We start from the raw sequence: 212,557 nt of genomic DNA on the forward strand, positions 1-212,557 counted from the left end.
AAGATGCCACCGGCTGAATATGAAAACCAGTATTACCAACGGCTCGGAAGTGTCTAGATTATCCGTGGCGATTCACAACCTTCTTACATAGATATAGCAATTCAAGCTAGATACAACTTCGTATAAGTTTTCAACACATTTATTTTTAGTGAGTAACTACAGAGAAAATCTTTAGTTGAATACCAACTTTCATTCAAAACACAAGAAGGATTCAAAAGCAAAGAGTGTAGAAAAATCTATAAATTTGAATTAACTGTTTTACACATTTAGCATGATTTCATAGTTAAATGCTTAAGCATACCTTATGTATTGAAATTTTCTCATGTTCTGAGATCCAAAACATCATGAATCTTATCTAATTGTATTTATTAAGATAATACCTTTCATATTACAGCAGACCTGTTTAGCGATAAATGCTATCCATGATCTAGATCAATAATCAAAATTACACATTCATAGATAGTTACTGCACGTTGCGAAATAAGTTATCAAACTTAAATTTTGAGACTCACAAAGGTTTAATCCAGATATAACAGGAGGTTATATCTTCCTGCCCGGATAGCACCCTTACTTTAATTTTTTCTTGCATTGATGAGAGCTTTCAAATGAACTCTTTAAATAAATCAGCTATCGCTGTTTTTATGTTTAGTGTTGTGTCTACTGGTGTAGCTGAAGCTTCTTTAACTGGTGCTGATCTTGCTGCTGCCAACTCTTACTTTAATTCACATCCAGACATTGTAAAATATGCCCCGTGGATTCGTGACAATGTAATAGCAAGCAACACATTGAATGATGCTAATAACACACTCGTAAGCAATAGCTATTATGATCAGGCGCAAGGTAAATTAATCTATGTAACACAAATTGGAGGGATCACTCCACCTGTATCTATGAGCACGTTAACCCCTTCTACACCTGCAAAAGTAAATTTAGCTGCTAATATACCCGTAGTAGTTTCTGGTAACACTGCTGTAACTAATACTAAAACAACTTTAAATGAGCCTGGTTTGATTGCAGCACCAGCTAACACTACAAATGCTAACATTATTATAACTACTCCAACTAAGCAGTCTTTGATTGTTGAACCACCAAAGCCAGTAATTAAAACCCCTCCTTTGGTTCAGAAGGTTCCTGTAGCTACGCCTGTTGCTATTCCTATAGTTAAACAACAAATTCCTACACCTATTAATCAGGGTGTACCTTCTCCATTACCACATAGCATACCTAACAAAGTACCTCCTTTGTTGACTAATAGCACCCCTAATAAAATTCCTGTCCCTATGGCTTACAACGTTCCGGTTAAACAACCAACAATTCAACCTTATAATGTGCCACCTAAAATAAGTCTCCCTATTCAGCAGATTCCTAACAAAAAACCTATACCAGTTGCACAGCCTTACAATGTTCCGAGCAAAATCCCAACAGTAAAAACTAACTTAATGTACACTCCAACTATACCGCCAAAAGCTATTATTCAGGCTCCTGTACAACAGATAATTAGCCGTAATGATCCTATCGGGGTTCAGGGCGGGGTTCAGAAATTAACAATCACTGTAGTAGATAGCCAAACTCCGGTAGCTACAACAATTCCTGCTCCAAATACGGCTAACACATCTTTAACCTCTGCGATTAATGCAAACGCTAAAGCTGATGCAAACACAAACGCACTAACTACTAAAGTAGATTCAAATACATTCAAAGCCGATCAGGATAGACAAGATCAAGCCCTGCAAGATGCATCTGACAAAGCGACTCAGGCAATAAATACGGGCGCTTATGCGCAATCTTTAGCTGTTGATGCACAAACAGTAGCCGCTGCTAATAAAGCTGCTGTCGCTAACGTTCAGTCGCGTCAACAAGCACAAGAAACCACTATTCAGAATCACAGCGCACAACTGAAGAACCATGAAGAACGTATTACAGCGTTAGAAAATGAAAGTAATAACAACTTCCAGAACCTTAAGGATGATGTAGATAACAACCGTAAACGTGCTGCTGTTGGTGTTGCTTCAGTGGCCGCTATGAGCAACATCCCGCAGGTAACAGACTCTCAGACTTTCGCTATCGGTGCTGGTGCTGGCGGTTATGACTCTCAAGGTGCTGTTGCTATAGGAATCTCTGCTCGTGTTACCGATCACATCGTAACTAAAGCTTCTGTTGGTACGGGTTCCTTCGGCGGCGCTACTTACGGGGCTGGTGTAGCTTTCGGTTTCTAAATAAAGTTTTTAACCCACGCCTCTTCGTTAGAGGCTTTTATTAAGAGTTTTAAATAACAAGCCAGTTAACCAACGATATCACTACAAACTCACCCTATGACTTATGGCTAACTGGCTTAATTTGATTATTCTGATGATAGCGAACATGACAAAATATATTTTATTCTCCACTATAGTGGCATTAGCATTAGTGGCCACAGGTTTCTTTATGGGGCTAATGTATGTTGAATGGGTGAGATTATGAAAGAAGCTATTCTTATAGATACACGCTTCACGATTCTCTTTATTTAAATAACGGTGTAGGACATATGAACAAGTTGATGATAGTAGCTTTGTCTGTTTCTGCGTTAGCGGGTTGTACTTCACAGGCTCAACGCATGGCAGATTGTGAAGCTCAAGGTATTAGCCGTGATGCTTGTTACATTGCAGAACAAAACAGTCAGGCAACGATAAACGCTTCAGCTGAAAAGCAAGCAATGGAAAATGCGCAAGCGCTCTATCCAGTACAGAAAGCACAATCTGCGCATGGTTTACCTAAAGGCTGTACACAAGTGATGGATGCTGCGGGGCAATGCAATACAAAAGCACCTAAAGTGAATAACATCACTAAGGAAGCTAATCATGTAATGAATAAGCCTATCTCTGATAGTGCTGAATATCTTCTTGCTAATGGCTGGAAGCCTAATAATGGGGTATGGAAGAAACAAGGCTATACGCTTTTGCTGACTGTTGAAAATGGAAAAGTCGTTAATTCGAAGCTTAAAAAATAATATCCCCCTGACTTAAAAGGGACTAAATAGCAAAGTATATTAGATTCGTGATTGTCAGTCTTTAGTGTATTGCTAAAGCCGCCCTTAACAGATGGGCGTTTTTTTTCAATTATTCTTGAGTATTATATGATGATTGATGCAAATGAAGCAGTAAAATAAGGGTTCGCTAAAATAAATCAGGCGACTGCGGTCGCCTTTTTTATTTGCGGGTCTTACTCCATGCAAAGGTCAGAGATGCCATAAGCCCTTTTACTCTAACTGCCACGCCCCGCCATGAATAAGCGATGCTCCTCCCGCCCAAGCAAAGAACGCCAGCTCGCGGCAGTCGGCATCAGGATAAATACGACTACTGAGGCACGCCTCACCATCGTTAACAAACACTTCGACGGAAGAGCAGTCAAAGAACAGGCGCAGGCTGAGCGCGTCGTTCAGGTTAAGCGCGACGCTTCGGGTACCGCACAGGCCATACTGTGGATAGTGACGCTCCAGCACCAGGCGCTGCATCTGGGCATCAACATAGAGGCGTAGCCCGTCGCCGAGACGAATGCCGTATTGCTCCGCGCTGCTGTTTGTGCAATCCCATTGCAGAATGACCTCCATCGCATCGCAGTGTTCCACCAGCGTCATCTGCTGGTTATTAAGCGTACCTATCGGCCAGGGGAACCACGCCCCGCGCAGGGTTTCAACTTCTCTGGCCGGCCGCATTTGCAGATGATTATCCGCGCTTAGCGTCAGTTCGCGAGGTAAGGAGAGCATGCCTGCCCAGCCATCCTCCTGTTCTGGCAGAGATGATTCCCACATGTCCAGCCAGCCGATAACAATGCGGCGGCCGTCGGGCGTCAGGAAACTTTGTGGCGCGTAGAAATCATGCCCGTAATCCATCTCTACAAATTCACCTTTACGCACAAAGGGCTGGCCGGGCTGCCATTCACCTACCAGATACCCGCTCTGGAAAAGATTACGGTTTTTGAATCCGTCCGCCGCCAGCCCCTGAGGAGAGAACATCAGCACGCGTTTACCATTAAGGGTGAAAAAGTCCGGACATTCCCACATGTAGCCCATCTCTTTTTCAGCCACCGCGAGCACGCCCCTGTCCTGCCACTCGCGCAGATCGGCAGACCGGTACGCACGCACCTGGCCCGTATCACCCTCTCGCGCGCCAACGACCATGTACCACCACTCCCCTTCACGCCATACTTTCGGATCGCGGAAGTGATGCAGTCCAGGCGGTGTGTCAATGACGGTCCCGTGCCGCACAAAGTGGATGCCGTCACGGCTGGTTGCCAGGCACTGAACCTGGTAGAGATTAGCCTCATCGCCGGGATCGCCGTGGAATTTGTGGCCGGTGTAGATCAGCGCCAGCGTGTCGCCATCCACCACCGCTGAGCCAGAAAAACAGCCGTCCTTGTCGTCTGGTCCTTCCGGTGCCAGCGCAACCGGGAGGTGTTCCCAGCGAACTAAATCCTTGCTGCGCGCATGGCCCCAGTGCATCGGCCCCCACTGGGTCGAGTACGGATGATGCTGGTAAAACGCGTGATACCAGCCGTCAAACCACACCAGACCATTCGGGTCGTTCATCCAGCCGGCACGCGCGGCGAGGTGGTAACGCGGATACCAGCGCAGGTTAAGATCGCCGCGTTTGGCCTGTAATGATTGTTCAGCTTTGGCAATGGAATACATCATTTGTTTACTCTTTTCAGTCAGATAGTGGAGGGTTGCGGCATGAGCGGGTCAGAAGAAGACTTACCCGAGCGCAACAGGAAGATGGAGATGAGCGTGGTGCTGAAAACTAACAGCCCCATAATGAGATAGGATTGGGCAAAGCCGTATTTCTCATAGCTGTAACCCGCCAGCGGCGACAGCACAGACGCAATCACCGAGCTTGTACAGGCAAAGCCCACCAGATAGAGCGTGGAAGAGAGCCGCTTATCAAAATGTAAGCTGTTGTATTTAAATATCGAGACCAGCAATACGGGCAGTTCTACCGCGTGCAGCAGCTTGGTAATGGAGATGAGCACCGGCCCCTCAACCAGACCGGATGCCACCATACGCATTGCCATCACCATACCCGCGAATATCAGGCCGTTTTTCGCGCCGAGGCGGTTCACCAGCCACGGGGCGCAAAACATGCCCGCCGCCTCAAGGAAAACCTGGAAGGAGTTGAGATAGCCGTACATGGCGTTCCCTTCCTGCAACGTCGGGAACTGTGATGAGAAATAGACCGGGAACTGCTGATCGTAAACGCCGTAAATGCAGGTGCCGATAACGAAAAACACCAGCGCCCAGAAACGCGGCAGCGTCAGCAGGCGCAATGCGTCTTCCAGCGTCACCTTGCCACCGGACACCGCTTCCTGCATGGCGTGCGGTGCGGAAGAGACCCGCAGGCGCGCGAGCAAAACAAAAAACACCAGCCCGGCGCAGCTCGCGACAGCGAAATTCAGCTTCGGATTGATGTTAAACAGGAGCCCCGCAAAAAAGGTTGCCGCCGCCCAGCCAAGCGATCCCCACATTCTCGCCTTGCCAAACTCAAACTGGCTCTGACGGGCCACGCGTTCGGTATAGGATTCCAGCACCCCAATCCCACCGTTAAACGTCAGGCCAATAAAAATCCCGCCGAAAATACTGCCCAGCAACACGTTAATTTGCAGCAGATAGCCAAACAGCAAAAAGGCCGGACCGGAAAGAATAAGCAGACTGGTCAGAAACCAGAGCAGGTTTTTGCGCAGGCCGAGTTTGTCCTGAATAAATCCATAGCAGATTTGAGCAAACAGCGCGGAGACGGAAAGCACGGCATAGATAACGCCCGTATCCCCCGCTTTTAACCCCACTTCCTGGTGGAGCCAGATAGAGAGTAACGAGCCGGAAGATGACCAGGTGACAAAAAAGAAAAACAGTAATGCGCTCAGTAAGGGATAGCTGTGAGAGTGATGCGTTTTCATCATGGCATTCTCGTGTTGGAGTAATGACCCGATGGTAACGTTAACATCCATACTTTCTCATGCTGCCTGATTAAGATTTAAGATGTTAATCACGAAAGTTAACGTTAACATTAAGGAAGTGAGATCGCGATCATAAATTCATAACTGAGGTAAGCATGACTTAACCTGGTCATCAGCCTTCCTTTTACATCAGCGACTTAGTTGTATACCCTCTCACAGAGCATTAACGGAGTAAGAAAATGGCTTCCCTGAAGGACGTCGCAAAGCTGGCAAACGTATCGCTGATGACGGTTTCCCGCGCGCTTAACAGCCCGGAGCGCCTTAAACCGGAAACGCTGGCGCGCGTACAATGGGCTATCGAGCAAACCAGCTACGTTCCCGATCTGTCCGCCAAGAAAATACGCGGCGCGAATGCTTCGCCTAAAACCATAGGCGTGCTGGCGCTCGATACGGTCACGACACCTTTTTCGGTGGAGATTACGCTGTCCATTGAAGAGACGGCCAGGATGCACGGCTGGAATAGCTTCGTCATGAATATGTTTGCTGACGACAATCCGGATGCCATTGTCGATCTTCTGCTCTCCCACCGGCCTGACGGGATTATCTACACCACGATGGGGTTACGTCAGGTTCCTCTTCCTGCCAAGCTGCTCACCCTCCCCTGCGTGCTGGCCAACTGTGAGAGTGTCGGTGAAAAGGTCGCCAGCTATATCCCGGATGATGAACAGGGGCAGTACGCCGCCGTCAGGGCATTACTCGCAGAAGGCTATCGGCAGCCCCTGTGTCTGCATTTACCTGTGGGCCATCTGGCCACAACCCGGCGCCGTCAGGGGCTTGAACGCGCCTGCCGTGAAGCCGGAATCGACCCGGACAGCCTGGAACATGCGTATATGGCGCACGGGGATGAGCATTATCGTGATATTCCGACCGCATTGCTGGCGCGCATCCGGAAGGGCATCCCGCGGTTTGATTCCGTTATCTGCGGTAACGATCGTATCGCGTTTATGGTGTACCAGACGCTGCTGGCGCAAGGGCTTCGCATCCCTGAAGATGTCGCGGTTATCGGCTATGACAATATGGTGGGCATTGGCGAGCTGTTTTTGCCGCCTCTTTCAACGGTTCAGTTGCCCCACTACGAAATTGGTCGCCTGAGCGCCCTGCACATTATTAACGGTGAACAACACCGGGAAACGACGCGCGTTGAAAGTCCATTTTTAATGCGTGATTCCATTGCGCGCGCCATGTGACTACCGCTTTTTGTCGTTGATGGAAAAAGAAGGGGGTATGAAGGCAGCATACCCCCTTCTTTTGTCAGCCAATGGCACGATTTGTCACACTCTTTTCTGTCATTTAACAACCCGAATGAATACCGCATAAACAATTGTTTTTATTGGCAATAAACTGCAATTTTCTTTTTAAAAATGGTGATATTGCCTCTCCTGTGCTCCATGTCACAAAACAGTAAACAAATTAACCATTGAGCCCCGTGACAAAAGGCTCTATATTGGCGGCGTTTTTTTCAGGCCCCATCTGTTTTTTAACTTTTTATTCAATCGTGGCTCATAGCGAAGCGGCGGTTGTAGGAGTGATATGATGACGGATAAAGTCCGTATTGACACCGTAGATGCCCACAAAAGCAACGAAACCTATCTGGCCCGTCAGGCCGAGTTTGAATCTAACGTCAGGAGTTATCCGCGCAAACTGCCTTTAGCGATTACTAAAGCAGAAGGCGTGTGGATCACCGATGCAGATAATAAAGAATACCTTGACTGTTTAGCAGGCGCAGGGACCCTTGCGCTTGGCCATAACCATCCTGATGTGCTGAAAAGCATCCAAAATGTCATTACCAGCGGCTTGCCGTTACACACTCTGGATCTGACTACGCCTCTGAAAGACGCGTTTTCTGAATATCTGCTCTCTCTGCTGCCTGGTCAGGGCAAAGAGTACTGCCTGCAGTTCACCGGTCCATCCGGTGCCGACGCCGTTGAAGCGGCGCTGAAGCTGGCGAAAAAAGTGACCGGCCGTAGCGGTATCATCAGCTTCTCTGGCGGTTACCACGGCATGACCCACGGCGCACTGTCCGTGACCGGTAACCTGTCTCCGAAAGAAGCTGTTGACGGTATGATGCCAGAAGTGCAGTTCATGCCTTACCCGCACGAGTACCGCTGCCCGCTGGGTATCGGTGGTGAAGCGGGCGTGAAAGCGCTGACTTACTACTTCGACAACCTGATCAACGACGTTGAAAGCGGCGTGCGTAAACCTGCCGCGGTGATCCTGGAAGCCGTTCAGGGCGAAGGCGGCGTGAACCCGGCTCCGGCTGAGTGGTTGCAGCGCATTCGTAAAGTGACTCAGGAACACGGCATTCTGCTGATCCTCGACGAAGTTCAGGCTGGCTTTGCCCGTACCGGTAAATTCTTCGCCTTCGAACACGCAGGCATCGAGCCAGACATCATCGTGATGTCTAAAGCGGTTGGTGGCGGTCTGCCGCTGGCCGTGCTCGGTATCAAAAAGCAGTTCGACGCATGGGCGCCAGGCCACCACACCGGTACTTTCCGCGGCAACCAGCTGGCAATGGCAACCGGCCTGACGACGCTGAAGATCCTGAAAGACCAGAACATCGCGGGCAAAGTGGCTGCACAGGGCGAATGGCTGAAAGGCCAGCTGAAAGAGATGGCAAAACGTTATCCGGTCATCGGTCACGTGCGCGGTCTGGGCATGATGATCGGTATCGAGATCGTTAAGCCACACGAAGCTGCTGACCATATGGGCTGCTTCCCTGGCGACGGCGAGCTGTCTGCGCTGATTCAGAAGAAGTGCTTTGAAGCCGGTCTGATTCTGGAGCGCGGTGGTCGTAACGGTATCGTTCTGCGCCTGCTGCCTTCCCTGCTGATCAGCGACGAAGAACTGAAAATCTTCCTGGATAAATTCGAGCAGGCACTGCTTGCTGCGGGCGTTCGCCCGGCGTAACCGGAGTAGTAGATTACGATGTCAGATTCAAACCCAATTTTGTTCTCCTCTGCGCAGAGCATTGAAGCTTACCAGCAGGCGATTGAACAAAGCACTCAGGCTGTGATGCAGTGGCTGAAGCAGCCTGAGATGTACCAGGGCAAAACGGTCGCGGAGCTGCGCGACCGTATTAAGCTGGATTTCACCCCGAAAGGGCTGGGCAACGAAGCGGCAATTGAACGCGCCGTGGAGTTCTTCCTGAAAGACAGCTTGTCCGTTCATCACCCGCAGTGTGTGGCGCACCTGCACTGCCCAAGCCTGGTGGTAAGCCAGGCGGCGGAAGTGCTGATCAACGCCACTAACCAGAGTATGGACTCCTGGGATCAAAGCCCGTCCGCAACCATTATTGAGATCAAACTGATCGAGTGGCTGCGTACCCGCGTGGGTTATCAGGCTGGCGACGCGGGTGTCTTCACCAGCGGCGGTACCCAGAGCAACCTGATGGGTCTGATGCTGGCGCGTGACGCATTCTTCGCGCGTCAGGGCCACTCCGTTCAGCAGGACGGTCTGGTGGGCGATCTGCGCAAAATTCGCGTGCTGTGCTCCGAAAACGCGCACTTCTCCGTGCAGAAAAACATGGCGCTGATGGGCCTGGGCTATCAGTCCGTAGTGCAGGTGAAAACCGACGAGTTCTCCCGCATGGATCTGACCGATCTGGCGGCGAAAATCGAGCAGTGCAACGCGAACGGGGAGCAGATTCTGGCCATCGTCGCGACGGCAGGTACTACCGATGCCGGTGCTATCGATCCGCTGCGTGCCATTGCTGAACTGGCGGCGAAGCAGAACATCTGGGTACACGTTGACGCGGCCTGGGGCGGCGCGCTGCTGATGTCCGATCAGTATCGTCACTACCTGGACGGCATCGAGCTGGTGGATTCCGTCACCCTGGACTTCCACAAGCAGTTCTTCCAGACCATCAGCTGCGGCGCGTTCCTGCTGAAAGAAGCGCGTCACTATGAGCTGATGCGCTATCAGGCGGCCTACCTGAACTCTGAGTTCGACGAAGAAGCGGGCGTGCCTAACCTGGTGTCCAAATCTCTGCAGACCACCCGTCGTTTCGACGCGCTGAAGCTGTGGATGAGCCTGGAAGCGCTGGGTCAGGAGCAATACGCGGCGATCATCGATCACGGCGTAACGCTGGCGCAGCAGGTTGCGGCCTACGTGAAAGAGCAGCCTGCTCTGGAACTGGTTATGCAGCCACAGCTGGCAAGCGTGCTGTTCCGCTTCCGTGGCCAGGTGCAGATGGACGACGCGGGCATCGCCCTGCTGAACCAGAAAATTGGTGATGCGCTGCTGGAATCCGGCCGTGCAAACGTCGGTGTGACCGAGCATAACGGCATCACCTGCCTGAAGCTGACTCTGCTGAACCCAACCGTGACGCTGGAGAATATCAAAATCCTGCTGTCGCTGGTTGAGCGCACCGCGCAGGAAGTTCTCGCGAAGTAATACAAAACCCCTCTTCCGACGGAAGAGGGGTTATCTTTATACGCCTGCCCACCACATTCTGATTTTCAATCCCCAGTAGCTCGTCCAGCCCGTTGTGGTACTGACTACTTTCCCCTTTGACACAATCACCAGCGTCGGCGTTACGCTCACTTGCCACTGCTGCGACACGGCACCGTTTGCATCGTTAATCACCGGCATACTCAGGTTTTTCTTTTCAGCCCAGCGAGCGAGCTTTGCATCGTCACCGGAGCGCATGGCAATGCTTACGACATTACCGCCCTCTTTTGCCAGCTTATCGACCGCAGGTGTCGTATAACGACAGATGCTGCACCAGGTTGCCCAGACGTAAATCAGCAGGGGGCGCTCCTTGCTGAGCGCCGCGATATCGTGAATGTTACCGTCGATGCTCTGCATAGGCGTTGCGCTAAAGCTAGCGGGTAATGACGGCTTTCGGTATTGATCCACGCCCCACATGACCGCCAGCGTAAGCAGAATGAGTATGATCCCTTCCCGCGCCCAGCGGCGCAGGCGACTCAATTTACGGTTATCCATCATGACCTCTCGATTTAACGGAGGTCATCTTAGCGGGCTATTCGGCGTCATGCTGTAAAGAAGTGTCGCGTCACTTTATTCCGGGGTATAGCCGTAGTTGTAATGGCTATAACCCGAGTGGTAATAGAACGCAGCGGATTTCACAATATCATTGAGAATCGCGCCTTCAACCTGGGCGCCCATCTGCTGCAGACGCTTCCGACAGTTTTCGATCTCTTTGACGCTGGTTTTACCGAAACGGGCAACCAGCAACGTGGTTGCCGCGGCTCTGGCGACGAGTAACGCATCCGTTACGGCCAGCACCGGTGGCGTGTCAACAATCACGATGTCGTACTCTTTGTCTATTCGCGACATTACCGTCTGGAAGCGCTCATTCATGAGCAGCTCGACAGGATGTGAAGGCTGAGGCCCACAGGTCAAGACATCAAAGCCACCTTTCTCGAAGCGTTGAATCGCATCCTGCCACTCTACGCTTCCCCCCAGCACGCTGGACAAGCCATGCTGGTTGTTCAGTTTGAAAATATTGTGAACATATCCCTTGCGCATATCCGCATCAATAAACAGTACCCGTTGACCTGCCTGAGCGGCAATCGACGCCAGCGAGGTGCTCACCAAAGTCTTTCCGCAGTCCTGCGAAGGGCCTGAAATCACCACTATCCGATTAACGGCATTCATCATGGTAAAATGCAGACTGGTGCGTAACCCGCGCACCGCCTCGACAAATATATCCGCCGGACGGTCAACGGGCGGGAAAGGTACGTTTGACGTCCTGTGCTTCCAGTGGGAAGCAAACAGCGTCCTTCTGCGTAAATGCGTTTTTTTCCATAGCCACACTGAACGCGGGAGCGTAGCCAGAAGAGGCATTCCCTGCGCTTCCAGCTGTTCAGACGAGGTGATGCCCCGTTTAAACGCAGAGCGCACCAACACCGTTCCTGCAGAGAGCATCAATCCCACCAGCATACCGAACACAATGATAATCACTTTGTGCGGTTTGACGGGTCCAGGCTGCGTTACTGCAGGGTCAATGATCCGCACGTTTCCGATGGCGCTGGAGCGCGAGATATTCAGCTCCTGCTGACGCGTCAGCAGCTGCAGATAGATGGTGCGCCCGGACTCAACGTCACGGCTTAAACGCAAAATTTCCTGCTGTGTAGAAGGCATGGATGAGACACGGTTATTCAGACGCGTACGTTCCTGCTCCAGGGTCTGTTTTTTTTCCCGTAATGCGCGGTAGGTTGGGTGATCCTTTTTGAAAAGCTGAGAAACTTCTGCTTCGCGGAACGTCAGCTCGTTAAGCTGATTTTCCACATTAACAACCTGATCGAGAACCGTCTTCGCCTCAAGGGATAGATCGACAGAATCGCGCTGCTCTCTGTAGGCGTTCAGTCGTGCTTCGGCTTCATCCAGTTCGCGCCTGATTTTAGGTAATTGGTCCTGTAAAAACGTCAGGCTGCGGGTATCTTTAGCTTCCTGGCGCGCAATATTCTGGCTGAGATAATTTTCAGCAATGGTGTTGAGCACCACGGCGATCTTGTCAGGGTCCTCGCCCGTCAGCGTTAAGCTGATAATTCCGCTCTGCTTCGCCGACTCAGAAACAATGAGTCGGCGCTGAAGGGCGTTAATTGCTTCAAGCTTTGTGACGGTTTTGAGGGCAAACCGGGTGCCTGGTGCCGCACTGAGCGAGGTGACAAGCAGCGTTACTCCGTCTTTAACCAGCGTTTTCCCAACAACGCCATCAGCCTCAAGCGTATTTCCTTCGAGGTGATACCGACCCTGCTCCTGAACGGTCAGTAAAAGTTCCTGTGGCTTGTCTTCCAGAAGAGGAAGGGTAAGCGCGCCAATTGTCAGTTCACCGGCTTTACGCCCTCGTTCCAGCAGCGGCCCAATGACGGGCAGCACGCGCCGTTTGACGCTGTACGTTAGCCCCAGCTTATCAACGGTTTCTCCCAGAATCATCCGCGACTTGAGCAGCAAGAGTTCGGGCGCAACATCAGGTGAAAGATCGGTACCAAACTGGTTTAAGCTTTTGAGCAACGAGTTGTCCTGCTTCGCTTCTATCTGCACAAGGGCATCAGCCTGATAGATCGGTGTGACGCTATACGCATAGATCCCGGCGCATACGGTGAACAGGAGCGTGATGCACGCTATCATTACCCGATGATCAAACATCTCAGCCAACAGCTGAATGAGATCAATTTCTTTATCATGCGGTGTCGCAGCACCAAATTTGTCTGATTTATGAGACGACATTACTGCTTCATTCCTTGTTGACGCAAACGACGAGCCCATTCCTGACTGGCTTTTCCTAACTGCTCGAAAACATATTCGAAGGCTTCCCGGCTTTTGCGATACGGGTCGGGAATGTCCTTTGTTTCCAGCCACTGACCAAACAACAGCGATTTCCCCCGATTCTCCGGCGCCACTGAGGCAATAAAACGGAGATGCTCTGGCTCCATCACCAGAATCAAATCGGATTTTTGTAACAGAAAACGTGTGACCTTACGCGCCACGTGACCTTCCAGCGAAACGCCATGACGTAAGGCGACTGCCTTTGCAGTCGCATCCGCCGGGCGTCCTTCAAGCCCGAAAATACCTGCCGAGGTCACCTGCGCGTCGGGTAGCTGCTGGCGCAACAGCCGCTCACCCATCGGTGAACGGCAAATATTGCCGGTGCAAACCACGAGAATTGAATTGAACATTATTGCGGCCACGACCTGATGTAACGGACGGTTTCGGTCAGGTCATGTACGCCACTGATGGTGGGTACCAGCTGGGCGATCACACGATTCCAGCGTGAAAGCGGTGCCGTCGTGACATAGACAATGTCGTACGGTTCCAGCTCGAATTCTGTGCTCAGCACCATGGCTGAGGCATCTTCCGCATTGAGTTGATAGATGTTGGCGATTTTATCTTTCTCGCCTTTTCGTGAAACCGGGCGAATAACAAAAATCCCGGTTGCATCGGCCATATTCTGGTTCAGCCCGCCTGCATTCCCCAGGGCTTCGGCCAGCGTCATGCCGCTACGATCCATCTTAAGGGTGCTCTGTTTAACCACCTCGCCCATCACAAACACTTTCAGCGCGTCGTTCCGGGGAACAAACAGGATATCGCCCGGATAAAGCAGCTTATTTTGGGTTAAATCGCCATGTTGCATGAGAGCATAGAGTGAAAGGCGCGAGTCCTGGCCATCATGCGTGAGCACGACGTTACGCCAGTCGGCATCCGCAGAGAGACCGCCCGCGGCGTTCACCGCATCCATTACCGTCAATGGAATATTGGTTATTGGCTGCTGGCCCGATTTCTCAACCTCTCCGGTGATATAGGCTTTTTGAGAACGGAAGGAGGCAACGCTGACGTCCACCTGAGGGCTCTCAATGACCTCATCCAGCCGCGCGGTGATCTCCTCACGTACCTGCGAAACCGTTTTGCCCGCCACTTTCAGCTTGCCGACGTAGGGGTAGAAAAGCGTACCATCGGCGTTAACCCAGTTACCCGCGTCGCTCGCGCTACGGTACTGCCCTGCGGGCGTCGTGAGTTCAGGGTGATCCCAGACGGTGACCGTCAAAATGTCCCCTGAGCCAATGCGGTATTCCCAGTTTTTGAGCTGCTCATCCAGAGTAGGATTTGCCTGAGATTTAGAAACGGGTGGGCGCAGTTTTTCAATCAATCCAGGGGTTAAAGGAAAAACTTCCACGCGTTTGTCCAGCGGATCGTTAATTTCCTCACCGGTAGTGACTTTTTTCCCGGAAAGACTTAAGTTCTGGCCTGGTGAAAATACACATCCTGTTAGCTGGCTGAGCGTCAGAAAGGACAGTAAAAGAGCAGTTGTATTTTTCATTTATATAAAATGTTGATTTATCGTTGCGCTGGGTAGTTAACTCGCAAAAGAAAGCAAGCAAGCCCTTGAAATATCGTTATTTATTATTTCACCGTGATACTGTAAAACACACGTTCGCTGTCGTTTAAAAAGTTAAAAAACAGCGCACAATTGCGCAAGAAAACGGAGAGTAATAATACTTTATGCGCCGCGATATTAAATGTTATCCCTTACGAAAGCATTCGCTTAACGGTGCTATTTTGACGTATAAACTTATTTTCAGAATAGATTAATAAAATAATAAAAATAACAAATATTCCGCACAATCAACATTCACCGCAATGATGAGCATCACCGCTATCGACTACCCAAACCCCTCCACTTTTGTTACATTTTTTATCAAACGCATCATGCTTTGATACTTAAAATAGACCGTCTGTCTTGTGCTGTGTGCCCTGCAGACGAAAGTCTCTGAAACAATATCACTGGAGAAAAAATGGCTAAGCGTAAATTGCTGCTTCTGAGTGTATTACTGTCTCTGGCGGGCTCCGCGTTTTCTGCCCCGCAAACCGCCGCTGCGCCATCGGGCATCAAGGCCTATGAAGAACAAGAGTTCATCGCCGATTTCACGAAGTTTAAAATCGGCGATACGGCACCGGCGCAGTATCAAACGCCGGAGTACACCATTAAACAGTACCAGCTGCGTAACCTTCCGGCACCGGATGCCGGTACCCACTGGACCTACATGGGCGAAAACTACGTCCTGATTGGCGATGCAGATGGCAAAATCTACAAAGCCTACAATGGAGATATTTTCTATCATCGCTGATACGATCGTAATCCGTCCGTGTCAGGAGAGCGACCGCCCTTTCCTGCGTACGCTCTACCTCCACGCCCGGCGTGAAGCCTGGCCGTGGCTGGACAGTTCTGCTTGGCAGCTTGAAGATTTTGACGCGGCAACCCTGGACGAAGAGATTTGGGTGGCGGAGCAGGATGGGCACCGACTTGGCTTCGCCTCAGTCTGGACGAACGATAATTTTCTGCACAACCTGTTTGTCGACCCGCAGTATCAGAGCCTGGGCGTCGGACATGTGTTGCTTGAGCACGTACAGAAGACGTTTACCAGCACGGGCTCACTCAAGTGTCTGGTGAAAAATACGCGGGCTATTACGTTTTACCAGCGGCACGGCTGGCACATTGAGGCGACGGGGAATTCTCCTGAGGGAGAGTACTATCTTATGCATTACCGGCTTGGGTAAAGTCAGGTGGCGCTTCGCTTACCTGACCTACAAAATCGTATTTCGTAGGCCGGGTAAGGCGAAACCGCCACCCGGCAATCCAGCGCTGGGGGGTTACACCGCGCGGAAGGCGATTTCACCCGGGATCACTTCACCCTGCCAGTACAGCTGCGCCGCAACGCGCCCCGCCAGCTGGCGGTACATCTCAGCGAACTCGCTGTCTGGACGGCTGACGACCGTCGGCTTCCCGCTGTCCAGATCTTCACGCAAGGAAATATGCAGCGGCATCTGCCCCAGCAGCTGGGTGTGATACTGCGCTGCCAGTTTTTCCGCCCCACCCGTACCAAAGATAGGCTCATGGTGTCCGCAGTTGCTGCAGATGTGCATGCTCATGTTCTCGACGATGCCGAGCACCGGCACTTCCACTTTCTCGAACATCACGATGCCTTTTTTGGCGTCGATCAGCGCGATATCCTGCGGCGTGGTGACCACAACGGCCCCCGTTACCGGGATGTTCTGCGCCAGCGTCAGCTGAATGTCACCGGTGCCCGGCGGCATGTCCAGCACCAGATAATCCAGATCCGGCCACATCGTTTCCTGCAGCATCTGCAGCAGCGCTTTGCTGGCCATCGGGCCGCGCCAGACCATGGCGTTATCGTCGGTCACCAGGTAACCGATGGAGTTGGTCGCCAGACCGTGCGCCACGATCGGCGCCATATGCGTGCCGTCCGGCGAGGTTGGACGCTGATTTTCCGCACCCAGCATGTTTGGAATAGACGGACCGTAGATATCGGCATCCAGAATACCGACCTTTGCCCCTTCCGCCGCCAGCGCGAGCGCGAGGTTAACGGCGGTAGAGGATTTACCCACCCCACCCTTACCTGAACTCACGGCGATGATGTTTTTCACCCCGTTGACGCCCGGCTGATTTTTCACACGCTTCAGCGTGGCAATGCTGTGGCTCAGCTTCCAGTCAATCGCTTTCGCACCGGTAATGCGCAGCAGCTCGGCGCTGGTCTGCTCTTTCAGCGTATCAAAGGCGCTGGTCCAGACGAACGGCATCTGCACTTCAACGTGCAGCGTATCGTCCAGCCATGCGACGTGGTGCAACGCTTTCAGCGTAGTGAGGTTATGCTTCAGGGTTGGATGCTGAAAGTTAGCCAGCGTCCCGGCGACCATTGCTCGTAAGGCTTCCGGTGATTTGGCCTGGGATTGAGAACTCATCCCGACTCCTTTGTTCTTGTGAATAAGACCTTAGACAAACAAGTTTACCTGAAAGGCCGTGGTTTGTGCTTACTTAATAATGCCCCTTTTGGTAATATCGAAAACCCTTTTCACAGTTAAAAGAAGTAATGCCTACTATGACTCAAGTCGCGAAAAAAATTCTGGTAACGTGCGCCCTGCCGTACGCCAACGGCTCAATCCACCTCGGCCACATGCTGGAGCATATCCAGGCTGATGTCTGGGTCCGTTACCAGCGAATGCGCGGCCACGAGGTTAACTTCATCTGTGCGGACGATGCCCACGGCACGCCGATTATGCTGAAAGCGCAGCAGCTGGGGATTTCCCCGGAGCAGATGATTGCCGAAATGAGTCAGGAGCATCAGACCGATTTTGCTGGCTTTGACATCAGCTATGACAACTATCACTCCACGCACAGCGACGAAAACCGCGAGCTGTCGGAGCTGATCTACACCCGTCTGAAAGAGAACGGTTTCATCAAAAACCGCACTATCTCTCAGCTGTACGATCCGGAAAAAGGCATGTTCCTGCCGGACCGTTTCGTCAAAGGCACCTGTCCAAAATGTAAATCCCCGGATCAGTACGGCGATAACTGCGAAGTCTGCGGCGCGACCTACAGCCCGACCGAACTGATTGAGCCCAAATCTGTGGTATCCGGCGCCACACCTGTGATGCGTGATTCCGAGCACTTCTTCTTCGACCTGCCGTCCTTCAGCGAAATGCTGCAGGCGTGGACCCGCAGTGGCGCGCTGCAGGAGCAGGTGGCGAACAAGATGCAGGAGTGGTTCGAATCCGGCCTGCAGCAGTGGGATATCTCCCGCGATGCGCCGTACTTTGGCTTCGAAATCCCGAATGCGCCGGGCAAATATTTCTACGTCTGGCTGGATGCGCCAATCGGCTACATGGGCTCCTTCAAGAACCTGTGCGACAAGCGGGGCGACACCGTCAGCTTCGACGAATACTGGAAGAAAGACTCTACCGCCGAGCTGTACCACTTCATCGGCAAAGACATTGTTTACTTCCACAGCCTGTTCTGGCCGGCCATGCTGGAAGGCAGCAACTTCCGCAAGCCGACCAACCTGTTCGTACACGGCTACGTCACGGTGAACGGCGCGAAAATGTCCAAGTCCCGCGGGACGTTCATCAAAGCCAGCACCTGGCTGAACCACTTCGACGCGGACAGCCTGCGCTACTACTACACCGCGAAGCTCTCTTCCCGCATCGATGATATCGACCTGAACCTGGAAGATTTCGTGCAGCGCGTGAACGCAGACATCGTGAACAAGGTGGTGAACCTGGCGTCCCGTAACGCGGGCTTTATCGCCAAGCGCTTTGACGGCGTAATGGCCGCTGAGCTGGCGGACCCTGCCCTTTACCAAACCTTCACCGACGCGGCAGCCACCATTGGCGAAGCCTGGGAAACGCGCGAGTTCGGTAAAGCAGTGCGTGAAATCATGGCGCTGGCTGACCTGGCTAACCGCTATGTGGACGAGCAGGCGCCGTGGGTTGTCGCTAAACAGGAAGGCCGCGATGCCGATCTGCAGGCCATCTGCTCCATGGGCATCAACCTGTTCCGCGTACTGATGACGTACCTGAAGCCGGTTCTGCCGCAGCTGGCAGCCCGCGCTGAAGCGTTCCTGAATACCGAACTGACCTGGGATGCAATGGCGCAGCCGCTGCTCGGCCACAAGGTGAACACCTTTAAGGCGCTGTATAACCGCATCGAGATGAAGCAGGTTGAAGCGCTGGTCGAAGCCTCTAAAGAAGAGGTGAAAGCGGCTGCAGCACCGGTAACCGGCCCGCTGGCGGACGATCCGATTCAGGAAACCATCACCTTTGATGATTTCGCTAAAGTCGACCTGCGCGTGGCGCTGATTGAAAACGCAGAATTCGTGGAAGGCTCTGACAAGCTGCTGCGCCTGACGCTGGATCTCGGCGGCGAGAAGCGCAACGTCTTCTCCGGCATCCGTTCTGCCTACCCGGACCCGCAGGTGCTGATCGGCCGTCAAACCGTGATGGTCGCTAACCTGGCGCCGCGCAAAATGCGCTTCGGCATTTCCGAGGGGATGGTGATGGCAGCAGGCCCTGGCGGGAAGGATATCTTCCTGTTAAGCCCAGACGAAGGCGCGAAGCCGGGCCAGCAGGTGAAATAACAAAAAAGCCGGAGATAATCTCCGGCTTTTTTTATGGTTTCGGATGATGCACCCGATGGGTCAGCCCGCGCAGGAAATTACGCAGAAACTGGTCGCCGCACTCGCGGTAATTTTTGTGGTCCGGCGCGCGCATCATGGCAGTGATTTCCGGCATCGACACGCGGTATTTCTGCTCGGTCATGATCGCCTGGATATCGTCCGTTTTCAGCGAGAAGGCGATACGCAGCTTTTTCAGCACCGTGTTGTTGTTCACGCGACGCTCCAGCGCCAGCTCGGGCGCGGAGTCATCTTTTCCACGTTTATCGTAAATCAGCCCGTTCAGAAAACCCGACAGAATGATGTCCGGGCAGCGGACGAAGCCCTCTTCGTCCTCTTTGGTCATCCAGGTATCAAAATTTGCAGACGTGGATTCCATGTCGGACAGCGCAAGAATGCGCACCATGTCGTTATTGTTTGCTTTCAGGGTGTAGCGCAGGCTACGAAGAATATCGTTACTTAGCATAGAGCCTTCGAATGTCGATGATGCAATGGCGCGCAGTGTACCAGTTTTACAGGCCAATCGCCTCTTTCAAACTTTTCAGATAGCGGCGGCTGACGGGGACGGTCTGCCCGGCGCGCAGCACCAGCTCGGCCTGGCCGTTATCTTCCAGACGGATCTCCTTCAGGTGCGCCATGTTCACCAGATACTGACGGTGACAGCGAATCAGCGGCGTACGGCTCTCCAGCGTGCGCAGGGTCAGCTCGGTAAACCCTTCGTTCCCTTCCGCGCTGGTGACAAACACCCCGCTCAGGCGGCTGCTGATAAAGGCCACATCATCCATTTGCAGCAGATAAATCCGGCTGTGCCCGGTGCAGGGGATAAATTTCAGCGGCTGCTGGTTCTCCGGCAGCAGCGTAACGTCCTGGACGGTTCGCTCCTGGCGTAAGCGGGTGAGCGTTTTTTCCAGCCGCTTCTCTTCAATCGGCTTGAGTAAATAATCGAAAGCGTGCTCCTCAAAAGCCTTAACGGCATATTCGTCGAACGCCGTCAGAAACACGATGTAGGGACGATGCGCCGGGTCGAGCATGCCGACCATCTCCAGCCCGCTGATGCGCGGCATCTGAATGTCGAGGAACAGCACGTCCGGGCGCAGCTTGTGCACCGCACCGATGGCCTCAATGGCGTTGGCGCACTCCCCCACAATCTCAATGTCTGGCTGCTCCTGCAGCAGAACGCGCAGGTTTTCCCGTGCCAGCGGCTCGTCATCCACAATCAGCACTCTTAACATGCGTTTTCCTCCAGCGGCAGTCGAACGGTAATACGGGTAAAACGGTCAGGCTCGCAGGCGACGGTAATGCCACAGTCGTCGCCAAAATGGGCGCGCAGACGTTTATCAACCAGGCTCATCCCTAATCCGCCCGAAGCGGAAGGCTGGTACAGCCCGGCGTTATCTTCAATATCCAGCACCAGATGGTGGTTAAAACGGCTGGCGGCAATGATTATCTCCCCTCTCCCCAGCAGCTGCGAGGTACCGTGCTTGATGGCGTTCTCCACAATAGGCTGCAGGGTAAAGGCCGGGAGATGTTGATACGCCAGCTCGTCCGGAACGGAGAGCGACACCTGCAGGCGGGACTGAAACCGCGCCTGCTCAATTTGCAGATAGGCATTCACGTGCTCAATTTCATCGGCGAGGGTAACGATCTCTGACGGGCGCTTCAGGTTTTTACGGAAAAAGGTCGACAAAAACTGCACCAGCTGCGCGGCCTTATCGCTGTCGCGGCGGATCACCGCTTTGAGCGTGTTGAGGGCATTAAACAGGAAATGCGGATTGACCTGGGCGTGCAGCAGCTTAATTTCAGACTGCGTCAGCAGGGCTTTCTGTCGTTCATACTGCCCGGCCAGAATTTGCGCGGAAAGAAGCTGGGCGATACCCTCCCCCAGCGTGCGGTTTATGGAGCTGAACAGACGGTTTTTCGCCTCATACAGCTTGATGGTGCCCATCACCCGCTGATTTTCCCCGCGCAGCGGAATGACGAGCGTGGAGCCCAGCTTGCACTGCGGATGCAGCGAGCAGCGGTAAGGCACTTCGTTACCGTCGGCATACACTACTTCGCCGGTTTCAATGGCGCGCAGCGTATAGGTCGACGAGATCGGTTTGCCCGGCAGGTGGTGATCGTCTCCGGTGCCGGTAAACGCCAGCAGCTTTTCGCGATCGGTAATGGCCACCGCACCGATATCCAGCTCTTTATAAAGTACCTGCGCGACCTTCATGCTGTTCTCTTCGTTAAACCCCTGACGCAGGATCCCTTCGGTCGAGGCGGCAACCTTCAGCGCCGTGGCGGAAAAGGCCGAGGTGTACTTCTCAAACATGGCGCGCTTGTCGAGCAGAATACGCATAAACAGCGCCGCGCCGACGGTGTTGGTCACCATCATCGGGGCGGCAATACTGCTGACCAGGTGCAGCGCATCCTCGAACGGGCGGGCAATCAGCAGAATGATCGCCATCTGCGCCATTTCAGCCACAAAAGTAATGGCCCCGGCGGTAAACGGGCTAAACACCTTGTCCGGGCGACCGCGCTTAATCATATAGCTGTGCACCAGGCCACCAAGCAGCCCTTCGACGATCGTCGAGATCATGCAGCTGAGCGCCGTCATCCCGCCCATGGAATAGCGATGCAGCCCGCCGGTTAAACCGACAAGGCCACCGACGACCGGGCCGCCCAGCAGCCCGCCCATCACCGCGCCGATGGCGCGCGTATTAGCAATAGAGTCTTCGATGTGGAGGCCGAAGTAGGTCCCCATGATGCAAAAAATAGAGAAGGTGACGTAGCAGAGCAGCTTGTGCGGCAGGCGTACGGTGACCTGCATCAGCGGAATGAAAAGACGCGTTTTGCTCATCAGCCAGGCAATGACCAGAAACACGCACATCTGCTGAAGCAACAGCAGCACCAGGTTAAACTCGTACATACTCAAAACCGCACACGCTAAAAAACGCGTAACATACACGGATGCGGCTGAACTTTCTTTGAAGCACCCCAAAAAAGCGCAAAATCGTGTCCGTTATCACATCTTTTTCTGCACATCGTGCATGGTTCGCATTATTTGTTTAAAAATTAATCAATTCTTCCTGGTTCGGCAAAGTGGGTCTACAGTTAAGCTGGGGACGCGTAAGCCAGGGGGCAAATATGGCGCTTTACACAATCGGTGAAGTGGCACTCCTTTGTGATATCAATCCCGTTACCCTACGGGCGTGGCAGCGGCGGTATGGATTGCTCAAACCGCAGAGGACGGACGGCGGGCATCGTCTGTTCAACGATGCCGATATCGACCGGATCCGCGAAATCAAAAGCTGGATCGACAACGGGGTGCAGGTCGGGAAAGTGAAGTCCCTGCTGAGCCAGGACGACCCGGACACACAACGCCTCTGGCGCGAGCAGCAGGAAACGCTGCTGCGGCTCCTGCAGGCGGGTAACCTGCAGCGACTGCGCGCCTGGATCAAAGAGCAGGGTCGCGATTATCCGGCGAAAACGCTTATCACCCATCTTTTCATTCCGCTCCGTCGGCGCCTGCAGTGCCAACAGTCTACCCTGCAGGCGCTGCTCAGCATGCTTGACGGGGTGCTGATCAACTATATTGCCGTCTGTCTTGCCTCGGCGAAGAACAAGGCAGGAAAAGATGCGCTGGTGGTCGGCTGGAACGTGCACGATACCACCCGTCTGTGGCTGGAAGCGTGGATCGCCACCCAAAAGGGCTGGCGCGTGGATGTCCTTGCGCACTCGCTGGGGCAGCTCAAACCCGAGTTTTTCGACGGCCAAACCCTGCTGGTCTGGTGTGGCGAAGTGCCGTCCGCCACGCAGCAACAGCTGCTGACGGAGTGGCGTGAGCATGGTTATCCGGTTTATTCCCTTGGCCCGGATGAGCCATAACGGCATTTAATGGTTCATTAACAGCTGCGCTTCACCGTATAATTGTTCCGTTAACAACAGGAGCACATGATGAAGGCAACCAAACTCGCCATTATTACCCTTTTTGTCCTGATGGCCGTAAGCGGTATCGGCGGGGTGATGCTTGCAGGATACTCGTTTATCGTTCGTGGCGGTGTCGGCTGAGGTACAGCGCCAGTCGCTCAAAAAGGCGATCGACAACGATGGCCGCCAGCGCGACCAGTACCGCCCCCTGCACAATATAAGCCGTATTAAACCCGCTTAAGCCGATGATGATCGGCGTTCCCAGCGTATTGGCACCGACCGTGGACGCAATGGTCGCCGTCCCGATGTTAATGATCACCGACGTGCGGATCCCGGCAATAATAACCGGTGCCGCAAGCGGCAGTTCTACCTTGCGCAGCCGCTGCCAGCGGCTCATCCCCATCCCTTCCGCCACGCTTAAAACAGACGCCGGGACCGCCGCAACCCCCGCCAGCGTGCCCTGCAGAACGGGCAACACGCCGTACAGAATCAGCGCAATAATCGCGGGCTGCTGACCAAAACCCATAACCGGCACCGCTATCGCCAGCACCGCCACCGGCGGAAACGTCTGTCCAATGGCCGCAACCGTCTCCACCAGCGGACGAAACTCCCGGCCCGCAGGTCGCGTGACCGCGATGCCCGCCCCTACTCCCAGCACCACCGCGATGACGCTTGAGAGCGCCACCAGCCAGAGATGCGCCAGGGCAAGGTTAATAAAGCTCTCCTGCTGATACACCGGCCGCGGTAGCCCCGGAAAAAGAGTGTTAAACAGCGCCGCGCTGTGAGGCATCAGAAACAATAAGGCGACAAAGAGCGCTACCAGCCAGAGGAGCGGATCACGCAGTGCCTTCACGCGTCACCTCCCCGGCCAGCAGATCGCGAAAATGCAGGCTGCCGCACGGCGCACCCCGGACATCCGCCACGGGCAGGACTTCGCACCGGCGCGCGACAAACGCGGAGAGGGCATCCCGCAGGCTCATCTGCTCCTGTAGCGGTTCCCCGCCGGGCGGTGCATTCTCACGGCGCATATAGTCTCCGACCGTCCGCAGGGAGAGCAGCCTGACGCCCAGCTCGCTGCGGCCAAAAAACTCGCGCACAAAGTCATTCTTCGGGCTGGTCAGCAGCGCAAGCGGCGCGCCCTGCTGCACCACCTCGCCGTGGTCCATCAGCACCAGATGATCGGCCAGGCGCAGGGCTTCATCTATATCGTGCGTCACGAGGACGATGGTTCGACCAAGAATGCGGTGAATGCGGGTCATCTCCGTTTGCAGCGCCCCGCGCGTAACGGGATCCAGCGCGCCAAAGGGTTCATCCATCAGCAGCACCTGCGGGTTAGCCGCCAGCGCGCGCGCCACGCCCACGCGCTGCTGTTGCCCACCGGAGAGCTGGTGAGGATAGCGCTCGCGCAACGCGGGCTCCAGCCCCAGCAAAGACATCAGTTCATCAACGCGGTCAGCGATTTTAGCCCGCGACCATTTCTCCAGCTGCAGCACGGTGGCGATGTTCTGTGCCACCGTCCAGTGCGGAAACAGGCCGATAGACTGAATGGCATAGCCCATTCGGCGGCGCAGCTCCAGCACCGGCAGGCTGCGGATCTCTTCCCCGGCAAAGCGAATTAACCCGCTGTCATGCTCCACCAGCCGGTTGATCATCTTCAGCGTGGTGGATTTTCCCGAGCCCGAAGTGCCAATCAGCACGGAAAATGCCCCCTCGGCAAAGTTCAGGTTCAGATGGCTTGCCGCCGGGCGGCCGGCAAAGGTTTTACTCACATCATGAAATTCAATCATTGGCTCTTCTCCTGAGCAGCGCGAGCCATAAGGCAAACAGGGCGTCGACGACAACCGCCAGCGCAATGGTAGGGACTACGCCTAACAACACCAGATCGAGGGCGCTGCTCAGCAGCCCCTGGAACACCAGCGCGCCAAAGCCGCCCGCTCCAATCAGCGCGGCAATCACCGCCATGCCAACGGTCTGAACCGCTACCACCCGCAGGCTGCGCAGCAGCAGGGGCAGCGCCAGCGGGAGCTGTATCTTCCAGAAACACTGTCGCGCGCTCATCCCCATCGCATGGGCGCTTTCCAGCACATCCGGCGCAACCTGGCTTAAGCCGGCGACTACGCCGCGCACCAGCGGGAGCAGCGCGTACAGCACCAGCGCAATCAGCGCGGGTGTTAACCCCGTTCCGGCGATACCCACCGCGCCCAGCGCGGGAAACGACTTCACCAGCCCGGCCAGGGGGGCAATCAGCAGGCCAAACAGCGCAACGGAGGGAATGGTCTGGATGACGTTGAGCACGGCAAAGATGCTACCCTGACGTGAGGGATGACGGTAACACCACATGCCGAGCGGTATCCCGATCAGCAGCGCCGGGATCAGCGTGCCGAAAAGGATCGTCAGATGTTGCGCCAGGGCATCATCAAATACCTCCTGACGGTTGGCGTACTCTTTTAACAGCGAGAGGTTGTTCAGTTCACCGCTGAACAATAACAGCAGTGGAATAGACCATATCTGCGCATTAAGCACCCAGCGCCAGACAGAACTGGCGATGAGACGACGAATCGCATCGCTGCTGGCCAGTAAACACAAAGCCAGCCAGAGCCACAGGCCGCTGCCTGGCGTAGTTCTCGCCAGCGGACTTTCCGCCGAGGCCATATGCGTTGCCGCCAGCCCCGCGCTCCAGAACAGCGTGATAAAGAGACCTTCCGAGAGCAGCAGCGTCAGCCACTGCGCCGTTCGCCCTTGCCAGAGCGACAGTGCAACCCACGCGGCCAGCGCAGCCGCCAGCCACCACGGCGTGAACGACCATACGTCCCAGAGAGCACGCCCTTCCCCCGACATCAGGCGGTTAGGCGCGACGTTCACAAACGGTAACGCGACCGCCGCGATGGCCACGCAGGCCAACAGCAGCAGTACGCGGTTATGACATTTTATTGGCACAGCCCTTTCCCGTTACTTCACAAGCCCTTGTTGTTTCAGGAAGTCGGCGGCCACTTTTTTGGCATCCAGTCCCTCGACGGCAATGCTGGCATTCAGCTGTTGCAGCGTTTTTTCATCCAGCTTTTCGAAGACCGGTTTGAGCCATTCAGCAATATCCGGGTAGGCTTTCAGTACCGCCTCACGCACAACCGGGGTTGGAGCGTAGATCGGCTGAACGCCTTTTGGATCGGTCAGGGTTTGTAGGCCCAGCGCCGCGACCGGGCCGTCGGTGCCGTAGGCCATCGCCGCGTTAACGCCGGAGGTTTGCTGCGCCGCCGCCTTAATGGTTACCGCCGTATCTCCGCCCGCCAGCGAGAGCAGTTGTGCCTGGTCGAGCTTGAAGTCGTAGGCTTTTTCAAACGCCGGCAGCGCGTCAGGACGCTCGATAAACTCCGCGGACGCCGCGAGCTTAAAGTCGCCCTTCTCTTTCAGGTAGCGGCTGAGATCCGCAAGCGAGGTGAGCTTCCCTTTCTCCGCCACGTCCTTACGCACGGCGATAGTCCAGGTATTGTTGGCCGGGGCCGGGGTCAGCCAGACCAGCTTGTTCTGTTCCGCGTCGAGTTTTTTGACTTTTTCATAGCCAGCTTTGGCGTTTTTCCATGCTGGATCGTTCTCTTCTTTAAAGAAGAACGCGCCGTTGCCGGTATATTCAGGATAGATATCCAGCTCGCCGGAGGTAATCGCGCCGCGCACGACGGGCGTGGTGCCCAGTTGAACTTTATTGACGGTTTTCACGCCGTGGCTTTCCAGCACCTGGAGAATAATATTCCCGAGCAGCGCGCCCTCGGTATCGATCTTTGAGCCCACTTTTACCGGCTCCGCCGCCTGTAACGGCAGGCTTAGCGCCGCGAGTAGCGCCGCAGAAACTACCATCCCCGATTTAATCGTCATTCCGCTATCCTCATTTTTTTGCTGCCTTTTTCAGAGGCTTGAGAGAAAAGCGTAGCTTAAAACGGCGGATTTACCCGGCAAAATGCCTTTTTAGCATAAGGTAAGACGCATCCCCCGATGGACGGGGGATGCAAAGGAGGGAAAGGTTACAGCAGCTCGAACTCGCCTTTATTTACGCGGGCGGAATCCACCCCGATAAAGACGTTAAACTTGCCCGGTTCCGCATCATATTTCATCTGCTGGTTCCAGAACTTCAGCGCATCCACGTCAATCGGGAAGCTGATGGTTTTGGTTTCGCCAGGCTTGAGATTGACCTTCTCAAAGCCGCGCAGCTGCTTCACAGGACGGCTCATCGAGGCGGTGACATCCTGCACGTACATCTGAATCACCGTTGCCCCTTCACGCTTGCCGGTGTTGGTCACCTCGACGCTGGCGGTGACCTTGCCGTCACGCTTCAGGCTCGGCGCCGACATTTTCACCTCAGAGACCTTGAAGGTGGTGTAGCTCAGGCCATAACCAAACGGGTAGAGCGGGCCGTTAGCTTCGTCAAAGTAACGAGACGTGTATTTGTTCGGCTTGTCGGCGTTGTACGGGCGGCCGGTATTCAGGTGGCTATAGTAAACCGGGATCTGCCCGACGGAGCGCGGGAAGGACATCGGCAGCTTGCCCGACGGGTTGTAATCGCCAAACAATACGTCGGCGATGGCGTTACCGCCTTCGGTGCCGGCGAACCAGGTTTCCAGAATGGCGTCAGCCTGCTGGTCCTCTTTCACCAGCGCCAGCGGACGACCGTTCATCAGCACCAGCACCAGCGGCTTGCCGGTCGCTTTCAGGGCGGCGATCAGATCGCGCTGGCTCTGCGGGATGGTAATGTCGGTACGGCTGGAAGCTTCGTGCGCCATACCCTGCGCTTCCCCCACGACCGCGACAACGACGTCAGACTGCTTCGCCGCGTTGACCGCTTCGTCGATCATCTCCTTCGGCGTGCGCGGATCGACCTTCACCGCTTCCTCGTACTGGTTGAGGAAGGTGACGATGTCTTTATCGTCGGTGACGTTCGCCCCTTTGGCGTACACCACTTTGGCGTTTTCACCGACGGCGCTCTTGATGCCGGTCAGGACGGTAACGGACTGATCGGCCACGCCCGCAGCAGACCAGCTCCCCATCACGTCGCGCTTGCTGTCAGCCAGCGGGCCGACCACAGCAATAGTGCCGGATTTTTTCAGCGGCAGCGTGTCGAGGCGGTTCTTCAGCAGCACCAGGCTTTCGCGCGCCACTTCACGCGCTTCTTTGCGATGCAGGCGGCTTTCGGCGTTAGTATCCGCCGGGTCAGAATCTTTCGGCCCCAGGTGGCTGTACGGATCGTTAAACAGCCCCATGTCATATTTCACGTTCAGCACGTGGCGCGCGGCATCGTCCAGCTCCGCCATCGTTACCTTGCCGCTCTTCACCAGCCCCGGCAGGTATTTGCTGTAGTACTCGTCGCTCATGCTCATGTTGATGCCGGACTTGAGCGCCACGCGCACGGCGTCTTCCGGATCGGACGCCGTGCCGTGCTTGATCAACTCTTTAATCGCGCCGTGGTCGGAAACGGTGATGCCCTTAAAGCCCCACTGGTCGCGAAGGACGTCTTTCAGCAGCCAGGAATCGGAGGTCGCAGGCGTGCCGTTCAGCGAGTTCAGCGCCACCATCACCGCGCCGCTGCCCGCATCCAGCCCTGCCTTGTACGGCGGCATGTAGTCGTTAAACAGGCGCTGTGGGCTCATGTCGACGGTGTTGTACTCTTTACCGCCTTCCACGGCGCCGTAGGCCGCGAAGTGTTTAACGCTGGTCATCACCGAGTAGCGGTCCGCCGGGCTCTTGCCCTGCATCGCTTCCACCATGGTTTTGCCCATCGTGGCCGTTAAATAGGTGTCTTCACCGAAGCCTTCCGAGGCGCGGCCCCAGCGCGGATCGCGCGAGACGTCCACCATCGGTGCCCAGGTCATGTTCAGGCCGTCGTCCGCCGCTTCATAGGCCGACACGCGCCCGACGGTTTTCACCGCGTCGAGGTTAAACGAGGAGGCTAAGCCGAGGCTGATCGGGAAGACGGTGCGCTGGCCGTGCACCACGTCATAGGCGAAGAACAGAGGGATTTTCAGGCGGCTGAGCTGCATCACCTGATCCTGCATGGCGCGGATATCCTGGCGGGTGACGGTGTTAAAAATCGCGCCCACCTGGTTCTCTTTGATCATCTCGCGGATGGCCTCTTTCGGGTTATCCGGGCCAACGCTGATCAGACGCAGCTGGCCGATTTTTTCATCGACCGTCATCTTCTTAAGCAACTCCGTGACAAACGCGTCGCGGGCTTCAGGCGTGAGCGGGTGATTACCAAACAAATCCTCTGCCAGCGCAGGTTGCAGCGCCAGGCTGACGGCGACACCTACAGAACATAGCCATTTCATGTTGTTATTCTCTCTCATCAATAACCGTGGGAAGTACCCGGCCAGACCGTGCGAAAAGCGCAGTGTGCCATAAACCCTCTGAACGTTGCAGGGTTATTCTCTGATTTTTCTCGTGAATACTCGATCGCTGAACAGTTAATCGCGCTATGCTTTACAGCGAGAAATTTGCCCCACCACAAGGAGTGGAAGATGACTTCTGTTCGAACTGACGATAACAAAACATTTATTAACGAACTGTCGCGCCTGGTTGGCTCCTCTCACCTGCTTACCGACCCGGCCAAAACCGCCCGCTACCGTAAGGGTTTCCGCTCCGGCCAGGGCGACGCGCTGGCGGTGGTCTTCCCCGGCACGCTGCTGGAGCTGTGGCGCGTGCTGAGCGCCTGCGTTGCGGCGGACAAAATTATTTTAATGCAGGCTGCCAACACCGGCCTGACCGAAGGTTCCACGCCGAACGGCAACGATTACGATCGCGATATCGTGATTATCAGCACCCTGCGCCTCGACAAGCTGCACCTGCTGGACAAAGGCGAGCAGGTGCTCGCGTTCCCGGGCACCACGCTCTACTCGCTGGAAAAAGCGCTTAAGCCGCTGGGCCGCGAGCCGCACTCGGTGATCGGCTCCTCCTGCATTGGCGCCTCGGTGGTCGGTGGGATTTGCAATAACTCCGGCGGTTCGCTGGTCCAGCGCGGCCCGGCCTATACCGAAATGTCACTTTTTGCCCGCATCGATGAAAACGGCAAGCTGACGCTGGTGAACCACCTGGGCATCGATCTGGGCGTGACGCCGGAACAGATCCTCAGCAAGCTCGACGACGACCGCGTGAGGGACGAAGACGTGCAGCACGACGGTCGCCACGCGCACGACCACGATTACATCACCCGCGTGCGCGATATCGAGGCCGATACCCCGGCGCGCTACAACGCCGATCCGGATCGCCTGTTTGAATCGTCCGGCTGCGCGGGCAAGCTGGCCGTTTTTGCGGTGCGTCTCGACACCTTCCCGGCAGAGAAAAAGCAGCAGGTATTTTACATCGGCACCAATCAGCCTGAGGTCCTGACCGAAATTCGTCGCCATATTCTGGGCGAATTCACCCACCTGCCGGTGGCGGGCGAGTACATGCATCGGGATATTTACGACATCGCGGAGCGCTACGGGAAAGACACTTTCCTGATGATCGATAAGCTTGGCACCGACAAAATGCCGTTCTTCTTCACCATGAAGGGCCGCACCGACGCGATGCTGGAGAAAGTGCCGCTGTTCAGGCCCCACTTTACCGACCGCTTTATGCAGAAGCTGGGCAACGTTTTCCCTGCACATCTGCCGGAGCGAATGAAAACCTGGCGTGATAAGTACGAACATCACCTGCTGCTGAAAATGGCCGGGGACGGGATCGCCGAAGCGCAGAGCTGGCTGACCGAGTTCTTCAGGACGGCTGAGGGTGATTTCTTTGCCTGCACGCCGGAAGAAGGCAGCAAAGCCTTCCTGCACCGCTTCGCCGCGGCGGGTGCCGCTATCCGTTACCAGGCGGTGCATTCCGAAGAAGTGGAAGATATTCTGGCGCTGGATATCGCCCTGCGACGCAACGACACCGAATGGTTTGAGCATCTGCCGCCGGAAATCGACAGCAAGCTGGTGCATAAACTCTATTACGGCCACTTTATGTGCTACGTCTTCCATCAGGACTACATCGTCAAAAAAGGGGTAGATGCTCACGAACTGAAGGAGCAGATGCTCGCCCTGCTGCGCGAGCGTGGCGCACAATATCCTGCGGAACACAACGTCGGGCATCTTTATAAAGCCCCTGACGCCCTTAAGCAGTTTTATCGCGAGAATGACCCTACAAACAGCATGAACCCCGGCATAGGGAAAACAACGCGGAAGAAATACTGGAAAGAGAGTGCAGACGCGGAGCAGCGCATAACGCAAGCGTCTGATTAAACCCTACAGCCAAATTTGAGAGATTGTTTCGCGCGCCTTAATCGTAATAGAGTAGCGGTCTGTCGCCGGAGAAATGTTTCTCCGGCATTCTATAATGAGGAGCAGGCGCATCATGTCGGCTGTTGATGTTTTATCCGAAACCGAACTGGAAGTGCGCGACGCCCTTCCCGATGATGTGCATGCCATCGCCGCCATCTATGCCTGGCATGTGCTTCACGGACGCGCGTCATTCGAAGAAGTCCCCCCCACCATCGACGAAATGCGTCAGCGCATGAAAAGCGTGGCCGAGAACGGTTTACCGTGGCTCATCGCGCTCTATCGCGGCATCGTGGTGGGCTATTGTTACGCCACCCCTTACCGACCGCGTCAGGCCTATCGCTATACCCTGGAAGAGTCGATTTACGTGGATGCCAGCATCACCGGACGCGGTTTTGGCACCGCATTAATGAACGCGCTGATCGCGCGCTGCGAGCAGGGCCCGTGGCGGCAGATGATTGCCGTTGTGGGAGATGGCAATAATAATTCCGGCTCGTTACGGCTGCATAAAAAACACGGCTTTGAGATTGTCGGTCAGCTTCGCAGCGTGGGGTATAAGAAAGGCGACTGGCGGGATACGGTGATAATGCAGCGCCCGCTCAACGATGGGGACTGGACGCTGCCGGAATAAACGTAAAACGGTAACCTGGGTTACCGTTTTTAGTGTTTTCTCCCTCTCCCGTGGGAGAGGGTCGGGGTGAGGGCATCAACGCGCAGAGGGCAATTAGTCGTTTTGCGCCGTCGCCATCTGCTCCGCTTTCTGCTTTTTATAGGTCAATGCCGCAGCCGGAACGGGCTGCACTTTCCCGGTCTCAATCCAGGTCCGCAGGCGGCTCGCATCCGCGAAGTGGGTATATTTCCCGAAGGCATCCATCACCACCAGCGCCACCGGCTTACCGTTAAACACGGTGCGCATCACCAGGCAGTGGCCTGCCGCATTGGTAAACCCGGTTTTGGTTAACTGAATATTCCAGTTCTCGCGGTACACCAGATGGTTCGTGTTGCGAAACGGCAGCGTGTAAGACGGATTCGAGAATGTCGCCATGTCCTCACGCGTGGTGCTGAGCTGGCCGAGCAGCGGATACTGCTTGCTGGCAATCAGCAGTTTTGTCAGATCGCGGGCCGTGGAGACGTTGTTAATCGACAGACCCGTCGGTTCAACAAAATGAGTATTGCTCATCCCCAGCGCTTTGGCTTTGGCGTTCATCGCGCGGATAAAGGCATCGTAACCGCCAGGATAGTGGTGCGCCAGACTTGCCGCCGCACGGTTTTCGGACGACATCAGCGCCAGCAGCAGCATATTTTTACGGCTGATTTCACTGTTCAGGCGCACGCGAGAGTAGATCCCTTTCATCTCCGGCGTGTGGCTGATATCCACTTTCAGCTTTTCGTCCAGCGGCAGGCGAGCATCAAGCACCACCATCGCGGTCATTAATTTGGTTATTGAGGCGATTGGGCGCACCAGGTCCGGGTGGCTGGCGTAAATCACCTTATTGGTGTTGAGATCAACAATCATCGCGCTGCCGGACGCAATTTGCGGCTGGGCAGCAGCGGTGGTCACCGCGGGCGTTTTGGCGACGGCTGGCACGGCAGCGGACGCGCCCAGCAGCAGCGCCAGGTTAAGTAAGGAGACACGAAATTTCAGCATGGTGAGACTTCTGATAATTATTCACGCACGTAATGACGTACACCGCCTGTGTCGACGGATAAACACAGGCTGGCTTCGGCATCATAGCGGTCACCGTGCATTGTCGCCAGCGGAGAATCGTGAACAGATGCTGCATTGCTGGCATTTACGCCAGCAATGCAGTGAGCTTAAAAGAGACGGTATCCATAACCCCAAAGAATAACCGTCAGTGCCAGTAACACCTCCAGTACCAGCACCCCGATGGCAAGCGTGGAACCGGAGAAGCTCAGGCCCTCTTCTTTATTGATATTCAGGAAGGTTGGAACGCCCAGATACAGCAGATAACCGGTGTAAAAGAGCGCAACAGTACCGATCAGCGCGCACAGCCAGACCAGTGGATAGAGCGCGACAATACCGCTTAAGAACAGCGGGGTCGCGACGTATCCGGCGAAGACCATACAGTGTGCCAGCGATGGGCGCTGTGGGTAGTTACGCGCCATCCAGTGAATGACGCGCCCCATGACCGCCACCCCTGCCAGCATCAGGCCATAAAAGAGAATGGCCAGATAAAGCCCGGTAAACCAGGAGAGCTGAACCACGGTACCGTCACCGAAGTTCCAGCCGATTTGTGTTGTGCCAATAAACGCGCATATTACCGGCACCGCCGCCATCAGCAGCACATGGTGGGTGTAATGATGCGAGACCGTTTCGTTCTCACTTTTGATGACATGCATTTCACGATCGGGATGGGAGAAAAGTCCCCAGACATGGTTCATAGCGCCCCCTTGTTGTCGGCCCGTCAGCGATACCTTAAGTATAATGCAGGCTTTAGATTATTTTATGTACAGTGGGAAATTTCCGTTGATTGCCGCGCGGTTGATTCATGAGGTATATGATTAAACGAGGTACGCAGAGGGAGATAACCGTTACGTAATGGATATTAACGCACTCATTGAACAATATGGATATGCCGCGCTGGTCATCGGCAGCGTGGCGGAAGGTGAAACCATCACGCTGCTGGGCGGCGTCGCCGCGCATCAGGGCTTACTGAAGTTTCCGCTGGTCGTCGCTGCGGTCGCGCTGGGCGGCATGATTGGCGATCAGTTGCTCTACTTCCTGGGGCTGCGCTTTGGCCCGACGCTGCTCAAGCGTTTCGTTAGACACAAAAAGAAAATCAACCGCGCGCAGCGCCTGATCCAGCGTCACCCTTATCTGTTCGTCATAGGCACCCGCTTTATGTACGGCTTCAGGATTATCGGGCCAATACTGATTGGTGCCAGCCGCCTGCCGCCAAAAATTTTCCTGCCGCTGAATATTGTTGGCGCGATAGCCTGGGCGCTGATCTTCACGACGCTTGGTTACGTGGGTGGCGAGGTGATTGGCCCGTGGCTGCATAACCTTGACCAACACCTGAAGCACTGGGCGTGGTTGATTCTGGTGGTTGTGGCGGTGATTGGGGTCAGGCTGTGGATGCGGCACAGAGAGAAGAAGCGGGATGAGGAGTGAGTCATCCTGGTGCCCCTCCCCCCTTTGGGGAGAGGGGAAACCTGTTACCCTTCCGGCTTTAACTGCGGGTTCGCCAGCATAAAGCCCCCGTCGACGATAAACGATTGCCCTGTGGTATAGCTGGCGTCGCTGTCACACAGCCACGCCACCAGGCTGGCGATTTCTTTGGTGTGGCCCGGCCTTGCCAGCGGAATTTCCGGCATTGACCCTTCCTTCACTTCGCTGTCGTCCATATCGTTCATCGGCGTGGCAATGGCCCCCGGCGCGACGGCGTTCACCAGAATCTTGTGCTTCACCAGCTCCATCGCCATCGATTTGGTTAAGCCGCCGAGCGCATGTTTCGCAGCCGTGTAAGCGCTGGCATCAGGCAGCGGCGTGTGCTCATGCACCGAGGTGATGTTCACAATCCGCCCCCCTTCCCCCTGCTTCACCATTTGCCGTGCCGCAATCTGCGAGCAGAGAAACGCGCCGTCCACGTCGACGGTAAAAATGTTCCGCCAGTCGTCAAACGCCATCTCAAGAAATGGCGCTTTGGTCATCGCTCCGGCATTGTTAACCAGCACGTCCAGCCGGCCGAAACGTGCAATCAGCGTTTCAATAGCATCAGCGCCGTCCGGGAGCGTGCTTAAATCAAGATGGATAGCCTCTGCACGCTGCCCACGCGCTTCAACTTCACGGCAGGTTTCCAGCGCCCCTTTTTCATCCGAATGCCAGGTGACGCCAATATCAAACCCGCGCTCTGCCAGCATCAGCGCCGTGGTTTTACCGATCCCGGAATCCGATGCGGTTACAATCGCTACTCTGTTCATACTCACCTCCTGAAAAACTGCAAAGAGGTAAGTATAGATAATCACCCTTTTTAGCCGTGATGATAGCCACCGCCCAGCGCGGACGTCAGCTGTAGCGTGGCATCCACGTACTGCCCTTTCAGGGTCAGTGCAGCGATATGTTCCTTGAGTGCCGGAATTTTGGCCTCGCTGACGCGGGAACCGGCAATAATCCCGACGCTAAAGCGCGCCTGTGCCAGTGCCACCACGCGCGCGGCATCTTTCTCGACCTGCTGCTGTTGCTGATTTTTTGCGGTCAGGGTTTCAACTTCGCTGGCCGTGCGCGCCACCTGATTAACGGCATCGACCACCGCTTTGTTGTAGTTCGCCACCGACAGATTGTTCTGCGCCTGGGCAATATCCAGATTCGCATTCAGCCTGCCGCTGTCGAAGATCGGCAGCGTCAGCCCGGCGGTGACGCCCATTTGCTGGGCGGAGGAACGGAACAGATCGCTCAGATGCAGGGCATCCTGCTGCAAGAATGCCATCAGATTCACGTCGGGATAGAAGGCGGCTTTGGCGGCATCCACTTCGCTCAGGGAAGCTTCAATGTACCAGTGCGCCTCCTGCAGATCCGGGCGGCGAGCCAGCAGCTCGTATCCCAGCGTGGTAGGCAACGCCGCTTCTGCTGCCGGTAAAGCATGGCGAGTCAGTTTCATTGAGGAGGTATTAGTCAGGGCCTGCAGACGTGCCTCAACGGCTTTCATTTTGCCTTTTACCCCGGCAAGCTGCTCTTCGGTTTTACTGGCATTGATATCGGTTTCGACACCTTCTACCGAAGATGTGATCCCGTGCTGATACAGCTCGCGGTCGGCACCGATGATATTTTCCTGCTCGTGTTTAATCTGTGCGAGAACGTCCCCCACCGCGGCCTGGGTCTGCCACTCCCAGTAAAGCCGCGCGACGCTGCTGGCCAACAGCTGACGCGTCTGCTCCATCTCAGCTTTCTGGGCGTTGACCTTGCCGATACGGGCTTCAACCTGCGCGCGGTTTTTTCCCCACAAATCGAGATCCCAGCCCGCTGTCAGGCCAAAGGTACCGTTGGTATACCACGGCCCGGTGGTGCCCGCGGCCGGATCGGTAATGGCGAAGGGCCCCATCAGCCCTTCCGCAGACATCTTCTGCCGCTCCGCATCGGCGGAAAAATCCATCTGAGGGCCGTCTGCCGCCAGGGTGGCTTTCGCCTGCGCTTCCGCGAGCGTAATACGCTGTCGGGCGATTTGCATATCCGGCGCATCATTTAGCGCCTTCGCGATCAGAGAATTAAGCTGCGGATCGTTATAGTCTTTCCACCATTCGTTTTTCGGCCAGTTGGTTCGACTTAGCTGTGTATTTACCGACGCCGCAGTGGCTTGCGTTTTAATCGGCGACACGCTGGCATGTTCCGGCGCGCAGGCAGCCAGCATTAAGACAAGAGGAGCACTCAGAGATAAAATAAGAGAACGTTTCATTACGCCATAACTCAAAAAATTAAAGGCGCAAATTACGCTTGATGCCATTCCGTTTTTTAGTAACGCGTGGCAATCCGCAAATTGTCATACATTTTCATATTCGGCAATTTATTCCTAACCCCAATGAATAAATTCAACATATCCATTCCAATTATGAATTGGCTGCTACACTTATTCAGTGTCATACACGGGCAGGAGAAGGGAATGAAAATATTACTGTGGGTTATTTTAATTATATTTTTGATAGGGCTGTTAGTGGTTACCGGCGTATTCAAAATGATTTTCTGATTTATTTGCCCGGCACTGCGCCGGGCGACGTTATTCCTTTCAGGCTTTCAGCGATGCCCCCTTCGTGGCAATCACCTCTTTATACCAGTAAAAACTCTTTTTGCGGCTGCGGGCCAGAGTGCCTTTACCGCTGTCATCGCGGTCCACATAAATAAAGCCGTAGCGCTTGGACAGTTCCGCTTTGGAGGCGCTGACCAGGTCGATGGGCCCCCAGCTGGTGTATCCCATTACCTCAACGCCGTCGTCAATCGCCTCGCGCACCTGCACCAGGTGGTCGTTAAGGTAGCTGATGCGGTAATCATCCTGCACCACGCCGTCGGCGTCCGGTTTGTCCTTCGCGCCGAGGCCGTTCTCGACGATAAACAGCGGCTTCTGATAACGATCCCAGAGCACGTTCAGCAGCGTACGCAGGCCAACCGGATCGATCTGCCAGCCCCATTCTGAGCTTGCCAGATGCGGGTTTGGCACCATGCTCAGGATGTTGCCCCGCGCCTGCTGGTTCAACTCGTCATCGGTCGTCACGCAGCCGGTCATGTAATAGCTGAACGAGATAAAATCGACGGTGGATTTCAGCGCCTCGCGGTCGGCGTCGGTGATATCAATCTCAATTTCGCTGTCGCGGAAGAAGCGCAGCATATACCCCGGGTACGCCCCGCGGCACTGCACGTCGCCAAAGAACTGCCAGGCGCGGTTCTCCTGTAGCGCCTCCAGCACGTCTTCTGGCCTGCAGGTCAGCGGGTACATCAGGCCGCCCAGCAGCATGTTGCCAATTTTTGCATCCGGGATAATCTCGTGGCAGGCTTTCACCGCCAGCGCGCTGGCCACCAGCTGATGGTGGATCGCCTGATACACTTCCCCTTTGCTGCTGGTTTCCGACAGGCCCACGCCAGTCATCGGCGCATGCAGGGACATGTTGATTTCGTTGAAGGTCAGCCACAGCTTCACCTTCTCCCTGTAGCGCGCAAAGACGGTGCGGGCGTAGCGCTCAAAGAAGCCGATAGTCTGACGACTGCCCCAGCCGCCGTACTGTTTCACCAGCCCCCACGGCATTTCGTAATGCGACAGCGTGACCAGCGGCGTGATGTCGTGCGCGGCCAGTTCGTCAAACAACCTGTCGTAAAACGCCAGACCCGCTTCGTTTGGCGTCTGCTCGTCGCCGTTCGGGAAGATACGCGTCCAGGCAATGGAGACGCGCAGGCAGCTAAAGCCCATTTCGGCAAAGAGTTTGATGTCTTCCGGGTAGCGGTGATAGAAATCTATCGCCACATCTTTAATCCCGCTGTCGCCCGCCATGCGCTCCACCACCGGGCCAAAGACCCCCTGCGGCTGGACGTCTGAGGTGGAAAGCCCTTTGCCATCCTCCAGATATGCGCCTTCTACCTGGTTCGCGGCAACCGCGCCGCCCCATAAAAAATCATCCGGGAAAGTTTTCATCACGTTCTCCTGTTATTGATGGCTTACGCTGAGCAGCGGTGCACCGGCGTTGACGGACGTTGCCGCCACGGTCGCCACCGCGCGATACTCGTCGCTGTTACTGATAATGATCGGCGTCGCCAGGTCGTATCCGGCATCGATAATCGCCTGACGATCAAACTCCAGCAGCAGGTCGCCCGGCTGCACCCTGTCGCCCACCCTCACATGGGCGGTAAACGGTTTACCATCGAGCTTCACGGTGTCGATCCCCACGTGGATTAACACTTCAATGCCGCTGTCGCTGAGCAGGCCGATGGCGTGTTTGGTCTGGAAAAGAGAGGCAACAACGCCCGCAAACGGGGCAACCACCCTGTTGTCGGAGGGAATGATGGCGGCACCGCTGCCCAGCAGGCCGCTGGCAAAGGTGGTATCAGGCACCTGATCGAGCGCCAGCACGGTACCGGTCATCGGTGCCAGCACATCGTTTTCACCCGCTGGCGCAACCGCCTCGGGCGCTGAGCGTGCTGGCATGCCCGCCACCAGCGTCAGGACGCAGCCCAGCACCAGCGCCACGACGGTGCCGATAATGCCGCCCCACAGGGTGGCGTCTACGCCGCCCGGCGGGATCATCTGGGCGATGGTAAAAATATTGGCAAAGCCGAACGAATAGACATGAGTGTCGCTAAAGCCGACTATCGCGCCGCCGACGGCACCCGCGACGCAGCCAAAGATAAACGGACGGCGCAGCGGCAGGTTAACCCCGTACACGGCCGGTTCGGTGATGCCAAAAATCCCCGCCGTCACGGACGAACCGGCCAGCATTTTCTGGCGCGCGTCGCAGGTGCGCAGGAAAATCCCCAGCGCCGCGCCCACCTGGCCAAACACCGCCGGGAGCAGCATCGGCAGCATGGAGTCATGGCCCAGCACCGCCAGGTTGTTAATCATCAGCGGCACCAGCCCCCAGTGCAGGCCGAAGATCACGCAGACCTGCCACAGCGCCCCCATCGCCGCGCCCGCCAGCCACGGTGCCAGGACATAAACCCACTGGTAGCCGTTGGCCAGCATCTGGCTGAGCCAGGTCGCCAGCGGGCCAATGACCAGGAAGGTCAGCGGCACGGTCACGCCTAAGCAAATCAGCGGCGCGAAGAAGTTCTTCATCGAGGACGGCAGCAGCCTGGTACTCTGTTTTTCCAGCCAGCAGCTTACCCACGCGGCGAGAATGATCGGGATCACCGACGAGCTGTAGTTAAACCATGTGATCGGTATACCAAGAAACGCATCGGTAAACGCCCCCGGCTGCTGGCTGGCATTGAACGCGGCGATCATCATCGGGTGCGTAAGGGCCCCGCCGATCACCATCGTAATAAACGGGTTGCCACCAAATTTTTTCCCCGCGGTATAGCCCAGCACCAGCGGGAAGAAGAAGAACAGCGCGTCGCTCGCGGCGAACCAGATTTTATAGGTGCCGCTTTCAGGAGTGAGCCAGTCGCAGACCACCGCCAGCGCCAGCAGCCCTTTCAGAATACCGGAGGCCGCCAGAATGCCGATAAACGGAGTGAAAATTCCGGAGACGATGTCGATCAGGCGGCCCAGCAGGTTGCCCTTCTCGCCCTTCTCCTCCACGGCCGGCGCGTCGTCGGTGAGCCCGGCCTCGCTACGTACCGCCTGCCAGACGTCGTGTACGTGGTTACCAATCACCACCTGGAACTGGCCGCCGCTTTCGACCACCATAATCACGCCCGGGTTTTTCTTCAGCCCTTCGGCGTCCGCTTTCTGTTTATCTTTCAGTTTAAAGCGAAGCCGGGTCGCACAGTGGACAAGGCTGACAATGTTCTCTTTTCCGCCAACGTGGCCGAGAATATCCTTTGCTAACGCCTGGTATTCCATCTCGATTTCCTTACATCCGATGCCCGCAGGCACCTGTTGACTGAGTATAAAAATAAAAAAACCCGAGAACGTCCTCCTTGCGGAGGCCGCGCCCAGGTTTTGCCTGCGTTATGCAGTAACAATCCAGATTTGAGGCTTAACGCCCCTCTTTTCTCACCCGTTCAATATGAATGGCGAGGAACATAATTTCTTCGGTCGTCAGCTCGCGCTGATAGCTTTTGTTCAGGTGCTGCGCGATTTTCTCGGCGCATTTCCACGCTTTCGCGTAGTTGTCCTTTACCGCGGTATGCAGCGAGACGTCGTCATCGTCCACCACGGTGCGGGTCAGCATCCGCTGGGCAAAAAACTTCAGATGCGTGACAAAACGCTGATAGCTGAGCGACTCTTCGTCGTACTCCAGCTGTAGCTGATACTTCACCAGCTGCAGGATCTCCTGCATCACTCTTGTCACGTGCATCACTTCCGGCATTTCGCTGTTCAACTGCGCGGTGACCAGATGCAGCGCGATAAACCCTGCTTCGTCCTCAGCCAGCTCGACGTTCAGGCGTTTGGCGATAATGGCCCTCGCCTCCTGCCCCAGCTCAAACTCCTTCGGATAGAGGCGCTTGATGTCCCACAGCAGCACGTTTTTAATCGCCAGCCCTTTCTTCTGGCGCTCAATCGCGAAGTAGCAGTGGTCGGTCAGGGTGATGTACAAACTTTCCTGCAATTTCCCCAGCCGTTGCGCCGCCAGCCCAATGATGCGGTCGCAGGTGGTCATCACCTCCAGCGGGATCTGGCTCAGCAGTTCACCGAGACGCTGCACCAGCTCATCGCTCTGTAACGCAAACACCTTTTCAATCAGCGCGGTATCCAGCGCTTCACCCACGCGCCTCTGAAAGGCCAGCCCGCGGCCCATCACCACCTGTTCGCGCCCGCGCTCATCCTGAACAACCACCACGTTATTATTGAGTATCTTGGCGATTTTCATCGGAACCCCAGAAACAAAAAAACCTGACCTCCGGCAGAAGCCAGAAAATCAGGTTTTGCCTGCCGAAGCAGTAACAATCCAGTTCTGGCACTCTATCAGTTTCATTCGTAGCCTCAATGCGTCACGGGTAAAAAACGTGACGCAGATCGACATTGCTAGAACGTCACGACGGTTTTCAGCTCCGTCACCCAGGCATCCTGCGTCCGGGATACGCCGCCCGGATGGTGCCAGTACTGAATGCCCGGCTGCAGCTCCAGCCACGACACCGGACGGAAGCGATAGTAAAACTCACCGTTCAGGGAGTGGCCCGGCACCGGATGGTACGCCGGATCGTTATAGTCCGACACGCCGCTCAGGCTGTTCATATAGCGCTGGCTGCGGGCGTACTGGCTGCTCATATCAATCCAGGTTAGCCCGACGCCAATCCAGTCTTCCGGGCGAGCGTCAAACAGCCCGCGATAGCGCAGCGAGGCGGCGTAGACCTGATGCATGTAATTGCTGCGCTGATCCGCAAGGCTCATGCTGACCGAGGTGCTCAACCCGCGATTCGGATCGTCCTTGTGCTGCGTGATCTGCTGGTTAAGCCCGGCGTACATAAACCAGGTACGGTTATGTTTCTCGTAACCGTCTGGATCGGTAACCCCCGCTCCGCCCGATGCACCGCTATAGAGATCGGTTTGCGGCGCGTTGGTAAACACCACGCCGAGGTTATAGGCACCCGGCAGGCCGTTAATCAGCGGACGCGCTTCGATTTCGACCGGGAGCAAGACCCCTTTGCTGCCCTTCGTCGACCCGCTCCACGCGTGGCTGCGGCTGGAGGCGTCCGGGTTTTGCTCCATCACGCCGCCTTTTAAGGTGACGGTTGGCGTGAGCTTATACTCCAGCGTGGTGCCCCAGGTGTGAACGTTCCAGTTGTTCCAGGTCAGCGAGTTGGCCGATTTCCCACCGCACTGGGAGAGCAGTTGGAAGTCGCACGGGATGATTTGATCGAAAGTCTGCACCTTGTTCATCATGCCGATACGCCAGGTGAGGCGTCGGTCGTCAAAGCTGCGGGCAAACGTCAGCCAGCCCAGACGGGTTATGGATTGCCCGCCCCAGCTCTCCTGGGTTAAATCGTTGAAGTTCACGCGCGGATCCTGCACGCGTTTGGTGGTGAGGTCGTCATTGTGGTTGCGGTTGACGATATTCCCCTCGATACGCGCATCCGGGATGCCCGTCCAGCGCGCCAGATCCTGGTTGAAGGTCAGCGCGAACTGGTCAATATAGGCCACGTGGGAGTCGTGGTTATATCCGCCACCGCCGTTCCAGCCAATTTCATTGAGGTATCCGAGGTTATAGGTAAAACCGTTATCGTTAAGGATTTTGCGTATGCCGAGCATTTCGCCCAGAACAGGCTCCGGCGGGGCTTCAAACCCTAATACCGTTCCATTCCACTCCTGCGCCACTGTTAAAGGCGATATCATCAATAAAGCGAGGGCACAAAGATTATATTTATTTGTCATAATAGCAACCTGTAGCTGAGTATTAATGCGTAACCGTTCGCAGGAAATTTGTTATTTCCCGTCGTATTTTGATTATTCGTTCCAGCAAAAAGCGTTAGGCCAAATGGCCCTCCTTCGTGAATGACAGGCAAAAAAAAACCTAAGCGATCCACAGCGGTTAATGCTGTGAAACGCTTAGGTTTTGCCTGTTAACCAGTAACAATCCTGCGTTGAAAACAGTGGCACCTTAACACCGTCGCGCCACCTTGAAAACCTGCATCGTTTTATATTTTAAAAAAGTGTGAGCAAATTAACGCTTATTATTTTGACTGGATGACACGCGCAATATCGGCAGAAGTTTGTAAGGTGCGGATCTCCTGAAATAAATCCAACGCTTCGCTGTACTCTTTGCGTAAATAACTGAGCCACTGTTTGATGCGCGCGACGTGATACAAACCGGTGTCGCCTTGCTTTTCCAGACGGCTGTATTTTTGCAGCAACGTGACCACGTCTGCCCACGGCATGCGCGGTTCGTTATGTTTCACCACCCGGCTGAGGTTTGGCACGTTCAGCGCGCCGCGGCCTATCATCACCGCGTCGCAGCCCGTCTCTTTCATGCACGCGTGCGCGCTCTCGTAGTCCCAGATTTCACCGTTGGCGATAACCGGAATGCTGAGGCGTTTGCGGATCTCGCCAATCGCCTGCCAGTTAATGCGGTCCGCTTTATAGCCATCTTCTTTAGTACGTCCGTGCACCACCAGCTCGGTGGCACCGGCCTGCTGTACCGCATCGGCAATTTCAAACTGCCGCGCGTCGCTGTCCCAGCCCAGACGCACTTTGACCGTCACCGGCAGATGCGACGGCACGGCCTCACGCATCGCCTTCGCGCCGCGGTAAATCAGCTCAGGATCTTTCAGCAACGTCGCCCCGCCGCCGCTGCCGTTTACCAGCTTCGACGGGCAGCCGCAGTTGAGATCCACCCCGTAAGAGCCAAGCGCTACCGCGCGGGCGGCATTTTCCGCCAGCCATTCAGGATACTGACCGAGCAGCTGAATACGCACCAGCGTGCCGGAAGGGGTCCGGCTCTGGCGATGCAGTTCAGGGCAGAGACGATAGAATGACTTTTCTGGCAGCAACATATCGACCACGCGCAGGAACTCCGTCACGCAGAGATCGTAATCGTTCACCTCGGTAAGTAGCTCGCGCACGAGGGAGTCGAGCACGCCTTCCATTGGGGCCAGTAAAACACGCATAACAGTACCTGTGAAAAAAGACGCGCTATAGTATCTGCTCTGTTTGTGTGTGGAAAGCCCGACGTTCCAATTCGGAATGTCTGGTATGCTCAAAATTCATGATGTGATCCGTGGCACATTTTCGGGTTTAATTGTATGATGAATGCGTTTCATCAAGGACTTTCACCATGAGCAAATCATTGAACATTATCTGGCAATATCTGCGCGCATTCGTCCTGATTTACGCCTGCCTGTATGCCGGCATTTTCATCGCGTCGCTGCTGCCTATCACCATTCCCGGCAGCATTATCGGTATGCTGATCCTCTTCGTTTTACTGGCGCTGCAAATTCTGCCTGCAAAGTGGGTCAATCCCGGCTGCTTCGTCCTAATTCGCTATATGGCGCTGCTATTCGTGCCTATCGGCGTGGGCGTCATGCAGTATTTTGATTTGCTCAAGGCCCAGTTCGGCCCGATTGTTGTCTCCTGCGCGGTCAGTACGCTGGTGGTTTTCCTGGTGGTGAGCTGGAGTTCACATCTGGTGCATGGCGAACGTAACGTGATTGGGGAGAAAACAAAAAAATGATGGCTAATATCTGGTGGTCAATGCCGTTAACCCTGCTGGTATTCTTCGCCGCGCGCAAGCTTGCCGCACGATTTAAAATGCCCTTGCTGAACCCCCTGCTGGTGGCGATGGTGGTGATTATTCCGTTCCTGCTGCTCACCGGCATTCCTTACGAACGCTACTTTGCCGGCAGCAAAATCTTAAACGACCTTCTGCAGCCAGCCGTTGTCGCGCTTGCCTTTCCTTTATATGAGCAGCTGCACCAGATCCGCGCACGGTGGAAGTCCATCATTACTATCTGTTTTGTGGGAAGCCTGGTGGCGATGATCACTGGCACGTCGGTGGCGCTGTTGATGGGGGCCTCCCCGCAAATTGCCGCCTCTATCCTGCCTAAATCAGTGACCACGCCTATCGCAATGGCGATAGGCGGCAGCCTCGGCGGTATTCCGGCCATCAGCGCGATGTGCGTGATTTTCGTCGGTATTCTCGGCGCGGTGTTTGGCCACACCCTGCTGAACGGGATGCGTATTCACACCAAAGCGGCGCGCGGGCTGTCGATGGGCACCGCCTCGCACGCGCTGGGTACCGCCCGCTGCGCGGAGCTGGACTATCAGGAAGGGGCGTTTAGCTCGCTTGCGCTGGTGATCTGCGGGATTATCACCTCCCTGCTCGCCCCGTTCATTTTCCCGCTGATTCTGGCGGTGATGGGCTAAAATTTGCGATGCGTCGCGCAAATTTCAGTTTGATTTCATAAGTTGCATACATAATGAGAAGTGGATCACATATAAAGCCCTGACGGCTCCGTAAACTACCGATCCATTAACCTTTATGAGGCAAACGCCATGCACCCACGTTTTCAAGCTGCCTTCGCTCAGCTTGCAGAGAATTTGCAGTCAGCCCTCGCTCCCGTTCTGGCAGATGCACATTTCCCCGCCCTGCTGACGGCGGAGCAGGTCACGGTGCTTAAACAGGCAACCGGGCTGGATGAAGACGCGCTGGCTTTCGCACTGCTGCCCCTGGCTGCCGCCTGCGCCCGGGCCGATCTTTCCCACTTCAACGTCGGCGCCATCGCGCGCGGCGTCAGCGGAACCTGGTACTTCGGCGGGAACATGGAGTTCCTCGGCGCAACCATGCAGCAGACCGTTCACGCGGAGCAGAGCGCCATCAGCCACGCCTGGCTGCGCGGTGAGAAAGCCCTGAGCGCCATCACCGTAAACTACACCCCGTGCGGCCACTGCCGCCAGTTTATGAACGAGCTGAACAGCGGGCTGCAGCTGCGCATTAACCTGCCGGGCCGCGCGCCGCACACGCTGGGGGACTACCTGCCTGACGCCTTCGGCCCGAAAGATCTTGAGATTAAAACGCTGCTGATGGACGAGCAGGATCACGGTTTCGCCCTGTCCGGCGATGACCTGAACCAGGCGGCCATACGCGCGGCGAACAAGAGCCACACCCCCTACAGCAACTCCCCGAGCGGCGTGGCACTGCAGTGCCGCGATGGCCGTATCTTCACCGGCAGCTATGCGGAAAACGCCGCGTTTAACCCAACGCTGCCGCCGCTGCAAGGCGCACTCAACCTGCTGAGCCTGAACGGCTACGATTATCCGGACATTCAGCGTGCCGTTCTGGCCGAAAAGGCCGATGCGCCGCTGATTCAGTGGGATGCCACCGCCGCAACGCTCAAGGCGTTAGGCTGCACGACAATCGACCGCGTCCTGCTGGCGTAAACCTTCCGGCGGACAGAAATGTCCGCCACGTTGCTGAAAAACCCCTCAGTTGAGTCGCTGTTTCTTGCGCTAACCAGGCGGGTAAAGTAGCCTGAGTTAAATTTCATCCACGAACGAGCCATCTTCATGTTAAAGCGCGTTTTTTACAGCCTGTTTGTCCTGGTCGGCATACTGCTGTTTATCGTGCTGGGTCTCGACCGCTGGATGAGCTGGAAAACGGCTCCCTACATCTTTGATGACCTGCAGGACCTGCCCTATCGTCAGGTGGGCGTGGTGCTCGGCACCGCCAAGTATTACCGCACAGGGGTGATCAACCAGTATTATCGCTACCGTATTCAGGGCGCGCTGAACGCCTACAACAGCGGCAAGGTGAACTACCTGCTGCTGAGCGGCGATAACGCGCTGCAAAGCTATAACGAGCCGGTGACGATGCGGAAGGATTTGATTGCCGCGGGCGTGGACCCTGCCGATATCGTGCTCGACTACGCCGGGTTCCGCACCCTGGACTCCATCGTGCGCACGCGCAAAGTCTTCGATACCAACGACTTTATCATCATCACCCAGCGCTTCCACTGCGAGCGCGCGCTGTTTATCGCCCTGCACATGGGCATTCAGGCCCAGTGCTACGCGGTACCGTCGCCGAAAGATATGCTGAGCGTGCGCGTCCGCGAGTTTGGTGCCCGCTTTGGCGCCCTGGCCGATCTGTATATCTTCAAACGCGAACCGCGCTTTTTAGGCCCTCTGGTGCCCATTCCGGCGATGCATGAAGTGCCGGAAGACGCGCAGGGTTACCCGGCGGTGACGCCGGAGCAGCTGCTGGATATGCAGAAAAAAGAGAAAAAGTAGGCCTGCCTTTATACTTTCTTTACGCCGGCACTGACGCTTTTTATCCCCCCTTTACGCCAGCTCTTTTAACCTGAGTTCACTGCCGCTACGGCTTCATTGAAGAATGACTATGAACTCGATAATGAATGCGTTTTTCCTCAAAAGTCTCCGCCCTTACTTTAACTTTCCCGGATTATCACTCCCCGGCGCACTTAATTCTGGTCTCTGGCTGGATGAAAAAATTGACGCCCTCCAGCACAATATTGCCGTGGAAGTGGCCGACTATCTGGAACGCTACCCGCAGACGAAACACGTTGACGTTTACCTGAACGATATCAACGGCACGATGCGCGGCAAACGCCTCACGGTGGAGAGCATGCTGAGTCTGGAAAAAGGCTGTTATTTTCCGCTTTCCGTCTACTCCATGGATCAGAAGGGAAAAATCGCCGCCCCGCTTTATGATGAACCCGACCGGCTGTGCGTCCCGGTCGCCGGTTCTCTGCGTCCCTGTCCGCAGGATCCGGAGCATACCGCGCAGATCCTGTTGACGATGAAGGACAGCGACGGTAACCCCTGCCCTCTTGAGCCACGCGCGATACTGCAGAACGTCGTGGCCCGCTTCCACCAGCACGGCCTTTTCCCGGTCATTGCCCCGGAAATCGAGTTTTACCTGACGGGACAGGGCGATCGCGATCCGCAAAATCAGGGCTGTTTTCACATGGACACCTCGTCGGCGCACGCGGCGCTTTTTGACGAGCTGGAACAGCTGGCGCACCTTCAGCGCATCCCACTGTCAGGGGTGGTAGCGGAAGCCGAGTCCGGACAGTACGAATTAAACCTGAAGCACAGCCAGCGCGTCGTAGAGGTCTGTGATAACGTGCTGGCCCTGCGCCGCCTGACCCGCTATGTCGCTGAAAAGCACGGTCTTCAGGCTAACTTTATGGCTAAGCCCTTCAGCCAGCTCTCCGGCAGCGGTTTGCACATCCATTTCAGCCTGAACAACAGCCGTGGCGAGAACGTTTTTGCCTCGCCGGTGAACGCGCTGAGCAGCATGATGCGCTTGTGCATCGCGGGCCAGCTGGAGCTGATGCCCGCCTCCGTCGCCATTCTTGCGCCGGGGGTCAACGCGTTTCGTCGCCTGCGAAAAAACCTGACGGAACCCGTCTTTAACTCATGGGGCTATAACACCCGCTCCGCTGCCTTGCGCATTCCCTGCTCGGAAGAGAGCAACCGTCGTATCGAGTACCGACTGGCCGGAGCCGATGCGAATCCGTATCTGGTGGCGGCCACAATCCTGACCGGCATGCTTTACGGGCTGGAACATATCGACGAGGGGGAACTCCCGGAACCGCAGCAGGACCAACCGGAACTCCCGCTGTTCCAGCAGGAGGCAATTGAGGCCTTCGCCCGCTGTCAGTATCTCACCGACAGTCTGGGCGACGCCTTTTCCGAGCAGTGGGTCGCCTGCAAGCTTTCTGAACTCGAGTGGTTTGAGCACATTGTGACGCAAGAAGAGTCCCATCTGGCATAGGCCATAAAAAAGCCCGCTCGGTGAGCGGGCCGGGTATGGCGAGTGACGATTACTTCTTACGGGCGTACTTCAGTGAATCCAGCGCCACCGCGAAGATGATGATGGCGCCCTTGATGATGTACTGCCAGTACGGGTTCACGCCGATGTAGGTCAAACCGTAGTTGATGACGGTAAAGATGATCACACCGGTGACCACGCCGAGCACGGTACCCACCCCGCCGCTGAAGGAGACGCCGCCGACCACGCAGGCCGCAATCGCATCCAGCTCGTACATGAAGCCAAGGTTGTTCGTTGCGGAGCCGATACGGCCTGCTTCCAACATCCCGCCGAAGGCGTAGAACACACCGGACAGCGCGTAAATCATCAGCAGGTTCAGGGCAACGTTTACCCCGGACACTTTCGCCGCTTCCGGGTTACCGCCGATAGCGAAGATGTTTTTACCGAAGCGCGTTTTGTTCCACAGGATCCAGACGAACGCCACCGCAATCAGCGCATAGAAGGTAATGTACGACAGGCGGAAGCTGCCCAGCGCGATAAACCCCTGCGTGAAGGTGGAGAAGCCGCTGTCAAAGCCCGAAATCGGCGACGCGCCCACAAAGTCGTAGTACAGGGAGTTGATACCATAAACGATGATCATCGTACCCAGCGTAGTGATAAATGGCGTCACGTTCAGGTAAGCGATGATAATACCGTTGATCAGACCAATCACCGCCCCGATGGCGCAGACAATCAGGATCACCACGAAAATCGGCATAGTCGCCATCTCCGGGAACACCTTGTTGGCGTTTTCCATCGACTGCAGCAGGGTTGCCGCAATAACCGCCGCCAGGCCGACCTGACGACCGGCAGACAGGTCCGTCCCCTGGGTGACGATAAGGCCCGCCACGCCCAGCGCAATGATGATACGCACGGAGGACTGGGTCAGAATATTACTCAGGTTCAGCAGGCTTAAGAACGTAGGGTCCTGGAAAATAATAATGGCCAGCAGGACTAAAAGAACAACGTAAATACCGCCTTCTTTCAGGTAAGTGAGAAAACTTTTTTTATTTAACGCACTCATGAGGAGCCCCTGATCTTAAAGGTGCAAAGACGCAAGACGCAAAATTTCATTTTGCGTTGTCGTTTTGGTGTCAACAATACCGGCAACGAGACCATTGCTCATAACCAGAATACGGTCCGTGATCCCTAACAGTTCCGGCATTTCGGAAGAAATAATAATGATCCCTTTATTCTTTTTCGCCAGCTCGGCAATCAGCTGATAAATTTCAAACTTCGCGCCGACGTCAATACCGCGGGTCGGTTCATCCAGCATCAGAATTTCTGGCTGGGTTAATAACCAACGGCCAATAATAACTTTTTGCTGGTTACCACCGGAAAGCGAACCGATTTGGGTACGGTGGCCAGGCGTTTTCACGCGCATGGAGTCAATTACCCACTGGGTATCGCTCTTCATGCGGGAGTTATCCAGCAGCCCGACTTTGTTTTTGTAATTGCGAATATTAGAGATTAACGAGTTAAAGTTAATATCCAGATAAGCATAAATACCGGTCGAGCGACGTTCTTCCGTCACCAGCGCAAAACCGTTATTAATGGCTTCGTTGGCATTATGGTTGTTAATTTTCTTCCCGTGCAGCGTGATGGTGCCGTCGGCCTTCTCGCGGATGCCAAACAGGGTTTCCACGATGTCGGTACGCTTTGCCCCTACCAGGCCAGCAATGCCAAGAATTTCGCCTTTGTGAAGGTCGAAAGAAACATCGCGGATGGACGGCTGGCGCAGCGAGGTCAGATTGCGCACTTCCAGGATTACTTCACCTGGCTTGTTCTCTTTGTCCGGGAAGCGCTGGTTCAGGGAACGGCCGACCATCATGGCGATGATCTTGTCCATGTCCAGCCCTTCAAGCGGCTGCGTGGCAATCCACTGGCCGTCGCGCAGGATGGTAATTTCATCGCACAGCTGGAAGATCTCTTCCATTTTGTGCGAAATGTACACAATGCCGCAGCCGCGTTCTTTCAGCTTACGAATAATGGTAAAAAGGTGATTAACCTCTTTTTCCGTTAATGACGAGGTGGGTTCATCCATGATGACGATTTTCGCCTCATAGGAGAACGCTTTGGCAATTTCGATCATCTGCATCTGGGAAACGGATAATGTCCCCACGCGGGCGCGCGGATCGATATCAATATCCAGCTCATCGAAAATCGCTTTGGTGTCGCGATACATTTTATCCTGATCGACAAACACACCTTTAGTTGGGTAACGTCCCAACCACATGTTATCCATTACCGAGCGTTGCAGTACCAGGTTTAATTCCTGGTGAACCATCGAGATACCGTTTTCCAGCGCTTCTTTCGCTGAATGGAAATCGATCTCTTTCCCCTGAAAAAGAATGCTGCCAGAATCTTTTTGATAGATCCCAAAAAGACATTTTAATAACGTTGATTTACCCGCACCGTTCTCCCCCATCAATGCATGAATAGAGTGAGGACGGACTTTTAAATTAACATTATCAAGTGCCTTAACACCGGGGAAGGACTTGTTGACGCCTGTCATTTCCAACAAGTATTCACCGGACGACTGAGTAGTTGTGCTGACCATAATTATACCTTGTTGGCCTCGCATATCGCGTTATAAAAGGGCGCAACGAATTGCGCCCAGTGAAGACAAAACAAAGATCTTATTTACCGATAAACTCAGCCAAGTTGGACTGGTCTACGCCCACGTAAGGCACGCGAACGATTTTGTTGTCAATTTTCCAGTTGGTGCCATCCGCCGCGCCTTTACCGTCGGCGAGGTTTTTCGCCAGATCGAAGGTCGCTTTCGCCTGGTTGTTGGCATCGTTCAGAACGGTACCAGCCATCGCGCCAGATTTAACCAGCGCCAGCGCTTCGGGCAGGGCATCCACGCCAAATACCGGGATGGACGATTTATTGTGAGCTTTCAGCGCTTCAACCGCACCCATTGCCATCGCATCGTTGTTGGCAATGACCACTTCGATTTTGTTCGCGTTCGGGCCAGACAGCCACGCGTCCATCTTATCTTTCGCCTGAGCGGTGTCCCACATCGCGGTATCTAACGCCAGCTGCTGGGTTTTCAGGCCCTTGTCGTTCAGCTCTTTGATAACATAGGTGGTACGCGCTTCAGCATCCGGGTGGCCAGGCTCGCCTTTCAGCAGCACGAACTGGATCTGACCGTCTTTGTTCAGGTCCCAGTTCGGGTTCGCCGCCCAGTGCTTCGCGATCAGATCGCCCTGAATAATGCCGGACTCTTTAGAGTCAGTACCGACGTAATACGCTTTGTCATAGCTGTCCAGCGCTTTACGGGAAGGTTCTTTGTTGAAGAAGACGATTGGCACGTTCTGGCCGCGCGCTTTCTCAATAACCGTGCCTGCTGCAGCCGGGTCAACCAGGTTGATCGCCAGGGCCTTAACGCCTTTAGCCAGCAGAACGTCGATCTGATCGTTCTGTTTGGACTGGTCGTTCTGGGAGTCATTCATCAGCAGCTGTACGTCTGGCGCTGCTTTCGCATCTTTCTCAATTGCTTTACGCACAACAGACATGAAGTTGTCGTCGTATTTATAGATGGTCACACCAATACGGGTATCCGCAGCGTGCGCTGCTGCACCAAAAAGCATGCTTGCCATTACAGCAGACAGGGTCAACACCTTCTTATTCATGGTATCTCCGGTTTTTTTATGCAGGGTAGTTCTTGTGAATAACGATCGGCAGGCAGGTGTTAATAAAACGTTACTGACAGCCGACGTTCACTTATAAAATTTCTATCTTCCGTGGTCGGTAACGCTCCAGAAATGCGTTTTATTCGTTGTTTGCGGCACATAGGCTATGGTGAAAGCGAATAATCACCGTTACATAGCGTTTCAGCCCCTAAAACGCTGACATCATAGTCAGCGCCTTGTTAAGATACTGTGAATTTACTCACAGATTGAAAACGGTTACATCGCCTGGTGTAATCAGTTAGTGATCGGAACCACAATTTGCCGGGCGGCGACGGAATGACGACGCACCAGCGTCGGCATGAAGCAGTGAGTTGCCCCCGGATCCAGCAGCCCTGCCGCTCCCTGTAGCGCCAGCTCGGTCGCCAGTTTTGCCATAGAAGCAATGGGATAGCGCACCGTAGTCAGCTGCGGGTCGGTGTAACGGGCAATCGGAATATCATCGAAACCAATCAATGACAAATGCTGTGGCACCGCAATGCCGTTATCCTTCAGCGCAGTCAGCGCGCCTGCCGCCATGCTGTCGTTATAGGCAAACACCGCAGAAAGCTGCAGATTGCGGCCCAGCAGTTCCACCATTGCCGCCTCACCGCCCTGCATATCCGGCGTGCCGGTGCCAATCCAGCTTTCTGATGGCGTAATACCGTGCTCTTTCAGGGCGTTTTGCCACCCCTCACGCCGCAGCTCGTCATCTTCAATGTGATGGCTGGAGGCCAGATAGCCGATCCGCTGATGGCCGTTATTGATGAGCATTTTAGTGGCCATCATGGCGCCGCTGACGTTATCCAGCCCGACACAGCGGTGGGCATAGCCCGGGACGATGCGGTTGATTAACACCATGCCCGGGATCTGCTCCATAAACCCGGCCAGCTCTTCATCGCTTAAGGCTTTTGAGTGAACAATCAGGGCGTTGCAGCGCTGGCGGATCAGCACTTCAATGGCATAACGCTCCTTTTCCGCCTCGTGATAGCTGTTGCCAATCAGCACGTATTTCTGATGCTGCTGGGCGACCACATCGACCGCTTTCACCAGCGCACCGAAAAAGGCGTCCGAGACATCCATTACCACCACGCCGATGGTATCGCTGACCTGTGTTGCCAGCGCCTGCGCGTTGGCATTTGGCCGGTACCCGAGCTGGGTCACGGCTTTCATTACGGTTTCACGGGTTTCAGGGCTGACCAGCGCGCTGTTGTTCAGCACGCGGGAGACGGTAGCCACAGAAACGCCCGCCAGACGGGCGACGTCACGAATGGTGATCATATTCACCATCCTTCAAAGAATTGCAGCAACTCACAGACACCCCCTGTGTTTAGCAAGGTGGCTATTTTGGCAGCGAGAGAAAGGGGACTACGTGAAGAAGCTCACACTCATGAAAACGCTTACATCCGTTTTGTTAATGATTGTGATCCAGATCGTTATCTGGATGTATTACTCAATGATACCCCCGAAGCATGTGCGGTTAACTGACGCCACACCCACTCCAGCGGTCCCTGGCGGAAATAACGCAGCCAGATGACAGAAAACGCCAGGTTTACTATCCAGACCGGAATAACAAACGCCAGTAGTCCGAGGCGGTCAAATTTCATAAACAGGCCAAAGCGATAGAAAAGCGTGGTGCAGATCAGCGTCTGCAGGAGGTAATTACTTAACGCCATCCGCCCAACGCAGGCTACGGCGCTGACGATCCACAGGCGAGAAAGCTGCGGCCAGAAACCATAGATCAGCGCCGCATAGCCGATGGTCTGGAACGGCGCGCTCAATTCACGCGGCGCCTGCAGCAGGAACGCGCACCAGCGGTAATCCCAGTGAAGGTGCCACTGCGCCATTACCGCCGGAAGGTTAATCAGCACGCCCAGCAGGACCAGCCCCGCGCCGGTGCGGCGGTAGTGCCGCAGGCTGAATTCCCCTTTCAGCCAGCCGGTGCGCATCAGTGACGCGCCCATCAGCATCATGCCCGCCAGCTGCCAGCCGTATTGCGCCCCCAGGGCAAGCAGATTGTCGCCCAGCATATCCGCACGGTTGCTTATCGCTTCCGTACCGCCCTTCAGCTTCCAGTACTGCTCGTACTGGAGGTTAGCGGCGTCCGGGATCCAGGAACGGTTTGTCGCGTCACCGGAGATCAGCCCCAGCAAAAGCAGGACGCCGAGTCCCATGAGATAGAGCATCACGCCGGTGTTAAACAGGCTTTTCACGCTGTGCGCGTCGCGAATCAGCCGCCAGCAGATCAGCCCGACTAACCCATAAGCGAGAAGAATATCACCATCCCAGAAGAACAGGCCGTGGATAAAGCCGAGAATTGCCAGCAGCGTTAAGCGCGACTGGATCCAGCGCGTGCCGCGTTTGAGCAGAAGCTGCAGGCCCGCGCCAAACAGCAGCGCAAACAGCGTGAGGAATTTAACCTGAGCAAACAGGTCGAGGATCGCCCACGTCCAGGCATCGCTTCGGGTGATGTCGCCGTACCAGGCGGGATTGAGGTAAGCGGCCTTCGGCAGACCGAAGGCGCTGATATTCAGCAGCAGGATACCCAGAATGGCGACGCCGCGAACAAAATCGAGCGTGACGTTTCGCTCCATGGTCCCTGCCCTGTCTGATTAGTTGTGGTGACGCACGGCGCGCAGGAACTCCTGGCGGGTGTTCTGGCTCGATTTAAACAGGCCGCCCAGCGAGGTGGTGGTGGTCGCACTGGTCGCATCACGCACGCCGCGCGCTTTCACGCAGTAGTGCACCGCATCAATTGAGACCGCCACGTTATTGGTACCCAGCAGCGTTTGCAGCGCGATCAGGATCTGCTGCGTCAGACGCTCCTGCACCTGAGGGCGCTGCGCGAAGAACTGCACAATACGGTTGATCTTCGACAGGCCAATCACCGTGTCTTTCGGGATATACGCCACGGTCGCTTTACCGTCGATGGTCACGAAATGGTGCTCGCAGGTGCTGGTCAGCGTAATATCACGGACCGTCACCATCTCATCCACCTTCATCTTGTTTTCGATGACGGTAATTTTCGGGAAGTTGGCGTAATCCAGTCCGGAGAAAATTTCGTCAACGTACATTTTCGCGATACGCTTGGGCGTCTCCATCAGGCTGTCATCGCTCAGATCGAGATTCAGCAGTTGCATGATCTCGGTCATATGCCCGGAAATCAATCTTTTACGGGTTTCATTGTCCATATCCTGAACGGGCGGACGCAGTGGCGTTTCAAGACCGCGCGCGAGCAGGGCTTCGTGGACCAGGGCAGCTTCTTTACTGAGTGATGACATTTTGTTCTCCTGCAGGTGTGGCGTCTTTCGCCCTCGTTGTGGCAAAAGTATGCGCTCATTGTGCGTGAGGCGACGCACATAATCCAGTATTCACGACGATAATTATTGCAATTGCTGTTGCCTTTCAGCGTGGCGATTCCAGACCAGGGCACCCGCGACAAACAGCGCAACGCCAGCCAGCCCCAGCGCAGGCTCCAGCCGGTGGGTTAGCCAGGTTGATAACGCCGAGGTCACCGGCCCCACCAATTGCCCGATGGCATACCCGGTGGTGAGCAGCCCCGCCATATAGCGCGTGTGGTTCGGTGCCAGCTCGCGGCCGTATAAAAGAGAGAGCTGCACCGCGCATAGGAACCCGCCGCCCACCAGCAGCCCGCCCGTCAGCAAGCCGCCAATGCCCGGCAGCAGCCAGGCTGCCAGCACGCCCGCCCCCTGTAACCACAGCACTATCGCCAGCCTGCGGTTAGCCGTTGAGGTGTGGCGCATAAGAATGCTGAGCGCAATGCCCACCACGGCGGCGGCACCAAAAATCGGCCAGACAAACTGGGCAAACAGGCTGCCGGGAAAACGCACCGCCGCCATTTGCGAAAGGAAGGTCGCCGGAAGGATATAGCCAAATCCCGCCAGGCTGTAGCTCCAGACCAGGCGCTTGAGATCCGTCGTCAGCAACAGCGGCTCTGGCGCGCTGCCGGGTCGATGAAGCTGTCCGGAACGCGGCAGATAGCGCGCCACCAGCGCGACCAATACCAACGCCAGCACGCCGTAGATTTGCCACGCCGCACTGGCCGAAAGGGATTTCGCCTGAATATAGACCGCGAGCAGGCCGCTCAGGGCGATGCCCGCGCCAGGACCGGCAAACACGGCGGCACTGAGCCCCGGTTTACCCAGCTGCCCCAGCCGCTCGTTGCTCCAGGCGGCAATCAGCACCATTGACCAGCCGCTCATGCAGCCAATCACAAAGCGCAGCAGGCCGTGCACAACGGCGTTATCCGCGGCGGCGGAGAGCAGAGTCAGCGCAACCGCACCGATGATGCCAAGCCAGAGTCGCGTTTCAACAAAGCGGTGCGCCCGCATGGCATCCCATGCGCCCACCAGATAGCCCAGATAATTCATCGCCGCCACCAGACCTGCGCTGGTGAGCGTGAGTTGCCCGGCGGCAATCATCAGCGGCACCTGAGGCGTAAAGGCGAAGCGCCCTATCCCCATCGCCACCACCAGAACGACAAACCCACTAAGCGCAATACGCAGCGCCATGACAGCTCCAATTGTTAAAGAAAAGTAAATTTATGATGCAGCATCTCGCCGTTCCGCGAAAGTGAAAGTTGCTCACAGGTAAATGAAAACGCTGTATTATGGCTCTAATGAATAGCTATTCTCATTAAGGAGCCCTGCATGGAACTGCTCGAAGAGCACCGTTGTTTTGAAGGTCGACAGCAGCGCTGGCGGCACGACTCCACCACGCTGAACTGCGCCATGACGTTCAGCATTTTCCTGCCCCCGACGGAAAATCCGCCGGTTCTGTTCTGGCTTTCAGGCCTGACGTGTAATGACGAAAACTTCACCACCAAAGCAGGCGCGCAGCGTATTGCGGCTGAGCTGGGCATTGCGCTGGTGATGCCCGACACCAGCCCGCGCGGCGATGATGTGGCGGACGATGCCGGGTACGATCTGGGCAAAGGTGCCGGATTTTATCTCAACGCCACCGAGCAGCCGTGGGCGAGCCATTACCGCATGTATGACTACATTCGCGACGAGCTGCCAGCGCTGATTAAGGCCGAATTTACGGTGAGCGACCGCTGCGCCATCAGCGGGCACTCCATGGGCGGGCACGGGGCGTTAATCATGGCGCTGAAAAACCCGGGGAAATACACCAGCGTCTCTGCGTTCGCGCCGATTGTGAACCCAACGCAGGTGCCGTGGGGACAAAAAGCTTTCACAAACTATCTGGGTAAAGATGAAGAGAAGTGGCAGGAATGGGACAGCTGCGCGCTGATGCTGGCAAGCGATTCGGCGAACGCGCTCCCGATGCTTATCGATCAGGGCGATGCGGATCAGTTCCTCGCCGGACAGCTACAGCCTGCGATATTGGCTGAGGCGGCTCGCCAGAAGGATTGGCCGCTGACGCTGCGCATTCAGCCCGGGTATGACCACAGCTATTACTTTATGGCGTCCTTTATCGAGGATCATCTTCGCTTCCATGCGGAGCATTTATTTGGGTAAGTGCGCGTTATTGCCGGGTGGCGGTTGCGCCTGACCCGGCCTACGTTCGCGGTTTTTGGATGCCCGGTAAGCGAAGCGCCACCGGGCATTCAGGTCACATCAGAACTTATAATCCACGCCCACGAAGTAGCGACGGCCATCTTCCGTGTAGCTGTAATCGTCGCGGCTCAGATCTTTATCCAGCAGGTTCTGCACGCCCGCGCGCAGCTTCACGCTTTTCGTCGCCTGCCACGCGGCGCCGGTATTCCAGATAACATAGCCACCCGGCGTTGGGTCGCTGCTGGTCAGCGCGCGTTTCTCACCGGTATAGTTGCCCTGAACATAGAATGACCAGTCCTGCGTCGCCTTCCAGTCAACGGTCCCGTTGGCGGTGTGGAACGGCAGCTCGGACAGCGGTTTGTTGCCGCCGTTGCTGATATCGCGGCCGTCGTTATAGGTGTAGTTCAGCGTCACTTTCCAGTCTTCGGCCACCGGGAACTTCACTTCGGTCTCCACCCCACGGATGCGCGCCTTGTTGACGTTGTAGTAGCGGAAAATCGGTTCACCGTCCGCGTTCAGTCCAACGTAGTTAGGGTAGCTCTGCGCCTGCTTCACATTGGCCGTACGGCTGATGCTGATGCGGTCATCCACGTTATTCTGGAAGGTGGTGATGCTGGCCTGCACGCCCTCTAACCAGCCCTCCTCCCCACTATAGTAGAGACCAAATTCGAAGCTCTCGCTGGTTTCCGGCTTCAGGTCCGGGTTACCAACAATCTCGCAGGCGCCGCGGCACGAGCCGGTAACCCAGTCCGGGCTCAGCTGCAGCAGCGACGGTGCTTTAAACGCGGTGGCCCAGCCCCCTTTCACCGTTACGGTATCGGTCGCGTTATAGACCAGATAAGCACGCGGGCTCCAGTGGTCGCCGTAGGTATCATGGTCGTCCATACGGATGCCGGTGGTCAGCGCCAGCGGCTCGAAGATACGCCATTCGTCTTCGAGGAACAGCGCGTACTGGCTTGTCGACGTACTGCTGCCGGAGCCTCCCGTCAGGTTGACCGGATCTTTCAGCTTATCGTGACGCCACTCGCCGCCAAAGGTCAGCAACTGATTAATGTCGCCCAGCGGCAGCACGTATTTCCCGTCCACCGCGTTGCTCTCTGAGGTGATCGGATTGCTGTTGCCCGGATTTTTGTTATCCACTTTCTCACCGTAAACCTTCAGCTCGCTGTTGCCGACGCCCCAGCGGCCGTTATGGCTGAGAGAGTAGTTCTGACGCTCGAGGCGGTTTTTGTCGAGGGAGTCTGAATCGCGATCCTGGCGGTCAAAGCCGTAGCCCGCGGTGAAGTCGTGGTTTTCTGTTGGCGTCCAGGCGAATTCCACGTTGGCATCACGGCTGGTGAAGCCCTCAATGCGCGGCGTTTCACCGCTCGCCGTGGTGGAGGATTTCTGCTGCCCGTCTTTCTCACGCTTCGCGAGGCTGCCGTAGGCTTTCAGTCCCAGCAGGCCGTCCACCAGCGGACCGCTGGTATAAAACTGACCGTTATACGTATCGCCACGATCGCGGTGTTCCTGAAGGGTGGAATCCGCGCTCAGGGTGCCTGTCCACTTCTGGCCGATTTTTTTGGTGATAATGTTCACTACGCCGCCGAGAGCATCAGAGCCGTAGAGAGAAGACATTGGTCCGCGCACCACTTCAATGCGTTCGATGGCATCAACCGGCACCCAGTTGAGGTCGAAATCGTTATGGCGGAAGACCGCGTTGCGCGAGTTGACGCGCTTGCCGTCGATAAGGATGAGCGTATAGCTGCTGTCCAGACCGCGAATACTTACCCCTTTACGGTTGTCCCCTTCGCTCGTGAGCTGTACGCCCGGCACATCCCGTAACACATCTTTCAGGTTCTGAACGGGTTTGCGCTGCAAATCTTCCTGGGTAATTACGCTGATGCTTGCCGGTGCGTCTTTCAGGTTTTGCTCGGTCGCGGATGCCGTTACAACCATTGTGTCGCCAGATTCCGCTGCGATGACAGGCAGTGCCAGGGACATTGCGGACGCGCATAGCCCTCCCCTGACGACGGGATTCAACCTAAACATTCCATATCTCCATGAGGTAAATACAACTCAATCAAAAAATCATCGCTCACAGTGCCTTGTTGTCCGCCCACATCTGCGGTGGGTCGGTAGCACGCTTATTTTTTGATAACGATAAAGCAAACGATAATTATTATCAATTAAATTGTTAAAAAATATATCCGGAATGCATACTGTGGAGATAAAAAAGCCCGCTCGAGTGAGCGGGCTGAAAGAGAGGAAGCGCGGTTATTGTTTAAATCGTTCCGGGAAATCCATCTCACTGTAGCGAACGAAGCGGGTTCCTTTCGTCAGTTTGTAGCCAAACCAGATGATCAGGAACAGCGGAATACCAATGTAGGTCGCCGTGACGGCACCCCAGTCAATGGTGTCCGCAAGGAAGGCCTCATAGTTCTGACCCAGAGTAATGATCAGGCACAGAACGAAGGCGAAAATCGGCCCCAGCGGGAAGAACCCTGAACGGTACGGCAGGTTATTCAGGTCATGACCCTGCATGACGTAGCCGCGACGGAAACGGTAGTGGCTGATGGCAATGCCCAGCCAGGCGATAAAGCCCGTCATCCCGGAGGTGTTAAGCAGCCACAGGTACACCGTCTGGTTGCCGAACATGGAGGTCAGGAAGCACAGGCCGGCAATCACCGTGGTGGCATACAGCGCGTTGCGCGGTACGCCGCCGCGGGACAGTTTCGAGAAAATGCGCGGCGCTTTGCCGTCGCAGGCCAGGGTATAAAGCATACGGGTGGAGGCGTACATGCCGGAGTTACCCGCCGACAGCACCGCCGTCAGGATCACCGCATTCATTACCGCCGCCGCTGAGAGCAGGCCCGCGTGCTGGAAGACCAGGGTGAACGGGCTGACGCTGATGTCTTTCACGTCGTTACGCAGCAGGCTTGGATCGGTATACGGAATGATCAGGCTGATAATCAAAATAGCGAACACGTAGAACAGCAGGATACGCCAGAACACCTGACGCACCGCGCGCGGAATGTTCTTTTCCGGGTTTTCGGATTCACCGGCCGCGATACCAATCAGCTCCGTGCCCTGGAAGGAGAAGCCGACAATCATCGCCACGCCAATCATCGCCGAGAAGCCCCCGGCAAACGGCGCATCGCCGATGGTCCAGTTACTCCAGCCCGCAGGTTCAGCCCCTTTGAAAATACCCACGATCATCGCCACGCCGACGACGATAAAGATGATGACGGTGGCCACTTTGATCAAAGAGAACCAGTATTCCGCTTCGCCAAAGCCGCGCACGGAGATGTAGTTCAGCAGGAAGATGACGGCGAGGAACAGGGCGCTCCAGATCCAGCCCGGCGTGTCCGGGAACCACCAGGTCATCACCAGCTGCGCGGCGACGAGGTCCACGGCGATGGTGACGGCCCAGTTGTACCAGTAGTTCCAGCCCAGCGCGAAGCCGAAGCCTTCCTCAACGTATTTTTGTCCGTAGGTCGAAAACGAACCTGACACCGGCATGTATGCCGCCAGTTCGCCCAGGCTGGTCATCAGGAAATAAACCATCAGGCCAATCAGGATATAAGAGAATAATGCCCCACCCGGGCCGGCTGCCGAAATCGTTGCGCCAGAGGCAACGAAAAGACCTGTACCGATAGAGCCGCCAATGGCGATCATCGTCAGGTGACGCGCCTTGAGTTCACGACGTAGCGTGGGCGCTTCTGTGGTTTTAGTTTCTGAAACCATGTGAAAATGCTGTCCATTTAATAAATGAGGCGCGATTGTAGCAGACGATCTGCGTTCCTTCCGGCAGAAATACCCTGTTATAAGAGAGCTTCATGACGCGTCCAGGATTATAAGTAACGCATTATTTTTCCCTCTCCCCTTTGGGGTGAGGGGCGCTTTTACATCTCGCAGTAGCGCAGAAAACGCTGCAGCGAACTGGACAGGTGTTTCTGACGATGGTGGATGCACCACAGCGTGCGCACCAGTTTTGGCAGCGGAACAGGGATTTCCACCAGCGATCCGGTCTCCAGCTGTTCGGAAATCACCCGCCGGGAAAGACAGCTGATGCCCAGGCCATGACGCACCGCGTGCTTAATCGCCTCTGAGTTTCCCAGCTCCATTCCCAGCTGGAAATGCGGCAGATGCGACAGCAGCAGGTAGTCGACAATCTCACGCGTGCCGGACCCCTGCTCGCGGAGGATCCACTGCGCCTGCGCCAGCCGCTCCAGCGTCACCTCGCCCTGCAATAACGACGAGGCCGGAGACGCAAACACCACCAGCTCATCCTCCAGCCAGGGCTCGGCAATGATATCGACGTTGTGGCAAGGACCTTCGATAAGTCCGATATCCACGCGGAAATCAATCACCGCGTTGATCACGTCCTGGCTGTTACCCACGCTCATCTCCAGCGGCAGGGTCGGGAAATCCCGGCGGTAGCGGGCAATCACTTCCGGCAGGATGTAGTTGCCGATGGTGCTGCTGGCAAATACGCGGATCGCGCCGTTGTCCTCGCGGAACAGCTGCTCGATTTCAATAGCCTGCTCCAGCAGGGCCAGCGCGCGCGGGTAAAGCAGGCGGCCATGTTCGTTGACCACCAGTCGCTTCCCTACCCTGTCAAACAGCTGGACGCCCAGCTGGCCTTCGAGGTCGGTCAACGCCGCGCTGACGGCAGACTGCGAGAGCGCCAGCATTTGTGACGCCTGGGTCGTCGAGCCGCTTTTCAGCACCTCGGCAAACACTTCCAGCTGACGCAATGTAATGTGCATGGTTGCTTACCACTTATAAAGATTGATTATAAATATATAATCAATTTTATTTTTAAGCCAGCGCGCCGTAACCTTTAGCCAGACAAAGGAGAAGGTTATGTCAGAAATCACCTTACAACATCATCGTACAGTGTGGCACTTCGTGCCCGGCCTTGCGCTCAGCGCCGTCGTCACCGGCGTGGCCTTATGGGGCGGCAGTATTCCGGCAGTGGCCGGTGCAGGATTCAGCGCGTTAACGCTGGCCATTTTGCTCGGCATGGTGGTCGGGAACACCATTTACCCCCACATCTGGAAATCCTGCGACGGCGGCGTGATTTTCGCCAAGCAGCATTTATTACGTCTCGGGATTATCCTTTACGGCTTTCGTCTCACCTTTTCGCAGATTGCGGATGTGGGTGTAAGCGGGATTGCCATCGACGTCCTGACCCTGACCAGCACCTTTTTACTGGCCTGCTTTATCGGCCAGAAAGTGTTTGGCCTGGACAGGCAAACCAGCTGGCTGATCGGTGCCGGGAGCAGTATCTGTGGCGCCGCGGCGGTGCTGGCAACGGAGCCGGTCGTGAAAGCCGAAGCCAGCAAGGTAACGGTTGCCGTCGCGACGGTGGTGATGTTCGGTACCCTGGCGATTTTCCTCTACCCGGCCATGTATCCGCTGGTCGCCCACTGGTTTAGCCCGGAAACCTACGGCATCTATATCGGCTCGACCGTGCACGAAGTGGCCCAGGTGGTCGCGGCAGGACACGCCATTAACCCGGACGCTGAAAACGCGGCGGTGATTGCCAAAATGCTGCGCGTGATGATGCTGGCCCCGTTCCTGATTTTCATGGCCGCGCGGGTTAAACAGCTGGCGCCAGCAGGCGGCAGCGAGAAGAGCAAAATCACCATTCCGTGGTTTGCGATCCTGTTCATCGTGGTCGCTATCTTTAACTCCTTCCACCTGCTGCCGAAAGCGGTGGTGGATATGCTGGTGACGCTGGATACCGTACTGCTGGCGATGGCCATGGCGGCGCTGGGGGTGACCACACACGTCAGCGCGCTGAAAAAAGCCGGTGCGAAACCGCTGCTGATGGCGCTGGTGCTCTTCATCTGGCTGATTGTCGGCGGTGGCGCAATTAACCTCGCGGTCCATAGCCTGATGGCATAAACCACTACATCCTTCTCCTGTTAACCCGCTATCATAGGCATTTCGGGTTAACAGGAGTCCCTTTATGAAATATGTTGGAGCGCACGTTAGCGCTGCTGGTGGCCTTGCGAATGCCGCCATTCGCGCCGCCGAAATTGAGGCGACCGCTTTCGCCCTGTTCACCAAAAATCAGCGCCAGTGGCGCGCCGCGCCGCTCACCGCTGAGGTCATTGACGATTTCAAAGCCGCCTGTGAAAAATACCATTACGGGCCGGGCCAGATCCTTCCTCACGACAGCTATCTGATTAACCTCGGGCATCCGGTGCAGGAAGCGCTGGATAAGTCCCGCGAGGCGTTCCTTGATGAAGTGCAGCGCTGCGAACAGCTCGGGCTGACGCTGCTGAACTTCCATCCGGGTAGTCATCTGATGCAGATTGATGAAGATGCCTGTCTGGCGCGCATTGCCGAATCCATCAACATGACGCTGGATAAGACCAAAGGCGTCACCGCAGTGATTGAAAACACCGCTGGTCAGGGCAGCAACCTCGGCTTTAGGTTTGAACATCTGGCGGCAATCATTGACGACGTGGAAGATAAGTCTCGCGTGGGCGTGTGCATTGATACCTGCCACGCGTTTGCCGCCGGGTATGACCTGCGCACAACCGAGGCCACGAAAAATACTTTCGAGGAGTTCGAGCGCGTTGTTGGCTTTAAATATCTTCGCGGTATGCACCTGAACGATGCGAAAAGCGCGTTCGGCAGCCGCGTTGACCGCCACCACAGCCTGGGAGAAGGCAATATCGGTCACGATGCCTTCCGCTTTATTATGCAGGACGCCCGCTTCGACGGTATTCCGATGGTGCTGGAAACCATCAATCCGGATATCTGGGCGGAAGAGATTGCCTGGCTGAAGGCTCAACAAGCCGCTGAACAGGCGGCATAAAAAAAGCCGGGTTGCATTAGCACCCGGCTTTTTTATTGCTTACTGCTTACGCTGCTTTTGCCACAACTTCCGCTTCCGGACGTTTCAGCACCGCGTAAGACAGGCCTGCCACCAGCGTACCGGCAACAATCGCCAGCAGATAACCCAGTACCGGGGTGATGGCGCCAGGGATCAGCAGGACGAACAGACCGCCGTGCGGTGCCATCAGCTTCGCGCCAATCGCCATGGAGATGGCGCCCGTTACCGCGCCGCCGACGATACAGCACGGCAGAACACGCATTGGGTCACGCGCCGCGAACGGAATCGCACCTTCGGTGATGAAGCACAGGCCCAGCACCAGCGCCGCTTTACCGCCTTCCTGCTGCGCTTTGTCGAACTTACGACGGGCAATAATCGTCGCCAGGCCAAGCGCCAGCGGTGGCACCATACCGGCCGCCATGATCGCCGCCATCGGCGCGTAAGTCTGGGTACTCAGCAGGCCAACGCCAAAGGCGTATGCCGCTTTGTTCACCGGGCCACCCATGTCGGTACACATCATGCCGCCGAGGATTGCGCCCAGCAGCACCGCGTTCGCCGTGCCCATGGTTTGCAGCCAGTGGGTCAGGCCCGCCAGGATACCCGCAACCGGCTTACCAATCAGGTAGATCATCGCCAGACCGACCACCAGGCTGGAGATGAGCGGAATGATCAGGATTGGCTTCAGCGCCTCCATACTCTGCGGCAGCTTCAGCTTCGAGCTAATCAGCTTCGCGACGTAACCCGCGAGGAAACCGGCGATGATACCGCCAATAAAGCCGGAGCCGGTGCTCACCGCCAGCATACCGCCGATAAGACCCGGGGTCAGACCCGGACGGTCAGCAATGGAGAAGGCGATAAAGCCCGCCAGCACTGGCACCATCAGCGCGAACGCTGAACCGCCGCCGATCTGCATCAGCGCAGCCGCAAGCGTCCCTTCTTCTTTAAATGCCGTAATACCAAACGCGAACGACAGTGCGATACACAGGCCGCCCGCAACCACCATCGGCAGCATGTAGGACACGCCGGTCAGCAGGTGACGGTATGCGCCCGCAGACTCTTTTTTCCCTTCGGTCGGCGTTTTTGCTGCACCGGTGGCCTGATACGGTTTGGCTTCTGCCAGGGCCTTATCAAACTCCTGCGCGGTTTTTTTCAGCGCCAGGCCGGTAGAGGTACGGTACATCGGTTTGCCGGCAAACTTCGCCAGATCCACTTCGATATCTGCCGCCACAATCACCAGATCGGCCTCAGCGACCTCTTCCGGCGTAATGGCATTGCCCGCCCCCACGGAGCCACGGGTTTCAACCTTCACCCACCAGCCGCGTTTTTTCGCTTCGGTTTCAATGGCTTCAGCCGCCATAAAGGTGTGCGCCACGCCCGTCGGGCAGGCCGTGACCGCGACAACGCGTTTCGGACCCGAGGCCGCAGCAGGAGCCGCCGCGACAGGCGCGCTGTAGACGGTCGCGTGACCTTTCGCTTCGCTCAGGAACAGTTCCGGGTGTGCCACCGCGCGATTAATATCGCCCAGCCACACTTTTTTGCCGTTCAGCGCGCTGTCAGCGGGAATTTTATCGCCCAGGACAATCGCCAGTTCGGCATCGCCTGGGTTATCAATGATGTCCAGGTGTGCTTTTTGTGCCGCCGCGCCCAGCAGGGTCTTCGCCATGTAGGCGCGAGCCTGTCCGAGACCGGAGTCAATGATCAGCAGCGTTTTCATTATTCCTCTCCTGCTGTTAGTTAAAAGGTTTTAAGTCAACGCGCGCCATCATCGCGGCTAACTGGGTACGATCGGTAATACCGACATTGCTCTGGCTCACGGCCAGGGCTGCAACGGCGGTGGCAAGACGTAACGTATGTTCACTGGATTCACGCATCAGCAGGCCGTAAATCAGGCCGCCAACCATAGAATCCCCTGCGCCAACGGTGCTCACTACTTCCATTGACGGCGGTTTGGCAATCCATTCACCTGAAGCGTTAACCCACAACGCCCCTTCTGCACCCAGCGAGATCACCACGTGAGCAATACCCTGCTCGCGCAGCGCATGGGCGGCCTCAATCACATCTTTTAATTCCGGCAGCTTGCGGCCTGCCCAGATCTCCAGCTCGCGGCGGTTTGGCTTCACCAGCCACGGAGAGGCTTTCAGACCCGCCACCAGCGCATCGCGGCTGCTGTCGAAGATAATGCACGGGCACTGGCTGCGCAGACGCGTCATCCAGTCGGTAAACGCTTCCGGGCTGACGCCGGACGGCAGGCTGCCGCTGACGCACACCATGTCGAACTGGCCCAGCCAGGTCAGGGAGTCGGTCACAAAGCGCTCCCAGTCAGCTGGCGTCACTTCGAAACCGGAGAAGTTAAGATCGGTCACTTCGCCGTCTTTTTCCGTCAGCTTAACGTTGATGCGGGTACGGCCCTGCACGACCTGGAAACGGTTGGCAATGCCCAGCTCGCTGAACAGCTGCTGGAAGCCATCCTGGTTATCTTTACCGAGGAATCCGCCCACGGTGACGTCGATACCGAGATCCTTGAGCACCTTCGCGACGTTAATCCCTTTGCCCGCAGCATGCAGGCCAGTGGTACGCACGAGGTTAACTTCGCCGCGCTCAATTTCCGGGCAAAACCCCACCAGGTCATAAGCCGGGTTCAGCGTAATAGTCGCAACACGTCTGCTCATTATGCGCCCTCCCCCAGACCTGCCGCGATGGCGTCGCCAATTGCTTTCAGCGCCTGTTCAGCATCTGCGCCCTGCGCGGTGAAGCGCAGGCGATGGCCTTTCTTCACGCCCAGCGCGACGACTTTCATCAGGCTGCGGCCGTTGGCCGGTTTGCCCGAACCATCCAGGTTGGTCACGGTAATCTCGCTTTCAAATTGTTTAATGGTGTTGACCAGCATGGTGCCCGGACGGGCATGCAGGCCGTGTTCGTTACGCACCACGAACTCGGCGTTCAGCACGTCGTCCGTTAGCGCGTCGTCGCTGGTCAGCAGCGCCAGCACGGTCGCCGCATCAGCGTTCAGCAGTTTTTCAGCTTTATTGTTCAGCAGCAGATCGCCCAGACGCTTCAGCACCGAAACCGGCTGCTCATCGTTCATCGCCACAGTCACCAGCATGGCTGCTGTCTCGCCCTCAACGTCGAACGCGGTGGCGGCGCGGCTCACTGCAATTGCGCTGCGCAGGTTGCCTTCAGCGCTGTCGTTCAGCCAGATGCCCTGGCCGAGATTCAGCGGTTTATCGTTAATCACGCGCGTCACAAAGGTGGCATCAGCGGCACCCGCTTCTTTCAGGCGACCCGCGTTCAGCGCCTGCAGCGTGACCAGATCGGAGGCCACAACATCCAGCGTCAGCGTGTCGTTATCCAGCTTCAGCGCTTCACTCTGTTTTTCGCCCATCAGCAACGCCCGCAGCTCTTCAGCGGTTGTTGCAGTCTTCAGCTGTTCAGCCACGGAGTCATCGCTCAGGACATGCGTCAGCTGACGCAGCAGGCCTAAATGTTCGTCGCTGCTCGCCGCGATACCGATAGCAACATAAGCCACCTGGCCGTCGCCCCAGAGCACGCCCTGCGGGAACTGATAAACCTTAACGCCGGTTTTCAGCACCTGGTCGCGGGTGTCGGTTGTGCCGTGCGGAATGGCAATTCCATTGCCGAGGAAGGTGGAGGTCTGCTGCTCGCGCGCCAGCATACCGTTTACGTAGCCGTCCGCGACGTTACCCGCCTGCACAAGGGCAGCGGCAACCTGACGAATAGCCTCTTCTTTATCCCCGGCCTGAGCGCCCGGGTGAATATCCTGAACAGATAACTGGAACATGGTTCTCCTCTCCTGCTGAAAGTGAATCGTTTCAGCTTACATGAGAAAAAATGCGCTAGCCTGCTCCGTTTGTTAAAACAAGATAGCGCTGAAACGTTTCAAAAAGTCTTGCGCTTTCTGCAATGGCTTGCAAGAAATGTCGTATTTCCGATATCAGAATTTAGAGATACTGCACATTTCTTCTGCGTTCAGCTAAATTTTGCTGAACTTCAGCAAACCAGTTTCAGCTAAGTTCAGCCAGGTGGGGAGTAAGTTGAAATGCCATTTTGATTTTTCGTGGGGTAATTGACTTCACCCACTGTTTATTTTTTAACTGACGGCGTAAACTCCGCCCCTCTCTGTTACTCGCTAATTATAAAACATGCATAACACCCCTGCGGCCACCGCGCCGAAGCCCTTTGATTTGACGTCAACGGCGTTCCTGATTGTTGCCTTCTTTACGGGCATCGCCGGTGCGTTGCAAACCCCGACGCTGAGCCTGTTCCTGACTAACGAAGTTCACGCTCGTCCGGCGATGGTTGGCTTCTTTTTTACCGGAAGCGCCATCATCGGCATTCTCGTCAGCCAGTTTCTCGCCGGTCGTTCCGACCGCAAAGGCGATCGTAAAAGCCTGATTGTTTTCTGCTGTCTGCTGGGGGTGCTGGCCTGCGTCCTGTTTGCCTGGAACCGTAACTATTTCATTCTGCTGTTCATCGGCGTATTTCTGAGCAGCTTTGGCTCAACCGCCAACCCGCAGCTGTTTGCCCTTGCCCGCGAACATGCCGACCATACCGGGCGGGAAGCGGTGATGTTCAGCTCGATATTGCGCGCTCAGGTGTCGCTGGCATGGGTAATTGGCCCGCCGCTGGCCTACGCGCTGGCGATGGGGTTTGGCTTTACGGTGATGTACCTGAGCGCGGCGGTCGCGTTTGTGGCGTGCGGCGCAATGGTATGGTTTTTTCTGCCGTCAATGCGCAAAGAGCCCAAAGTGGCAACGGGCGTGCTGGAAGCGCCGCGTCGTAACCGCCGCGATGCCCTGCTCCTGTTTGTTATCTGCACGCTGATGTGGGGCACCAACAGCCTGTATATCATTAACATGCCGCTGTTTATTATTGATGAGCTACACCTGCCGGAGAAGCTGGCCGGCATTATGATGGGCACCGCCGCGGGTCTTGAGATCCCGACCATGCTGATTGCAGGCTATTATGCGAAGCGTTTTGGAAAGCGTTTTTTAATGCGCATCGCGGCCGTCGCCGGGCTGCTATTCTACGTTGGCATGCTGACGGTCCATACGCCAGCCCTGCTTCTTGCTTTACAGCTGCTGAACGCCGTGTATATCGGCATCCTGGCGGGGATTGGCATGCTCTACTTCCAGGATCTGATGCCGGGGCAGGCAGGTGCCGCCACCACCCTTTATACTAATACCACCCGCGTGGGCTGGATTATTGCGGGCTCGATGGCCGGTATCGTTGCCGAGATCTGGAACTACCACACGGTGTTCTGGATTGCGCTGGTGATGTGTACGCTGACGATTGGCTGTCTGGCGAGGATCAAGGACGTTTAAGGCGCGGTGAGCGCTTCCAGCTCCAGCAGCCATGTCATTGCCTGCGCGCGCGTGCTGCCGCACATTTCAGCTGATGGCTGAAGCCCGGAACAGACCTTCGGGCGCAGGGGAGACTCAAAGATCATACACAGGTTGGATTCAGAGAGCTGAACGCAGCGGGTATTGGCGGGCTTGCCTTCAGGCATGCCTGGAATGGGGCTTGAAATGGACGGAGCGGTACAGCACGCGCCGCAATCTGGACGACAATCCATACATGCTCTCTCGGTGGCGAACACCCGTACAGTCGGGCATCGGGCGCACAGTAACACCTTTTGCGTATTGATAGCAAAAGCCACGAATTCCACTTGCCTGAAAGGCCGCGCGCGAGTAATTTGGCGCGATATTTTTTACCTCCCGTAGACAGGATTACTGCAATGCCAAGAGCGAACGAAATTAAGAAAGGTATGGTACTGAATTACAACGGCAAATTGCTGATTGTGAAAGACATCGACATTCAGGCACCAAGCGCCCGTGGTGCAGCGACGCTGTACAAAATGCGTTTCGCCGATGTGCGTACCGGCCTGAAGGTGGAAGAACGTTTTAAAGGTGACGATATCGTTGATACCGTGACTCTGACCCGTCGCTACGTTGATTTCTCCTACATCGACGGCAACGAATACGTGTTCATGGATAAAGAAGATTACACCCCGTACATCTTCACCAAAGATCAGATCGAAGAAGAGCTGCTGTTCATTCCTGAAGGCGGTATGCCAGACATGCAGGTGCTGACCTGGGACGGCGTGCTGCTGGCGCTTGAACTGCCGCAGACCGTGGATCTGGAAATCGTTGAAACCGCGCCGGGCATTAAAGGCGCGTCAGCAAGTGCGCGCAACAAACCAGCGACCCTGACCACCGGTCTGGTTGTGCAGGTGCCGGAATATCTCTCCGCTGGCGAGAAGATCCGCATCCATATTGAAGAAAAACGCTATATGGGTCGTGCTGACTGATTATGGCATTTGTCGGGTGGCGGCTTCGCCACCCGACAATTCCGGTTACAGAAGCTCCGGATATTTCGTCATCTTCAGCGCCAGCTCGACCCCTCGCACTTCCGCCATCCCCTTCAGGCGGCCAATCGCCGAATAGCCCGGGTTGGTTTTCTTACGCAGATCGTCCAGCATCTGGTGTCCGTGATCCGGACGGAACGGAATAGGACGCACATCGCCCGCCTGCTTGCGACGCGCCTCTTCAGCCAGAATAGCGTCCACCACCGCCACCATATTCACATCACCGCCAAGGTGCGCCGCCTCATGGAAGGTTTTTGGGTTCTCTTCACGGCAGGTCGCACGCAGATGCGTAAAGTGAATGCGATCGCCAAAGGTTTCTATCATCCGCACGAGGTCATTATCAGCGCGCACGCCGTAGGAGCCGGTACACATGGTAAAGCCGTTATAGATGCTGTCGACCGTCTCTTTCAGCCATTGCATATCTTCAATCGTGGACACGATACGCGGCAGGCCGAGGATAGGACGCGGCGGATCGTCCGGGTGTACCGCCAGACGCACGCCGGCTTCTTCCGCAACCGGAACGATAGCGCGCAGGAAATACGCCATGTTTTCACGCAGCTGGTGCTTATCAATATTGCCGTATTCCGCCAGACGCGCGCGGAACTGATCCAGCGTGTACCCCTCTTCCGCACCCGGCAGGCCAGCAATGATATTGCGGGTCAGCTTCTCTACGTCCGCTTCACTGGCGGCATTGAACCATTCAAGGGCCTGCTGCTGCTCTTCAGCGGTGTAATCCGCTTCGGCGCCCGGGCGTTTCAGAATGTGCAGCTCAAACGCCGCAAAGGCAATCTGGTCAAAACGCAGCGCTTTCGAGCCGTCCGGCATCTGATATTCCAGGTCGGTACGCGTCCAGTCCAGAATCGGCATGAAGTTATAGCAGACCGTATCAATGCCGCAGGCCGCCAGGTTGCGAATGCTCTGCTGATAGTTTGCAATCCAGGTCCGGTATTCCCCGGAATGGGTTTTGATATCTTCGTGAACCGGAATGCTTTCTACCACAGACCAGGTTAACCCCTTCTCCGCCAGCAGCGCCTGACGCTGTTGAATCTCCTCAACTGGCCATACCTGGCCGTTAGGAATGTGATGCAGCGCCGTGACGACACCCGTTGCGCCAGCCTGACGCACATCATCAAGAGAAACCGGATCGTTCGGCCCGTACCAACGCCAGGTTTGTTCCATTGCCTCATCCTCTCAAGTTGTTATACCAATATGGGTTACTGCAATGACGACTACCATACATGTTTGCCGTGAAGGGTCAACACGCCGCCACACATTGATTGATCAAACTCACAGAACGGGGATATTTACGGCTTACCAATTTTATTTGCTGTCATATAACTTTAGACTGACATTGTTAATTAATGGTTAATCAGGTGTGTATTTCATGAAGACAATTGCCTCAACCGCCCTTCCAGCCCAGGTTCAACAACCGCGCTACGATCGTCATCAACTGCGCTCCCGCATCGTCCATTTCGGCTTCGGTGCGTTTCACCGCGCGCATCAGGCATTGTTAACAAACCGGGTGCTGAATGAAAAAGGCGGCGACTGGGGAATTTGTGAGATTAGCCTGTTCAGCGGCGACGTGCTGATGAGCCAGCTGCGCGCGCAGGATCACCTGTTTACCGTGCTGGAGAAAGGTGCTGAAGGAAATCAGCCGATTATTGTCGGGGCCGTACATGAATGCCTGAATGCAAAGCTGGACTCTCTGCCCGCGATAATAGAGAAGTTTTGCGAGCCGCAGGTGGCGATTGTGTCGCTCACCATTACGGAGAAAGGCTACTGCATCGATCCCGCGACCGGTAAGCTGGATTTAAAAAACGCCCGGATCGTCCACGATCTGGAAAATCCCGCTGAGCCGCATTCCGCGCCGGGGATCCTGGTCGAAGCCCTTAATCGCCGCCGCGAGCGCGGCTTGCCTGCGTTTACCGTGCTTTCCTGCGACAACATTCCGGACAACGGCCACGTGGTGAAAAATGCGGTGCTTGGCATGGCGCAAAAGCGCTCCCCGGCGCTGGCGGAGTGGATCGAGGGCCACGTGAGTTTTCCGGGAACGATGGTCGACAGAATTGTTCCCGCCGCGACGGAGGCCTCGCTTGCGGAGATCGCCGACGCGCTCGGCGTTGACGATCCGTGCGCCATAAGCTGCGAGCCGTTTATTCAGTGGGTAGTGGAAGATAATTTTGTCGCCGGGCGTCCGGAGTGGGAAGTGGCGGGCGTTCAGATGGTGCAGGACGTTCTGCCCTGGGAGCAGATGAAATTACGCATGCTTAACGGCAGCCACTCTTTCCTGGCGTATCTGGGGTATCTCGCCGGGTACGCGCATATTAATGAATGCATGGAGGACGCCACCTTCCGCGAAGCCGCCCGGCGGCTAATGCTGGATGAACAGGCGCCTACGCTGCGTATAAAGGATGTCGACCTGACTGCCTATGCCGACAGCCTGATTGATCGCTTTGCTAACCCGGCGCTGCAGCACCGTACCTGGCAAATCGCGATGGACGGTAGCCAGAAGCTGCCGCAGCGAATGCTGGATGGCATCCGCGTCCACCTTGAGCGTAAAACAGAATGGCCGCTGCTGGCGCTGGGCGTCGCTGGCTGGATACGCTACGTCAGCGGGTTCGACGAACGCGGCAACGCGATTGACGTTCGCGATCCCCTCAGCGATAAAATCCGCACGATTGTCGAGGCCAGCAGCGACGCCGACCGCGTCAATGCGCTGCTGGGGCTGAGCGAGGTCTTCGGTCACGATCTCGCGCAAAATAGCGTTTTCGCTGAGGCTGTCAGCCAGGCCTACCAGCGCATCATCCGCCGTGGCGCACGCCAGGCTGTTATTGAAACGTTAAATCTTTAGCGATTATTGCGCTTAATGCGAACGGACATTGCCTCCGTTCGCCCTCCCCCTTCTCATTGCGCCCGTTTTTCGCCAGGATAAGAGCATAGTGTTATAGCATCACAATTCTCTTGCGGAGCGCACGTGACCAAAACCAACCTCATCACCGGTTTTCTCGGCAGCGGTAAAACCACCTCTATTCTTCATCTGCTGGCGAATAAAGACCCCGCCGAGAAATGGGCCGTGCTGGTCAATGAATTCGGTGAAGTGGGCATTGATGGCGCGTTGCTGTCATCCAGCGGCGCAATGATTAAAGAGATCCCCGGCGGATGCATGTGCTGCGTAAACGGCTTACCGATGCAGGTAGGCCTCAATACGCTGCTGCGTCAGGGCAAACCGGACCGCCTTCTGATTGAACCTACCGGTCTGGGCCACCCGAAGCAGATCCTCGATTTACTGACCGCCCCGGTTTACGAGCCGTGGATCGATCTTCGCGCCACGCTGTGCCTGCTCGATCCGCGTCGGCTTCTGGATGAAAAAGCGGTGGCCAATGAGAACTTTCGCGATCAGCTCGCCGCAGCAGACGTTATTGTCGCCAATAAAGAAGATCGCGCCACGGCGGAAAGCCGGGCCGCGCTGGACGCGTGGTGGCAGCATTTCGGCGGCAATCGGACGCGGGTGCAGGCCACTCAGGGGAATATTGATAGCGCCCTGCTGGATCTTCCCCGCCTGAACCTGGCGCAACTCCCGGCCAGCGCAGAGCATGCGCATCACCATTCTGCAAAGCAGGGTCTGGCCGCGCTTAGCCTGCCGGAACACGAGCGCTGGCGTCGTAACCTTAACAGCGGTCAGGGGTATCAGGCCTGCGGATGGATTTTCGATGCCGACACCGTTTTCGACACCATTGGCATCCTTGAGTGGGCCAGGCTTGCGCCGGTCGACCGCGTGAAAGGGATCATGCGCACGCCAGACGGGCTGGTGCGGATCAACCGCCAGGGCGACGATTTCTTTATCGAAACGCAAAACGTCGCGCCACCTGACAGCCGAATAGAGTTAATTAGTGCGGTTAACGCCGACTGGAATGCCCTGCAGTCCAGCCTGTTGAAGCTTCGTTTAAGTTCGGGCGGCTAACGTTGCCCCAGTTTTCACTCAATGCAGAACGTTATGACGACTCGAATTCCCCAGATACTACTACTTAATGTCGCCGGTCTGGCGCTCTTTTTCTCCTGGTATATCCCGGTGAATCACGGTTTCTGGTTCCCACTGGATTCATCCCTGTTTCATTTCTTCAACCAGGGGCTGGTGAAGAGTGACGCCTTTCTGTGGCTGGTGGCGATTACCAATAACCGCGCCTTTGACGGCTTTTCCCTGCTGGCTATGGGCTGCCTGATGCTCTCTTTCTGGCTCAAAGAGGATGACACGGGGCGTCGCCGCATCCTGATTATCGGACTGGTGATGCTTCTGGCTGCGGTGATCATTAATCAGCTGGCGCAACATCTGATGCCGGTAAAACGTGCAAGTCCTTCGCTCTCTTTCCCGAATATTTATCGCGTGAGTGAACTGCTGCATATTCCAACAAAAGATGCCTCGAAGGACAGTTTCCCGGGCGATCACGGCATGATGCTGCTTATTTTTTCTGGGTTCATGCTGCGCTATTTCGGTAAGAAGGCGTTCGCAATCGCCCTGCTTATTGTGGTGATATTTGCCTTCCCGCGCGTGATGATTGGCGCGCACTGGCTGACGGATATTGTCGTGGGTTCCCTTTCCGCGGTGCTGATTGGTCTGCCGTGGGTTCTGATGACGCCTTTGAGCGATCGCCTAATTACCCTTTTCGATCGCTATCTTCCGCGTAGAAAGCAACAAAAATTGAACAAATAATTACCGTTTTTTAACGTAAACTATCGGGGATCATCACGATCCCTGATAATGCCCTTCCCGCGATCTTTCTGCTCTGTCATATTCTTGTCATCACATTCGTGATAAAAATGAATCAATTGCACGATTACGCGGCGGATCTGCCGCAATTTTGTGCAATGACAAATTTTTACTTTCTGTATCACAATTTCTTATAAAAAAAAGGCTCTTTTTACTCGCAATAGCCCTGGCAATCGGTTAATCTCGAACTCGTTTTGCCCCATGGAGATAATTATTTCGATGGTGAATAATTTTGTGCGCTGCACCACAAATGTCACCAGAAACAATTGTCTCAATGTGAACAGATAATTAGTCTCGTCACGTTTGGCATTTTTATAACGATATTTGTCGTTAAGGACTTCAAGGGAAAATAAACAAAATGGTCAAATCTCAACCGTTTCTGAGATATATCTTACGGGGGATCCCGGCGATAGCAGTCGCGGTACTGTTATCTGCATGTAGTACATCGAACACCGCAAAGAATATGCATCCTGAGACGCGTGTTGTGGGAATGGAAGATTCCTCTTCACTGCAAGCCTCTCAGGATGAATTTGAAAATATGGTACGTAATCTGGACGTGAAGTCCCGCATTATGGACCAGTATGCTGACTGGAAAGGCGTGCGTTACCGTCTTGGCGGCAGCACTAAAAAAGGCATTGATTGTTCCGGCTTTGTACAGCGTACCTTCCGCGAGCAATTTGGGTTAGATCTTCCGCGTTCGACCTACGAACAGCAGGAGATGGGCAAGTCGATTTCACGTACCAAACTGCGCACCGGCGATTTAGTGCTGTTCCGTGCAGGTTCTACCGGTCGACATGTGGGCATCTACATTGGTAATGACCAGTTTGTACATGCCTCCACCAGCAGCGGTGTGACCATTTCCAGCATGAATGAACCGTACTGGAAGAAGCGCTACAACGAAGCGCGCCGCGTACTGACCCGCAGTTAATATGATAATTGTATCGTTGGTTATCCCTTGGCTGGCGATACAATAAAAAAAAGCACTGCTTCGGCGGTGTTTTTTTTTGCCCGTTACAATGAATACAATCAGCGGCAATTCAGGAACCACGACGTTTATGCTCACCCGCTACTTCTCCAGTCATCGAAAGATACTGTTCCTCAGTATCATTACCGGCCTGATCGCCGCCCTGCTCCTGGGTTCATTGCAATTTTTCTGGAGCTACCACAAGCGGGAAATCCGATTCGATACGTTGATCATGGATGTGCGCATCTACATGGAGAGCTATTTTGACGAGCTGAAAGCCTCCATCGACGTGCTCCAGCCGCTGACGCTCAATAATTGCCAGAACGTTAACGCGGAGCTGACCTCGCGCGCGGCCTTCAGCCTCAACGTACGCGCCTTCCTGCTGGTAAGAGATAAAATGGCGTTCTGCTCGTCAGCCACAGGGCCAATGAATGCCCCGATGGAGGAGCTGATACCCGAGCTGCACATCAACAAGCAGGTTGATATCGCACTGCTCCCCGGCACGCCCATGCTGCCCAATAAGCCCGCGATTGCCATCTGGTATCGTAATCCGCTTGTGAAGGACGGCGGCGTATTCACCTCGGTGAATCTCAACCTGACGCCTTACCTGCTTTACACCGCGCGCCAGGACGAGTTTGCAGGCATCGCGATCGTCATCGGCGACAATGCGTTATCCACTGCCTCAAGCGCCCTCGTCAAAGCGAAGGATTTACATGAAACGCCGGCGCGCACCGCGACGCTCAAAGACGTTCCTCTGACCATCAACCTGTACGCCGAGGAGTGGACGACCGATGAGATACTTTACGCCCTGTTCTTCGGGCTGGTGTGCGGGATTGCGGCAGGGTCGCTTAACTTCTACATCCTCACGACGCGTCTCAATCCGGGCAAAGAGATTCTGAGCGCCATCAAGCGCGGCCAGTTTTATGTGGTTTATCAGCCCGTTGTCGACGCCAAATCGCTCAGGATGACCGGGCTTGAAGTGCTGATGCGCTGGAAGCACCCGACCATGGGTGAGATCCCGCCGGACGCCTTTATCAATTTTGCCGAAGCGCAGAAGCTGATTGTTCCGCTCACGCTGCATCTTTTTGACCTGATTATTCACGATGCGCCAGTGCTACAGACCGTGCTGCCGCCGGGTGCCAAAGTGGGCATTAATATCGCGCCGGGGCATCTGCATGCGGAAAGCTTCAAAGACGATATGCGCACCTTCAAAGCCCTGCTGCCGCCTGATTACTTCCAGATCGTACTGGAAATTACCGAGCGCGACATGCTGAACCATCGGGAAGCTAACAGCCTCTTCGAATGGCTTCATAACGAAGGGTTTGAAATTGCCATCGACGATTTCGGCACCGGCCACAGCGCGCTGATTTATCTTGAACATTTCACCATGGACTACCTGAAAATCGACCGTGGTTTTGTCAACGCCATTGGCACAGAAACCGTCACCTCCCCGGTGCTGGATGCCGTACTGACGCTGGCAAGACGACTGAATATGTCGACCGTTGCGGAAGGGGTGGAAACACCGGAACAGGCGGCCTGGCTGCGCGAGCATGGGGTTAATTATCTGCAGGGTTACTGGATTAGCCGCCCGATGCCGCTGGAGCAGTTCCGCACGTGGCAAAATACAGTGTCGCCTGACGGGGAATAATTTCACATTGCCCGTGGCGTCACTTATTATTCAGCTTAACTGAGCCGGTCTGTAAAAGAGGGAGCCGCCGCGAGATGTTTATGCGCTTTATGTTGCTTTGGTTGGCAGTCGTGAGCCTGTCCAGCCAGGCGCAAACCATCAAAGAGAACATCGCGTTCGCCGTGATTGGCGAGCCAAAATACGCGGTCAATTTTACGCACTTCGATTACGTCAATCCTGCCGCCCCTAAGGGTGGAAAGGTCACGCTCTCGGCTACGGGAACGTTCGACAACTTTAACCGCTTCGCCCTGCGCGGCGTGGCCGCGGCGCGAACGGAATCGCTCTATGACACGCTTTTTGTCACGTCGGATGATGAACCCGGCAGCTATTACCCGCTGATTGCCGATAACGTGCGCTATGCCGATAACTTCGCCTGGGCCGAAATTACCCTAAACCCCCGGGCCCGCTTTCACGACGGCACGCCGGTCAAGGCCAGCGACGTCGCTTTTACGTTTCATAAATTTATGACCGAAGGCGTGCCTCAGTTCCGCATTGTGTATAAAGGCGCAACGGTGCGCGCCATTGCGCCCCTCACCGTACGCATTGAGCTGAGCGAACCGAACAAAGAGAATATGCTTAGCCTGTTCTCGCTGCCGGTGATGCCTGAATCGTTCTGGAAAAACCATAAGTTAAGCGACCCGCTCTCCACGCCGCCGCTGGCCGGTGGCCCTTACCGCATTACCGACTGGCGCATGGGGCAGTACGTGGTCTATTCCCGCGTGAAAGATTACTGGGCGGCTAACCTGCCGGTAAACCGCGGGCGCTGGAATTTCGACACCCTTCGCTATGACTACTATCTCGACGATAACGTGGCGTTTGAAGCGTTCAAGGCCGGCGCCTTCGATTTACGCGTGGAGAACAGCGCCAAAAACTGGGCGACCCGCTATATCGGCAAAAACTTCACGAAAGGCTACATCGTCAAAGACGAGCACAAAAACGAATCCGCCCAGGACACGCGCTGGCTGGCGTTTAATATTCAGCGCCCGGTATTTACCGACCGCCGCGTTCGGGAAGCCATTTCCCTGGCCTTCGATTTTGAATGGATGAACAAAGCCCTGTTTTACGGGGCGTACAGCCGCGCGAACAGCTATTTCCAGAACACCGAATATGCCGCGCGCGACTACCCTAAAGCCGACGAACTGCTCCTGCTGGCGCCGCTGAAAGCGGAAGTGCCGCCGGAGGTGTTTACCACGGTATTTCAGCCGCCCGCTTCAAAGGGTGACGGCTACGACCGCGACAACTTGCTGAAGGCCAGCAAGCTGCTGGATGAGGCAGGCTGGCAGCTGAAGAATCAGAAACGCGTCAATGCGAAAACCGGCAAGCCTTTAAGCTTTGAACTGCTGCTCTCCTCCGGCGGCAACGATCAGTGGGTGCTGCCGTTTAAGCACAACCTTGCGCGGCTGGGGATCACCATGAACATTCGCCAGGTCGATAACGCGCAGATCACCAACCGCATGCGCAGCCGTGATTACGACATGATGCAACGCCTGTGGCCCGCGCAGCCGTGGCCCAGCTCGGATCTACAAATCTCCTGGGCCTCCAGCTACATCGACTCCTCGTACAATTCGCCAGGCGTAAAAAGCCCGGCGATTGATGCCCTGATTGCGAAAATTGTGGCGGCGCAGGGCGATAAAGATAAGCTCTTGCCGCTTGGTCGCGCCCTCGACAGGGTGTTAACCTGGAACTACTACATGCTGCCCATGTGGTATATGGGCGAAGACCGCCTTGCGCGCTGGGACAAGTTCTCCGTGCCTGCCGTACGCCCTGTCTATTCTCTGGGCTTTGACACCTGGTGGTATGACGTGAATAAAGCCGCCAGACTGCCCGCCGAGCGGCGATAAGGAATTATCATGGGTGCCTATTTAATACGCCGTCTTCTGCTGGTCATTCCCACGCTGTGGGCCATTATCACCATTAACTTTTTTATCGTGCAAATTGCCCCGGGCGGGCCGGTCGACCAGGCCATTGCCGCCATTGAGTTTGGCAACAGCGGCGGCATGCCCGGCGGCGGCGGAGAAGGCATGGGCGCCAGCCATGCGCGAACCGGCGTGGGGAATATCAGTGAAAGCCACTACCGCGGCGGGCGCGGGCTGGATCCTGAAGTGATCGCCGAGATCACCCATCGCTACGGCTTTGATAAGCCGATACACGAGCGCTATTTCAAGATGCTCTGGGATTATATCCGCTTTGATTTTGGCGATAGCCTGTTCCGCAGTGCGTCCGTATTAACGTTGATCAAGCAAAGCCTGCCGGTTTCGGTCACGCTGGGGCTGTGGGGGACGCTGATTATCTATCTGGTCTCTATACCGCTCGGGATCCGAAAAGCGGTGCATAACGGCAGCCGCTTCGATATCTGGAGCAGCACCTTCATCATCATCGGCTATGCTATTCCGGCGTTTCTGTTTGCCGTTCTGCTGATTGTCTTCTTTGCCGGAGGCAGCTATTTCGATATCTTCCCGCTGCGGGGGCTGGTCTCCGCCGATTTCAGCACACTGCCGTGGTACCAGAAAATCACCGACTATCTCTGGCATATCACGCTGCCGGTGCTGGCGACGGTGATCGGCGGGTTTGCCGCCCTGACCATGTTAACGAAAAATGCCTTTCTCGATGAAATCCGCAAGCAGTATGTCGTGACCGCCCGCGCCAAAGGGGTCAGCGAGAAGCAGATTATGTGGAAACACGTTTTCCGCAACGCCATGCTGCTGGTGATTGCCGGATTTCCAGCCACGTTCATCAGCATGTTTTTTACCGGCTCGCTGCTGATTGAGGTGATGTTCTCGCTCAACGGTCTCGGCCTGCTGGGCTACGAAGCCACCGTATCGCGCGATTATCCGGTAATGTTTGGCACGCTCTATATTTTCACCCTGATTGGCCTGCTGCTGAATATCATCAGCGATATCAGCTATACGCTGGTCGATCCCCGAATTGATTTTGAGGGCCGCTGATGCCGCGTTTAAGCCCCGTTAACCAGGCCCGCTGGGCCCGTTTTCGCCATAACCGCCGCGGCTACTGGTCGCTGTGGATTTTTGCTGTCCTGTTTGTCCTGAGCATGTGTTCGGAGCTGATCGCCAACGACAAACCGTTGCTGGTGCACTTTAACGACCGCTGGTACGTGCCGGTACTGGCTAACTACAGTGAAAGCGACTTCGGCGGCCCGTTTGCCACCCCGGCGGAGTACCAGGATCCGTGGCTGCGCCAGCAGATCGAACAGCACGGCTGGGCCCTCTGGGCTCCGGTACGCTTTGGCGCCAACAGCATTAACTTCGCGACCACAACCCCCTTCCCTTCTCCGCCCTCTGCGCAAAACTGGCTGGGAACAGACGCCAACGGCGGCGACGTGCTGGCGCGCATCCTCTACGGTACGCGGATTTCTATTCTCTTTGGACTGATGCTGACCGTCTTCTCCAGCGTAATGGGCGTAGTGGCCGGCGCCGTTCAGGGCTACTACGGCGGAAAAATTGACCTGTGGGGGCAGCGTATCATCGAAGTCTGGTCCGGTATGCCAACGCTGTTTCTGATCATTCTGCTTTCCAGCGTGGTACAGCCGGGCTTCTGGTGGCTGCTGGGCATCACCGTTCTGTTCGGCTGGATGGCGCTGGTGGGCGTGGTGCGGGCAGAGTTTCTGCGCACCCGTAATTTCGACTATATTCGCGCCGCGCAGGCGTTAGGCGTGAGCGATCGCGCAATCATCTTCCGCCATATGCTTCCCAATGCGGTGGTGGCGACCCTCACCTTCCTGCCCTTTATTCTGTGCAGCTCCATCACCACCCTCACCTCGCTGGACTTTCTGGGCTTCGGCCTGCCGCTGGGGTCGCCGTCGCTCGGCGAACTGCTGCTGCAGGGCAAGAACAACCTGCAGGCGCCGTGGCTGGGCATCACCGCCTTTCTTTCCGTGGCCGTGCTGCTTTCGCTGCTGATTTTTATTGGCGAAGCCGTGCGCGATGCCTTCGATCCCAACAAGGCGGTATAAGATGACGCAGCCTCTTCTCAGTATTGATCGCCTGTCGATTGCCTTCTCGAAGCAGGGCGAGACCCGTACCGTGGTCACCGACCTGTCGCTGCAGATCCAGCGCGGTGAAACGCTGGCGCTGGTGGGTGAATCCGGTTCGGGCAAGAGCGTCTCGGCGCTCTCCATCCTGCGTCTGCTGCCCTCCCCGCCCGTGAGCTATCCGCAAGGGGATATTCTGTTCCACGGCAGTTCGCTGCTGCACGCTGATGAACATACCCTGCGCGGTATTCGCGGCAATAAGATTGCCATGATCTTCCAGGAGCCGATGGTGTCGCTCAACCCACTGCATACGCTGGAAAAACAGCTCTATGAAGTGCTGTCACTTCATCGGGGGATGCGCAAAGAGGCCGCGCGGGGCGAAATTCTGGATTGTCTGGAACGAACAGGCATACGCAACGCGGCCAAACGGCTGAATGATTTTCCGCATCAGCTCTCCGGCGGCGAACGCCAGCGGGTAATGATTGCCATGGCCCTGCTCACGCGCCCCGAACTGTTGATTGCCGACGAGCCGACGACGGCGCTGGACGTCACGGTGCAGGCGCAAATTCTGACGCTCTTGAGGGAGCTGCGTGACGAGCTGGACATGAGCCTGCTGTTTATCACGCACAACCTGAGCATCGTGAAAAAGCTGGCCGACAGCGTCGCGGTCATGCAAAACGGGCGCTGCGTTGAACAGAATACCGCGTCCATGCTGCTGAACGCGCCGCAGCATCCCTATACGCAGCGCCTGCTCGACAGCGAACCTTCCGGCGACCCGGTACCTCTCACGGCAGACAGCACACCGCTGCTGCGCGTCGATGATTTATCCGTCTCGTTCCCGATCCGCAAAGGCGTTCTGCGGCGCATCGTTGACCAGAACCCGGTGCTGAAAAATATCCGCTTCTCGCTGCGACCGGGTGAATCCCTGGGGCTGGTGGGAGAATCCGGTTCGGGGAAAAGCACTACCGGTCTGGCGCTGCTGCGCTTAATTGCCTCTCAGGGCGAGATCCTGTTTGACGATATGCCGCTGCACCGCTGGAACCGCCGCCAGATGCTGCCCGTGCGGCCCCGCATGCAGGTGGTATTTCAGGATCCCAACTCCTCGCTTAACCCGCGCCTCAGCGTGTTGCAGATTATCGAAGAGGGCCTGCGCGTTCACCAGCCTGGCCTGAGTGCGCAACAGCGGGAACAGGAGGTCATGCGGGTGATGGCGGAAGTGGGCTTAGATCCCGACACTCGCCACCGCTACCCTGCGGAATTTTCCGGCGGACAGCGCCAGCGTATCGCCATCGCCCGCGCGCTGATCCTGAAACCGGAGCTGATTATTCTGGATGAACCGACCTCGTCTCTGGACAGAACCGTACAGGCGCAGATCCTGGCGCTGCTCAAAGGGCTACAGGAAAAGCACCGGCTGGCCTATATCTTTATCAGCCATGATCTACAGGTGGTTCGGGCGCTATGCCATCAGGTGATTGTGCTACGACAGGGTGAGGTGGTCGAACAGGGTGATTGCCAGCGCGTATTTACTGCGCCAACGCAGAGCTACACGCGCCAGCTGCTCGCGGCAGACTAGCGCTTAAAACGGATACTGGCCGGAGAAAGGTTCAGCAATCGCAACGCCAAAATTTTTCAGGCGGCAGGTCGCGGCGAATTCGTCCTGGCTTTTGACAAACAGGCACGGCTCCCCTTCGCACTCCAGTACGGAGCTGTCCACTTCGATATCCGTCAGGGCCTGGCTGAGACGCTCCATCACCCGCCACGCATTTTCGTCGCTCGGGCTCAGCAGCTTTAGCGCCACCAGGCAATTCTCACAGCCCGCGACGCTTTGCGGAATCGGTTCAACTTTCGAACCTGCAAAACCCGCCGACCAGCGATAGCTCTGGGGCAAGCGATGGACAATGGAGAGTTGTAATGTATTCACGTTCGTTCCCCGGAAGCAAAATTTACTTCACAATTTATTTACATTTATAGTAACACATCATCGCCAACCTGCACTATTCAGCGCTTTTTTATCGGTATCGAGGCTCGCGTCGGCGCTATATGTACCCGTTTCTGCGATCTAACTCAACCTTTTTGAATACAATGATGTGACTTTTTACATAAATAGATTTTACATAAAATAAACAAACACGGAATAAACGAACGCGAGTTTGGTTGATATGCGTCAACAAAAAAGGCCCTTTCGGGCCTTATCTGCGCGTTAGTGCGCCGCTTTTCGCGGCCGGCTGGCGTAAAGACAGAAAAGCACAGAGCTGGTTGCGCAAAAAGCCATCGCCCACAGCATAGGCCAGGCCGTAGTAAAGGTCGCCATAGAGAGTAACGCCCCGACGATGGCACCAATCCCGAAGCGGAAGGTTCCCGCCAGTGACGATGCGGTTCCCGCCATGTGCGGGAATTCGTCGAGGATCACCGCCATCGCATTGGACGAGATCATCGACACGCAGCCGACAAAGGCCGCCACGCCGATCACCAGCGCCCAGAAGCCCACGTCCAGAAACGCGCTCACCACCAGCCAGACCGCCATCACAAACTGGATCCACAGCCCGGCGCGGAACATGTTCAGCGCGCCCACCCGCCGGACAAAGCGGCTGTTAATGATGGTCAGGACAAACAGGAAGACGATATTGAGCGCAAAATAATAGCCAAAGTGCTGCGGCGAAACGTGGTTCAGCTCGATATAGACAAACGGCCCGGCACTCAGGAAGGAGAACATTCCGGCGAAGCTGAACCCGCTCGCCAGCATGTAGCTCAGCACCCGCTTGTGGCGAAACAGCGAGGCAAAGTTGCCTATCGTGGTTCGAATATGAAATTTCTGGCGGCGCTCGACGGGCAGCGTTTCATCAATAAAGAAGAAAATCATCGCCGAGGCCAGCAGCGCGGCCAGCGCCAGGATCCAGAAAATCGCGTGCCAGCTAAACCACACCAGCACCGCACCACCGGCCATCGGTGCCACCAGCGGCGCAATCGTCGTCACCAGCATGACGAACGACATCATGCGGGAGAACTCTTCTTTCGGGTAGATATCACGCATCAGGGCGTTGATCACCACGCTCGCGGCAGCGGCGGCCAGCCCGTGCAGGAAGCGCATGATAATCAGCTGATCGATACTCTGCGCCAGCGCACAGGCGACCGCTGCGGCCGCAAAGACCAGCGTCCCGCCAAGAATAACCGGCTTACGCCCCAGGCTGTCGGCCATTGGGCCATACAGCAGCTGTCCGAGCGCGAAACCGAGAATATAGGTGCTGAGCGTCATCTGCGCGCTGCCTGCCGGTACGCCAAACTGGGCGGAAATCACCGGCAGCGCAGGCAGATACATGTCGATAGACAGCGGCATCAGCATCGCCAGCAGGCCAAGAATGAAGACAATTTTGAACGACGAGTGTGGCCTGGTGGTCACAGGGTTCTCCTGAAATTAGTGCGAAGGCAGACCGACGCTGGCAATCTCTTCTTCCGTCAGCGGACGATATTCACCGGGCGCCAGGTCGGGATCGAGCGCAATCGCACCGATGCGTTCACGGTGCAGGCCCACAACGTGGTTACCCACGGCGGCAAACATGCGTTTCACCTGATGGTAGCGCCCTTCGCTGATGGTCAAACGGACCTCCGTCGGGGTGATGACCTCAAGCACGGCGGGTTTGGTCAGATCCTTTTCATTATGCAGCTGAACGCCTTTCGCGAATTGCTCTGCCGTGTCATCCGCAACCGGTGACTCCAGCGTGACCAGATAGGTTTTCTCGCAGTGGTGGCGCGGGGAAGTGATGCGATGCGACCACTGACCGTCGTCGGTCATCAGCACCAGACCGGTGGTGTCGATGTCGAGGCGGCCCGCGGCGTGCAGCTTATGCGCCACCGGTTCGTCGAGGAAATAGAGCACAGTTGGGTGATCCGGATCGTCCGTTGAGCAGACATAGCCTTCCGGCTTATTGAGCATGAAATAGCGGGGACCGTGCTGCTGGGTCAGCGGATTGCCGTCGTACTCAACCTGATGGTCAGGCTGCAGTTTGAACGCGCTGTCTCGCACAATGTCGCCATCCACGGTAACGCGGTTGGCGCGAATTTCGCGCCCGGCAATAGCGCGGCTTACGCCGAGTTGCTGAGCGATAAACTTATCAAGTCGCATGAAATCTTTTTAGCCTTAATGGTGCTGGATGTCGGACCGTGCGTCCGAAAAAAGAAGCAGTCAGGAACGGTTCAGTATAATGGTCTGGTTGCGCCACTCAAGGGAAAAAGTTTCGTGGCATACTATATGCGGATTAACGAAACCGAGACCCCATGACTTTTACACTTCGTCCCTATCAGCAGGAAGCCGTTGACGCGACGCTCGCCTGGTTCCGTAAACACCGGGAACCGGCGGCCATTGTCCTCCCGACCGGTGCAGGCAAGAGCCTGGTCATTGCCGAACTGGCGCGCCTGGCGCGTGGTCGCGTGCTGGTATTGGCCCACGTCAAAGAGCTGGTGGCGCAAAACCATGCCAAATATTGTGCGCTGGGGCTGGAAGCCGACATTTTCGCCGCCGGGCTGAAGCGCAAAGAGAGCCACGGCAAAGTGGTTTTCGGCAGCGTACAGTCGGTGGCCCGTAACCTGGATCTGTTCCGCAGCGAGTTTTCGCTGCTGATTGTCGACGAATGTCACCGCATCAGCGATGACGACGACAGCCAGTATCAGCAAATCCTCACTCACCTTAAAGAGGTGAACCCTCACTTACGCCTGCTCGGCCTGACGGCAACCCCGTTTCGTCTGGGCAAAGGCTGGATCTACCGCTTTCATTATCACGGCATGGTGCGCGGCGACGAGAAAGCGCTGTTCAGCGACTGTATCTATGAACTTCCGCTGCGCTACATGATTAAGCACGGCTACCTGACGCCGCCCGAGCGGCTGGATATGCCGGTCGTGCAGTACAATTTCAGCCGCTTACAGGCGCAGAGCAACGGGCTGTTCAGCGAGGCGGATCTTAACCATGAGCTGAAAAAACAGAAGCGGATCACGCCGCATATCATCAGCCAGATTGAAGAGTTCGCGCAAACGCGTAAAGGGGTGATGATTTTTGCTGCCACCGTCGAACACGCGCGCGAAATCACGGGACTGCTACCCGCTGACGACGCAGCGCTGATCACTGGCGAAACGCCCGGCCCGGAGCGCGACAGGCTGATTGAGGCTTTCAAAGCCCAGCAGTTCCGCTACCTGGTGAATGTCTCCGTATTAACCACCGGGTTTGACGCCCCGCACGTCGATCTGATTGCGATTCTGCGCCCGACGGAATCCGTCAGCCTGTATCAGCAGATTGTCGGCCGTGGCCTGCGCCTGGCGCCGGGCAAAACCGACTGCCTGATACTGGATTACGCCGGCAACCCGCACGATCTGTACTCCCCGGAAGTGGGCGCGCCAAAAGGCAAAAGCGACAACGTGCCGGTACAGGTGTTTTGCCCGGCCTGCGGCTTTGCCAACACATTCTGGGGAAAAACCACCGCCGACGGCACGCTGATTGAACACTTTGGCCGCCGCTGTCAGGGCTGGTTTGAGGATGATGAGGGGCATCGCGAGCAGTGCGATTTCCGCTTCCGCTTCAAAAACTGCCCGCAGTGCAACGCCGAAAATGACATCGCCGCCCGCCGTTGCCGTGAGTGCGACACGGTACTGGTGGACCCGGACGACATGCTGAAAGCGGCGCTGAAGCTGAAAGATGCGCTGGTGCTGCGCTGCTCCGGCATGGCGCTGCAGCCCGGCGCGGATGAAAAAGGCGAATGGCTGAAAATCACCTATTACGATGAGGATGGCGCTGACGTCAGCGAACGGTTCAGGGTTCAGACGCCTGCCCAGCGCACGGCATTTGAGCAGCTGTTTATCCGGCCGCATACCCGCACGCCTGGCGTGCCGCTGCGCTGGATAACCGTGGCGGATATCGTGCATCAGCAGGCGCTGCTGCGCCACCCCGACTTCGTGGTCGCCCGTAAGAAAGGCCAGTTCTGGCAGGTTCGCGAGAAGGTCTTTGACTATGAAGGTCGCTTCCGTCGGGCAAATGAATTGCGCGGTTAACGGGACTTTTCATTGATGTGCGGGGCATTTGAGTATAAAATGCCGCCCGCTTCACATCCGTGGGGCAGAACACTCACCTGCTGCTGGGTCGCCTGTAGTAGGGTTTTAAATACAGAGAGAAATCAATGTTCACTATCGAAGCAGAAGTACGTAACGTGCAGGGTAAGGGTGCGAGCCGCCGCCTGCGTAACGCTAACAAGTTCCCGGCTATCGTTTACGGTGGCGAAGCTGCTCCAGTTGCTATCGAACTGGATCACGACAAAGTGTGGAACATGCAGACCAAAGCTGAGTTCTACAGCGAAGTTCTGACCATCGTTGTTGGCGGTAAAGAAGAAAAAGTGAAGGTTCAGGCTGTTCAGCGTCACGCGTTCAAGCCAAAACTGACTCACATCGACTTCGTTCGCGCGTAATCGCAAACCTGTCGAGAAAACCCCGCTTCGGCGGGGTTTTTTTATGGCTGCTATTTACCGCCAGACGTGCGGCGCTGAAGCTGATCGCGCAGGTTCGGCGGCGTACCTTTGATGGTCAGGGTATCGGTGGCCGGATCCCAGAAGATGCGTTCTCCCAACAGCATAGCGTCAAAGTTGATGGTTAACCCACCGCCGCTGCCGGCAAATTTGGTTAACTGACGCAGCGTGCTGCGATCCGCCGGGAAGCTCTCCTCAAGCTCATAGCCCTTCTCCGCGGTGAATTCCTGGAAGCTCACTTCGCTGACGCCCGCCAGCTCTTTTGACAGGGATTCCAGCTCAATCTCTTCCCCGGCCTGCAACTGCTCGTTGCAGTAGCTGTAAACCTGCTGACGTACGGTCTGGCGTTCAGATTTATCGAGCTGCGCTTCCGCCGTGAAGTCATCAACGGCCTGCAGCAGCCCTTTGTTCTGCGCTTTGGCGTTCAGGCCTTCGCTGGCACCGAGGAAGTCCATAAAGAAATCCGCCACTTTGCGGCCCACCCGCCCCTTCAGGAAGGTGAGGTAGCGGGTCGACTCCGGGTTAGTTTCCCACTCGGTCAAATCAATGCGCGCCACAATATCCGCATGGTTGATATCCAGATAGTGCGTTGAGCTGATGTCCAGCTGCTCGTTCACGCGCATGCTGCTTAAGTTATTCAGCACGGTAACCAGCAGGTACTCGACCGCCAGGTAACGATAGTGGCAGAACAGGACAATACCGCCGTCGGCGAACGGATATTTCGCCAGCTCGTCGCGCAGACGCCCGGTTGCCGCGCGGCTAAACGCCAGGAAATCCTCTTCGCCCTGACGCTGCAGGCGCAGGCTATCGGCCAGCTCACTCTCTTCACTGAACAGACCATAGGCTTTATTTTTAGCGCTGTAGACGCGATGCAGCTCTGCCATCATTTCCACAACGGTTGCCGTGGGTTCCAGTAACGAATCGCGTAGCACCACTTCAAGGGTTTGCTCATCACGCTTGATAAGCTGGTGCAAGGCAATCTGGTTGATTTCCAGACTCATGATAAACTCTCCTTTTAGACCGGGCGGTATTCAACCACCACCAGGACATGTGTGCAACAACAGATAAAAAAGGGGAAAAAAAGCTGTTGCTACGGTAATATGTTGCCCTTTCATCAACAAACTGATTTTGATTTATGCCACAACATTCCCGCTACAGTGATGAACACGTTGAACAACTGCTCAGTGAGCTGGTCAACGTACTGGAAAAACATAAAACGCCGACCGATCTCTCCCTGATGGTTTTGGGAAATATGGTCACCAACCTTATCAACACCAGCGTTGCTCCGGCTCAGCGTCAGGCGATCGCCAAATCTTTCGCCCAGGCGTTACAGTCATCCGTCAGCAACGACCAGGCCCATTAAGGGAAACGAACAACAGTTTATGGTGACGAATCGTCAGCGCTACCGTGAAAAAGTCTCCCAGATGGTCAGCTGGGGACACTGGTTTGCCCTGTTCAACATTCTGCTAGCGACGGTAATTGGCTGTCGTTATCTGTTTGTCGCAGACTGGCCCACAACGCTAACCGGGCGTATCTACTCCTGGATAAGCGTTGTTGGTCACTTTAGCTTTTTGGTATTCGCCACCTATCTGCTGATCCTGTTTCCTCTGACGTTTATCGTCATGTCGCAGCGTTTGATGCGGTTCTTGTCCGCAATCCTTGCGACGGTGGGGATGACGCTGCTGCTTATCGACAGTGAAGTGTTCACCCGGTTCCACCTGCATCTCAACCCTATCGTCTGGGAACTGGTGATCAACCCCGACCAGAACGAAACGGCCCGCGACTGGCAACTGATGTTCATCAGCGTCCCGGTGATCCTGTTGATCGAGATGCTGTTTGCCACCTGGAGTTGGCAAAAGCTCCGCAGCCTGACCCGACGCCGCCATTACGCGAAGCCCGTCGCCGCGCTCTTTTTCGTCTCATTTATCAGTTCGCACCTCATGTATATCTGGGCGGATGCGAACTTCTATCGCCCTATTACCATGCAGCGCGCTAACCTGCCGCTCTCTTATCCGATGACGGCCCGTCGTTTCCTTGAGAAACATGGCCTGCTTGATGCCCAGGAGTACCAGCGCCGTCTGGTCGAACAGGGTAATCCGGAAGCGGTTAGCGTGCAGTATCCACTGAGCGATCTTCGCTATCGCGATATGGGTCGCGGGCAAAACGTCCTGCTGATTACCGTCGATGGCCTCAACTATTCTCGTTACGAGAAGCAGATGCCTGCGCTGGCCGATTTCGCGAGTCAGAACGTGTCGTTTACCCAGCATATGAGTTCAGGTAACTCAACCGATGCGGGTATCTTTGGCCTGTTCTATGGCATTTCTGCCGGATACATGGACGGCGTGCTGTCTGCGCGCATTCCTGCGGCGCTGATCACCGGGCTTAATCAGCAGGGCTATCAGTTAGGGCTGTTCTCATCGGACGGCTTCAACAGTTCACTGTACCGCCAGGCGCTGCTCTCTGATTTCTCACTGCCTGCCGCGCAGAGCCAGTCTGATGCCCAGACCGCAAACCAGTGGATAAACTGGCTGCAGCGCTACGCGCAGGAAGATAACCGCTGGTTCTCGTGGGTGGCCTTTAACGGCACAACGCTTAACGACAGCAACCAGGCAGGCTTTGCGCGCCGCTACGGCCGCGCGGCCAGCGATGTTGACGCACAGATTGGCCGCGTGCTTGACGCGCTACGTGAATCAGGCAAGCTTGATAACACGGTCGTGATCGTGACCGCGGGGCATGGCGTACCGTTAGGCGACGAGACGAAGAGCATGAGCTGGTCACGTCCAAACCTGCATGTTCCGCTGGTGATCCACTGGCCGGGAACGCCGGCGCAGCGCATCAATATGCTCACAGAACATAAAGACGTCATGACGACCCTAATGCAGCGCCTGCTGCACGTCAGTACGCCAGCAAACGAGTATTCGCAGGGGCAGGATCTCTTCAGCGCCACGCGCCGCCATAACTGGGTGACTGCAGCTGACGGCAACACGCTGGTGGTGACCACGCCGAAGCTGACGCTGGTGCTGAATAGCAACGGGAACTATCAGACCTATAATCTGCAGGGTGAACGGCTGAAGGACCAGAAACCACAGCTTAGCCTGCTGTTACAGGTTCTGACGGATGAGAAGCGCTTCATCGCTAACTGATTAATAATAAACCAGTTAGCGACGGATTCCCTTGCATTCGAAACGGAATCGAGTAGTATTCTTTCTATGCGTCGGCACGTAGCGCAGCCTGGTAGCGCACCGTCATGGGGTGTCGGGGGTCGGAGGTTCAAATCCTCTCGTGCCGACCAAAAACACATTGAAAACCAGCCTCTTACGGCTGGTTTTTTATTTTACCTCGTCCGGTGTTTTGCGCAGGTACATCAGCGTAACCAGACAAATCACGGCTCCGGCATAAAACGTATATTCCGCGCCAAACGTTTCCCAGATGGCCCCGGCGCCCAGGCTGGCGACTAACAATCCCACGCCGCTGACCAGACTAAAAATGCCGTAGGCGGTACCGCGCAGATCCGCAGGAGCTGTTTTTGCGATCATTGCCGCCAGCAGCCCCTGCGTCATCCCCATATGCACTCCCCAAAGCGCAACGCCCAAAAGCATTCCAGCCCAGTGGGTGCTTAGCGCCAGCACAATATCTGCCCCAATCAGCATCACCAGGCCCCACTGCAGTAGTCGGGTGTGGCTCATCCCGTCCGATAACTTGCCAAACGGATAGGCTGACAGGAAATAGAGCAAATTCATGGCCACCATCACCAGCGGGATCAGCGCCAGCGGCACCCCCGACTGCTGTGCGCGCAGGACAAGAAAGGCTTCACTGAAACGTGCGAGCGTAAAGATGGCGCCCAGGCCAATGACCCACCAGCAGCCTTTCCCGAGACGCCTGAGGTTCTCTTTTTTGATGGGGTTCGTGCGTTTATGTTCGACGGGCGTTTTCGGCTCATGCAGGCCGAAAAAAAGCAGTGCAACGGCGAGGACGCCGGGGATCACCGCAATCCAGAAAATCGTGCGGAAATCATCGTTCCACAGCAGCATTAAGCCTACGGCCAGCAGCGGCCCGAGAAATGCGCCGACGGTATCCATCGACTGACGCAGCCCAAAGGCCGCGCCGCGAAGTTCCGGCGGCGTAACGTCAGCGACCAGCGCATCGCGCGGCGCCCCCCGGATCCCCTTCCCTACCCGGTCGATTAAGCGTGCCCCCAGAATCATGCCCGACGAAGAGGCGATAGCGAACAACGGCTTACTCAGCGCGCCAAGACCGTAGCCCAGCACCGCCAGTCCTTTACGTTTACCCAGGTAGTCACTGATGGCACCGGAAAAAACTTTGATAAACAGCGCGGTGGCTTCAGCCAGGCCTTCAATCAAGCCAATGAAAATCACGCTGGCTCCCAGCGTCGTGACCATAAAGAGCGGCAGCAGGCTGTGAATGATCTCCGAGGAGATATCCATCAGCATACTGACCCCACCCACAACCCAGACGCCTTTCGGGATCCGGCTGAGCGTTGCAAACCGGGATAACATTGAACATCTCCTGCTTTATGTCGAACAACCTTGTTCGACACAGAATACCCTAGAAATGCGAATAAATATCATCACATATAAAAAAGCCAGCCCGCAGGCTGGCTTCCTATAGCAGGTGAATGCTCAGTGTTTTTCACGTCCGCCCAGGAAGAAAATGCCCAGCGGAATGGCCAGCAGAACGGTGAAGACAAGGCTGTAAACGAAGATCATCGCCGACTGCAGCACATACATGCTGGTGGTCCAGGCGGAGAGAGGAATGTTGTACTGTTCAATGACGCCAACAATGGTGGCCCGCCCGACGCACGCGGCAGCAATCATAAACACGACGAGTAGCGCCAGGAGGAACTTGCGGCCTTCAGGTGTTTTCAGTTTTGCACGAACCATCTCTCTTCCCTTTCACAGATGAATAACATTATCGATGGACTAAAATAACACGAACGCCCGTCACACTCCACACCAGTACAAACACCTGCCAAAACGGTTAATTATAAGTTTATTACGCTGCATATAATGAAAATGTAAGTAAATCACACCAATCATTCATGCTCATTATGTTAGTCTGTTCAGGACCGTTTTGACATAAAGGAATGACAATGAAAAACGCACCTAAATTTGCCATCGCGCTTCTCGCCGCCGCGTGCGTCAGCACCAGCGCTTTCGCCAGCGACGCCCAAAAAGCGCAGCCGCTGGAAAAAGTTGCACCCTATCCGCAAGCGGAAAAAGGCATGAAGCGTCAGGTGATTCAACTGCCGGTTCAGCAGGACGAAGCGAATTACAAAGTCGAACTGTTAATTGGCAAGACGCTGGAAGTGGACTGCAATCAGCATCGTCTGGGCGGCCAGCTGGAAAGCAAAACTCTGGAAGGCTGGGGCTATGACTATTACGTCTTTGATAAAGTGACCTCTCCGGTCTCTACCATGATGGCCTGCCCGGACGGCAAAAAAGAGAAGAAATTTGTGACGGCCTATCTGGGCGACCACAGCCTGCTGCGCTACAACAGCAAGTTGCCGATCGTGGTATATACGCCTGAAAACGTGGAAGTAAAATATCGCGTGTGGAAGGCAGAAGAGACGGTCGGACAAGCGGTAGTACGTTAAAAACAAGTCGGGTAGCGGCTTCGCTTTACCCGACCTGCTAAACTAAAAACGGTAACAGATGTTACCGTTTTGCTTTTACCTTACAGCGCGATATCCGCAACCGGCTTGTTTTCCGGCTGAGGCTTCAGCTCCGCCTTCGGCGCAGCATCCGCAGCCTGCGGCTTCACGTACTGCAGCTGCAGCACGCGGCTGGTGTACTCCAGTTCTTGTTCCGTCGCATCCACGTTACCGTTCAGCTTCGTGCCGTAGGATGGAATAATGGTTTTCAGCTTCGCCTGCCATTCCGGGCTGGCAACTTTGTCTTTAAACACTTTTTCCATCAGGTGCAGCATGATTGGCGCAGCGGTAGATGCACCCGGTGACGCACCCAGCAGCGCGGCAATCGTGCCATCCTTATCGCTCACCACTTCGGTACCCAGACGCAGCACGCCGCCCTCTTTCGGATCGCGCTTGATGATCTGCACGCGCTGACCCGCCTGCCACAGACGCCAGTCTTCTTTCTTCGCCTGCGGATAGTACTCTTTCAGCGCCTCGAAGCGTTCTTCATCAGAAAGCATCACCTGGCTAATCAGGTATTTCACCAGGTCGAAATTATCCAGGCCCACGTCCATCATCGGTTTGACGTTAGAGGTGGTGGTCGCGCTCAGCAGATCCCAGAGGGAGCCGTTTTTCAGGAACTTCGTGGAGAAGGTCGCGAACGGTCCGAACAGCACCACGCGTTTACCGTCAAGCATACGGGTATCGATATGCGGGACGGACATCGGTGGCGCACCGACGGAAGCCTGACCGTACACTTTTGCCAGGTGACGGTTCACCACTTCCGGGTTCTCGGACACCAGGAACTGGCCGCCGACCGGGAAGCCCGCGTAGTCGTCAGCTTCAGGAATACCGGACTCCTGCAGCAGCTTCAGCGCCGCGCCGCCCGCACCGATGAAGACAAATTTCGCCTTAATGACGTGCTCGGCTTCATTGTTTTTCAGATCGGCAACCGTCACGCTCCAGCTGTTGTCCGCATTGCGCTTAAAGCCGCGCACTTCGGTGCTGAGCTGCAAATTGAAGTTATCTTTCTTCTTCAGGGACGCCACCAGCTGACGGGTAATTTCGCCGTAGTTCACGTCGGTGCCAATTTCGGTACGGGTCGCCGCCACTTTCTGGTTCGGGTCACGGCCTTCCATGACCAGCGGCGCCCACTCTTTAATCTGCGCGTGGTCTTCGGAGTATTTCATCCCGCGGAACAGGGTGCTCTGCTGCAGCGCAGCGTAGCGCGCGCGCAGGAAATTCACGTTTTGCTCGCCCCACACAAAGCTCATGTGCGGCACGGTATTGATGAAGGAGTGCGGGTCGTGCATCACGCCGCTGTTGACCTGGTGGGACCAGAACTGACGCGAGATCTGGAACGCTTCGTTGATCTCTACCGCCTTCTCGATACTAATGGAACCGTCCTTTTTCTGCGGCGTATAGTTCAGTTCCATGAGTGCCGAATGGCCCGTACCAGCGTTATTCCAACCGTTCGAACTCTCCTGCGCCACGCCATCGAGGCGCTCGACCATGGTCATGGACCAGTCCGGCTGCAGTTCTTGCAGATAGGTTCCCAGCGTGGCGCTCATGATGCCGCCACCAATTAAAAGGACGTCCGTTTCCTGCTCTTTTGGTTCGTCTGCTTTCGCTGCCATTGAGACGGCGTTGAGCCCGACGGCCAGAGAAAAGAGCATGGCAGTCATTTTTTTCATAATTTATGCCTTAGTGTAAAAGTGCTTGATGCGTGGAAATTGCAGGTGAAAAAAGCTGCGTGGGCACGGTAACAACTTTTAAATATTGTTTAAAGGTTACGAAATTATTGTAATTGTGAAATTTAATGATGGATTGTTTGTAGGGAATTGCGGCGCGCAACTGGTATAAGGAGGAATTTATGGCTACTATGCTGCACTTTGTGATCGCGCGCACGGAAGCCTGCCCTAACCAGCGAACTGTTATGTCCTTACCTCATTCTGCCGTATCCCCTGAAGTCAGTGTAGCCAGCGTGCTGCACTCCCCTAAACAACTGGCGCGTGAAACGCTGGCGGGCGTGATTACCGCTCTGGCGCTGATCCCCGAAGTGATCTCATTTTCCGTGGTGGCGGGCGTTGACCCGAAGGTCAGCCTGATCGCCTCCGTGGTGCTGTGTCTTGCTCTCTCCGTGCTGGGCGGTCGTCCGGCGATGGTCACGGCTGCGGCCGGTTCCGTAGCGCTGGTGATTGGCCCGATGGTGCATCAGCACGGGGTACAGTACATTCTTCCCGCCGTGCTGATGGCTGGCGTGATCCAGATTCTGTTTGGCGTGCTGGGCATGGCAAGGCTGATGCGCTTTATTCCCCAGTCGGTGATGACCGGATTTGTTAACGCCCTTGGCATTTTGATTTTCTTCGCTCAGGTGCCGCATTTCTGGAGCCGAAGCCCGCTGATTGTGGGCCTGTTCGTGTTGACGCTGCTGATTGTGCTGTGGGTGCCGCGCTATATTAAAAGCGTCCCTTCCCCGCTGATTGCGATTGTGCTGTTAACCCTTTTCACCGTCACCACCGGTCAGATCCTGCCGACTGTCGGTGATGAAGGCTCAATGACTGGCGGTCTGCCTGGATTTACCGAGCTGCTGGTGCCGCTTAATTTACAGACGCTGAACATTATCTGGCCGTGCGCGTTGAGTATTGCCTTCGTCGGTCTGCTGGAGTCCCTGCTGACGGCAAAACTCGTGGATGAACTGACGGTTACGCCCTCCAGCAAGCGTCGCGAGAGCATCGGGCTGGGCGTGGGGAATATCATGGCCGGGCTCTACGGTGGCATTGCGGGCTGCGCGATGATCGGACAAACCATCGTTAACGTGGAGATGGGAAAAGGACGAAGCCGCATTTCAACCATTGCGGCGGGCATCGTGCTGCTGCTCCTGGTGACGGCACTCAGCGAAGTGATGGCCAAAATCCCGATGGCGGTGCTGGCGGGGATTATGGCGATTGTTGCCGTCAAAACCTTCAGCTGGCACAGCCTTCAGCCCGCCACGATAAAAAAAGCCCCGATTGCCGAAACGGTGGTGATGCTGGTGACGGTAGCCGCCACGGTATCAACCGGCAACCTGGCGGTTGGCGTGCTGGGCGGGATTATCGTCATGGCACTGATCCCCGCCCGCATTAAGCGTCGGGTTAAAGCAGAAAAATCGTTGCCAGCCCAAGAAAAATAAAGAAACCGCCGGTATCGGTGATGGCGGTGATCATCACGCTCGACCCCACCGCGGGGTCGCGCCCCAGTTTGGTCATCGTCAGCGGGATAATGACGCCCATCATCGATGCCACCAGCAAATTTAGCACCATCGCCAGCATCATCACGCCGCCTAAGGCCATATCGTCATACAGCCACCACGTGATGCCGCCCATAATGCCGCCCCATACCAGGCCGTTAATCAGCGCCACGCCCATTTCCCTGAAGATCAGAAAGGCGAAGTTACCGGGCTGAATATTTTCCAGCGCCAGCGCGCGGACGATCATGGTGATGGTCTGGTTTCCGGTGTTGCCGCCAATTCCGGCCACAATCGGCATCAGCGAGGCCAGCGCCACCAGCTGCGAAATGGTGTGTTCAAAGCCGTCAATCACGCGGGAAGCGATGAAGGCGGTACACAGGTTAATAGCCAGCCAGGCCCAGCGGGTTTTCACCGCCTTACCGACGGAGGCGTGGACGTCATCTTCGGCGCTGATCCCGCCTAGCGCGCGCAGGTCATTATCGGTCTCTTCATAAACCACGTCAACGATTTCATCGATGGTCAGACGGCCCATCAGCTTGCCAACGGAGTCTACGACCGCCGCACTCACAAGGTCATCACGTTCAAAGGTACGCGCCGCTTTTTCCGCATCGTCTTCCGGGGAGAAGACCATCGGCTCGTTTTCCATCACCTCGCTCACCCGCTGCTGGGCGCTGTTGAGCAGGATGGTTTTCAGCTCCAGCTCGCCGAGCAGGGTTTTATCCCGCGAGGTGACAAACAGCTTATCGGTGTTGTCCGGCATTTTGCCCAGGCGGCGCAGGTAGCGCTGCACGGTACCGAGCGTGACGTCCGGACGTACCGTGATAACGCCGAACTCCATGATCGCGCCGACGCTGTTTTTCTCGTAGTGCATCACCTGACGCACACGCGCACGTTCATCGGCAGGCAGAGAGGCCAGCAGGCGGCCGGTCAGGTTACGCGGCAGATGCTGTACAAGGTAAATCTGCTCGTCGATATCCAGGGTTTGCAGGGCGTCGAGGATATCCCGATCGCTCATCTCGTCGATCAGGTCATCCCAGACGTTTTCCGAGGCTTCAAGCAGAACCTGGCCGCGCTCGTGATCCTGTACCAGGCGCCAGAGGGCGTGACGCTCTTCCGAAGGAAGCGCTTCCAGGGTATCCGCCAGATCCGGCGGCGGTAAATGAGCAACCAGCGCACCTACCTCAGCAATATCGTCGGCTAAGGTGCCGACATCATATTGCTCAGCCAGAGTCAGTTTGCCTAATAGCGTAGACGTGACCGCTTTATCGGTCGTGAGAAGCCAGATGAGTCGCGCACGTTCCTGGTCACGCTGCCTGGCGCTGTTTTTCTTTAATACCGACATCAATCATAAATCCATTAAATGAGTTGAGACTAAGCATAGCGCGAGGATATGTAAATAAGAATAAACAGCGAGGCGGGATGGAGAAAAAAGCGGCATTACGGCCACGATTATCCCCTCTCCCCGTGGGAGAGGGTTAGAGTGAGGGCATCAGGCCGTGCGCGCCACCGCGTCACGCGACGCCGCATCGCGCTCGTCGCCGGTCAGCTCGCTCAGCCTGCCGTCGCGCATCTCCAGCAGACGGTCGGCGTGAATGAAGTAATGATCGTCGTGGCTGATGGCGAAAATGGTCTTGCCCATCTCCTGCATCAGCGGCAGCAGCACCTGATAAAACTCGCGACGGAAGTGCGGGTCCTGATCTGCCGCCCATTCATCCAACAGGATGATGTCACGCTCTTCCGCCAGCGCCAGCAGCAGCGCCACGCGCTTCTTCTGCCCCTTAGAGAGCTTGAGGTTCAGGATTTTGCCGTCCTGGAGCTCCAGCTTGTGCGACATCTGCAGCTGCGCAAGCCATTTCTCAACCAGCGCCGGATTGGCCTGCTGCCCTTCCGGCCCCAGCAGCTGGTCAAACAGCCAGACATCGGTGAATACCGCTGAGAAAAGCTTGCGGTAATCCTCAGGTTTCTCCGCGCTCAGCGCCTTACCGTCCAGCAGGATCTCGCCCGACTGCGGCTGGTAAAGTCCGGTGAGCAACATCGCCAGCGTGGATTTTCCGCTACCGTTGCCGCCGATGAGGAACAGCAGTTCGCCGCGGTGAATCGTTAGGTTGACCGGTCCCACGGAGAAGGCGTTGTCCTGATAGCGGAACGTCACGTCGCGCAGCTCCAGGGTCTGCCAGTTCGGGAAGGCCTGCGGGCGCGGGAATTCAGCCTTAAATGGCGCCAGATCGAACTTCTTAAGCTTGTTAAACGCCACCTGCGCGCTTAGCAAGGTGGGCAATGCGCCGACGGCTGAGAGCAGCGGCGTACGCAGGAACAGCAGGGTCAGCGAGTAGGTCGCCGCCACGTTGGTGTCCGCCCAGCCCAGGCTGTTCGCCATCCAGAATACCAGGCCAATGGCGCCCAGCATCATAATGTTGGACCAGTTCACCGCGCTCAGGTGGAAGGTATCGGCGCGAATAATGTGGTGCCGGTATTCGCGCGCGTCCGGGACATAGAGGTTATTAAAGATATGCTCGGCACGCTCGCGGTTGAGGGTCAGCTCTTTGCGCCCTTCCAGTACCGTCTGGTAATCGTTATAGAGCTTATCTTCCGTTTCGCGCAGGACCGCCATGTGTTTATAGACGCGCGACACTAGCACGAAACCGCCCCAGATGGTGATGGCAATCCACACCGCGGTCACCGCCAGCATTTTGGTCGAAAGCCAGGCGAGATAGGCCGCCGAGCCAAAGGTCAGGATGATCCCCTGCACCAGCTCCGGCAGGCGGACAAACGCGATGGTAATCGCGCGCACGTCGCTGGTCAGCCCCGCCAGCAGGGAGGCGCTGCCGAGCTGCTCCACGCGCTCAACCTGCGTGTCGAGGATCCGCTTGATGAACTCGCTGCGCAGGCGGAAAACGAAATGGTGGCCGAGCGCGGTCAGCGCCAGCTGAGAGCCGAGCGTAACCGCCATCAACAGCAGCAGCAGGCCGAGAAACTCCGGCAGAACCGAGAGTGAGGTATCGACCATTTCGATCAGCCGCACGTTTATAAACGCGATCAGGCCAATACCCAGCGCCGCGCTGGCAAGGCTTAAGGCCATTACGGCAATGAAGGGCCAGCGGTACTGACGCCAGACAAGAAGAAGTAGTTGCATGCAGGCAATCCGGACAATAAAAATCAGCCAGCAGTGTAAACTGCCCTGAGCGGACATCAAGAATAATTCTTATTTTTGTTTGTTCAATCCCGCCTGACGGAAAGTCAGATTATAGCGGTACTCGCCAGTGAGGGGATGAACCCCGGGCTTCAGGGGCTGGATGCCGTGATAGTACAGCCGTGACTCCCTGCCCCACACCACCACGTCGCCGTGCTCCAGCATAATGCGCCTGAGCGGATCGTTGCGGCGCAATCCGCCAAACTGGAAGACGGCGGGCAGACCCAACGATACCGAGACGATGGGCGCGCGCAGATCGGGTTCATCCTTATCCTGATGCAGGGAGAGCTTCGCACCGATGGCGTAGCGGTTAATCAGGCAGGCATCCGGCCGGAAGTCAGGGTAATCTGCTGCAACGGCAGCCTCGTGACAAAGCGCCTGAAACACCGCAGGCATGGGAGGCCACGGCCGGCCGGTCGTGGGATCGTTCGGGGCATACACATACCCCCGTTCGTTCGTCGCCCACCCCAGTTCGCCGCAGTTGGCCATGGCCACCGACATGGTGTAGCCGCCCGGCGTCACCATATGGCGAAACGGTGAAACCGCCGTGACCTCTTCAATACCGGCAAGCAATGCCGCCGCACGGGAGAGTGCAAAGCGGCGCAGGATCACTGCCCCGGGCGCAAGCGGCTCCTGCCACGGTTCAGCATCCGCAAAAAGATCGAGCATTATCCCTCCCGGCGTTTCGCCTCACGTTTCAGTAATAGCGCTTTTCGCGCCGCCCCCCAGCGATAGCCCGACAGCGCGCCGTCGTTGCGGACCACGCGGTGACAGGGGATCACAATCGCCAGCCTGTTTGCCGCACAGGCTCCCGAGACGGCACGCACCGCGTTGGGCTGGCCTATCGCCTTCGCCACCTGCTGATAGCTGGCCGTTTCCCCGCAGGGGATGTCACGAAGGGCCTGCCAGACCCGCTGCTGGAACGCGGTGCCGCGTATATCCAGCGGCAGCGCCAGCGGCACCGCGTGGTTATCAATACTGGCAATGACCTGGCTGATACGCTGGGCAAAGGCATCTTCCTGCGGGGCATGCTCCGCGTTTGGAAACAGCGTCGCAAATTCTTCTGCCAGTTTGGTATCGTTGTCGCCCAGCAGTATCGCGCAAATCCCCCGCTCGCTTTCCGCAACCAGGCAGCGTCCCAGCGAACAGTCGCCGATGGCGTAACGCACCGCCACCTCGCCTTTGCGGTACTGCTTCGCCGTCATGCCCAGCGCATCGTTGGCTTTGCGGTAATAGCTGCTGCTGTCGGGAAAACCTGCCGCCAGCACGGCATCGGTAATTTTGTTTCCCTGTGCAAGCGCCGCGCGCAGACGCTGCCCCCGCGCCGCCTGCTGCCAGGCTTTTGGCGTCATCCCGGTGACGGACTTAAACAGCCGGTGGAAATGGAAAGGACTCATGGCGACCTGCTGCGCCAGACCTTCAAGCGTCAGCGCGGGATCCTGCTCCAGAAGGCGACAGGCGTGCTCCACTTTCGCCAGCTTTTGCTGATTCGGATCGCGTTTGTCCGGCATGCAGCGCTTACACGGGCGAAACCCTGCCTGAACGGCATGCTGGACATCGGGATAAAAGCAGACGTTTTTACGCAGCGCGTGACGGGCGCGGCATGACGGGCGGCAGAAAATCCCCGTCGTCTGCACGGCAAAGACAAACCGATCGTCAGCGCGCGGATCGCGAGCCAGAACGGCCTGCCAGCGATCCTCATCATTCATATAGGTTGGATTTTTCATCATCAGCTCCTCTTACAAGCATACCTTTAGCGTGCCCGAGTGCCAGTGATAAAAAACCCGCAACCTTGCTTTTTAATTTTTGTCGCTCACCAGGAAGCTGTTGAACTGCGGCGAGCTCCAGGTTTTGAACCCGTCGTCCTCTTTAGTGATCATATAAACCGCCAGCCCTTCCTGACGAACCACCTCTTTGGCTTTTTCCGGGCCGAGAACCATTAATCCGGTATCCCAGGCGTCGGCTTCCAGCGCAGTGGGGGCAATCACGGTCACCGAGACCAGGTTATGCGTGATGGGACGTCCGGTCAGCGGATCGATCACGTGCGAAATACGCTTCCCGTCGAGCTCGTAATAGTTACGGTAGCTCCCGGAAGTGCTGATGCCGTGCCCGTTAATATCCACAATGGCCTGTACGGCGTTTTGCCGATCGGTCGGTTTTTGAATCGCCACGCGCCACGGTTTACCGCTGGCGTTCATGCCCCGGCTGACTAACGCGCCCCCCACGGAGACCAGGTAGCGCGATATCCCTTCCTGCGTCATCAGCGCGGCAAGGTGATCCGCCGCGTAACCTTCACCTACCGTCGACAGATCGACAAAAAGATCGGGGATGTCTTTCTGCAGATACTGCTGGCCGTATTGGTTGATCACCGTCAGATGCTTTAGCCCTGTCCGGGCGCGGGCATCATCAATGGCCGCCTGATCGGGTGTGGTATCCGGCTGTTTGTTCGGGCCAAATCCCCAGAGATTGACCAGAGGCCCGACGGTGACATCCATCGCGCCGTTGGTTTTATATCCCACGCGCATTGATTCGGTGACGATATCGGCCATCGCTTCGCTCACCGGCCACAGGGAGGTACTGGTGGAAAGATTGAAGCGCATCAGCGCCGAGTCATTTTTATAGGTTGAGAGCAGCTGGTCGTCGGCGTCCAGCTGAGACTGGATTTTACCGCGAAGTTCATCAGCGCGCGTTTTATCCAGGCCCATCACGCTGACGCGCCAGAAGGTGCCCATCGTTTTGCCTTCGAGCACCGTCGCGGCGGGTGCATCGGTTTTCGCCACGGGCGCGGAATCGTCACACGCGGTCAGGAAAAAAAGCATAGCCAGAAAGCTGGCGCGTAAAAAAGTCATGTCCATTCATTATTATCCTCATGCCAGGGCGGCAAGAGTACACCAAAACGGTTGCATTGTGAGGCCAAAAAAAAGCACAAAAAAGGGGCCCTCAGGCCCCTTAGTCACACGATGACGCGATTAGAACTGGTAAACCAGACCCAGCGCGACGATATCATCAGTGCCGATACCGGCCTGACGGGTGAACTCATTTTCATCAACCAGGTTGATTTTGTAATCCACGTAGGTGGACATGTTTTTGTTGAAGTAGTAAGTCGCACCCACATCCACATATTTCAGCAGATCCTGATCGCCGTAACCTTCGATGTCTTTACCTTTGGACTGCAGGTAAGCCACGGATGGACGCAGGCCGAAGTCGAACTGGTACTGAGCAACCACTTCGAAGTTCTGCGCTTTGTTAGCAAAACCGTAAATGTCGCTGCTGCTCTGAGAGTTGCCGAAACGCGTTGCGTTGTAGGTCTGTGAGTATTGTGCCGCCAGGTAGATATTGTTGGCGTCGTATTTCAGACCACCAGAATATACTTCAGCGCGATCGCCTTCGCCTTTCAGCGCCGGGTTAGCGGTGTTGTTCTGGTCAGCGGTACGTTTGGAAGAAGACATTGCACCACCGATGCTGAAGCCTTCACCCAGGTTATAGGTCAGGGACGCGCCGTAGCCGTCGCCGTTCTGTTTCAGGGTGCTACGACCAGTGTCGTTTTCGCCGCTTACGCTACCGTTTTTACCCTGATACTGCAGCGCAAAGTTCAGGCCATCCACCAGACCAAAGAAGTCCTGGTTACGATAGGTCGCCACGCCGTTAGCACGAGACTGCAGGAAGTTGTCTGAGCCGTAGGTATCGCCGCCAAATTCTGGCAGAACGTCAGTCCAGGAAGTTACGTCGTAGATCACGCCGTAGTTACGACCGTAATCGAAAGAGCCCGCTTCAGCGAATTTCAGACCGGCAAACGCCACACGCGTCCAGGACTGGTTGTCGCTTTCAGTCGTGTTGCCCTGGATCTGGTATTCCCACTGGCCATAACCGGTCAGCTGATCGTTAACCTGAGTTTCGCCTTTGAAGCCAAGACGCATGTAGGTCTGGTCGCCGTCAGCACTCTTGTCGTCAGAGAAATAGTGCAGACCATCAACTTTGCCGTACAGATCTAATTTGTTGCCATCTTTATTATAAATTTCGGCCGCATTTGCTGCGCCTGCTACCAGCAGTGCTGGTACCAGGAGGGACAGTACTTTAACTTTCATTTTATTAACCCTCTGTTATATGCCTTATAATTGCCACTGCTTACTGGTTAACCCTCATTAACCAGTCGGCAAATTCATTCTCCGCAAAATTACAGAATAATCCAATGCGAATATGATACGAAAACTTTGAAGATGTTTCATTTATCCATCAACATGTTTCAAAATGTAAATGAAAAGGAACTTTTACAAAGCACAAAAAGCTTAGAAATTTAGCACTTATAATCAAAACGAAAAATGACCCAATACATATCAAAGAGTTAAAATAAAAAACGTTACCGCACTGAATGACAAAACAAGATCGACTCCAGTCTCTAAAATAACTCTCGCTATCATCATTAACTTTATTTATTACCGTCATTCAGCTTTGAATGTCTGTTTATCCCTAATTCAACCGGATGCATCGCATTCGGTTTTTTTTTACCCTTCTTTACGTAACTTTTCCTTTTTTGTGCTACCGCCGCGTAATTATAACGACTATTAACTAAATTCACGCTCGCCCCTGTGCATAATGGGAAAATTCGCTCAAAACTTAATTTCTTGTTAATTCGTGCTATTTTCTGACGAAATGCATTTTTTATTTGTACATACATTATGTTCTTGTACACATTTAAGACGTCCTTTCTCTCTCGCACGGGCCATCGAAAAAGTCGCTTGTTCAAGGACAGTGGCGCTGGAAATTCAGTTATTACCCTTTATACTGCCCTATCGCCACAGAGCACGACCATCACGGGTTAAAGATATCAATGAGTCAGACTGAAACTACCGCCCAAAGCAAATTCTCCCTTCTGCCCGGGAGCATCACCCGTTTCTTTCTTCTTTTGATCGTGGTGCTGTTAGTCACAATGGGCGTGATGGTGCAGAGCGCGGTTAACGCCTGGCTGAAGGATAAGAGCTATCAGGTGGTGGATATTACCCACGCCGTACACAAGCGTATTGATACCTGGCGCTACGCCACCTGGCAGATTTACGACAACATTGCGGCAGCGCCTGCCAGCTCATCCGGAGATGGGCTTCAGGAGACGCGGCTTAAGCAGGATGTCTACTATCTCGAAAAACCGCAGCGTAAGACTGAAGCGCTTATCTTTGGCTCTCACGACAGCGCGACCCTTGAGATGACGCAGCGTATTTCGACCTACCTGGATACCCTCTGGGGCGCCGAAACGGTGCCGTGGTCGATGTACTATCTGAACGGTCAGGACAACAGCATGATCCTGATCTCGACGCTGCCGTTGAAAGATCTCTCTTCCGGATTTAAAGAGACGACGGTCGGCAGCATTGTCGACTCCCGCCGGGCAGAAATGCTGCAGCAGGCCAATGCCCTTGATGAACGTGAGAGCTTCTCATCGCTGCGCCGATTGGCCTGGCAGAATGGTCACTATTTTACCCTGCGTACCACCTTTAACCAGCCGGGTCATCTGGCGACGGTCGTGGCCTTCGATTTACCCATTAATGATTTGATCCCGCCGGATATGCCGCTCGACAGCTTCCGTCTGGAGCCGGACAGCAGCACCCAGAACATGCGTGCGGCGTCCGACAAAGAGGCCGCAGAGAGCGTCACCATCTCCTTTAACGGCTCGAAAATTGAAATTGCCTCGTCGCTGAACTCAACCGGCATGCGTCTGGTGTGGCAGGTACCGTTCGGCACGCTGCTGCTTGATACCCTGCAAAATATTCTGCTGCCGCTGCTGCTGAATATTGGTCTGCTGGCGCTGGCCCTGTTTGGCTACAGCACCTTCCGCTTCCAGCCGGGACGCCAGAGCGACGCGTCTGCGGTCTCCGCGGGCAACACCAACGAGCTGCGCGTATTGCGCGCGCTCAATGAAGAGATTGTCTCCGTGCTGCCGCTAGGGGTGTTAGTTCACGATCAGGAATCGAATCGCACGGTGATGAGCAATAAAATTGCTGACCATCTGCTGCCGCACCTTAACCTGCAGAACATCACCACTATGGCGGATCAGCACCAGGGGGTTATTCAGGCCACCATTAACAATGAACTGTACGAGATCCGTCAGTTCCGCAGCCAGGTGGCCCCGCGTACGCAAATCTTCATCATTCGCGATCAGGATCGCGAAGTGCTGGTGAATAAAAAGCTCAAGCAGGCGCAAAGGCTGTATGAGAAGAACCAGCAGGGGCGCGCGGCATTCATGCAGAATATTGGCGATGCCTTCAAGCAGCCGTTAAAAACGCTGGCGACCCAGGCGGCGGCGTTAAACACGTCTGAAAGCCACCAGCTCGCCTGCCAGGCCGACTCGCTGGTCCGCATGGTGGATGAGATCCAGCTGGCAAACATGCTGGAGAATGATTTCTGGAAAGGCACCCCTTCTCTCTTCTCCATTCAGGATCTGATCGATGAAGTGGTTCCCGAAGTCCTGCCCGTAATTAAGCGCAAAGGGCTGCAGCTGCTAATCAACAACCATTTACCCGCCAATGACGAACGTCACGGCGACCGCGAGGCGCTGCGTCGTATTCTGCTGATGATTATTCAGTACGCCGTGACCACCACGCAAATCGGCAAGATCACCCTTGAAGTGAGCACCGACGAGTCGGCGGAAGATCGCCTGACGTTCCGCATTCTGGACACCGGGGAAGGCGTGACGGCGAGTGAAATTGATAATCTGCACTTCCCGTTCCTGAATGACACGCAAAGCGATCATTACGGCAAGGCTAACGCCCTGACCTTCTGGCTGTGCGATCAGCTGGCACGTAAGCTCGGCGGTCATCTGAATATCAAGGCCCGTGAATCACTGGGTACGCGTTACTCTCTGCACGTGAAAATGGCCGCCAATCCGCAGGAAGAAGATGAAGAACGCCTGCTGGATGACGTCGTGGTGATGGTGGATGTGACCTCAAACGAGATCCGCAATATTGTGGTTCGTCAGCTCGAAAACTGGGGCGCGGCCTGCATCACGCCGGATGAAAGGCTGGCAAGTCAAGAATTTGATCTGTTTTTAACTGATAATCCGTCTAATCTTACTGCCTCGGGCTTGCTTTTAAGCGATGATGAGTCACGCGTGCGGAAAATCGGCCCTGGCCAGCTGCGCGTCAACTTTAATATAAGCAATGCGATGCAGGAAGCTGTACTACAACTAATAGAAGAGCAGCTGGCGCAGGAAGAGATAACGGAATCCCCGTTAGGCGGTAATGAAAATGCCGAGCTTCACGCCAGCGGATACTATTCCCTCTTTGTTGATACAGTACCAGATGATGTGAAGCGGTTGTATACTGAGTCCGCTGCGAATGATTTTGCAGCGCTGGCACAGACAGCACACCGGCTTAAAGGGGTGTTTGCCATGCTTAATCTGGTTCCCGGCAAGCAATTATGTGAAACGCTGGAACATCTAATTCGTGAGAAAGATGCCTCTGGCATTGAAAAATACATCAGCGACATTGACGCCTACGTCAAAAGCTTGCTGTAGCAAGGTAGCCTTATACATGAACAATATGAACGTAATTATTGCCGATGACCATCCGATTGTACTGTTCGGTATTCGCAAATCACTTGAACAGATCGAGTGGGTGAATGTAGTCGGTGAATTTGAAGACTCTACAGCACTGATCAATAACCTCCCAAAGCTTGATGCGCACGTGCTCATTACCGATCTCTCTATGCCTGGAGACAAATACGGTGATGGGATCACGCTCATCAAATATATTAAACGTCACTTCCCGGACATCTCGATTATTGTTCTGACCATGAACAACAACCCGGCGATCCTGAGCGCCGTGCTGGATCTGGACATCGAAGGGATTGTGCTGAAGCAAGGCGCCCCGACCGATCTGCCAAAAGCGCTGGCTGCGCTGCAGAAAGGCAAGAAGTTCACGCCTGAGAGCGTCTCTCGTCTGCTGGAAAAAATCAGCGCGGGTGGCTACGGTGACAAACGCCTGTCGCCGAAAGAGAGCGAAGTTCTGCGCCTGTTCGCCGAAGGTTTCCTGGTGACCGAGATTGCCAAGAAACTGAACCGCAGCATTAAGACCATCAGCAGCCAGAAAAAATCAGCAATGATGAAGCTGGGCGTGGACAACGATATTGCCCTGCTGAACTATCTCTCCTCCGTTACGCTGAGCGCATCGGATAAGGATTGATCCCCCACTGTAAATGCCGGATGGCGCTCACGCTTACCCGGCCTACAGAACCCGTAGGCCCGCGCAAGCGCAGCGCCGCCGGGCAAATAAAAAAGGCCCTTACGGGCCTTTTTTATATTCTGGTTTTTCTCACGCGATCCGCATAAACAGACAGCGTTTGTTTGAGCACGTCCAGCGTCACCGGTTTCGACAGGCAGCTGTCCATGCCCGACTCCAGACAGCGCTGTTTCTCTTCCGCCAGCGCGTTCGCCGTTACGCCCACGACCGGCAGCGTCAGGCCAAGCTGTCGGATGCGCTGCGTCAGCCGGTAGCCGTCCATGTTAGGCATGTTGACGTCGCTCAGCACGATATCAATATGATTTTTACTCAGCACATTCAGCGCATCCACGCCGTCATTGGCGGTTTTGCACTGATAGCCCAGCGATCCAAGCTGGTCAGCCAGCAGGCGGCGGTTAATCGGATGGTCATCCACCACCAGAATCATCATATCGTCATTCACTGACGCCAGACCTTCCGGTGACGGCAGCGCGACTGCACCGTCGTTCTCTTCCAGCTCAACTTTATAGATACGGGCCAGCAGGCTCAACAGCTCATGCGGCGTTGCGACGCTGTGCACCCATTCGCCCGGCGCACGTTCAACCGGTATGCCAATGTGGCGACGGCAGAAGAGCACCGTTCCTCTCCCCTGCCACGGCTGTTCCGGCATCTCGTCGGCGATGAGCACATCGTCCACGTCCGGCGTCTGGCCTTCATAGCGGCAGACCCTCACGCCGCTATGGGCGAGCAGCGCCGTCAGATAGTCATTCAGCGAGGCATTATTGACCGCCAGCCAGCAGCGCTTATCGTTCAGCCCGTCAACCGTGGCTTTTGCCGGATACTGCGCGGAATAGAGCGGAATGCGGATGGTGAACTGGCTGCCCATGCCGGGCTCAGTATCCACGGAAATGTCACCGTCCATCATGCTGACGAGCTTCTCGCAAATCGCCAGCCCCAGACCGGTGCCCTGGAAGTTACGCTGCACGCCGGTGCCGACCTGGAAGAACGGGTCGAACAGACGCACCACCTCCTTGGCCGGTATGCCCACCCCCGTGTCACGCACGCGGATGCTGAGGTAATCTCCCGCCCGGCGTACGTGTAGCACAATGCAGCCGATATCGGTGAATTTAATGGCATTGCTGAGCAGGTTAGAGATGACCTGCTGCAGGCGCATCGGGTCGCCGTGCAGCGTCAGCGGCACATCCGGTTCAATGAAGCAGTAGAGCCCCAGCTGTTTACGCACCACCAGCGGCAGATAGTTGGCGCTGATGTGGTTCATGACCTCACGCGGCGAAAACTCGCGCGGCTCAATTTTCAGCTGCTCAGACTCAATTTTAGAGAAGTCGAGAATATCGCTGATGATCTTCAGCAGCAGGCTGGAGGAGTTGTTCATCGCCGTTACCAGCCGGTCGACGCCTTTCGGCAATTCCTTCGTCTGCAGCAGATCGAGGTTACCGATAATCCCGTACAGCGGCGTACGTAGCTCGTGACTGACGGTAGCCAGGAACATGGATTTCGACTGGCTGGCCTGCTCCGCGGCCTGCGCCATCTCCTGCAGCGACTCTTCCATCTTCACGCGCGCGGAGACATCCACCAGCACGCAAATCGCTACGTTTTCATTGCGATAGCGGGAATGAACAAAGCTGATCTGCAGGTTAGTGTGGGTGCTGGTGAGCACGTCGACAAAGTTCACCTGCTGGCCGCAGATGATTTGCGTCAGCCTTTGCCGGTCCTCGTGCGTCAGCATGTTCAGGTAGTTGTGCGCCAGCTCGTTACTCAGGATGTTGGTCCCGTCCTGGGTACGAAGAATGCAGATCCCCACCGGAGCCGAGGCGACAATTTTGCGGTTGAACTGCTCGTGCTCCTCCAGACGCTGGGCGTCACTTTCGGCGGGAATAAAGATTCTCCGCTCATACATGCGCGCCAGCGTAAACAGCGCCCCGCCCACCAGCAGGTTCAGCAGGATCGCATTCATAATAAGAATGCGTATCCGCTCAAGGACCATATCCACCGGCAGCGAGTAAACAATGCTCAGCGACGATGGCGGCAGGCTTTTTTTCAGCACCAGCTCGCGGAAGCCGGAGGTGTAGCCAAACCATGAGCGTTCCTGCATCCAGTGCGGATCGACGTTCAAACTTTTATCCGGCCCGGCGAGTGAGATCAGCTGATGCCCGTTTTCATCCAGAATGGTCACGCCCATCGGCAGGCTCCCCGGCGTGAAGAAGTTTTCCATGCGGATGGTCTGCTCAATCCCCAGCAGCGCCTGCAGACGATTACCCAGGTAGACCGGCGTCAGCGCGTAGAAATAGCCCACGCCCATGCGCGGCCCCTGGCTAATCCAGAAGATGTTGTTCCCGCGCTCGTCCTGCGGCGCATTGCGATATTTCACAATACGCTCGTGCAGGCTTTTCAGCGCATCATCGCGCTCGACGGGCACATCGCGCAGGCCAAAGTCAGCCATGCAGAGGTTTTCACTGCCAATCAGGAATACGCGGTTAAGGTCGTAGGCGGCGGAGAAGTTGTCGCGCCAGTAGCGCATAAACCAGGCGAGGGATTCCAGCGACCCGCGCCAGGTGCTGCTCATGGTGGAGCAATCCGAGTCCGGGAACAGCGGCTGGAAGTCCGGTACTTCGGTTTTGTCATTGCGCCCGCGCAGGGCAAGGATACCGTTTTCTGCCGTCAGCCGATTTTCGGCAATATACTTCAGCTCCTTCATCACGTCAGACGTTCGCTGAATGTAGCGCTGGGCCTGATCGGAGCTTAAATTAAACTCCTGGCGGATCTCCGCTTCTTTCTGGTTCAGCGCATTGACGATGTAAAACACCGACAGCAAGGCCACCAGCAGCCAAAGCAGGAGCGCCAGCGCCCGGAACAGATAGCGAGAAACTTTCAGCGTGGTACGAAAGGAGACGAGGTATTTCAAAGGGGCGAGGCTCCGCCGTCGGGGTCAAAAGAATGTGGTTAAGGTAGCGGTAAACGCGGCTTGTCGCAACGTTCACGTATCTGCATCTGCAAAAGAAAAGGGCCGGAATCCGGCCCTTTATGCGTCAGAAGAGATTACTCGTCAGCGTCATCCGCTGCGTCGTCGTCGCTCTCTGCTTCCGGTGCGATTTCATCATCACCTTCCGCGATGCTGCCGTCGATGGAATCGAGCTCTTCGTCGTCCACCGGCTCAGCAACGCGTTGCAGACCGACCACGTTTTCATCTTCCGCCGTACGGATGAGGATAACGCCCTGGGTGTTACGGCCCACCACGCTGATCTCGGATACGCGCGTACGCACCAGCGTACCGGCATCGGTGATCATCATGATCTGGTCGGCATCGTCCACCTGCACCGCGCCCACAACGGAACCGTTGCGCTCGGTGACCTTGATGGAGATAACACCCTGCGTGCCGCGTGACTTGGTCGGGTATTCGCTTTCCGCCGTACGTTTACCGTAGCCGTTCTGGGTGACGGTCAGGATTGCGCCTTCGCCACGTGGAACGATCAGGGAAACAACGGAGTCTTCACCCGCCAGCTTAATACCGCGCACGCCGGTCGCCGTACGACCCATTGCACGCACGGCATTCTCTTTGAAGCGCACCACTTTACCGGCCGCAGAGAACAGCATCACTTCATCAGAACCGGAGGTCAGATCCACACCGATCAGCTCGTCGCCTTCGTTCAGGTTCACCGCAATAATACCGGCAGAACGTGGACGGCTGAACTCGGTCAGCGCGGTTTTCTTCACGGTACCGCTGGCGGTCGCCATAAAGACGTTCACGCCCTCTTCGTACTCGCGTACCGGCAGGATGGCGGTGATACGTTCGTTCGCTTCCAGCGGCAGCAGGTTGACGATTGGACGACCGCGCGCACCGCGGCTCGCTTCCGGCAGCTGATAGACCTTCATCCAGTACAGACGGCCACGGCTGGAGAAGCAGAGGATCGTATCGTGGGTGTTAGCCACCAGCAGACGGTCAATGAAGTCTTCTTCTTTAATACGTGCCGCAGATTTACCTTTACCGCCACGACGCTGTGCTTCGTAGTCGGTCAACGGCTGATACTTCACGTAGCCCTGGTGAGACAGCGTCACGACCACGTCTTCGCGGTTGATCAGATCTTCAATGTTGATATCAGAGCTGTTGGCCGTGATTTCGGTACGACGCTCGTCGCCGAACTGATCGCGGACCAGCTCCAGCTCTTCGCGGATCACTTCCATCAGGCGCTCTGCGCTACCCAGGATGTGCAGCAACTCAGCAATTTGCTCCAGCAGCTCTTTGTACTCGTCGAGCAGTTTTTCATGCTCAAGGCCGGTCAGCTTCTGCAGGCGCAGATCCAGAATCGCCTGGGCCTGCTGTTCAGTCAGGTAGTACTGACCGTCACGCACGCCGAATTCAGGCTCGAGCCACTCAGGACGCGCAGCGTCGTCGCCCGCACGTTCCAGCATCGCCGCCACGTTGCCCAGATCCCATGGACGCGCAACCAGCGAAGCTTTCGCTTCTGCCGGCGTCGGCGCACGACGGATCAGCTCGATGATCGGGTCGATGTTCGCCAGCGCAACGGCCAGTGCTTCAAGGATATGAGCGCGATCGCGCGCTTTGCGCAGTTCGAAGATGGTACGACGGGTCACCACTTCGCGGCGGTGACGCACGAACGCGCTCAGGATCTCTTTCAGGTTCATGATCTTCGGCTGACCATGGTGCAGCGCAACCATGTTGATACCGAAGGAGACCTGAAGCTGAGTCTGGGAGTACAGGTTGTTCAGCACAACCTCACCCACCGCGTCGCGCTTGATTTCAATCACGATGCGCATACCGTCTTTGTCAGACTCGTCACGCAGCGCGCTGATGCCTTCAACGCGTTTCTCTTTTACCAGCTCGGCGATTTTTTCAATCAGACGCGCTTTGTTCACCTGATACGGGATCTCGTGAACAATGATAGTTTCACGGCCGGTTTTGGCGTCCGCTTCTACTTCGGCGCGGGCACGAATGTAAATCTTGCCGCGACCGGTGCGGTACGCTTCTTCAATGCCGCGACGACCGTTGATGATCGCCGCCGTCGGGAAGTCCGGGCCCGGGATGTGTTCCATCAGCCCTTCAATGCTGATGTCTTCATCGTCGATATAGGCCAGGCAGCCGTTGATCACTTCCGTGATGTTGTGCGGCGGAATGTTGGTCGCCATACCCACGGCGATACCGGACGAGCCGTTCACCAGCAGGTTAGGGATCTTCGTTGGCATAACGTCAGGAATTTTTTCCGTGCCGTCGTAGTTATCAACGAAATCAACCGTCTCTTTTTCCAGGTCGGCCATCAGCTCATGGGCAATCTTCGCCAGACGGATTTCCGTATAACGCATTGCCGCGGCGGAGTCGCCGTCGATAGAACCAAAGTTACCCTGACCATCTACCAGCATGTAACGCAGCGAGAACGGCTGCGCCATACGGACAATGGTGTCGTACACCGCGGAATCACCATGGGGATGGTATTTACCGATTACGTCACCAACGACACGGGCAGATTTTTTGTAGGCTTTATTCCAGTCATTGCCCAATACGTTCATGGCGTATAGTACGCGACGGTGTACCGGCTTCAGGCCATCGCGGACATCCGGCAGCGCACGGCCAACAATGACCGACATCGCATAGTCCAGATAGGAGCTTTTCAGCTCTTCCTCGATGTTAACCGGTGTAATTTCTCTCGCAAGGTCGCTCATCTAACCGCTATCCCTCTACTGTATCCCGGATTCAAAGGTCGCAAATTATAACACAGCCGCGGTGATACAGGTAAACCTATACGCTTTATTCACAGGGATTGCCTGATATACTCATTTGTCTTGCTAAATAAGGAGTAAAAGCGCCCATGAATGCCGAAAAATCCCCGGTGGCACACAACGTTGACCACGAAGAGATTGCCAAATTTGAAGCGGTGGCGTCCCGCTGGTGGGATCTCGAAGGTGAGTTCAAACCGCTGCATCGCATTAACCCGCTGCGTCTGGGCTATATCGCGGAGCGTTCCGGCGGTCTGTTCGGTAAGAAAGTGCTCGACGTCGGCTGCGGCGGCGGCATCCTGGCGGAGAGCATGGCGCGCGAAGGGGCCACCGTCACCGGCCTGGACATGGGCTTCGAGCCTCTACAGGTTGCCCGTCTTCATGCGCTGGAGTCCGGTATACAGGTGGAATATGTGCAGGAAACCGTGGAAGAGCACGCGGCAAAACATGCCCACCAGTACGATGTGGTGACCTGCATGGAGATGCTGGAGCACGTTCCGGATCCGCAGTCCGTGGTAAACGCCTGTGCAAAACTGGTGAAGCCGGGCGGCCAGGTCTTCTTCTCGACAATTAACCGCAACGGTAAAGCCTGGCTGATGGCCGTGGTCGGCGCAGAATATGTGCTGCGCATGGTGCCGAAAGGGACGCACGACGTGAAGAAGTTTATCAAGCCTGCCGAACTGCTGGGCTGGGTTGACCAGACGTGGCTTAAGGAGCAGCACATCACGGGCCTGCACTACAACCCGCTAACGGATAAATTCAAACTTGCCCCGGGCGTGGATGTTAACTATATGTTGCATACAACCGCCAAAAACGACTAACGTCATCCGTTATTCTTATAATGATTGCGCGACATCATGTTGCGCAATTCTGACCTCCCGTTGAAGAAATCAGCACTCGATCAAATTTTGAATTTTTTTTCTAAATTATTGACATCTCTTCCAGGCCTTACGGTACGAGGACTTACGCTTTTTTACCCTTTCACAACCTCAATTTAACCTCAAAATCAACCCTTGTGCTGAAAAGATTCGATACTAGAATACTCACCATATAGCGTTTTTCTTATCGCAAACCCCCTATATGTAGTATTTATCCACAGAGTTAGTCACAAGACGGATCTGTGGATAAGCGGGGGATATTTTTTATTTCACGGACAGGTAAAACCCACATGAATCAGAGTCTGCTGGTGACAAAGCGCGACGGTACTACCGAGCGTATCAATCTGGACAAAATCCATCGAGTTCTCGACTGGGCAGCAGAAGGACTGAATAACGTATCTATATCCCAGGTTGAACTGCGTTCTCACATTCAGTTCTACGACGGCATCAAAACGTCTGATATCCACGAAACCATTATCAAAGCAGCGGCGGATCTGATCTCCCGCGACGCACCGGATTATCAGTACCTCGCTGCGCGTCTGGCGATTTTCCACCTGCGTAAGAAAGCCTACGGCCAGTTCGAGCCGCCAAAGCTTTACGATCACGTGGTGAAAATGGTTGAGCTGGGCAAATACGACACGCATCTGCTGGAAGACTATACGGAAGAAGAGTTCGAGCAGATGAACGGGTTTATCGATCACTGGCGCGACATGAACTTCTCCTACGCGGCGGTGAAGCAGCTCGAAGGCAAATACCTGGTTCAGAACCGTGTGACCGGTGAGATCTACGAAAGCGCCCAGTTCCTCTATATTCTGGTGGCCGCCTGCCTGTTCTCAAACTACCCGCGCGACACCCGTCTGGACTACGTGAAGCGTTTCTACGATGCGGTATCGACGTTCAAAATTTCTCTGCCAACGCCGATCATGTCTGGCGTGCGCACCCCTACTCGTCAGTTCAGCTCTTGCGTACTGATCGAGTGTGGTGACAGCCTGGATTCCATCAACGCCACCTCCAGCGCCATCGTGAAATACGTCTCCCAGCGTGCCGGTATCGGCATCAACGCCGGTCGCATCCGCGCGCTGGGCAGCCCGATTCGCGGCGGTGAAGCGTTCCACACCGGCTGTATCCCGTTCTACAAGCACTTCCAGACGGCGGTAAAATCCTGCTCTCAGGGCGGCGTGCGCGGCGGCGCAGCGACCCTGTTCTACCCAATGTGGCACCTGGAAGTGGAAAGCCTGCTGGTACTGAAAAACAACCGCGGCGTGGAAGGCAACCGCGTGCGTCACATGGACTACGGCGTGCAGATCAACAAGCTGATGTACACCCGTCTGCTGAAAGGGGAGGACATCACCCTGTTCAGCCCGTCCGACGTCCCGGGCCTGTACGACGCGTTCTTCGCCGATCAGGACGAGTTCGAGCGTCTGTACACCAAATATGAAAAAGACGACAGCATCCGTAAACAGCGCCTGAAGGCGGTAGACCTGTTCTCCCTGATGATGCAGGAGCGCGCCTCTACCGGCCGTATCTACATCCAGAACGTTGACCACTGCAATACCCACAGCCCGTTTGATCCGGCGGTTGCGCCAGTGCGCCAGTCTAACCTGTGCCTGGAGATCGCCCTGCCGACCAAACCGCTGGAAGACGTGAACGACGAAAACGGCGAAATCGCCCTGTGTACGCTCTCCGCATTCAACCTGGGTGCGATTAAGAGTCTGGACGAGCTGGAAGAGCTGGCCGTGCTGGCGGTACGTGCGCTGGATGCCCTGCTGGACTACCAGGATTACCCAATCCCGGCCGCTAAACGCGGCGCAATGGGCCGTCGTACCCTGGGTATCGGCGTGATCAACTTCGCCTACTGGCTGGCGAAAAACGGCAAGCGTTACTCCGACGGCAGCGCTAATAACCTGACGCACCAGACGTTCGAAGCGATTCAGTACTACCTGATGAAAGCCTCTAACGAGCTGGCGAAAGAGCAAGGCGCGTGCCCGTGGTTCAACGAAACCACCTATGCAAAAGGCATTCTGCCGATCGACACCTATAAGAAAGACCTGGATGCGATCGTCAGCGAGCCGCTGCACCTGGACTGGGAAGGCCTGCGCGAGTCCATCAAAACGCACGGCCTGCGTAACTCCACGCTTTCTGCCCTGATGCCGTCCGAGACCTCTTCGCAGATCTCCAACGCCACCAACGGTATTGAGCCACCGCGCGGCCACGTCAGCATTAAAGCGTCGAAAGACGGCGTGCTGCGTCAGGTGGTGCCGGATTACGAAACGCTGGGCAACAACTACGAGCTGCTGTGGGAGATGCCAAACAACGACGGCTACCTGCAGCTGGTGGGTATCATGCAGAAGTTTATCGACCAGTCGATCTCTGCCAATACTAACTACGACCCGACGCGCTTCCCGTCCGGCAAGGTACCGATGCAGCAGCTGTTGAAAGACCTGCTGACCGCCTACAAATTTGGCGTGAAAACGCTGTACTATCACAACACCCGTGACGGTGCAGAAGACGCGCAGGACGACCTGGTACCGTCAATTCAGGACGATGGCTGCGAAAGCGGCGCATGTAAGATCTAATGAAGGGCGGGGATATCCCCGCCTTTATTTCGTAAGACAGGACACACTCATGGCATATACCACCTTTTCACAGACGAAAAACGACCAGCTCAAAGAGCCAATGTTCTTCGGCCAGCCGGTCAACGTGGCACGCTACGATCAGCAAAAATATGACATCTTCGAAAAGCTGATTGAAAAGCAACTCTCCTTCTTCTGGCGTCCGGAAGAAGTTGACGTTTCCCGCGACCGTATTGATTACCAGTCGCTGCCGGATCACGAAAAGCATATCTTCATCAGCAATCTGAAGTACCAGACGCTGCTGGACTCCATTCAGGGCCGTAGCCCGAACGTGGCGCTGTTGCCGCTGATCTCGATTCCTGAACTGGAAACCTGGGTGGAAACCTGGGCGTTCTCCGAGACGATCCACTCCCGCTCTTATACCCACATCATCCGCAACATCGTGAACGATCCGGCGGTGGTGTTTGACGATATCGTCACTAACGAGCAGATCCAGAAGCGCGCGGAAGGCATTGCGCACTACTACGACGAGCTGATCGAGATGACCAGCTACTGGCATCTGCTGGGCGAAGGCACCCACAGCGTGAACGGCAAAACCGTTACCGTGAACCTGCGCGCGCTGAAAAAGCAGCTGTACCTCTGCCTGATGAGCGTTAACGCCCTGGAAGCGATCCGCTTCTACGTGAGCTTCGCCTGCTCCTTCGCCTTTGCCGAGCGCAAGCTGATGGAAGGCAACGCCAAAATCATCCGTCTGATCGCTCGTGACGAAGCCCTGCACCTGACCGGCACCCAGCACATGCTGAACCTGCTGCGCAGCGGTACGGACGACCCGGAGATGGCGGAAATCGCCGAAGAGTGCAAGCAGGAGTGCTACGACCTGTTCGTGCTGGCGGCTCAGCAGGAGAAAGAGTGGGCTGACTACCTGTTCCGCGACGGCTCCATGATTGGCCTGAACAAAGATATTCTGTGCCAGTACGTGGAGTACATCACCAACATCCGCATGCAGGCGGTTGGTCTGGACCTGCCGTTCCAGACGCGCTCTAACCCGATTCCGTGGATCAACACCTGGCTGGTATCCGATAACGTGCAGGTTGCGCCGCAGGAAGTGGAAGTGAGCTCTTATCTGGTCGGTCAGATTGATTCTGAAGTCAACACCGACGACCTGAGCGACTTCCAGCTCTGATGACGCGCGTAACGCTGAGCCTTTCTGGCACCGAAGTGCTGTGCCAGGATGAGCACCCTTCCCTTCTGGTGGCGCTTGAAGCGCATCAGGTGGAGGTAGAGTACCAGTGTCGTGAAGGCTATTGCGGCTCCTGCCGCTGCCGTCTGGTCGCAGGCCAGGTGGACTGGCTGACCGAACCGCTGGCCTTTATCAGTGAAGGGGAAATTTTGCCCTGCTGCTGCCGGGCAAAAGGCGATATTGAGATCGAGATGTAAAAAAGGGCCTTACGGCCCTTTTTCTATTTTAAGAACGTCACCGCTTTATCCGGGAAATCCGTAAACAGCCCGTCCACGTCCGCCTGCTTATACAACACCTCGTAAAGCTGATTCACATCGGTGGCATATGGCGGCAGCTGGTCGGCACGCACCGTGTACGGATGCACCTGCATCTTGCTGGCGTGCGCCTCTTTCACCATCGCCGTCAGCTTCACGTGGCCAGGCGTTGAGCCTTCCGCCACCAGCATGTGATAATCCGGCCCGATGCCGTCAGCGTACTGCGCAATCTGCTTCATCGCGCCCGGCTTGAACATCCAGTCGTAGCTGTAGTTCACCCACTTCCCGTCCGGCTGTTTCTCCTGGGTTTCATTCCAGTCGGTGTAGGCAATCAGCTGCACCAGATTGAGATCCATCCCCATCTTCGGCTCCAGCTCGGTTTTGATGCGCTTCAGCTCGGCGGCGTCAAAACACTGCAGGTAAACTTTGTCCTTCTTGCTGGTGTAGCCGTACTGTTTCAGCACCTCCAGCGTCTTCGCGGCAATGTCCTTCCCTTCCTGATGGTGGAACCACGGCGCTTTGATTTCCGGGTAGATACCGATGTTTTTACCGGTGGAGTGGTTCAGCCCCTGAACAAACTCAATCTCTTCCTGGAAGGTATGGATCCGGAAGTCAGATTTGCCCATCGGGAAACGTTCCAGGTAGACCTGCACCTTCTTGCCGTTTTCAATCTCAAAGCCTTCGGTAAACTTCAGAGAGCGAATTTCATCCAGGGTAAAGTCGATGGCGTAGTAACGACCGTCTTTGCGCGCGCGGTCCGGGAAACGCTCCGCCACGTCCGTGACGCGGTCAAGATAGTGGTCATGCAGGACGACCAGCTGGTCGTCCTTCGTCATCACCAGATCCTGCTCCAGGTAATCCGCGCCCTGGGCATAGGCCATCGCTTTCGCCGGCAGCGTATGCTCCGGCAGGTAGCCGCTGGCACCGCGGTGGGCGATAACGATTTTATCCGCCGCCAGGGCAGAGCCTGTTATCAGGCCTGCCAGCAGCAGGCCGGTGGTTAATGGAGTTAATTTCATCGCAATGCTCCTTATTGACGACGCGCCAGCACTTCCGCGTGGTGACGTTTCTCGCCGATCATCACAACAACCAGCAGCAGAACCGCCAGCACGCTGCCGCCGATCATCACCATAAAGCCGCCGTCCCAGCCGAAGAAGTCAACGGTGTAGCCCACGATAGCGCTCGCCGCGACGGAACCGCCGAGGTAGCCAAACAGACCGGTAAAGCCTGCCGCCGTGCCCGCCGCTTTTTTCGGTGCCAGCTCAAGCGCGTGCAGACCGATCAGCATCACCGGGCCGTAAATCAGGAAGCCGATAACGATCATACAGGCCATGTCTACTGATGGGTTACCCGGCGGGTTAAGCCAGTAAACGACAGTCGCGATGGTCACCAGGGTCATAAAGAACACGCCCGTTGCGCCGCGGTTGCCTTTAAACACTTTGTCCGACATCCAGCCGCAAATCAGCGTGCCCGGGATCCCGGCGTATTCATACAGGAAGTACGCCCAGGAGGATTTATCCAGCGCGAAATGCTTAACCTCTTTCAGGTAGGTCGGGGACCAGTCGAGGATGCCATAGCGCAGCAGGTATACGAACACGTTCGCCACCGCGATGTACCACAGCAGCTTGTTCGGCAGCACGTACTTCATGAAGATCTGTTTCGCGGTCAGCTCTTCTTCGTGCTTCTCGCTGTAATCATCCGGATAGTCGTTTTTGTACTCTTCGATTGGCGGCAGCCCGCAGGACTGCGGCGTATCGCGCATCAGGGCGAAGGCAATAATCGCCACCAGAATAGCACCAAAGGCAGGCATGTAGAGCGCCGCGTGCCAGTCGTTGAACCAGGCCATCCCCAGCAGGAACAGCAGAGGTGGAAGCCCGCCCCCGACGTTATGCGCGCAGTTCCACACCGACACAATGCCGCCACGCTCCTTCTGCGACCACCAGTGCACCATGGTACGTCCGCACGGCGGCCACCCCATCCCCTGGAACCAGCCGCAGAGGAACAGCAGCACGAACATGATGGCAATGCTGGACGTCGCCCACGGCACAAAGCCCATGAACAGCATGACCGCTGCCGCGAGGATCAGACCGGCGGGCAGGAACACGCGCGGATTCGAGCGGTCCGACACGGAACCCATGATGAATTTAGAAAAACCGTAGGCGATGGAGATCCCCGACAGCGCGAAGCCCAGGTCGCCGCGTGAGAAGCCCTGCTCCACCAGATACGGCATGGCGAGCGCAAAGTTTTTACGTACAAGATAGTACGCCGCATACCCGAAGAAGATCCCGAGGAAGATTTGCCAACGCAGACGGCGGTAGAGAGGATCGATCTCTGCCTCTGGCAGTCGCGCCCGATGCGGCGCAGGTTTGAAGATACTGAGCATAACAGCCTCCGTGGCCTTTCAAAAAATGACCAGGCATCTCGCGCCCGGTTACAGAGGCGGGGATGTTAAAAAAACATGCGGTTTGTTACTGTGAATCAACGCACAGATTGTTACAGAAATATGACAGAATGCGCAAAAAAGCGCATGAAATCACGTTTCAGTTTCGAATTTCGCGCGTTTATGTTCGAAATCAAACAAACCACACGATCTATGTGGCTAAATGCTAAAAAACGAACATAGAGGAAAGGCAATGACAATTCACGATCCACGCTACAGCGATGTGATTATCATTGGCGGTGGCGCAACCGGCGCCGGCATCGCACGCGACTGCGCCCTTCGCGGCTTAAGCGTCACGCTTCTGGAGCGCCACGATATCGCCACCGGCGCGACGGGGCGTAACCACGGCCTGCTGCACAGCGGCGCGCGGTATGCGGTCACCGACGGTGAATCCGCGCGCGAATGTATCGCTGAAAACCAGATCCTCAAGCGTATCGCCCGACACTGCATAGAGCCGACCGACGGTCTCTTTATTACCCTTCCCGAAGATGACCTCGCCTTTCAGTCAACCTTTATAACCGCCTGTACTGCCGCGGGCATTCAGGCTGAGGCCATGGATCCGGCTCTGGCCCGGCGGCTGGAGCCGTCGGTGAACCCGACGCTGATCGGCGCGGTGAAGGTGCCTGACGGCACCGTCGATCCGTTCCGCCTGACCGCCGCCAACATGCTGGACGCCCGCGAGCATGGCGCGCGCATTCTGACCGGACATGAAGTGACCGGGCTTATCCGCGAGGGTCATCGCATCTGCGGCGTGCGGGTGTTTGATACGCAGTACAACGAGCACAGCGAGCTGCACGCCGCCGTGGTGGTCAACGCGGCGGGGATCTGGGGCCAGCGCATCGCGGAATACGCCGACTTATCCATCCGCATGTTCCCGGCCAAAGGTTCGCTGCTGATCCTTGACCACCGCATCAATAACCACGTCATCAACCGCTGCCGCAAACCGTCTGACGCCGACATTCTGGTGCCGGGCGACACCATTTCGCTCATCGGTACGACGTCAACGCACGTTGACTACAGCGACATTGACGTCAACCGGGTCACCGCCGAAGAAGTGGATATTCTGCTGCGCGAAGGGGAAAAGCTGGCGCCGGTGATGGCGCAGACGCGTATCCTGCGCGCCTACGCGGGCGTGCGTCCCCTTGTCGCCAGCGATAACGATCCGAGCGGACGTAACGTCAGCCGGGGCATCGTGCTGCTCGATCACGCCGAGCGCGACGGCATGGACGGGTTTATCACCATTACCGGCGGCAAGCTGATGACCTACCGGCTGATGGCCGAGTGGGCGACCGATGCCGTCTGCCGCAAGCTCGGAAATACCGAACCGTGCGTTACCGCAGAACAGCCGCTGCCGGGATCGCGCCAGTCTACCGAAAAAACGCTGCAAAAAATCATCTCCCTGCCCGCGCCGCTGCGCGGTTCGGCCATCTACCGCCACGGCGACAGAACGCCGCAGTGGCTCGGTGAAGGACGACTGAGCCGCAGCCTGGTGTGCGAGTGCGAAGCCGTTACCGCAGGCGAAGTGCAGTACGCGGTAGAGAACCTGACAGTCAACAGCCTGTTGGATCTCCGCCGCCGCACCCGCGTCGGAATGGGGACCTGTCAGGGCGAACTGTGCGCCTGTCGTGCCGCCGGGCTGCTGCAGCGTTTTCATACCACCACCGCCACCCAGTCGCTCGATCAGCTCAGCGCGTTTCTGAACGAGCGCTGGAAAGGCATTCAGCCTGTCGCCTGGGGCGATGCTCTGCGCGAAAGCGAATTTACCCGCTGGGTCTATCAGGGACTTTGCGGCCTGGAGAAGGAGCAATACGATGAAATTTGATACCGTAATCGTCGGCGGCGGGCTGGCAGGCTTGCTCTGCGGCATCAAACTCACGAAGCAGGGGCTGCGCTGCGCCATTATCACCCGCGGCCAGAGCGCCCTGCACTTCTCGTCGGGATCGCTGGATCTGGTGGACGAAGCGTACCGCGACAGGCTGCCGCCGGAGCACCCCTATCACCTGGTTGGCGCGCAGCATATTGACCGCTTTGCGCTGGAAGCCGAAGCGCTGCTGGCGGGCTGCGGCGCGCGTCTGAAGGGAAGCGCCAGGCAAAATCACCAGCGCATCACGCCGCTCGGCACCCTGCGCTCCGCGTGGCTCAGCCCGGAGGAAGTCCCCGTGGCCCCCGTCAGCGCGGGACGAGTGCGGGTGGTGGGTATTAGCGGCTTTCTGGATTTTCAACCCCATCTCGCGGCGGCCTCGCTCTGTCGCCATGGCATCAACGCCGACACGGCAGAAATAGAGCTGCCCGAGCTGGATATCCTGCGCGATAACCCGAGCGAGTTTCGCGCGGTGAATATCGCCCGTTTTCTGGATAACGAGGAGAAATGGCCGCTGCTGTATGAGGCGCTCAGGCCGCTCGGTGAAACCTGCGATGCCCTGATAATGCCCGCCTGCTTTGGTTTAAACGACAACCGGCTCTGGCGCTGGCTCTCGGATCGTCTGCCCTGCACGCTCGGTTTGCTGCCGACGCTTCCCCCTTCCGTACCCGGCATTCGTCTGCACACCCAGCTTCAGCGCCAGTTTGTTGCGCAGGGCGGCGTATGGATGGCGGGTGACGAGGTGAAAAAAATCACCCTGACCGACGGCGCGGTGAGCGAAATCTGGACGCGCAACCACGAGGATATTCCGCTTCGCGCCCGCTATACGGTGCTGGCGAGCGGGAGCTTCTTCAGCAACGGGCTGCTGAGCAGCCGGGAGGGCATCCGGGAAGCGATTATGGGGCTGGATGTGCGGCAAACCGCTTCCCGCGCGGACTGGTATCAGTGTGATTTCTTCACGCCGCAGCCCTGGCAGCAGTTTGGCGTAATTGTCGATAACCGGCTACATCCGCAGCTTTCCGGTATGCCCGTCGGTAATCTTTTTGCCATCGGCTCACTGCTGGGCGGATACGATCCGATCCCCCAGGGATGCGGCGGCGGGGTTTGCGCCGTCACGGCGCTGTATGTAGCCGAGCAGATTATTCAGCGCGTGGAGGCTGAACAATGAACGATACCCGTTTCGAAAGCTGCATTAAATGCACGGTCTGTACCACCGTCTGCCCGGTCAGCGGCGTAAACCCGCGCTACCCTGGGCCAAAGCAGGCCGGACCGGACGGCGAGCGCCTGCGCCTGAAGGACGGCAGGCTGTACGACGAGGCGCTGAAATACTGCATCAACTGCAAGCGCTGCGAGGTCGCCTGCCCGTCGGACGTAAAAATCGGCGACATCATCCAGCGCGCCCGGGCGCGCTACAGCACGCAAAAGCCGACACTGCGCGATGCGATCCTGAGCCATACCGATCTGATGGGCAGCGTCTCCACGCCGTTTGCCCCGCTGGTAAATGCCGCAACCTCACTCAAGCCGGTGCGTCAGCTGCTGGATGCCACGCTTAAAATAGACCATCACCGCAGCCTGCCAAAATATTCTCACGGCACCTTCCGTCGCTGGTATAAAACCGTCGCGGAGCAGCAGGCGCAGTACGACGATCGGGTAGCCTTTTTCCACGGCTGCTATGTGAACTACAACCACCCGCAGCTGGGAAAAGATCTGCTGAAGGTGCTGAACGCCATGGGAACAGGCGTACAGCTGCTTAGCAAAGAGAAGTGCTGCGGCGTGCCGCTGATTGCCAACGGGTTTACCGATAAAGCGCGCAGGCAGGCCAAAAGCAACGTCACCTCCCTGCGCGAAGCGATTGTCGATAAAGGCATGCCGGTGCTGGCGACGTCGTCCACCTGCACCTTCACCCTGCGCGATGAGTATCCGCACCTGCTGGACGTGGATAACGCCGGACTGCGTGAGCACATCGAGCTGGCGACGCGCTTCCTCTGGCGCAAGCTGGACAGCGGGCAGACGTTGCCGCTGGGAACATTGCCGCTGAAGGTGGTCTATCACACCCCGTGTCATATGGAGAAAATGGGCTGGTCGCTCTATACGCTGGAGCTGCTGCGGTTAATTCCGGGGCTGGAGCTGACGGTGCTGGATTCGCGCTGCTGCGGCATCGCAGGCACCTACGGCTTTAAGCGTGAAAACTACGAAACCTCGCAGGCAATTGGCGCCCCGCTGTTCCGCCAGATTGAAGAGAGCGGCGCGGATATCGTGGTGACGGACTGCGAAACCTGTAAATGGCAGATTGAGATGTCCACCAGCAAGCGCTGCGAACATCCGATTACCCTGCTGGCGAAAGCGCTGGGCTGAACGTTGCCGGGGCGAAAGGCCCCGGCACAGGCATTACTCAACGAACAGCGACTCGACAACGTTAATCCAGCCGTGCTCGCTGGCGACCTCTTTGCCGTTGAGCCAGCGGCGCAGCATATTCAGCGCCATCATGGCGCACACCTCCTGACGCACCACCAGGCTGTGGCGGGTGATGCTCATTTTTACCCGCAGCGCCCAGGTGCCTTCCGGCGTCGCCAGCGCGAAGTTGAGGTAATCCTCATCCAGCCCGCCGACAAACAGCGCCAGACCGGCAAAATGCTTCACCCTTCTTTCGGAAGCCCAGCGGGCGGTTTGCGCCAGGGTCTCCTGCTGAAACGGCACCACTTCGCTGGCGAGCAGCGGCGCGTTGACGCGCGACAATTGCAGCGCCAGCAGGCCACCGCTGAACTGCTCGCTTAAGGTCACGCTGAGCTGGCGAGTCTGCAGATGTTTTGCAATCTGCTCAGGCAACCCTTCCGTCCCTTCAAAAATAAGGCTTTCGCCCGCCACGCGCTGCACCTCAGGCCACAGGGCCAGCATCGCCTCTTTCTGCGTGGCCGGTCCTGTTAATTTGAGTTCAATGATCGGCATAGAGGAGCGATAGCCCATGGAGACGCCCGGCGGCAGCGGAAGGTGGTCAAGGCTCTGGGCCAGATCGCTTTCCGAGCGGCCAAAGGTGGTCAGGCGCAGGCACAGCGGAGGTTCAGGCAGAGTAAAACGCTGGCGAAGGCGCGGCAGGATCTGCTGCTCGACCATCACCTTAAATTCGGAAGGCACGCCCGGCGTGAAGAACATCAGGCAGCGGTTCAGCTGCATGGCAAACCCGCATGCGGTACCGACCGGGTTATCAACCAGCTCGGCGCTGGCGGGAATTTCAGCCTGTTTACGGTTGCTGGGGGCCATGACGCGGCCACGTTCGGTGAAAAAGCGCTCCATCTGCGAAAGCCACGCCTCGTGCAGCACCAGCCCTTCGCCTTTTGCGGTCGCGGCGGCCAGCGCGCTGAGATCGTCACTGGTGGGGCCGAGCCCGCCGTTCACGATCAGCACGTCGCACTGTTCACTGCGCTCGCGCAGAACAGCGACCAGTGACTCCAGATTGTCGCCCACGGTATTGCGGCGCGTTAACGGTAATCCTTGCTCAAAGAAAAGATCGGCAAGCCAGGCAGCATTGGTATCAATAATCTGTCCGTGCAGCACTTCGTCGCCGGTGGATAACATCTCCACGTTAATCATTGTGTTCTCCCGCTTATTTGGTCAAAACACTATAGCGCAAACGCGGGGTGGAGATGAGAGAAACTGGCGCGACGGAACGCCGCGCCGGAACGATTAGAAGCCTGCGCTCACGCCCACGTACGGGCCGTCAGCCAGCGCGTTATCGCGGTTGCCGTCTTTACCGGCCAGGTTCAGATAACGGTAGCCCGCTTCGATGGTAATCGGACGCATGATGGTCCAGCGCGCGCCGGCGTTGGCTTCTTCATAGCTGTCGATGCCGCTGGAGAGGGAATCCGGAGAGTAGTAGTACTCGCCAAACAGGCCGAAGCTGTCGCCAATTTTCCACTGCAGGCCGCCGCCCACAGCCGCCGCATACCCTTCATCACCGTCATTTGGGTTGGTGTAGATACCTTTACCGCCAACGGTGGCCAGGAAAGGGCCAAGAGGAATATTCAGACCGAGGCCGAGGCTTGCCGCGTCGCCGTCGTCATCGTTGTGCGTCCAGCCGCCGGTCATTGCCAGACCGGAGGTGTCAGTACCCATGCCAAAACCGAGGTGGGTATAGTCCTGACCCGCCGAACCATTAATGCTAATGGCGTTAGCCGCCGCAGATACAACCATCAGGCCGAGGCCCAGTAATGCCACTTTTTTCATTGTCGCGATCCTGCATAATTATAGAGAAGTCCCCAAAACCGCGAGATTTTAACCTGAGTCTGCGGGGGATCAAGCACTCTGCGTGCGGCGGACAGGAAGATTGTAATGATTTGAAACCCCCGGCTTTTTTACGTAAGCAGCAGAAAGCGCATTTTGACGCAAAGGCCACCCAGCGTTTCGCTGCGAGTCAGCTGCAAATGGCTGCGGTGCAGCCGGGCGATATCCCCCGCCAGCGCCAGCCCAATCCCGGAACCGGCGGCGTTCCCGACGTTGTCCAGACGGTGGAAAGGCTGCATCGCCTGGTAGATCTGATCCTCTTCAATGCCGGGGCCGCTGTCCTCAACGCTCAGCTCAACGGCACCGCCATCCACGCGCAGGAAAACGGTCACGGTCCCGCCTGCAGGCGTATATTTAATCGCGTTCTCCAGCAGGTTGGCGCACAGCTCGCCCAGCAGAACGTCATCGCCTTCGATCGTGACCGGCTGCTGTACACCGTCATATCCTAAATCAATCGCCTTGCTCCGCGCCTGCGCCAGCCGGGAAAAGCAGCAGTTCTGCACCACCTGAACCAGATCCACAGGCGTAAAATGACGATCCCCCTGCTCTTTTCCCTTCACCGCTGAAAGCTGCAGCAGCCGCTCGGTGAGCACGATAGTGTCGTCCAGGGTGGCATTCATTGCCCGCAGACTCTCCTGCCACAGGGCGGGATCCTGACGCGCGAGGGCGACGGAGACCTGGGTTTTAAGCACCGCCAGCGGCGTTTTGAGCTGGTGCGACGCATCCGCGTTAAAGCGTTCCTGACGTGAAAGCACGCCGCGCAGCCGGTCGATATAGCGGTTAAAGGCGACTATCAGCAGCCGGGTCTCCGACCAGGGCAGCAGCTCCGGCAGCGGTGCGAGCAGGCCCGGCTCGCGCCGCACCATCAGTGACGAAAGCTGGCGCATTGGGCGCAGCACGCGGCGCAGCAGCCATGCGGTCAGCACCAGCGTCAGCAGCACCAGCAGCCCCTGTGAAACCCAGGATGAAAAGAGCAGCTGGCTGGCGAGATAGCGGCGGGACTGGAGCGTCTCGGCGACGTAAATCTCCGCCATGCCAAAAACATTATCTTCATTTACGGGCTGCAGCAGGCGCGCCACCCGAATCGCCTGGCCGCGATATTCGGTGTGGTAAAACCAGGCCAGCGCCGGATAGAGCGTGGTGCGCGACGTCGCAGGCGGCATCTTCGGCAGATCGTCATAGCCGGAGATCACCCGTCCGTCGGGGTCGACCACCTTATAGTAGAGCCGGTCGTTCATGTTGAGCTCAAAGCTGTCGAGCACCACCCAGGGCACGTCCACCGCCAGCCTGCTGTTGCGCACCTCCAGCCGCTCGGAGATGGTGCGGGCAGAGGATAACAGCGTGCGATCGTAGGCCTGCGTGGCCGCCTGCAGCGCGCTAACGTAGCTGTTAAAGGCCGACAATCCCCACAGCAGCAGCAGCGGTAGACCCAGGAAAAGCAGCAGCTGCAGATAGAGCGACTGCGGCTTAACCCACCTCATCGCCGCACTCCAGCACGTACCCAAGCCCCCGAAGGGTGGTTATCCGCACGCCGCTGCCGGTCAGCTTCTTACGCAGCCGGTGAATATAGAGATCGATGCTTTCAGGGCTGACGTCGTCGTTCAGGCTGAACACCTGGTCGAAAAGCTGCTGTCGTGAAACCGGACGGGTCCGGCGGTGCATCAGCACTTTCAGCAGGGAGAGCTCCCGCGGCGTCAGAGAAAGCGGTTCATCGCGCAGCAGGAAAAAGCCCTCGTCGTCATACTCCAGCTCCCCAAGGCGCTGGCGCTCCTGCGTTCGACCCTCGCTTCGGCGCAACAGGGCGCGCAGACGCGCGTCAAGCTCCTCCAGCTCAAACGGTTTTGGCAGATAGTCATCTGCCCCGGCGTTCAGTCCCTTCACCCGATCCGCCACGTTGCTGCGGGCGGTAAGAAACAGCACCGGCAGCGTCTGCCCCCGTTTTCTGAGGCGGTGGACCACTTCCAGGCCGTCAAAACCGGGCATGCCGATGTCCAGAATAGCGACCGCGTAGTTTTCACCCTGCAGCAGATGGTCGGCGGCACGTCCGTCGGAGACGCAGTCCACGGCAAAGCCCTCCTGCACCAGCGCTTTCTCCAGCCAGTGAGCCAGCTCACGATTATCTTCTGCGAGTAAGAGACGCATATCACATCCTGTAAAGTTGGTGTCCCGTTGAAAGGGAAATGAAAGGTTATTGTTTTAACAATCACGCAACGGAACCGCTACAAGGTGGTTCACATAATCAGAAAAAAGACCCGTACCCCCGGCGTGAGGATAAACGATGAAAAAACAATTACTTTCTACCCTTGCTGCAAGCGTATTGCTGTTGAGTACGTCTGTCGTTCAGGCCCAGGACGCTCCGTCCCGTACCGAATGTATCGCCCCGGCCAAACCGGGCGGCGGTTTCGATCTCACCTGCAAGCTTATTCAGGTCAGCCTGCTGGAGACGAAGGCCATTGAGAAACCGATGCGCGTCACCTACATGCCAGGCGGCGTGGGCGCGGTGGCCTATAACGCGATTGTCGCGCAACGTCCGGCGGAAGCGGGAACGGTGGTGGCCTTCTCCGGCGGCTCGCTGCTGAACCTGTCGCAGGGCAAGTTTGGCCGCTACGGTGTGGACGACGTGCGCTGGCTGGCGACCGTCGGCACCGACTACGGAATGATTGCCGTGCGTGCCGATTCCCCGTGGAAATCCCTGAAAGATCTGCTGACCGCTATGGAAAAAGATCCGAACAGCGTGGTGATTGGCGCAGGGGCGTCTATCGGCAGCCAGGACTGGATGAAAGCGGCCCTTCTCGCCCAGCAGGCGAAGGTTGACCCGCACAAGATGCGCTACGTGGCCTTTGAGGGCGGCGGCGAACCGGTCACGGCGCTGATGGGCAACCACGTTCAGGCCGTTTCCGGCGATCTCAGCGAGATGGTGCCGTACCTGAGCGGGGATAAAATCCGCGTGCTGGCTGTCTTCTCGGAAAACCGTCTGCCGGGCCAGCTGGCGAACGTCCCGACCGCCAAAGAGCAGGGTTATAACCTGGTCTGGCCGATCATCCGCGGCTTCTTCGTCGGGCCAAAAGTGACCGACGCCGAGTACCAGTGGTGGGTCGACGCGTTCAACAAACTCCAGCAGACCGAAGAATTTAAGAAACAGCGCGATCTGCGCGGACTGTTTGAGTTTAACCTGACCGGTAAGCCACTGGATGAGTACGTCAAAAAACAGGTGAATGACTACCGCGAACAGGCGAAAGCCTTTGGCCTGGCGAAATAACCGGAGGCGCTATGAGCGATCGTATTTTTGCCGGGATATGGCTGCTGCTCTGCGTTGGCGGGATGTTTGTCGCCTGGCAGATCCACAGCGAATACAGCTATGAACCCGTGGGACCCCGCCCCTTCCCGATGGGCATCGTCGGCCTGATGCTGCTCTGCTCGGTGGCGCTGCTGCTTCGCCACCCGGATACCGTCGAGTGGCCGCCGCGTCGCATTCTGCAGCGTCTGCTGGTGATGGTGATTGTCCTGCTGATGTATGCCTGGGGCTTTGAGTGGCTCGGCTTCCCGGTGGCGACCGCCATTCTGACGATGGTCATCGGCATGCTGTTTAACGCCACCCTCCCCGCGGCGGGGATCTCAGGCGTGGTGATGGGGATTTTACTGTGGTACGCCTTTGACCGCCTGCTGGACGTGACGTTACCGCTCGGCGCCTGGCTTAATTAACGGAGCACGCTATGGATACCTGGATTTACCTCTCGCAGGGGTTCGCCGTGGCGATGACCCCGGAAAACCTGGTGATCGCCCTGATCGGCTGTTTCGTGGGCACGATTGTCGGCCTGCTGCCGGGCCTTGGGCCGATCAACGGCGTGGCGATTTTACTCCCGCTGGCGTTTGCCCTGCATCTGCCTGCGGAATCGGCACTGATCCTGCTGGCAACGGTCTACATTGGCTGTGAATATGGCGGACGCATTTCGTCGATCCTGCTTAACGTGCCGGGGGATGCGGCGGCGATCATGACCGCGCTGGACGGCTACCCAATGGCGCGGCAGGGACGCGGCGGCGTGGCGCTCTCCATCTCTGCGGTCAGTTCATTCTTTGGCTCACTGATTGCCATTGGCGGCATCATTCTGTTCGCTCCTGCGCTGGCCCAGTGGTCGCTGGCGTTTGGTCCGGCAGAATATTTTGCCCTGATGGTGTTCGCCATTGCCTGCCTCGGCAGCATGATGGCGCAAAATCCGCTGAAGTCGTTTTTATCCGCGCTGATTGGCTTAGGGTTAGCCACCGTCGGCGTGGATGCCAACACCGGGGTCTATCGCTTTACCTTCGACAGCGTTCACCTGTCCGATGGCGTGCAGTTCATTGTCGTCGTGATCGGCCTGTTCTCTGTCTCTGAGATCTTACTGATGCTGGAGCATACCAGCAGCGGGCAGACGCTGGTGCGCAAAACCGGCCGGATGCTCTTTAGCGCTAAAGAGGGCGCGCAGTGCATCGGCGCCACGCTGCGCTCGTCGGTGATTGGCTTCTTCGTCGGCATCCTGCCGGGCGCCGGGGCCACTATCGCCAGCGCCATCACCTACATGACCGAGAAGAAGCTCAGCGGCAATAGCGACAGCTTTGGTAAAGGCGATATTCGCGGCGTCGCCGCGCCTGAGGCGGCCAATAACGCCTCGGCCTGCGGCTCGTTTATCCCGATGCTGACCCTGGGCGTGCCGGGATCCGGCACCACGGCGGTGATGATGGGCGCGCTGACGCTCTATAACATTACGCCCGGCCCGGCGATGTTTACCGAGCAGCCTGATATTGTCTGGGGGCTGATTGCCGCGCTGCTGATCGCCAACGTGATGCTGCTGGTGATGAATATCCCGCTGATTGGGCTGTTCACCCGCATGCTGACGATTCCGCTGTGGTTCCTGGTGCCCGCCATTGCCGCCGTCTCTGCGGTGGGGGTTTACGCGGTGCACAGCACCACGTTTGACCTGGTGCTGATGGTGGTCCTCGGCGTGTTCGGCTACATCTTGCGAAAAATGCACTTCCCAATGTCTCCGCTGATTTTGGGCTTTGTGCTGGGTGAGATGCTGGAGCAGAACCTGCGCCGCGCCCTGTCCATCAGCAACGGTAATGTGTCGATACTGTGGGACAGCAGCGTCGCGAAGGTTCTGTTAGCGCTCGCGGTCATGGTGATTGTGGTGCCGCCGGTGTTGCGCCTGCTGCGTCGTCGCCAGCGCAAACCGGAGCCGGATATCGGCTAACTATACGGAAAGCTGGGCATTGACCCACTGCTTTAACGCCTGGCGGGAGATCTTAATCCCGCCATTTTTTAGCTCAGCCGGCAGCACCAGCCAGTGAACGGGCTGCTCAAAGCGCGCCAGCCTGCCCTGTACCCAGGTCGGGAAACGGGTGATATCCGTTCCCGGCTCGCACTCCACCACCGCCACCGGACGCTGTCCAAACTCGGCGTCATCCAGCGGGACGATAAACACCTGGTTAATCTGCGGGTGCGCGGCGATAACGCGCTCCAGCGATTCCGGCTGGATCCCCTCTCCACCGCTGAAAAAGAGATTGTCCATGCGGCCTAAAATCGTCAGACGGTCGCCATGCCATTCCCCGCGATCGCGAGTGGCAAACCAGCCCTGCGCGTTGGTCAGCGGTATCAGGGCGCCGTCCCGCCAGTAGCCGGAAGCCATGCTCTGCGCTTTGATCCAGACTTCACCGTTAACGACCTGCACCTCTCTGCCCGGCAGCGCACGGCCCACGTCCGGATCGCCGTCAGCCTCTTTTGCGCAGACGGTAGAGGCAAACTCGGTGAGGCCGTAGCCGCAGTACGTCCGAACGCCCTGTTCCCGGGCCTTTTGCGTCAGCGTTACGGGAATGGCCGCCCCGCCGAGCAGCACCGCTTTCAGTGCGATGTGGCTTTCGCTATTGAGGAGACGCCAGAGCTGGGTCGGCACCAGCGAGGCGTGGGTGCAGCCGCGTAGCGCCTGCTCCAGCGGCTGCTTCTCGCGCACGGTTAAGCGCGCACCGGCCTGCAGCCAGCGCCATAAAATCCCCTGGCCGGAAACGTGAAACAGCGGCAGCGAAAGCAGCCAGTCGTCGTTATCCCCGTAGGGCATCAGCGACAGCACGCCGCGGGCGCTGGCAAGATGGGCGGCGCAGGTATGCACCGCCGCCTTCGGCAGCCCGGTGGAGCCGGAGGTGAGCGTCATGGTGGCCAGCCGCGCCGGCTGCCACGCAGCGCAGTACGCATCCGCTGGCTCGCACATGCTCAGGCCATGAAGGCCGTCGTAGCTGCCGTCCAGCACCAGCGCAAAGCGCAGCGTCATCTGCGGGATCAGCACGTCGAGCAGCGGGCGCGGCAGCTGCGGATTAACGGGAAGAATACGTGCCCCGCACTGAAGCAGCGCCAGCCACGCCAGCAGCGTTTGCGGGTGGTTATAGGCCAGCAGCAGTACGCCATCGCCCTCCGCCACGCCCTGCTGGTGAAACCCTGCCGCAAGGTGGTCGACGCGCGCGCACAACTGCTGCCAGGTGAGCGCTTCATCATTCAGCCTCAGGGCCGGTTTATCGGCAAAAAGCGCGCGCCAATGACGCCAGGGCCAGTCGGTAAAACTCATAGCAACGGCTCCAGCGCCTCTGCGTCGAGGCACGGCAGCGTGCTGGCAGGCCACTCGCGGAGAAGCTGAGCCTGCATCAGGTTCAGCGTGTCGAGGCCGGGAACCGTGTCCGGCGTTAACCAGGCGGCAATGCGCGCCAGCTGGGTCAGCCCCAGGCTGGACTCTATCGACGAGCTGATCACCGCCGTCAGCCCCAGCGCGTGCGCCGCCGAGACCTGCTCGCGCACCTTCGCCAGGCTGCCGGTTAGCGTCGGCTTAATCACCACCGCGCTGACGCCGGGCTCGGCGACAAATTCAAAATCGTCCTCGCGCAGACTTTCATCCCAGGCGATGGCGATCCCCGTTTCGCGGGCAAAGGCGCGCGAATCATCGCGGGTTTTGCACGGTTCTTCGAGGAAGGCAATGCGGCTGCGGTACGCCGGGTTGACGTACTTCGCGAACTGCTGCGCCTTAAGCGGCTTCCACGCGCGGTTGGCATCCAGACGCAGGTGCAGATCGGGGATTGCTTCCAGCAGCAGGTTGGCGACCATGCCGTCACGCACCGCTTCGTAGAGACCGACTTTGATTTTCGCCACTTTCTCGCCCGGCATGGCGGCGAGCAGCGCGAACAGCTCGTCCGGGTCGCCCGTGCAGAGCGGTGCCGCGCGATAGTTAGCCTCTTCCGGCAGGCTACCGTCCAGCTCCGCCAGCGCGCAGCTGATGCCAAAGGCGGCGGAACGCGTGTCCGGTAATGCCGGGTTTGCGCCCTCACGCCACGCCTTTACCCACGTCAGCAATGCAGACTGCGCCTCATCCAGCGACTCCAGGCTAAAGCCCGGCAGAGGCGAAATCTCGCCCCAGCCTTCCCGCTCGCCCTGCTGCAAATGCACGAAGAAGCCGTCACGGGTTTTTAAACGCCGTTCACGCAGCACCACGCCCGCGTCCATCGGTATCTGCCAGCGGTAAACCTGCGCGCGACGCATTACGGATTCCGTTTGTATTTGCTGAAGTCTGGCTGGCGTTTTTCGTTAAACGCGTTGCGTCCTTCCTGACCCTCTTCGGTCATGTAGAACAGCATGGTGGCGTTACCCGCCAACTCCTGCAGACCCGCCTGACCGTCACAGTCGGCATTAAGTGCCGCTTTCAGGCAACGCAGCGCCATCGGGCTGTTTTGCAGCATCTCTCGGCACCAGCGCACGGTCTCTTTTTCGAGATCGGCAAGCGGCACCACGGTATTCACCAGGCCCATATCCAGCGCTTCCTGTGCGTTGTACTGGCGGCACAGGAACCAGATTTCGCGGGCTTTTTTCTGCCCGACGATGCGCGCCATGTAAGAGGCACCCCAGCCGCCGTCGAAGGAGCCCACTTTCGGGCCGGTCTGGCCGAAGATGGCATTTTCCGCAGCGATGGTCAGGTCGCACATCATGTGCAGCACGTGGCCGCCGCCGATGGAATAGCCCGCCACCATCGCCACCACCGGTTTCGGGCAGGTGCGGATCTGGCGCTGGAAATCGAGGACGTTCAGGTGGTGCGTACCCGCATCGTCCTGGTATCCGCCGTAGTCGCCGCGCACCTTCTGATCGCCACCGGAGCAGAAGGCCTTCTCGCCTTCACCGGTCAGCACGATCACGCCGATACTGTCGTCGTAGCGCGCATCCGCCAGGGCCTGAATCATCTCTTTGACGGTCAGCGGACGGAAGGCGTTACGCACCTGCGGACGGTTGATGGTTATTTTGGCAATGCCGTCGGCGGATTTGTGGTAACGAATGTCGGTGTAGCCTTCGGAGCAGTCCTGCCATTCAACCGGCGCATAAAGCATATGTTCATCAGGATAGATCATAGAGTGTCCTTTATTCGAAGACGCAGTATCTGAGCCAGACTCGCGGCAACCGCGTCGGGGTTTTCCCGGTGGGCGTTGTGTCCGGCGTTTGGAATCGCATGGCGAACGGCGTCCAGTTCAGCGGCCAGGGCCGCGAACTTCTGGTCACGTTCACCGTAGAGATAGTCAAAAGGGAAATTGCATACGCTAATCGCGGCACGCAAATCGGGCTGCACGGCCAGCGACGTTGCTTCGAGCATCTTCGCCAGCGTCGCGCCGTTGTTCTGGCTGCGCAGGGCGATAAGCGCCTTGCGCTGGTGGTCAGTGAGGGAAGCAAATACCGGCTGTTGATACCAGTCGGTAAATACCTTTTCCAGCGGTTCGGTGCGAAAACGCGTCGCCCAGCGGCGGTCGGATGTCCACCGCGCGTGACGCTCATCCTCATCCTGCAGGCCCGGATGTCCACCTTCAACGATCACCCCCAGCAGCCCCTTCGGCTGCTGGCAGGCATAAAACATCGCAATGCGGCCGCCGAGGGAGTACCCCACCAGCCAAAAGTTCAGTATGTTGTAACTAAGCAGGGTTCGGGTAAGCAACGTGCTCATCTCGTCGAACCCCGTCACGGCAATATTCCCGGACTCACCGTGGCCCGGCAGGTCAAGATAGAGCCGGGAATACTCGCCGAGTTGCTTCCCGACAGCCTGCCACTCACGGCAGTCGCCGGAAAAACCGTGCAAAAAGACCAGCCAGGGATAGCCCGGTTTTCCGGCCTGCTGCACGCCCGAGAGGATCACAGCTGGCTCACCTGCGCCAGCAGGCTTTGCAGGGTCTGCGCGCCATCGGCCTCGTTCACCACCAGCTCAATCAGCGTCGCGCCCGGCTGCTTCCAGGCGGTGCTTAACGCCGCTTCCAGCTGTTCCCAGCTTTCCGGGCGATGGTATTTCAGGCTGAACATCGCCGCGGCGTGTTCAAACTGCACGTTCTGCGGCATCAGGTAGAAGCGCTCGCGCTCGCTCTGGGGCGTTGGCAACAGGGAGAAAATCTGCCCACCGTTGTTGTTGACCACAATCAGCACAAACGGCGCGGACGCCTGACGCAGTAGCGCCAGCGCGTTGAGATCGTAGAGCGCGGAGAGATCGCCCACGATCGCCAGCGTCGATTTCGCGCTGGCGCGCTGCACCCCCGCCGCCGTCGAGATCAGCCCGTCGATGCCGCTGGCACCGCGGTTGCTGTACACCGGGTAGCCCGCCGGCAGCTGCGAAAAGGCATCGATCAGCCGCACGACCAGGCTGTTGCCGACAAACAGCTGCCCCTGTTCCGGCAGGTATTGGCGAATACGGTGCGCCAGCCCGGCCTCGCTGAATGTCTCACAGCGCGCTTTGGTGATTTCCCACGCCTGACGCGACAGCTCAGGGATCGCCACCGCCCAGGGCTGACGTTTTTCCGCCGGGTGCAGTTCCAGCCAGCTATCAATTTTGCTCACCAGACGACGGCCGCGATGGTGCGCCGGGTCGAGCCGCCCTTCCAGTGCGTCCACCACCCAGTACTCTTCCGGCGTGCAGGTCGCCTGCCACTGCAGCAGACGTTTTCCGGTCAGGCTTGCGCCGATCTGGACCACAATCTGCGCCTGCGAAAGCTCAGTAACCGCTTTCGCGTTACCCAGCCAGAGATCGGCGCACGGCAGCGGCTGGCCAGTCTGGGAAAGCACGTCGCCAATCAGCGGCCAGCCGAGTGTTTGCGCCCATTCGGCGACCAGCCTGCCTTCGGCGGCGCTCATGCGCCCGGCGATGACCACGCCTCGCTTCTGCCGCCAGAAGAACCAGTCGCGCTGTTTCGCGCTCTCAAGATGCGTCTGCTCGCGCAGCCACGGCTTTTCGCTCTGCCACCATTCGCCGAGCGACCGCTGCCAGTCAAGGCCGGTATCGTCCAGCTCGCCGTACAGCGGCTCGGCAAACGGGCAGTTGATATGCAGCGCCCCGCTGCGCAATGTCGCCATGGCGTGATCGACGGTCGAGACCAGCCAGCTTGCAGGAATATCCTGGGTGGGACGCGGTAACGAAACCGTCTGCGAAGGGTGCGTAGAAAAAAGTCCGGGCTGGCGAATAGCCTGATTGGCGCCGCAGTCGATTAGCTCAGGCGGACGGTCGGCCGTCAGCAGGATCAGTTTTTCACCGGTTAACCCGGCCTCAATCAGGGCCGGATAGAGGTTCGCCACGGCGGTACCGGAAGTGACAATCACCGCCACGGGTTCTTTGCTGACCTTCGCCAGCCCGAGCGCGAGATGCCCCAGGCCTCGCTCGTCAAAGTGGGTGTGGTGAACAAACGCCCGGTTTTCAGCCGCCGCCAGCGTCAGCGGCGTTGAGCGAGAACCCGGTGCAATACACACGTGCCTGACGCCATGGCGCGTCAGGGCTTCAAGGATCACCGCCGCCCAGCGTCGGTTAAAAGAACTTACTGACATGAGATTGTCCGGTATCAAGAATGCGACACAGTATAAATAATAGAAAAAATTGGAATTTTGATATGAATCGGGATTGCGCGAATCAGTATTAATCCCTTAGGAGCAGAGAGCGCAATCCGGCGGCTTTGTTTTCGATCTCCTGCCACTCCTGCTCCGGGTCAGAGCCGCTGACAATGCCCGCTCCGGCGTAAAGCCGCAGAGCGTCTTCCTGTACGCGCGCCGAGCGCAGCGCCACGCAGAATTCGCTTTGTTCGGGGGATAAATACCCGGCCGAACCGGCGTACCACTCGCGGTTAAAGGGTTCAACGTGCTGAATAAACTCGCGCGCTGGCTGTCGCGGAAGCCCGGCAACCGCCGCCGTCGGCTGTAGCACGTGCAGGCACAGCTCATCGTCGGCCTGCTTGAGCTCGGTCCAGATACAGCGGCGTAAGTGCTGCACTTTGCGCAGGCGGACGACCTGAGCCGGCAACACCTCCAGCGTCTGCGTATGGTGTTGAAGACGCTGGCAAATATCTTCCACCACCAGCATATTTTCGCGCTGGTTTTTATCGTCATTCAGCAGCCACTCGCCCAGACGCTGCGCCTGTTTATCGTCAGTATGGCTGGCGACGGTGCCCGCCAGCGCTTCGGTGCGCAGCAGCTTGCCGCGCCGCCGCCAGAGACGCTCGGGCGTGGAGCCGAGAAACGCGTTGCTGGCGTCGAATATCATGCAGAAATGATAGCAGTTTAAATTCAGGGCGCGGCTGGCGGCCATCAGCGCGACGGGGTTAACGCGCTGTTTACACTGCAGGTCGGTGGCTCGGGCGAGAACGACCTTTTCGAAATCACCGCGTGCAATTGTCTCTGTCGCTTTGCCGATAAGGCTAAGCCATTGCGGTTTTTCCGGGTGATGGGTTTCGCGCTCAACCTGCACGGAGAGCGGACGGATCGGTCTGGCGGGAAGCAGTTGCTGTAAGAACGCCCGCGCGGTGTCGGCATCGTCCTCAAGCGAGCTGTCGCTCCACAGCTGCAGACGCAACGTGGCGTTGCCAGCGGTACGTCGCCACAGCAGACGCGGTAAAAAGAGGCTGCCCTGCTCCGGGTTAAACGCGTTCAGGCCGCAGATTCGGGTATCTTCAGGGGCGTGTTGCGCACTTAAAAACTGCGAGGCTAACGCCAGAGAGGAGAATTGGACCACCGCTCCCAGCGCGGCCAGCTCTTCATCGCCGTTACGCTGTTGCCAGTAAAACTGGGGATAGCACTGCTGCTCGCCCAGCCAGGCAAGGGGATCGAAGGCATCGTTTAACGGGAAAGAGACGTCGAAATGACGCAGGCCGGATGTGGCAGGTAACGCTTGCGAAAGATGGCTACGCAATTGTTCCAGCGCGAGGAAAATCGAATTCACGCGAACCTCTCCCTGTTAAAACCTCATATTATACGGGGTACCATAAGAAATATCAGTACCCACGTATAGGGAGTGGTTAAACGGCTTAACGACGGGCCAGCAGCAGACCCAGCACCAGCCCTACGGCTGCGCCCACCCCAATGCCCTGCCACGGTTTTTCATGGACGTAATCATCGGCACGATAAACCGCTTTTTTGGCGCGGTAGTAGTATGTATCAGACGCATGGCTGACGCGGTTTTTAACGTCGTGGAGCGCCTGCTCGGCACGAGCTTTCAGCTCGATATATTTCTGATCGGCAGGGTCGCCCGAGGAACGTAACACCTCTTCCAGCGTTTCGCTCAGTAAGGTCAGGTCGTCGTCGATACGGGTATCCCAGGATTGAAATGACATATTTTTCTCCATGTTAGTACACCAGTCCGCTAACTATAGACAACGACGCGCCATTACGCCTGTTTCGCTTCCCGCGCCATGCCGATGTGCGGAATACCGTCTTCGTCGTAGATGTCGGTGACCGGCATAAAACCGAAATGACCGTAGAAGGATTGCAGGTGCGCCTGCGCGCCCAGGTATAACGCCTTGTCCGGCCACTGTTTCTGGCATGACTCCAGCGTTTTTTCCATCAGTTGATAGCCCAGTTTTTCACCCCGAGCGTTACCGCTGATAATGACGCGGCCTATCACCACGGGCTCGACATCGTCCTCGCTTTTCAGAATCCTCGCATACGCCACCAGCTCGTTATCCTTCCAGCCGAGGATATGGCGGTTTTCGCCAACGAGGTCATCGCCGTCGATATCCTGATACGGGCACGTCTGTTCAACCACAAACACTTCGCAGCGCAGTTTAAGCAGCGCGTAGAGCGAATGAACGGTGAGCTCACTATGATGTAAATCTTGCCACTGGATCATCTCTTTCTCCTTCCTGGGGTTCATCACGTTATACTAAACCCCTCCCCGTTCGGCAAAGGGCTGATTGCGTTATGGAACTGATTTTTCTGGGTACGTCCGCTGGCGTGCCAACCCGCTCACGAAACGTGACGGCAATTCTGCTGGATCTTAAGCATCCCACCCGCGGCGGGCTGTGGCTGTTTGACTGCGGTGAAGGGACGCAGCATCAGCTGCTGCACACCGCGTATCACCCCGGCAAGCTGGATAAAATTTTTATTACTCACCTGCACGGCGACCATCTGTTTGGCCTGCCGGGCCTGCTGTGCAGCCGCTCCATGGCCGGCAACGCCAATCCGCTGACGATTTACGGGCCTGCGGGTGTGCGTGAATTTGTTGAAACCGCGCTGCGCCTGAGCGGATCATGGACGGATTATCCGCTGGAGATCGTTGAGATTAGCGAAGGCCTGGTTTTCGATGACGGTGATTATAAGGTGAGTGCTCAGCCGCTAAATCATCCCGTTGAGTGCTATGGCTATCGCATTGAAGCGCATGACAAGCCCGGCGCGCTGGACGCCGCCGCGCTGATGGCCGCTGGCGTAAAACCCGGACCGTTGTTCCAGCGCCTGAAGCACGGCGAGACCGTCACGCTGGAGGACGGTCGCGTCATCAACGGTCAGGATTATCTCGCCGCGCCCGAGCCGGGCAAGAAGCTGGCTATCTTTGGCGACACGGCCCCGTGCCCGGCGGCGCTTCAGCTTGCCCAGGGCGTTGACGTGATGGTGCACGAAGCCACGCTGGAAACGGCGATGGAAGAGAAAGCCAACGGCCGCGGCCATAGCTCAACGCGTCAGGCGGCGCAGCTTGCCCGCGACGCAGGCGTCGGAAGGCTGATCGTCACTCACGTCAGTTCCCGCTACGACGCGCGGGGGTGTGCAAGCCTGCTGGCAGAGTGCCTGGCGGTGTTCCCGGCGTGCGAGCTGGCCGAAGATTTCGCTAAGGTCAGCGTTTAGCCCTTCATTTTTCTCTCAGGATGCCGATAACGATTAAAAGGTCAGCATTTCTCTCGAGGGTAGAATGGATAATTTCCAGAAAGATATTGATGACAGGGCGAATCTCACCCTGTCGAACCGTTTTGAACTGTTGCTGTTCCGTCTTGGCACCTCTCTGAACGAAAATAAATCCGAGCTGTTTGGCATTAACGTCTTTAAGCTGCGTGAAATTGTGCCGATGCCGGAATTCACAAAACCCGCCGGGATGAAATCACCGCTGATGGGGATGGTGAATATTCGCGATCAGGTGATCCCGGTGATCGATCTGGCCGCCGTGGCGGGCTGTAAGCCTACCACCGGGCTGAACATCCTGCTTATCACCGAATATGCCCGCAGCGTGCAGGCCTTTGCCGTGGAGTCGGTTGAAAACATCATGCGTCTGGACTGGAAGCAGGTGCACGCGGCGGAAACGGCCGTCAGCGGCCGCTATATCACCAGCATTGCCTGCCTGGATGAGAAAACGGATACCAACGATCTGGCGATGGTGCTGGACGTTGAGCAGATCCTGTATGACATCACCCCAGCCAACCACGATCTGCACGCCACCAATCTGAAAACCACCAAGTTCAACATCAAGCCGGGCGCAGTCGCGATTGTGGCGGAAGATTCCAAAGTGGCGCGTTCGATGCTGGAGAAAGGTCTGCAGGCGATGGAGATCCCAGCGCAGCTGCACATCACCGGCAAAGACGCGTGGGAAAAAATTGGCGTGCTGGCCGCGCAGGCGCAGGCTGAGGGCGTGCCGATCACCGATAAGATCGCGCTGGTGCTGACCGACCTCGAAATGCCGGAGATGGACGGATTTACGCTGACGCGCAAAATCAAAACCGACCCGGTTCTGAAGGATATTCCGGTAGTGATCCACTCCTCCCTTTCCGGCAACGCCAACGAAGATCATATTCGCAAGGTGAAGGCGGACGGGTACGTGGCGAAGTTTGAGCTGAACGAGCTGTCGTCGGTGATTGAGGAAGTGCTGGATCGTTCGATGAAGAAGATTGGCGGGCCGTTGATTAGCCGGAAGCAGCTGGCTTAAGTCCTGTGCGGGCTGGTGCCCTCACCCCATCCCTCTCCCACAGGGAGAGGGCGCAAACCATAAAAAACCCGCCGAGGCGGGTTTTTTGTTTTTACATTAATGGCATCGCTCGCTGCACGATATCAATCAGCGGCTGCGGATAGATACCGAAGATCAGCACCAGCAGCGCGGAGATAAGCACTACGATACCACCGGCGCTGTACTGCCAGTTGCCTGGAGCATCACGGTTAAGCTGCTGAGGCGCGCTCAGGTACAGGCTCACGGCCACACGCAGGTAGTAGTACAGACCAATCGCGGAGCCGATAACGACACCGGCAGTCAGCCACCACAGGTGCGCCTGCACACCGACGGCCAGCACGTAGAACTTACCGATAAAGCCCAGCGTCATCGGGATACCCGCCAGAGAGAGCATCATCACGGTCATTACCGCGGACAGAATTGGACGGTGCCAGAACAGACCACGGTAGGAGAACAGTGAATCGGCATCCGGACCACGGTACGGGCTGGACATCAGGCTCACCACGCCGAAGGCGCCGAGGCTGCTGAACAGGTAACCGGCCAGATACACGCCTACGGCTTCCATCGACATCTCACCGCTCTGCAGCGCAATCAGCGCCACCAGCAGGTAGCCCAGATGAGAGATGGACGAATAGCCCAGCAGACGCTTGATGTTGGTCTGGCTCAGCGCCATCAGGTTACCGAAGATGATGGAGACGAACGCGATGATGCCCAGCACCACGCGAACGGCTTCACTATCACCCACCGGCGCGTACAGGAACAGACGCATGACCACACCGAAGATAGCGATTTTGCTCGCCGTCGCCAGGAAGGTAGAGACCGGTGCAGGCGCACCCTGGTATACGTCTGGCGTCCACAGGTGGAACGGAACCAGAGAGAGCTTGAAGCCGAGGCCAACGATCATCATGCCCAGACCCGCCAGCAGCAGCGGCTCATGCAGCATGCCGTCGCCGAGGCTCTTGCCGAGCGCCATGAAGGAGAGGTTACCGGACTGTGCGTACAGCAGCGCAATACCAAACAGCAGGAAGGACGACGCGGCAGCAGACAGAATGGTGTACTTGATGCTCGCTTCCAGAGAGCGCTTCTGACGGAAGGCGTAACCAATCAGGCCGAACAGCGGCAGAGAGATCAGCTCAATACCGAGGAACAGCGCGGCCAGATGGTTGGCATTCGCCAGCAGAATGCCGCCCAGCGCGGCAATCAGTACCAGCAGGTAAAACTCTTCTTTGTTGTCGTTGTAGCCTTCGAGCCACGGGTAAGCAAAGGTACAGGTTGCCAGGCTCGCCAGCAGCACCAGCCCGGTATACAGCATGGCGTAACCGTCAACGCGCATCAGCGGGGTGACGTCCATCGCCCCGCCCTGGCCAACAAACCAGAGTGAGACTAACGCGGCGTTCAGGCCGATGACCGACAGCGTGGCATTCAGGAAGTGATTGCGTCGCCACGCAATGGAGAGCATCACAACCACCACCGTCAATCCGACGATCAGCAGCGGTAGCAGCGCGATCAGTTGTTGTGGAGTTATTGTCATGGCGAATTACGGCCTTGTAGTAGAAACAGAATTAACAAACCACTGCTGGATATTGCCCATCGCGCTGTGCGAGGTATCCAGAATCGGCTGCGGGAAGAAGCCCAACAGCACCAGCAGTACGACCAGCAGCAGGATGATGAACAGCTCACGCAGCGACATCCCCGGCAGTTCTTGTGCAGCAATTTCGCTCTTCGCTTTACCGAAGTAAGCGCGGTGCAGCATCGCCAGCGAGTACACGGAAGCGAACACCAGACCAAAGGTGGAGATCACGGTAATCACCGGTACCACTTTGAAGCTGCCGAACAGAATCATGAATTCGCCGACGAAGTTACCGGTACCCGGCATCCCCAGGGTCGCCACCGCGAAGAACATGGAGAGCGCTGGCAGCCATTTAATTTTGCTCCACAGGCCACCCATCATACGCATGTCGCGGGTGTGCAGACGTTCGTACAGCTGGCCGCACAGGATGAAGAGACCGGCTGCGGACAGACCGTGCGCAATCATCTGGATCACCGCGCCCTGGTACGCCAGCTGGCTGCCGGTGTAGATAGCAATCAGCACGAAGCCCATGTGGGAAACGGAGGTATAAGCAATCAGACGCTTGATGTCGTATTGCGTGAAGGCCATCCAGGCACCGTAGAAGATACCGATCACACCCAGCCACATGGCAATCGGTGCGAACTCCGCGGAGGCATTCGGGAACAGCGGCAGTGCGAAACGCAGCAGACCGTAGGCCGCCGTTTTCAGCAGGATGCCCGCCAGGTCAACGGAACCCGCCGTTGGTGCCTGGGAGTGCGCGTCTGGCAGCCAGCCGTGCAGAGGAACCACCGGCATTTTCACCGCGAAGGCAATGAAGAAGCCCAGCATCAGCAGGTATTCAACGCCGTGTGACATCGGGGTCTTCAGCAGGTCTTCGTAGTTGAAGGTCCAGGTGCCGGTTGCGTTGTGATGAACGAACACCAGCGCCAGAATGGCAATCAGCATTACCAGACCGCTCGCCTGGGTATAGATGAAGAACTTGGTTGCCGCCGTGATACGCGTTTTACCGTCGGACGCCTTGTGGCCCCACAGCGCGATCAGGAAGTACATCGGCACCAGCATCATCTCCCAGAAGAAGAAGAACAGGAACATGTCGATGGCAAGGAACACGCCGATCACGCCGCCCAGGATCCACATCAGGTTCAGGTGGAAGAAGCCCTGGTATTTTTCGATTTCTCGCCAGGAGCAGAGTACCGCCAGAACGCCGAGCAGACCGGTCAGCACCACCATCAGCAGCGACAGACCGTCAATCGCCAGGTGGATCGTAATGCCGAAACGCGGGATCCACGGCAGGATGAACTCAGACTGCCACTGCGGAATGCCCGCAGACTGGGTCAGTGAGTAACCGCCCTGCAACCACAGTTGCAGGCCAAGCGCGAGCGTCAATCCCATGGTGATCAGCGCGATCCAGCGCGGCATCTTCACGCCAAAGCGTTCGGTCTGCCAGCACAGGAAGCCGCCGATGAAGGGAATTAATATTAGCCAGGGTAGTAACATGGCGATTTACATTCCTTTTTAAGGCCCCCAGCAGGGGCCTGATTTTCAACGAATTCGAATAAAATTCACTTAACGATCAACGCAATACCATCAGCAGCGCCAGCACGACAACCGCACCGATGCTCATGGACGCCACATACCAGCGCAGGTAACCGTTCTCGCTGTACAGCAGGCCTTTACCTGCAAAGCGGGAGAGGATCGCCGGGATGTTCATCAGGCTGTTCAGCGGGTCGCGCTTCAGCAGCCACGCAACGCCCAGGAACGGCTTAACGAAGATCATGTCGTACAGCCAGTCGAAGCCCCACGCGTTGTACCACCAGGTGCCCAGCAGGCGGCCCGGCGCACTATTGGCCACGGCAGTGACCAGCGTACGTTTGCCCAGCCACAGCCATGCCGCAATCAGGATACCCGCGATAGCGACCACACCGGAGGTGATTTCAAGCGTCAGAACGCGACCGTGCTCAAGCTCGGTGGTGTCTGGCAGTACGCCCTGCAGCGGTGGCACAATCATCGCGCCAACGAAGGTGGACAGTACCAGCAGCACAATCAGCGGCAGGTGGTGGGTAATCCCCTTCCCTGCGTGAGCGTGAATTTGTTCTTTACCGTGGAATACGATGAAAATCATACGGAAGGTATACAGGGAGGTCATGAACGCACCGACCAGACCCGCAACCATCAGATTGATATGACCATTCGCCATGGCACCCGCAAGGATTTCGTCCTTACTGAAGAAGCCCGCGGTGATCAGCGGCAGTGCCGCCAGCGCCGCGCCGCCCACCAGGAAGCAGACGTAGACCAGCGGGATGGACTTACGCAGTCCGCCCATCTTGAAGATGTTCTGCTCGTGATGGCAGGCCAGAATCACCGAACCGGATGAGAGGAACAGCAGCGCTTTGAAGAACGCGTGCGTCATCAGGTGGAAAATGGCCGCGTCCCACGCCTGAACACCCAGCGCCAGGAACATGTAACCAATCTGGCTCATGGTGGAGTACGCGAGAACGCGCTTGATGTCGGTCTGAACCAGCGCGGCAAAGCCTGCCAGCACCAGCGTGACCGCACCGACGATACCCACCAGATGCAGAATTTCCGGAGTCATCAGGAACAGGCCATGAGTACGCGCAATCAGGTAAACACCGGCGGTGACCATGGTCGCGGCGTGGATCAGCGCGGAGACAGGGGTTGGACCCGCCATCGCGTCGGCCAGCCATGTCTGCAGCGGCAGCTGCGCGGATTTACCCACGGCACCACCCAGCAGCATCAGCGTTGCCCACCAAAGCATGTTATTGCCTGCCTCGAAGTGTGCTGGCGCCAGTTCCACCATCTCGCGGAAGTTCAGCGTGCCCAGTTCGTTGTAGAGAATGAACAGCGCGAACGCGAGGAAGACGTCACCCACGCGGGTCACGACGAACGCTTTCATGGCCGCTGCGCCATTCTTCGGATCGGTGTAGTAGAAACCGATCAGCAGGTAAGAGCACAGGCCCACGCCTTCCCAGCCCAGATACATCAGCAGCAGGTTATCGGCCAGCACCAGAACCACCATGCTGGCGATAAACAGGTTGGTGTAGGCGAAGAAGCGGGAGTAACCCTCTTCACCGCGCATATACCAGGAGGCGAACATGTGGATCAGGAAGCCGACGCCGGTGACCACGGAGAGCATGGTCAGCGAGAGGCCGTCCAGCACCAGGTTGAAACCGATGTTGAAATCACCGACCGACATCCAGGTCCACAGCGGCACGCTGAAAGGCTGGCGTCCGTTGTTAAAGAAGTCGATACCCGCATACGCTGTGACCAGCGCGGCCAGGCCGACAGAGCCCATGCCAACGGTCGCGGACAGATTCTCAGACCAGCGGCCGCGAGAAAACGCCAGCAGCACGAAGCCAATCAGCGGAAAAATAATGGTTAAGGCAAGCATGTTCATCCACGCAACTCACTTACTGAATCGATGTTCAGATTCTGGCGGCGACGATGGAGCTGCAGCAACAGCGCCAGGCCAATACTCGCTTCAGCAGCCGCGAGGCTGATGGCGAGAATGTACATCACCTGACCATCGGTCTGGCCCCAGTAGCTTCCGGCGACCACGAAGGCCAGCGCGGAGGCGTTAATCATGATTTCCAGGCCGATCAGCATAAACAGCAGATTGCGGCGGATAACCAGACCGGTCAGACCCAGAACGAATAAAATCGCAGCGAGGATCAGTCCATGTGTTAAGGGGATCATGCGCGCTCCTCCGTTTTTCTTTTCGCGCGGTCGTCAGTGCGGTTGCTCAGCACCTCGCCAGCACGCTCTTCGCGGCCAACGTGGAAAGCCACAACCAGGCCTGCCAGCAGCAGCATAGAGGCCAGTTCCACCGCCAGAACGTATGGGCCAAAGAGCGTGATACCCACCTCTTTCGCACCAATTGGCGTGCCGTCTATGCCCTGATCGTTCACGCCCAGAATGGCGTAAACGATCACCACCAGCATGATGGCCGACAAAATTGCCGGGCCAATCCACACCTGCGGTTTTAACCACTGACGTTCCTGCTCAATTTCAGAGCCGCCCAGGTTCAGCATCATCACCACAAACACGAACAGCACCATGATGGCTCCCGCGTAGACGATGATTTCCAGCGCACCGGCGAAGTGCGCGCCCAGCGCAAAGAACACCCCGGAAATGGCCAGCAGCGAAATGATTAAGTACAGCAGCGCATGCACCGGATTGGTGTGCGTGATCACTCGCAGCGTAGCCAGGATGGCGATAAGGCCACAGATATAAAAAGCGAATTCCATTGCCCTCTCCTTACGGTAACAGGCTCTTGACGTCGATAGGCTTAGCTTCGTTCTCTGCTTCGCCCTTATCTTTGCCGTCGATTGCCATACCCGCCATCCGGTAGAAGTTATATTCCGGGTATTTGCCCGGACCGGAAATCAGCAGATCCTCTTTCTCGTACACCAGGTCCTGACGCTTGTACTCACCCAGCTCGAAGTCTGGAGTCAGCTGAATCGCCGTGGTTGGGCACGCTTCTTCACACAGACCGCAGAAGATGCAGCGTGAGAAGTTGATGCGGAAAAACTCAGGGTACCAGCGGCCGTCTACCGTCTCGGCTTTCTGCAGAGAGATACAGCCGACCGGGCACGCTACCGCACACAGGTTACAGGCGACGCAGCGCTCGGAACCGTCCGGGTCGCGCGTCAGCACGATACGGCCACGGTAGCGCGGCGGCAGATATACCGGCTCTTCCGGGTACATCCGGGTTTCGCGTTTAGCAAACGCGTGCAGGCCGATCATCCAGATACTGCGTACCTGGGTACCGAAACCTACCAGTAATTCTTTTAAGGTCATGGTCTATAGCCCCTTATGGCTGCTGCCAGAGAATGACAGCTGCCGTTACCAACAAGTTGACGAGCGTCAGCGGCAGGCACACTTTCCAGCCGAAGGACATTACCTGGTCATAACGTGGACGCGGTAACGCTGCGCGAATCAAAATGAACATCATCATGAAGAACGCGGTTTTCAGCGCGAACCAGATGAACGGCGGTAAGAACGGGCCATGCCAGCCACCAAAGAACAGCGTTACCATCAACGCGGAAATGGTGACGATACCGATGTACTCGCCCACAAAGAACAGACCGAACTTCATGCCGGAATATTCAATGTGGTAACCGTCGGCCAGTTCCTGTTCGGCTTCCGGCTGGTCAAACGGGTGACGGTGACACACGGCCACGCCCGCGATAGCAAAGGTAATAAACCCAAAGAACTGCGGGATAACGTTCCAGATGTCGGCCTGATTGTTGACGATGTCGGTCATGTTGAATGAACCGGCCTGCGCCACCACGCCCATCAGGGAGAGCCCCAGGAACACTTCGTAGCTCAGGGTCTGCGCGGAAGCACGCATCGCGCCCAGCAGCGAGTATTTGTTGTTACTGGACCAGCCTGCGAACAGCACCGCGTAAACCGCAAGGCCTGCCATCATCAGGAAGAACAAAATGCCGATGTTCAGGTCAGCGACCACCCAGGTCGGGCTGACCGGAACGATAGCAAACGCCAGCAGCAGCGAGGTGAAGGCGATCATCGGTGCCAGAGTAAAGATCACGCGATCCGAGAAGCGCGGGATCCAGTCCTCTTTAAAGAACATCTTGATCATGTCCGCGACCAGCTGGAGTGAACCACCCCAGCCCACGCGGTTCGGTCCGTAACGGTTCTGGAACAGACCGAGAAGACGACGTTCACCAAAGCTCATGAACGCGCCGCAGGTGACCACCACCAGCAGGATAACAATCGCTTTCAGAATGCTCAGCAGGATGTCGATAAGATCCGGCGTTAACCAACTCATGCTTTTGCCTCCTGCAGATTATCAAGACGCGCACCCGCCAGAACCGGCGCGATGCCAGGCATACCCATCGGCAGACCGACCTGCCCTGCTGTCAGATTTTCAGAAATAATCAGCGGCAGGCTGATGGTCTGGCCGTCATAGCTAAAGGCGATGTTCGCGCCCGCGTTAACGCCAAGCTTCGCGGCATCCGCCGGGTTGAGCTTGATGTAAGGCTGCGGCATACGGGTCTGGAAGACCGGTGAACGCTGGGACAGCTCGTCGCTACCGAACAGGTGGTAGTACGGGGCAATACGCCAGCTACCGTCCTGCGCCTGGAAGCTCGCCGGTACGGTGGTGAAGAAGTCCAGACCGGTTTCGGAAGCTTCAATCAGACGCACGCCCGGATCGCCGTGGCGCAGGGAGCCGCCCACTTCAGCCTGGAACTTGTTCCACGCCTGCGGGGAGTTCCAGCCCGGAGCCCATGCGAACGGAATTTGCGAACGCGGGGCAGACGGCTGGTTGTTCCCTTCCATGGAGAAGGCGAACATGGTGTCTTTATCCTGCGGCTGGCGCGGTTCGTGCACGCTGATGTTGGCACGCATCGCGGTACGGCCGCTGTAGCGGTGCGGTTCACGCGCCAGCTTCTGGCCGCGGATGCGGAAGCTTGCTTCAGGCGCGGCATCTTTAATGCCTGCCAGCTGAGGCAGTTTTTCCACCACCGCGTCGATAACGTGGTCGAGCTGCGTCCAGTCCACTTCACGGCTCTGCACGGTGCTGTGCAGGGAGTGCAGCCAGCGCCAGCTTTCCAGCATCACGGTGTTGCTGTCGTAGTACGCCGGGTCATAAACCTGGAAGAAACGCTGGGCGCGGCCTTCGTTGTTGATAACGGTACCGTCGCTTTCTGCGAAGCTTGCCGCAGAGAGCACCAGGTGCGCTTTGTCCATAATCGCGGTGCGCTGATGGTCAATCACCATCACCAGCGGCGCTTTGGAGAGCGCGGCGTCAACGCGAGCGGCAGAAGCATGACGATGCAGGTCATTTTCCAGCACCACCACGGCGTCAGCGGCACCAGATTCCAGTTCGCTTAACGCTTCTTCCAGCGAGCCGCCGCCAATCATGCCCAGACCAATGCTGTTCACCGCACGGGCAATCATGGTCACGCCAACGTCAGCACCGCGGCCTTTCAGAGCTTTGGCCACGTTGGCTGCGGCCTGAATGATCTCTGCGCTACCGGCGTTGGTACCGGAAATAATCAGCGGTTTCTTCGCACCGGCCAGGGCCTGAACAATCACGTCAACCTTGTTTTGCAGGTCGCGATCCAGCTCAACGGCCGGTGAGCTGTTGTCCAGCGCGTGGGCAATGGCAAAGCCCAGGCGCGCTTGGTCTTCAACCGGCGCGCAGTAGGTCCACGCCGCGATATCGTCCAGACGGGTGTTGTCGACGTTGGTTACAAACAGAGGGTGCTTAGCGCGCTGGCCGATGTTGAGGATCGCCGCAATCTGCCAGTCAGCCACTTTTTGCGCCGCTGCCATTTCACGTGCTTTCCCCTTCACCGCCTGACGAACTGCCAGAGCCGCGCGTGCGCCGGTCTGGGTCAGGTCTTCACCCAGCACCAGAACCGCATCATAGGATTCAATTTCGCGCAGCGCAGGGGTATGGATTCCGCCTTCACGCAGCACTTTCAGCACCAGCTGCAGACGTTCCTGTTCGCCCTGGGCGATGCCGGTATAGAAGTTTTCCGCCCCAACCAGCTCGCGCAGCGCGAAGTTGCTTTCGATGCTGGCGCGCGGGGAGCCAATACCGATCACTTTCTTCGACTGGCGCAGAATATCTGCCGCGCCCTGCATCGCCTGTTCTGCGTTCAGGGTAATGAAGTCGTCGCCACGGCGCTGAACCGGCTGACGCGGACGGTCTTTCAGGTTCACATAGCCATAGCCGAAACGACCGCGGTCGCACAGGAAGTAGTGGTTAACGGTACCGTTGTAGCGGTTCTCGATACGACGCAGTTCGCCGTAGCGCTCACCCGGGCTGGTGTTACAGCCGAGGGAACACTGCTGGCAGATGCTTGGCGCAAACTGCATGTCCCATTTACGGTTGTAACGCTCGGAGTGGGTTTTATCCGTGAAGACGCCGGTCGGGCAGATTTCTACCAGGTTACCGGAGAATTCGCTCTCCAGCACGCCGTCTTCCGGACGACCGAAGTAGACGTTGTCGTGCGCGCCATACACGCCCAGATCCTGACCGTCTGCATAGTCTTTGTAGTAACGCACGCAGCGATAGCAGGCGATGCAGCGGTTCATTTCGTGAGAGATGAACGGCCCCAGATCCTGGTTACGGTGGGTACGCTTGGTAAAGCGATAGCGACGGAAGCTGTGACCGGTCATCACGGTCATATCCTGAAGGTGGCAGTTACCGCCCTCTTCACAAACCGGACAGTCGTGCGGGTGGTTGGTCATCAACCACTCCACCACGCTTTCGCGGAACTGTTTGGCTTCTTCGTCATCAATCGAAATAAAAGTGCCTTCGGTGGCTGGCGTCATACAGGACATCACCAGGCGACCACGCGTGTCTTCCGCGTTTTGATATTGCTTCACCGCACACTGGCGGCAAGCACCGACGCTGCCCAGCGCCGGATGCCAGCAAAAGTACGGAATATCGAGGCCAAGAGACAGACAAGCTTCCAGCAGGTTGTCCGCCCCGTTGACTTCGTATTCTTTGCCGTCTACATGAATCGTAGCCATTAGCATGCTTCCAGTTGGCTCAGTCGAAACCGAGCGTTAATCAAAATTCTTGTCGTTACCAGCGCGCTTTCAGCAGGTTCGGCTGAATACCATTGATCGAATGGGTATTGCTGAACGGCTGCTTGATGCCTGCTTCGAATTCGTCGCGGAAATATTTAATCGCGCTCTGCAGCGGCTCGACGGCACCCGGTGCGTGGGCGCAGAAGGTTTTACCTGGCCCTAAGAATCGACACAGTTGCTCAAGTGTCTCGATATCGCCAGGCTGGCCTTCGCCACGCTCGATGGCGCGCAGGATCTTCACGCTCCACGGCAGACCGTCACGGCACGGTGTACACCAGCCGCAGGACTCACGGGCGAAGAACTCTTCCAGGTTACGCACCAGGGATACCATGCCGATCTCGTGGTCGACGGCCATCGCCAGCGCCGTACCCAGACGGCTGCCTGCTTTCCCAATGCTTTCGAATTCCATCGGCAGGTCAAGGTGGGCTTCGGTCAGGAAGTCTGTCCCTGCCCCACCCGGCTGCCAGGCTTTGAATTTCAGGCCATCGCGCATGCCGCCGGCGTAGTCTTCAAGAATTTCGCGTGCGGTGGTACCGAACGGCAGTTCCCAGACGCCAGGGTTCTTCACGCGACCGGAGAAGCCCATCAGCTTGGTACCGGCATCTTTGCTTGAGGAGATGCCCTGATACCACTCCACGCCGTTGGCGAGGATAGCCGGGACGTTACACAGGGTTTCGACGTTGTTTACGCAGGTCGGTTTACCCCACACGCCGGAGCTTGCCGGGAACGGTGGCTTGGAACGCGGGTTCGCACGGCGGCCTTCCAGGGAGTTAATCAGCGCAGTTTCTTCACCGCAGATGTAACGCCCGGCACCGGTGTGCACGAACAGTTCGAAGTCAAACCCGGTACCCAGGATGTTTTTACCCAGAAGGCCGGCTTCGGTGGCTTCGGCAATCGCGCGACGCAGGTTTTCTGCCGCTTCGATGTACTCACCGCGCAGGAAGATGTAGCCACGGTACGCTTTCAGCGCAAACGCGGAGATCAGCATGCCTTCCACCAGCAGGTGCGGCAGCTGCTCCATCAGCAGGCGGTCTTTATAGGTGCCTGGCTCCATTTCATCGGCGTTACACAGCAGGTAACGGATGTTCATGGATTCGTCTTTCGGCATCAGGCTCCACTTCAGACCGGTGGAGAAGCCCGCACCGCCGCGGCCTTTCAGACCGGAATCTTTCACCGCATTAACGATGTCGTCCGGCGCCATGCCGCCAAGGGCTTTACGCGCACCGGCATAGCCGTTTTTGCTCTGGTATTCGTCGAGCCATACCGGCTGTTTGTCATCGCGCAGACGCCAGGTCAGCGGATGCGTCTCAGCAGTACGAATTACAGTTTTCATTTGTACTGCTCCAGCAGGTCAGGAATCGCTTCCGGCGTCAGATGACTGTGAGTGTCCTCATCAATCATCATGGTCGGCCCCTTGTCGCAGTTACCCAGGCAGCAGGTTGGCAGCAGAGTAAAGCGTCCATCGAACGTGGTCTGGCCCGGCTTGATATTGAGCTTTTTCTCAATCGCAGCCTGAATGCCCTGATAGCCGGTAATGTGGCAGACGACGCTGTCACAGTAGCGGATCACATGGCGACCTACCGGCTGACGGAAGATCTGGCTGTAGAACGTGGCTACGCCCTCTACGTCACTTGCCGGAATGCCCAGCACTTTTGCGATCTCGTAAATCGCCCCATCCGGCACCCAACCACGCTGTTTCTGTACGATTTTCAGCGCTTCAATGGACGCCGCACGCGGGTCTTCGTAGTGGTGCATCTCGTGCTCAATGGCGGCACGCTCTGCTTCACTCAGCTCAAAAGCCTCGGTTTGTGGTTGTTGATTCTCGTGCATAATTAGCGGTCCACATCTGACATAACAAAATCGATACTACCCAGATACACAATCAGGTCAGAGACCAGACTGCCGCGAATGGCGGACGGGATCTGCTGCAGGTGCGCAAAGCTCGGCGTACGCACGCGGGTACGGTAGCTCATGGTGCTGCCGTCGCTGGTCAGGTAGTAACTGTTAATACCCTTGGTCGCTTCAATCATCTGGAAGGATTCTTGCGCCGGCATGACCGGGCCCCAGGAAACCTGCAGGAAGTGGGTGATCAGGGTTTCGATATGCTGCAGCGTGCGCTCTTTCGGTGGCGGCGTCGTCAGCGGGTGATCCGCCTTGAACGGGCCTTCCGGCATGTTGTTGAGGCACTGCTCGAGGATGCGCAGACTCTGGCGCAGCTCTTCCACTTTCAGCATCACGCGGGTGTAGCAGTCGGAAACACCGCCGCCAACCGGGACTTCAAAGTCGAAGTTCTCGTAGCCAGAGTAAGGACGGGCTTTACGCACGTCGAAATCAATACCGGTCGCGCGCAGGCCAGCACCTGTAGTCCCCCACTCCAGCGCTTCTTTCGCGCCATAGGCAGCAACGCCCTGGGAACGGCCTTTCAGGATGGTGTTGCGCAGCGCGGCTTTCTCGTAGGAGGCCAGACGCTTCGGCATCCAGTCGAGGAATTCACGCAGCAGGCGGTCCCAGCCGCGCGGCAGATCGTGCGCCACACCGCCAATACGGAACCAGGCCGGGTGCATACGGAAGCCGGTAATCGCTTCCACCAAATCGTAGATTTTCTGACGGTCGGTAAAGGCGAAGAAGACCGGGGTCATCGCGCCGACGTCCTGAATGAACGTGGAGATGTACAGCAGGTGGCTGTTAATACGGAACAGTTCAGACAGCATAACGCGAATCACGTTAACGCGATCCGGTACGGTGATGCCTGCCAGTTTCTCAACGGCCAGCACGTATGGCATTTCGTTTACGCAGCCGCCGAGGTACTCGATACGGTCGGTATACGGAATGTAGCTGTGCCAGGACTGACGCTCGCCCATCTTCTCAGCACCGCGGTGGTGGTAGCCGATGTCAGGAACGCAGTCGACAATCTCTTCGCCATCAAGCTGAAGAATAATACGGAATGCACCGTGCGCAGACGGGTGGTTCGGACCGAGGTTGAGGAACATGAAGTCCTCGTTTTCAGTACCGCGCTTCATGCCCCAGTCTTCCGGCTTGAAGGTCAGCGCTTCCATCTCCAGATCCTGCTTGGCTTTGGTCAGCTCAAACGGATCGAATTCGGTCGCACGTGCCGGGTAGTCTTTACGCAACGGGTGGCCGGTCCAGGTCTGCGGCATCATGATGCGCGTCAGGTGCGGGTGGCCGTCGAAGGTCATGCCGAACATTTCCCAGGTTTCACGCTCATACCAGTTAGCGTTCGGGAAAAGTTTGGTGATCGTCGGCAGATGCATGTCGTTTTCAGACAATGCCACCTTGAGCATGATATCCGTGTTGCGGTCTATTGAGATCAGGTGGTAGAAAACGGAAAAATCCGCAGCAGGGAGACCCTGGCGGTGCGTTCTCAGACGTTCGTCCATGCCGTGTAAGTCAAACAGCATGACGTAAGGTTTTGGCAATTTCTTGAGGAAATCGACAACTTCCAGCAATTGTTCACGCTTCACCCAAACAACGGGTACCCCAGTGCGGGTCGCCTGAACGGTAAAGGCATCCGGCCCAAAACGGTTGCGCAGTTCGCCAATAACGGGGTCATCAAGATGATCCCGGGTCTGCCAGGCGGCTTCTTGCGCGGTTAAGTCGGTCATATTGTTCACCATTGCAAATGGTCCGTGGTGACTGTTAAGCCTGGCTTCGCGCTATTTGAGTAGTGATATGCGAAGGTTTTCTCCAGGCCTACAGGCGCAAATTAAATTTCGTCAGGCGTACGCAGGTTGGTGACGGCAATACGTTCACCACGTTTACGCTCGCGCTCGGACTGCATGTTCGCGCGATAGACACCCTGATCGCCAACAACCCATGAGAGTGGGCGACGTTCTTTACCGATAGACTCCTGCAGCAGCATCAGCGCCTGCATATAGGCTTCTGGGCGCGGCGGGCAGCCCGGGATGTAAACATCCACCGGAATGAACTTATCAACGCCCTGCACAACGGAATAAATGTCGTACATACCGCCGGAGTTTGCACATGCGCCCATGGAAATAACCCATTTTGGCTCCAGCATCTGGTCATACAGACGCTGAATAACAGGTGCCATTTTGGTAAAGCAGGTACCGGCCACCACCATCAGGTCAGCCTGACGCGGGGAAGCACGAAGTACCTCGGCCCCAAAACGCGCAACGTCATGCACCGCAGTGAATGACGTCACCATTTCAACGTAGCAGCAAGAAAGGCCAAAGTTGTATGGCCAGATGGAGTTCTTACGACCCCAGTTGACCATATCGTGCATGGCATGTTCGAGTTTGCCCATGTACACGCTTTTGTTGACTTCTTGCTCCAGGGGGTCGGTTACGATCTCCTGTTTTTGCAGGGGGTAACGGTCATTCTCACCGTTAGGATCTATGCGGGTGAGCGTATAATCCATCTTATTGCCTCGCTGTTACTGCTGACGATTAGAGATACTGTTTTCCGGGTTGATGTGTTCACGACGTGAACGCGCAGGCGTCCAGTCAAGCGCGCCAATACGCACCAGATAAACCAGACCGGCCAGTAGCACTAAAATGAAAATTGCGGCCTCGACAAAGCCCACCCAACCACTTTCGCGAATGGAGGTCGACCATGCGAACAGGTAGAGCGCTTCCACGTCAAAGATGACGAAGAACATCGCTACCAGATAGAACTTGGCAGACAGGCGTAAGCGAGCGGAACCTACTGAATCAATACCTGATTCGAAAGGTGTGTTTTTGTGCCTTGCACGGGCGCGACCGCCCAGGAACCAGCCGCCGACTAACATCAGGCAGCACAGGCCAATGGCTACAATAAGAAAGATTGCGAATGCCCAGTGATGAGCGATGACTTCTGTGGATGTTGACATACTCATTGCTTACTCATCAAAAGTGATACCGACGACACTGCTCTTGCTGGCAGATGGGCATCACATCGATTCATGGGGAGGAACAAATAACCTTACACTAACTGTCTGAAATGAGACGTAGACAGCAAAATGATGGGGTTTTTTACTCCTTTCTATAACCTATTGTCAACTTTAACAAAGGTTTCTTCACATTAAATTACATCGAGCGATTCTCATTAACATTTGGTGCCCTTTAACCCTGGTGGTTACCTGACTTTTCGTCAAATGCATGTTGTTGAATCGTGTCCGTTTTGGAAGTAAAAAAAATAACCCTCCTATTTTGACAGGATTTGCCAACGATTCCTCCCCCCAAATAGGAGTATTTTCTTGATCTGAGACACGCTTTTGTTAATTCACCCAAAAAACCGGCAACATATTTGCTGCTTTTTTAACATCAAGGGGTTATGGATGAAGTTAGAACGGTAAGTGAACAAGATTTAAGCAGAAGCATTTATTCCCTTGATATGTATGTTTTATTTATGAAAACCCTGTAACGAAAGAGGATAATAATGGCAAAAAAAAGCCACTGCGTGCGAAAACGGCACGAGTGGCTTTTTTTTACACTTACAATTTGTTACCAGAATTTTGAGCTTTTGATCACTCAAAGTCACCTTCAACGATCAGGGAATCATCCCCCCCTTCGGAGGTAACATGCTCGAACTGCCATGGGTTATGGTAATTTTCCATCGCCTCAAACACCACCTTCGCCAGCTCGTTATGACTGGACGCGTTATGGCAAAGCAGATACTCGGTATCCGGCAGTGCTGGGAGACCATCAGATTTACCGAGAACGCGCAGATCGGGGCTCATCATCTCTACCGGACGGGCCGTTACGCCAAGACCCGCTTTCACGGCGGCACGCACCGCGGGCAGCGTGGACGCTACATAGGCCAGACGCCACGGAATGTTGGCTTCATTTAACGCCGTAAGCACCATATCCCGGAAAGGACTCGGATCGTCCAGTAAAACCAGCGGTACGGGTTCCCCTTTTTGCAACACGTATTCCGCTGCGCAATACCAGTGCGTTGGCGATGTGCGCAAGGTCAGACAATCAAACTGTCCGGGACGATGCGTCGTGACCACCAGGTCGACCTTGTTCTCATTTAACATCTCAACCATAAAGGCATTACGCTTTACGCTCACATCCAGCGCAAGCTTCGGATAAACCGAGCTAATTCGGTTGAGAAGAAACGGCAATATTGTATCCGCTGACTCATCAGATGCCCCTAAGGTTAACACCCCCTGAAGGTTGCTAAACATTAATGACATACATGCTTCATCATTAAAGCGAAGAATTTTCCTGGCATAACCCAGTAGCTGAATACCGTGTTCCGTTAAGAGCTTATTACGCCCGTGACGGGCAAAAAGCTCTTTCCCAACCAGTTGCTCCAGCCGCTGCATTTGCTGGCTAACGGCGGACTGAGTTCGGCAGACGGCGGCAGCAGCTGCTGCAAAAGTGTTGAGATCGGCGACCGCAACAAACGTTCTCAGCAGATCGAGGTCGAGATTCATTATCGGACGATTTGCATTTATCATATCTATTCACTTTCAGGTTGCTCGTGCGGAGCTGCCCGGGTTGAAGCTGTGTGTAACAGTTAAGCAATTCCTTCTGAAGGTTTTCCCTCGCATCCCGGCCCGGCAGACTGCCTGACAGATAGTTATTGTGCTGCTTTATATCAACAGTCAGAAAGCACGTTTCATGACGTTATTTTTATTCTCTTAAACGTTCAGGATATTTAGATGTTCGCAGGGTTATGTAAATTACATTAAAGGCGTAACACTTTTTCTGCCATCTTTTTCGCAGCGCTGTCAACGTAGCAGGAGATGTTTGACACATTCCAGCCAGAGATAACTCCAACAATAACAATCAATTAAATCGAAAAATCAGTTTCAAAAATGCAAAACCACTGCATCTTTCTACTGCTTTCCGTATAGACATCTTAACCCAAATCCACTTTATTTATAAGTCTTATTGCAATATTCCGGATTAAAGAGGTTTGTTAAGCTTCTAAACTAATTTTATTAGAATTAACTAAAGTTGCATTTTGTTGGTTAATAATAAATAAATTTTAATTTAGATTATGGTCATTCATTAATAACACTTAACATTAATTTCACATGATTAACTTTTAGCCGCTCCGGGCTATTACTGCAAGGTCCCTTTAACACTCAGGTTTTACGAAATGTCACCCAGCGTAACTTCTGCTTGTTGTCTGCGCGTTTTTTATTTTCCACCAGAACAATATACATAATTCACATAAATCAGTAGCACAATCAACCTTTATTTATGGTTTGCACATTACGTTAAGGCGGTGAAAGCGACAGTCAATAGTTAAAAAGATTCATCACAATTTCGCTATGAGCACAAAATCTTCTTCTGCACACCCTTCAAAACGAAGCGTGGGGGGAGTACATTATTCCGTGCTGACTTCCACGGCAGGGAGTGGCAATAATAGCGAAAAGGTTAAAGGTTCATGTCCCCTATCGAAAAATCCAGCAAGCTAGATAACGTCTGTTATGACATCCGTGGCCCGGTTCTGAAAGAGGCAAAACGCCTTGAAGAAGAAGGCAACAAGGTTCTGAAGCTCAACATCGGCAACCCCGCGCCATTTGGTTTTGAAGCGCCGGATGAAATTCTGGTTGATGTGATCCGTAACCTGCCTACGGCACAAGGCTATTGTGACTCAAAGGGACTTTACTCCGCCCGTAAAGCCATTATGCAGCACTACCAGGCGCGCGGTATGCGTGACGTTACCGTCGAAGATATCTATATCGGCAACGGCGTCTCCGAACTTATCGTTCAGGCCATGCAGGCGCTGCTGAACAGCGGTGACGAAATGCTGGTTCCCGCGCCGGACTATCCGCTGTGGACCGCTGCCGTATCGCTCTCAAGCGGTAAAGCGGTACATTATCTTTGCGACGAATCCTCTGACTGGTTCCCGGATCTGGATGACATTCGCGCGAAAATCACGCCTCGCACGCGTGGGATTGTGATCATCAACCCGAACAACCCGACGGGCGCGGTCTATTCAAAAGAGCTGCTGATGGAGATCGTGGAGATCGCCCGCCAGCACAACCTGATCATCTTCGCTGATGAAATCTACGACAAGATCCTGTACGACGCGGCGCAGCACCACTCTATCGCCGCGCTGGCACCCGACCTGCTGACCGTCACCTTTAACGGACTGTCTAAAACCTACCGCGTGGCCGGTTTCCGTCAGGGCTGGATGGTGCTGAACGGCCCGAAAAAGCACGCAAAAGGCTATATTGAAGGGCTTGAGATGCTGGCGTCGATGCGTCTTTGCGCCAACGTGCCTGCGCAGCACGCGATCCAGACGGCGCTGGGCGGCTACCAGAGCATCAGCGAGTTTATCGTCCCTGGCGGTCGCCTGTACGAACAGCGTAACCGCGCATGGGAACTGATCAACGATATCCCGGGCGTCTCCTGCGTGAAGCCGAACGGGGCGCTGTATATGTTCCCGAAAATTGACGCGAAGCGCTTCAATATCCACGACGATCAGAAAATGGTGCTCGATTTCCTGTTGCAGGAAAAAGTGCTGCTGGTTCAGGGAACGGCGTTTAACTGGCCGTGGCCGGACCACGTGCGTATCGTGACTCTGCCGCGTGAAGACGATCTCGAAATGGCCATCAGCCGCTTCGGGCGATTCCTCTCTGGATACCATCAGTAATCTTAAAATCAGGCTACTTCGGTAGCCTGATTTGCATCTTCCCTCCCCTCCCCGCACAATGAAGTCCTGTCGCAGTGAAGACAAAAGGTAACCTATGAGTCAGAGCCATTTCTTTGCCCACCTCTCCCGCCTGAAACTGATCAACCGCTGGCCGCTGATGCGCAACGTGCGTACAGAGAACGTGTCTGAACATAGCCTGCAGGTTGCTATGGTTGCTCATGCGCTGGCTGCCATTAAGAATCGCAAATTTAACGGGCAGGTGAATGCCGAGCGCATCGCTTTGCTGGCGATGTACCACGACGCATCAGAGGTGCTGACCGGCGACCTGCCTACCCCAGTGAAATATTTCAATTCTCAGATTGCTCAGGAATATAAGGCTATCGAGAAGATTGCCCAGCAAAAGCTTATCGAGATGGTGCCCGAAGAGCTGCGCGATATCTTTGAACCGCTCATCGACGAGCATCAGTATACGGAAGATGAAAAGTCGCTGGTCAAGCAAGCCGACGCGCTGTGCGCCTATCTGAAGTGTCTGGAAGAGCTGTCTGCGGGCAATAATGAATTTTTACTGGCGAAAACGCGTCTGGAAAAAACGCTGGAATCCCGCCGCAGCGAAGAGATGGACTACTTCATGCAGGTATTTGTGCCGAGCTTCCATCTATCGCTGGACGAGATTAGCCAGGATTCACCGTTGTAATTTTAGCCGGGTGGCGGCTTTGCCTTACCCGGCCTACGTTTCTGCGCTCACGCTAAAACGGGAATAACACCGGAATTAACACCACGCACACCACCATCACCAGCACGGTGAACGGCACGCCCAGCTTCACGAAATCGCTGAACTTATAATTCCCCGGCCCCAGCACCAGCGTGTTCACCGGCGATGAAACCGGCGTCATAAACGCCGCGGATGCCGCCATCGCGACCATCATCGCAAACGGGTACGGCGACACGCCCATAGATTTCGCCATCGCCAGCGCAATGGGCGCCATCAGCACCGCCGTCGCGGTATTCGAGATAAATAACCCTATCGTGGCGCACATGACAAACAGACAGACCATCATCATGTATGGTCCATACCCGCCGCCCACGTCCATCAAGCCTTTTACGATCAGATCCACCCCGCCGGTTTTTTGCAGTGCCAGGGCAAAGGGCATCATCCCGACGATAAGAATAATGCTCGGCCAGTGAATGGCTTTATACGCGCTTTCGGCGTCAATGCAACGGAATTTCCCCATCAGCAGGCAGGCGATAATGGCCGCGACCGGATTAGGGATTTCATCGGTCAGCATCAGCGCCACCATCAATACCAGACAGAAAATCGCATGGGGCGCCTGGCTGTGCGCCGGGGAGGCATCGCTCTCCTCGACCGGCATGTTGAGCACCACAAAATCACGCCCTTTTTGCCCGAGCTGGCTTATCAGCTTCCAGTTGCCGACCACGAGAAAGATATCGCCCAGCAGGATCGGCTCATCGACGACGGCCCCTTCCATTGCCACGCCATCACGCTTCAGCCCCACTACGTTCAGGCCATAGCGGGTACGGAACCCCATTTCACGCACGGTTTTACCCAGCAGTTCCGATTCCGGTATCAGCGACACTTCGGCCATCCCCACATCCAGCGCCTGGTCGGAGAAATACTCGCCGCGTAGCACCATCGGCTCCAGCAGCTGCTCGCTACAGAACTCTCGCAGATCCACGTCCGCCGTTGACATATCAATCAGCAGGACATCACGCGCGCGGAACTCTGATACCCCGTTCACGTTAACGATCACCCGGCGAAAACGACGCCAGCGCTCAACCCCGATCACGTTCGCGCCATAACGCTCGCGCAGCTTAAGGTCGTCGAGCCGCTGGCCGACCATCGGCGAGCCGGGGCGAATGGCCAGACGGCGCGCCCGCCCGGTGAGGCGGTACTCTTTGATCAGATCGCGGAAGGTACGTCGCTTCCACCCCTCTTTATTCTTATCCTGTTTGTCGCCTTTGAGGGCAAAACGGGTCAGCAGCATGTAGACCACGCCCATCGCCAGAATCACCAGCCCAAGCGGGGTGACGCTGAAAAAGCTGAAGCCCTGAAACCCTTCACGAATCAGCTCGCTATTGACCACCAGGTTCGGCGGCGTCGCCACCAGCGTCATCATTCCGCTGATCAAACCGGCAAAGCTCAGGGGCATCATCAGGCGCGACGGCGAGCTCTGCATCCGCATTGAAACGCTCAGCACCACCGGGATAAAAATAGCGACCACGCCCGTTGAGCTCATAAACGCCCCCAGTCCGGCGACCGTCAGCATCAGGTAGATCAGCATTTTAGTTTCACTGCTGCCGGCCACCTTAACCAACCACGCGCCCATGATGGTCGCCACGCCGGTGCGAACAAGGCCGTCGCCGATGATAAACAGGGCAGCTATAAGGATAACGTTGGGGTCGCTGAACCCGGAGAAGGCTTCCGGTAGCGTGAGCGTGCCGCTCAGCACAAACGCGACGATGACAAACAGGGCGACGGCATCCATGCGCACCTTGCCTGTGGCGAAGAGAATAATGGCGATTAAAAGCAGGCTCAGAACCCAGATCAGTTCACCGTTCACAACCTATCCTTGTCAGTGGAAGATGAGAAATTTTGCCATAAAAAAGCCCCAACAGCGTGGGGCTATATCATGGGATTACATTTTTAGCGAGACGGTTACAACTCCGTCGGGCGCTTTTGACACCGCCAGCGCCGTCAGGGAATGAATCACAAAGTCCGCCTCGTCCAGGCGTGGAGACCCCGCCGGAACGTTAACGGCAATGACGTGGCTCCCGGCGTTCAGCCCGGCCAGCACGCCAGCGGCCGCATCTTCCACCACCACACACTCTGCAGGCGCGAAGCCCAGCATTTCTGCACCAAGCAGAAACGCATCCGGCTCCGGCTTGCCGCGTTTAACGCGCTCAGCCGTAATGAACACCTCTGGCTTCGGTAAACCGGCCGCCTTATGGCGGGCATGCGCGACCGGAACAGAGCCGGAGGTGACGATAGCCCACGGGATCTGCGCTTCATTCAGATGCTCAAGCAGTTCGCGCGCCCCGGGCAGCGCGGTAATGCCCTCGGTGTCGGTGGCCTCAATCTGCTCCAGGTATTTGAACTCCGCCTGGATCTCTTCCTCAGAACGCCCCGCTAAAAAGTGCCGCAATGAGGTAATGGCCTGTTTGCCATGGATAAAATTCAGCACGTCCTGATGGTCGATGCCGTGCCGGTCGGCCCAGTGGCACCACGAGCGTTCCACCACCGGCAGCGAATCCACCAGCGTACCGTCCAGATCAAACAGAAAACCTTTACACTGCACACGCACCTCCGTCAGGCATTAATGATTTGTTGAATTTCGTTGCTGCTTAAATGGTACTGACGCGGGCAGGCGTGCCACGCGCTCAGCATACGTTGATATTTATCCCACATGGGGGTTTGGGCGTTGAAGCCGTGCGTTCCCGCATCAAAATGGGTGTAGCGCCCTTCGGTGTTCACCATAAAGCGAACATAGCTCAGATAGCGCGCTTCCGTCGCGGCATCAAAGCCTAAGAAGGTCACGCGACGTTCGTCAATGGTCTGCTGGTCTTTGAGGTTCGTCCAGGAGACGTGCAGAGCGTGATACATCTCCATAATGTCGATCACGATGCGGCAGGTTTCTTCTTTCAGCTCGCCAAACTCGCGGTCCAGTTCGCGCATTTGCAAACCAAAACCGCGTTCGACGATGGTTTGCAGGCGGCTGTAGCGCGCAGCGTTATCGGGATCAAGCATAGTCATCATCTTGTACTGGTTAGACAAAATCAGACGTTGAGCATGGGTCATTTCCATCTTTCGACTCCTGTAGCGCATTGCACTGTAAAAAAAAGACACGGTAACGGTGTGTTACTGTGCCTTCTTTTGTTAGTCGTTTCGATGATCAATCACAAGTCATCGAGGAATGTTTTATCCAGCTGCTTAAAAGCACGCTTTAACGTGTCCGCCAGCGCCTGGTAATCCGGCTTGCCTTCAACCGGGGCCAGCGCCTGCCCGGCCTCCTCCAGTTTTCCACGCACTTCATAAAACCAGTGTAAAATTGAAGGCGGAAGCGGCGTAATGGAGCGTTTGCCTAACCACCACAGCCCCTGCATCGGCAGGCTTAACGCGAAGAGCGCCGTTGCGACGGCAGGACCAAGCTGTCCACCGAGGGCGATTTGCCAGCACAGAGTAAAGATAGCGACCGGAGGCATAAAGCGAATCGCATAGCGCGTGGCGCGGATCGTGCGATTCTCAATAAACATTGGCGCAAGGCGCTTTTCCATTGGCCACGTCTTTGCGTAATGCTGTCCCCGACGAAACAGACTGAAAAAGCTCACGGACGGGATTTCGGGTGTCGACATGGCTGTACCTCAACTTCACATATAAAAATTAAAATTTTTGTGCAAAACCACAACAGGCTATGACAACGTTCAAAATATTTTGTCATCGCTACCCCGTATCGGGTATTCTGTGCCAGCCTGATAGGGCCGTAGACGAGAAGCGTTAACTCGTCAAATTATCGCATATTATGCCATTGTCTGAAAAATGTTCAAAATGGCTTAAAATCATAGGTATTTCTTCCATCCTGCCAGAATGTTCGTTTGGCATGATGTTAATCATAAACGTCTGGGTCAGCTTGCGTTACGCTTTTAGGCTCATTGACGTTTTTTTAGCCACGTATCAATTATAGGTACTTCCATGTCGAGTAAGTTAGTACTGGTTCTGAACTGCGGTAGCTCTTCACTGAAATTCGCCATCATCGATGCGCTCAACGGTGACGAGTACCTCTCTGGTTTGGCCGAATGTTTCCATCTGCCTGAAGCACGTATCAAGTGGAAGATGGACGGCAGCAAACAAGAAGCGGCTTTAGGTGCAGGCGCCGCTCACAGTGAAGCGCTGAACTTTATCGTTAACACTATTCTGGCACAAAAACCAGAACTGTCTGCTCAGCTGACTGCGATTGGTCACCGTATCGTCCACGGCGGCGAAAAATACACCAGCTCCGTTGTCATCGACGACTCTGTTATCCAGGGCATCAAAGACTCTGCCTCTTTTGCTCCGCTGCACAACCCGGCGCACCTGATCGGTATCGCTGAAGCGCTGAAGTCCTTCCCGAATCTGAAAGACAAAAACGTGGCCGTGTTTGACACCGCGTTCCATCAGACCATGCCGGAAGAGTCTTACCTCTATGCCCTGCCGTACAGCCTGTACAAAGAGCACGGCGTACGTCGCTACGGCGCGCACGGCACCAGCCACTTCTATGTGACTCAGGAAGCCGCAAAAGTCCTGAACAAGCCAGTTGAAGAAGTCAACATCATCACCTGCCACCTGGGCAACGGTGGTTCTGTTTCTGCTATCCGCAACGGTAAATGTGTTGATACCTCTATGGGTCTGACCCCGCTGGAAGGTCTGGTGATGGGTACCCGTTCCGGTGATATCGACCCGGCGATCATCTTCCACCTGCACGACACTCTGGGCATGAGCGTTGACGACATCAACAAAATGCTGACCAAAGAGTCTGGCCTGCTGGGTCTGACCGAAGTCACCAGCGACTGCCGTTACGTTGAAGACAACTACGACAGCAAAGAAGACGCGAAGCGTGCAATGGACGTTTACTGCCACCGTCTGGCGAAGTACATCGGTTCTTACACCGCGCTGATGGACGGTCGTCTGGACGCGGTTATCTTCACCGGCGGCATCGGTGAGAACGCGGCAATGGTACGTGAACTGTCCCTGGGCAAACTGGGCGTTCTGGGCTTCGAAGTCGATCACGAGCGTAACCTGGCTGCCCGCTTCGGCAAGTCTGGCTTCATCAACAAAGAAGGCACCCGCCCGGCTATCGTTATCCCAACTAACGAAGAGCTGGTCATCGCGCAAGACGCGTGCCGCCTGACTGCCTGATTCCACACCGCCAGCAATGCTGGCGGTGCTGTTTTGTAACCCGCCCAACGCGGCGGTAACGAAAGAGGATAAACCGTGTCCCGTACTATTATGCTGATCCCTACCGGAACCAGCGTCGGCCTGACCAGCGTCAGCCTCGGCGTGATCCGCGCTATGGAACGCAAAGGCGTTCGTCTGAGCGTCTTTAAGCCTATTGCCCAGCCTCGTGCCGGTGGCGATGCGCCAGACCAGACCACCACCATCGTGCGTAAGAATTCCAATCTTCCTGCGGCTGAACCGCTGAAGATGAGCCACGTTGAGTCTCTGCTCTCCAGCAACCAGAAAGACGTGCTGATGGAAGAGATCATCGCCAACTACCACGCTAACGCGCAGGACGCGGAAGTGGTGCTGGTTGAAGGCCTGGTCCCGACCCGCAAACACCAGTTTGCCCAGTCCCTGAACTTTGAAATCGCGAAAACCCTGAACGCAGAGATCGTTTTCGTGATGTCTCAGGGGACTGATACCCCAGAGCAGCTGAAAGAGCGTATCGAACTAACGCGCAGCAGCTTCGGCGGTGCGAAAAACACCAGCATCACTGGCGTGATCGTTAACAAACTGAACGCACCGGTTGATGAACAGGGCCGTACGCGTCCTGACCTGTCCGAAATCTTCGACGACTCTTCCAAAGCGAAAGTCATCAAGGTTGATCCGGCAAAGCTGCAGGAATCCAGCCCGCTGCCTGTACTCGGGGCAGTGCCATGGAGCTTCGATCTGATTGCCACCCGTGCAATCGATATGGCGCGTCACCTGAACGCGACCATCGTTAACGAAGGCGATATTAACACCCGCCGCGTGAAGTCCGTGACCTTCTGTGCGCGCAGCATTCCGCACATGCTGGAGCACTTCCGCGCAGGTTCCCTGCTGGTGACCTCCGCAGACCGTCCGGACGTGCTGGTTGCTGCCTGCCTGGCGGCGATGAACGGCGTGGAAATCGGTGCAATCCTGCTGACCGGCGGCTACGAAATGGACGCGCGCATCAGCAAGCTGTGCGAACGTGCGTTCGCTACCGGCCTGCCAGTCTTCATGGTGAACACCAACACCTGGCAGACCTCTCTGAGCCTGCAAAGCTTCAACCTGGAAGTGCCGGTTGATGACCACGAGCGTATCGAGAAAGTTCAGGAATACGTTGCGGGCTACATCAACGCAGACTGGATCGAATCCCTGACCGCGACCTCCGAGCGCAGCCGCCGTCTGTCTCCTCCAGCCTTCCGCTACCAGCTGACCGAGCTGGCGCGTAAAGCGGGCAAACGCGTAGTTCTGCCAGAAGGCGACGAGCCACGTACCGTTAAAGCGGCGGCCATCTGTGCAGAGCGCGGTATTGCGACCTGTGTGCTGCTGGGTAACCCGGACGAGATCAACCGCGTTGCGGCGTCTCAGGGCGTTGAGCTGGGTGCTGGCATTGAAATCGTTGACCCGGAAGTGGTGCGCGAAAGCTACGTTGCCCGTCTGGTTGAGCTGCGTAAGAACAAAGGCATGACCGAAGCCGTTGCGCGCGAGCAGCTGGAAGACAACGTCGTGCTGGGCACGCTGATGCTGGAGCAGGACGAAGTTGACGGTCTGGTTTCCGGTGCGGTTCACACCACCGCGAACACAATCCGTCCGCCGTTGCAGCTGATCAAAACCGCACCGGGCAGCTCTCTGGTTTCTTCCGTGTTCTTCATGCTGCTGCCTGAACAGGTTTACGTTTACGGCGACTGCGCGATCAACCCGGATCCTACCGCAGAACAGCTGGCAGAAATCGCTATCCAGTCTGCGGACTCCGCGACTGCCTTCGGTATTGAACCACGCGTAGCGATGCTCTCCTACTCCACCGGCACCTCTGGTGCAGGTAGCGACGTAGAGAAAGTTCGTGAAGCGACCCGTATTGCGCAGGAAAAACGTCCCGATCTGATGATCGACGGCCCGCTGCAGTACGACGCCGCGGTCATGGCTGACGTGGCGAAATCCAAAGCGCCGAACTCGCCGGTTGCCGGTCGCGCTACCGTGTTCATCTTCCCGGATCTGAACACCGGTAACACCACCTACAAAGCGGTACAGCGTTCTGCCGACCTGATCTCCATCGGGCCAATGCTGCAGGGCATGCGCAAGCCTGTGAACGACCTGTCCCGTGGTGCGCTGGTTGACGATATCGTCTACACCATCGCGCTGACGGCGATTCAGTCTTCGCAGCAGCAGTAATGTTAAAAAGCCCGGTGGCGCTAGCGCTTACCGGGCCTACGGTGTTGTAGCCCGGATAAGCGAAGCGCCATCCGGCAAGAAAGGCGACCACTTAATTGGTCGCCTTTTTTTATTACAGCAGCTCGCGCGCCGCCGACACAATGTCATGCGCCGTCAGGCCATACTCTTTTTGCAGGAAGTCCTGTGTGCCCACCTGGCCGTAACGCTCCTTCACGCCCACGCGACGCATCGGCACCGGGCAGGTCTCCACCAGCACTTCCGCCACCGCTGACCCGAGACCGTTGTGAATACTGTGGTTTTCGCAGGTGACGATGCGCCCGGTTTTCTCGGCATAGTTTTTCACCAGCATCCGATCGATGGGCTTCAGGGTAAACATGTCGATGACCGCTGCGCTTACCCCTTCCTGTTCAAGCTGGCGCGCCGCCTCCAGCGCTTCCGCCACCATGATACCGTTGGCAATCAGCGTGATATCGCTTCCCTCGCGCAACACGTTGCCTTTGCCAATGGTGAAGGTTGAGCCCGGCGCATAGACGCTCGGCGCCTGCTTGCGGATGGTGCGCACCCAGTAGAAGCCTTCGAGATCGATAAGCTGACGCAGCACATCCTCGAACATCACCGCATCGGTGACTTCCAGCACCACCGAATGCGCCAGACCGCGCACGATGCCCATATCCTCGAAGGACATGTGCGTCCCGCCGTTGTGGCAGGCCGTCACGCCCGCATCCGAGGCAATCACCTTCACGTTGTTGCGCTGGTAGTCCAGGGACATAAACAGCTGGTCGAAGCAGCGGCGGCTGGCAAACGCGGTGAAGGTGTGCACGAACGGCTTACGGCCGGTGAGCGACAGCCCCGCCGCAGTGCCGATGACGTTGGCCTCCATAATGCCGCAGTTAATCACGTGCTGCGGATAATCGCGCGCTACGCCGTCCATCGCCATTGAGCTCATCAGGTCCGCTTCCAGGGCGATAATCTCGCTGCCGGCCTCAATCTGCTTTGCCACAAAGCCCGCGTAGACCTTGCGCATCTCAACGGCGTCTTTCTGTCCTGCCGGTGCAACCTTAATCATGTGAAGCCTCCAGTTGGCGAATGGTCTCATTAAGGGCCGCTTTGCTCTCCGCGGTTAATCGCAGGTGGTGCGAGTTGCTGAGCTGTTCCAGGTACGGCACGCCCTGCCCTTTGATGCTGTCGAGGATCACCACTCGCGGACGCGCATCGGCCTCCGGTACCCTTGAAGTCACCTTCAGCAGTGCCGGAATGTCATCCCCTTTGACCGTCACCACATCAAAGCCAAAGGCGCGGAATTTGCCCTCCAGGTCGAAGGCACAGATGATTTCGTCCAGTTCGCCGTCGAGCTGCTGTTTGTTCCAGTCCACGAACACGGTCAGGTTGTTCAGACGATGGTGAGCGATAAACTGGAACGCTTCCCAGCACTGGCCTTCGTTCAGCTCGCCGTCGCCAACGATGCAGAAGACCCGATTCGGTCGCCCGGCCAGCCTGTGCGAGAGTGCCATACCGCCCGCAATGGAGATCCCCTGCCCCAGCGAGCCGGTGGTGGCATCCACGCCGCGCGTTTTCAGGCGGTCCGGGTGGCTGGGCAGACGCGTGCCGTTCTGGTTCAGCGTGCTCAACTCTTCAACCGGGAAGTAGCCCTTAATCGCCAGGGTGCTGTAGAGCGCCGGGCCTGCATGACCTTTCGACAGCACAAAGTAATCGCGCTCAGGCCAGTCCGGATCCGCCGGGTCGATCTTCATCACGGCGCCGTACAGCACCGCCAGGGTTTCCACCACCGACATGCTGCCGCCGTAGTGCCCAAAGCCCAGCTGCGTCAGGGATTTGAGGGTTTCAAGACGGATCTGACGCGCCAGTTCGGTTATCTCGTTCTCATTCATGATTTGGCTCCGGTATTTTCCTGCGCGTTACTACCCGCAGGTTTGTTTTTCGCGAAGATGTTGTAGGCCACCAGCAGCGCGAACAGCGCCACAACCAGCCCGGTGATGGCAAGCGGTGACAGGAAGCGCGCCAGGTTGCCCAGCACAATCCCGACCGCGCCGAAGTCGGCGTCCGAGAAGGTGGTGTTAGCAAAGCCAATCGCACCCAGTACCGGCAGCAGCAGGACCGGCAGGAAGGTAATCAGCAGGCCGTTGGCAAAGGCGCCAATCATTGCCCCGCGACGTCCACCGGTGGCGTTTCCGAACACGCCCGCCGTTGCACCGGTGAAGAAGTGCGGTACTACGCCCGGCAGGATCAGCACCCAGCTAAACTGACCGCAGATCAACAACCCCACAATTCCCCCGAGGAAGCTGAACAGGAAGCCAATCAGCACCGCGTTTGGCGCATACGGGTAGACCACCGGGCAGTCCAGCGCCGGACGCGCGTTCGGCACCAGTTTTTCCGAGAAGCCGGTAAAGGCCGGGACGATTTCCGCCAGAATCAGGCGCACGCCCTGCAGGATGATGAACACGCCCGCCGCGAAGGTGATCGCCATGATGATGGCGTAGACGAGGTAGTTTTGCCCGCCGCTGAAGGTGGACTCCACGTACTCACGCCCGGCGCTTACCGCCATGATCAGGTAGATAATCATCATGGTCAGGGAGATGGAGATCGAACTGTCGCGCAGGAAGCTGAGGTTTTTCGGCAGGTTCATCTCTTCGGTGGAGCGCGAGCCTTTGCCGACCCTGCTGCCAATCCAGCCGGACAGCACGTAGCCCAGCGTACCGAAATGACCGAAGGCAATCTCATCGTTGCCGGTAATACGCTTCATATAGCGCTGCGCAATCGCCGGGAAAAAGGCCATAATCAGGCCGAGGATCAGCGAACCGGTAAAGACCAGCCCCACCCCTTCAAAGCCTGCGACCGTCAGGATCACGCCGATCATGCACGCCATGTAGAAGGTGTGATGCCCGGTCAGGAAGATGTACTTCAGGCGGGTAAAGCGCGCGACGACAATGTTCGCCACCATGCCGAAGGCCATGATCAGCGCGGTCGAGGCACCGTATTTTTCCAGCGCGATCGACACAATCGCTTCATTGTTTGGAATAATGCCCTGGATATTAAAAGCGTGCTCAAACATACCGCCTAACGGGTTTAACGACCCCACCAGCACCGTGGCGCCACCGCCCAGTACAATAAAGCCGAGAATCGTTTTAATTGTGCCTTTTACGACATCAGAAAATGCTTTTTTCTGCGCGACCAGACCAATTAACGCAATTAAACCCACCAGCACCGAAGGGACTTTTAAAATATCGACAACGAAATTCAGCGTTTCAAGGATAAACATATCCACCTCGCCTTATCAGGGTTATTGTCTGTCGAACCAGGCGCGCAGCTGCGCTTCGAGTTCGTTGATATCAATGATGTTGTTGATCACCACCAGCTGGCTTTCCGGCACGCTGGCGCTGGCCGCGATGTCTTTCGCCATCACGAACAGGTCCGCCGCGCCCGGCGTGGCGGAGGAGAGATCGGAGTGTTCAACCTCGGCCTCAATGTCCAGCTTTTTAAGCACTTTTTTAATGTTCATTTCGACCATAAAACTGCTGCCCAGGCCAGAACCGCAAATAGCCATGATTTTCATTGTTGTCCCCTTATTTTGAGTAGAGCACGCCCCATCACGCTGGCGCGTAATGTTGTGAATAATCGGATTAAAAAATTAAATCAGAAGCGGTCAATAATGGTTTTAATGTCCTCCAGGGTATTCGCCTGATGTAATTTCTCCATATCTTCGTCGCTGGAAAATAATTCAGCGAGCGCGGATATCATTTCGATATGGCTATGTTTATCTGGTGCCGCGAGCATAATAATCAGATCGACAGGGTCAAACTCTCCGGCACCAAAAGAGACGCCCTGTTTTAGTTTTAATAATGACAAACCCAGTCCTTTGGCGCCTTCCTCTGGCCGCGCATGCGGCATGGCTAGCCCTGGTGCCAGCACATAATAGGGTCCTAACGTATGGTGCTGCTGAATGATTGCCGTCACGTATTCCGGTGCAATCACCTGCAGATCCAGCAGCGGTTTCGCGCATATCTCCAGCGCCTGTGGCCAGCTTTCCACGCTATCCTGCAGCGTGATGGTTGTATCATATATCCATTTTTTGAGCATTTTCCCTCCCGCCAAACGCTAAAGATGGGCAAACTTTATTCAACCCATCAATCATTGACTGCGATCGCGATCACAAAGATAGCGCTACCAATTACTAACATGCAGAAATGTGATAGCGCTATCAAAATGTAATCATGGTGTGAAATCACAGCAAAAAAAGGGATTTAAGGCGTATACTGCCTGTCACCTGAAATGAAGGAAAAAAGAACGCGTCTGGTCAGCAGGAAGGTGTATGTCTTTAACCCGAAAACGGCGCAGTACCGGAAAAGTCACGCTCGCTGATGTCGCGCAGCTTGCCGGAGTCGGCACGATGACCGTCTCCCGTGCGCTCCGCACGCCCGAACAGGTTTCCGATAAACTGCGTGAAAAAATTGAAGCTGCGGTGCAGGAGCTGGGCTATATGCCCAATCTCGCCGCCAGCGCACTGGCATCCGCGTCCTCATGGACGATTGCGATGGTTGTTCCCAACCTTTCCGAAGCCGGTTGCTCTGAAATGTTTGCGGGCCTACAGCAGGTGCTGCAGCCCGCCGGATACCAGATTATGCTGGCAGAGTCCCAGCATCGGCTTGAGCAGGAAGAGAAGCTGCTTGAGACCCTGCTGGCGTCAAATATCGCCGCCGCGATTTTGCTCAGCGTCGAGCACACCGACACCGTTCGCCACTGGCTGAAAAACGCCTCGATTCCGGTAATGGAGATGGGTGCGATGCGCGCCGATCCGATCGATATGAATATCGGGATCGATAACGTGGCGGCCATGTACGAGCTGACGGAAATGGTGATTAGGCGCGGCTACCAGAATATCGGCCTGCTGTGCGCCAACCAGGAGCAGTGGATTTTCCAGCAGCATTTGCAGGGCTGGTACAAGGCGATGCTGCGCCATCATCTGTCGCCGAACCGGGTGATTAACGCAGCGATGCCGCCGAGCTTCTCGACCGGCGCGGCACAGCTGCCAGAGTTCTTGCTGGCGTGGCCGGAGCTGGATGCGCTGGTGTGCGTATCAGACGAGCTGGCCTGCGGCGCGCTGTATGAGTGTCAGCGTCGACGCATTAAAGTGCCGGACGATCTGGCTGTCGTGGGCTTTGGCGATAGCGACGTGAGCCGCGTCTGCCAGCCGCCGCTGACGACGATGGCGGTACCGCATCGAAAGATTGGGATTGAGGCAGGTAAAGCGCTACTGGAACGTCTGAATGACGGAGACTGGCGCGACCAAAAACCCATCGCGTCCAGCCTGTGCCTGCGGGAAAGCTGTTAAGGCTTACTCAGCCTCTTCCTCTTTTTCCGCTTTGTTTTCCGGCTTAGCGGATTCGTTTTTGGCGTTGCGGGTCATCCACAGCGCCAGCGCTTTTAACGAATCCGGCGTGAACTCGTCACAGCGGGCGGTAATCTCTTCCGGCGTCATCCAGCAGACTTCGCTCACTTCCTCTTCCTGCAGGGCGAAAGGCCCATGGGAAACGCAGCTAAACAGTCCCCCCCAGACGCGGCAATGTTCGTCTTCGAAATAGAACTGCCCGTGCTCGGCAAACGGCACCCCGGCGATACCTAACTCTTCTTCCGCTTCACGACGTGCGGAATCCAGCAGCACTTCATCGGCCTGCACGACGCCGCCTGCGGTGGCATCAAGCATGCCCGGAAGAAAATCTTTGGTGTCCGTGCGGCGCTGGACCAGAATCTTGCCCATGCCGTCATGCACAACGATGTACGTTGCACGGTGACGCAGGCGCTCTGCACGCATTTGTTCGCGGCTCGCCTGCGCGATCACTTCATTTTCTTCGCTGACAATGTCAACCCATTCAGTACTTGCCAAATGATTCTGCTCCACCATCGGGAAACCTTCTCGTCTAAGCGCTCTTTCGGCGCGTTTGCAGTTGTGGTGTAACTTACGGATTAATCGCTACCTGCGCAATAACTTGCTGATCATTAAGTGCGATAACGCTCAGGGTATTTCCATCCAGCAGGCCATAGCTCGCAGGATACCCGCCTTTCGGGATGCTGACCGACCCCGGGTTAAAGTGGTAAATCTCACCGCGTTTTTCAGCCACCGGAATATGAGTATGGCCGTAAACCAGGACATCGCCAGCCGTGAGCGCCGGGAGATTATCCGGGCCGAAAAGGTGTCCGTGGGTCAGAAACAGGCGGCTGTTTTCCAGCAGAACCTGTTGCCATGGCGCGGTAAGGGGAAAATGCAGCAGCATCTGGTCGACTTCGCTGTCGCAATTACCGCGAACGGCGATAATGCGCGAGGCAAACGGGTTAAGCTTTTCCGCCACCTGCGCCGGGGCATAGCCTTCCGGCAGCGCATTACGCGGACCATGATTTAACACATCCCCCAGAATCACCAGCCATTGGGCCCCGCTTTGCGAAAACAGAGAAAGCACTCGCTCGGTCGCGGGCAGCGATCCATGGATATCTGACGCAAACATCAGTTTCATCCGTCACTCCCTGGTAAAAAAACTCCCCTTATCATACCTGAAGCGTCAGGGCTTATCAGCCCGCGCGCTTAGCGGAGAGTGCCACATAGCGCTGTACGGAGGCTCGCTGCCACTGGAACGCCGCATAGTCCACCAGCAGTTGAGGGATCTCATCGCCGTTGAGGATCAAACGGTTCAGCATCAGCGCCAGATCGGTATCGGCAATACACCATTCACCGAACAGGTTCGGGTTGCCGTGAGCGAGCAGCGAGGTTGCAGTTTCAATCAGCTTTTGCGCGCTATCGACGCCTTCTGCGCTGAGCGCTGGCTTTTTCACACCGGCAAACACGACATCCGTGGAGCGCTCGACGCGAATCGGCACCAGGTCGCTACGCAGCCACGCCTGGATCTGCCGGGCGCGGGCGCGCTTTTGCAGATCGTGAGGATAGATGCGCTCCCACTCCGGCGGCGCAAAACGATCTTCCAGATATTCATCGATCGCCGAGGATTCGCTCAGTGCAAAACCATCCAGTTCCAGCACCGGCACGCGTCGCGTCAGGTCGTAACCCTGCCACTGGGGTTTGAGGTGTTCACCACCGTCGAGATCGACGGTCTTCAGCGTAAAAGAGAGCCCCTTTTCGGCCAGCGCGACGTAAACGCTCATAACATAGGGAGAAAAGAAATTTGCATCGGACCACAACGTAATTACGGGCTGGTTCATAACATCCTCATCGGCTGATCGGTTTTTACTCAACATATAATCTCTTTGCTTCGCTGTCACTTGATGAAAACTCACGATTTACAACAAGCACCTATACTCATTTGTCATGGCACCACTATTCGCATGGACAGGAGTTGAGAATGATTGACCTTTATTACGCCCCTACCCCAAATGGCCACAAGATCACACTCTTTCTCGAAGAAGCCGAACTGGATTACAGAATCATCCGCGTGGATATCAGCAAAGGCGAACAGTTCAACCCTGTGTTTTTGGCTATCTCGCCCAACAATAAAATTCCGGCCATTATTGATAGCCAGCCGGCGGACGGAGGCAGGCCGTTAAGCCTGTTTGAATCCGGTGAAATTTTGCTTTATCTGGCAGAGAAAACCGGCAAGCTGCTGAGCGGTGAACTGCGCGAGCGTCACCACACTCTGCAGTGGCTTTTCTGGCAGTCAAGCGGCTTTGGGCCGATGCTGGGGCAGAACCACCACTTCACCGCCTTCGCGCCGCAGACCATTCCCTACGCCATTGAGCGATATCAGGTTGAAACCCAGCGTCTTTACGGCGTTCTGAACCAGCGGCTGGAGAAAACGCCGTGGCTCGGGGGCGACCATTACAGCATTGCCGATATCGCCTGCTGGCCGTGGGTAAATACGCATGATAAACACCGGATTGACTTAGCGTCTTACCCGGCGGTGAACAACTGGTTTGAGCGTATCCGGACCCGCCCAGCCACCGAACGCGCAATGCAAAAAATCCAGCAGGTTTAATCACCTATGAGGCTGGGTGGCTGAGAGGCTCTCATGTATTATGGGCGGGAAATACTGACACGGAGAAGACCTGCAATGTCACAGCCAGACGCTATTATTCGTATAAAAAATTTACGCTTGCGCACGTTCATTGGTATCAAAGAGGAAGAGATTGCCAACCGTCAGGATATTGTCATTAATGTGGTGATTCACTACCCGGCAGACAAAGCGCGGGCCAGCGAAGACATCAATGACGCGCTGAACTATCGCACGATCACTAAAAACATCATCCAGTACGTGGAAAACAACCGCTTCTCGCTGCTGGAGAAATTAACCCAGGATGTGCTCGATATCGCACGCGATCATCACTGGGTCACTTATGCTGAAGTAGAGATCGATAAACTTCACGCCCTGCGCTATGCCGACTCCGTCTCCATGACGTTAAGCTGGCGACGCCAGGCGTAAACCTGGAGGTTGTATGAAGATTCTGCTGACCGGCGGTACAGGCCTGATTGGGCGCCATCTCATTGCGCGTTTGCAGGCGCTGCATCACGACATTACCGTAGTGACCCGCAGCCCGGAAAAAGCGCGCCAGGTGCTGGGCGCGGGGGTCGATATCTGGAAAGGGCTGGCCGATCGGCAGAATCTGGACGGCTTCGACGCCGTCATCAACCTTGCGGGCGAACCCATCGCCGATAAGCGCTGGACCGAAGAGCAGAAACAGCGGTTGTGCAGCAGCCGCTGGAACATCACCGAGAAGCTGGTTGAGCTGATTCGCAACAGCCAGACCCCGCCGTCGGTGCTGATTTCAGGCTCTGCAACGGGCTATTACGGCGATCTCGGCGAAGTGGTGGTGACCGAGGAAGAGCCGCCCCACAACGAGTTCACCCATAAACTCTGCGCCCAGTGGGAGCGCATCGCCTGCGCGGCGCAAAGCGATAATACCCGCGTCTGCCTGCTGCGTACCGGCGTGGTGCTTGCGCCGAAAGGCGGCATTCTGGGTAAAATGCTTCCGCCCTTCAGGCTGGGGCTCGGCGGGCCGATCGGCAACGGGCGACAGTACCTGGCCTGGATCCATATCGACGATATGGTGAACGGCATTATATGGCTGCTGAATAACGAACTGCGCGGGCCATTTAACATGGTTGCGCCGTATCCGGTGCGAAATGAACAGTTTGCCCACGCGCTGGGGCATGCCCTGCATCGCCCGGCGATATTACGCGTGCCTGCGACGGCGATTCGCCTGTTGATGGGCGAAGCGTCCGTGCTGGTGCTGGGCGGTCAGCGCGCGCTGCCAAAACGGCTGGAAGCGGCGGGGTTTGCGTTTCGCTGGTATGACTTAGAAGAGGCGCTGGGGGATGTGGTACGCTGAATATGTTACAGTGATACGCCATGTTCCGATGAAATGGCGTAACAATGGCAACCATCACCACTCCCCGGCTTCATCTCACCCCTTTCGAACCCTCTGACTGGGCGTTCTTCCGCTCGCTGCGCGAAAACCGCGACATTATGCGCTATATGGCCGCGATTGCGCCTGAGAAAGAGACCCGACGCGTGTTTGCCGCACGCCTGATGGCGGAGCATGTCTTCGTGATCCGCTTTCTGAATGAAGATACGCCACTCGGCGATATCGGCCTGCAAATCAGCCCTGAGAATCGTGAAGAGGCGGACATCGGCTACACGGTTGTGCCTGCCGCGCAGGGAAAAGGCATCGCCAGCGAGGCGCTGCGCGCGGTATGTGACTACGCGTTTAACCAGACCGCCGTGAAGGCGATTAACGCGTACGTGCTGGCGGACAACGGCGGGTCTGTGCGGGTGCTTGAGAAAGCCGGGTTTGTGCGCACGCAGGTGCTTGAAAAGGCGTATGAGATTGACGGTGTGCGGTATGACGACTGGGTGTATCGCCTGGAGTGTGGTGCGGCCTGAATGCCGGGCGGCACTGCGTTTGCCCGGCCTGGGGTTTTGTAGGCCCGGTAAGCGAAGCGTCACCGGGCGATTGGGCTGCACTGCGGGCTGATGCCCTCTTTATTTCAGAGATCCTTTAAGGAACTGCTGCAAACGCGGGCTCTGCGGGTTTGCCAGCACCTCATCAGGGTGCCCCTGCTCTTCAATTTTCCCCTGATGCAGGAAAATCACGTGGTTCGAGACGTTACGGGCGAAGCCCATCTCGTGCGTCACCACCACCATCGTTTTGCCCTCTTCGGCCAACTTCTGCATGATGCGCAGCACTTCGCCGACGAGTTCCGGGTCAAGCGCGGAGGTCGGTTCGTCGAACAGCAGCACTTCCGGCTCCATCGCCAGCGCGCGGGCGATGGAGACACGCTGCTGCTGGCCGCCGGAAAGATGTACCGGATACTTCATCTGCTGGCGCTCGTCGATACCCACTTTCGCCAGGTATTTCACCGCGCGTTCCCGGGCTTCCTGCTTGCTTAGACCGAGCACCTGAACCGGCGCTTCCATCACGTTCTCCAGCACCGTCATGTGGCTCCAGAGGTTGAAATGCTGGAACACCATTGTCAGGCGCGTACGCAGCAGGCGCAGCTGATGCTTATCCGCCACCTTCAGCTGGCCGTCTTTGTCACGCACCAGGTTGATGTTCTGCCCGCTCACCACAATCGAGCCTTCGCTCGGCTTTTCGAGGAAGTTAATGCAGCGCAGGAAGGTACTTTTACCCGAGCCGGATGAACCGATGATACTGATCACGTCGCCCGCGTTAGCCTGCAGCGACACCCCTTTCAGCACTTCATGTTCGCCGTAGCGTTTGTGCAAATCAATAACGTTTAATTTGTTCTCAGCCATCATCTTTCTCAGTGCGTCGAAGAAGGTTTTATATGCTGCAACCAGCGTTTTTCAGCCTTACGGAACAGGCTAATCAGAACATAAGAGATAATTAAATAGAGCACCGCCGCAATGCCAAACGCGGTAAACGGCTGATAGGTCGCGGAGTTGATATCGCGCGCGATTTTGAGCAGGTCCGGCACCGTGGCGGTAAAGGCGAGCGCGGTGGAGTGCAGCATCAAAATCACTTCGTTGCTGTAGGCCGGTAGCGCAATGCGCAGCGCCGACGGCAGAATAATGCAGCGGTAAAGCTTCACCGAGGAGAAGCCGTACGCGCGCGCCGCCTCGATCTCACCGTGCGGCACGGAACGAATGGCCCCGGCGAAAATCTCGGTGGTATAGGCGCAGGTGTTGAGCGTTAGCGCCAGCACCGTACAGTTCAGGCCGCTGCGGAAGAACGCATTCAGCATTTCCGTGCCTTTTACGATCTCCAGCGTATACATCCCCGAATAGAACACCAGCAGCTGCACGTACAGCGGCGTGCCGCGAAACACATAGGTAAATAGCCAAATCGGGAACTGAATAAATTTATTGTTCGACACGCGGCCGATGGCGAGAAACACCGCCAGAATGCCGCCCATCACCACGGAAGAAATCAGCAGCCAGAGCGTGATCGCCACGCCGGTAAAGCGGTAGCCATCCGTCCACAGCAGGGATTTCCAGTATTCCTGAATAATCTCAATCACAGGTCAGCCCTCTTCACACCCACGGAGTAGCGACGCTCGAGCAGAAGCAGCACACCATTGGAGACGGTCGTAAAGACCAGATAGATCGCGCCGCAGACCACCGCAAAGTAGAACGGCTCCCAGGTGCTCTTGCCCGCCAGCTGAGTCGCTTTCACGACGTCTTCCAGACCGAGCAGCGAGACCAGCGCCGTCGCTTTGAGGATAACCTGCCAGTTGTTACCGATGCCCGGCAGCGCATAGCGCATCATGGCCGGGAACATAATCCGGCGAAACGTTTGTGAAGAGGTAAAACCAAATGCGGTTGCCGCTTCAATGTGTCCTCTGGGAACCGCCATGTAAGCGCCACGGAAGGTTTCCGTGAAGTAGGCACCGTAGATAAAACCGAGGGTGATAATACCGGCCACCATCGGGTCGATATCAATTTGTCCCATGCCCATCGCATCCGTCACGCTGTTCAGGGCAATCTGCAGGCCGTAAAAAATAAGCAGCATCAGCACCAGATCGGGTACGCCGCGAATGAGCGTGGTATAGCCTTCGAAAATGAGCGCCAGCGGTTTGTTAGCCGAAAGCTTCGCCCCTGCGCCCGCCAGACCTATCAGCACCGCCAGCACCACGGAGCTGATAGCCAGCTCAAGGGTGACAAGCGCGCCCTGTAAAATAACGCCAGAAAATCCGTACAGCATACCGCGAGCCCTGTCGTATCGTGAGTGGTAAACCGTGTCTTATCCCCTCCCCCAGCGGGAGGGGCCGCACGTTATTTGACGGAGCGATTAGCCGCCGTACACATTGAAATCGAAGTACTTTTTCGCCAGCTTGTCGTAGGTACCGTCAGCGCGCATTTCAGCAAACGCTTTGTTCAGCGCCTCACGCAGTTCGTTGTCTTCCTTACGCAGGCCCATACCGGTACCCACGCCAAAGAGCTTCTCGTCCTTAATGGACGGACCGCCGAACTTGTAATCTTTGCCTACCGGCTGCTTCAGGAAACCTTCGCTTGCCGCGACTTCATCCTGGAATGCCGCATCAATACGGCCTGCCGTCAGGTCTGCATAAATATTTTCCTGGCCCTGATAGGAGACGATTTCGATCCCCTTCGGCGCCCAGTGTTCGTTACCGTAGGTTTCCTGCGTGGTGCCCTGCAGCACGCCTACGCGTTTCCCCTTCAGCGACTCGAGGGTCGGTTGAATGTCAGAAGACTTAGCCACTACCAGACGTGAATCGGCCGCATAGAGCTTGTCGGTGAAGGCAATCTCCTGCTGACGTTTCTCGGTGATGGAAAGCGAGGACATAATCACGTCTATTTTTTTAGCTTTCAGGGAAGGGATCAGCGCATCCAGCGGGTTCTCTACATAAGTACACTGTGCTTTGATGCGTTTGCACAGCTCATTGGCCAGATCGATGTCAAAACCCACCAGTTCACCCTTTGAATTCTTCGATTCAAACGGCGCGTAGGTTGGATCGGTACCAATACGAATTTTCTGCGGAATGGCTGCGAAGGCCGCGGTGGCGCTGGAAAAGGCCAGTACCAGAGATAATGACAACACGAGTTTTTTCATATTTGTCCTCAACAAACTGTCTTCATACGGTTTTTTTACGACGACGGGGTGGGGTTAATGTGCCATTAATCCACGCTGTCAGGCAAAGAATAATGCCTTTCAGACGGGAATTTTTGCATTATAAATGCTTAAGTATGCACGTAGCGACCCAATATGGTGCACAAATTGCACCATATTGAATCATCCACACCCGCGACGCACCACGCTGGTGCGTTAGTCACCGTAGACGTTGAAGTCGAAGTATTTCTTCGCCAGTTTGTCGTAGGTACCGTCTTTGCGCAGCTCCGTGAATGCTTTGTCAAAGGCGGCTTTCAGCTCTTTATCGTCCTTACGCAGGCCGATGCCGGTGCCGTCACCAAAGTATTTTTTGTCTTTCACGGACGGGCCCGCAAAGGCGTAATCTTTACCGGCCGGCTGCTTCAGGAAGCCTTCGCTCGCCGCGACTTCATCCTGGAATGCGGCATCCAGACGGCCTGCCGCCAGGTCAGAGTAGATCAGATCCTGGTTCTGGTAAGCCACCACGTCGACGCCCTTCTCGCGCCAGTTGGCATTCGCGTAACCTTCCTGGGTTGAGCCCTGGAGCACGCCCACATGCTTGCCTTTCAGCGAGTCGATGGTCGGCTGGATCGGGGAACCTTTCGCGGCAATCAGACGCGAATCCGCAGCGTAGAGCTTGTCAGAGAAGGCAATCTCCTGCTGGCGTTTTTCGGTGATGGAGAGAGAAGAGATAATGGCGTCGATTTTCTTTGCCTTCAGCGACGGGATTAACGCGTCGAAGTCGCTGCCCACCCATGTGCATTTCACTTCCATACGTTTGCACATTTCATTTCCCAGATCGATATCAAACCCCACGAAATCGCCTTTCGCATCCTTGGAAGAGAATGGCGCGTAGGTTGCGTCTGTACCGATACGAACCGTCTGTGGAAGCGCTGCGTAGCTACCTGCCGCCGCACTTAACCCCACCAGCAAAGACAGAGCCAGAACCGTCTTCTTCATACATTTACCCTCAAGTACCGTGATTTTATTATGTATTGTGTTGTGTGTTGTGTTGCAGGCTTCTCTTGCAGGTCTTATGCCACATTGCCGTCTGGTCAAAAGTTCGACGTTAAATATGTTAATAAAACGTTGCGATATTGCCTTAATGGTGAAAGATAGCAGGTCTGCCGAACGAACCGGAAAGAGAAAAAGGGAAAAAGCGAATTAAATGTCGAGGATATGATCGCCGTTGCATAATTGCCCTGAAACAGGGCAACGTCTCTTTTCATGCACAGCATGTGTGCACAGAATCAGGCTCCCTGCCAGCGAGTGAAGAGGTCTTCGGGCAGGTCGATGTCAAACTGATCCAGCACGCGATTGACGGTCTGATTAATCACATCGTCCAGCGACTGCGGTCGGTGATAGAACGCCGGCACCGGCGGCATGATCACTGCGCCCAGCTCGGCGGCCTGGGTCATGAGGCGCAGATGGCCCAGGTGCAGCGGCGTTTCCCGCACGCAGAGCACCAGCGGGCGGCGCTCCTTCAGCACCACGTCCGCCGCGCGCGTTACCAGCGTGTCGGTATAGCTGTTCACAATCCCGGAGAGCGTTTTGATTGAACAGGGCAGGATCACCATACCGGCGGTTTTAAACGAGCCTGAGGAGATGCTGGCGGCGATATCGCGGGCATCGTGAACCACGTCCGCCATCGCCTGGACATCGCGCAGGGAGAGATCCGTTTCAAGGGAGAGGGTTTGCCGCGCCGCCTGGCTCATCACCAGATGCGTTTCCACTTCTGCCACGTTACGCAAAACCTGTAGCAGGCGTACGCCGTAAATCGCGCCGCTGGCACCGCTGATGCCTATTATGAGTCGTTTCATGATTTCGCCCTTGCTGAATTCTGGGCTGACTGTGCAGGATTTTGCGGGGAGTTGCAAGTGAGGGCGAGCGCCCTCACCTGCGGAGAGATTAACCTTCGTTGTGCATCTCTAAGCTTTCGAGATCGTTTTGCAGCTGAACGGCTTTCGCATCGTCGTTGCGCAGCGAATCAAGGTAGTCGAGGTACTGCTGGTCAACGTCTTTCGTCACGTAGACGCCATTGAACACGGAGCATTCGAACTGCTGAATCTCCGGATTCTCGGCGCGCACCGCGTCGATGAGATCGTTCAGATCCTGGAAAATCAGGCCGTCGGCCCCGATGATCTGGCGAATCTCATCCACTTCACGGCCGTGAGCAATCAGCTCGTTGGCGGTTGGCATATCAATGCCGTACACGTTCGGGAAGCGAATCTCCGGCGCGGCAGACGCCAGGTAGACTTTCTTCGCACCCGCTTCGCGCGCCATCTCGATAATCTGCTCAGAGGTGGTGCCGCGAACGATGGAGTCATCCACCAGCAGAACGTTTTTGTCGCGGAATTCCGCGCGGTTGGCGTTCAGCTTGCGGCGCACGGACTTACGGCGCAAGTGCTGGCCCGGCATGATAAACGTGCGGCCAACGTAGCGGTTCTTCACGAAGCCCTGACGGTACGGCTTGTCCAGAATGCGGGCGATCTCCAGGGCGATATCGCAGGAGGTTTCCGGGATAGGAATAACTACGTCAATGTCGAGATCGTCCCACTCGCGGGCAATCTTCTCGCCGAGCTTCGTGCCCATATTGACGCGCGCGCTGTAGACGGAAATCTTGTCGATGAACGAATCCGGACGGGCAAAATAGACGTATTCAAACAGGCACGGGTTGCTGACCGGGTTGTCGGCACACTGACGGGTGAACAGCTGGCCCTTCTCGGTGATATACACCGCTTCGCCCGGCGCAACGTCGCGCAGGAATTCGAAGCCCAGGGTATCCAACGCCACGCTCTCAGAGGCAACCATATATTCGGTACGGCCATCGCCGAGGTCGCGCTTGCCCAGCACCAGCGGACGAATGCCGTTTGGATCGCGGAAGGCGACCATGCCGTGACCGATGATCATCGCCACGCAGGCATACGCACCGCGGATCTGGCGGTTGGTCGCGGCAATGGCAGCGAAGATATTGTCTGCTTCCAGCGGGTAGTGACGGAAGTTATCCAGCTCACTGGCGAACACATTGAGCAGGATTTCTGAATCAGAGGTGGTGTTAATGTGGCGACGTTTCTCTTCGAACAGCTTCTTACGCAGCTCATGAGCGTTGGTCAGGTTGCCGTTATGGGCAAGCGTGATGCCATACGGTGAGTTGACGTAGAAAGGCTGTGCCTCAGAGGCGCTGGAACTGCCAGCAGTAGGATAACGAACGTGACCGATCCCCATATTACCTTGCAGACGCTGCATGTGGCGGGCTTCAAACACATCGTTTACCAGGCCATTGGCCTTACGTAAACGGAAGCAGTTGTTTGCATCAATGGTGATGATACCCGCAGCATCCTGCCCACGGTGCTGAAGCACCGTTAACGCGTCATAAATCGACTGGTTTACCGGCATGAAACCGGCGATACCGACAATACCGCACATTCGTCTTTTCCTCGTTAAGCCACATCTCAGGGTTTATGCCCTGGGCAAAAAACTCGACGAGCTTTGCAGATAGTCAAAGAACCATCTGATGATGAAGCTGAACTCTGGAATGAGCTGCGATTTTTGCCAGTCTTCGCTTTTGGAGAACCCGGTGAAGGTATCCAGGAAGAACAGGATCGCGGCCACAATCAGCACGCCTCGTAATGCCCCGAAACAGATCCCGAGTACCCTGTCCGTTCCTGACAGACCGGTTTTCTCGACCAGCTGACCTATCACGTAATTCACGATAGCGCCGACAATCAGCGTCGCGATAAACAGCACCGCGATGGCGATTCCATTTCGGACCAGTTCATCTTCAAAGCCCGTGAACCAGACAGACAGGTAAGTGTAGTAATGACTGGCAACAAAGAAAGCACAACCCCAGGTTACCAGCGATAACGCTTCACGAACAAAGCCACGGATCAGGCTAACCAGACAGGAAAAACCAATCACCGCAATGATGGCGTAATCAATCCAGACCATATGTGTCCCACGATTAAACGCCCTGTCATCCAGTTCGGGGCGAATTCTAACAGAAAAAGAAAACGTTTGCGTAGGGATTTCCTTCCCGCGCGTAAATAAAAAAGGCGCTGAAAAAATGTTCAACGCCGTGGCTTATCGCCTCTCTCTAAAGGAGCAGGTCGTACTTAGTTCGCGCTGTAGCTCATCACCACACCACTCAGCCCGGAGATCTGCTTCAGCTCGCCCAACGACCCTTTCAGCTTGTCTTTCGACGCCTCCGGCCCCACGAGGATACGGGTAATTTTACCCTGTACCGGCGTGGAAGGTGAAGTGTAAACGCGATAGCCCGCGCTGCGCAGTTTACCCACAACCTCGTTGACTTTATCGGCGTTTTTCAGCGCCCCCAGCTGCACAACGTAGGCTTTGCCGGTCGGCGCTGCGTCTTGCTTCGCAGGTGGTGGAGTTTCAGACGCTGCAGCAAGCTGCTCTGCTGCTTTATCTCGCTGTTGCTGAGGCTTCGGCTGCGGTTTCTCTACCGGCTTCGGTTTTTCAGCAGGCTTAGGCTTCTCTACCGGTACCGGATCGATCTCGATGTTGTTATTCGCCGCCAGACGCGACGGGTCGAGTGACGGTGCAGCGGCATCGCCCGCGCGAACTTCTTCCGCCGCCCCTTCAGGCGGCTGAGCAGGCAGCGCCTGAGTCGCCGCAGGCAGCATATCCGGCTCATCGCGGTCGCCCGGCTTCGGCACCAGCGGAATGGCTGCAAACTCGTCCTGATAATGTTTTTTCTGCCCGTCGAGCAGCCCGGGAAGAATAATCACCCCGAGCGCGACCAGCACAATGGTTCCTGTTAAACGGTTCTGAAACTTACTCGCCACCGGTTCTCCCCGCGTCCATCACTTCCATGACATGTGCCACCGTGTGGAAAGAGCCACACACCAGCACGGTATCTTCTGGTTTAGCATCCGCCATCGCAGCATGCCAGGCCTGCGCCACGCTACTGTAGATTGCACCTTTGCCGAGACGTTCCATCAACTGCTCAGCAGTCGCACCGCGCGGCCCCTCCAGAGGAGCACAATACCAGCTATCGACCACACTCTCCATGCAGGCCAGCGTGCCGCCGATATCTTTATCATGAAGCATACCGATAACCGCCAGCACGCGCCCGGTTTTTGGTAACGATTTGAGACGTCCTGCGAGATACGCCGCCGCATGCGGGTTGTGCGCCACATCCAGAATCAGACGCGGTGACTCGCTGACTATCTGGAAACGACCCGGCAGCAGCGCATTCTGAATGCCGTCACGGATCGCCTGCTCACTTACAGCTAATCCGCTGGCGCGCAGTGCCGCCAGCGCGGTTGCCGCGTTCGGCTGCGGTACCTGCGGCAGCGGCAGATTCTCCAGCACGCCCTGCGCATCGCTGAAGCGCCAGCCGTTGCCCTGCACCTCATACTGCCAGTCAACGCCTCGGCGCAACAGATGTGCGCCCTTCTCTTTCGCCACGTCGGCAATGGTATGCGGCATGTCCGGCTCGCCCACCACGGCGGGCTTATTCGCCCGGAAAATACCGGCCTTTTCGCGGCCAATGCTTTCACGGTCCGGGCCCAGCCAGTCGGTATGATCCAGCGCGATGCTGGTGACTACCGCCACGTCCGCATCCACCATATTGGTGGCATCCAGACGCCCGCCCAGCCCCACTTCCAGGATCACCACGTCCAGCTGCGCCTGTTTGAACAGCCACAGCGCCGACAGGGTGCCGTATTCAAAATAGGTTAATGAGGTTTCCCCGCGCGCCGCTTCGATAGCCGCGAACGACGCCGTATGGGCAGATTCCGCCAGCTCGGTGTTCTGCACCCGCACGCGCTCGGTATAGCGCACCAGATGCGGTGAGCTGTAAACGCCAACCTTGTATCCCGCCGCCATCAGGACTGACTCCAGCGTGCGGCAGGTCGTCCCTTTACCGTTAGTACCTGCAACGGTGAACACGAACGGAGCCGGTTTCAGCACGTCGAGACGCGCGGCAACCTGGCTTACGCGCTCAAGGCCCATATCGATGGTTTTACTGTGCAGGTTTTCCAGATAAGAAAGCCACGCGGCCAGGGGCGACGTGGCTTGGGGAATGCTTTTATTTTCCATAATGCCCGGTTGTCATTAACAGGTTATAAAGCAAAAGGGCAGCGCCATCTGGCCCTGCCCTTTTCAGTTATCAGGCCTCGGGTTCCTGATCCGGTACCACCACGCCTTCGCGCGGCTCATCCGGGTTAGGCGCTGGCAGATTCATCAGCTTCGCCAGAATGCTGGCCAGTTTCAGGCGCATTTCCGGACGGCGGACGATCATATCGATAGCGCCTTTCTCAATGAGGAACTCACTGCGCTGGAAGCCCGGCGGCAGTTTTTCACGAACGGTCTGCTCGATGACGCGAGGACCGGCAAAGCCGATCAGCGCTTTTGGCTCAGCGATGTTCAGGTCACCCAGCATCGCGAAGCTTGCGGAGACGCCACCCATGGTTGGGTCGGTCAGTACCGAGATGTACGGCAGACCGCGCTCCTGCATTTTCGCCAGCGCCGCAGAGGTTTTCGCCATCTGCATCAGGGACATCAGCGCTTCCTGCATACGCGCACCACCGGAGGCGGAGAAGCAGATCAGCGGACAGTTGTCTTCCAGCGCCTGCTCTACGGCACGCACGAAACGCGCGCCGACCACGGAGCCCATTGAGCCGCCCATAAAGGAGAACTCAAACGCAGCGGCAACCACCGGCATCTCGTGCAGGGTGCCTTTCATGACGATCAGCGCGTCTTTCTCGCCGGTCTCTTTCTGTGCAGAGGCCAGACGATCTTTGTATTTTTTGGAATCGCGGAACTTCAGCACGTCTTTTGGCTCAAGCTCGCTGCCCAGTTCTACCAGAGAACCTTCGTCCAGCAGGCTATGCAGGCGGTTGCGCGCCGACATACGCATGTGGTGGTCACACTTCGGACACACCTCAAGATTGCGTTCCAGCTCTGCACGATACAGAACCTGGCCGCAGCTATCACACTTCGTCCATACCCCTTCAGGAATGCTCGCTTTGCGCGTCGGGGTAATGTTGCTTTTAATTCGTTCAATCCAGCTCATTGATAACCTTTCTGCCTGAACCTGGTCGTATGCCAGTTTTGCTATAAGAGGCGAATAATGCCATTTTTGCCTCCAACAGACCATGAATGTTGCACATTAAAACATAACAGCCCGAAACTTTGGATAAAAAAGTGGTCGAACCGCCAGCGTGCATTTACTTCGCTTGCTTTGCTGCCGCGCGTTTGTGACGAATAATTTCAATCACGCCAGGCAGTACGGAAAGCACAATAATCGCTACAATCAGTAACTTAAGGTTTTCCTGAACCACCGGCAAGTCGCCAAACAGGTAGCCTGCATAGGTAAAGAGCAACACCCAAAGCAGTGCGCCCACCACGTTATACATTGCAAAATGACGATAGGACATATGGCCCATTCCCGCCACAAACGGCGCAAATGTGCGCACAATAGGCACAAAACGCGCAAGGATAATGGTCTTTCCACCATGACGTTCATAGAAGGCATGGGTCTTGTCTAAATAGCTGCGGCGGAAAATTTTCGAGTCCGGATTACTGAACAACCGCTCACCGAACACCCGGCCAATCGTATAGTTGACCGCATCCCCGACAATCGCGGCAATCACCATCAACACCACCATCAGATGCACGTTCAAATCATTGGTGGGCAGCGCCGACAACGCACCGGCCACAAACAGCAGCGAGTCTCCCGGCAGGAACGGGGTAACGACCAGACCGGTTTCACAGAACAGAATCAGGAACAGAATGGCGTAAACCCAGACGCCGTACTGTGCGACCAGCTCCGCCAGGTGAACATCAATATGCAGAATGAAATCAATCAGAAAACGTATTACGTCCATATTGTCTAAGCCTTAATTGCACCTTTGTTTAGTCCGCTAAAAACAGCGGGCCCATTGGCGGTTTTGGCAGGTCAAACCGATCCGGATAGTCTACCGAGACCAGATAAAGCCCTTCCGCTTTCGCCGTTGCTGCCGCAAGCGTTCTGTCCTTCGCTGCCAGCAGTTCTGCAATCCAGCTCTCCGGCTGGTGTCCGGCGCCCACTTCCATCAGGCTGCCCACAATATTCCGCACCATATGATGTACAAAGGCATTGGCTTTGATATCCACCACCACATACGCGCCAAAACGACTGACGTTAATGTGCATGACGTTACGCCACGGCGTACGGGACTGACACTGCACCGCACGAAACGACGTAAAGTCATTTTCACCAATCAGACACTGCGCCGCGCGATGCATGCGTTCTGCATCGAGCGGTTCATAAAAATGCGTCACGCCCTGGCTTAACACCGCCGGACGCAGACGCTGGTTGTAGATGACATAGCGATAGCGACGCGCCGTTGCGCTGAAGCGCGCGTGAAAATCATCCGGCACAGATTTCACCCAACGCACCGCGATGTCACCAGGTAAATTCGCATTTACACCCAGCGTCCAGGCGGCATCCTTACGCACGGCGGTGGTTTCAAAGTGAACCACCTGCCCCGTGCCATGAACACCCGCGTCAGTACGTCCTGCGCACAGGACGTTAATCGGCTCGTTTGCCACCTGTGAGAGCGCTTTCTCCAGCTTCTCCTGGACGCTGCGCACCTCATTCTGACGCTGCCAGCCATAATATTTACTGCCATCGTACTCAATACCGAGGGCAATTTTATGAACCGGCTTTTGATCCACTTCGGACATCAGTACAGATACTCCTGCACCAGCTTCTCGGCGATCTTGACCGCCATCAGCGCGCCGCCAAAGCGAACGTTATCGGCTACGGACCAGAACTGGACCTGTTCCGGCATACCGTAGTCGTTACGCACGCAGCCAACGGAAAGATGCGCGCTGCCGGTGGCGTCACCCACCTGGGTCGGGAACTCGCTCTCTTCAGAAAGGACGATATCTTCACCGCGGCCAAACGCGTCGCGCGCCTCCTCTGCCGCCAGCGGGCGCAGGGCTTCAAAACCGACCATCTGCGCGTGGCCGTAGAAGACCGGAGACTGTACGACGCTGGCGGAAATCATCAGCCCCTCGTCCTGCAGAATCTTGCGCGCTTCGTCGACGAGACGACGCTCTTCGCGCACGGAGCCTTCACGATCCGGCAGCAGCGGCAGCATGTTGAACGCCAGCTGGCGGCCAAAGAAATCATCTTCGTCGATCGGGATGCCGTTCAGCAGCTTCGCACTCTGCCCGGCCAGCGCGTCAACGGCCTTTTTACCGTTCGCCGACGCGGACAGCAGGCTGGTGACGGTAATGCGCGACAGGCCGCCGTCGTCAATCAGCGGCTTCAGTGCGGTCAGCAGCTGGCTGGTCAGGCTGTTCGGTACCGCGATAACGTTGCGGTTACGGTAGTCAGCCAGCACAAACGGATTGACGTCCGGGACCACCAGCGGCACGTCCGGCTCCAGGGAGAACAGACCGCTCAGGTCGATCACCAGGCAGCCCGAATTGGTCGCCTCTTCAATGTAAGACGCCGTGGCTTCAGCACCTGCGGCAAAAAACGCCAGCTGCGCCTGGGTCCAGTCAAACGTGGCCGCATCCTGAACCATCACGGATTTACCGCCAAAACGCAGATGTTCGCCAGCGCTGTCGGTGCGCGCCAGCGCATAGATATCTCCCACCGGGAACTGACGCTCGGCAAGAGTTTCGAGCAGGGCTTCGCCCACGGCACCCGTGGCACCTAAAATGGCAATGTTCCAGCCTTCAGACATGGTGGTTTACTCCAGAAATAAAAAAGCGTCCCTGTCGGCGTATCCGACAGGGAGCATTAAGAAGACATTAATGCGCCGGGTGATGAACGGCGTTAAAACCCAGTTTCTTGAGCAACGTCGCAGCCGCTGCGTCGTCGCACATCACATACAGGGAAGACCACTCGCGGCGCTCAACGTAGTTCTTGCGCAGCTTATCAAATTCACCCGGGATCCCCGCCACCTTACGCAGCAGCGCATCGTCGCGGCGCACATCATACACCAAATGCACCAGCCTTTTCAGCGTTGCCTGATCGAGCGGGCCATGCAGGGTAATGCGGCCAAATTCAGGCGCGGGGAGTAAAGTATCAAGCGCCACCTGCTGCGGATGGCCGATAAAGGCGCTGTAGGCTTCAAATACCTGCGTCGTGCCGCGCGCTTTGCCTTCAAGCGTATAGCCCGCGATATGCGCGGTGGCAACGTCAACCTTGTTCAGCAACTCAACGTTGAGATCCGGCTCCGGCTCCCAGACGTCCAGCACCACGCTGAGATCGTGTCCTTCATTCAGACATTTCAGCAGCGCGGCATTATCCACCACCGGGCCACGACAGGCATTTATCAGAATAGTGCCAGCCTTCAGACGGCGAATCAGCGCCTCGTCCGCCAGATGCAGGGACTTATACGGCCCCTCTTTAAACAGCGGCGTGTGGAACGTCAGCACATCGCACTGTTCAACCAGCTCATCCAGCGCGCGGAAATCCTCGTCGTCACCGTTGTCTTTACGCGGCGGATCGCACAGCAGCGTGCGGATACCTAACGCTTCAAGGCGCTTTTGCAGACGCCCGCCGACGTTACCCACGCCGACAATCCCCACGGTGCGGTCTTTCAGCGCAAAACCATCGCGCTCGGCCAGCATCAGCAGCGAGGAGAAAACGTATTCCACGACGGCAATGGCGTTACAGCCCGGCGCGGCGGAAAAACCGATTCCGGCCTGCTTCAGCCACTGATCATCCACATGATCGGTCCCTGCCGTTGCGGTTCCGACAAACTTAATCGCTTTACCGGCAAGCAACGCCTCATTTACTTTGGTCACCGAGCGCACCATCAGCGCGTCTGCGTCATCCAGTTCGTTAACCGGGATCGGGCGACCAGGGACAGCCTTAACGTCGCCGAGGCGGCTAAACAGCTCGCGGGCGTAAGGCATATTTTCATCAACGAGGATTTTCACGTCTGAGTACCTGTTTGAGAGGAAGAAAACCTGCCAAGTGTGCCATAATCTGGCCGCCAGGCATATACGTATGCCGGGTTTACGCTGAGTTTTGACTTTAAGGATTTTTGACGATGCAGCCCATTTCAGGTACGCCGCCACGCCCTCCGGGTGAAGGCCCTGTCACGCCAAACGTTGCCGGTGAACAGCCACTATCCACGCAACAGCGCACCGTGCTGGAGCGACTGATCACGCGCCTGATAGCGCTGACTTCGCAGCAAAACGCGGAAGTCTGGGCCGGGGTAAAGCATGATTTAGGCGTGAGGAACGACGCACCGCTGCAGTCGCGCCATTTCCCTGCCGCCGAGCAAAATCTCAACCAGCGTATTACGACCGCGCAGCAGAACCACACCACGCGTCAGATTGTCACGCAGTTGACTGAGCTGCTGGGCCAGGGAAATAACCGTCAGGCTGTCAGTGACTTTATCCGTCAGCAGTATGGCCAGACCGCCCTGAGCCAGCTGACGCCAGACCAGCTTAAAACCGTGCTGACGCTGTTGCAGAACAATCAGTTGTCTATTCCGCAGCCTCAGGTGCGCCCCTCAACCGAGCGCCCGCTGCAGCCTGCCGAGCACAACACGCTGAACCAGATGGTGACCAAACTGGCCGCCGCCACCGGCGAGTCGACGAAGCTTATCTGGCAATCCATGCTGGAACTGTCCGGCGTGAAGGCGGGCGAGCTGATTCCGGCCAAACAGTTTACCCATCTGGTGACCTGGCTCCAGGCGCGCCAGACGCTCAGCACCCAGAGCGCCCCTACCCTGCATACCGTTCAGGCGGCGCTTAAACAGCCGCTGGAACCGCACGAGTTCGAGGTGATTCGGGATTACGCCCAGCAGAACTGGCAGGCCACGCCGCAAACGGTACTGACCACCGCACAGGTGCAGGATGTGCTGAATCAGATCTTTGTTCGCCGCGCCGAGCGGGAAGGCGGCGTGCCGGAGGTAAGAAACGTTCAGCCGATCTACAGCCCGCTGTTTGCGCCCGTTGTGGAGACCTTCAGAACGCTCTCTGCCCGCCCGGGATTAATGTTGATTGCATTATTGATTGCGCTGGCGATTTTCTGGCTGGTTGCCTGAGGATTTGCCCGGTGGCGCTACGCTTACCGGGCCTACAACGGCTCGAACCGTAGGCCGGGTAAGGCGCAGCCGCCACCCGGCGACAACAGTTAATTTCTGCGAAACGCCACCAGCGTCACCACGATCCCCACCACCGCAGAAACCGCGCCGGCCAGGAAGACGGACGGGTAGCCAAACGAGGTGGCTAACAGACCCGCCAGCGGCCCGGTTACGCCGTATGAGATATCCTGAAACGCCGCATAGCCGCCCAGCGCCGTACCGCGGACCTGCGGCGCCACGCGCTTCACCACCTCAACGCCCAGCGCCGGGAAGATCAGCGAGCAGCCGCAGCCGGTTAACGCCGCACCAAGCAGCGCAACGGAGGCGACCGGCGCCTGCCAGAGCAACACCAGCCCAACGGTTTCAATCACCAGCGACGCCACCGCCACCTTCACGCCGCCAAAGCGATCCGGCATCCAGCCGAACAGGACACGCATCACGACAAACGCGCCGCCAAAGGCCGTCAGCGTAAAGCCCGCCATTGCCCAGCCGCGGCTCATGAAATAGAGGGAGACGAAGGTACCAATCACCGCGAAGCCTACTCCCTGAAGCGCCAGCCCCAGCCCTGGCTGCCAGATTTGCCCCACCACACTCCACAGCGAAGGACGTTCGCCTTTATGGGCGGGCACCTTGCGTACCGAACCGTTAAAAGCCCACGCCAGCAGCGGTAATACCATGGTGGTTGCTGCCAGTACCGCAAAACCAAACTGGCTGTGGATCAGCAAACCCAGCGGCGCGCCTGCAGCCAGTGCGCCATAAATCGCCATCCCGTTCCATGACATCACTTTGCCGGAGCGCGCAGGCCCCACCAGCCCCATCCCCCAGGTCAGGGTGCCGGTCAGCAGCTGGCTTTCACCGAAGCCAAGGATTAAACGGCCCACCACCAGCAGCGCAAATTTATACGCGGCGTCGACTGGCAGGAGAGCGGCCAGCAGCCACGCGCCCCCCGCCAGACCGCAGGCAAACATGCCCTGCAGCGCCGACCGTTTTGCACCGTGCTGATCGGCCAGCCGTCCTGCGTAGCCGCGGGTTAATACCGTGGCTAAAAACTGAATGCCCACAGCAATGCCGACCATGGTGTTGCCATAGCCGAGTTCGTGATGAACGAACAACGGGATCACCGGCAGCGGCAGGCCAACGGTCATGTAGGTCAGGAATACCGCAAAGGCGATGCGGAAAAGAGAAAGGTTCCCGGAAGGAGTGCCCTTCTCGGGGGTAACAGCCTTCATGCATAACTCCGTGTTCAGGCATAAAAAAAGGGAGCCTTTCGGCTCCCTTCTATTATACATTCAAACGCTTATGCTTTCAGCTTGCGCATAACCAGTGTGGCGTTGGTGCCGCCGAAGCCGAAGCTGTTGGACATCACGGTGGTCAGCGTCGCTTCCGTTGGTTTGGTCACGATGTTCAGGCCAGCCGCCTGCTCGTCCATCTCGTCGATGTTGATGCTTGGGGCGATAAAGCCGTTTTCCAGCATCAGCAGAGAGTAGATCGCTTCCTGCACGCCCGCCGCACCCAGAGAGTGACCGGTCATGGCTTTGGTGGCAGAGATAGCCGGGCTGTTGTCGCCGAACACTTCGCGGATCGCACCCAGCTCTTTCACGTCACCTACCGGAGTAGAGGTACCGTGGGAGTTCAGGTAGTCGATTGGGGTATCAACACCGTGCATCGCCATCTTCATGCAGCGCACCGCGCCTTCGCCGGACGGAGCAACCATGTCGGCGCCGTCGGACGTTGCGCCGTAGCCCACGATCTCAGCGTAGATGTGCGCGCCGCGCGCCAGCGCGTGCTCCAGCTCTTCAACCACAACCATACCGCCGCCGCCCGCGATGACGAAACCGTCACGGTGCGCATCGTAGGTACGGGAGGCTTTGTCTGGGGTTTCGTTGTACTTGGTGGACAGTGCGCCCATCGCGTCGAACTCACAGGCCATTTCCCAGCCCAGCTCTTCGCCGCCGCCAGCAAATACGATGTCCTGTTTGCCCAGCTGGATCTGCTCAACCGCGTTGCCGATACAGTGTGCGGAAGTCGCACACGCGGAGCTGATGGAGTAGTTCACACCGTGAATTTTGAACGGGGTCGCCAGGCACGCGGAAACCGCAGAACCCATAGCTTTCGTGACCACGTACGGACCTACCGCTTTCAGACCACGCGGGCTGCGCATGGCGTCAGCACCGAATACCTGCGCTTTAGAGGAACCGCCGGAACCGGCAATCAGGCCCACGCGCGGGTTGTTCTGATAAACCTCTTCGCTCAGGCCGGAATCTTTGATCGCTTCCTGCATGGAGAGATAAGCATAAATAGAGGCATCGTTCATGAAACGAACCACTTTGCGGTCAATCAAACCGGTGGTGTCCAGTTTGACGTTACCCCATACGTGGCTACGCATACCTGAATCTTTAAACTCTTCAGAGAAAGTGATCCCGGAGCGTCCTTCACGCAGAGATGCCAGGACTTCCTGCTGGTTATTACCGATGCTGGAAACAATGCCCAGGCCAGTAATCACTGCACGTTTCATTCAATACCTCTGTAAGTCGCACTATAAAAAGTTTCGAGTCGCACAATAGCGTACACTTGTACGCCGAACAAGTCCGATCAGACATTTTCTGCGGAAATTTGCACCGATGGACTCACATCGTTAAGATCGTGCCACTGCCTGTCAGACGAGTAACTTACGTGAAACAAAACGCTATACAACCCGCCAACCTCGAATTCAACGCTGAGGGTACACCTGTTTCCCGAGATTTTGATGACGTCTACTTTTCTAATGATAACGGACTCGAAGAAACCCGCTATGTTTTCCTCGAGGGAAACCAGCTCAGCGCCCGCTTCCCTGCGCACCCGCGCAGTCTGTTCGTTGTTGCGGAAAGCGGATTCGGCACCGGGCTCAATTTTTTAACCCTCTGGCAGGCGTTTGACCAGTTTCACGCTGCGCACCCTGAGGCTACGCTACAAAGATTACATTTCATCAGTTTTGAAAAATTTCCGCTTACCGCGCACGATCTGCGGCTCGCCCACCAGCGCTGGCCGGAGCTTGCAGCCTGGGCGGAGCAGCTTCAGGCGCAGTGGCCGCCGCATATCGGCGGCTGCCACCGTCTGATTCTGGACGGCGGACGGGTGACGCTGGATTTATGGCTGGGCGACATTAACGACCTGACCGATACGCTCGACGACGCGATGAACCAGACGGTGGACGCGTGGTTCCTTGACGGCTTTGCGCCCGCCAAGAACCCGGACATGTGGAGCCAGCATCTGTTTAGCGCGATGGCCCGGCTGGCGCGTCCCGGCGCAACGCTCGCCACCTTTACCTCGGCCGGCTTTGTTCGCCGCGGCCTGCAGGACGCGGGCTTTACCATGCAGAAGACCAAAGGCTTTGGCCGCAAGCGCGACATGCTGGTCGGCACGATGGAACGGACGCTGGACATTCCCGCTCGGGCTCCCTGGTTTGCGCGCAGCGCCAGCGCATCGCGCGAAGTGGCGATCGTTGGCGGAGGGATCGCCAGCGCCCTGCTCTCTCTCGCGCTGCTGCACCGGGGCTGGCAGGTGACACTCTACTGCGCTGACGAGGCACCAGCCAACGGCGCGTCCGGCAACCGCCAGGGCGCGCTTTACCCGCTTTTAAGCTCGCACGATCCGGCCCTGTTCCAGTTTTTCCCGGCAGCGTTTACCTTCGCTCGCCGCCTGTATGATTCCATTCCGGTGGCATTCGACCATGACTGGTGCGGCGTGACGCAGCTCGGATGGGATGAAAAGAGCCAGCAAAAAATCGCCCAGATGCTGTCGCTGGGTCTGCCGGAGGAGATTGCCCGCGCGGTCAGTGCGCAAGAGGTGGCAGACACCGCGGGTGTGGAAACCGACTGTGGCGGCATTCAATATCCGCTCGGCGGCTGGCTGTGCCCGGCTGAACTGACCGCGGCGGCGATTAGCCTGGCGCAGTCACGCGGGCTGAGGGTGCATTATGCTCATAAGGTTGAATCGCTTAGCCGGTCAGAACGGTGGACTCTGCATTTTGCTGATGGCAAAGCGGCACACCATGCCAGCGTTGTGCTGGCAAACGGACATAACATCAGCCAGTTTATCCAGACCGAGACGTTGCCGGTTTATCCGGTCGGCGGCCAGGTAAGCCATATCCCGACCGCGCCCGAAATGAGCAAGCTGCGCCAGGTGCTGTGCTATGACGGCTATCTGACGCCACAAAATCCGTCTAACGGACATCACTGCATCGGCGCCAGCTACCATCGTGGCGAAGCGGATATGCGCTACAGCGAAGCGGATCAGCAGCAAAACCGCCAGCGCCTGATTGACTGCTTCCCGGACGCGGCGTGGGCGAAAGAGGTTGACGTGAGCGAGGGCGAAGCGCGCTGCGGCGTGCGCTGCGCGACCCGCGATCACCTGCCGATGGCGGGAAACGTGCCGGACTATGAAGCCACGCTTGAACTCTATCAGGATCTGGCAGAAAACAAGGAAACGGCGGTAAGTGCCCCGGTTTATCCGGAACTGTTCATGCTGGGCGGATTAGGATCGCGAGGATTGTGCTCCGCGCCGCTGCTGGCTGAAACGTTAGCCGCGCAAATGAGTAATGAGCCTGTTCCGCTGGACAGAACCACGCTTGCGGGGCTGAACCCGAATCGACTGTGGGTACGGAAACTGCTGAAGGGGAAAATGGTTAAGTAGGGTGCGGTCTGGTGCCCTCACCCCGGCCCTCTCCCACTGGGAGAGGGAGATGACGCACTTACTTAGCGTTTAGCCTGCTGGAATAAATTGTCCCACATCCCCAGCACCAGAGACTGGTCGCGCGGAGAGAGCTCCCCGGCCAGAATGGCTTTTTCCAGGCTGCGCGTGACTTCAGCGTGAACGGCGTCGGCAGAGTGATCGTCACCTGCTTCCAGCTCGGCTACCGCCAGCGTCAGGTGACCACGCAGATAACCGCTGGCGAACAGCTCATCATCACTGGCGTGTTCCACCATGTCATCAATTAACGCCAGAATGCGTGATTCAAATTCTGCGATCATCTTCTTTCCTCTGTTAAAGATCTTCCGGCCAAGGGAAGCATTCCGCCGTGATCTCCGGCGTGTGGTAATAATTCTGTAAAGCCTCGATCAGGCGCGCCGGACGTTCCGGGATGCCTTTCTCAAAATACTCCATCACCTGCGCATGCACGCGGCGCTGGAAGGCGATACGGTCTGGCTCAAAGTCACCTTCAAGGTTGTCACAGCTCACGTTGAACGGGAAACCCGCCGCCACGCAGAACAGCCATTCCAGCGCCTGCGGCTTCACTTCCACGTCTTCAAACTGGCCCTGGGTGGCGGCGTCACGCCCGTCCGGACAGTACCAGTAACCGAAGTCCACCAGCTCGCGACGCGCTTTCCCCGCGATGCACCAGTGCGAAATTTCGTGCAAACCGCTGGCGTAAAAGCCGTGGGCAAAGACGATGCGGTTGTACGGAACCTCTGCATCAGCAGGAAGATAGATCGGTTCGTCGTCGCCTTTAATCAGACGGGTATTAAAATCATCAGCAAAACAGCTATCGAAGATCTCAATCAACTGTTCGTATTTATGCGTACTGTTCATTAGTTCATCCCCAACCAGGTGAGGATCTCCTGTCCATGGCTGTCATAAAGAAGTTTGGCGCTCATCACCGCCGAGACGACAACAATCATCGGGCGGATCAGCTTTTGCCCTTTGCTTAATACCAGACGCGAGCCTGCGCGCGCGCCCAAAAACTGCCCTGCCATCATCACAAACCCGGTTGCCCAGATAACCTTGCCGCCAATGATAAACAGCAGCAGGCCGCCGACGTTCGAGGTCGCATTCAGCACCTTGGCGTGGGCGGTGGATTTGGCGAGGTTAAAGCCGGCCAGCGTCACGAACGCCAGCGCGTAAAACGAGCCTGCCCCCGGGCCAAAGAAGCCGTCGTAAAAGCCGACGCAGCCACCGGCAATCAGCGCAAACGGCAGGCCGTGCAGCCGCCGCGCCCGGTCTTCCTCACCGAGCTTAGGCATCAGCAGGAAATAGAGACCGATGCAGATAACCAGAATCGGCAGGATCTGGCGCAAAATATCCGACTGCACGTACTGCACCAGCAGCGCGCCCGACGTTGAGCCGATAAAGGTCATCAGGATATTGAGCTTTTGATCGGCGAGATTCACCACCTTGCGGCGGATAAAATAGAGCGACGCCGAAAGCGAGCCGCCGCAGGCCTGCAGCTTATTGGTGGCAAGCGCCTGCGCCGGGCTCATGCCCGCCGCCAGCAGCGCGGGCACGGTTAACAGCCCGCCGCCGCCCGCGAGCGCATCGATAAAACCGGCCAGCATGGCCACAAAGAACAGCACCACCAGCAGCAGCGGTGACACCATAAACAGATCGACGAAATTATCCATTAAAGTACATGCTCATCCAGTAGCGCCTGGCAGGAAGGCGGCAACGGAGGCGGTGTCTTCTTCTCAGGCTTAGAGGTTCCAGGTTTTGCCGGTTCAAACCAGCTTTGCAGTTCGTAACCACAGCCATCGCCTGGCGGCGGTAGCGGCTGATCTTCACATTCCAGGCTGTTCGCCGGGCAGCGCAGACGAACGTGCATATGCGCCCGGTGCTGGAACCACGGGCGCACTTTGCGCAGCCAGTCGCGATCGGTTCCGGCATCCAGGCAGAGCTGCTGCTTGATCGCCGGGTTCACAAAGATCCGCGTGACGTCGTTATCTTCTGCCGCCAGCTTGATCATACTGGAAACCTCCCGCGTCCACAGCGAGGGCACCACGCTTTTGCCGTCGCGCGACACCAGATCCAGCGCCTGCGGCTTCAGCAGCTGCGCAGACGTCCAGCGCGTTTTCGGCAGCTGCAGGAAGATGTCGACATCCAGTCCGGTCTGGTGGCTGGCGTGCCCGCCGTTAAAGCGGCCACCGGCAGGCATCCCCATATCGCCAATCAGCATCGTCCCCAGCCCCAGGTTATGCACCTGGTTCCCCAGTCGCTGAATGAACAGCACCAGATCAGGGTGACCGAAGTAACGACGCTGGTCGGTACGCATCACCTGATAGGTATCTGATTGCAGCGGCAGCTCCTGCGCGCCCACGATACAGCCGTTAGAGAAGGCGCCGATGGACTGCGCGCTTCCCGCCACCGGGTGGGTGATTTTTTGCCACGGCGTGGCGGCCAGACTGGCTCCACTGGCCAGCAGCGCCAGCAGAGCAATTGCGGTTTTTTTCATGTTTACCAGCGTGGAATGGTGGTCGTCACGTCCGCGTTCTGCGCGCGCTGGCGCAGGAAGTGATCCATCAGCACGATCGCCAGCATCGCTTCCGCGATCGGCACCGCGCGGATCCCCACGCACGGATCGTGACGACCTTTGGTGATCATCTCAACTTCTTCGCCTGAGCGGTTAATCGTGTGGCCCGGCACGGTGATGCTTGAGGTCGGCTTCAGCGCGATGTTGGCAATAATCTGCTGTCCACTGCTGATACCGCCGAGAATGCCGCCCGCATGGTTGCTCTGGAAGCCCGCTTTCGTGATTTCGTCGCGGTTCTGGCTGCCGCGAAGCGCCACCACGTCGAAGCCGTCGCCAATCTCGACGCCCTTCACCGCGTTGATGCTCATCAGCGCGTGGGCGATATCGGCGTCGAGACGGTCAAATACCGGCTCGCCCCAGCCAGCCGGGACGCCATCTGCCACCACGGTGACTTTCGCGCCAATGGAGTCGCCCTCTTTTTTCAGGCCGCGCATCAGTTCGTCCAGCGCGTCAAGCTTATCCGCATCGGCGCAGAAGAACGGGTTTTGCTCGACCTGATCCCAGTCCTTGATCGCCAGCGGAATGTCGCCCATCTGGGTCAGACAGCCGCGAATGACGATGCCAAATTTCTGCTGCAAATACTTTTTAGCAATCGCGCCAGCGGCCACGCGCATCGCGGTCTCACGCGCGGAAGAGCGTCCGCCGCCGCGATAGTCGCGAAAGCCGTACTTTTGCTCGTAGGTGTAGTCGGCATGGCCCGGGCGGAACACGTCCTTGATAGCACCGTAGTCCTGAGAGCGCTGATCGGTGTTTTCAATCAGCAGACCAATGCTGGTGCCGGTGGTGCGGCCTTCAAAAACGCCGGAGAGAATTTTGACCTGGTCCGGCTCGCGACGCTGCGTGGTGTAGCGAGAGGTGCCCGGACGACGGCGGTCAAGGTCGTGCTGTAAATCTGCTTCGGTCAGTTCGATGCCTGGCGGTACGCCATCAACGATACAGCCCAGCGCCAGCCCGTGCGACTCGCCAAAGGTGGTCACGCGGAATAACTGTCCAATACTGTTTCCTGCCATCACGGCTCCGATGTTGTTGTTTGTGTTTGAGCATTGTGAAACGGGCCGAAGCCCGCTGGATTAATCTTTATAGATGCTGAAGTGTTCGCGCGCGTCGAGCAGCTGCGCTTTGGTCAGCATAAAGACGCCGTCACCGCCGTTGTCGAACTCAAGCCAGGTGAACGGCACATCCGGGTACTGCTCTATCAGATGTACCATGCTGTTGCCCACTTCACAAATCAGAACGCCGTCATCGGTCAGGTAATCCGGCGCGCAGGCCAGAATGCGGCGGGTCAGCTTCAGGCCGTCAGAGCCTGACGCCAGGCCCAGCTCCGGCTCGTGACGATATTCGTTCGGCAGATCGGACATGTCTTCTGCATCCACGTACGGCGGGTTAGTGACGATCAGATCGTATTGCAGCGTCGGCAGGTCGCGGAACAGATCAGAGCGGATTGGCGTGACGTGATGGATCAGGCCGTGCTCTTCGATGTTGTGTTCGGTCACGGCCAGCGCGTCGGTGGAGATATCGACGGCGTCCACTTCCGCTTCAGGGAAAGCGTAGGCACAGGCAATAGCGATGCAGCCGCTGCCGGTGCACATATCGAGAATGTGCTGCGGCTGATGGTTAATCAGGCCTTCAAAGTGGTTGTTGATCAGCTCACCAATCGGCGAGCGCGGTACCAGCACGCGTTCATCGACGTAAAACTCGTGGCCGCAGAACCAGGCTTTGTTGGTCAGGTAAGCCACCGGAATGCGCTCGTTTACGCGACGGATCACGCGCTCAACGATGCGATGTTTTTCGCTGGAGGTCAGGCGCGCGGTGCGCATGTCTTCCGGAATGTCCAGCGGCAGGTAAAGAGACGGCAGCACCAGCTGAACGGCCTCGTCCCACGGGTTATCGGTACCGTGACCGTACCAGATATTGGCGGCGCTGAAGCGGCTAACCGACCAGCGCAACATGTCCTGTATGGTATGCAGCTCGTTTACTGCTTCATCGACAAATATTTTATCCACTCTTTCCTCCAGGGCATGCTCGCATAATTTTCGGCGGCTAGTTTGCCATGAAGACGGCGATAAATCAGCAATGACGCGTACCGCTTGAGGTTAAAAAATGCGTTTAGTCGGGTACACTATCGGAAATACGAGATGAGAATGACGAATGAAAAAGAAAACATCGCTCAGCGAGGAGGATCAGGCTCTCTTCCGCCAGCTGATGACCGGGACGCGTAAAATCGCGCAGGACACGATTGTCCACCGTCCGCAGCGTAAAAAAATCAGCGAAGTTCCGGTCAAACGGCTGCTCCAGGAGCAGGCGGATAACAGCCACTATTTTTCAGATGAATTTCAGCCGCTGCTCAATACGCAAGGGGCTGTGAAGTACGTGCGCGAAGACGTCAGCCATTTTGAGCTGAAAAAGTTACGACGCGGAGATTATTCGCCGGAGCTGTTTCTCGATCTGCACGGCTTAACGCAGATGCAGGCGAAACAGGAGCTGGGGGCGTTGATTGCCGCCTGTCGCCGCGAACACGTTTTTTGCGCCTGCGTGATGCACGGCCACGGTAAACACATTCTGAAGCAACAGACGCCGCTGTGGCTGGCTCAGCACCCGCACGTGATGGCGTTTCATCAGGCACCGAAAGAGTACGGCGGCGATGCCGCATTGCTGGTGTTGATTGAAGTTGAGGAGTGGCAGCCGCCAGAGTTGCCCTGACAGAAGGGCGGGAAACACGTAGTACCCCCGCCCTGTCACACGTCACGTCAGATGGCTTTTGCCATCTTCAGGTTGCACGGGCTCATTTGCCAGTTGAAGACCCCTTTGCCGGTTTCGTCGAGAGTGACGTTGGCAATGGCGGAAGTGGTGAACATTGGCGGCGTTTCGCCCGGGCACAGCTCAGATACCAGATAGCCGACCAGCGGCAGGTGGGAAATGACCAGTGCGGAAGCGACACCTTCATTGCACAGCGCCTGAAGGTAAGCGCTGACCAGACCGACATCGCCGCATGGCGTCAGCTCAGGGAGAACGTCCACGCTGGATGGCAGGTTCATACACTCCCCTACCACGTCCAGCGTCTGTTCTGCACGCAGGAACGGACTCACCAGAACGCGTTCAATGTCCACTTTTTGACCTTTAAGCCACGTCGCCATTTGACGGGATTCGTCACAGCCACAGACGGTTAAAGGACGTACTGAGTCACTGGCGGCATCGAGTGCCGCGTCGCCGTGACGCATGATAAAAACTTGCATATTGCACCGCTTTTGTTAACCAGAATCACCGGCGTTAACTACCCGCGATTAATGCTCTGAGGTAGAAAACCCGATGGCCGGGCATTGTGCCTGATCCATTCGGTGAATGAAACGCTGTTTTTTACCTCAATGGCGTAAGTATAGTCAATCTCTGTTTACAAAATCGCCAGAACAGGTTCATTCACCTCAGGATTTACCCTTCTTTGACTTCAGTTTACGAAATCAGTTTCCCTTGCAGGCCAGAATGTCTGGCCCCGCTCCGCCATCTGCAATAATTCGTCACACGGTGTAAACCGCGGACCGTATTGCGAGGCCAGACGTTGCAAAATGACAATCACTTCACCCGCACCGAGCGTATCCATGTAACGGAACGGGCCGCCAAGGAACGGCGGGAAACCAATACCAAATACCGCGCCGATGTCGCCATCGCGTGCGCTCTTGATCACCTGTTCACCAAAGCAGCGCGCCGCTTCATTGAGCATCATCATCACGCAACGTTCTGCGCACTGAACGGCAGACAGTCTTCCCTGACCGGTGGCCGAAATAAGCCCATAAACCGAAGGGTCGACCTGTTTCTTGCTTTTACGCCCTTTCGCGCCGTAAAGATAGAAACCGCGTTCATTTTTTCTGCCTTTGCGATCGTCCTTCAAAATTGCAGAAACAATGTTTGCAGGCGGGGTAAAACGATCGCCATAAGCCGCTTCCAGCACAGGTATAATTTTAGTGCCGGTGTCTATTCCCACCTCATCCAAAAGTTGGATTGGACCGACGGGGAAGCCAAACTTTACGAGCGCCTCGTCGACGTGCTCGATTTTCTCCCCTTCCGTCAGCAGCCGCATCGCTTCGTTGATATAGGGTGCCAGAATACGGTTGACGTAGAAGCCAGCCTTGTCCGCGACCACAATAGGGGTTTTACCCTGTTTTTTCGCCAGCTTCACCACGGTGGCGATGGTCTGCGGGCTGGTCGTGGCGTGCGGGATCACCTCCACCAGCGGCATTTTTTCGACCGGACTGAAAAAGTGCAGACCAATGACCTGCTCCGGACGAGCAGCTTTCGCCGCGATATCGCCAATCGGTAAAGACGAGGTGTTTGAGGCAAAAATAGTGTGCGGCGCGCAATGCTGCTCCACGTCAGCCACCATCTGCTGCTTAAGCGCCAGGTCTTCGAATACGGCTTCAATCACCAGGTCCCGGTGTGCAAAACCGCTGTAATCCGTCGTGCCGGAGATCGTCGCCAGGGTTTTATCACGCTCGCTTGCCTTGATATGGCGGCGTTTGACCTTCCGATCAAGGTTCTGCCAGCTGTACTGCAGCGCGTGGTTGATGCCCTTTGCGCTGATGTCTTTGATACGCACGGGCAATTTGCCTTTGCTGGCGGTAACAAACGCGATTCCGCCGCCCATCAGCCCACCGCCCAGCACGCCAACGGCGCGCAGCGGCGCAGGCTCTGCCTCGCTGCCCGGATCTTTTTTCACCTCAGTACTGGCGAAGAAGATGCTGCGCAGCGCCTGCGACTGCGGCGTCATCGCCAGTTCGCCAAAGGCTTTGGCCTCAGCGGCATAGCCGCTGCTGCTGCCCTGCGACAACCCGGTTTCCATCACTTCCAGAATGCGCTTTGCCGCCGGGTAGTTGCCTTTGGTTTTTTGCTCGGTTTTTTTGCCCACCATGTTGAACAGGAGCGCGCGCCCCAATGGCCCTGCCAGCACGCGCTCGCGTACAGGGAGAGGACGTTTTGTCTGACGTCCCTTCAGCGCCAGCTCAACGGCAGCGTCCAGTAGAATGGTGTGCGGAACGACGTCGTCAACCAACCCCACTTTCAGTGCCTGACGGGGGCGTAGCTGCTTGCCGGTTAAGATCATCTCCAGGGCGGTGCTAACCCCAACCAGACGCGGCAGACGCTGTGTTCCACCCGATCCCGGCAGCAGGCCTAACTGCACTTCTGGCAACCCTAAAACGGTTTTCGGATCGTCAGTGCAGATACGGCTGTGACAGGCCAGCGCCAGCTCCAGCCCGCCGCCCAGGCAGGCACCGTGGATCGCGGCAATAACCGGAATCGGCAGAGCGTTGATTTCAGCCATCACCTGCTGTCCCTGACGCGCCAGATCTTCAGCTTCCTGCGCGCTTTTCGCTCGGGCGATCATGTTGATATCGGCCCCGGCAATAAAGTTATCCGGCTTAGCCGAGATAAAGACCAGACCACGAATCGCTTTATTTTCGCGGATCTGCTTGAGCATGGCGCGAACCTGAGTGCCGAATTCAGCCTTCAGGGTATTCATCTTTTCATCAGGCACATCAATAGTGATAACCGCGACGTTATCGAGGCGAACCGTCAGATTAAATGCAGATGGCATATCCATTATTCAGCCTCCAGAACCATTGCTGCGCCAAGGCCGCCCGCCGCGCAGGCGGTGACGAGACCAAACCCGCCGCCGCGGCGACGGAGTTCGTGTAGTGTCTGGGTGATCATTCGCGCGCCCGTGGCCGCAAACGGATGGCCATAGGCGATCGACCCACCCAGCACGTTGAATTTGCTCTGATCCACTTCGCCGGTGGCATGGGCGCGGCCCAGCACGTCGCGTGCAAAACGCTCGCTTGCCAGCAGCTGGACGTTTGCCAGGGTTTGCGCGGCAAAGGCTTCGTGCATATCAATCAGGGTTAAATCCGCCAGGGTTAGCCCCGCGCGATCCAGCGCCAGCGGCGTGGACCACGCCGGACCTAACAGCATGTCCTGCCAGACATCAATGGCGGTAAAGGCATAGCTGCGCAAATAGCCCAGCGGCGTGATACCCAGCTCTTTTGCACGCGACTCCGTCATCAGGATCACCGCAGCAGCACCATCGGTCAGCGGCGTACTGTTGGCCGCCGTCACGGTGCCGTGCTTGCGGTCAAACGCCGGGCGCAGTTTGGCGTAATCCGCCAGCGTCGAGGTGCCACGAATATTGTTGTCTTCAGTAAGAGGCTCTCGATAGGGAGGCGTGTAGGCGGTCATGACCTCGTCGGTGAGTTTGCCCTCCGACCAGACTTTCGCTGCCAGCTGATGCGAGCGATGCGCCAGCGCATCCTGCTGCTCGCGGGTGATGCCGTAGGTTTTGGCCATCTGCTCGGCGGTATCGCCCATTCGCAGGCCAGTCGAGTATTCCGCGACGGCAGGTGGCACGGGCATGAGATCGCGCAGGCGTAAACGCGAGAAGAGTTTGAGCTTCGCACCAGTGGTGCGGGCTTTATTAGCATCCACCAGAATGCGGGCCAGCTTTTTACTGACGCCAATCGGCAGTACGGAGGAAGAATCGGCGCCACCTGCGATCCCGGCGCGAATGGTGCCCGCCATCAGACTTTCCGCCACGTTTGCTACCGCCTGGAAGCTGGTCGCGCACGCGCGGCTGACGCTGTAGGCATCGGTATGAACGTTCATACCGGTACCGAGAACAATCTCACGCGCAATGTTAGGGGCTTCAGGCATCTGTACCACCTGGCCGAAGACCAGCTGTTCGATGACCTCAGGCGGAATTTCGCTGCGAGCCAGCATCTCCCCCACTACCATTTTCCCCAGATCGACAGCCGGTATACCGTGAAACGCCGTCGCCTGACGTGCAAACGGCGTACGCAGACCGCTGACAATGGCAATGCGGTCACCTTGTCGGGTGATTAGCGGTAATGCCTGACTCATAACCTTCCCCTGTGAAAAATTTTACATGACTATAAAGTGGTCTGACCTGATAACAGTCTTAACCATTTTTTTACATTCAGCCAATCGGGGAAGCTTAAAAATGCGAGGTAAAACACAGAGAAAAAAAAGAAAATGCCCCTGCATGGCAGAGGCAATTGTGCGGTTTGTTGCCGGGTAGCGACGGTGCCTTACCCGGCCTACACGATCGTAGGCCCGTGCAAGCGAAGCGCCGCCGGGCAAAAAGGATTAACGCAGACCGAGCTGGAAAATCAGCGTTTCAGCTTCGCAGGCAAACACAAAATCGATATCCAGCTTCACGCCGCCGTCCACTTCCGTGAAGGTAGATTTGATTTCACACGGATCGGACTCCACATCACGCGCGCGCTTGCTCAGCGCGGCCAGCGTTTCTTCGGCTTCGGCGCGGTTGGTGAACACACGGCTGTAAGACGCGGTGCAATCGGTGTTGTCCATGATGGTGCCAACATCCATACAGCAGCAAACCGGGGTTTCATCAGCACTGCATTTACTCATAGCTCAATTTCCTCTGTATTCGCGCAGCGCGCGAGATAAACACGATGCTGATATTTTACGCCCCAGCGCTGGCTCTCTCCAGCCGTTAATGGCGCAAAATCGGATAAGTGACCGATATCACACTAAAAAATGATCTAAAACAAAAACCACCCTTTTGAGTGCGCCGCGATGGTCACAATTTTGCCAACCAGATCTCGTTTCAAGAAACATGTTTGAAAATATTAATAAACAAACTTGCAACATTCAGGCTGGTCGGACCTATACTCTGGCCACTGGTCTGATTTGTCTGTCATACCTCAGACCCTACACTTCGCGCTCCTGTTACGGTATGTAACAATTATTGAATAAAAATAACTCAATGAGGTTATGGTCATGAGCCAGAAAACCCTGTTCAACAAGACTGCGCTGGCAGTCGCAGTGGCAATCGTCTCTACTTCCGCCTGGTCAGCGGGCTTTCAGCTAAACGAATTTTCTTCCTCTGGCCTTGGCCGCGCGTATTCAGGGGAAGGTGCAATCGCTGATGATGCGGGTAACGCAAGCCGTAACCCTGCATTAATCATGATGTTCGATCGCCCGACCTTCTCTGCTGGTGCGGTGTATATCGATCCTGATGTCAACATTTCCGGCACGTCACCTTCTGGTGCGAGCCTGAAAGCAGATAATATTGCGCCAACGGCGTGGGTACCTAACCTGCACTTCGTTGCACCAATCAATGAACAATTTGGCTGGGGCGCATCCGTCACGTCTAACTATGGCCTTGCTACCGAGTTCAATAACAACTACCCGGCAGGCGAATACGGCGGTAAAACAGACCTGACAACGCTAAACCTGAACCTGAGCGGTGCTTATCGTCTGAACGACAGCTGGAGCTTCGGTCTGGGCTTTGATGCCGTCTACGCCGATGCAAAAATTGAGCGTTACGCCGGTGAACAAACGGCTCGCCTGCCGAAAAACAGCAACAAAATTGCCAGCCTGAAGGGCGATGAGTGGGGCTATGGCTGGAACGCCGGTATTCTGTACGAGCTGGACAAAAACAACCGCTGGGGCCTGACCTATCGTTCCGAAGTAAAAATTGACTTCGACGGTGATTACAAGAGCGGCATCCTGACGCCGGTCAACAGCCTGGTCCCTGGTGCGGGTACCACTATCCCGTGGGGGACTTCCGGTCAAACTGTCCCTGGCTCACTGTCACTGCATCTGCCAGAAATGTGGGAAGTCTCGGGTTACAACCGCGTAGCGCCACAGTGGGCTATTCACTATAGCCTGGCCTATACCAGCTGGAGCCAGTTCCAGGAGCTGAAAGCGACCGGCACCAACGGTCAAACGCTGTTCTATAAGGACGAGAGCTTCCACGACGCCTATCGCATTGCGTTGGGTACCACCTATTATATGGATGATAACTGGACATTCCGTACCGGTATCGCATTCGATGACAGCCCGGTACCGGCTGATAAGCGCTCCATTTCCATTCCGGATCAGGACCGCTTCTGGGTGAGTGCTGGTGCAACCTACGCGTTCAACGAGAATGCTTCTGTCGATGCGGGCGTATCTTATATGCATGGCCAGAAAGTGACCTTCAAGGAAGGCCCGTACGAATTTACCTCTGAAGGTAAAGCCTGGCTGTTCGGTACTAACTTCAACTACGCGTTCTAATCGCGCAGGGTTCAAAAAAGGTGAGCGTTGCTCTAATGCCGATCAGTTAAGGATCGGTTGACCGATCCAGTGGCTGTGTAAGAATCCGGAAATGTTTACCCGTTTCCG

At 56.5% G+C, this 212,557-nt stretch carries 185 protein-coding genes, 1 tRNA gene and 1 pseudogene; 66 read left to right on the plus strand and 121 right to left on the minus strand.

Annotation, left to right across the window (positions count from 1 at the left end):
• The first annotated feature begins 605 nt into the window (after window positions 1–605).
• Complete coding sequence (locus tag IM299_RS07125; protein ID WP_193357239.1) at window positions 606–2,216, plus strand: YadA C-terminal domain-containing protein; 1,611 nt, start codon at window positions 606–608, stop codon at window positions 2,214–2,216.
• 308 nt (window positions 2,217–2,524) lie between these two features.
• Window positions 2,525–2,986: a hypothetical protein gene (locus IM299_RS22860; protein ID WP_227013056.1), complete on the plus strand. Its 462-nt coding sequence runs from the start codon at window positions 2,525–2,527 to the stop codon at window positions 2,984–2,986.
• 249 nt (window positions 2,987–3,235) lie between these two features.
• Here IM299_RS22860 and IM299_RS07135 read toward each other — a convergent pair whose 3' ends face one another.
• Window positions 3,236–4,669, minus strand: coding sequence for a glycoside hydrolase family 32 protein (locus tag IM299_RS07135; RefSeq protein ID WP_193357240.1), 1,434 nt, complete (start codon window positions 4,667–4,669; stop codon window positions 3,236–3,238).
• A gap of 17 nt (window positions 4,670–4,686) precedes the next feature.
• Window positions 4,687–5,928, minus strand: a complete 1,242-nt coding sequence (locus IM299_RS07140; protein ID WP_193357241.1) for an MFS transporter — start codon at window positions 5,926–5,928, stop codon at window positions 4,687–4,689.
• A 236-nt stretch (window positions 5,929–6,164) separates the two neighbouring features.
• Between IM299_RS07140 and IM299_RS07145 the strand changes: the two genes are divergently transcribed.
• The 3 genes from IM299_RS07145 (at window position 6,165) to IM299_RS07155 (ending at window position 10,377) form a co-directional block, all read left to right on the plus strand.
• Entirely contained in the window at window positions 6,165–7,172 is a 1,008-nt protein-coding gene (locus IM299_RS07145; RefSeq protein WP_193357242.1) for a LacI family DNA-binding transcriptional regulator, read from the plus strand.
• 343 nt (window positions 7,173–7,515) lie between these two features.
• Window positions 7,516–8,892 (plus strand): diaminobutyrate--2-oxoglutarate transaminase, encoded by a 1,377-nt coding sequence (locus IM299_RS07150; RefSeq protein ID WP_014884533.1) that lies wholly within the window; start codon window positions 7,516–7,518, stop codon window positions 8,890–8,892.
• 18 nt (window positions 8,893–8,910) lie between these two features.
• On the plus strand, window positions 8,911–10,377 hold the full coding sequence (locus IM299_RS07155; protein ID WP_193357243.1) for an aspartate aminotransferase family protein: 1,467 nt from the start codon (window positions 8,911–8,913) through the stop codon (window positions 10,375–10,377).
• Window positions 10,378–10,413: 36 nt separating this feature from the next.
• Here IM299_RS07155 and IM299_RS07160 read toward each other — a convergent pair whose 3' ends face one another.
• The 4 genes from IM299_RS07160 to IM299_RS07175 all read right to left on the minus strand — a co-directional run bounded on the left by IM299_RS07160 (window position 10,414) and on the right by IM299_RS07175 (window position 14,767).
• Window positions 10,414–10,929 carry a protein disulfide oxidoreductase gene (locus IM299_RS07160; protein ID WP_045259750.1) on the minus strand — a complete coding sequence of 172 codons (516 nt, stop codon included), beginning with the start codon at window positions 10,927–10,929 and terminating at the stop codon, window positions 10,414–10,416.
• Window positions 10,930–11,004: 75 nt separating this feature from the next.
• A complete protein-coding gene (locus tag IM299_RS07165; protein ID WP_193357244.1) occupies window positions 11,005–13,179 on the minus strand; it encodes a polysaccharide biosynthesis tyrosine autokinase in 2,175 nt (724 codons plus the stop codon).
• Complete coding sequence (locus IM299_RS07170; RefSeq protein ID WP_048957523.1) at window positions 13,179–13,628, minus strand: protein-tyrosine-phosphatase; 450 nt, start codon at window positions 13,626–13,628, stop codon at window positions 13,179–13,181. The genes IM299_RS07165 and IM299_RS07170 overlap by 1 nt, the downstream gene beginning before the upstream one ends.
• Window positions 13,628–14,767: a polysaccharide export protein gene (locus IM299_RS07175; protein WP_028013832.1), complete on the minus strand. Its 1,140-nt coding sequence runs from the start codon at window positions 14,765–14,767 to the stop codon at window positions 13,628–13,630. Before IM299_RS07175 ends, IM299_RS07170 begins: the two co-directional genes overlap by 1 nt.
• 475 nt (window positions 14,768–15,242) lie before the next feature.
• Here IM299_RS07175 and IM299_RS07180 point away from each other — a divergent pair, with 475 nt between their 5' ends.
• Complete coding sequence (locus tag IM299_RS07180; protein ID WP_193357245.1) at window positions 15,243–15,575, plus strand: RcnB family protein; 333 nt, start codon at window positions 15,243–15,245, stop codon at window positions 15,573–15,575.
• Complete coding sequence (locus IM299_RS07185) at window positions 15,550–16,005, plus strand: GNAT family N-acetyltransferase (protein ID WP_370567632.1); 456 nt, start codon at window positions 15,550–15,552, stop codon at window positions 16,003–16,005. Before IM299_RS07180 ends, IM299_RS07185 begins: the two co-directional genes overlap by 26 nt.
• Window positions 16,006–16,098: 93 nt before the next feature.
• Here the strand turns inward: IM299_RS07185 and apbC are convergent, their stop codons facing one another.
• Window positions 16,099–17,208, minus strand: coding sequence for an iron-sulfur cluster carrier protein ApbC (apbC, locus tag IM299_RS07190; protein ID WP_041909062.1), 1,110 nt, complete (start codon window positions 17,206–17,208; stop codon window positions 16,099–16,101).
• Between the two features lie 137 nt (window positions 17,209–17,345).
• On the opposite strand from apbC, the gene metG reads away from it, so the two are divergent.
• Complete coding sequence (gene metG / locus IM299_RS07195) at window positions 17,346–19,379, plus strand: methionine--tRNA ligase (RefSeq protein WP_049000348.1); 2,034 nt, start codon at window positions 17,346–17,348, stop codon at window positions 19,377–19,379.
• Window positions 19,380–19,410: 31 nt separating this feature from the next.
• Here the strand turns inward: metG and IM299_RS07200 are convergent, their stop codons facing one another.
• Genes IM299_RS07200 through IM299_RS07210 form a run of 3 tightly spaced genes read right to left on the minus strand, consistent with a single transcriptional unit; the run spans window position 19,411 to window position 22,326 of the window.
• Window positions 19,411–19,881, minus strand: coding sequence for a DUF1456 family protein (locus IM299_RS07200; RefSeq protein WP_045259745.1), 471 nt, complete (start codon window positions 19,879–19,881; stop codon window positions 19,411–19,413).
• A 46-nt stretch (window positions 19,882–19,927) separates the two neighbouring features.
• Window positions 19,928–20,647 carry a two-component system response regulator BtsR gene (btsR, locus tag IM299_RS07205; protein WP_193357247.1) on the minus strand — a complete coding sequence of 240 codons (720 nt, stop codon included), beginning with the start codon at window positions 20,645–20,647 and terminating at the stop codon, window positions 19,928–19,930.
• Entirely contained in the window at window positions 20,641–22,326 is a 1,686-nt protein-coding gene (locus IM299_RS07210; protein WP_193357248.1) for a sensor histidine kinase, read from the minus strand. Before IM299_RS07210 ends, btsR begins: the two co-directional genes overlap by 7 nt.
• A gap of 218 nt (window positions 22,327–22,544) precedes the next feature.
• Here IM299_RS07210 and mlrA point away from each other — a divergent pair, with 218 nt between their 5' ends.
• On the plus strand, window positions 22,545–23,285 hold the full coding sequence (gene mlrA / locus IM299_RS07215; protein ID WP_048959231.1) for an HTH-type transcriptional regulator MlrA: 741 nt from the start codon (window positions 22,545–22,547) through the stop codon (window positions 23,283–23,285).
• Window positions 23,286–23,354: 69 nt separating this feature from the next.
• Window positions 23,355–23,468, plus strand: coding sequence for a protein YohO (locus tag IM299_RS07220; RefSeq protein WP_008500895.1), 114 nt, complete (start codon window positions 23,355–23,357; stop codon window positions 23,466–23,468).
• Here IM299_RS07220 and IM299_RS07225 read toward each other — a convergent pair.
• The 5 genes from IM299_RS07225 to bglX all read right to left on the minus strand — a co-directional run bounded on the left by IM299_RS07225 (window position 23,443) and on the right by bglX (window position 29,638).
• Entirely contained in the window at window positions 23,443–24,180 is a 738-nt protein-coding gene (locus IM299_RS07225) for an ABC transporter permease (protein WP_048957519.1), read from the minus strand. The genes IM299_RS07220 and IM299_RS07225 overlap by 26 nt on opposite strands.
• Window positions 24,164–25,114: an ABC transporter ATP-binding protein gene (locus tag IM299_RS07230; protein WP_045259742.1), complete on the minus strand. Its 951-nt coding sequence runs from the start codon at window positions 25,112–25,114 to the stop codon at window positions 24,164–24,166. The genes IM299_RS07225 and IM299_RS07230 overlap by 17 nt, the downstream gene beginning before the upstream one ends.
• Window positions 25,107–26,264 (minus strand): ABC transporter permease, encoded by a 1,158-nt coding sequence (locus IM299_RS07235; RefSeq protein ID WP_047367953.1) that lies wholly within the window; start codon window positions 26,262–26,264, stop codon window positions 25,107–25,109. The genes IM299_RS07230 and IM299_RS07235 overlap by 8 nt, the downstream gene beginning before the upstream one ends.
• Window positions 26,265–26,276: 12 nt before the next feature.
• Window positions 26,277–27,194: an ABC transporter substrate-binding protein gene (locus tag IM299_RS07240; RefSeq protein ID WP_041909045.1), complete on the minus strand. Its 918-nt coding sequence runs from the start codon at window positions 27,192–27,194 to the stop codon at window positions 26,277–26,279.
• A gap of 146 nt (window positions 27,195–27,340) precedes the next feature.
• Window positions 27,341–29,638 carry a beta-glucosidase BglX gene (gene bglX, locus IM299_RS07245; RefSeq protein WP_041909044.1) on the minus strand — a complete coding sequence of 766 codons (2,298 nt, stop codon included), beginning with the start codon at window positions 29,636–29,638 and terminating at the stop codon, window positions 27,341–27,343.
• 189 nt (window positions 29,639–29,827) lie between these two features.
• On the opposite strand from bglX, the gene dld reads away from it, so the two are divergent.
• Window positions 29,828–31,576, plus strand: coding sequence for a D-lactate dehydrogenase (dld, locus tag IM299_RS07250; protein ID WP_193357249.1), 1,749 nt, complete (start codon window positions 29,828–29,830; stop codon window positions 31,574–31,576).
• 112 nt (window positions 31,577–31,688) lie between these two features.
• Entirely contained in the window at window positions 31,689–32,243 is a 555-nt protein-coding gene (locus tag IM299_RS07255) for a GNAT family N-acetyltransferase (protein ID WP_028013845.1), read from the plus strand.
• 93 nt (window positions 32,244–32,336) lie between these two features.
• On the opposite strand, the gene pbpG is transcribed toward IM299_RS07255, so the two are convergent.
• Window positions 32,337–33,260: a D-alanyl-D-alanine endopeptidase gene (pbpG, locus tag IM299_RS07260; protein WP_193357250.1), complete on the minus strand. Its 924-nt coding sequence runs from the start codon at window positions 33,258–33,260 to the stop codon at window positions 32,337–32,339.
• Window positions 33,261–33,427: 167 nt separating this feature from the next.
• The gene (locus tag IM299_RS07265) at window positions 33,428–34,015 is read right to left on the minus strand and encodes a Yip1 family protein (RefSeq protein WP_028013847.1); all 588 of its coding nucleotides are present in this window, start codon (window positions 34,013–34,015) and stop codon (window positions 33,428–33,430) included.
• 157 nt (window positions 34,016–34,172) lie between these two features.
• Here IM299_RS07265 and IM299_RS07270 point away from each other — a divergent pair, with 157 nt between their 5' ends.
• On the plus strand, window positions 34,173–34,745 hold the full coding sequence (locus IM299_RS07270; RefSeq protein ID WP_193357251.1) for a DedA family protein: 573 nt from the start codon (window positions 34,173–34,175) through the stop codon (window positions 34,743–34,745).
• 44 nt (window positions 34,746–34,789) lie between these two features.
• Here the strand turns inward: IM299_RS07270 and IM299_RS07275 are convergent, their stop codons facing one another.
• The 7 genes and pseudogenes from IM299_RS07275 to dusC all read right to left on the minus strand — a co-directional run bounded on the left by IM299_RS07275 (window position 34,790) and on the right by dusC (window position 44,315).
• Window positions 34,790–35,554 carry an SDR family oxidoreductase gene (locus tag IM299_RS07275; protein WP_193357252.1) on the minus strand — a complete coding sequence of 255 codons (765 nt, stop codon included), beginning with the start codon at window positions 35,552–35,554 and terminating at the stop codon, window positions 34,790–34,792.
• Window positions 35,555–35,604: 50 nt separating this feature from the next.
• Window positions 35,605–37,023: a multidrug resistance outer membrane protein MdtQ gene (gene mdtQ, locus IM299_RS07280; protein ID WP_047363102.1), complete on the minus strand. Its 1,419-nt coding sequence runs from the start codon at window positions 37,021–37,023 to the stop codon at window positions 35,605–35,607.
• A gap of 327 nt (window positions 37,024–37,350) precedes the next feature.
• The gene (locus tag IM299_RS07285; protein ID WP_193357253.1) at window positions 37,351–38,745 is read right to left on the minus strand and encodes a glycoside hydrolase family 1 protein; all 1,395 of its coding nucleotides are present in this window, start codon (window positions 38,743–38,745) and stop codon (window positions 37,351–37,353) included.
• Between the two features lie 12 nt (window positions 38,746–38,757).
• Window positions 38,758–40,723 (minus strand): annotated as a pseudogene (gene bglF / locus IM299_RS07290) (PTS beta-glucoside transporter subunit IIABC).
• 24 nt (window positions 40,724–40,747) lie between these two features.
• Window positions 40,748–41,581 carry a BglG family transcription antiterminator LicT gene (licT, locus tag IM299_RS07295; RefSeq protein WP_041909031.1) on the minus strand — a complete coding sequence of 278 codons (834 nt, stop codon included), beginning with the start codon at window positions 41,579–41,581 and terminating at the stop codon, window positions 40,748–40,750.
• A gap of 155 nt (window positions 41,582–41,736) precedes the next feature.
• Window positions 41,737–43,044, minus strand: a complete 1,308-nt coding sequence (locus IM299_RS07300; protein ID WP_227013057.1) for a carbohydrate porin — start codon at window positions 43,042–43,044, stop codon at window positions 41,737–41,739.
• A 338-nt stretch (window positions 43,045–43,382) separates the two neighbouring features.
• Window positions 43,383–44,315, minus strand: a complete 933-nt coding sequence (gene dusC, locus IM299_RS07305; protein WP_193357255.1) for a tRNA dihydrouridine(16) synthase DusC — start codon at window positions 44,313–44,315, stop codon at window positions 43,383–43,385.
• Window positions 44,316–44,482: 167 nt separating this feature from the next.
• Between dusC and IM299_RS07310 the strand changes: the two genes are divergently transcribed.
• The 5 genes from IM299_RS07310 (at window position 44,483) to IM299_RS07330 (ending at window position 48,940) form a co-directional block, all read left to right on the plus strand.
• Window positions 44,483–44,878 (plus strand): CidA/LrgA family protein, encoded by a 396-nt coding sequence (locus IM299_RS07310; protein ID WP_014884558.1) that lies wholly within the window; start codon window positions 44,483–44,485, stop codon window positions 44,876–44,878.
• Window positions 44,875–45,570 carry a CidB/LrgB family autolysis modulator gene (locus IM299_RS07315; protein WP_193357256.1) on the plus strand — a complete coding sequence of 232 codons (696 nt, stop codon included), beginning with the start codon at window positions 44,875–44,877 and terminating at the stop codon, window positions 45,568–45,570. The genes IM299_RS07310 and IM299_RS07315 overlap by 4 nt, the downstream gene beginning before the upstream one ends.
• 129 nt (window positions 45,571–45,699) lie before the next feature.
• Window positions 45,700–46,584, plus strand: coding sequence for a cytidine deaminase (cdd, locus tag IM299_RS07320; protein WP_028013856.1), 885 nt, complete (start codon window positions 45,700–45,702; stop codon window positions 46,582–46,584).
• Window positions 46,585–46,710: 126 nt separating this feature from the next.
• Window positions 46,711–47,430, plus strand: coding sequence for an outer membrane permeability protein SanA (sanA, locus tag IM299_RS07325; RefSeq protein ID WP_045629865.1), 720 nt, complete (start codon window positions 46,711–46,713; stop codon window positions 47,428–47,430).
• A 121-nt stretch (window positions 47,431–47,551) separates the two neighbouring features.
• Window positions 47,552–48,940, plus strand: coding sequence for a glutamine synthetase family protein (locus IM299_RS07330; protein ID WP_193357287.1), 1,389 nt, complete (start codon window positions 47,552–47,554; stop codon window positions 48,938–48,940).
• A 49-nt stretch (window positions 48,941–48,989) separates the two neighbouring features.
• Here IM299_RS07330 and mglC read toward each other — a convergent pair whose 3' ends face one another.
• The 7 genes from mglC to IM299_RS07365 all read right to left on the minus strand — a co-directional run bounded on the left by mglC (window position 48,990) and on the right by IM299_RS07365 (window position 57,182).
• A complete protein-coding gene (gene mglC, locus IM299_RS07335) occupies window positions 48,990–50,000 on the minus strand; it encodes a galactose/methyl galactoside ABC transporter permease MglC (RefSeq protein WP_013097952.1) in 1,011 nt (336 codons plus the stop codon).
• Between the two features lie 15 nt (window positions 50,001–50,015).
• On the minus strand, window positions 50,016–51,536 hold the full coding sequence (gene mglA, locus IM299_RS07340; protein ID WP_048958062.1) for a galactose/methyl galactoside ABC transporter ATP-binding protein MglA: 1,521 nt from the start codon (window positions 51,534–51,536) through the stop codon (window positions 50,016–50,018).
• Window positions 51,537–51,615: 79 nt separating this feature from the next.
• A complete protein-coding gene (gene mglB / locus IM299_RS07345; protein WP_008500923.1) occupies window positions 51,616–52,614 on the minus strand; it encodes a galactose/glucose ABC transporter substrate-binding protein MglB in 999 nt (332 codons plus the stop codon).
• A 294-nt stretch (window positions 52,615–52,908) separates the two neighbouring features.
• A complete protein-coding gene (gene galS, locus IM299_RS07350) occupies window positions 52,909–53,931 on the minus strand; it encodes an HTH-type transcriptional regulator GalS (protein WP_041909015.1) in 1,023 nt (340 codons plus the stop codon).
• A gap of 155 nt (window positions 53,932–54,086) precedes the next feature.
• A complete protein-coding gene (yeiB, locus tag IM299_RS07355) occupies window positions 54,087–55,244 on the minus strand; it encodes a DUF418 domain-containing protein YeiB (RefSeq protein ID WP_045629867.1) in 1,158 nt (385 codons plus the stop codon).
• A gap of 18 nt (window positions 55,245–55,262) precedes the next feature.
• Complete coding sequence (gene folE, locus IM299_RS07360; protein ID WP_047363083.1) at window positions 55,263–55,931, minus strand: GTP cyclohydrolase I FolE; 669 nt, start codon at window positions 55,929–55,931, stop codon at window positions 55,263–55,265.
• 102 nt (window positions 55,932–56,033) lie between these two features.
• Window positions 56,034–57,182 (minus strand): YbfB/YjiJ family MFS transporter, encoded by a 1,149-nt coding sequence (locus IM299_RS07365; RefSeq protein WP_193357257.1) that lies wholly within the window; start codon window positions 57,180–57,182, stop codon window positions 56,034–56,036.
• 138 nt (window positions 57,183–57,320) lie between these two features.
• Between IM299_RS07365 and fghA the strand changes: the two genes are divergently transcribed.
• The gene (gene fghA, locus IM299_RS07370; RefSeq protein WP_193357258.1) at window positions 57,321–58,148 is read left to right on the plus strand and encodes an S-formylglutathione hydrolase; all 828 of its coding nucleotides are present in this window, start codon (window positions 57,321–57,323) and stop codon (window positions 58,146–58,148) included.
• Window positions 58,149–58,247: 99 nt separating this feature from the next.
• Here the strand turns inward: fghA and cirA are convergent, their stop codons facing one another.
• The 3 genes from cirA to yieE form a co-directional block, all read right to left on the minus strand.
• Entirely contained in the window at window positions 58,248–60,218 is a 1,971-nt protein-coding gene (gene cirA / locus IM299_RS07375; RefSeq protein WP_193357259.1) for a catecholate siderophore receptor CirA, read from the minus strand.
• Window positions 60,219–60,443: 225 nt separating this feature from the next.
• Entirely contained in the window at window positions 60,444–61,913 is a 1,470-nt protein-coding gene (locus tag IM299_RS07380; protein WP_028013865.1) for an amino acid permease, read from the minus strand.
• Between the two features lie 158 nt (window positions 61,914–62,071).
• Window positions 62,072–62,938 (minus strand): DNA-binding transcriptional regulator YeiE, encoded by an 867-nt coding sequence (gene yieE / locus IM299_RS07385; RefSeq protein ID WP_048958058.1) that lies wholly within the window; start codon window positions 62,936–62,938, stop codon window positions 62,072–62,074.
• A gap of 97 nt (window positions 62,939–63,035) precedes the next feature.
• Between yieE and IM299_RS07390 the strand changes: the two genes are divergently transcribed.
• On the plus strand, window positions 63,036–64,082 hold the full coding sequence (locus tag IM299_RS07390) for a YeiH family protein (protein WP_048958057.1): 1,047 nt from the start codon (window positions 63,036–63,038) through the stop codon (window positions 64,080–64,082).
• Between the two features lie 64 nt (window positions 64,083–64,146).
• Window positions 64,147–65,004 (plus strand): deoxyribonuclease IV, encoded by an 858-nt coding sequence (nfo, locus tag IM299_RS07395; RefSeq protein WP_193357260.1) that lies wholly within the window; start codon window positions 64,147–64,149, stop codon window positions 65,002–65,004.
• A 46-nt stretch (window positions 65,005–65,050) separates the two neighbouring features.
• Here the strand turns inward: nfo and fruA are convergent, their stop codons facing one another.
• From fruA to fruB, 3 genes are read right to left on the minus strand one after another with little or no spacing between them, the layout of a single operon-like run.
• Window positions 65,051–66,736 (minus strand): PTS fructose transporter subunit IIBC, encoded by a 1,686-nt coding sequence (fruA, locus tag IM299_RS07400; RefSeq protein ID WP_028013869.1) that lies wholly within the window; start codon window positions 66,734–66,736, stop codon window positions 65,051–65,053.
• A 16-nt stretch (window positions 66,737–66,752) separates the two neighbouring features.
• A complete protein-coding gene (fruK, locus tag IM299_RS07405; protein WP_010433510.1) occupies window positions 66,753–67,691 on the minus strand; it encodes a 1-phosphofructokinase in 939 nt (312 codons plus the stop codon).
• Window positions 67,691–68,821 (minus strand): fused PTS fructose transporter subunit IIA/HPr protein, encoded by a 1,131-nt coding sequence (gene fruB / locus IM299_RS07410; RefSeq protein ID WP_193357261.1) that lies wholly within the window; start codon window positions 68,819–68,821, stop codon window positions 67,691–67,693. The genes fruK and fruB overlap by 1 nt, the downstream gene beginning before the upstream one ends.
• A gap of 361 nt (window positions 68,822–69,182) precedes the next feature.
• Here fruB and setB point away from each other — a divergent pair, with 361 nt between their 5' ends.
• On the plus strand, window positions 69,183–70,364 hold the full coding sequence (setB, locus tag IM299_RS07415) for a sugar efflux transporter SetB (protein ID WP_045259727.1): 1,182 nt from the start codon (window positions 69,183–69,185) through the stop codon (window positions 70,362–70,364).
• On the opposite strand, the gene IM299_RS07420 is transcribed toward setB, so the two are convergent.
• On the minus strand, window positions 70,361–70,615 hold the full coding sequence (locus tag IM299_RS07420) for a YkgJ family cysteine cluster protein (protein ID WP_028013872.1): 255 nt from the start codon (window positions 70,613–70,615) through the stop codon (window positions 70,361–70,363). The two genes, setB and IM299_RS07420, sit on opposite strands and share 4 nt — an antisense overlap.
• Before the next feature lie 162 nt (window positions 70,616–70,777).
• Between IM299_RS07420 and yeiP the strand changes: the two genes are divergently transcribed.
• Window positions 70,778–71,350 (plus strand): elongation factor P-like protein YeiP, encoded by a 573-nt coding sequence (yeiP, locus tag IM299_RS07425; RefSeq protein ID WP_008500940.1) that lies wholly within the window; start codon window positions 70,778–70,780, stop codon window positions 71,348–71,350.
• A 45-nt stretch (window positions 71,351–71,395) separates the two neighbouring features.
• Here the strand turns inward: yeiP and uxuA are convergent, their stop codons facing one another.
• Entirely contained in the window at window positions 71,396–72,586 is a 1,191-nt protein-coding gene (gene uxuA, locus IM299_RS07430) for a mannonate dehydratase (protein ID WP_193357262.1), read from the minus strand.
• Between the two features lie 205 nt (window positions 72,587–72,791).
• Here uxuA and IM299_RS07435 point away from each other — a divergent pair, with 205 nt between their 5' ends.
• The 9 genes from IM299_RS07435 (at window position 72,792) to yejF (ending at window position 84,384) form a co-directional block, all read left to right on the plus strand.
• On the plus strand, window positions 72,792–74,258 hold the full coding sequence (locus IM299_RS07435) for a mannitol dehydrogenase family protein (protein ID WP_193357263.1): 1,467 nt from the start codon (window positions 72,792–72,794) through the stop codon (window positions 74,256–74,258).
• Between the two features lie 123 nt (window positions 74,259–74,381).
• Window positions 74,382–75,368, plus strand: a complete 987-nt coding sequence (locus IM299_RS07440) for a GTP-binding protein (RefSeq protein WP_193357264.1) — start codon at window positions 74,382–74,384, stop codon at window positions 75,366–75,368.
• A 33-nt stretch (window positions 75,369–75,401) separates the two neighbouring features.
• Window positions 75,402–76,115, plus strand: a complete 714-nt coding sequence (locus tag IM299_RS07445; protein ID WP_028013876.1) for a phosphatase PAP2 family protein — start codon at window positions 75,402–75,404, stop codon at window positions 76,113–76,115.
• 415 nt (window positions 76,116–76,530) lie between these two features.
• Entirely contained in the window at window positions 76,531–77,100 is a 570-nt protein-coding gene (gene mepS / locus IM299_RS07450) for a bifunctional murein DD-endopeptidase/murein LD-carboxypeptidase (RefSeq protein ID WP_028013877.1), read from the plus strand.
• 127 nt (window positions 77,101–77,227) lie between these two features.
• Window positions 77,228–78,784: a cyclic di-GMP phosphodiesterase gene (locus IM299_RS07455; protein WP_193357265.1), complete on the plus strand. Its 1,557-nt coding sequence runs from the start codon at window positions 77,228–77,230 to the stop codon at window positions 78,782–78,784.
• A gap of 74 nt (window positions 78,785–78,858) precedes the next feature.
• Complete coding sequence (locus IM299_RS07460; protein WP_193357266.1) at window positions 78,859–80,664, plus strand: extracellular solute-binding protein; 1,806 nt, start codon at window positions 78,859–78,861, stop codon at window positions 80,662–80,664.
• 9 nt (window positions 80,665–80,673) lie between these two features.
• A complete protein-coding gene (locus tag IM299_RS07465) occupies window positions 80,674–81,768 on the plus strand; it encodes a microcin C ABC transporter permease YejB (RefSeq protein ID WP_028013880.1) in 1,095 nt (364 codons plus the stop codon).
• Window positions 81,768–82,793 carry an ABC transporter permease gene (locus tag IM299_RS07470; protein ID WP_028013881.1) on the plus strand — a complete coding sequence of 342 codons (1,026 nt, stop codon included), beginning with the start codon at window positions 81,768–81,770 and terminating at the stop codon, window positions 82,791–82,793. Before IM299_RS07465 ends, IM299_RS07470 begins: the two co-directional genes overlap by 1 nt.
• A gap of 1 nt (window position 82,794) precedes the next feature.
• The gene (gene yejF, locus IM299_RS07475) at window positions 82,795–84,384 is read left to right on the plus strand and encodes a microcin C ABC transporter ATP-binding protein YejF (RefSeq protein WP_045629875.1); all 1,590 of its coding nucleotides are present in this window, start codon (window positions 82,795–82,797) and stop codon (window positions 84,382–84,384) included.
• A gap of 3 nt (window positions 84,385–84,387) precedes the next feature.
• On the opposite strand, the gene IM299_RS07480 is transcribed toward yejF, so the two are convergent.
• The 3 genes from IM299_RS07480 to rsuA form a co-directional block, all read right to left on the minus strand.
• Window positions 84,388–84,732 carry a YejG family protein gene (locus IM299_RS07480; protein WP_028013883.1) on the minus strand — a complete coding sequence of 115 codons (345 nt, stop codon included), beginning with the start codon at window positions 84,730–84,732 and terminating at the stop codon, window positions 84,388–84,390.
• Window positions 84,733–85,011: 279 nt separating this feature from the next.
• On the minus strand, window positions 85,012–86,208 hold the full coding sequence (locus IM299_RS07485; RefSeq protein ID WP_041908984.1) for a Bcr/CflA family multidrug efflux MFS transporter: 1,197 nt from the start codon (window positions 86,206–86,208) through the stop codon (window positions 85,012–85,014).
• Between the two features lie 15 nt (window positions 86,209–86,223).
• A complete protein-coding gene (gene rsuA, locus IM299_RS07490) occupies window positions 86,224–86,931 on the minus strand; it encodes a 16S rRNA pseudouridine(516) synthase RsuA (protein WP_028013885.1) in 708 nt (235 codons plus the stop codon).
• A gap of 152 nt (window positions 86,932–87,083) precedes the next feature.
• Between rsuA and IM299_RS07495 the strand changes: the two genes are divergently transcribed.
• Together IM299_RS07495 and rplY are read left to right on the plus strand one after the other, a co-directional pair.
• The gene (locus IM299_RS07495) at window positions 87,084–88,844 is read left to right on the plus strand and encodes a DEAD/DEAH box helicase (protein ID WP_193357267.1); all 1,761 of its coding nucleotides are present in this window, start codon (window positions 87,084–87,086) and stop codon (window positions 88,842–88,844) included.
• Window positions 88,845–88,969: 125 nt separating this feature from the next.
• A complete protein-coding gene (gene rplY, locus IM299_RS07500) occupies window positions 88,970–89,254 on the plus strand; it encodes a 50S ribosomal protein L25 (RefSeq protein WP_028013887.1) in 285 nt (94 codons plus the stop codon).
• A 50-nt stretch (window positions 89,255–89,304) separates the two neighbouring features.
• Here the strand turns inward: rplY and yejK are convergent, their stop codons facing one another.
• Window positions 89,305–90,312 (minus strand): nucleoid-associated protein YejK, encoded by a 1,008-nt coding sequence (gene yejK / locus IM299_RS07505; protein ID WP_008500957.1) that lies wholly within the window; start codon window positions 90,310–90,312, stop codon window positions 89,305–89,307.
• Between the two features lie 134 nt (window positions 90,313–90,446).
• On the opposite strand from yejK, the gene IM299_RS07510 reads away from it, so the two are divergent.
• The 3 genes from IM299_RS07510 to IM299_RS07520 all read left to right on the plus strand — a co-directional run bounded on the left by IM299_RS07510 (window position 90,447) and on the right by IM299_RS07520 (window position 92,603).
• Window positions 90,447–90,674 (plus strand): YejL family protein, encoded by a 228-nt coding sequence (locus IM299_RS07510; RefSeq protein WP_014884596.1) that lies wholly within the window; start codon window positions 90,447–90,449, stop codon window positions 90,672–90,674.
• A gap of 19 nt (window positions 90,675–90,693) precedes the next feature.
• Complete coding sequence (gene yejM / locus IM299_RS07515) at window positions 90,694–92,454, plus strand: LPS biosynthesis-modulating metalloenzyme YejM (protein WP_028013888.1); 1,761 nt, start codon at window positions 90,694–90,696, stop codon at window positions 92,452–92,454.
• Window positions 92,455–92,526: 72 nt separating this feature from the next.
• A tRNA-Pro gene (locus tag IM299_RS07520) sits at window positions 92,527–92,603 on the plus strand.
• A 37-nt stretch (window positions 92,604–92,640) separates the two neighbouring features.
• Here the strand turns inward: IM299_RS07520 and IM299_RS07525 are convergent.
• The gene (locus IM299_RS07525) at window positions 92,641–93,828 is read right to left on the minus strand and encodes an MFS transporter (RefSeq protein WP_193357268.1); all 1,188 of its coding nucleotides are present in this window, start codon (window positions 93,826–93,828) and stop codon (window positions 92,641–92,643) included.
• A gap of 123 nt (window positions 93,829–93,951) precedes the next feature.
• Window positions 93,952–94,212: a DUF2534 family protein gene (locus IM299_RS07530; protein ID WP_008500962.1), complete on the minus strand. Its 261-nt coding sequence runs from the start codon at window positions 94,210–94,212 to the stop codon at window positions 93,952–93,954.
• A gap of 209 nt (window positions 94,213–94,421) precedes the next feature.
• Between IM299_RS07530 and eco the strand changes: the two genes are divergently transcribed.
• Window positions 94,422–94,925, plus strand: coding sequence for a serine protease inhibitor ecotin (gene eco, locus IM299_RS07535; RefSeq protein WP_193357269.1), 504 nt, complete (start codon window positions 94,422–94,424; stop codon window positions 94,923–94,925).
• An 80-nt stretch (window positions 94,926–95,005) separates the two neighbouring features.
• Here eco and mqo read toward each other — a convergent pair whose 3' ends face one another.
• Window positions 95,006–96,655: a malate dehydrogenase (quinone) gene (gene mqo, locus IM299_RS07540; protein WP_193357270.1), complete on the minus strand. Its 1,650-nt coding sequence runs from the start codon at window positions 96,653–96,655 to the stop codon at window positions 95,006–95,008.
• Between the two features lie 188 nt (window positions 96,656–96,843).
• Here mqo and IM299_RS07545 point away from each other — a divergent pair, with 188 nt between their 5' ends.
• Window positions 96,844–98,133, plus strand: coding sequence for a SulP family inorganic anion transporter (locus IM299_RS07545; RefSeq protein WP_193357288.1), 1,290 nt, complete (start codon window positions 96,844–96,846; stop codon window positions 98,131–98,133).
• On the opposite strand, the gene mgtE is transcribed toward IM299_RS07545, so the two are convergent.
• From mgtE to IM299_RS07575, 6 genes are all read right to left on the minus strand, one after another.
• Window positions 98,096–99,532 (minus strand): magnesium transporter, encoded by a 1,437-nt coding sequence (gene mgtE / locus IM299_RS07550; protein WP_028013894.1) that lies wholly within the window; start codon window positions 99,530–99,532, stop codon window positions 98,096–98,098. The genes IM299_RS07545 and mgtE overlap by 38 nt on opposite strands.
• A 147-nt stretch (window positions 99,533–99,679) precedes the next feature.
• Window positions 99,680–101,323: a multidrug ABC transporter permease/ATP-binding protein gene (locus IM299_RS07555; RefSeq protein ID WP_045629903.1), complete on the minus strand. Its 1,644-nt coding sequence runs from the start codon at window positions 101,321–101,323 to the stop codon at window positions 99,680–99,682.
• 69 nt (window positions 101,324–101,392) lie between these two features.
• On the minus strand, window positions 101,393–102,049 hold the full coding sequence (gene alkB / locus IM299_RS07560; RefSeq protein WP_041908975.1) for a DNA oxidative demethylase AlkB: 657 nt from the start codon (window positions 102,047–102,049) through the stop codon (window positions 101,393–101,395).
• Complete coding sequence (gene ada / locus IM299_RS07565; RefSeq protein ID WP_193357289.1) at window positions 102,049–103,107, minus strand: bifunctional DNA-binding transcriptional regulator/O6-methylguanine-DNA methyltransferase Ada; 1,059 nt, start codon at window positions 103,105–103,107, stop codon at window positions 102,049–102,051. The genes alkB and ada overlap by 1 nt, the downstream gene beginning before the upstream one ends.
• A 72-nt stretch (window positions 103,108–103,179) precedes the next feature.
• A complete protein-coding gene (gene apbE, locus IM299_RS07570) occupies window positions 103,180–104,235 on the minus strand; it encodes an FAD:protein FMN transferase ApbE (RefSeq protein WP_041908971.1) in 1,056 nt (351 codons plus the stop codon).
• A gap of 114 nt (window positions 104,236–104,349) precedes the next feature.
• Complete coding sequence (locus IM299_RS07575) at window positions 104,350–105,465, minus strand: porin OmpC (protein ID WP_041908969.1); 1,116 nt, start codon at window positions 105,463–105,465, stop codon at window positions 104,350–104,352.
• Between the two features lie 743 nt (window positions 105,466–106,208).
• Between IM299_RS07575 and rcsD the strand changes: the two genes are divergently transcribed.
• Window positions 106,209–108,881, plus strand: coding sequence for a phosphotransferase RcsD (rcsD, locus tag IM299_RS07580; protein WP_028013900.1), 2,673 nt, complete (start codon window positions 106,209–106,211; stop codon window positions 108,879–108,881).
• 16 nt (window positions 108,882–108,897) lie between these two features.
• Window positions 108,898–109,548, plus strand: a complete 651-nt coding sequence (gene rcsB, locus IM299_RS07585; RefSeq protein ID WP_006176468.1) for a response regulator transcription factor RcsB — start codon at window positions 108,898–108,900, stop codon at window positions 109,546–109,548.
• Between the two features lie 112 nt (window positions 109,549–109,660).
• Here rcsB and rcsC read toward each other — a convergent pair whose 3' ends face one another.
• Together rcsC and gyrA are read right to left on the minus strand one after the other, a co-directional pair.
• Window positions 109,661–112,507 (minus strand): two-component system sensor histidine kinase RcsC, encoded by a 2,847-nt coding sequence (gene rcsC / locus IM299_RS07590; protein ID WP_193357271.1) that lies wholly within the window; start codon window positions 112,505–112,507, stop codon window positions 109,661–109,663.
• 134 nt (window positions 112,508–112,641) lie between these two features.
• Window positions 112,642–115,278, minus strand: coding sequence for a DNA topoisomerase (ATP-hydrolyzing) subunit A (gene gyrA, locus IM299_RS07595; RefSeq protein ID WP_193357272.1), 2,637 nt, complete (start codon window positions 115,276–115,278; stop codon window positions 112,642–112,644).
• Window positions 115,279–115,424: 146 nt separating this feature from the next.
• Between gyrA and ubiG the strand changes: the two genes are divergently transcribed.
• The 4 genes from ubiG (at window position 115,425) to yfaE (ending at window position 120,220) form a co-directional block, all read left to right on the plus strand.
• Window positions 115,425–116,153, plus strand: a complete 729-nt coding sequence (gene ubiG / locus IM299_RS07600; RefSeq protein ID WP_020690665.1) for a bifunctional 2-polyprenyl-6-hydroxyphenol methylase/3-demethylubiquinol 3-O-methyltransferase UbiG — start codon at window positions 115,425–115,427, stop codon at window positions 116,151–116,153.
• Window positions 116,154–116,500: 347 nt separating this feature from the next.
• Window positions 116,501–118,786 (plus strand): class 1a ribonucleoside-diphosphate reductase subunit alpha, encoded by a 2,286-nt coding sequence (gene nrdA / locus IM299_RS07605; protein ID WP_028013905.1) that lies wholly within the window; start codon window positions 116,501–116,503, stop codon window positions 118,784–118,786.
• Window positions 118,787–118,835: 49 nt separating this feature from the next.
• Complete coding sequence (gene nrdB, locus IM299_RS07610; protein ID WP_041908962.1) at window positions 118,836–119,966, plus strand: class Ia ribonucleoside-diphosphate reductase subunit beta; 1,131 nt, start codon at window positions 118,836–118,838, stop codon at window positions 119,964–119,966.
• Window positions 119,966–120,220, plus strand: a complete 255-nt coding sequence (yfaE, locus tag IM299_RS07615) for a class I ribonucleotide reductase maintenance protein YfaE (protein WP_047367977.1) — start codon at window positions 119,966–119,968, stop codon at window positions 120,218–120,220. The genes nrdB and yfaE overlap by 1 nt, the downstream gene beginning before the upstream one ends.
• 23 nt (window positions 120,221–120,243) lie before the next feature.
• On the opposite strand, the gene glpQ is transcribed toward yfaE, so the two are convergent.
• Window positions 120,244–121,296 (minus strand): glycerophosphodiester phosphodiesterase, encoded by a 1,053-nt coding sequence (glpQ, locus tag IM299_RS07620; protein WP_193357273.1) that lies wholly within the window; start codon window positions 121,294–121,296, stop codon window positions 120,244–120,246.
• 11 nt (window positions 121,297–121,307) lie between these two features.
• Window positions 121,308–122,660, minus strand: a complete 1,353-nt coding sequence (gene glpT, locus IM299_RS07625) for a glycerol-3-phosphate transporter (protein WP_028013908.1) — start codon at window positions 122,658–122,660, stop codon at window positions 121,308–121,310.
• A 250-nt stretch (window positions 122,661–122,910) separates the two neighbouring features.
• On the opposite strand from glpT, the gene glpA reads away from it, so the two are divergent.
• The 3 genes from glpA to glpC are packed head-to-tail and all read left to right on the plus strand — an operon-like array spanning window position 122,911 to window position 126,933.
• On the plus strand, window positions 122,911–124,539 hold the full coding sequence (gene glpA, locus IM299_RS07630; protein ID WP_193357274.1) for an anaerobic glycerol-3-phosphate dehydrogenase subunit A: 1,629 nt from the start codon (window positions 122,911–122,913) through the stop codon (window positions 124,537–124,539).
• Complete coding sequence (gene glpB / locus IM299_RS07635) at window positions 124,529–125,746, plus strand: glycerol-3-phosphate dehydrogenase subunit GlpB (protein ID WP_193357275.1); 1,218 nt, start codon at window positions 124,529–124,531, stop codon at window positions 125,744–125,746. The genes glpA and glpB overlap by 11 nt, the downstream gene beginning before the upstream one ends.
• Entirely contained in the window at window positions 125,743–126,933 is a 1,191-nt protein-coding gene (gene glpC, locus IM299_RS07640; RefSeq protein ID WP_047363036.1) for an anaerobic glycerol-3-phosphate dehydrogenase subunit GlpC, read from the plus strand. The genes glpB and glpC overlap by 4 nt, the downstream gene beginning before the upstream one ends.
• A 33-nt stretch (window positions 126,934–126,966) precedes the next feature.
• On the opposite strand, the gene IM299_RS07645 is transcribed toward glpC, so the two are convergent.
• The 4 genes from IM299_RS07645 to tctD form a co-directional block, all read right to left on the minus strand.
• Complete coding sequence (locus IM299_RS07645; protein WP_193357276.1) at window positions 126,967–128,166, minus strand: nicotinamide mononucleotide deamidase-related protein YfaY; 1,200 nt, start codon at window positions 128,164–128,166, stop codon at window positions 126,967–126,969.
• A 93-nt stretch (window positions 128,167–128,259) separates the two neighbouring features.
• Window positions 128,260–128,799 carry a YfaZ family outer membrane protein gene (locus tag IM299_RS07650; protein WP_028013913.1) on the minus strand — a complete coding sequence of 180 codons (540 nt, stop codon included), beginning with the start codon at window positions 128,797–128,799 and terminating at the stop codon, window positions 128,260–128,262.
• A 128-nt stretch (window positions 128,800–128,927) separates the two neighbouring features.
• Window positions 128,928–130,337, minus strand: a complete 1,410-nt coding sequence (locus IM299_RS07655; RefSeq protein WP_041908953.1) for a sensor histidine kinase — start codon at window positions 130,335–130,337, stop codon at window positions 128,928–128,930.
• Window positions 130,324–130,998, minus strand: coding sequence for a transcriptional regulator TctD (gene tctD, locus IM299_RS07660; RefSeq protein ID WP_028013915.1), 675 nt, complete (start codon window positions 130,996–130,998; stop codon window positions 130,324–130,326). The genes IM299_RS07655 and tctD overlap by 14 nt, the downstream gene beginning before the upstream one ends.
• A gap of 136 nt (window positions 130,999–131,134) precedes the next feature.
• On the opposite strand from tctD, the gene IM299_RS07665 reads away from it, so the two are divergent.
• From IM299_RS07665 to IM299_RS07675, 3 genes are read left to right on the plus strand one after another with little or no spacing between them, the layout of a single operon-like run.
• A complete protein-coding gene (locus tag IM299_RS07665; RefSeq protein WP_047363034.1) occupies window positions 131,135–132,115 on the plus strand; it encodes a tripartite tricarboxylate transporter substrate binding protein in 981 nt (326 codons plus the stop codon).
• A gap of 11 nt (window positions 132,116–132,126) precedes the next feature.
• Window positions 132,127–132,558 (plus strand): tripartite tricarboxylate transporter TctB family protein, encoded by a 432-nt coding sequence (locus IM299_RS07670; RefSeq protein WP_014884622.1) that lies wholly within the window; start codon window positions 132,127–132,129, stop codon window positions 132,556–132,558.
• 11 nt (window positions 132,559–132,569) lie between these two features.
• On the plus strand, window positions 132,570–134,084 hold the full coding sequence (locus IM299_RS07675; protein ID WP_041908947.1) for a tripartite tricarboxylate transporter permease: 1,515 nt from the start codon (window positions 132,570–132,572) through the stop codon (window positions 134,082–134,084).
• Here the strand turns inward: IM299_RS07675 and menE are convergent, their stop codons facing one another.
• The 8 genes from menE to IM299_RS07715 form a co-directional block, all read right to left on the minus strand.
• Window positions 134,085–135,446 carry an o-succinylbenzoate--CoA ligase gene (gene menE / locus IM299_RS07680; protein ID WP_193357277.1) on the minus strand — a complete coding sequence of 454 codons (1,362 nt, stop codon included), beginning with the start codon at window positions 135,444–135,446 and terminating at the stop codon, window positions 134,085–134,087. It lies immediately after the preceding gene.
• Window positions 135,443–136,408 (minus strand): o-succinylbenzoate synthase, encoded by a 966-nt coding sequence (gene menC / locus IM299_RS07685; protein WP_193357278.1) that lies wholly within the window; start codon window positions 136,406–136,408, stop codon window positions 135,443–135,445. Before menC ends, menE begins: the two co-directional genes overlap by 4 nt.
• On the minus strand, window positions 136,408–137,265 hold the full coding sequence (gene menB / locus IM299_RS07690; RefSeq protein ID WP_028013920.1) for a 1,4-dihydroxy-2-naphthoyl-CoA synthase: 858 nt from the start codon (window positions 137,263–137,265) through the stop codon (window positions 136,408–136,410). Before menB ends, menC begins: the two co-directional genes overlap by 1 nt.
• A complete protein-coding gene (menH, locus tag IM299_RS07695; RefSeq protein ID WP_193357279.1) occupies window positions 137,262–138,038 on the minus strand; it encodes a 2-succinyl-6-hydroxy-2,4-cyclohexadiene-1-carboxylate synthase in 777 nt (258 codons plus the stop codon). Before menH ends, menB begins: the two co-directional genes overlap by 4 nt.
• Complete coding sequence (menD, locus tag IM299_RS07700; RefSeq protein WP_060571949.1) at window positions 138,035–139,705, minus strand: 2-succinyl-5-enolpyruvyl-6-hydroxy-3-cyclohexene-1-carboxylic-acid synthase; 1,671 nt, start codon at window positions 139,703–139,705, stop codon at window positions 138,035–138,037. The genes menH and menD overlap by 4 nt, the downstream gene beginning before the upstream one ends.
• A gap of 88 nt (window positions 139,706–139,793) precedes the next feature.
• A complete protein-coding gene (gene menF / locus IM299_RS07705) occupies window positions 139,794–141,089 on the minus strand; it encodes an isochorismate synthase MenF (RefSeq protein WP_045259697.1) in 1,296 nt (431 codons plus the stop codon).
• Window positions 141,090–141,174: 85 nt separating this feature from the next.
• Complete coding sequence (gene elaB / locus IM299_RS07710; protein WP_028013924.1) at window positions 141,175–141,480, minus strand: stress response protein ElaB; 306 nt, start codon at window positions 141,478–141,480, stop codon at window positions 141,175–141,177.
• 53 nt (window positions 141,481–141,533) lie between these two features.
• A complete protein-coding gene (locus tag IM299_RS07715; RefSeq protein WP_045629890.1) occupies window positions 141,534–141,995 on the minus strand; it encodes a GNAT family N-acetyltransferase in 462 nt (153 codons plus the stop codon).
• A gap of 71 nt (window positions 141,996–142,066) precedes the next feature.
• Between IM299_RS07715 and rbn the strand changes: the two genes are divergently transcribed.
• Both rbn and IM299_RS07725 read left to right on the plus strand, forming a co-directional pair.
• Window positions 142,067–142,984, plus strand: a complete 918-nt coding sequence (gene rbn / locus IM299_RS07720) for a ribonuclease BN (protein WP_045629891.1) — start codon at window positions 142,067–142,069, stop codon at window positions 142,982–142,984.
• Window positions 142,985–143,048: 64 nt separating this feature from the next.
• On the plus strand, window positions 143,049–144,053 hold the full coding sequence (locus tag IM299_RS07725; RefSeq protein WP_028013927.1) for a chemotaxis protein: 1,005 nt from the start codon (window positions 143,049–143,051) through the stop codon (window positions 144,051–144,053).
• 91 nt (window positions 144,054–144,144) lie between these two features.
• On the opposite strand, the gene nuoN is transcribed toward IM299_RS07725, so the two are convergent.
• The 14 genes from nuoN to lrhA all read right to left on the minus strand — a co-directional run bounded on the left by nuoN (window position 144,145) and on the right by lrhA (window position 160,654).
• Window positions 144,145–145,602 (minus strand): NADH-quinone oxidoreductase subunit NuoN, encoded by a 1,458-nt coding sequence (gene nuoN / locus IM299_RS07730; protein ID WP_028013929.1) that lies wholly within the window; start codon window positions 145,600–145,602, stop codon window positions 144,145–144,147.
• A 6-nt stretch (window positions 145,603–145,608) separates the two neighbouring features.
• Window positions 145,609–147,138, minus strand: a complete 1,530-nt coding sequence (gene nuoM, locus IM299_RS07735) for an NADH-quinone oxidoreductase subunit M (protein WP_008500214.1) — start codon at window positions 147,136–147,138, stop codon at window positions 145,609–145,611.
• Between the two features lie 76 nt (window positions 147,139–147,214).
• On the minus strand, window positions 147,215–149,056 hold the full coding sequence (nuoL, locus tag IM299_RS07740) for an NADH-quinone oxidoreductase subunit L (RefSeq protein WP_028013930.1): 1,842 nt from the start codon (window positions 149,054–149,056) through the stop codon (window positions 147,215–147,217).
• Window positions 149,053–149,355 carry an NADH-quinone oxidoreductase subunit NuoK gene (gene nuoK, locus IM299_RS07745; RefSeq protein ID WP_003861496.1) on the minus strand — a complete coding sequence of 101 codons (303 nt, stop codon included), beginning with the start codon at window positions 149,353–149,355 and terminating at the stop codon, window positions 149,053–149,055. The genes nuoL and nuoK overlap by 4 nt, the downstream gene beginning before the upstream one ends.
• Window positions 149,352–149,906 carry an NADH-quinone oxidoreductase subunit J gene (gene nuoJ, locus IM299_RS07750; protein ID WP_008500212.1) on the minus strand — a complete coding sequence of 185 codons (555 nt, stop codon included), beginning with the start codon at window positions 149,904–149,906 and terminating at the stop codon, window positions 149,352–149,354. The genes nuoK and nuoJ overlap by 4 nt, the downstream gene beginning before the upstream one ends.
• A gap of 10 nt (window positions 149,907–149,916) precedes the next feature.
• The gene (gene nuoI, locus IM299_RS07755) at window positions 149,917–150,459 is read right to left on the minus strand and encodes an NADH-quinone oxidoreductase subunit NuoI (RefSeq protein ID WP_003861491.1); all 543 of its coding nucleotides are present in this window, start codon (window positions 150,457–150,459) and stop codon (window positions 149,917–149,919) included.
• Between the two features lie 13 nt (window positions 150,460–150,472).
• Complete coding sequence (gene nuoH / locus IM299_RS07760; RefSeq protein ID WP_008500211.1) at window positions 150,473–151,450, minus strand: NADH-quinone oxidoreductase subunit NuoH; 978 nt, start codon at window positions 151,448–151,450, stop codon at window positions 150,473–150,475.
• Window positions 151,447–154,170 (minus strand): NADH-quinone oxidoreductase subunit NuoG, encoded by a 2,724-nt coding sequence (gene nuoG / locus IM299_RS07765; RefSeq protein ID WP_028013932.1) that lies wholly within the window; start codon window positions 154,168–154,170, stop codon window positions 151,447–151,449. Before nuoG ends, nuoH begins: the two co-directional genes overlap by 4 nt.
• A 55-nt stretch (window positions 154,171–154,225) precedes the next feature.
• Complete coding sequence (gene nuoF / locus IM299_RS07770) at window positions 154,226–155,563, minus strand: NADH-quinone oxidoreductase subunit NuoF (RefSeq protein ID WP_006811381.1); 1,338 nt, start codon at window positions 155,561–155,563, stop codon at window positions 154,226–154,228.
• Entirely contained in the window at window positions 155,560–156,060 is a 501-nt protein-coding gene (nuoE, locus tag IM299_RS07775; protein ID WP_006176513.1) for an NADH-quinone oxidoreductase subunit NuoE, read from the minus strand. The genes nuoF and nuoE overlap by 4 nt, the downstream gene beginning before the upstream one ends.
• A 2-nt stretch (window positions 156,061–156,062) precedes the next feature.
• Window positions 156,063–157,865, minus strand: coding sequence for an NADH-quinone oxidoreductase subunit C/D (gene nuoC, locus IM299_RS07780; RefSeq protein ID WP_028013933.1), 1,803 nt, complete (start codon window positions 157,863–157,865; stop codon window positions 156,063–156,065).
• Window positions 157,866–157,954: 89 nt separating this feature from the next.
• Entirely contained in the window at window positions 157,955–158,629 is a 675-nt protein-coding gene (gene nuoB, locus IM299_RS07785) for an NADH-quinone oxidoreductase subunit NuoB (RefSeq protein ID WP_003861482.1), read from the minus strand.
• A 15-nt stretch (window positions 158,630–158,644) separates the two neighbouring features.
• Window positions 158,645–159,085 (minus strand): NADH-quinone oxidoreductase subunit NuoA, encoded by a 441-nt coding sequence (gene nuoA / locus IM299_RS07790; RefSeq protein WP_014171000.1) that lies wholly within the window; start codon window positions 159,083–159,085, stop codon window positions 158,645–158,647.
• A 630-nt stretch (window positions 159,086–159,715) separates the two neighbouring features.
• A complete protein-coding gene (gene lrhA, locus IM299_RS07795; protein WP_028013934.1) occupies window positions 159,716–160,654 on the minus strand; it encodes a transcriptional regulator LrhA in 939 nt (312 codons plus the stop codon).
• Window positions 160,655–161,592: 938 nt separating this feature from the next.
• Between lrhA and alaA the strand changes: the two genes are divergently transcribed.
• Both alaA and yfbR read left to right on the plus strand, forming a co-directional pair.
• A complete protein-coding gene (gene alaA / locus IM299_RS07800; RefSeq protein WP_003861471.1) occupies window positions 161,593–162,807 on the plus strand; it encodes an alanine transaminase AlaA in 1,215 nt (404 codons plus the stop codon).
• Window positions 162,808–162,901: 94 nt separating this feature from the next.
• The gene (gene yfbR, locus IM299_RS07805; protein ID WP_028013935.1) at window positions 162,902–163,501 is read left to right on the plus strand and encodes a 5'-deoxynucleotidase; all 600 of its coding nucleotides are present in this window, start codon (window positions 162,902–162,904) and stop codon (window positions 163,499–163,501) included.
• A 52-nt stretch (window positions 163,502–163,553) separates the two neighbouring features.
• On the opposite strand, the gene IM299_RS07810 is transcribed toward yfbR, so the two are convergent.
• The 4 genes from IM299_RS07810 to yfbV all read right to left on the minus strand — a co-directional run bounded on the left by IM299_RS07810 (window position 163,554) and on the right by yfbV (window position 167,175).
• Window positions 163,554–165,386 (minus strand): SLC13 family permease, encoded by a 1,833-nt coding sequence (locus tag IM299_RS07810; protein WP_028013936.1) that lies wholly within the window; start codon window positions 165,384–165,386, stop codon window positions 163,554–163,556.
• A gap of 75 nt (window positions 165,387–165,461) precedes the next feature.
• Window positions 165,462–166,121, minus strand: coding sequence for a sugar phosphatase (locus tag IM299_RS07815; RefSeq protein ID WP_041908926.1), 660 nt, complete (start codon window positions 166,119–166,121; stop codon window positions 165,462–165,464).
• A gap of 11 nt (window positions 166,122–166,132) precedes the next feature.
• Entirely contained in the window at window positions 166,133–166,627 is a 495-nt protein-coding gene (locus tag IM299_RS07820) for a YfbU family protein (protein ID WP_003861461.1), read from the minus strand.
• 92 nt (window positions 166,628–166,719) lie between these two features.
• Window positions 166,720–167,175, minus strand: coding sequence for a terminus macrodomain insulation protein YfbV (gene yfbV, locus IM299_RS07825; RefSeq protein ID WP_028013938.1), 456 nt, complete (start codon window positions 167,173–167,175; stop codon window positions 166,720–166,722).
• Window positions 167,176–167,512: 337 nt separating this feature from the next.
• On the opposite strand from yfbV, the gene ackA reads away from it, so the two are divergent.
• Window positions 167,513–168,715, plus strand: a complete 1,203-nt coding sequence (gene ackA, locus IM299_RS07830) for an acetate kinase (protein ID WP_041908924.1) — start codon at window positions 167,513–167,515, stop codon at window positions 168,713–168,715.
• 75 nt (window positions 168,716–168,790) lie between these two features.
• The gene (gene pta, locus IM299_RS07835) at window positions 168,791–170,932 is read left to right on the plus strand and encodes a phosphate acetyltransferase (RefSeq protein WP_100169935.1); all 2,142 of its coding nucleotides are present in this window, start codon (window positions 168,791–168,793) and stop codon (window positions 170,930–170,932) included.
• A gap of 112 nt (window positions 170,933–171,044) precedes the next feature.
• Here the strand turns inward: pta and IM299_RS07840 are convergent, their stop codons facing one another.
• The 5 genes from IM299_RS07840 to IM299_RS07860 form a co-directional block, all read right to left on the minus strand.
• A complete protein-coding gene (locus tag IM299_RS07840) occupies window positions 171,045–171,998 on the minus strand; it encodes a transketolase family protein (protein ID WP_045259691.1) in 954 nt (317 codons plus the stop codon).
• On the minus strand, window positions 171,991–172,821 hold the full coding sequence (locus tag IM299_RS07845) for a transketolase (protein ID WP_028013942.1): 831 nt from the start codon (window positions 172,819–172,821) through the stop codon (window positions 171,991–171,993). The genes IM299_RS07840 and IM299_RS07845 overlap by 8 nt, the downstream gene beginning before the upstream one ends.
• Window positions 172,818–174,209, minus strand: coding sequence for a PTS ascorbate transporter subunit IIC (locus IM299_RS07850; protein WP_045631476.1), 1,392 nt, complete (start codon window positions 174,207–174,209; stop codon window positions 172,818–172,820). Before IM299_RS07850 ends, IM299_RS07845 begins: the two co-directional genes overlap by 4 nt.
• A gap of 21 nt (window positions 174,210–174,230) precedes the next feature.
• Window positions 174,231–174,503, minus strand: a complete 273-nt coding sequence (locus IM299_RS07855; RefSeq protein WP_041908914.1) for a PTS sugar transporter subunit IIB — start codon at window positions 174,501–174,503, stop codon at window positions 174,231–174,233.
• An 80-nt stretch (window positions 174,504–174,583) separates the two neighbouring features.
• Entirely contained in the window at window positions 174,584–175,027 is a 444-nt protein-coding gene (locus tag IM299_RS07860) for a PTS sugar transporter subunit IIA (RefSeq protein ID WP_047367993.1), read from the minus strand.
• Between the two features lie 232 nt (window positions 175,028–175,259).
• On the opposite strand from IM299_RS07860, the gene IM299_RS07865 reads away from it, so the two are divergent.
• Complete coding sequence (locus IM299_RS07865) at window positions 175,260–176,279, plus strand: LacI family DNA-binding transcriptional regulator (protein ID WP_041908911.1); 1,020 nt, start codon at window positions 175,260–175,262, stop codon at window positions 176,277–176,279.
• Window positions 176,280–176,282: 3 nt separating this feature from the next.
• Here the strand turns inward: IM299_RS07865 and yfcD are convergent, their stop codons facing one another.
• From yfcD to yfcF, 3 genes are read right to left on the minus strand one after another with little or no spacing between them, the layout of a single operon-like run.
• The gene (gene yfcD, locus IM299_RS07870) at window positions 176,283–176,849 is read right to left on the minus strand and encodes an NUDIX hydrolase YfcD (RefSeq protein WP_006811396.1); all 567 of its coding nucleotides are present in this window, start codon (window positions 176,847–176,849) and stop codon (window positions 176,283–176,285) included.
• 55 nt (window positions 176,850–176,904) lie between these two features.
• The gene (gene yfcE / locus IM299_RS07875; protein ID WP_048958033.1) at window positions 176,905–177,456 is read right to left on the minus strand and encodes a phosphodiesterase; all 552 of its coding nucleotides are present in this window, start codon (window positions 177,454–177,456) and stop codon (window positions 176,905–176,907) included.
• A 55-nt stretch (window positions 177,457–177,511) separates the two neighbouring features.
• Window positions 177,512–178,156 carry a glutathione transferase gene (yfcF, locus tag IM299_RS07880; RefSeq protein WP_041908907.1) on the minus strand — a complete coding sequence of 215 codons (645 nt, stop codon included), beginning with the start codon at window positions 178,154–178,156 and terminating at the stop codon, window positions 177,512–177,514.
• 140 nt (window positions 178,157–178,296) lie between these two features.
• Between yfcF and yfcG the strand changes: the two genes are divergently transcribed.
• The 4 genes from yfcG (at window position 178,297) to IM299_RS07900 (ending at window position 180,831) form a co-directional block, all read left to right on the plus strand.
• Entirely contained in the window at window positions 178,297–178,926 is a 630-nt protein-coding gene (gene yfcG / locus IM299_RS07885) for a GSH-dependent disulfide bond oxidoreductase (RefSeq protein WP_028013949.1), read from the plus strand.
• A 75-nt stretch (window positions 178,927–179,001) separates the two neighbouring features.
• Window positions 179,002–179,370 carry a dihydroneopterin triphosphate 2'-epimerase gene (gene folX / locus IM299_RS07890; RefSeq protein ID WP_028013950.1) on the plus strand — a complete coding sequence of 123 codons (369 nt, stop codon included), beginning with the start codon at window positions 179,002–179,004 and terminating at the stop codon, window positions 179,368–179,370.
• A gap of 13 nt (window positions 179,371–179,383) precedes the next feature.
• Window positions 179,384–180,277, plus strand: a complete 894-nt coding sequence (locus tag IM299_RS07895; RefSeq protein ID WP_193357280.1) for a TIGR01777 family oxidoreductase — start codon at window positions 179,384–179,386, stop codon at window positions 180,275–180,277.
• A 44-nt stretch (window positions 180,278–180,321) separates the two neighbouring features.
• Window positions 180,322–180,831: a GNAT family N-acetyltransferase gene (locus IM299_RS07900; RefSeq protein ID WP_045631479.1), complete on the plus strand. Its 510-nt coding sequence runs from the start codon at window positions 180,322–180,324 to the stop codon at window positions 180,829–180,831.
• Window positions 180,832–180,930: 99 nt separating this feature from the next.
• Here the strand turns inward: IM299_RS07900 and hisP are convergent, their stop codons facing one another.
• From hisP to pdxB, 15 genes are all read right to left on the minus strand, one after another.
• Window positions 180,931–181,704: a histidine ABC transporter ATP-binding protein HisP gene (gene hisP / locus IM299_RS07905; RefSeq protein ID WP_010433274.1), complete on the minus strand. Its 774-nt coding sequence runs from the start codon at window positions 181,702–181,704 to the stop codon at window positions 180,931–180,933.
• An 8-nt stretch (window positions 181,705–181,712) separates the two neighbouring features.
• The gene (locus IM299_RS07910; protein WP_028013953.1) at window positions 181,713–182,429 is read right to left on the minus strand and encodes an ABC transporter permease; all 717 of its coding nucleotides are present in this window, start codon (window positions 182,427–182,429) and stop codon (window positions 181,713–181,715) included.
• Window positions 182,426–183,112 (minus strand): histidine ABC transporter permease HisQ, encoded by a 687-nt coding sequence (locus IM299_RS07915; protein WP_028013954.1) that lies wholly within the window; start codon window positions 183,110–183,112, stop codon window positions 182,426–182,428. Before IM299_RS07915 ends, IM299_RS07910 begins: the two co-directional genes overlap by 4 nt.
• An 87-nt stretch (window positions 183,113–183,199) precedes the next feature.
• Window positions 183,200–183,982 (minus strand): histidine ABC transporter substrate-binding protein HisJ, encoded by a 783-nt coding sequence (hisJ, locus tag IM299_RS07920; protein ID WP_047367997.1) that lies wholly within the window; start codon window positions 183,980–183,982, stop codon window positions 183,200–183,202.
• A 213-nt stretch (window positions 183,983–184,195) separates the two neighbouring features.
• Entirely contained in the window at window positions 184,196–184,978 is a 783-nt protein-coding gene (gene argT / locus IM299_RS07925) for a lysine/arginine/ornithine ABC transporter substrate-binding protein ArgT (RefSeq protein WP_028013956.1), read from the minus strand.
• A 290-nt stretch (window positions 184,979–185,268) separates the two neighbouring features.
• The gene (locus tag IM299_RS07930) at window positions 185,269–185,838 is read right to left on the minus strand and encodes a UbiX family flavin prenyltransferase (RefSeq protein WP_028013957.1); all 570 of its coding nucleotides are present in this window, start codon (window positions 185,836–185,838) and stop codon (window positions 185,269–185,271) included.
• An 88-nt stretch (window positions 185,839–185,926) separates the two neighbouring features.
• On the minus strand, window positions 185,927–187,444 hold the full coding sequence (gene purF, locus IM299_RS07935; protein WP_014884664.1) for an amidophosphoribosyltransferase: 1,518 nt from the start codon (window positions 187,442–187,444) through the stop codon (window positions 185,927–185,929).
• A 33-nt stretch (window positions 187,445–187,477) separates the two neighbouring features.
• Window positions 187,478–187,966 (minus strand): colicin V production protein, encoded by a 489-nt coding sequence (gene cvpA / locus IM299_RS07940; RefSeq protein ID WP_000262116.1) that lies wholly within the window; start codon window positions 187,964–187,966, stop codon window positions 187,478–187,480.
• A 164-nt stretch (window positions 187,967–188,130) separates the two neighbouring features.
• Window positions 188,131–188,823, minus strand: a complete 693-nt coding sequence (dedD, locus tag IM299_RS07945; RefSeq protein WP_045631481.1) for a cell division protein DedD — start codon at window positions 188,821–188,823, stop codon at window positions 188,131–188,133.
• Window positions 188,813–190,081 (minus strand): bifunctional tetrahydrofolate synthase/dihydrofolate synthase, encoded by a 1,269-nt coding sequence (gene folC / locus IM299_RS07950; RefSeq protein ID WP_193357281.1) that lies wholly within the window; start codon window positions 190,079–190,081, stop codon window positions 188,813–188,815. Before folC ends, dedD begins: the two co-directional genes overlap by 11 nt.
• Window positions 190,082–190,151: 70 nt before the next feature.
• A complete protein-coding gene (accD, locus tag IM299_RS07955) occupies window positions 190,152–191,057 on the minus strand; it encodes an acetyl-CoA carboxylase, carboxyltransferase subunit beta (RefSeq protein WP_003861408.1) in 906 nt (301 codons plus the stop codon).
• A 154-nt stretch (window positions 191,058–191,211) separates the two neighbouring features.
• Window positions 191,212–191,871: a DedA family protein gene (locus IM299_RS07960; protein WP_008502599.1), complete on the minus strand. Its 660-nt coding sequence runs from the start codon at window positions 191,869–191,871 to the stop codon at window positions 191,212–191,214.
• A gap of 28 nt (window positions 191,872–191,899) precedes the next feature.
• Entirely contained in the window at window positions 191,900–192,712 is an 813-nt protein-coding gene (gene truA, locus IM299_RS07965; RefSeq protein ID WP_041908896.1) for a tRNA pseudouridine(38-40) synthase TruA, read from the minus strand.
• On the minus strand, window positions 192,712–193,725 hold the full coding sequence (locus IM299_RS07970; RefSeq protein ID WP_041908894.1) for an aspartate-semialdehyde dehydrogenase: 1,014 nt from the start codon (window positions 193,723–193,725) through the stop codon (window positions 192,712–192,714). Before IM299_RS07970 ends, truA begins: the two co-directional genes overlap by 1 nt.
• A 67-nt stretch (window positions 193,726–193,792) precedes the next feature.
• Entirely contained in the window at window positions 193,793–194,929 is a 1,137-nt protein-coding gene (gene pdxB / locus IM299_RS07975; protein ID WP_045631484.1) for a 4-phosphoerythronate dehydrogenase PdxB, read from the minus strand.
• Window positions 194,930–195,042: 113 nt separating this feature from the next.
• Here pdxB and flk point away from each other — a divergent pair, with 113 nt between their 5' ends.
• Window positions 195,043–196,047, plus strand: coding sequence for a flagella biosynthesis regulator Flk (flk, locus tag IM299_RS07980; RefSeq protein ID WP_028013964.1), 1,005 nt, complete (start codon window positions 195,043–195,045; stop codon window positions 196,045–196,047).
• 89 nt (window positions 196,048–196,136) lie between these two features.
• Here the strand turns inward: flk and IM299_RS07985 are convergent, their stop codons facing one another.
• Window positions 196,137–197,315 carry an MFS transporter gene (locus tag IM299_RS07985; RefSeq protein WP_153656567.1) on the minus strand — a complete coding sequence of 393 codons (1,179 nt, stop codon included), beginning with the start codon at window positions 197,313–197,315 and terminating at the stop codon, window positions 196,137–196,139.
• A 68-nt stretch (window positions 197,316–197,383) separates the two neighbouring features.
• Entirely contained in the window at window positions 197,384–198,601 is a 1,218-nt protein-coding gene (gene fabB, locus IM299_RS07990) for a beta-ketoacyl-ACP synthase I (protein WP_023336433.1), read from the minus strand.
• A gap of 158 nt (window positions 198,602–198,759) precedes the next feature.
• Here fabB and mnmC point away from each other — a divergent pair, with 158 nt between their 5' ends.
• Complete coding sequence (mnmC, locus tag IM299_RS07995) at window positions 198,760–200,757, plus strand: bifunctional tRNA (5-methylaminomethyl-2-thiouridine)(34)-methyltransferase MnmD/FAD-dependent 5-carboxymethylaminomethyl-2-thiouridine(34) oxidoreductase MnmC (protein ID WP_193357282.1); 1,998 nt, start codon at window positions 198,760–198,762, stop codon at window positions 200,755–200,757.
• 62 nt (window positions 200,758–200,819) lie between these two features.
• On the opposite strand, the gene IM299_RS08000 is transcribed toward mnmC, so the two are convergent.
• The 6 genes from IM299_RS08000 to prmB are packed head-to-tail and all read right to left on the minus strand — an operon-like array spanning window position 200,820 to window position 205,368.
• A complete protein-coding gene (locus tag IM299_RS08000; protein ID WP_028013966.1) occupies window positions 200,820–201,095 on the minus strand; it encodes a YfcL family protein in 276 nt (91 codons plus the stop codon).
• A 13-nt stretch (window positions 201,096–201,108) separates the two neighbouring features.
• Window positions 201,109–201,654: an elongation factor P hydroxylase gene (locus IM299_RS08005; RefSeq protein WP_045631487.1), complete on the minus strand. Its 546-nt coding sequence runs from the start codon at window positions 201,652–201,654 to the stop codon at window positions 201,109–201,111.
• On the minus strand, window positions 201,654–202,463 hold the full coding sequence (locus IM299_RS08010; RefSeq protein ID WP_193357283.1) for a sulfite exporter TauE/SafE family protein: 810 nt from the start codon (window positions 202,461–202,463) through the stop codon (window positions 201,654–201,656). The genes IM299_RS08005 and IM299_RS08010 overlap by 1 nt, the downstream gene beginning before the upstream one ends.
• Complete coding sequence (gene mepA / locus IM299_RS08015) at window positions 202,463–203,287, minus strand: penicillin-insensitive murein endopeptidase (RefSeq protein WP_060571938.1); 825 nt, start codon at window positions 203,285–203,287, stop codon at window positions 202,463–202,465. The genes IM299_RS08010 and mepA overlap by 1 nt, the downstream gene beginning before the upstream one ends.
• 2 nt (window positions 203,288–203,289) lie before the next feature.
• Entirely contained in the window at window positions 203,290–204,375 is a 1,086-nt protein-coding gene (gene aroC / locus IM299_RS08020) for a chorismate synthase (RefSeq protein ID WP_028013970.1), read from the minus strand.
• 60 nt (window positions 204,376–204,435) lie between these two features.
• On the minus strand, window positions 204,436–205,368 hold the full coding sequence (prmB, locus tag IM299_RS08025) for a 50S ribosomal protein L3 N(5)-glutamine methyltransferase (RefSeq protein WP_023312578.1): 933 nt from the start codon (window positions 205,366–205,368) through the stop codon (window positions 204,436–204,438).
• A 145-nt stretch (window positions 205,369–205,513) separates the two neighbouring features.
• Here prmB and smrB point away from each other — a divergent pair, with 145 nt between their 5' ends.
• Complete coding sequence (gene smrB / locus IM299_RS08030; RefSeq protein ID WP_008502613.1) at window positions 205,514–206,065, plus strand: endonuclease SmrB; 552 nt, start codon at window positions 205,514–205,516, stop codon at window positions 206,063–206,065.
• Window positions 206,066–206,112: 47 nt separating this feature from the next.
• On the opposite strand, the gene sixA is transcribed toward smrB, so the two are convergent.
• The 4 genes from sixA to IM299_RS08050 all read right to left on the minus strand — a co-directional run bounded on the left by sixA (window position 206,113) and on the right by IM299_RS08050 (window position 210,796).
• The gene (sixA, locus tag IM299_RS08035; RefSeq protein WP_003861375.1) at window positions 206,113–206,598 is read right to left on the minus strand and encodes a phosphohistidine phosphatase SixA; all 486 of its coding nucleotides are present in this window, start codon (window positions 206,596–206,598) and stop codon (window positions 206,113–206,115) included.
• Between the two features lie 209 nt (window positions 206,599–206,807).
• On the minus strand, window positions 206,808–208,955 hold the full coding sequence (gene fadJ / locus IM299_RS08040) for a fatty acid oxidation complex subunit alpha FadJ (protein ID WP_193357284.1): 2,148 nt from the start codon (window positions 208,953–208,955) through the stop codon (window positions 206,808–206,810).
• Window positions 208,955–210,265 carry an acetyl-CoA C-acyltransferase FadI gene (gene fadI, locus IM299_RS08045; RefSeq protein WP_193357285.1) on the minus strand — a complete coding sequence of 437 codons (1,311 nt, stop codon included), beginning with the start codon at window positions 210,263–210,265 and terminating at the stop codon, window positions 208,955–208,957. Before fadI ends, fadJ begins: the two co-directional genes overlap by 1 nt.
• A 246-nt stretch (window positions 210,266–210,511) precedes the next feature.
• Window positions 210,512–210,796, minus strand: coding sequence for a YfcZ/YiiS family protein (locus IM299_RS08050; protein ID WP_028013973.1), 285 nt, complete (start codon window positions 210,794–210,796; stop codon window positions 210,512–210,514).
• 372 nt (window positions 210,797–211,168) lie between these two features.
• On the opposite strand from IM299_RS08050, the gene fadL reads away from it, so the two are divergent.
• On the plus strand, window positions 211,169–212,449 hold the full coding sequence (gene fadL, locus IM299_RS08055) for a long-chain fatty acid transporter FadL (RefSeq protein WP_041908871.1): 1,281 nt from the start codon (window positions 211,169–211,171) through the stop codon (window positions 212,447–212,449).
• The last annotated feature ends 108 nt before the right edge of the window (window positions 212,450–212,557 follow it).

It is taken from the genome of Enterobacter cloacae complex sp. P47BA, assembly GCF_014930485.1.
GTDB classification, from domain to species: domain Bacteria; phylum Pseudomonadota; class Gammaproteobacteria; order Enterobacterales; family Enterobacteriaceae; genus Enterobacter; species Enterobacter bugandensis.

Excerpts from the sequence above, each read along its gene's own strand:
- IM299_RS07125 (WP_193357239.1), top strand. The coding sequence starts at position 606 with ATGAACTCTTTAAATAAATCAGCTATCGCTGTTTTTATGTTTAGTGTT.
- IM299_RS22860 (WP_227013056.1), top strand. The coding sequence starts at position 2,525 with ATGAACAAGTTGATGATAGTAGCTTTGTCTGTTTCTGCGTTAGCGGGT.
- IM299_RS07135 (WP_193357240.1), bottom strand. The coding sequence starts at position 4,669 with ATGATGTATTCCATTGCCAAAGCTGAACAATCATTACAGGCCAAACGC.
- IM299_RS07140 (WP_193357241.1), bottom strand. The coding sequence starts at position 5,928 with ATGATGAAAACGCATCACTCTCACAGCTATCCCTTACTGAGCGCATTA.
- IM299_RS07145 (WP_193357242.1), top strand. The coding sequence starts at position 6,165 with ATGGCTTCCCTGAAGGACGTCGCAAAGCTGGCAAACGTATCGCTGATG.
- IM299_RS07150 (WP_014884533.1), top strand. The coding sequence starts at position 7,516 with ATGATGACGGATAAAGTCCGTATTGACACCGTAGATGCCCACAAAAGC.
- IM299_RS07155 (WP_193357243.1), top strand. The coding sequence starts at position 8,911 with ATGTCAGATTCAAACCCAATTTTGTTCTCCTCTGCGCAGAGCATTGAA.
- IM299_RS07160 (WP_045259750.1), bottom strand. The coding sequence starts at position 10,929 with ATGGATAACCGTAAATTGAGTCGCCTGCGCCGCTGGGCGCGGGAAGGG.
- IM299_RS07165 (WP_193357244.1), bottom strand. The coding sequence starts at position 13,179 with ATGTCGTCTCATAAATCAGACAAATTTGGTGCTGCGACACCGCATGAT.
- IM299_RS07170 (WP_048957523.1), bottom strand. The coding sequence starts at position 13,628 with ATGTTCAATTCAATTCTCGTGGTTTGCACCGGCAATATTTGCCGTTCA.
- IM299_RS07175 (WP_028013832.1), bottom strand. The coding sequence starts at position 14,767 with ATGAAAAATACAACTGCTCTTTTACTGTCCTTTCTGACGCTCAGCCAG.
- IM299_RS07180 (WP_193357245.1), top strand. The coding sequence starts at position 15,243 with ATGGCTAAGCGTAAATTGCTGCTTCTGAGTGTATTACTGTCTCTGGCG.
- IM299_RS07185 (WP_370567632.1), top strand. The coding sequence starts at position 15,550 with ATGGAGATATTTTCTATCATCGCTGATACGATCGTAATCCGTCCGTGT.
- apbC (WP_041909062.1), bottom strand. The coding sequence starts at position 17,208 with ATGAGTTCTCAATCCCAGGCCAAATCACCGGAAGCCTTACGAGCAATG.
- metG (WP_049000348.1), top strand. The coding sequence starts at position 17,346 with ATGACTCAAGTCGCGAAAAAAATTCTGGTAACGTGCGCCCTGCCGTAC.
- IM299_RS07200 (WP_045259745.1), bottom strand. The coding sequence starts at position 19,881 with ATGCTAAGTAACGATATTCTTCGTAGCCTGCGCTACACCCTGAAAGCA.
- btsR (WP_193357247.1), bottom strand. The coding sequence starts at position 20,647 with ATGTTAAGAGTGCTGATTGTGGATGACGAGCCGCTGGCACGGGAAAAC.
- IM299_RS07210 (WP_193357248.1), bottom strand. The coding sequence starts at position 22,326 with ATGTACGAGTTTAACCTGGTGCTGCTGTTGCTTCAGCAGATGTGCGTG.
- mlrA (WP_048959231.1), top strand. The coding sequence starts at position 22,545 with ATGGCGCTTTACACAATCGGTGAAGTGGCACTCCTTTGTGATATCAAT.
- IM299_RS07220 (WP_008500895.1), top strand. The coding sequence starts at position 23,355 with ATGAAGGCAACCAAACTCGCCATTATTACCCTTTTTGTCCTGATGGCC.
- IM299_RS07230 (WP_045259742.1), bottom strand. The coding sequence starts at position 25,114 with ATGATTGAATTTCATGATGTGAGTAAAACCTTTGCCGGCCGCCCGGCG.
- IM299_RS07240 (WP_041909045.1), bottom strand. The coding sequence starts at position 27,194 with ATGACGATTAAATCGGGGATGGTAGTTTCTGCGGCGCTACTCGCGGCG.
- bglX (WP_041909044.1), bottom strand. The coding sequence starts at position 29,638 with ATGAAATGGCTATGTTCTGTAGGTGTCGCCGTCAGCCTGGCGCTGCAA.
- dld (WP_193357249.1), top strand. The coding sequence starts at position 29,828 with ATGACTTCTGTTCGAACTGACGATAACAAAACATTTATTAACGAACTG.
- IM299_RS07255 (WP_028013845.1), top strand. The coding sequence starts at position 31,689 with ATGTCGGCTGTTGATGTTTTATCCGAAACCGAACTGGAAGTGCGCGAC.
- pbpG (WP_193357250.1), bottom strand. The coding sequence starts at position 33,260 with ATGCTGAAATTTCGTGTCTCCTTACTTAACCTGGCGCTGCTGCTGGGC.
- IM299_RS07265 (WP_028013847.1), bottom strand. The coding sequence starts at position 34,015 with ATGAACCATGTCTGGGGACTTTTCTCCCATCCCGATCGTGAAATGCAT.
- IM299_RS07270 (WP_193357251.1), top strand. The coding sequence starts at position 34,173 with ATGGATATTAACGCACTCATTGAACAATATGGATATGCCGCGCTGGTC.
- IM299_RS07275 (WP_193357252.1), bottom strand. The coding sequence starts at position 35,554 with ATGAACAGAGTAGCGATTGTAACCGCATCGGATTCCGGGATCGGTAAA.
- mdtQ (WP_047363102.1), bottom strand. The coding sequence starts at position 37,023 with ATGAAACGTTCTCTTATTTTATCTCTGAGTGCTCCTCTTGTCTTAATG.
- IM299_RS07285 (WP_193357253.1), bottom strand. The coding sequence starts at position 38,745 with ATGAAAACTTTCCCGGATGATTTTTTATGGGGCGGCGCGGTTGCCGCG.
- licT (WP_041909031.1), bottom strand. The coding sequence starts at position 41,581 with ATGAAAATCGCCAAGATACTCAATAATAACGTGGTGGTTGTTCAGGAT.
- IM299_RS07300 (WP_227013057.1), bottom strand. The coding sequence starts at position 43,044 with ATGATATCGCCTTTAACAGTGGCGCAGGAGTGGAATGGAACGGTATTA.
- dusC (WP_193357255.1), bottom strand. The coding sequence starts at position 44,315 with ATGCGTGTTTTACTGGCCCCAATGGAAGGCGTGCTCGACTCCCTCGTG.
- IM299_RS07310 (WP_014884558.1), top strand. The coding sequence starts at position 44,483 with ATGAGCAAATCATTGAACATTATCTGGCAATATCTGCGCGCATTCGTC.
- IM299_RS07315 (WP_193357256.1), top strand. The coding sequence starts at position 44,875 with ATGATGGCTAATATCTGGTGGTCAATGCCGTTAACCCTGCTGGTATTC.
- cdd (WP_028013856.1), top strand. The coding sequence starts at position 45,700 with ATGCACCCACGTTTTCAAGCTGCCTTCGCTCAGCTTGCAGAGAATTTG.
- sanA (WP_045629865.1), top strand. The coding sequence starts at position 46,711 with ATGTTAAAGCGCGTTTTTTACAGCCTGTTTGTCCTGGTCGGCATACTG.
- IM299_RS07330 (WP_193357287.1), top strand. The coding sequence starts at position 47,552 with ATGAATGCGTTTTTCCTCAAAAGTCTCCGCCCTTACTTTAACTTTCCC.
- mglC (WP_013097952.1), bottom strand. The coding sequence starts at position 50,000 with ATGAGTGCGTTAAATAAAAAAAGTTTTCTCACTTACCTGAAAGAAGGC.
- mglA (WP_048958062.1), bottom strand. The coding sequence starts at position 51,536 with ATGGTCAGCACAACTACTCAGTCGTCCGGTGAATACTTGTTGGAAATG.
- mglB (WP_008500923.1), bottom strand. The coding sequence starts at position 52,614 with ATGAATAAGAAGGTGTTGACCCTGTCTGCTGTAATGGCAAGCATGCTT.
- galS (WP_041909015.1), bottom strand. The coding sequence starts at position 53,931 with ATGATCACCATTCGTGACGTCGCCCGTCTGGCGGGCGTTTCTGTGGCT.
- yeiB (WP_045629867.1), bottom strand. The coding sequence starts at position 55,244 with ATGGAGCGAAACGTCACGCTCGATTTTGTTCGCGGCGTCGCCATTCTG.
- folE (WP_047363083.1), bottom strand. The coding sequence starts at position 55,931 with ATGTCATCACTCAGTAAAGAAGCTGCCCTGGTCCACGAAGCCCTGCTC.
- IM299_RS07365 (WP_193357257.1), bottom strand. The coding sequence starts at position 57,182 with ATGGCGCTGCGTATTGCGCTTAGTGGGTTTGTCGTTCTGGTGGTGGCG.
- fghA (WP_193357258.1), top strand. The coding sequence starts at position 57,321 with ATGGAACTGCTCGAAGAGCACCGTTGTTTTGAAGGTCGACAGCAGCGC.
- cirA (WP_193357259.1), bottom strand. The coding sequence starts at position 60,218 with ATGTTTAGGTTGAATCCCGTCGTCAGGGGAGGGCTATGCGCGTCCGCA.
- IM299_RS07380 (WP_028013865.1), bottom strand. The coding sequence starts at position 61,913 with ATGGTTTCAGAAACTAAAACCACAGAAGCGCCCACGCTACGTCGTGAA.
- yieE (WP_048958058.1), bottom strand. The coding sequence starts at position 62,938 with ATGCACATTACATTGCGTCAGCTGGAAGTGTTTGCCGAGGTGCTGAAA.
- IM299_RS07390 (WP_048958057.1), top strand. The coding sequence starts at position 63,036 with ATGTCAGAAATCACCTTACAACATCATCGTACAGTGTGGCACTTCGTG.
- nfo (WP_193357260.1), top strand. The coding sequence starts at position 64,147 with ATGAAATATGTTGGAGCGCACGTTAGCGCTGCTGGTGGCCTTGCGAAT.
- fruA (WP_028013869.1), bottom strand. The coding sequence starts at position 66,736 with ATGAAAACGCTGCTGATCATTGACTCCGGTCTCGGACAGGCTCGCGCC.
- fruK (WP_010433510.1), bottom strand. The coding sequence starts at position 67,691 with ATGAGCAGACGTGTTGCGACTATTACGCTGAACCCGGCTTATGACCTG.
- fruB (WP_193357261.1), bottom strand. The coding sequence starts at position 68,821 with ATGTTCCAGTTATCTGTTCAGGATATTCACCCGGGCGCTCAGGCCGGG.
- setB (WP_045259727.1), top strand. The coding sequence starts at position 69,183 with ATGCATAACACCCCTGCGGCCACCGCGCCGAAGCCCTTTGATTTGACG.
- IM299_RS07420 (WP_028013872.1), bottom strand. The coding sequence starts at position 70,615 with ATGGATTGTCGTCCAGATTGCGGCGCGTGCTGTACCGCTCCGTCCATT.
- yeiP (WP_008500940.1), top strand. The coding sequence starts at position 70,778 with ATGCCAAGAGCGAACGAAATTAAGAAAGGTATGGTACTGAATTACAAC.
- uxuA (WP_193357262.1), bottom strand. The coding sequence starts at position 72,586 with ATGGAACAAACCTGGCGTTGGTACGGGCCGAACGATCCGGTTTCTCTT.
- IM299_RS07435 (WP_193357263.1), top strand. The coding sequence starts at position 72,792 with ATGAAGACAATTGCCTCAACCGCCCTTCCAGCCCAGGTTCAACAACCG.
- IM299_RS07445 (WP_028013876.1), top strand. The coding sequence starts at position 75,402 with ATGACGACTCGAATTCCCCAGATACTACTACTTAATGTCGCCGGTCTG.
- mepS (WP_028013877.1), top strand. The coding sequence starts at position 76,531 with ATGGTCAAATCTCAACCGTTTCTGAGATATATCTTACGGGGGATCCCG.
- IM299_RS07455 (WP_193357265.1), top strand. The coding sequence starts at position 77,228 with ATGCTCACCCGCTACTTCTCCAGTCATCGAAAGATACTGTTCCTCAGT.
- IM299_RS07460 (WP_193357266.1), top strand. The coding sequence starts at position 78,859 with ATGTTTATGCGCTTTATGTTGCTTTGGTTGGCAGTCGTGAGCCTGTCC.
- IM299_RS07465 (WP_028013880.1), top strand. The coding sequence starts at position 80,674 with ATGGGTGCCTATTTAATACGCCGTCTTCTGCTGGTCATTCCCACGCTG.
- IM299_RS07470 (WP_028013881.1), top strand. The coding sequence starts at position 81,768 with ATGCCGCGTTTAAGCCCCGTTAACCAGGCCCGCTGGGCCCGTTTTCGC.
- yejF (WP_045629875.1), top strand. The coding sequence starts at position 82,795 with ATGACGCAGCCTCTTCTCAGTATTGATCGCCTGTCGATTGCCTTCTCG.
- rsuA (WP_028013885.1), bottom strand. The coding sequence starts at position 86,931 with ATGCGACTTGATAAGTTTATCGCTCAGCAACTCGGCGTAAGCCGCGCT.
- IM299_RS07495 (WP_193357267.1), top strand. The coding sequence starts at position 87,084 with ATGACTTTTACACTTCGTCCCTATCAGCAGGAAGCCGTTGACGCGACG.
- rplY (WP_028013887.1), top strand. The coding sequence starts at position 88,970 with ATGTTCACTATCGAAGCAGAAGTACGTAACGTGCAGGGTAAGGGTGCG.
- yejK (WP_008500957.1), bottom strand. The coding sequence starts at position 90,312 with ATGAGTCTGGAAATCAACCAGATTGCCTTGCACCAGCTTATCAAGCGT.
- IM299_RS07510 (WP_014884596.1), top strand. The coding sequence starts at position 90,447 with ATGCCACAACATTCCCGCTACAGTGATGAACACGTTGAACAACTGCTC.
- yejM (WP_028013888.1), top strand. The coding sequence starts at position 90,694 with ATGGTGACGAATCGTCAGCGCTACCGTGAAAAAGTCTCCCAGATGGTC.
- IM299_RS07525 (WP_193357268.1), bottom strand. The coding sequence starts at position 93,828 with ATGTTATCCCGGTTTGCAACGCTCAGCCGGATCCCGAAAGGCGTCTGG.
- IM299_RS07530 (WP_008500962.1), bottom strand. The coding sequence starts at position 94,212 with ATGGTTCGTGCAAAACTGAAAACACCTGAAGGCCGCAAGTTCCTCCTG.
- eco (WP_193357269.1), top strand. The coding sequence starts at position 94,422 with ATGAAAAACGCACCTAAATTTGCCATCGCGCTTCTCGCCGCCGCGTGC.
- mqo (WP_193357270.1), bottom strand. The coding sequence starts at position 96,655 with ATGAAAAAAATGACTGCCATGCTCTTTTCTCTGGCCGTCGGGCTCAAC.
- IM299_RS07545 (WP_193357288.1), top strand. The coding sequence starts at position 96,844 with ATGCTGCACTTTGTGATCGCGCGCACGGAAGCCTGCCCTAACCAGCGA.
- mgtE (WP_028013894.1), bottom strand. The coding sequence starts at position 99,532 with ATGTCGGTATTAAAGAAAAACAGCGCCAGGCAGCGTGACCAGGAACGT.
- IM299_RS07555 (WP_045629903.1), bottom strand. The coding sequence starts at position 101,323 with ATGCAACTACTTCTTCTTGTCTGGCGTCAGTACCGCTGGCCCTTCATT.
- alkB (WP_041908975.1), bottom strand. The coding sequence starts at position 102,049 with ATGCTCGATCTTTTTGCGGATGCTGAACCGTGGCAGGAGCCGCTTGCG.
- ada (WP_193357289.1), bottom strand. The coding sequence starts at position 103,107 with ATGAAAAATCCAACCTATATGAATGATGAGGATCGCTGGCAGGCCGTT.
- apbE (WP_041908971.1), bottom strand. The coding sequence starts at position 104,235 with ATGGACATGACTTTTTTACGCGCCAGCTTTCTGGCTATGCTTTTTTTC.
- IM299_RS07575 (WP_041908969.1), bottom strand. The coding sequence starts at position 105,465 with ATGAAAGTTAAAGTACTGTCCCTCCTGGTACCAGCACTGCTGGTAGCA.
- rcsD (WP_028013900.1), top strand. The coding sequence starts at position 106,209 with ATGAGTCAGACTGAAACTACCGCCCAAAGCAAATTCTCCCTTCTGCCC.
- rcsB (WP_006176468.1), top strand. The coding sequence starts at position 108,898 with ATGAACAATATGAACGTAATTATTGCCGATGACCATCCGATTGTACTG.
- gyrA (WP_193357272.1), bottom strand. The coding sequence starts at position 115,278 with ATGAGCGACCTTGCGAGAGAAATTACACCGGTTAACATCGAGGAAGAG.
- ubiG (WP_020690665.1), top strand. The coding sequence starts at position 115,425 with ATGAATGCCGAAAAATCCCCGGTGGCACACAACGTTGACCACGAAGAG.
- nrdA (WP_028013905.1), top strand. The coding sequence starts at position 116,501 with ATGAATCAGAGTCTGCTGGTGACAAAGCGCGACGGTACTACCGAGCGT.
- nrdB (WP_041908962.1), top strand. The coding sequence starts at position 118,836 with ATGGCATATACCACCTTTTCACAGACGAAAAACGACCAGCTCAAAGAG.
- yfaE (WP_047367977.1), top strand. The coding sequence starts at position 119,966 with ATGACGCGCGTAACGCTGAGCCTTTCTGGCACCGAAGTGCTGTGCCAG.
- glpQ (WP_193357273.1), bottom strand. The coding sequence starts at position 121,296 with ATGAAATTAACTCCATTAACCACCGGCCTGCTGCTGGCAGGCCTGATA.
- glpT (WP_028013908.1), bottom strand. The coding sequence starts at position 122,660 with ATGCTCAGTATCTTCAAACCTGCGCCGCATCGGGCGCGACTGCCAGAG.
- glpA (WP_193357274.1), top strand. The coding sequence starts at position 122,911 with ATGACAATTCACGATCCACGCTACAGCGATGTGATTATCATTGGCGGT.
- glpB (WP_193357275.1), top strand. The coding sequence starts at position 124,529 with ATGAAATTTGATACCGTAATCGTCGGCGGCGGGCTGGCAGGCTTGCTC.
- glpC (WP_047363036.1), top strand. The coding sequence starts at position 125,743 with ATGAACGATACCCGTTTCGAAAGCTGCATTAAATGCACGGTCTGTACC.
- IM299_RS07645 (WP_193357276.1), bottom strand. The coding sequence starts at position 128,166 with ATGATTAACGTGGAGATGTTATCCACCGGCGACGAAGTGCTGCACGGA.
- IM299_RS07650 (WP_028013913.1), bottom strand. The coding sequence starts at position 128,799 with ATGAAAAAAGTGGCATTACTGGGCCTCGGCCTGATGGTTGTATCTGCG.
- IM299_RS07655 (WP_041908953.1), bottom strand. The coding sequence starts at position 130,337 with ATGAGGTGGGTTAAGCCGCAGTCGCTCTATCTGCAGCTGCTGCTTTTC.
- tctD (WP_028013915.1), bottom strand. The coding sequence starts at position 130,998 with ATGCGTCTCTTACTCGCAGAAGATAATCGTGAGCTGGCTCACTGGCTG.
- IM299_RS07665 (WP_047363034.1), top strand. The coding sequence starts at position 131,135 with ATGAAAAAACAATTACTTTCTACCCTTGCTGCAAGCGTATTGCTGTTG.
- IM299_RS07670 (WP_014884622.1), top strand. The coding sequence starts at position 132,127 with ATGAGCGATCGTATTTTTGCCGGGATATGGCTGCTGCTCTGCGTTGGC.
- IM299_RS07675 (WP_041908947.1), top strand. The coding sequence starts at position 132,570 with ATGGATACCTGGATTTACCTCTCGCAGGGGTTCGCCGTGGCGATGACC.
- menE (WP_193357277.1), bottom strand. The coding sequence starts at position 135,446 with ATGAGTTTTACCGACTGGCCCTGGCGTCATTGGCGCGCGCTTTTTGCC.
- menC (WP_193357278.1), bottom strand. The coding sequence starts at position 136,408 with ATGCGTCGCGCGCAGGTTTACCGCTGGCAGATACCGATGGACGCGGGC.
- menB (WP_028013920.1), bottom strand. The coding sequence starts at position 137,265 with ATGATCTATCCTGATGAACATATGCTTTATGCGCCGGTTGAATGGCAG.
- menD (WP_060571949.1), bottom strand. The coding sequence starts at position 139,705 with ATGTCAGTAAGTTCTTTTAACCGACGCTGGGCGGCGGTGATCCTTGAA.
- elaB (WP_028013924.1), bottom strand. The coding sequence starts at position 141,480 with ATGTCATTTCAATCCTGGGATACCCGTATCGACGACGACCTGACCTTA.
- IM299_RS07715 (WP_045629890.1), bottom strand. The coding sequence starts at position 141,995 with ATGATCCAGTGGCAAGATTTACATCATAGTGAGCTCACCGTTCATTCG.
- rbn (WP_045629891.1), top strand. The coding sequence starts at position 142,067 with ATGGAACTGATTTTTCTGGGTACGTCCGCTGGCGTGCCAACCCGCTCA.
- IM299_RS07725 (WP_028013927.1), top strand. The coding sequence starts at position 143,049 with ATGGATAATTTCCAGAAAGATATTGATGACAGGGCGAATCTCACCCTG.
- nuoN (WP_028013929.1), bottom strand. The coding sequence starts at position 145,602 with ATGACAATAACTCCACAACAACTGATCGCGCTGCTACCGCTGCTGATC.
- nuoM (WP_008500214.1), bottom strand. The coding sequence starts at position 147,138 with ATGTTACTACCCTGGCTAATATTAATTCCCTTCATCGGCGGCTTCCTG.
- nuoL (WP_028013930.1), bottom strand. The coding sequence starts at position 149,056 with ATGAACATGCTTGCCTTAACCATTATTTTTCCGCTGATTGGCTTCGTG.
- nuoK (WP_003861496.1), bottom strand. The coding sequence starts at position 149,355 with ATGATCCCCTTAACACATGGACTGATCCTCGCTGCGATTTTATTCGTT.
- nuoJ (WP_008500212.1), bottom strand. The coding sequence starts at position 149,906 with ATGGAATTCGCTTTTTATATCTGTGGCCTTATCGCCATCCTGGCTACG.
- nuoI (WP_003861491.1), bottom strand. The coding sequence starts at position 150,459 with ATGACCTTAAAAGAATTACTGGTAGGTTTCGGTACCCAGGTACGCAGT.
- nuoH (WP_008500211.1), bottom strand. The coding sequence starts at position 151,450 with ATGAGTTGGTTAACGCCGGATCTTATCGACATCCTGCTGAGCATTCTG.
- nuoG (WP_028013932.1), bottom strand. The coding sequence starts at position 154,170 with ATGGCTACGATTCATGTAGACGGCAAAGAATACGAAGTCAACGGGGCG.
- nuoF (WP_006811381.1), bottom strand. The coding sequence starts at position 155,563 with ATGAAAACTGTAATTCGTACTGCTGAGACGCATCCGCTGACCTGGCGT.
- nuoE (WP_006176513.1), bottom strand. The coding sequence starts at position 156,060 with ATGCACGAGAATCAACAACCACAAACCGAGGCTTTTGAGCTGAGTGAA.
- nuoC (WP_028013933.1), bottom strand. The coding sequence starts at position 157,865 with ATGGTGAACAATATGACCGACTTAACCGCGCAAGAAGCCGCCTGGCAG.
- nuoB (WP_003861482.1), bottom strand. The coding sequence starts at position 158,629 with ATGGATTATACGCTCACCCGCATAGATCCTAACGGTGAGAATGACCGT.
- nuoA (WP_014171000.1), bottom strand. The coding sequence starts at position 159,085 with ATGAGTATGTCAACATCCACAGAAGTCATCGCTCATCACTGGGCATTC.
- lrhA (WP_028013934.1), bottom strand. The coding sequence starts at position 160,654 with ATGATAAATGCAAATCGTCCGATAATGAATCTCGACCTCGATCTGCTG.
- alaA (WP_003861471.1), top strand. The coding sequence starts at position 161,593 with ATGTCCCCTATCGAAAAATCCAGCAAGCTAGATAACGTCTGTTATGAC.
- yfbR (WP_028013935.1), top strand. The coding sequence starts at position 162,902 with ATGAGTCAGAGCCATTTCTTTGCCCACCTCTCCCGCCTGAAACTGATC.
- IM299_RS07820 (WP_003861461.1), bottom strand. The coding sequence starts at position 166,627 with ATGGAAATGACCCATGCTCAACGTCTGATTTTGTCTAACCAGTACAAG.
- yfbV (WP_028013938.1), bottom strand. The coding sequence starts at position 167,175 with ATGTCGACACCCGAAATCCCGTCCGTGAGCTTTTTCAGTCTGTTTCGT.
- ackA (WP_041908924.1), top strand. The coding sequence starts at position 167,513 with ATGTCGAGTAAGTTAGTACTGGTTCTGAACTGCGGTAGCTCTTCACTG.
- IM299_RS07840 (WP_045259691.1), bottom strand. The coding sequence starts at position 171,998 with ATGATTAAGGTTGCACCGGCAGGACAGAAAGACGCCGTTGAGATGCGC.
- IM299_RS07845 (WP_028013942.1), bottom strand. The coding sequence starts at position 172,821 with ATGAATGAGAACGAGATAACCGAACTGGCGCGTCAGATCCGTCTTGAA.
- IM299_RS07850 (WP_045631476.1), bottom strand. The coding sequence starts at position 174,209 with ATGTTTATCCTTGAAACGCTGAATTTCGTTGTCGATATTTTAAAAGTC.
- IM299_RS07855 (WP_041908914.1), bottom strand. The coding sequence starts at position 174,503 with ATGAAAATCATGGCTATTTGCGGTTCTGGCCTGGGCAGCAGTTTTATG.
- IM299_RS07860 (WP_047367993.1), bottom strand. The coding sequence starts at position 175,027 with ATGCTCAAAAAATGGATATATGATACAACCATCACGCTGCAGGATAGC.
- IM299_RS07865 (WP_041908911.1), top strand. The coding sequence starts at position 175,260 with ATGTCTTTAACCCGAAAACGGCGCAGTACCGGAAAAGTCACGCTCGCT.
- yfcD (WP_006811396.1), bottom strand. The coding sequence starts at position 176,849 with ATGGTGGAGCAGAATCATTTGGCAAGTACTGAATGGGTTGACATTGTC.
- yfcE (WP_048958033.1), bottom strand. The coding sequence starts at position 177,456 with ATGAAACTGATGTTTGCGTCAGATATCCATGGATCGCTGCCCGCGACC.
- yfcF (WP_041908907.1), bottom strand. The coding sequence starts at position 178,156 with ATGAACCAGCCCGTAATTACGTTGTGGTCCGATGCAAATTTCTTTTCT.
- yfcG (WP_028013949.1), top strand. The coding sequence starts at position 178,297 with ATGATTGACCTTTATTACGCCCCTACCCCAAATGGCCACAAGATCACA.
- folX (WP_028013950.1), top strand. The coding sequence starts at position 179,002 with ATGTCACAGCCAGACGCTATTATTCGTATAAAAAATTTACGCTTGCGC.
- IM299_RS07895 (WP_193357280.1), top strand. The coding sequence starts at position 179,384 with ATGAAGATTCTGCTGACCGGCGGTACAGGCCTGATTGGGCGCCATCTC.
- IM299_RS07900 (WP_045631479.1), top strand. The coding sequence starts at position 180,322 with ATGGCAACCATCACCACTCCCCGGCTTCATCTCACCCCTTTCGAACCC.
- hisP (WP_010433274.1), bottom strand. The coding sequence starts at position 181,704 with ATGGCTGAGAACAAATTAAACGTTATTGATTTGCACAAACGCTACGGC.
- IM299_RS07915 (WP_028013954.1), bottom strand. The coding sequence starts at position 183,112 with ATGCTGTACGGATTTTCTGGCGTTATTTTACAGGGCGCGCTTGTCACC.
- hisJ (WP_047367997.1), bottom strand. The coding sequence starts at position 183,982 with ATGAAAAAACTCGTGTTGTCATTATCTCTGGTACTGGCCTTTTCCAGC.
- argT (WP_028013956.1), bottom strand. The coding sequence starts at position 184,978 with ATGAAGAAGACGGTTCTGGCTCTGTCTTTGCTGGTGGGGTTAAGTGCG.
- IM299_RS07930 (WP_028013957.1), bottom strand. The coding sequence starts at position 185,838 with ATGAAACGACTCATAATAGGCATCAGCGGTGCCAGCGGCGCGATTTAC.
- purF (WP_014884664.1), bottom strand. The coding sequence starts at position 187,444 with ATGTGCGGTATTGTCGGTATCGCCGGTTTCATGCCGGTAAACCAGTCG.
- cvpA (WP_000262116.1), bottom strand. The coding sequence starts at position 187,966 with ATGGTCTGGATTGATTACGCCATCATTGCGGTGATTGGTTTTTCCTGT.
- folC (WP_193357281.1), bottom strand. The coding sequence starts at position 190,081 with ATGGAAAATAAAAGCATTCCCCAAGCCACGTCGCCCCTGGCCGCGTGG.
- accD (WP_003861408.1), bottom strand. The coding sequence starts at position 191,057 with ATGAGCTGGATTGAACGAATTAAAAGCAACATTACCCCGACGCGCAAA.
- IM299_RS07960 (WP_008502599.1), bottom strand. The coding sequence starts at position 191,871 with ATGGACGTAATACGTTTTCTGATTGATTTCATTCTGCATATTGATGTT.
- truA (WP_041908896.1), bottom strand. The coding sequence starts at position 192,712 with ATGTCCGAAGTGGATCAAAAGCCGGTTCATAAAATTGCCCTCGGTATT.
- IM299_RS07970 (WP_041908894.1), bottom strand. The coding sequence starts at position 193,725 with ATGTCTGAAGGCTGGAACATTGCCATTTTAGGTGCCACGGGTGCCGTG.
- flk (WP_028013964.1), top strand. The coding sequence starts at position 195,043 with ATGCAGCCCATTTCAGGTACGCCGCCACGCCCTCCGGGTGAAGGCCCT.
- IM299_RS07985 (WP_153656567.1), bottom strand. The coding sequence starts at position 197,315 with ATGAAGGCTGTTACCCCCGAGAAGGGCACTCCTTCCGGGAACCTTTCT.
- fabB (WP_023336433.1), bottom strand. The coding sequence starts at position 198,601 with ATGAAACGTGCAGTGATTACTGGCCTGGGCATTGTTTCCAGCATCGGT.
- IM299_RS08000 (WP_028013966.1), bottom strand. The coding sequence starts at position 201,095 with ATGATCGCAGAATTTGAATCACGCATTCTGGCGTTAATTGATGACATG.
- IM299_RS08005 (WP_045631487.1), bottom strand. The coding sequence starts at position 201,654 with ATGAACAGTACGCATAAATACGAACAGTTGATTGAGATCTTCGATAGC.
- IM299_RS08010 (WP_193357283.1), bottom strand. The coding sequence starts at position 202,463 with ATGGATAATTTCGTCGATCTGTTTATGGTGTCACCGCTGCTGCTGGTG.
- mepA (WP_060571938.1), bottom strand. The coding sequence starts at position 203,287 with ATGAAAAAAACCGCAATTGCTCTGCTGGCGCTGCTGGCCAGTGGAGCC.
- aroC (WP_028013970.1), bottom strand. The coding sequence starts at position 204,375 with ATGGCAGGAAACAGTATTGGACAGTTATTCCGCGTGACCACCTTTGGC.
- smrB (WP_008502613.1), top strand. The coding sequence starts at position 205,514 with ATGAAAAAGAAAACATCGCTCAGCGAGGAGGATCAGGCTCTCTTCCGC.
- sixA (WP_003861375.1), bottom strand. The coding sequence starts at position 206,598 with ATGCAAGTTTTTATCATGCGTCACGGCGACGCGGCACTCGATGCCGCC.
- fadJ (WP_193357284.1), bottom strand. The coding sequence starts at position 208,955 with ATGGATATGCCATCTGCATTTAATCTGACGGTTCGCCTCGATAACGTC.
- fadI (WP_193357285.1), bottom strand. The coding sequence starts at position 210,265 with ATGAGTCAGGCATTACCGCTAATCACCCGACAAGGTGACCGCATTGCC.
- IM299_RS08050 (WP_028013973.1), bottom strand. The coding sequence starts at position 210,796 with ATGAGTAAATGCAGTGCTGATGAAACCCCGGTTTGCTGCTGTATGGAT.
- fadL (WP_041908871.1), top strand. The coding sequence starts at position 211,169 with ATGAGCCAGAAAACCCTGTTCAACAAGACTGCGCTGGCAGTCGCAGTG.